The organism is Pinisolibacter sp. DMC19 (genome assembly GCF_056313985.1).
The window spans coordinates 557,586-781,045 of the sequence record NZ_JBQUZF010000002.1 but is presented as its reverse complement, the minus strand read 5'-3'; the positions used below and the strand labels follow the sequence as shown (position 1 = coordinate 781,045).

Here is a 223,460-nt window from a genome sequence, read left to right as displayed (position 1 = left end):
GCGACCTTGTCGCCGAGATCGGCGGCGACGTCGGCGGCGCTGGTCGGGCTGATCCGGCCGGAGCGATTGGCGCTGGGGGCGGCCACCGGCCGGCCGAGCCGGGCGAGAATGGCGCGGGTCGTCGCCGGCGCCGGCACGCGCAGGCCGACGCTGTCGAGACCGGCGGTGACGAGATCGGCGATCGGGCTCTCCGCCCGTTTCGGCACGACCAGCGTCAGCGGTCCCGGCCAGAAGGCCTCGGCCAGCCGCCGCGCGTCGGCGTCGAACACCCCGTGCGCCTCGGCGCTGGCGAGGTCGGGCACATGGGCGATCAGCGGGTTGAAGCTCGGTCGCCCCTTGGCGGCATAGATCGCCGCGACGGCGCGTCCGTCGGTCGCGTCCGCCCCGAGGCCGTAGACCGTCTCGGTCGGCAGCGCCACCAGCCGGCCGGCCGCCAATGCCGCGACCGCGCCCGCGATCGCGGCTTCCCGTTCCTCGTCCGTCGTCGTCGCCAGGATCTCCATGGCGCCTTCTCTAGCCGAGAAGCGGCCGCGATGGCACCCCTTCCCGTGCGGATCGGGCGTGCCGACGCGACGGGGTTGCCGTTGGGTGCCGAGATCTGCACAATGCGGCCGAAACATCACGATACCGTCGAAACGACGAGGGGAGAGACGACCATGGCCGACGAGACCGAGATCGCCGCGGCGCCGGTGACGAGCGAGCGCGACGGCGCCGTCGCCGTCATGCGCATGACGCGTGCCGACAAGAAGAACGCCCTGACCGGCGCCATGTACGCCGCCATGACCGCGGCGTGGCAGGCGGCGGAGGCCGACGATTCGGTCGCCGTCCACCTCTGGCTCGGCGTGCCCGGCGCCTTCTCGGCCGGCAACGACATCGAGGACTTCGTCGCCGCGGCGCGCTCCGGCACGCTCGGTGGCGCGATCCTCACCTTCCTCCACACGCTGGCGAGCCTCGACAAGCCGCTGGTGATCGGCGTCGACGGTCTGGCGATCGGCGTCGGCACCACGGCGCTGCTCCATGCCGACTATGTCGTCGCCTCGCAGACCTCGCTCTTCCGCACCCCCTTCACCGACCTCGGTCTGGTACCGGAGGCGGCGTCGAGCCTGCTCGGCCCCCGCCGCCTCGGCGATGCGGTCGCCTTCGAACTGCTGGCGATGGGCCGTCCCTTCGACGCCGCCCGCGCCCTGAAGGTCGGCCTCGTCAACGACACGGTGCCGACCGACGAGCTCGAGGCGGCGGCGCTGGCGGTGGCGAAGGATCTGGCGAAGAAGCCGCGTGCCGCGCTCGCCGCCTCGCGTCGCCTGCTGCGCGACGTCCCCGGCTTCGGCCGCGCCGAGATCATCGCCCGGATCGAGGCGGAAGCGGCGGAGTTCGCCCGTCGCCTGAAGTCGGCCGAGGCGCAGGCGGCCTTCGCCGCCTTCGTGTCGAAGAAGAAGTGAAGGGGGCGCGGCGCATGTGGCGCCCTCGTCATCCGACGAAGCGGAAATAGAGCTCTTCGAGATCCCGCCCGTAGCCGCGGTCGCCGTCGATCTCGCGGCGATGCTGGACCCAGGGGCGGAAGGTGCGCCAGATCCGTTTGACGTCGATCGAGATCGATCGTTCGACGATGTCGCCGTCGCACACCGAGGCCGCGAGGCAGCGGGTGAACGTGTCGAACGAGCCGATCAGCAGGTCGACCTTCGCAGCGATCTTCCTGTCCTGGATGAAGGTGACCAGCGAGGCGTCGCGTTCGGCGATCAACCGGTCGCGGTCCTCGTCGCCGGTCGCGGCCTGAAGGCGCTGCTGCAGACCGTCGATGGCGCTCCACCACGGCTTCATGTCGGCGGCGAGCTCGACATAGGCCTTGTGGGCGGGGGTGTCGTCGAAGCGGTCGACGAGATCGAGCGCGAAGGCGACGCGGGCGGTGTTCGCCGCCGCCGGTACCGCGACGAAATGCTCCCAGGCCGCGAGACCCCAGCCGACCGCGCCGATCAGTGCGACCGCGGCCACCGCGAGGGGACCCGCGGGCGCACGGAAGGTCGGTCGGATGGACGGAGCATCGTCGTCGCTGGCTCTCTCCACGTGTCGCCTCTCACCGGCCGGGGCGCGGCTTGCAGCACGGCCCGCCGCAGCACACGTCCTGCCACGGCGGACGGCTGGGCTGGGGTGGCCGCGTCTGCGCCTCCGCCTGGATCGTCCAGAGGAGGGCTGCGACCGAAACGGCATGGACGATGGTGCGTATCATGGCCTCGTTCCCGAAGTCGCGTCTTTCCCGACGCGCCATGAGAGTATCGCTGAAACCACATGAACGGCGGCAGAACGGATCCGCCGCCCTCCCTCATCGCGCCCGACGGGCCTTCAGGAAGGCCTCGAGCTCGGCATCGCCGCCCTCCGGCAGGACGATGCGCGGCTTGACGTAGAGATTGCCGTGGCCGCCCGCCTTGGTCGGCAGGCCCTTGCCCTTGAGGCGCAGCTCCTTGCCCCCGGTGGTACCGGCGGGAAGATTGAGCTCGACCGCACCCGACAGCGTCGGCACGCGGATGCGGCCGCCGAGCACGGCGTCTTCGAGGCTGATCTGCGCATCGGTCTCGAGATCGTGGCCGACGCAGCGGAACTGCGGATGGCGCTCGAACACCACGGTGACGATCGCATCGCCCGCCGGCGCGCCGGGATGGCCCTGGCCCTCGAGCCGGATCTTCTGGCGGTCGGAGACGCCCTCCGGCAACGCCACGTCGAGCGTCTTGCCGGTCGGCAGGTCCACCCGGATCTTGGCGCGCTCGGCGACCTGTTCGAGGCTGATGCGGACGTCGATCTCGACGTCGTCGCCGCGGGCGCGTGCGCCGGCACCCGGACCGGCTCCGCGCGGGCCACCGCCCATGCCGCCGCCCATACCGCCCATGCCGCCGCCGAAGGGCCCGCCGCCGGCACCGGCGCTACGAGCGCGGCCGCCGAAGGCCTGGCCGAGGATGTCGGTGAGGAAGTCGTCGAACTCCGGCCCGCCGCCGTGCGCCGTCCGCCCGCCGCCGCCGCGACCGCCGAAGGGGCCGCCGCCGGCACCGAAGGGATTGCCGGTGAAGCGCGGCTTGCCCTCGGCGTCGATCTCGCCCCGGTCGAACTGGCCGCGCTTCGCCGCGTCGCCGAGGATCTCGTAGGCGGCGTTGACCTCGGCGAAGGCTTCCTTCGCCTTGGGGTCGTCGCGGTTCTGGTCGGGATGGTGCTTCTTCGCCAGCCGCCGGAATGCCTTCTTGATCTCGTCGGCATTGGCCGTCTTGCCGACGCCGAGAACGTCGTAGGGGTTGCGCATCGTCGTCTCCCGCTCTCCGGTTCCCGCATCCGCGTCTCGCGCGGTCGGCCCGTCGGAGATTGTCTTCGTCTCGTCGCATGATTTGGGGTGCGACGCGATGGATTTGAAGAGGGAATGACGGCTCGATGTGCCGCCGTCAACCGCCGACGCGTTCGAACCGCAGCACTTCCCAGCCGCCGGTGAAGCCCTGGCAGATCCGACCGGAATGCAGATCGACGCCGGAGACGGTGGTCAGCGTCGTCTCGAAGTCGCGGCAGGGGGCGCCGTTGGGCGCGCGGGCGGCATGCGAGGCGGTGACGGTGCCGGTGTGGCCGTTCGTCTCGTTCTTCCAGGCGATCGGCGCCTCGACGCCGCGTGCCACCGAAATCTCGATCGCCCGACGCACCGAATCGGCGTCGCCGTCGGGGAGGGCGGGTGCGGACGCGGCGGTCGCGGGGATCGAGCCTGTGACCTCGGCCGACGACGGCGGCGGCTCGCTCGACGACGACATCAGCGACGACAGCGGCACGACGATACCGCAGCCGCCGAGCGCGACGAGCCCTGAGACGACGACCGATGCCGTGATCGCACGGCCGATCCGCGCCGAAGCGCGTTGGCCATGACGACGAAGCTCGGTTAGGGTTGGGGACCGAAGACCGGCCAAGGGTTCCTCCGAAAGCGATGACCGACCAATTTCAGAACGATCTCCCATCGGAGTTAACGACGGGTGACTTTTCCGGCGCCGAAGAGCCGTTTCGTCTTTTCGCGCAATGGCTGAAGGACGCCGAGGCGAAGGAGCCGAACGACCCGAACGCCATGGCGCTCGCCTCGGTCGACGACACCGGCCTGCCCGACGTCCGCATGGTCCTGCTCAAGGGATTCGACGAGAAGGGCTTCGTCTTCTACACGAATTTCGAATCCAAGAAGGGCGTCGAGCTGCTCGCCTCGCGCAAGGCGGCGCTGCTCTTCCACTGGAAGACGCTGCGCCGGCAGATCCGCATCCGCGGCGCCGTCGAGATCGTCACCGACGCCGAGGCCGACGCCTATTTCGCCTCGCGCGCCCGCGCCAGCCGCATCGGCGCCTGGGCGTCGAAGCAGTCGCGTCCGCTCGAGAGCCGCTTCGCGCTGGAGAAGGCGGTGGCCGAATACGGTCTGCGCCACGCCGTCGGCGAGGTGCCGCGCCCGCCCCACTGGTCGGGCTTCCGCGTGGTGCCGCAGACGATCGAGTTCTGGCACGACCGTCCCTTCCGTCTCCACGACCGTATCGAGTTCACCCGCCCCGCGCCCGCCGCGCCCTGGGACAAGGTGCGGCTCTATCCCTGAGCCGCACGCCGATCGAACGGCCATGGGTCGCATGAGGAACGGTGGTCACAGCCACCGCTTCCACTTGAAGACGGCGAAGGTCGTGCCGACGGACGCCAGCATCAGCCCGAGCGCCATGGGATAGCCCCAGGGCAGCTCGAGTTCGGGCATGGCGTGGAAGTTCATGCCGTAGATCGAGGCGATCAGCGTCGGCGGCATGAAGACGACGGCGAGAATCGAGAAGATCTTGACGATCGTGTTCTGCTCGACGCCGACGAGGCCGAGCGTCGCCGACAACAGGAAGTTCACTCGCGCGTCGATCGACTTGACGTGTTCGGCGAGTGAGCGGGCGTCGAGCTCGAGCGTCGCCAGCCGCGCGCGGCCGTCGCGGTCGAGCCGGTCGTGGCCGTTCTCCTCGCCGAGATAGTGGAAGAGCCGCGACAGCGAGACGATGCTCGCGTCGACCCGCGCCAGCGTGGCGCCGCTGCGGCCGATCGCGGTGATCGCGTCCTCGAGCCCCTTCTCGCGTTCGAGGCGAGGGCGGAAGACGTCGTTCGACAGCCGCTCGATGTCGCCGCCGATCCGCTCCAGCGCGTCGGCGAGCCGGTCGATCACGGTCTCGAGCAGGCCGATCAGCACCGAACGGCCGTCGGCGAGCACGACCGCGCCGCGTTCGGCACGCTGGCGGAAGATCTCGAAGGAACGGGGCTTCTCGTAGCGGACGGTGACCAGCCGGTCGGCCGTCAGCACGAAGGTCACCGGCGTGACGCGCGGCGTGTCCGTGTCGGACATCAGCGGCACCAACGCCGTCATGTAGAGCACGCCGCTCTCTTCGTAGAGGCGGCTCGATTCCTCGATCTCGACCATCTCGTCGCGCGTCGGCACGGCGATGCCGAGTTCGTCCTCGACCTGCCGGTCCTCCTCTTCGGAGGGCTCGATCAGATCGTACCAGACGACACGGCCCTCCGGCGGCGGCGCGGAAGAAATCGCGGCCGTCACGAGGCGGGATTCGACGAGACCGTGGATCGTCAGCATGGCGGGACCGTGGGATGAGGAGACGAAGGCATGTCCGGATGGACGGTTGCCTTCGATATCCGTTTCCCTGCGTCGCGTCGACGTGCTTCGACGATGACCCCCGAAGGAACGATCAGCCCATCTGGCCGTCGTCGATCTTCCGGTGAGACGGCTGCAGCGCGGCCGTCACGGCGGAGATGCCGATCGGCTTGTACTGAGCGTCGAGGCTGTCGGCCTGGGGACGGACCGGAGCCTGTTGAGTGTATTGCTGGGTCTGCGGCTTCTCGTTGGACATCGTGGGACCTCGATTGCATTTCTCCCGCGTCGACACGTTCGGCTCTTCGGCCGTCGCCGCGGGTGCGGGGCGTCTTTGGTTGCGCCCTCGCTTCCTCCCGGTTGCTACCGGATTGCGGCACTTCGGTGTCTGTCGCAAGCCGGAAAATACATACTCGAATGAATTCGTCGGACCGCCCAGCGAAATCTTGCGCGATATTTGTCACGCACAACAGATTTCCCCGGAGAGACGCAAGCATGCCACACCGACATGCGTGCATGATGGTTGGGACGGGCTTGCATTTGTTGCATGACTCTACGTGAAATGCCGGTCGCGGGGTGTCGCCGGCGACGACTGCTTCGTCCTGCCGGCTCGATCCTGCCCACGGCGGCGCGTTGCCGGCCGCGGCGTGGCGTGGCACGCTGGCCCTTCCGGACGGCGCCGGTCGCGGCGCTTCCTCCGGGATCGGACCGCCTCGGGAGTGGATCCATGCGTCGTCTGGCGATCGTCGCGCTCGTACCCTGCCTCGCGGGCTTCGGCCTGACCGTGCCGGTCGAGGGCGCGTCGGAGGCCGGCGACGAGACCTTCGTCGGCACTGCCACCGGTCATTGGGACGGCGAGGGCACGGTCGCGGTCGTCACCGATCGCGGCACCCGCTGCTCGGGCAGCTTTTCTTTCGTCCTCGAAGGACCGGGCCACGGCACGGTCGACTGCTCGAACGGTCAGAGCGGCACCTTCGCCTTCCGCCTGCACGGCTTCTCCGGCCACGGCGAAGGCATACTCGGGCGCAGGCGCTTCCGCCTCCGCTTCGGCTGAGGCACGGCGAGGGTGGATCGACGAATCGAGGGAACTGGATGGGGCGACAGGATTCGAACCTGTGAATGGCGGAATCAAAATCCGCTGCCTTACCACTTGGCGACGCCCCAGGACGGCTGCCGGCCGGGCCGGCGCGTCGGGCTCCCTATAGCGATTCCCGCAACGCCCGGCAACCGACGCGGTGTGCGGCGGTCGAAATCGTCGGATCGACATTTCTGTCCACAGGGGTGCGATTGGCCCCTTGCGGCGACCGGCCGAGGTCTATATACAGCGCCTCGCGGTCACGGAGTGTAGCGCAGTCTGGTAGCGCACCTCGTTCGGGACGAGGGGGTCGCAGGTTCAAATCCTGCCACTCCGACCACCGCTCAGCCTGTTCCCGGCAGGCTCCTTCATCCGACGGACGAATTGAGAACGTGCTCCTGCGAGCGCGTCGTCGCGCGTCTGCGGCGTCGTGGCGATGCCATGACCGCGTCTCGTCCTTGGAGCCGGGCGGCAAACCGGATAGAATTCCTGCAAGTCGAAGGTGCGCGGGTCGCGCCGCCGTCGGCGAACGAGTCGAAGGCGGGGCAATCGACGGGAAGACCCGCGACCCTCGCGGCGCAGACGGCCGATCAACGGCCGCGTCGGACGGGGCGAGAGAAGCATGTGCACCGATCAACAGGGACCGGGGGTGGCGACCGCGTTCGATCCGACGCGCTGCCCGCTGTTGCAGGGCCTGAGCGTCGAGGAAGCGGACCGGATCATGGCGTCCGACCCGCGGATCAACGCCTGCCGCGCGGCGATCGAGGCGGGGCGTCCCGACACGTTGGAGCCCTGCGTCGCCAAGATGGTGCGCGCCCACGACGCCTCTCCGCGCCGGACCAGCCGCAAGCGGGTCGCCTGAACCTCAGGAAAAACGTGCCAACCGCTCGATCAACGCCTTGCGGTCGGCGCTCGCCTCGGCGTTCCAGCGCGCGACGTTGGCCATGGCATCGGCCGCCGCCTGGACGAAGATGCCCGGCGTCGTCACCATCGCGTCGATGATCGCCGCGGCGTGGCGCGGATCGGCGGTGTCGACCAGCCGTCCCGACGACCCCAGCACCTCGCGGAACACCGCCTTGTCCGGCGCCACCACCGGCAGACCGGCATGCTGTGCCTCGAGCAGCGGCAGGCCGAGGCCCTCGTCGTGCGAGGTCGACAGGAAGACGTGGGCGGAGGCGAGCAGCTCGCGCACCCGCGCCGGCTCGGCATAGCCGTGCATCACCACGCCCTCGCGACCGGCGAGCTTCTCGGCTTCGCCGCCCCAGCCGGCCCGGCCGACCAGATTGAGTCGCGCGTCCCAGCCGTGGATCCGCCTGAGCGCCTCGACGATGTCGGCGGCGGCGGCGAGGTTCTTGCGCGGCTCGATGGTGCCGAGCGCGATCAGGTCGAGCCGGCCGCCCTTCTCCGCCCGCCGCGCGTTGGCGGCCCGCGCCGAGGCCTCGGCGCCGATGGCGAAGATGTCGCGCACGTTGGGACGATAGAGCGTGATCTCGGCGTCGGGGCGGGTGAAGGCCGAAAGCTCGCCCGCCGTCGTCTGCGAGTTCACCAGGAACCACGGCAGCGTCGCCACCGCCCGGCGGAAGGCCGGCGCCATGTAGAGCGCGGCGCGTCGGTTGAGGTCCTGCGGCCGGGTCAGAAGGAAACAGTCGTGGATGTAGGGCACGACGCGGGCGCCGAAGAGGCTCGCCGGGATCGACGGCGGAAAGCCCGGTGCGAGCAGGATCGACCCCGGGTTCAGCGCCAGCCGCGCCGGAATGCCGATCTGCTGGGCGAGGATCAGCCCCAGCGTGCCCCTGGAGCGGATCGGACGGATCGCCAGCGGCGCCAGCGCCTCCGGGCCGAACAGCTCCAGCGTGATCCGCTCGAGGCCGGTGACGTGGCGTCCGAGATGCGTGTGGTCGACGTAGATCATCACGCCTCCGTCGGTACGGCACGGCGGCGTCGCGCGGCCCGCCGCAACACCGCGTCTTCGCTCGTGTCGCGCCCGAGCACCACCATGCCGTCGAAATGTGGCAGCAGCGACTTCGTCACCGCGATCTCGTCGACGGTGCGGCGATCGTCGAGATCGGTGGCGTCGGCGACGAGGAAGACATGGTCGGCGACCTCGGCCGCCTCGAAGAGAAGCGCCGCCGTCGGTTGCCGCCCGAGATGGACGATCGCCCGGTCGCCGTGGCGCCGCAGCGCCGCGAGGAAGGCGCCGAGCCCTTCGGGATGGCTCTCGCCGTCGCCCTCGATCGGCGGATCGAGCGGGCGCAGCAGCGTCGCCGACGTGTCGCCGACGCGCTCCCAGTCGGCTTCGCCGGGCAGCCCGATCGGCGCCACGGCACGTCCGCGCTCGAACAGCGCGTCGAAGGGTGCCGCCTCGAGGGCGAGGTCGACGAGGTGATTGGTCGCCGCCTCCGGCGCGCCAGAACGCGCCAGCCCGAGGCAGAGCGAGGCGGTGATCAACGTCGGTACGGTGTTGGAGAAGACGACGCAGACACCGGCGCGATCGGCCGCTCCGAGCGTGTGGGCGAGCCCGTCGAGACGGTCGAGTGCCGCCTCGTCGGCATGGCCGTCTGTCGCCTCGCAGAGCGCGCCGATGCCCTCGCCGGGGCCGTCGCCGGCACCGAGCCGGGCGATGGCGTCGAGGCCGATGGCGAAGGTCGCCTCACGGAAGCCGCCGCTCACCCGCCGGGCGCGACGTCGGGCGGGGCGGTCGGTCGTGGCGTCGTCGGTCGAGCGGGTGCGGCGGGCGGCCCGGGGGGGCTCCGTCGGTGCGTCCACCACCGGCGGAACTGGGGGGACCGCCGCGACGGCGGCCGATGGGGATGCGGGCGCCACCGGTTCGGGTTCGGCGACCGGGACGTCCTCCGCCTCGTCGGGCGCGACCTCGGCGACGACCGGCGCGATCACGGGCACGGCTTCGATCGTCGGGTTCGGCGTCGCCGATGCCGCGGCGAGCACCGACCGGCCGCGATAGAGGGCCAGCGAGATGCCGAGACCGAGACCGGCGACGCCGGCCAGCGCCAGCGCCAGCGTGGTGCGCGGCGAGAAGGGCTTCAGCGGGATCTGCGCCGGCGAGACGACGCGAGCGTCGGAGACCTGGGTGTTGCGCTGGAGGGTGGTCTCCTCCATCCGCGAGACGAAGTTCTTGTAGAGCTCGCGACGGGCATTGGCCTCGTTCTCGAGTTCCTGCATGCCGACGGTCGCCTGTGAGGCGTCGGCGAGATGGGCCTGCGCCCGTTCCAGCGCCTTGCGGGCATTGTCCTCGTTGGCGCGGGCGACCTGATAGTCGAGCGCCGCGGTGGCGGCGAGCGACTTGACCTCGTCGGCGACCTGCTGGCGGGCGCGATCGACTTCCGCCGTGGCGGCGGCGACGCGCGGGTGACGCGGGCCGAGCGTCTGCTCGAGCTCCGACTTGCGGCGCATGGCGTTGGCCGCCTCGATCTTCAGGCGCGAAATGACCGCCGAGCCGATCGAGTCGGTCTGCGACAGCACGGTCGGATCGCCACTCTTGAGGAGCTGGGCGAGCCGCTCGGAGCGCTCGCGCGCCTCCTGCGTCTTCGTCCGGGCGGCGATCAGCATCTCGTTCGACTGGCGCATCGTCTCTTCTTCGACGAGGTTGCCGCGGGTCATCGCGATGCCGTTGTTGCGCTTGTATTCCTCGACGCGGGCCTCGGCCTCGAGCATCTTGGAGCGCATCTCGTCGATCTGCCGCGACAGGAGGTCGTTGGCATGCTCGACCTGATCGACCTTGGCGCGGGCGAGCCCTTCGACGAAGGCCTGGGCGACGGCATTGGCCAGTCGCGCCGCCTTGTCCGGCGTCTTCGACGACACCGTGACGTCGATCAGATTGTTCTCCTTCGGCCGCTCGACCAGCACCCGCTCGGCGAGATTGCGCACCGCGGCGGCGACCGGATCGGCCGAGGCGCGTTCGCCGGCCGACAGGATCTCGTCGTCGTCGACGAGCTTCTCCTTGGCGACGGCGGCGGCGAGCGTGTCGTAGGACTTCACCAGCTCGAGGCGGGTCTCGACCCAGCCGAGCTCGGTGCCCTGCGTCTGGCGGGAGACGTCGTTGCCGACGATCTGCTTGTCGCGCTGTTCGAGCAGCACGCGGGCCGAGGCGCGCCAGACTTTGGGCGACAACACCGAATAGGCCATGGCCGCGCCGAGGAAGACGGCGAGGCAGAGGGCGACGATCGCCCACTGCGACCTGAGGATGCGCAGCACCATCGCCAGGTCGACCTGATCGGCTCCCTCCGCTCGTGCGGCGACGGTCGTGCCGCCGTCGTTCGTCGTCGTGCTGGTCGTCGTCCTGGACATCGTGCCCCACCCTCGACGGCCCGTTTCGGGCCGATCTCACGGGCTCGCGCGACGCCGTTCGAAACGCCGTCGAGCCCGTCTGTCAGAAGACGTGAAAGCGTTTAACGAACGATAAATCATGTTTCGAAAAGGGCCGCGGCCGGTCGCGCCGTCCCGATCGGCGTCAGAGCGGCGTCAGATCCAGTCGTCGCGACGCTCCGAAGTCTTCCGCACGGGCGAAGACGTCCATCACCTCGAGGAGACCGTTCGCCCCGGCGAGCCGGTTCCAGGTGTGGAGCCCGGAAAGCGGCGCCGGCGTGGCGAAACGGGCGAGCGTCGTCTCGGCGAAGCCTTGGCCGTCGAGCCGGTCGATCCGGGTCAGCGCCAGACCGCAGCCGTAGCCGCGCGTCGAATCCTGCACCGGCCGGAGGAGGCCGTCGGCATGGGCGATCGGCCGCCCCGCCGGCCGTGCCGTCGCCGGATCGACCACCACGGGGCCGTTGCCGACCGGCGTCCACGGTCCCTCGAGCGTCGGCGCATGCCAGATGCAGAGCGCGTCCCAGCTCGAGCACCAGCGCTCGCGCACCGTACCGAACAGGAACCAGCCGTCGACGGTCCGGACCGGCGTCGCGTCGCCGACGTCGATGTCGGCGAGCAGCACCGCTTGTTTCTCGAAACGGTGGGGCAGCTCGACCGCCCGCCACAGCTCGACGGTGCGACGCCCCGAGGTCTCCGGGATCATCCAGACCGTGCCGTCGGCCTCGAAGATCTGCGGCCAGGAGAGGTGGCAATCCTGTTCGAGGAAGGGTCGCGGCGTGCCGATCGGCCCGTCGGCGCCGATCTCGACCGCCGACAGGATGCCTTTGCCCGTCGCGTAGGGAAACTCTTCGAGGAAGAGGACATCGCGCCCGCCGACCGACCACAGGAACGGGTCGGCATAGAAGCGCGCGCCGTCGTCCGCGAGAAGATGGAAGGGCGCGTCGTCCGCCTGCGGCCGGACGGGATCGCTGCCCGGCGTCCGCCGCCGCCAGATCGTGCGCCAGTCGGCGGGCCGGCGCACCAGCCGCTCGAGTTTTCCGGCGATCCGCGCCTCGAGCGAACGCAGGAAGAGCCGCGCCGGGGCGAGCGGGGAGAGCGTCGCGTCTTGCGGATCGGCCGGGGCGATCGCGAGCGTCTCGCCGCGCGCGGCGGCGGTCACCGCCAGCGCCGCCATATGGGCGAGCCGGCCGAGGATCTGCGACACCGCGGCGAGCGTCGAGCGGTCGTCCTCGACCGCGACGCGCCAGCGCCCGACGAGGCGCGGCGCCTCGCCCACGGCGTGGCGGGTGATCTCCAGCACCGGCACGCGCTTCTCCAGTACCGCCGTCACGGCGCCGTCGAGCGGCGGCAGGCCCAGACAGGTTGCGACGAGCACCGGCGTCGTGCCGGCTGCGACGGTGGAGCCGTCGAGATCGAGGATCAGATCGGGGACCGAGCCGGCTTCGGCGAGATCGAGCGCGGCGACCCGATCGGCCGCCGTCTCGCCGAGCGACCGGCCGACGGCGCGGTCGAAGGCGAAGAGCGCCTCGAGCCCGGCCGGCACCGGGGCGGGCGCCCCATCGATGCGGCCGACGACGATGCCGCCGCGCCCCGCGAGCCGGTCCGCCACCACGGCCTGCCAACGACGCGTACCGCCTGCGGCGATGCGTAGACCCAGCCGCAAATTGTCATCGCTCGCCATGGTGGTCTATCCTCGCGCGGCTGCGTCGGGCCTCTCGTCCGGGGCGACGGTCGATCGGCAGTGTTCACGGGCTCATGTCCTATTCGAAAAGTCTCAATCTTCTGCTGACGACGCGTGCGGTCGGCGACGGCGGCGCCGAGAAGGTGTGGGTGTCGATCGCCCGGGGCTTCGCCGCGCGCGGCGACCGCGTCACTCTCGCCGTCGACGAGGCCCCGCCGCCCGGCTTCGACCTCGACGCGACGACCAATCCGCGGCTGGTGGTGCTCGGCTGCGCGCATGCGGTCTCGCTCGTCCGGCTGGTGCGTCTGGTGAGGGCCGATCCGCCCGACGTGGCGCTCGCCGCCGTCTCCGGCTCCTGCGTCAAACTCGCCGCCGCCGTGGCGATGTCGGCGCGCCCGATCCCGACCATCGTCTCCTATCACGGCTTCGAGGAGTGGCGGACCGGCCGTCTCTCGGCCTGCGCCTATTTCGGCATGCCCTTCCTCGACCGCTTCGCCGATCACATCGTCGGCGTCTCCGACGGACTGGTCGAGGATCTGATCGCCCAGTGGGGCGCCGATCCGGCGCGCACGCGGCGGATCTACAACCCCGTCGTCGTCGACTTCGCGGCGGCCCGCGCGCGCGCCGCCGATCTCGCGATGCGCCCGCCGCTGGTGCTCGCGGTCGGTCGCCTCGGCGTCGAGAAGGGGATGATCGACCTCGTCCATGCCTTCGCCCGTGTCACCCGCCCCGATGCCCGGCTGGCGATCGCCGGCGAAGGGCCGGAACGCGGCCGGCTCGAGGCGCGCATCGCCGATCTCGGCCTCTCCGATCGGGTCGAACTGCTCGGCCGGATCGATCCCGAGCCGTGGTACGGCCGCGCCCGCGTCGTCGCGGTGCCCTCGCGCACGGAAGCCTTCGGCCTGGTGCTGGTGGAAGCGCTCGCCCACGGCCTGCCGATCGTCGCCACCGCCTGCCGCGGTCCGCGCGAGATCCTCGACGAGGGGCGCTGGGGTCGGATCGTGCCGATCGGCGATGCCGATGCGATGGCCCGCGGCATCGAGGCGGCGCTCGATCTGCCCGGCGATCCGGTCGAGCGATCGGAACGCGCCGAGGTCTTCGGCTTCGACGTGGGGATGGCGGAATGGGCGCGTCTGGTCGACGCCGCGGCGGCCGGTCGGGCGTGACGCCTCAGCCGCGCGGTGGGCGTCGCGTGCCGAGGAGCAGGGCGGCGAGGTGGCTCGCCAGCCAGCCGGCATTCTCGAGATAGCGCGGCAGCAGCCGGCGCGGCTCCTGGAAGGCGCGCCATGCCCATTCCAGGCCGACGCGCTGGAAGAACTTCGGCGCCCGGGTGCGATGGCCGGCGATGAAGTCGAGCGCCGCACCGACGCCGATCCACGAACCCTTGGCCGTGGTCTCCACCGCGAAGTCGGCGAAGACCTCCTGCTTCGGAGCGCCGAGCGCCAGGAAGCAGATGCCGGCGCCCGACGCGACGATCCGACCGGCCGCCTCGGCGGCGGCGGGGCCGCGCGGGTCGAAGCCCATCGGCGGCGCTTCCGCTCCGGCGACGACGAGACCGGGGGCGAGCGTCTTCAGCCGCTCCACCGCCACCTCGAGCACATCGGGCGACGTGCCGAACAAATAGACCGCGATGCCGGCCGCGGCGGCTGCGCGGGCGAGCGGCACGACCAGATCGGCACCGGTGACGCGGTCGATCTTCACCCCCTCGGCACGCGCCAGCAGCACGACGGGGAAGCCGTCGGCCGAGACGTGGCGCGCCCGGCCGTAGGCGGTGCGGAAGGCCTCGTCGCGCCGCAGCTTGGAGAGATGATCGAGATTGATGGTGAAGACCGTGCCGGCGATGCCGCCGCGGACGTCGGCGACGACGCGCGCGACCAGGTCTTCCTGGGTCGCCACGTTGATCCGCCAGGAATCGATGTCGATCACCGTCGCCGGGCGCTCGGACGTCGATTCATACGCGCTGTGACAGGCGGCCATGATCACGAAAACGACCTCGCGGCGATCGATCGGCGACGGGCGGATCCCGTCTCCCTCGTCGACACCGGTCCCATCCATAGCGCGCCTGTGTTTTCGAAAGGTAAAACACGGATGGACCGGGACGATCCATCCGTGGCCGCCAACCGCGCGTTAACCCTGTTTCGCCACCATGGAGGACCGATCGCGGCCGACCCGGCCGCCGTCGCCGTGGCGGCAAGCCGTCGCGAGAGGGAGTTCGACGCCGTGGCGCATCCGATCGCCGAGACCATCGCAGCGGGCCGCCACGTCGGCACGTCGCGCCGCCGCGTCGCGGTGGCGGCGACCTTCGCGCTGGTGCTCGTCGTGCTGCTCGTCTCGGCCCTGCTTCTGACCGCGGTCGGCATTCCCTATGCCGTCGCCGGTGGTTCGGCGCTCGCCAAGATCCATCCGGCGACCTTCCTGTCGCTGGTCGTGGTGCTGATATGGGGCTGGGCGAACGGCGGCATCGGCCGCCTCTTCGGCCGCGTCGCGACGCGCCGTCCGGGTCTCGTCGCCTTCGGTCTGGGCATCGTGCTGTTGCTGTTCCAGGCGGCGGTGATCGTCAAGCTGCCGCTGGCGGCGACGCTCGACACCTTCCTCCTGCCGCTGATGCTCTTCGTCGCGATCGGCGAACTCGACGCGGCCGAGCGCGCCCGGCTGGAGACGCTGCTGCATCTGATCGTCGCGGCCAACTCGCTGATGGCGCTGTGGGAATATGCCGGCGGCCGGCGGCTGACGCCGATGTACGAGGCCGACGGCACGCTCATCACCTACGAATGGCGCGCCACCGCGCTCTTCGGCCATCCGCTGATCGACGCCTATGTCACCGGCAACTACATCGTAGCGCTCGCCTTCGGTGCCGCGCCGCGCCTGACGCTGCCTTGGCGTTTCGCGGCGATGGGGCTCGCTTCGCTGTCGATGATCGCCTTCGGCGGCCGCGTCGCCATGGTGTTGGCGTTGGTCATGGTCGGGCTCGCCGCGGTGATCGGCGCGGGCCGCCTGCTGATCGGCGGACGCTTCTCGATCGGTCATGCGATCTTCGCGGTCGCGGCCCTGTCGGTGGCGACGATCTTCGTGGTGATCTTCGTCGACGGCGGCGGTGCCGACCGTTTCCTCGAGCGCTTCAGCCAGGATCACGGCTCGGCCCAGACGCGCCTGTCGATGTTCCGCATCTTCGGCGATCTGACCGGCGAGCAGTTCTGGCTCTGGCCCGATCCGGAGATCATCGCCAAGGCGCAGCGCGAATATTCGATCCGCCTCGGCATCGAGAGTTCCGAGGTCGGCTTCGCCGCCGCCTACGGCATCCTCGTCTCGGCCGTCTTCTTCGCCTCGCTCGCCGCCTTCATGCGCGAAGTGGTGCGCGAGACGTCGCTCCAGGCGCTGTGGACGGTCGCCTATTTCGTCGCGGTGATGTCGTCGTCGCTCGGCGTGGCCGCCAAGAGCTCGGTTCTGGCGATGTGGGTGATCTTCACCCTCGTCCTGACACCGCGCCGCGCCGCCGACTGATCAGCGTCGCGCGATCTCGTCGAGGAAGGCGACGAGCCGGGTGTGGAGCTTTCGGCGCGGATCGCGTTGCGAGAAGTTGTGGTCGGCACCCGTGTGGATCTCGAGGCTCGCCGTGGCGGCGATGTCTTCGAGCGCCGCCTCCTTGCCGACATGGGCGGCGAACTCGTCGCGCCCGCCGTCGTCCTCGCCGAAGACGAAGAGCACCCGCGTCCGACGCGCAGCGAGCACCTTCAATTCGCGCACCGCCGGATCGGTGGTGACCAGCCGCCGGATCTTGCCGGCGATCCGCCCGAGGATGCGCCGGCCGAGTTCGCGCGCGATCGCCACGACGTGGATCTGGCCGGAGAACAGCCGCTTCCAGGTGTCGGCCCGCAGCGCCATGGCGCGATAGGCCCCGGTCGAGCGCATCTGGTTGCGCATCGCGATCTCGAGGCTGTCGCCCTCCTTCCAGACGAAGCGCTGTAGGTTGATCATCGCCACGCCGACGACGCGCGGGTCGCGGATTGCCGCGTGCCAGGCGAAATGCGCCCCCGAACAGGTGCCGATCGTCACGAAGCCGACCGGCGCCTCGCTCGCGAGCCGATCGAAGGCGGCGATCACGTCGTCGACGGCCTCCTTCGAATAGAGCACTTCGGCCGGCCCGTCGGGCATGGCGTCGCTGTCGCCGATGCCGGCCGGGTCCATCCGGAGCACGAGATGGCCGGCGGCGGCGAGGCGCCGCGCCAGTTCCACCGCGCCGCGCCCCCAACCGACGTGCGACACCCGCCCGGCGTCGAGTATCACCACCGCCGGCCGTGCGCCCACGTCGCGTTTCGGCCGGGAGAGGATACCGAAGAGCCGGCCGTCGCGGCCGAAGCACAACGGTTCCTCGACCCAGGTCTCGTCTTCGAGTCGCGGCGCCTCGTCGAGCGGCGCGGGCAGGGCGGCGCGCGGTTCCCCGGCGCCGGAAAGGACATGGGCGACGATCGCCTCCCAACGCGCCACGGGAATGCGGCTGCGCGTCGGGTTCTCGATCAGATTGTCGAGTTCGGGGAAGGGGTGTTCCTCGACCGCGGCACCGAGGTCGCGCAGCCGCATGGCGAGCGCGTCGCAGGCGGCGTCGTTCTCGCGGGCGAGAATCATCACGCGCGGGGCCGGCCGTGCCTCCGCCTTGCGCAGGTCGATCGCCCGGATCGTTTCGGCGGTCTCCTCGGACACGAAGAAGCCGTTGAGCGCATGGCCGCCGATCTCGTCGGCATCCGGCGGATCGTCGTCGCCGCGCACCCGCAGCATGCGGGCGAAGCTCTGTTGCTCGCGCATCAGGAGACGGCCGGAGACGACCGGGCCACACGCGACGAGGAGGGCGACGTCGTCGCGCATCGTGGCGACACGGGCGGCGATCGTCGCGCCGAGACGCAGGCCGACGAGGGCGACCTCGTCGACACAGGCCTCCTCCTTCAGCCGTTCGATTGCCGCGACGAGGCTCGCCTCCCAGGCGGCGAGGCGGTCGGGATCGCGGTCGTCGCCGAGCCCGTCGCCGGTGCCGGCCCAGTCGAAACGCAGGGTCGGCAGGCCGGCATCGGCGAGGCGTTCGGCGAGGTCGCGCCAGGCGCGGTGGGCGGCGACACCCTCGAAGCCGAGGGCGGAACACAGCACGACGCCGCGCGGGCGGGTACCCGCATGGATCCAGCCGAAGCAACCGTCGAACACGATCGGACGTCGATCCGCCAAGCCGTTCCCCCTGTTCGCGAACTTTCTCGAGGCGAAAGGCTAGCCGCGATCGGTGAAGGATCCGTTGCCCGCTCTGGACCAAGACGGGCGGAGCCTGCATCATCGCGCGCGAACAGGGGGGCGAGGGCGCCGCATGCCGTTTTCATCGACCCTCGGGCGTCTCGTCCGGGTCTTCGCCGCGAGCGTGCTCGCCGCACTCCTCGCCGCCCCGCTCGCGGCGGCCGAGGCGCCCGCCTTCCGGCGCGGCATCAACTTCGAACTCTGGCAGACCTGGACCGGCCGCGACGCCTTCCTCGCGCCGGGCTACGACCGCGCGAACTTCCCCGACTGGTCGAAGGCGGTCCCCGACGATCGCCTCGTCGCTCTGCGCCGCCAGGGATTCGACTTCGTCCGCCTCAACGTCGATCCCTCGCCCTTCTTCTGGGACGACCTCGAGACCGAACTGCTCCTCGACGGTGTGCTGCGGGCGACGAAGCGGCTGCTGGCCGCCGACTTCCGGGTGATCGTCGATCTCCATCTGGTGCCGGAGACGAACGACAGGCCGCAGGGCCTGCACTGGGTGCTCGGCACCGGCGGCATGCGGGCGGGCGAGGGCTTCTCCCGCCATCTCGGGCTGGTGCGCACCGTCGCCAACCGGCTGAAGACCCTGCCGGGCGACCGTGTCGCCCTCGAACTCCTGAACGAGCCCGATCAGGACTGGAACTCGCACCTCGCCCTGACCGACCGTTGGCCGGGCCAGCTCGTGGCTCTGTACGGTGCCGCCCGCCGCGTCGCCCCCGATCTGGCGCTGGTGCTCTCGGGCGCCCGCGGCGGCGGCGTCGAGGGGCTGCTCAGGCTCGATCCGTCGCGCTTCGCCGGCGACGAGCGGGTGATCTGGAGCGTCCACGCCTACGAGCCGATGGCGCTGACCCATGCCGGTCTGCCGTGGGAGACCGGGCCGGCGCATTTCCTGCCCGGCATGCCCTTCCCGGCGGCCAAGATCGACGCCGCCGCCCGCACGGCGATCCTCACCGACGCGAAGGCGCGCATCGACGCCGAGATCGCCGACCCGCAGGCCCGCGCGGCGATGGAGACCGCGGTCGCCGCCCATCTCGACAAATACGTCGCCTCCGGCGCGAGCGCCGCGACGATCGAGGCGGAGTTCGCCAAGGTCGCGGACTGGGCGAAGGTCCACGGCATCCCGCCGCGCCGCGTGCTGCTCGGCGAATTCGGCGGCTACGGTCCCGGCATGGCGCCGGGCGTGCGCGCCGAAGTCGTCGGCATCGCTCGCCGGGCGGCGGAGAAGGCCGGTTTCGCCTGGGCGATCTACACAGCCGAATTGACCCGAGCGAATCATTCCTTCGGCATCGTCGACGACCCCGCGACGCTGCGCGTCGAAGCCGGCATGGCGCGAGCGTTGGGCTTGAAGTGACGCAACGGAATATTTTTGCGCGAGGGAGTGTGCGACAACCAATTCGCAATACCCTCGGACGATGATCGACCCCGCGTGCGATGCCACACCGGGGGAGGTCTTTCGCGCCGGTCATTGGTTCCGCTGCCGTCGCCGGACGGCCGCTCGGGAGATCGCATTGTCCATCGTTCGCTCGCTCGTCGGCTATGCGCCTGCCGTGGTCCTGCCGCGGATCGTGTCGCTGGTCCTCGTCCTGATCCTGACGCGTCTGATCTCCAAGGAGGAGTACGGCCTCTTCGTCCTGGTGATGACGGTGGCGGAGGCGATCGACGGCACGATCAGCAACTGGGTCCGGCTGGCACTCGCCCGCTTCGCCTCCGGTCGTCCGGAGGCCTTCGGCCACGAGGCCGTCCGCAGCTTCTGGATCTACGTCGCCACGCTGGTTCCCGCCTTCGCCCTCGCCGCGATCACCGGCATCGTCATGCGCGACGACGCCGACGAGGCGATCTTCGTCGTCGCGGTGGTGCTCTATCTGGCGGCGACCGGCGTCATGCGCTTTCCCTCGACGCTGATGTCGGTCCAGAACGATCGCAACGGCATCGTCGCCATGGAGGCGATCCGCGCCCTCGGCCTGCTCGTCGTCGGCATCGCGGCGGCCTGGATCTGGCCGTCCTTCTTCACCCAGACGCTGGTCTACGTGGCGATCACCGCGGTGGTCGGCCTGTGGGGCGCGCGCCGCGCCTTCGCCCGGCTCGACCTCCACGCCGGTGCGCTGGAGCCGCTGAAGTCCTATCTCGCATACGGCCTGCCGATCATCCCGGCGGCGATCGTCGCGGCGGTCGCCAATTCCTCCGACCGGATTTTCCTCGATCAGGCGGTCGGTGCCGAGGCGGTGGCGGTCTATGCTGCCGGCGTGATGCTGGCGCGCCAGCCGCTCGACTTTCTCTTCAGCCTGGTCGGCGTGCGCACCTTCCCGCTGCTGATGGAGGCCTACGAGCGCGACGGCGACGCCGCCGCCCGTGGCCGCATGTCGGAACTGGTCTCCGGCGTCTCCTTCATCGCCCTGCCGGCCGCCGTCGGCATCGTCATGGTGGCCGATCCGATGAGCCGCCTGCTGCTGTCGCCCGACTATGCCGCCGCCGCGGTTCGGGTGCTGCCGCCGGCGGTGCTGGCCGCCGTCTTCATCGGCTACAAGACCTTCGTTCTCGAGCAGGTCTATCACATGAAGAAGCGCACCGGCCTCGGCGGGCTGGTGACGCTGCCGGCCGCCCTCGTCGGCCTCGCCGCCATGGCGGTGCTGGTGCCGACCTGGGGCGTGTGGGGCTGCGCGATCGCCTATCTGATCCAGAACTTCGCGCTCTTCGCGGTGAACTTCGTCGTCGCCCGCCGTCTGATGGCCTTCGCCATCCCGTGGAACGATCTCGCCCGCACCGCCGCCGCGACGCTCGCCATGGCGGCCGTGTTGGCTCTCGCCGCTCGGCCGCTGTCGCTGCTGCCGTTGCCGCTCGAACTGGTCGGCTCGATCGTTCTCGGCGTCGTCGTCTTCGGCTCCGTCGCCTGGGTGGTGCGTCCGGCACCGCTCGACGAGCTCCTGCCGACCCGCTTCCGCCGCCCGCGTTGAGCCGCACCCGCGTCGTTCGCATCGCGCACGAACACCTCGCCGCCCACGGCCGAAGGCGGTCGCGCACGCTCATGTGACGACAGGATTGCGCCTCGCATGTTAGAGGCGAGGTTCGACCGTCGGCGAGGGGCCTGCGGGGACGGAGAGATCCATGGCCGAAGCGGCTTCCGCGCCCGCTCCCCGCCACGGCGGACTGGCCGCGCTCGGCCACCGCGACTTCCGCCTCTTCATGGCGGCCCGTTTCCTCAGCGGGCTGGCGATCCAGGCCTACAACGTCGGTCTCGGCTGGCACGTCTGGGACGTCACCCGCTCGGCGCTGGCGCTCGGTCTGGTCGGGCTCGCGGTCTTCGTGCCCAATCTCGTCTTCGCGCTGGCGAGCGGCGAGGTCGCCGATCGCTTCGACCGCCGCCTCGTCTCTTCGATCGCCTTCGCCACGATGGGAACGGCGGCGCTCGGCGTGCTCGTCTGCGTCGTCCTCGACGTCCGCTCGGCGACGCCGATCTATGCCTTCGCCGCCCTGCTCGGCACCGCGCGCGCCTTCGGCAATCCCTCGACGCAGGCGCTCCTGCCGACGCTGGTGCCGCGCGAGCTCTTCGCCAATGCGGTGGCGCTCGGGTCGTCGGCCTGGCAGGTCTCCACCATCGCGGGCCCGGCGCTCGGCGGCATCCTCTATGCGATCGGCCCGGAGGCCGCCTTCGGCTCGGCGGTCGCCGCCTTCGCCGTCGCCTCCGCCTCGATCTTCCGCGTGACGCCGCGCCCGCGGGCCGTGCCGCCGGAGAAACCGTCGCTCGACCGGCTGTTCGCCGGCATCCGCTTCATCCGCTCGCGCCCGGCGATCTTCGGGGCGATCTCGCTCGATCTCTTCGCCGTGCTGCTCGGCGGGGCGACGGCGCTCCTGCCGATCTATGCCCGCGAGATCCTGGCGACCGGCCCCTGGGGCCTCGGCCTCTTGCGCTCCGCGCCGGCGCTGGGGGCGGCGGCGACCGCGATCTTCCTCGCCCACCGGCCACTGCGTCGGCGCTCCGGCATCACCATGTTCACCGCCATCGCGGTCTTCGGGCTGGCCACCATCGGCTTCGGCCTGTCGACCGCGCTGGCGCCGGCGGTCGGCTTCCTGACGGTGCTCGGCGCCTCCGACATGGTGTCGGTCTTCGTGCGCCAGACCCTGGTACAACACGACACGCCCGACGAAATGCGTGGTCGCGTTTCGGCGGTGAATTCGGTCTTCATCGGGGCCTCCAACGAACTCGGCGAGTTCGAGTCGGGGTTGCTCGCCGCGTTTCTCGGGCCGGTCGGCGCGGTGGTGGTCGGCGGCGTCGGCACGCTTCTCGTCGCCGGTCTCTGGGCCGGGCTCTTCCCCGAGCTGCGCCGGCGCGACAAACTCGCCGAATGAACGACGAAACCGAGGGCACGTGATGGGTGGAATCGGCATGATGGAATGGGCGGAATTGGCGGGCGTGCTGCTCGGCGCCGGTGCCCTCTCCGGCCTGCTCGCCGGCCTCTTCGGGGTCGGCGGCGGCGCCGTCATGGTGCCGGTGCTCTATCAGCTCTTCGGCGTCGTCGGCGTGCCCGAGGAGCTGAAGATGCAGCTGGCGGTCGGCACCTCGCTCGCCGTCATCGTGCCGACCTCGATCCGCTCCTTCCTCGCCCACCGCGCCCGCGGTGCCGTCGACGAGGCGCTGCTGCGCGCCTGGGTGCTGCCGATCGTCGGCGGCGTGGTGATCGGCTCGTGGCTCGCCTCCTTCGCCCCGCCGGCGGTCTTCAAGCTGGTCTTCGTCCTCGTCGCCTGGGTGACGGCGGCGAAGCTCGGCTTCGGCAAGGCCTCGTGGAAGCTCGCCGACGACGTGCCCGGGGAGCCGTGGCGTGCCGTGATCGGCGTCGTCACCGGCGTGCTCTCGGCGCTGATGGGCATCGGCGGCGGTTCGATCGTCAATCTGGTGATGAGCTTCTGCAACCGGCCGATCCTCCAGTCGGTCGCCACCGCCTCGGGCGTCGGCGTGCTGATCTCGATCCCCGGCGCGATCGGCTTCATGGCGGCGGGCTGGTCGCGCGCCGCCCTGCTGCCGCCGCTGTCGATCGGCTTCGTCAGCCTGATCGGCGCGGCGCTGATCATGCCGACCAGCATCTTCGTCGCACCCGTCGGCGCGCGTCTCGCCCACCGGCTCGACAAGCGCACGCTCGAGATCGCCTTCGCGCTGTTCCTGGGCGTGATGGGGCTGCGCTTCGTCGTCTCGCTCGTCTGAGAGGTCCCGCATGGCCGACACGCCGCTCGTCTTCGACCGCAGCTTCGATCCGCGTCACGGCGAGGCGGTGCGCCTGTCGCCGCTCGTCCGCCGCGTGGTGGCGAAGAACCCGGGTCCCTTCACCTTCCACGGCACCAACACCTTCCTCGTCGGCGAGGACGAGGTGGCGGTGATCGATCCCGGTCCCGACGATCCGGCCCATGTCGCGGCGATCCTGGCGGCTGTCGGCAAGGCCCGCATCGGGGCGGTCTTCGTCACCCACACCCATCGCGACCATTCCCCGGCCGCCGCCGCGCTGAAGGCGGCGACCGGCGCGACGGTCTTCGGCGAAGGCCCGCATCGCCCGGCCCGTCCGCTCGACATCGGCGAGATCAACCCGCTCGATGCCTCCTCGCAGACCGATTTCATGCCCGACGTGACGCTTACCGACGGCGCCGTCGTCACGGGCGCCGGCTGGACGCTCGAGGCGGTGGCGACGCCCGGCCACACGGCGAACCATCTTTGCTTCGCGCTCGTCGAGGAGGCGGCGCTCTTCACCGGCGATCACGTCATGGCGTGGTCGACCACCATCGTCGCTCCGCCCGACGGCGCCATGGCCGACTTCATGGCCTCGCTGCGCCGGCTGATGGCGCGCGACGACCGCGTGCTCCATCCCGGCCACGGGGCCTCGATCGAGGATCCGCTGCCGTTCCTGCGCGGGCTCGAGGCGCATCGGCTCGGGCGCGAGGCGTCGCTTCTCGCCGAACTCGGCGACGGCGAGAAGACGATTCCGGAAATGGTCGCGACGATCTATGCCGCGGTCGATCGCAGCCTGCACGGCGCGGCGGCGCTGTCGCTGCTCGCCCATGCCGAGGATCTGGCGGCGCGCGGCGTCATCGCCGCGGTCGACGGACCGGTGCGGCTCGCCGCGCGGCTGAAGCGGATCTGACGGCTCAGCGGCCGTAGGTGTCGATCACCGCCTGATCGAGATCGTCGAGGAAGGCGCGGATACGCGCCGCGCCGCGGCCGAAGTCGAGCCCGCCCCAGCGCGGCGAGGTCCGCATGTCGATGCGCGCGCCCGAGGGTTCCGGCAGGACGCGGATCACCACGTCGTCGGGCAGGCCGAGGACGAGCGAACGCGCGACCGCCTCGATGCGGCCGCGGTCGCCGTCGCCGGCGGGGGCCGACTGATCGAGGATGGTCCAGCCCGCCGCCTCGACGCGCTTGCGCGCCACGCTCCACAGGAGGTCCGAGCCGATCGAATAGCGCCGCGGCCCGATCTCCGGCGTCAGCGCGCGGATGCGGGTGCGTTCTTCGAGCGACGGCGGGGTCGGCGTGTTCCAGCGGCCGACGCGGGCGAAGGCGGCGGCGCGGAACATCGGCGGATCGGTCGCGTCGGTCGAGACGTCGAGCACCACCGGATGGGCGAAGGCCTCGAAGGCGAGCCAGCCGGCGGGGGCCAGCGTGACGCAGGCCCAGATCATGCCGCCGACCGCCTGGCGCGCACCGAGTCGCCCGTCGTGCCAGATGACCGCGGCAGCGGCCGCACCGCCGACGAGCGCCAGCGCGGCGAAGCCGAAGGCGGCGAGCATGATCGCCACCGCGTGCTCCGTCTCCATCCAGCCGAGCCGGTGGCCGGCGACGGCGATGATCAGCAACGGCAGCGCGAAGCCGCCCAGGATCCGGCTCCATCCGGCGAGGCGGGATCGGCGCAGGGGCGGGCGGTGGAGCATGGTCGGGATCGGGTCCGTCGGATCGGCGGTTCGCGGGAAACGCCCACCTCTAGCACGCCCGGTCCCGGTCGGGGAGGGGCGACGGGTTTGACCCGTCGCGCGAAACGGTGCATGTCGTGGCGACCGTTTCGGCGCGGCCCTCGCGGACGCGCCCATCATCCGCCGAGGACGACCATGACCGAAGAGACCACGCCCGCCGCCGCCCCCGCGCTCCCCGATCGCCTGTCGATCGATCCGTCGAGCCCCTATTTCGACGGCGACATCCTGCAGCGCGGCATCGGCGTGCGCTTCAAGGGCGTCGAGAAGTTCAACGTCGAGGAATACTGCATCTCCGAGAGCTGGATCCGCGTGCCGGCCGGCCGTTCGCTCGACCGTCACGGCCGTCCGCTGACGATCAAGCTGACCGGCGAGGTCGAGGTCTGGATCAAGGACTGAGGTCCGGCTCCGCGGTTCGGCCCCGTCACGACGGGGCCGACTGCACCGCCGTGATGGCGATGGCGGCGACGATGTCGTCGACCGAGCAGCCGCGCGACAGATCGTTCGCCGGTCGGGCCAGCCCCTGCAGCAACGGGCCGATCGCCGCGAGACCGCCGATCCGCTCGGCGATCTTGTAGCCGATGTTGCCGGCGGCGAGGTCGGGGAAGACCAGCACGTTGGCGGGCCCCGTCAGACGGCTCAGCGGCATCTTGCGGGCGCGGATCGCCCCGTCGAGGGCGGCGTCGATCTGGATCTCACCGTCGATCTCGAGGTCCGGCGCCTTCTCGCGCACGAGTCTCAGCGCCGTGCGGACGCGGTCGAGGCTCGGGTGTTCCGCCGATCCCGCCGTCGAGAACGACAGCAGCGCGACGCGCGGCGTCTCGCGGAGCAGCGTGCGGCAGGAGCCCGCCGCCGCGATGGCGATGCCGGCGAGTTCCTCCGCATTCGGCGCGATCACCAGTCCGCAGTCGGCGAAGATCATGCCGTGGGCGATCGGCGCGTCCGCCGACTTCGGCTGCATCAGGAAGAAGCTCGAGACCAGATCGGCATCCGCCGCCCGGCCGATGATCCGCAGTGCCGCGCGCACCGTGTCGGCCGTCGTCGCCACCGCGCCGCCGACCGTGCCGTCGGCGCGGCCGAGCCGCACCCGCATGGCGGCCTGACCGATCGGATCGCGCATCGTGTCGCGTGCCGCCTCGGCCGTCACGCCGCGATGGCCGCGCAAGGAATGATAGGCGGCGGCGAGATCGTCGAGGTCCGGCGCCGTCGCGGTTGCGAGCGTCGTCGCACCGGCGGCCTCGCCGTCCATCAGCGTGATCCGGGCGAAGCCTTCGCGGACGGCGATCTCGGCCGCCGCCGCGACGCGCGGATCGCCGCCTTCCGGCAGGACGATGTGGCGGCGGAGGTCGCGCGCCCGGTCGAAGAGATGGTCGAGCGCCCGCATCACCGCACCACGACGGGAGGGCAGGGGGAGAGGCTCGGGTCTGCGATGCCGGATGGAAGCGTCACGGGGAGGCCCTCGTCTGTCTTCGTTGGACGCGTTCGCCCGCCCGGCGCCCGCGAGGGCGCCGGGGGACTTCGTCACTTGTGGGAAGCGCCGCTTCCGTCTCAGACGGCGCCCTGCTGCGGGCGCATGTCGGCGGGGTCGATGCCGGCGACCACGACGGGCTTCTTCATCGCGTCGCGACGGAAGGGCTCGCCGAGTTCCTGGTTGAGCAGGACCTCGATGAAGGTGGTCTTCTTCTCCTTCATCTGCCGCTCGACCGCCTTCTCCAGCGCGTCGGAGAGTTCCTCCATCGACTTGACCACCACGCCCTCGGCGCCGCAGGCCCGGGCGATGCCGGCATAGGTCGTCTCGCGGTCGAGCTCGGTGCCGACGAAGTTGTTGTCGTACCAGAGCGTCGTGTTCCGCTTCTCCGCGCCCCACTGATAGTTGCGGAAGATCACCATGGTGATCGCCGGCCACCAGTCACGGCCGCAGGCCGTCATCTCGTTCATCGAGATGCCGAAGGCGCCGTCGCCCGAAAAGCCGATCACCGGCGTCGTGGGATTGCCGATCTTCGCCCCGAGGATCGAGGGGAAGCCGTAGCCGCAGGGACCGAAGAGGCCCGGCGCCAGGTACTTCCGCCCCGTCTCGAAGCTCGGATAGGCATTGCCGATGGCGCAGTTGTTGCCGATGTCGGAGGAGACGATCGCGTCCTTCGGCACCGAGCGCATGATGGCGCGCCAGGCCTGACGCGGGCTCATGAGATCGGCATCGCGGCTGCGCGCATCGGCGTTCCAGACGGTGCCCGGATCGTCGTCCTCGTGGTCGAGGCTGGAGAGCTCCTGCGCCCAGCGCGACTTGGTCAGCGAGACGAGTGCCTTGCGGTCGTCACGGCCGACGTTGCCGGCCGCCGGCGAGAGCCGGGCGAGGATGCCGCGCGCCACCTTGCCGGCGTCGCCCTCGATGCCGACGTCGACCTTCTTGGTGAGGCCGATGCGGTCGGGGTTGATGTCGACCTGGATGATCCGGGCGTTCTTCGGCCAATAGTCGATGCCGTAGCCCGGCAGGGTCGAGAACGGGTTCAGCCGGGTGCCGAGCGCCAGTACGACGTCGGCCTTGGCGATGATCTCCATGCCGGCCTTCGAGCCGTTGTAGCCGAGCGGGCCCATGGCGAGACGATGCGAGCCGGGGAAACTGTCGTTGTGCTGGTAGTTGGAGCAGACCGGGGCGTCGAGCCGTTCGGCGAGCGCCACCACGTCGGCGATGGCCCCCGAGAGCACGACGCCGGCGCCCGACAGGATGACCGGGAAGGCGGCACCGCTGAGGAGCTTGGCGGCTTCCGCCAGCGCCTCTTCGCCGCCGCCGGGACGCTCGAACCGGACGATCTGCGGCAGCTCGATGTCGATCACCTGGGTCCAGAAGTCGCGCGGCACGTTGATCTGGGCGGGCGCGCTGGCGCGGCGGGCCTTCAGGATGACGCGGTTCAGCACCTCGGCGACGCGAGAGGGGTCGCGGACCTCTTCCTGATAGCAGACGCAGTCGGCGAAGAGCCGCATCTGCTCCATCTCCTGGAAGCCGCCCTGACCGATGGTGCGGTTGGCGGCCTGCGGCGTGACCAGCAGCAGCGGCGTGTGGTTCCAGTAGGCGGTCTTGATCGGCGTGACGAAGCCGGTGACGCCCGGTCCGTTCTGGGCGATCGCCATCGACATCTTGCCGGTGGAACGGGTGAAGCCGTCGGCCATCAGACCGGCATTGGTCTCGTGTGCGCAGTCCCAGAAGGTGATACCCGCCTTCGGAAAGAGATCGGAGACGGGCATCATGGCCGAACCGATGATGCCGAAGGCGTGTTCGATACCGTGCATCTGAAGAACCTTCACGAAGGCTTCTTCGGTCGTCATCTTCATCGTCGTGTTCTCCTGGCAGCGGGGACGCCGCGCCTTCGCGCGACGCCGATCCCGGCGCGGCCTTCCGTGGGCGGCCGCTCGTGGTCTGGTCGGGACGAGCCCGAAATCGAGGGGTGGACGTGGGGCCGGCCATGGCCTGCGCCCCACGTCCCGGGGGGCTCAGGTCGCCCGTTGCAGCTGGCCGTAGCCGACCGTCTGCCGCTTGAGGATCGCCAGCGCCGAGAGCATCGAGACGATGGCGGCGAAGACCACGTAGCCGATCAGGTACCAGGGCTGCTTGCCGTTGGCCTCGATCAGATAGGTGGCGATGATCGGCGTCAGTCCCGAGGCGAAGATGCCGGAGAACTGATAGACGAAGGAGATGCCGCTGTAGCGCACGCGCGGATCGAAGAGATCGGCGAAGAGCGCGGCTTCCGGGCCGTAGCACATCGCGTAGATCACGCCGAAGGGGATGATCAGGGCGGCGAAGATCGTCACCGGATCGCCCGAGCCGAGCAGCACGAAGGCGGGATAGGCCGAGAGGGCCAGCAGTGCCGAACCGATCGCGTAGGTCTTCGGGCGCCCGAGCTTGTCGGAGACCCAGCCGAAGAACGGGATCGTCGCGATCATCACCAACGCCGAGGCCGAAACGCCCCACAGTGCCACCTCGCGCGACACCTTCACCGGCGCGAGCTGGGTCAGGTAGGCGATCGAGAAGACGGCGAAGGCGTTGAAGAACACGCCGTCGATGTAGCGCGCGCCCATGCCCAGCATGATGTTGCCGGGATAGAGCCGCATCATCTCGGCGGCAGGGACCTTCACCTCGGCGTTCTGCTCCTTGACCTTCCGGAACTCCGGGGTCTCGACGATCTTCATGCGGATGTAGAGACCGACCAGCACCAGCAGGAACGACGCGATGAAGGCGACGCGCCAGCCCCAGGCGAGGAAGTCCTTGTCGGGCAGACGCGACAGCAGCGCCACCACGCCGGACGACAGGCACAGGCCGATCGCCAGGCCGATCTGCGGGATCGAGGCATAGAAGCCGCGCTTGCCCGGTTCGGCGTATTCGTAGGTCATCAGCACCGCGCCGCCCCACTCGCCGCCCAGCCCGATGCCCTGCGCCAGACGCAGGACGACCAGCAGGGTCGGCGCGAGGATGCCGATCTGTTCGTAGGTCGGCAGGAAGCCGACGAGCATGGTGGCGATGCCCATGATCATCAGCGTCGCCACGAGGACGCTCTTGCGCCCCGTCTTGTCGCCGAGATGGCCGAAGACGAGACCGCCGAGCGGTCGCGCCACGAAGCCGATGGCGAAGGTCGTGTAGGCCAGCAGAATCGACACCACCGGGTCGCTCGTCGGGAAGAAGAGTTTGTTGAAGACGATGCCTGCGACCGCCCCGTAGAGGAAGAAGTCGTACCACTCGATCGTCGCACCGATCAGACTGGCAAAGACTACCTTCCTCATTTCCCCCTTGTCTGGTTTCGTCGACATGTTTCCTCCCTCCGTGTTTTTATGAGTTCAGGTCTTCCAGGATCATGTCGGATGCCTTTTCCGCGATCATCACCGCGGGAAGGTTGGTGTTGCCCGAGACGAGTTCGGGCATGATCGAACAATCGACGACGCGCAGCCCGGCGACGCCGCGCACCCTGAGGCGCGGGTCGACGACGGCGTCGGCATCGACGCCCATCCGGCAGGTGCCGCTCGGGTGGAAGATCGTCGCGCCGTATTCGCGGGCGAATTCGAGCAGATCGTCGTCGGTGACCGCGGTGGGACCGGGCAGATGCTCGCGCACCAGCTCGCCGGCGAGCGGCTCGGTCGACGCGAGTTTGCGGGCGAAGGCGAGGGCCGCCTTGGCGCAGCGCCGATCGGTCTCGGTCGAGAGATAGTTGGCATACATCAGCGGCGCCGCGAGCGGATCGGCCGACGCCAGCTTCACCTCGCCGCGGCTCTCCGGCCGCAACTGGCAGACCGACAGCGTGCAGCCCGAGAACGGGTGCGGCGTGCCGCCCGCCATGTCGGCGGAAAGCGTGGCGACGTGGAACTGCACGTCCGGCCGCGTCGATTCCGGCAGCACTCTCGTGAAGATGCCGCCCTGGTTGATGCCGACCGCGAGCGGCCCGGTGCGGGTGAGCAGCCATTGCAGGCCGATCGACACCCGCCCGACGAGGCTGCGGAGCTGGTCGTTGGTGGTGATCGGCCGTTTCACCTCGTAGATCAGCCGGAGCTGGAGGTGGTCCTGTAGGTTCTTGCCGACCGCCGGGCGGTCGACGCGGACCGGAATGCCGTGGCGGGCGAGTTCGGCGCCGTCGCCGATGCCGGAGAGCATCAGCAACTGCGGCGACAGCAGCGCGCCGGCCGACAGGATCACCTCGCGCCGCGCGCCGATCTCGAAGCGTCGGCCGCCCGAGGAACAGACGACGCCGACGGCGCGGCCGTCTTCGATCAGCACCCGTTCGGCCCGCGTCTCGGTGACGACACGCAGGTTGGCGCGGCGGCGGGCGGGCTTGAGATAGGCCTGCGCGGTGGAACAGCGCCGGCCGTTGCGGGTGGTCAGCTGATAGTAGCCGACGCCCTCCTGCTTCACGCCGTTGAAGTCGCGGGTCCGCGGGATGCCGAGCTTCTCACCGGCGCCGATGACGGCCTCGATCAGCTCGTGGCGGGCGCCGATGCTCGACACGCTGAGCGGACCGTCGGGGCCGTGGCCGGGCTCGCTGGCGGCGAGGTCGTTGCTCTCGAGGCGGATGAAATGGCGCTCGACGTCGGCGAAGGACCAGCCCTCGTTGCCGAGTTCGGCCCAGCGGTCGTAGTCCTCGCGCTGGCCGCGGATGGCGATCAGGCCGTTGATCGACGACGAGCCGCCGAGGACCTTGCCGCGCGGCCAGTAGATGCGGCGATCGTGCATGCCCGGATCGGGTTCGGTGCGGAAGCACCAGTTCACCCGCTCGTTCCACATCGTCTTGGCGTAGCCGATCGGAACGTGGATCCACGGATTGGTGTCGCGCGGCCCGGCCTCGAGCAGGGCGACGGTGTGGCGTCCGTTCTCGCTCAGGCGCGCGGCGAGCGCACAGCCGGACGATCCGGCGCCGACGACGACGAAATCGTAAACCTCTCGATCCACGAGGACCTCCCCAGCGGGGTCGCTTCGATCGGCGACCTCTCGATGCGTAGAATTACGATCAACCATCTACGAGTCAATCGATTAAACGCAATTATCTGTTCCGTTCAACGGAAAAACATGCAATTATGACGACGAATCTCGATCCGAGATCGAAAATTCGAGGCGCGCAGTGGAGGGTGGCGAGGTGGATGATCTCGACGTGGTTGCAGGCACCGATGATCAGCGCGAGCAGGCGGGGCGGGCGAAGCGACCGGCGGTTGCTCGTGCCCTCGAAGTGCTCGAGTTCCTGGTGGAGAACGGCGGTTCGGCGACGGTGACGGACGTCGCGCTGGAGATCGGCCTGCCCAAGGCGACGGCGCATCGCCTCTGCCACCGGCTGGAGGAGGAGGGCTTCGTCCAACGCGAGGGCGGTTCGAAGAAATTCACCCTCTCCCCCCGCATGCAGCGCCTCGGTCTCGGCATCGTGCGTCAGTCCGGCGCCTCGGCGGCGCGTCACCGCATCCTAGCCGATCTGGTCGAGCGGGTCGGCGAGACCTGCAATCTGACCGTCCTGTCGGGGCAGGGCGTGGTCTATCTCGACCGCGTCGAGACCCATTGGCCGCTGCGTCTGTCGCTGGAGCCGGGTTCGCGCGTGCCGCTCCATTGTACCGCCAGCGGCAAGCTGCTGCTCGCCACCCAGCCCAAGGCCAAACGCGACCGCATCCTCGACGCTCTGTCGCTGACGCGGGAGACGCCGAAGTCGATCGTCGACCGCGCGGTGCTCGAACGCGAGCTGCAGACGATCGCCCGCCAGGGCTACGCCGTCGACGACGAGGAGTTCCTGAGCGGCCTGGTGGCGGTCGCTGTGCCGGTGCGCGATCCGCGTGGACGGGTCTTCGCCGCCATCGCCTGCCACGCGCTGACGGCGCGGATGAGCCTCGACAAGGCGGTGTCGCTGGTGCCGGTCTTCGTCGCCGCCGCGGCCGAGATGGCGGCGACCTTCGGGGAGTGACGGCGGTCGGTCAGTTGCCCGACTGCAGCATCGGCGCCGCCGTGTCCCAGGCGTGCTGCCACAGGGCGGCCGCCTCGGGGGTGATGCGCGGGGCGGGCGGTGCCGTTCGTCCGGGGTGGCTCATCAGCACGACGGCGATCGTCACCGCCATCAGCGGGCCGATCATCATGCGGAGCGTGTCGTCGAAGTCCATGGTCTTCACTCGGGGGGCTGTTCCAAGACGGCACACTCTTACCGGTATCGCGCAGCCGAGGCCATGTCGTCGGACTCCTTACGTATCGTGCCGTGCCGCCGCGGCCCGCGCCGGACGCGATCACGGGCCCCTTCGCTGCCGAAGGGACCCGTGACGTCTCATCGTTGGCGATCGATGCATCGCCGTTTCGGTCGCGTCACTCCCAGGTGTCGGAGCCGACCGGCACGGTCGAGTGATGCACCGCGGGCTGGGCCTCGATCTGGCGCAGCTCGGTCTCGCTCTCCCGGATCGCGGCTTCTTCCGTCGTCCGGTCGATGCCGCGGGTCAGCAGCCAGTAGACGCCGCCGGCGACGACCAGACCGACCAGCCAGCCGATGTCGACGCCGCCCAACGCCTCCGCCGCCGGGCCGGTGAAGAAGCCGGCGAGGACGAAGAACGGGATGGTCGAGGCGAAGCCGACCGCATAGGCGACGAGCCCGTGCCATTCCCAGCTGCCGTAGACGCCGCCGGGGGTGAACATGTGGGTGATGGCATAGCGACCGCGCCGGACGACGAAATAGTCGACGAGGTTGATCGCCGTCCACGGCACCAGCAGGTAGAGCATCACCGTCAGCATGGCGAAGAGCAGCGCGATGGCGTCGGAGCTGACGGCCAGCGACAGCGCGGTCCACAGCACCGCCGCCGCGACGATGGTGACGATGCGCGAGGAGCGGGTCGGATGGACCTTCCGCAGCGCGTCGACGCCGGTCAGGATGGTGAGCATGGCGCTGTAGGCGTTGAGCCCCATGGTGGCGACCAGCGCGGCGATCGAAGCGAGTGCGATCACCGAGCCGAAGCCGGGAAGGACCGCGCCGCCGGCCTGATGCAGCGCGACGAGCCCGTCGGAGGCGCCGAGACGGGTGGCGAGCCAGGCGCCGAGCGCGATCAGCCAGATCGCCGAGGACGACGCCCCGACCATCACCGCGGCGATGATCGACGACGGCTTGGTGTCGCGCGGCAGATAGCGCGAATAGTCCGAGACGTAGGGTGCGTAGGTGATGTTGTAGCTGGCGCCGGCTGCGATCTGGGCGACGAAGGCGACCCAGGTGAAGCTCGATTCGGCCGGGGCCTGCCCGCCGGCATGGCCCGTCAGGATCGCTCCGGTCAGCACCAGATAGAGCGGCAGCGACACCACGAAGCAGATCTTGAAGATCAGATGCAGCCAGTCGTGGCCGTAGATCGCCAGCAGCGTCGCGATCACCGTGATCGCCAGCATCACCGTCGTGGCGTTCCAGCCGAAGATGCCGTTGAGGCCGGTCGAGATCAGCACGGAATCGACGACGTTGAAGCCGACGAAGGTGACGAGCGTGCCGATCAGCACCACGACGACGCCGCGGTAACCGAACTGCGCCCGCGACTGGATCATCTGCGGCAGGCCGAGCTCGGCGCCCTGCGAGGCGTGGAACGCCATGAACAGCGTGCCGAACAGGATGCCGATCGCCCCGGCGAGCGCGGTGTGGGCGAGCGACAGACCCATCGACGGGCCGACGAAGCCGATGGCGATGGTGAAGAACTGGAAGTTGCCGAGGAACCAGAACGGTCCCTGGTCGGCCACCTTGCCGTGCCGTTCGCTCGCCGGAACGTAGTCGATCGAACGTCGCTCGATCCCCGTCGCTCGGGTCTCCCGACCCGCCTCGATCATTGCCTCGCCAACCGCCATGATGCCCTCCGTCGATGTCCCGTGATGATGCGTTCAGCGTGTCGGCACGGCCGATACGACATGTTTGACTTCCTGGAAGGCGTAAAGCCCCCAGGGTCCGAGTTCGCGGCCGATGCCGCTCTGCCGGAACCCGCCCCAGGCGGTGGCGGGGAAGATCACCTGCGGGGCGTTGACCCAGACCATGCCGACGCCGAGCGTCTCGGCGATCCGGTCGGCGCGTGCCGCGTCGCTGGTCACGACGCTCGCGACCAGCCCGTAGATCGTGTCCTCGGCGAGCACCGTCGCCTCCGCCTCGTCGTCGAAGACACGGACGCAGGCGACCGGTCCGAAGATCTCGTCGCGCCACGGCGCGCTCGTCTCGGCGACGTCGGTCAGGATCGTCGGCTGCCAGAACCAGCCCGGCCCCGGCCGACGGCGACCGCCGGTGAGAAGGCGTGCGCCCTCGGCGATCCCGCGTTCGACCATCGCCTCGACCCGGTCGCGCTGCGCCCGGCCGATCAGCGGGCCGACGTCGGCGCCCTCCGACGGTCCGCCGACGACGAGCGCCTCGGTCGCGGCGACGAAGCGCGCGGCGAAGCGATCGGCGAGACCACGCTGGACGAGGACGCGCGAGGTCGCCGAGCACATCTGTCCGGCGTTGAAGAAGGCGCCCTTGACCGCCAGATCGACGGCGAGATCGAGGTCGGCGTCGTCGAAGACGATCAGCGACGACTTGCCGCCGAGTTCGAGGCCGACGCGGCGGATGTCGGCCGCGGCCGTCGCCATGATCGAGCGCCCGACCGCCGTCGAGCCGGTGAAGGAGACCTTGTCGACCAGCGGATGGGCCGCCAGCGCCGCCCCGACCTCCGCGCCGGTGCCGATCACCATCTGCACCACGCCGGTGGGGACGCCGGCGGCGTGGAGGATGCGCAGGAGTTCGCTCTCCGCCAGCGGCGTCAGTTCCGACGGCTTCAGCACCACGGTGCAGCCTGCGGCCAGGGCCGGGGCGAGCTTCCAGGCGGTCGTGACCAGCGGGAAGTTCCACGGCACGATCAGGCCGACGACGCCGACCGGTTCCATCACCACGCGGGCGGTGAAGGCCGGGTCGGGCAGGGCGACCGGTGCCCCGGCGAGGCCGGGCTCGGCGGCGCAGAGATCGGCGTAGTAGTCCCAGGTGGCGACGGCGTCGGCGATGTCGAACTCGACCTCGCCGCGCGGCTTGCCGTTGTTGGCGCACTGGATGGCAGCGAGCGTCTCGGCCGAGGCCTCGATCGCCCGAGCGACCGACCGCAGGACCGCCGCGCGATCGCCGGGGGCGGTCCGCCGCCAGGCCGGCGCCGCCCGCTTCGCCGCCCGCACGGCGCGATCGACCGCTGCCGCGTCGGCGGCGGCGACCCGCGCCAGCAGCGCCTCGGTCGACGGATCGACGATGTCGATGACCGGGCCTTCGCCCGGCTCCCAGACCCCGTCGATGCAGAGACCGGGCAGCAGCCGGGCGGCGGGTTGCGACGTCATGGGCAGGTCCTCGTTCGTGGTCGATGCGATCCTCGGGCGAGGATCAGGCGGCGGTGACGGTCGAGAGATGTTCGTGCACGGCGAGCCAGCGGCCGTCGACGCAACGATGGAAGACGATGGTCTCGCGCTCGCTCGCCGTCTGTTCGTCGGCGCCGAAGGCGAGGCGGGTCTCGACCCGGTGGACGAAGATCGCCGTATCGCCGAGGAGCCGGACGCTCGGATCGATCGACCGGCAGGCGAGAACGCGCAGGCCCTCGGCCTCCCAACGCGACCACAGGGCGTGATAGGCGGCCCGGTTCGGCAGCATCTCCGGCGTCGTGTGGAAGACGAAGTCGGCGTCGTCGGCGAAGGCGGCGAAATAGCCCTCGGTGTCGTGCGAGCCGAAGTGGGCGACGAGTTCGGCCGCGGCTTCGAGCACCGCCCGCCGGTCGGCCTCGAGGGCCGCAACCGGATCCGGTCCGAGGCTCGCGTCGAAACCGGTAGATGCGGATCGCGTCGTTTTCATCAATCTCCCCCGAGATGGCGTTCGGCCCCGATATCGAGACGATCGCGCATCTCGTTGACATCGCAAATTTCCAAAATAAAACATTCACATCGATTTCCGTCGATATGAGGGGCCTCCGCATGCTGGGCAATCTGAGCGACCTCGATCTGCGTCTGGTGCGCGTCTTCCTGGCGGTGGTCGAGGCCGGCGGCGTGTCGCTCGCCCAGACCACGCTCAACGTCGGCCAGTCGACGATCAGCACCCAACTCGCGACGCTGGAGACGCGGCTGGGGTTCCGCCTGTGCGAACGCGGCCGCGGCGGTTTCCGCCTGACCCCCAAGGGCGAGGCCTTCACCGACCTCGCCCGGGCGCTGATGAGTTCGGTCGCCGACTTCGGCATGGCGGCGCGCAACCTCGACCGCAAGCTGGTCGGCAATCTGCGCATCGGCATGATCGGCCAGACACCCTTCGATCAGATCAATCGGGTGAGCGAGGCGATCGCCCTCTTCCGTGGTCGTGACGAGGCGGTGAAGATCTCGATCATCGTCCGCTCGCCGCAGGAGCTCGAGGAACGCCTGCTCGCCGGCCAGATCGACGTGGCGATCGGTTATTTCTGGCATCGCGCCCCGACGCTGCAGTTCACGCCGCTGCTGATCGAACGGCAGGTGGCCTATTGCGGCAGCGCCCATCCGCTGTTCGGGCGGGCCGGCAACCTGACGCCGGCCGAGGTGCACGACCACGACTGGGCCTGGCGCAGCTATCCGTTGCCGGAGACCGGGCTCACCGAGATCCCGCGCCACATCGGTGCCGTCGCCGACAACATGGAGGCGATGGCGATGCTCGTGCTCTCCGGCCACCACCTCGGTTACCTGCCGCAGCACTTCGCCGCGCCGCTGGTCGAGAAGGGACTGCTCGCCGCGCTCAACCCCGCGATGCTGCGCTACGAGGTGACGTTCCACCTCGTCACCCGCCAGCGCCGCCATCTGACCGAGATCGCCCGCGCCTTCGTCGACGATCTGCGCACGGTGCATCTCTCGGGCGAGATGCATCGCTGAACATCGATGTTCGCATCTCCTCTCGCGGCTTGTTCGTCGATGGGAACGACGGTCATCTCGACCGATGTCTCGCGAACGGGTCGAGGGAGAGCGATGTCGACGGCGGCCTATTGGAACTATCCGACCGAGATCGTCTGCGGCGCGGGTGTGGCCGCCGATCTCGCCGCCCTCGGTCTCGACGAGACGGAAGCTGCCCGGGTCGGCGAGACGGCGGTCGAGGACATCTCCTCGTCGGAGACCACGCCCGGCCGCTGACGGTCGACGAGGGCCGCGCTGCGGCCGCGACGCCCCCCCATGGCATTCGGAGACTGCGACGATGTTCACTCCCGACGATCTCGAACGGCTGCGCGCGAAATACGGCGATGCCGCCGGCGGCGCGATCCACGACCCGGCCTTCGCCCGCGTCGCCGCCATGGTGTTCGATGCCGCCGGTACCCGCTCGGCGCCCTATGCCGGTCTCTCGACCCTGTGCGCAGCGCCGTACCGTGCCGTCGATCCCGGGACGCCCGACCTCGCCGGCCTGCAGGTGGCGCTCTACGGCATCCCGATGGATCTCGGCGTCTCCAACCGCTCCGGTGCCCGGTTCGGACCGCGCGCCATGCGCACGATCGAGCGGATCGGACCCTACGAGCACGTGCTGAAATGCGTCCCGACCCGCGACCTGAAGGTCGCCGACATCGGCGACGTGCCCTTCCGCTCGCGTTTCGATCTCGCCATGGCGCACGAGGACATCGAGACCCATGTGGCCAAGATCGTCGCCGCCGGCGTCGCGCCGTTGGGGGCGGGCGGCGATCATTCGGTGACCCTGCCGATCCTGCGGGCGCTCGGGCGGGAACGCCCGGTCGGGCTGATCCATTTCGATGCCCATTGCGACACCGGCGGGCCCTTCGACTGCACCAAGTTCCACCACGGCGGCCCGTTCCGTCAGGCGGTGCTCGACGGCGTGCTCGACCCGACGCGGACGATCCAGATCGGCATCCGCGGCGCGTCGGAATATCTCTGGGAATTCTCCCGCGACAGCGGCATGACGGTGATCCATGCCGAGGAGATCTCGACCCTCGGCCTCGAGGCGATCGTCGCCCGGGCGCGCGCCGTGGTCGGCGACGGCCCGACCTATCTCTCCTTCGACGTCGACTGCCTCGACCCCGCCTTCGCGCCCGGCACCGGCACGCCGGAGATCGGCGGCATGACCACCCGCGAGGCGCTCGACCTGCTGCGTGGGCTTGCCGGGGTGAACCTGATCGGCGGCGACGTCGTCGAAGTGGCGCCGCAATACGACGGCACCACCAACACCGCCCAGGTCGCCGCCCAGATCATGCTGGAAATCCTCGCCCTGATGACCTTCTCGCCTTCGATCGTCGGTCGTTGACGGCCGTCGCGACGGCGGCGCTCACCGCGCTGGGCGGTCGCAGTCGATCGCCCAGAGATAGACGACGGGGTCACCGTCGCGGGTCGCCGAATTGTCGAAGAGGTCGGGTCGCTTCAGGACGAAGACCTCGTTCGCCTTCCGTGCGCGGTAGGTCGACGAGCGATAGCCGGAGAGCTCCGGCCGGATCGCCGGGATGTCGCGCTCGCGATAGTCGCCGAGGTCGCGCTGGTACGAGATCACGTGGTGGACGCCGAGGCCGCACAGCCGGGCCTCGAGGTCGGCGCCCGGCCGCAGCGCGGCGAGATGGGCCTTGTCGGAGACGAGGCCCTCGAGCTGGACCACCGGCCCGCGATGGATCGCCGCGAAGGAGCCGGCACGGTCGCCCATGGCGATCGGCACCGGGCCGAGCCGCCGCATCACCTCCTCCGCTGCGAATGCGTTCATCCGTTGGAAGTCGGTGTCGAGGCCCGGACCGGTCCGCCAGGCACCGCGATGGGCGGTCGCTCCGACGAAGCCGGCGAGCCCGACGGCGAGGACGATCTCGCCGAGGCGTGCGAAACGAGCGATGGGACCCGGCAGCGCCTGGAGACGGGACGCGATCCTGTCGACCGTCACCACCAGCAGGAGGAGGACGATGATCGTCGGGAACTCGTACCAGGGCCAGACCTGCCACGACGAGAAGAAGAAGAGTTTGCTCCAGTAGACGACGAGGCCGAGGCCGACCGACGCGACCATCGCCCCGAGCAGCCGATCGCGACGGGCGAAGACGAAGAGCGCGGCGGCGACGACGTAGGGTGGCAGTTGTCGTCCGACATGTTGCGCCTGGATGATCTTCTTCGGGCTGACACCGAAGGGGAAGAGCTGCTCGGCGAGCGCCGCGTTCCACTGCAGTCCGCCGAGCGACTTCACCGCGCCCGAGATCGGCATCGGCAGGCCGAAGAGCGCCATGTTGATCGCGCCGTAGAGGCCGACGACCGCGACGATCTCGGCGAGGAGCACAGCGCGCGCCCGGTTCGACCGCACCAGGAGCAGTGCCCCCGGTGCGACGAAGACGATCGCCTCGATCCGCGCCAGGAAGCAGAACGCGACCGTCGCCCCGAGCCAATGGACGGAGCCGCCGTCGCGCCCCTCGGCATGGCGCGCCATCGCCACGAACCACGTCGCGGCGGCGAGGAAGACGAGATCGACTTCCATGCCGTGGGCGAGAATGCCCTGGATCTGCCGCGGCATGTAGAGCGCGACGAGGGCGAGGTGCAGCGGGCCGATCCGGCGTAGCGCGCCGAGGAAGATCCAGACCGCCGCGGCGAGCAGAACGAGCTGCAACAGGATCACGCCGCGGGCGCCGACGTCGAAGAGGAGGACCGCGCCGGCCATCACCATCTGCCAGAGCGGATGATAGCCGTTGGTGGCGACCAGCCCGTCGAACGAGCTGTAGCCGTGGCGGGCGATGTTGAGCGCGATCCGGTGGTAGTACCAGGCGTCGTCTTCCAGGAAGGAGAACCCGCGCGGATCGACCAGCCGGCGGACCACCATCACCATGACGAGGAAGACGACGACCGCGCCCACCCGGACGAGCGGACGGGCGGCGAGCTCAGTCCATCGCCCCCGTGGGCCGTCGGCGTCGGTGGTCCTGCCCGGCGCGGCGAACGTCATGAAGGCAACTCCGCGCGCCGCCGGCGACCGGCGGCGCCTGCGATTTTCGATCCACCGGAGCCTGCACCGGTCGCTCGCGGCTGTCGACGACTATCTCGGAGCGTTCCCTGCGCGCCTACGATCGGCGGGTAGGCGCCCGATCACGCGCTCGGCAGCCTGTAATCCCGGAAGCGTTCACGCAGTGTCATCTTCTGGATCTTGCCGGTGGCGGTATGCGGGATCTCGTCGACGAAGACGACGTCGTCGGGCATCCACCACTTGGCGATCCGGCCCTCGTAATGGGCGAGCAATCCCTCCCGCGTCGGCGAGGTGCCGGGTTTCGGCACCACCACCAGCAGCGGCCGCTCGTCCCACTTCGGGTGGGCGACGCCGATCACGGCCGCCTCCAGCACGTCGGGGTGCGAGATGGCGAGGTTCTCGAGATCGATCGTCGAGATCCACTCGCCGCCAGACTTGATGACGTCCTTGGAGCGGTCGGTGATCTGCATGTAGCCGTTCGGGTCGATCGTCGCGACGTCGCCGGTGTCGAAGAAACCGTCGGCGTCGAAGGCCTCCTTGCCCGCGCCCTTGAAGTAGCCACCGGCGATCGCCGGGCCGCGCACCTTGAGGCGACCGAAGGAACGGCTGTCGCGCGGGCGTTCGTTGTTCGCGTCGTCGGTGATCTTCATCTCGACGCCGAAGGGCGGAATGCCCTGCTTGACCTGGAGATCGAGCCGCGCCTCGACGTCGAGATCGGCGGTCTCGGGCTTCAGCGAGCAGATCGTGCCGAGCGGGCTGGTCTCGGTCATGCCCCAGGCATGGGCGACGCGGACGTCGTAGACCTTCTCGAACTTCTCGGTCATGGCGCGCGGACAGGCGGCGCCGCCGATGATCACCCGCTTCAGGGTGGAGAGGCGGACCTGCTTCGCCTCCATGTGCTGCAACAGCATCTGCCAGACGGTCGGCACGGCGGCGGTCAGCGTCACCTTGCCGACCTCCAGCATCTCGTGGATCGAGGCGCCGTCGAGCTTCGGCCCCGGCATGACGAGGCTCGCACCGACCATCGGCGCGGTGAAGGCGAGCGACCAGCAATTGGCGTGGAACATCGGCACGACCGGCATGATCGTGTCGTGCGAGCCGCAGCCGAACATGTCGACCTGCGCCGCCTGGAAGGCGTGGATCACGTTGGAACGGTGCGAATAGACGACGCCCTTCGGGTTGCCGGTGGTGCCCGAGGTGTAGCAGAGGCCGGCGGCGGTGTTCTCGTCGAAGGCCTTCCAGGCGAAGTCCTCGTCGACCTCGGCGATCCAGTCCTCGTAAGGAACCGCGTTGGGGATCGTCGTCGCCGGCATGTGCGCGGCGTCGGTCAGCACGATCACCCGCTCGAGCGTCGGCATCTGGCCGATGTATTTCTCGATGATCGGCAGGAAGGTCAGGTCGACGAACAGCAGCCGGTCGGCGGCGTCGTTGACGATCCAGACGATCTGGTCGTGGAAGAGCCGCGGATTGACCGTGTGGTAGATCGCGCCGATGCCGAGCAGGCCGTACCACACCTCGAGATGGCGCCAGGTGTTCCAGGCGAGCGTCGCGACCCGGTCACCCAGACGAATGCCGTGCTTCTCAAGCCGCTTGGCGACCTTGAGCGAGCGCCGGCGGATCTCGGCATAGGTCGTCTCGTGCATCGGCCCCTCGACCGAGCGCGACAGCACCGTCCGACCCGGGTGCAGCAGCGCCGCGTGGTCGATGATCTTGGTGCACAGCAGCGGCCAATCCTGCATCGATCCGAGCATCGTGTCCTCCCACGGCCCTCTGAGATTGACCTCGAGGGCTCCTTCTTGACGTATTGGTTCGGATGTTGAGCCGAAGGGAAGGGGGATGTCCAGTCGATCCTTCGACGGTGCGACGTCGGTCGATCGCGGCAGCCGCGGGCCGTCGCGTCAAGCCGCGGACGGCACGGCCGAACCGTGCGGCACACGTCGGCAGAGGATGTCAGTACGCGTCGCCCGGCCGGTCTCAGTGCCGCCGGCCGCCGTGGATCGCGGCGATGCCGAAGGAGAGATCCTGCCACTGCACGTCGGCGAAGCCGGCGGCCTCGATCGCGCCGGCGAAGGTCGGCTGGTCGGGGAAGCGGCCGATCGATTCGACGAGGTAGCGATAGGCCTCGACCCGGCCGGAGACGGCGGCGCCGAGCGCCGGGATCGCGGTGCGCGACCACAGGCCGTAGAAGGGGGCGAGCCAACGGCGCGGCGTCGAGAACTCGAGACAGAGGAAACGCCCCTCGGGGCGCAGCACGCGGTGGATCTCGGCGAGTGTCGCGTCCATCCGCGTCGCGTTGCGGATGCCGAAGGCGATGGTGACGAGATCGAACGAGGCGTCGGCGAAGGGCAGGGCCTCGGCCTCCGCCTCGACCCAGGCGATCGCCTCGCCGCCGGGCCGCTGCATGCCCACCGTCATCATCGCGATCGAGGGATCGGCCACCGTCACGATCGCGCCGGCCCGCGCCAGCGCGAAGGCGACGTCGCCGGTTCCGCCGGCGAGGTCGAGTGCCCGCTCGCCCGGCCGTGGTGTCGCGAGCGAGACGAAGCGCCGCTTCCACAGGCGGTGGATGCCGAGGCTCATCAGGTCGTTCATCAGGTCGTAGCGCGGCGCCACGGCCTCGAAGGTCGAGCGGACCAGCTGCCGTCGTTCGTCCTCGGAGACGACACGGCGGCCGAAATGTGTGGCGAGCGGATCGCCCTGACCGGTCTCGCCCGTCAACTGCGTGCCTCCATCGCGGTGCGGATCCGTTCGGCGGAACGCGCGCCGCCGAGATCGTGGGAGAGCCGCCCGGCCGCTTCGCCCGCCGGATCGGCGAGGAGCAGGCTGGCGGTGTGGTCCATCAGATAGGGGCGGCCCTCGCCGACCTCCACCTTGGCATATTTCACCCGCCACGCCTTGCCCATCACCCGGAGTTCCTCCTCGCTCGGCGTGATGCCGACGAGGCGGGGATGGAAGAAGCCGACGTAGTCGGCCATCACCGCCGGCGTGTCGCGGGCGGGATCGACGGTGACGAAGACCGGCGAGACGTGGGCGCCGAGCGGCCCCAGCGCCTCGATCGCGTCGGCCATGGTCTGGAGGCCGAGCGGACAGACGTCGGGGCAGTGGGTGTAGCCGAAATAGACCAGCCGCCATTCGGGGAAGTCTTCCGGCCGAGCGTCGCGCCCGTCGTGACGGCGTCCGAGGATCGGCAGGCCCGCGGCCCGCGCCGGCAGCGTCGCGGAAACGAACGCGAGGCCGGCGAGGAGCGAGAGGGCGGTACGGCGGGTGATCATCGCGAGGCTCCGGCGGATCGGGAGCCGGCATTCTCGCGCCGAACCGGGCCAATGTCCTTGACCGATTACGCCTGCGCGTCCGTGGGCTCGATCGAAATGCGACGCAGAGGCATGGAACGCGGCGCATCCTCCGCTATAACGAACGCGGTCTTCGGTCCGCGAGGGGCTCCACCCGCGGACGAGGCGACGATGGAGACACCGTTTGACCGGCCACCCCCGTCCCCCGTTTCAGATCGACGCGGCCGACCTCGCGCGCATTCGCGAGGTGCCGATGTTCCGCCACATGGACCCGGAGGTCGCCGCCGCGGTCCTCGCCGGTGCCGTGCCGCGGCGCTGGGATCGCGGCGCGAGCGTCGTGCGCCAGGGCGATCCGGCCGATGCCTTCTGGGTCATCCTCGACGGCTGGGTGAAGCTCTGTCGCCTGCTGCCCGACGGGTCGGAGGCGGTGGTCTCGGTGATGACCGCCGGCGAGAGCTTCGCCGAGGCGGTGATGTTCATGGGCGGCCGCTTCCCCGTCGCCGCCGACACGGTGACCGAGGCGCGGCTCCTGCGCATCGAGGCGGCGACGCTGCGGGCCGCCATGCGCGCCGACGGCCGCGTCGCCACCGCGCTCCTCGCCTCGATCGCCCACCACACCACGACGCTGTCGGAACAGGTGAGGGTGATGAAGGCGCATGCCGCACCCCAGCGCGTCGCCGACTTCCTCGTCACCTGCGCCCGGCGCGTCCAAGGCGACGGCGCGTCCGGTCGCCTGCGGATGCGGCTGCCATACGACAAGGCTCTGATCGCCCGCCGCCTCGGCATGACGCCCGAGAGCTTCTCGCGTGCGCTCGCCACGTTGCGTGCCGAGGGCGTCGCCGTCGAACGCGACAGCGTCGAGATCGCCTCGCTCTCCCGCCTCGCCCAGTTCGCCCGCGAGGCGAGCGACCGCCTCTGAGGATGCCGCCATGGATGCCGCCGATTTCGCCGTCGTTCGCCGCAACATGCTGTTCCGCGCCATCGACGAGGCGCTCGCCCGCGACATCGTCGGCGACCGCACGCCGCGTGCCTTCGCCAAGGGCCAGGTACTGTTCCTCGAGGGCGACCGGATCGACACGCTGTTCCTCGTCGTCTCCGGCTGGGTGAAGCTGATGCGCACCTCCGAGGACGGCGTCGACACCGTCGTCGCCATCAACGGCGCCGGCGACAGCTTCGGCGAGGCCGCCGCCCTCCTCGGCATCCCGACCCACGCCGGCGCCGAGGCCGCCGGGCCCTGCCGCGTGCTGGTGCTCGATGCCGATCGTCTGCGCTCGCGCCTCACCGCCGATCCCGACCTGGCCTTCCCGATGCTCGCTTCCGCCTCCGCCCACCTGCGCGTCATGGTGGAGGAACTGGAGCGGCTGAAGAGCCTGCCGGCCACCCGCCGCATCGCCGGCTTCCTCGCCGATCTCGCCGGCGGCGCCCGTGGTGGTGCGACGCTCGAATTTCCCTACGAGAAGACGCTGATCGCCGGCCGCCTCGGCATGACGCCGGAGAGCTTCTCGCGCGGTCTCGCCAAGCTGCGCGGGCACGGCGTCAGGGTCGATCGCGAAAAGGTCGAGATCACCCGTGTCGAAGCGCTGCGTGCCTTGGCGCGCGGCGACGTCTGACGGCGATGCGCGACGATGCCGCAACGTCATCGGCCGCGCGGCTCGGAACAATTTGAAACGATGGACGTTTCGATCGCATCCTGTTGTTCGTGACATCGACCGGAAACAAAAATTCCGAACGCGAATCGTCCCTTCCGTGGCAAGAGGGGGTCATGTATCCGACGCCTCACATTCTGGTCGTCGAGGACGACCGCGAAATCAGCACGTTGGTCGCGCGCTACCTGCGCGCCAACGACTGTCGGGTGACGGTCGTGGCCGACGGCGGCGAGATGGATCGCTGCCTCGCCGACGAGACCGTCGACCTGATCGTCCTCGACCTGATGCTGCCGGGGGAGGACGGTCTGTCGATCTGCCGCCGCCTCCGGCGCAGTAGTCGCATCCCGATCGTCATCCTGACGGCCCGCTCCGACGAGGGCGATCGGATCGCCGGGCTGGAGCTCGGCGCCGACGACTATCTCGGCAAGCCCTTCTCCCCGCGCGAACTGCTCGCCCGCATCCGAGCCGTGCTGCGGCGGACCGCGGGCGAAGGTCCGAGCGAGACCGCCCGTTTCGCCGTCCACGTCTTCGAAGGTCACCGCCTCGAGGTCGCGGCGCGCCGGCTGGTCAATGCCGACGGTGCCGAGGTCGCCCTGACCGGGGCCGAGTTCGACCTCCTGCGCGTGCTGGTCGAGCGCCCCGGCCGCGTGCTGTCGCGCGACCGCCTGCTCGAACTGACGCAAGGCCGCGTCGCCGGTCCCTTCGAACGTTCGGTCGACATCCTGATCAGCCGCATTCGCCGCAAGATCGAGACGAGCCCGCACCATCCCGAGATCATCCGCACGGTCCGCGCCGGCGGCTATCTCTTCGCCGCGGAGGTCGAGAGTTCCTGATGCGGGGTTCCTGGCACTTCTGGCCCCGACGGCTCGCCGGGCAGTTGGTGCTGGTGGCGATCGCCTCGGCGATCCTGGTGCAGATCATCGTCGTGGCCGGCTCGCTGATCTTTCAGCCGCCGCCGCGCATCGTCCGCGTCCATATCGATGCCATCGTCCGCTACATCGCCGGCCTGCCGCCGGGTGAGACGCGCGAGGCCCGCATCGACGAGATGGCGGCGATCTTTCCCGAGCTGGGGCTCGATCTCGATCGCAATCCGCCGCCCGACGCCGAGCCGGCGGGCACCAACACGCTCGCGGGCCGTTACCTCGGTCCCTTGATCGACGACATCAGCCCCTGGGTCCAGGCGATCCGGATCGTGCCGGCGGCGCCCTCGGGCGAGGGCATGCGCCTCGCCGTCGGTCTGACCGGCGACGAGTGGCTGATCATGACGCCGCGCCTGCCGCCGCCGATGCCGCCCAAGATCGCGGTTCCGGCCGTGGTGGTCGGCTTCGCGCTGGTGACGTCGCTCCTGCTGGCGCTGTGGGCCGCGGTCGCGCTGGTCCGGCCTCTGCGCGATCTCGCCGCCGCCGCGCGTGCCTTCGACGTCGAGAAGGAGGGATCGCCCCTGACGCTCGAGGGGCCGGAGGAGGTGCGTGTCGCCGCCCGCTCCTTCGACGCCATGCGCCGCCGCATCCGCGACCTCGTTGCCGACCGCACCGGCATGCTCGCCGCCATGGGCCACGACCTGCGCACGCCGATCACCCGCATGCGCCTGCGCACCGAGTTCGTCGAGGACGAGGCGCTGCAGACGGAGTTCCGCCGCGATCTCGACCTGATGGGCGAGATGATCGAGGGGGCGCTGACCTATCTGCGCGAGGGGCGCCATGCCGAGGAGCCGACGCTGGTCGACCTCGCGGCGCTGATCGAGACGATCTGCGACAATGCCGTCGATCTCGGCGGTGACGTCGCCTACGAAGGCCCGAACCATCTGTCGCGCCGCCTGCGCTCCCAGTCGACCACCCGCGCGCTGACCAATCTCGTCGAGAACGCCGTGAAATACGGCCAGCGCGCCCGCGTGCGCCTCTCGTTGCGCGAGGAGACCGCGGTGATCGAGATCGAGGACGACGGCCCGGGCATTCCCGAAGCCGAGCGCGAGGTGATGACCCGCCCCTTCGTACGCGGCGACGTGTCGCGCAATCTCAATGCCGGATCGGGCTTCGGCCTCGGTCTGGCGATCGCGCGGGCGGTGGTGGAGGGGCAGGGTGGGCGCCTGGTCCTCGGCGATGCACCGTCGGGCGGCCTCGCCGTGACGATCGAACTGCCGCCGTTGCAGGCGTGACGGGAGCGCGTCAGGCGCCGGTCGGACGCGAGGCTTCGCCGCGCCGATCGTGCGCGCCGGCGTGCTCGCCGGCCGGAGCCGGGGTCTCCGCGAGCCGCATGGCGCCGATCACCAGGGCGACGAAATAGCCGACCTGCAGGGCGACCAGCGAGACCAGGGTCGTCAGCACCGTGCGTCCGGGCGCGGCGTAGCCGGACATGCCTGCGGCGAGACCACAGATCATCATCGCCAGGCAGAGCCAGACCAGCATTCGGACGTTGAAGCGCAGCCCGGTCACCAGACCGACGAGGACCGCGAGGCAGACCAGCAGCGACACGAATCCATCTCCCTGCATCATTCCCGTGATCCTCGCGCCGTGATCGTTACCGAAAGGTTGACGCGTACTTCGCATCGGCCTCGTCGACCGGCCGCGTCCGCTGCGCGATCTACCGGTTCGGCTCACGAGAATCGACCCCGTCTCCTAAGGAAGTCTCGAGATCATCTTACGTTCCACGGGCTTCGAGGAGAAGCGTGAACGATTGTCGCGAGCGAATCGGGAGATTTGTCTCGAATACGAAAAAGGAGGCCGAGCGGCCTCCTTTCGTCGCGGGGGTCGCCGATCGGCTTCAGCCGTAGACCACCAGCAGGTCCTTGGCGTCGATCGGCGAGCCGGCATGGACCAGCACTTCGGCGATCTTGCCGTCGCGCTCGGCGTGCAGCGCCGTCTCCATCTTCATCGCCTCGATCGAGAGGAGCACGTCGCCGGCCTTGACCTCCTGACCGGCCTTGACCGCCACGGTCGAGACCACGCCCGGCATCGGCGCGCCGACATGGGCGTCGTTGCCGTCCTCCGCCTTGCGGCGGGCGACGATCTTGGCGGAGGCGGCGCGGTTCGGCACCTTGACGATGCGCGGCTGGCCGTTGAGCTCGAAGAAGACCTTGACCTGACCGGTCTCGTCGGTCTCGCCGATCGCCTGCGCCAGAATGACCAGCGTCTTGCCCTTCTCGATGTCGACGGCGACCTCCTCGCCCGGCTGCATGCCGTAGAAGTAGGTCGGCGTCGGCAGCGCCGAGGTGGGCCCATAGAGGTCCTGCATGCGGAAGAAGTCGGTGGTGACCTTGGGGTACATCAGGTAGCTGGCGAGATCGGTGTCGGAGATCGCCGAAGCTTCCCGGCCGGTCTTCTTCGCCGCATCGGCGCGGACGGCCTCGAGGTCGGCCGCCGCCATCTTGGAGCCGGGACGGTCGGTGTAGGCGGGCGCCCCCTTGAGGATCTTCGCCTGCAGCGCCTTCGGCCAGCCGCCCGGCGGCTGACCGAGGTCGCCGCGGAAGAGCTGGACGACCGAGTCGGGGAAGGCGACGTCCTTCGCCGGATCGGCGACCTCTTCCGCCGTGATCCCGGCCGCGACCATGGCCAGCGCCATGTCGCCGACCACCTTGGAGGTCGGCGTCACCTTGACGATGTCGCCGAAGAGGCGGTTGACGTCGGCATAGGCCTGGGCGACGTCGTGCCACTTGGCCTCGAGCCCCAGCCCGCGCGCCTGTTCCTTGAGGTTGGTGAACTGGCCGCCCGGCATCTCGTGGAGATAGACCTCCGACGCCCCCGAGCGCAGATCGCTCTCGAAGGCGCGATACTGGGCGCGCACCGCCTCCCAATAGAACGACAGCTTGCGGATGGTCGCCGCGTCGAGGCCCGGGTCGCGCTCGCTGCCCTTCAACGCCGCGACGATCGAGCCGAGGCAGGGCTGCGAGGTGAGGCCGGAGAAGGCGTCCATCGCCGCGTCGACCGCATCGACGCCCGCGTCCACCGCCGCCAGCACGGAAGCCGCCGCGATGCCCGAGGTGTCGTGGGTGTGGAAATGGATCGGGATCTGGATCTCCTCGCGCAGCGCCTTGAAGAGGACGCGCGCGGCGGCGGGCTTGAGGAGGCCGGCCATGTCCTTGACGCCGAGGACGTGGGCGCCCGCCTTCTCCATCTCCTTGGCCAGTTCGACGTAGTACTTCAGCGAGTACTTCGCCCGATCCGGATCGAGGATGTCGCCGGTGTAGCAGACGGCGGCCTCGGCCACCTTGTTCTCGGACGCGACGGCGTCGATCGCCGGGCGGATGTTCTCCATCCAGTTGAGCGCGTCGAAGATGCGGAAGACGTCGACGCCGCCCTTCGCCGCCTCGCGGATGAAGAACTTCACGACGTTGTCGGGATAGTTGGCGTAGCCGACGCCGTTCGCCCCGCGCAGCAGCATCTGGAGGAGGATGTTCGGCGCCTTCTCGCGCACCTGGGCGAGACGCTCCCACGGGTCTTCGGTCAGGAAGCGCATGGCGACGTCGAAGGTCGCGCCGCCCCAGCATTCGAGCGAGAACAGCTGCGGCAGGCCGGTGGCATAGGCCTCGGCGATGCGGACGATGTCGTGGCTGCGCATGCGGGTGGCGAGCAGCGACTGGTGGCCGTCGCGCATGGTCGTGTCGGTGACGAGCACGCGCTTTTCGCCGAGCATCCAGTTCGCCAGCCCCTTCGGGCCGCGTTCGTCGAGGATCTGCTTGGTGCCCGGTACGATCGCGCGATCGAACACCGGCACGATCGGCTTGGCGGCGTCGGTCGGCGGCGTGGCGCGGCCGCGCACCTCGGGGTGACCGTTGACGGTGACGTCGGCGATGAAGGTCAGGAGCTTGGTCGCCCGGTCCTTGCGACGGGCGCCGCGGAAGAGCTCCGGCGTCTCGTCGATGAAGCGGGTGGTGTAGCTGCAGTCGCGGAACTTCGGATGGGAGACGACGTTCTCCACGAAGGTCAGGTTGGTGGCGACGCCGCGGATGCGGAATTCGCGCAGCGCGCGGTCCATGCGGGCGATCGCCTCGCCCGGCGTCGGTGCCCAGGCGGTGATCTTCTCCAGCATCGGGTCGTAGAAGCGGGTGATGACCGCACCCGAATAGGCCGTGCCGCCGTCGAGACGGATGCCGAAGCCCATGGCGCCGCGATAGGCGGTGATGCGACCGTAGTCGGGAACGAAGTTGTTCTCCGGGTCCTCGGTGGTGATGCGGCACTGCAGCGCGTGGCCGTTCAGCCGGATCGCCCCCTGCGGCGGCACGCCCGAACCGGGGACGCCGATCTTCTCGCCTTCGATCAGATGGATCTGCGCCTTGACGATGTCGATGCCGGTCACCTGCTCGGTGACGGTGTGCTCGACCTGGATGCGCGGGTTCACCTCGATGAAGTAGAACTTGCCGGTGTCGGCATCCATCAGGAACTCGACGGTGCCGGCGGCGACGTAGTTCGTCGCTTGGGCGATCTTCACCGCATGGCCGCAGAGCTCGGCGCGTTCGGCGTCGGAGAGATAGGGCGCCGGCGCCCGTTCCACGACCTTCTGGTGGCGGCGCTGGACGGTGCAGTCGCGCTCGAAGAGATGGACGACGTTGCCGTGGGTGTCGCCGAGGATCTGCACCTCGACGTGACGGGCGCGCTCGACGAGCTTCTCGAGATAGACCTCGTCCTTGCCGAAGGCGGCCTTGGCCTCACGCTTGGCGGCGACGACGTCGCGCATCAGCTGGGCCTCGTCGCGGATGACGCGCATGCCGCGTCCGCCGCCGCCCCACGACGCCTTGAGCATCACCGGGTAGCCGATCGCGAGCGCGGCCTTCTTCACCAGATCCATGTCGTCCGGCAGCGGCTCGGTCGCCGGCATGACCGGTACACCGACCGAGATGGCGAGATTGCGCGCCGCCACCTTGTTGCCGAGCCGGCGCATCGTGTCCGACGACGGGCCGACGAAGGTGATGCCGGCCTCGCGACAAGCGTCTGCGAATTCCGGGCTCTCCGACAGGAAGCCGTAGCCGGGATGGATCGCGTCGGCGCCCGAGAGCTTCGCCACGCGGATGATCTCGGGAATCGAAAGGTAAGCCTCGATCGGCCCCAGCCCCTTGCCCACCTGATAGGCTTCGTCGGCCTTGAAGCGATGGAGCGCCAGCTTGTCTTCTTCGGCGAAGACGGCGACGGTGGCGAGCCCCAGTTCATTGGCCGCCCGGAAGACGCGAATGGCGATTTCCGAACGGTTGGCGACGAGCAACTTCTTGATCTTCGGCACGGACGAGGGCCCCCTACAGGCAATCGAAACGATTAGAATTCGTCGCAAACCCACTCCGGAGGGCGTTGCGGCGGACGCCCGTTCCGTGATGTCACGGTGAATTAGACGAACGTCGTCAGCACAATGACCGAGATGGTGGCGCCGGAAAAGCACTTTCGCTGCACTGCGACAGAAAACTGCACGCAATGCGAAAGGACGGGCGACGGCGAAAGGTCTTGCGCTTCGCCCGCCGTTTTCCGCCGTCGCGCGGGTTGATCGGACCGGACGAATGGGGGAAGGATCGCGCTCCGGCCGCCGAGGGGGCGTGCTGCGAAGACATCGCGAGGATGGACGCGTGACGGCAACGATCGAAGTGGTGCGGGGCGGTTTCGTCGAGAGCCGGCATCCGGTCGACTGGGTGGTGGCGGATGCCGCGGGGGCGATCGTCGCCCATGCCGGCGATCCGACCCGTGTGATCTATCCGCGGTCGTCGATCAAGGTGATCCAGGCGCTGCCGCTGGTCGAGAGCGGCGCGGCCGACGCCCTCGGCTTCGGCGTCCGCGAACTGGCGCTCGCCACCGCGTCGCATTCCGGCGAGACGGTCCATGTCGAAACCGCCCGCGCCATGCTCGCCGCCGCCGGCCGCGACGAGACCTGCCTCGCCTGCGGCCCGCAGTGGCCCGGCCGCGAGACCGACCGCGGCGCGCTCCATCGTGCCGGCCTCGGCCCGACGCGGCTCCACAACAACTGCTCTGGCAAGCACGCCGGCTTCGTCTGCGCCGCCTGCCATCAGGGCATGGACCCCGCCGGCTACGAACAGATCGACCACCCGCTCCACCGCCAGATCGCCGCCGCGCTCGAGGACGTCACCGGCACCGACCTCGCCGTCATGCCGCGCGGCATCGACGGCTGTTCGATCCCGGTCTGGGGCATTCCGCTGGCGGCGATCGCCCACGGCTTCGCCCGGCTCGAGACCGGCGTCGGCCTCGCGCCCGAACGGGCCAAGGCGGCGCGTCGGCTGCTCGAGGCCGCCCGCGCCGAGCCCTTCATGATCGCCGGCACCGGCCGGCTCTGCACCGACCTGTCGCGGGCGCTCGACGGCGCGGCCTACGTCAAGATCGGCGCCGAGGGCGTCTATGTCGCGACCCTGCCGACGCTCGGTCTGGCGCTCGCGCTGAAGTGCCTCGACGGCACCGCCCGCGCCGCGGAAGTGGCGGTCGCGACCCTGGTCGCCGAGCTCCTCGGCCGCACGGAAGACCCGGCGCTCGCGGGGTTCCTGCATCAGGAGATCAAGGACTGGAACGGGCAGGTGGTCGGCGAGGTCAGGGCCGGGGAGGGGTTCCGCCCCCTCACGCCCTGACTCGTATCGTCGCCCAGACGCTGCCGAGCACCAGGACCATGCCGACGGCCTGGATCGCCGTCGGGATCTGGCCGAGCACGAGGCTGCCGAGCAGCACCGCGGTCAGCGGGCTGAGGAAGCCGAGCGGCGCCACCGCCGCCGGCTCCAGCCGGGCGAGGCCGCGGAACCACAGCCAATAGGTGAAGGCCCCGCCGATCAGGCCGAGGTGGACGAAGCCGAGGAGGTTCCACGCCGTCGGCATCGGCAGCGTCGGCTCTAGGAGAAGCGCCGGCACCGCCAGCGTCAGGCCGCCGGCGAGCAACTGCCAGCCGGTGAAGGCGAGCGCCGAGACCGGCGGCTGCCAGCGCTTGGTCAGCACCGTGCCGAGCGCCATCGACAGCGCGCCGCCGAGCGTCGCGACGATGCCGACCCCGTCGAGCGCCGCCTTCGGCCCGAGCACCAGCAGGCCGACGCCGAGAATGCCGACGACGCCGATCGCCACCCGCGCCGGACTGATCGCCGTGCCCGCGATCACGCGTCGCAACACGATCACCACGAGCGGCTGCACCGCTCCGAGCGTCGCGGCGACGCCGCCGGGCAGGCGATAGGCGCCGACGAAGAGGCAGGCCCAGAAGATCGTGAAGTTCAGCGCGCCGAGCACGAAGACGCGCCCCCACCAGACGCCGAACGGCAGTCGCCGCGTCAGCGCCAGCACCATCAGCCCGGCGGGAAGCGCGCGGAGAAAGGCAAGCGTCAGCGGCCGATCCGGCGGCAGCCATTCGGTGGTGACGAGATAGGTGCTGCCCCAGATCGCGGGGGCAAGGGCCGTCGTCGCGAGGTCGCCGAGTTTCATGGTCGCTCCATTTATCTTGACGTCAAGATAGATGAAAATATCTCGATGTCGAGACATCTCGACGCTTGACCCGACCGGGGCTTCGTTGTCACGTCGCGCCATGGACCATGTCGACGCGATCCTCGCCCAATGGCGGCGCGAAAGGCCCGACCTCGACGTCGAGCCGATGGGGCTGCTCGGACGCATGACGCGTCTGACCACCCATCTGCGCCACGCCATCGAGAGCACGCTCGCCCGTCACGACCTGTCGCCGTCGAGTTTCGACATCCTGGCGACGCTGCGCCGCGCCGGTGCGCCCCATCGCCTGTCGCCCGGCGATCTCCTCGCCACGACCATGGTCACGTCGGGAACGATGACCAACCGCATCGATCAGCTCGAGCGTGCCGGTCTGGTCGAGCGTCTGGCCAATCCGCAGGACGGTCGCGGCGTGCTGGTGGCGCTGACGCCGGCCGGGCTCGAGCGGGTCGAGGCGGCGGTGACCGATCACGTGGCGACGCAGGTCGCGCTCGTCGGCGCGCTCTCCGGCGACGAACGTCGCGCCCTCGACGCGCTGCTCGCCCGCTTCCTCGCCGCCTTCGAGTGATCTGGCGTGCCGGGGAATCAGATCCCCAGCGCCCCAGCGATCTCGTCGACCGCCAATGAGGCGGAGACCGTGCCGTCGCGCACGCCGGCCTCGAGCGTCGTCAGGCGGCCGGCGACGCGGGTGTCGTGACGCAGTGCCTGCATCACCCGCTCTTCCAGCATCGACCACATCCAGGCGACCTGCTGGACGCAGCGGCGTTCGGCGTGTTCGCCGGTCGCCTCGAGCTTGGTGCGATGCGTCTCGACCTGCTCCCACATGGCGTCGAGGCCCTGGTTGGCGAGGCCTGAGATCAGCACCACCGGCGGCGTCCAGGCGGCCGACTTGGCGGCCATGATGTTGAGCGCGGCGCGGTACTCCGACGCCGCCTGACGGGCGCGCACCGCATTGTCGCCGTCCGACTTGTTGACGGCGATCATGTCGGCGATCTCGAGCACGCCCTTCTTGATGCCCTGCAACTCGTCGCCGGCACCCGGCAGCATCAGCACGAGGAAGAAGTCGACCATGCCGGCGACCGTCGTCTCCGACTGGCCGACGCCGACGGTCTCGACCAGGATGACGTCGAAGCCCGCCGCCTCGCAGAGCAGCATCGTCTCGCGCGTCTTGGCGGCGACGCCGCCGAGCGTGCCGGAGGAGGGCGAGGGGCGGATGAAGGCGTTGCGATCGACCGCCAGCCGCGCCATCCGCGTCTTGTCGCCGAGGATCGAGCCGCCGGTCCGCGTCGACGACGGGTCGACCGCCAGCACCGCCACCTTGTGGCCGCTCGCGGTCAGATTGGCGCCGAGCTGATCGATGGTGGTCGACTTGCCGACGCCGGGCACGCCGGTGATGCCGACGCGATGCGCCTTGCCGGTATGCGGCAGCAGTGCCTGGACGAGCAGACGCGCCTTCGCCTGATGCTCGGGCTTGCGGCTCTCCACCAGCGTGATGGCACGGGCGAGCGTCGAGCGGTCGCCGGCGACGATTCGGGCGGCGAGTTCCTCGACCGGCACGTCGCGCGCGGCATGGACCGGAGCCGGCTTCGCTTCGGGCGGCGTCATCGAGACGTCACCGGCGGCATCGACCGAGACATGGGCGAGGCCCGCCGTCGGCGGGGCGAAGGAAGAGGTGGACATCGGCGACACTCGTCTGGGCGCTCGCGCGCGTCCGGCAAGGTCTGCCCCGTCGCGACGCGAGAGTCCAGACGTCGCGACCAATTGCCGAGTGCCGCCGCCGGAGCGGTGTGCCAGAGCGTTCACATGTGCTTGCGGTCGCCTGCAGGAAGAGGCGCGGCATCGTCGTTCCGATCGAGACCACGGGGCACTCGCTCGCAGGCGGGTCACTCCGCACCACGAGGTGCGACGCAGCGGAATTATCCGCCGCTCCGCATGTCTCCGCTCCGCCGTCGCGAGCCTCGTCCCGGGCGCGATCGAAGAGGACAGACAGTAAATTGTTAACAGGAATTTGGCATAATCTCGGAAAGATGCCGTCGACTACACGGGGGCAGGGCGTCGGGAAGCAGCTTCCTCGGACGAGGCAATCGTAGTCTTGTTTCTCGTTTAATCTCTCATTGGTTGTGGTGGCGACGATGGCCGCCAGGGCCGACGAGCCGGTGTTTGATTGCACTCACGGTAGGGGGTGAGAGCTGATCGGGTTCGGGTTGCAGGCTCTCGCTCGGCGAGGGTCCCTGTAGCGGGTGTCTGCACGATGGGCCACGGCGATCTCCGTCCTGCGGAGCGAGCGGGCATTCGGGCGAGCCGAACGACGAGGATGCCTCGATCTCTTCGGGACAACGGGCTGTGAGGACGAGAGTTCATGCAAGCGCCACTCCCCCATTCCTCCGCCCTGGAGGCTTGCGGAGCGCGTCTCGTCGAACTGGCGCGAGGCCTGGCGCGTAACGCCGACGGTGGGGTCGCGATCATGGCGGCGGCCTTCATCGCCGCGATGCTGCTGGTCGCCTCGTTCACGATCGACCTTTCCCTCGTCTATGTGGCGAAGCAGCGCTCCCAGATGGTCGCCGACGTGGCCAATCTGGCGGCGTCGAACACCACGTCCGCCATTTCCAACGGTGCCGCCACCGCAACGGCCGTGGCGACGGCGAAGAACGTCGCCGAGATCAACGGTTTCGGCTCGGCGACGATCACCGTCACGGCCGGCAACTCCCCGCGCGGCGACGGCAGCACGGCCCTGCAGACCGTCATCGACAAGGACGTCCCGTTCGGCTTGGGCCTGCTCTCGACCGACACGTCGATCGGGACCGAGACGACGTCCTGGACATCGGTCGCCGGCGGCGGCGACTGCGTCACGTCGCTGGTCGGCCCCGTCAACATCTACAACTATGCGGTCGTGAAGGGCTCGACCTGTACGGTCAAGGCGAAGACCTATCTCTATGGCTGCGGTACTGCGAAGATAGACGTCTCCGCGGTGAAGGTCGGCTACATCCAGCTCTTCGAGGCGCTCTACATCTGTTCGACCGCAGCGGTGACGCCCTCGCTCGGCTCGTTCACCTTCGGCGCGTCGATCTCCGACATCTATGCCAGCGACACGCGCCTCTCCACCCTCAAGAGCAAGCTGCTCGGCATGATGCTCGGCTGGGACTACGGGCTGCTGCCGCCGGTGAACCCCACCGTCTGGTGGGGCGGCGACAAGACCTACACCAACACCTCGGCCACCCTGCCACAGTCGACGCTCTACGGAACGATCCAGTCGACCGGGTCGACCCTGACCTTCCCCGGTACCGGCAGCGCCGATCCGAACTGCACCTCGCCCACGACGATCTCGGGCAGCTTCATCTTCAACGGCGCCAACACCCTGACCTTCGGTTCGGGGTGCTACGTCGTCGGCGGGTCGATCACCGTCAACTCCGGCGGCAGCGCCGCGTTCAACGTCGCCGCCGGCGCCAAGGTCACCTTCGTCTTCAAGGGCAGCCTGTTCAACAACGGCAACGCGTCGGTCTCCTTCGGTAACGCCACCTACTATTTCAACTATGGGTCGATCTACAACAATGCCGGATCGACCATGACCTTCGGCAACGGCTCGTTCTATCTCTGGGGTGGCAGCATCTACAACAATTCGTCGACGGCGAATTTGATCTTCGGAACCGGACCGTTCTATTTCTACGGCGGAACCATCTACAACAACGGAGCGATGGCATTCGGTGACGGCCCCTACTATTTCCAGGGCGGTTCCCTCATCCTGAACTCCGGTTCGAGCACGACCTTCGGCGTCGGCGACGTCTATTTCTACGGCGGCTCGATCACCGCCAACGGCAATGCGCTGACCTTCGGCAACGGCGGCTCGGCCTCGACCGGCAGCGGCACGGTCTACATGTACGGCGGGTCGTTCTGGCTCACGTCGAAGGCCTTCACCGCGACCGGGACGACCTTCGCGCTCTACGGCGGAACCGTCAGTCTCCTGGGGAGCGGCACGTTCAGCGCGATCGCACCGACCGCGTCCTCGCCCACGCGCGGCTACCGCGACGTGCTCTTCGCCATCTGGGGTGGGACGTTCAATCTCTACCAGTCGGGATCGGTGTCCGACACGCTGTCGGGGATGATCTACGTGCCGATCTCCAACGTGTCGATCTACAACAGCCAGACGGTCACGGTGCCGTCGAACGGCTGTTTCCAGATCGTCGGCGGCGTCGTCGACATCTATCAGAGCACCAACCTCTCCGTCGCGCCGTGCCGCGGCTTCGCGGGGTCGACGGCGACATCGTCCTCGTCGGGGGTGCTCATCCAATGAGATCCGCACCGCGCCGGGCAGCGCGTTCCGATCTGTGGCGTTCGGAACGGGGGATCGCCGCCGTCGAGTTCGCGCTGCTCGCGCCCGTCGTGTCTCTGATCCTGATGCTGGTCGTCGATTTCGGCTTCGCCTTCAACACCCAGCTCCGCCTGATCTCGGCCGCCGCAGCCGGCGCGCAATACATCCAGAAGAACGGAGCGTCCCTGACGTCGTCCAACTTCTCCGCTTTCGCGACCTCGGTCACCTCGGTGGTGACGACGGTCTCCGGCTTGAGCCCGGCGCCGACCGTGACCGTCAAGATCAACAACACCACCGACGGCTCGGGAGCGGGGAAGTACTACTGCGTCTCGGGATCGCCGCCGAGCTGGACGCAGGTGTCGTCGTCGTCGTCGTCCTGCGCGTCGAACCTCTACGGCGGTCAGTACGTGACGTTGACCGTCTCGACGACTCTGACGAACATATTTCCGACGGATCCCATCGTCAGTTCGGTGTTTCCGCTCCAGGAGACGATCATCGTGCGGGTGCAATGAAGAAGTTGTTTCGACGCGACGACGGGGCTGCGGCGGTCGAGTTTTCTCTGATCGCGCCGGTCCTCCTCGTTCTGGCCATCGGTTCGCTCGACGCCGGTATCGTCTTCTGGAAGTGGAACGTGATCCAGGGGGTCGCCAGGACGACGGCGCGCTGCGTGGCGATCGGCTCGAATTCCTGCAGCACGATCACCTCGGGCTGCGGGTCGTCGGATGCCGGCGTGTGTTTCGCCCTCGCCCAAGCGAGCGCGTCCGGCGTGTCGGAACTCGCCGCCTCGAACATCACCGTCCAGCGTTCGGTCAGCGTCGCCGGCGGCCTCTTCACCAAGGTCGCCATCGCCTTGGACACGACGATCCTCGCCGTGCCGATCACGCTCTCGATCGAGGCGTCCTACCCGAACAACTGATACCACCCGCCGCCGCGCCGCTCTCGCGTCAGCTCGGCGGCGTCCAGATGATCCGCTGGAGCATGCCGGTGTCGAGCACCTGACGGGAGGGGAGTTGCGAACTCATCGCCGCCTCGCCCTGGAACGAGAAGGTCAGCGTCACGTTCGGCGCCCCGCGCGACTTGCAGATCGCCATGCCGAGCCACAGGTCGGTGCCGATGCGGCAGGTCGAGGGATCGGTGCCGGTCTCGCGGAAGGTCATGCCGGCACGCTCGCCGGCCGGGCCGACGACGTGATGGGTGACGCCGTGGATCTGGGCGATCCGGCCGCCCTGGCCGAGGATGTGCAGCACCTGGATGCGGCCGCCGTAGGCGTCCTTGAACAGCACCATGGCTTCCGGCGTCGAGGTCTCGAGACCGATGGTGACGGTGCCGGTCGAATAGCCCGGAAGCTGCGCGGTGATCGCCTTGGAGGAGAAGGGCGTCGCCGCGCCGATCGGTCCGGCGCCCTGCGCCGTGATCTGCATGAACGTGTCGCCGGTCGCCTGGAAGGCGGGGCGGGAGGGGCCGGTGCCGAAGCTGTCGCCGGTCGGGGCACAGGCGGCGAGGGACGCCATGGTCGCGGTGAGAACCAAGGCTGCGCCGAGGCGCGCGCCGCTCCGATCGACAGGCTGGGTCGCCATTCGATACCCTTTCGAATCAACGTTCGTTCTGCTCTGCATGTCGAATAAGGCGACGCGGCGGCGCTGTCACGCCCGCGCCTTCGGACACGCCCGCGAGATCCGCGCCGCGGTCCGTCTCGTTCGAGAGGACGTCCCATGGCCGCCTACCTGATCGCCGACACCGCCCTGACCGACCCGGAAGCCTACGAGGACTACAAGCGCCTCGCCCGCCCGCTCGCCGAGAAATGGGGCGGCGAATACCTCGCCCGCGGCGGCGCTCTCTTCGTCAAGGAGAACGATCTGTGGGACCCGTCGCGGCTGGTCATCATCCGCTTCCCCTCGGCGGAGGCGGCGAACGGCTTCTACGATTCGGCCGAATATGCCGAAGTCTTGAAGATCGGCCGCGCATCGGCGAAGCGGACCATCGTCATCGTCGACGGGATGTGATCGCCCCGAAGACGACGAAGGCCCGCCGGGCGCACCCGACGGGCCTGATGTCTCGTCCGCGAGGCCGATGCCTCGATCACTCCGCCGCGGCGGCCGGGCCGTAGCCGAGCTTGGCGTTGAGGTCGGCGATCAGCTTCACCGCGGCGTCGGCGATGACCGTGCCGGGCGGGAAGATCGCCGCGGCGCCGAAGTCGATCAGCGCCTGGAAGTCCTGCGGCGGTATCACGCCGCCGACGACGATCATGATGTCGCCGCGGCCTTCCGCCTCCAGCGCCGCCTTGAGCGCAGGAACCAGCGTCAGATGGCCGGCGGCGAGCGACGAAACGCCGACGATGTGGACGTCGTTCTCCACCGCCTGACGGGCGGCCTCTTCCGGCGTCGCGAACAGCGGTCCGATGTCGACGTCGAAGCCGAGGTCGGCGAAGGCGGACGCGATCACCTTCTGGCCGCGGTCGTGGCCGTCCTGGCCCATCTTGGCGACCAGGATGCGCGGACGACGACCGTCGTTCGTCTCGAACTCGGCGACGAGCTGCTGCACCTTCTCGACGGCATCGCTCATGCGGGAGACCTCGCGCTTGTAGACGCCCTGGATCGACTTGATCTCGGCCTTGTGCCGGCCGAACACCTGCTCGAGCGCCATCGAGATCTCGCCGACGGTCGCCTTGGCGCGTGCCGCCTTGATCGCGAGGTCGAGCAGGTTGCCCTCACCCGACGCCGCCGAGGCGGTCAGCGCCGCCAGCGCCGCCTGGGTGTCGGCCTCGACGCGCTCGGCCTTGAGGCGCTTCAGCTTCTCGATCTGCGCCGCGCGGACGGCCGAGTTGTCGACCTTGAGCACGTCGATCGCGGCTTCGCTCTCGGGCTTGTACTTGTTGACGCCGACGACGGTCTGCGAGCCGCTGTCGATGCGCGCCTGGGTCTTGGCGGCGGCTTCCTCGATGCGCAGCTTCGGGATGCCGGCCTCGATCGCCTTGGCCATGCCGCCGAGTTCCTCGACCTCGGCGATGTGGGCCATCGCCTTTTCGGCGAGCTCGGCCGTCAGCCGTTCGACATAGGCCGAGCCGCCCCACGGGTCGATCGTCTTGCAGGTGCCGCTCTCCTGCTGCAGCAGGATCTGGGTGTTGCGGGCGATGCGGGCCGAGAAGTCGGTCGGCAGCGCCAGCGCTTCGTCGAGCGCATTGGTGTGGAGCGACTGGGTGTGACCCTGCGTCGCCGCCATCGCCTCGATCGCGGTGCGCACCACGTTGTTGAAGACGTCCTGCGCCGTCAGCGACCAGCCCGAGGTCTGGGAGTGCGTCCGCAGCGACAGCGACTTGTCCGACTTCGGCTGGAAGTTCTGCTGCACGAGCTTCGCCCAGATCAGGCGGGCGGCGCGCAGCTTCGCCACTTCCATGAAGAAGTTCATGCCGATCGCCCAGAAGAACGACAGGCGGGGGGCGAAGGCGTCGACATCGAGACCCGCGGCGCGGCCGGCGCGGATGTATTCGATGCCGTCGGCGATCGTGTAGGCCAGCTCGAGGTCCGCCGTCGCGCCCGCTTCCTGCATGTGATAGCCGGAAATCGAGATCGAGTTGAACTTCGGCATGTTCTGTGAAGTGTAGGCGAAGATGTCCGCGATGATCCGCATCGAGGGAATAGGCGGATAGATGTAGGTGTTGCGGACCATGAACTCCTTCAGAATGTCGTTCTGAATGGTGCCCGAGAGCTTCGACTGGTCGACGCCCTGTTCCTCGGCCGCCACCACGAAGAGCGCCAGGATCGGCAGCACCGCGCCGTTCATCGTCATCGACACGCTCATCTGGTCGAGCGGGATGCCCGAGAAGAGGGTGCGCATGTCGTAGATCGAATCGATCGCCACGCCCGCCATACCGACGTCGCCGGTGACGCGCGGATGGTCGCTGTCGTAGCCGCGGTGGGTCGCGAGGTCGAAGGCGACCGACAGGCCCTTCTGACCGGCCGCGAGGTTGCGGCGATAGAAGGCGTTGGAATCCTCGGCTGTGGAGAAGCCGGCGTACTGACGGATCGTCCAGGGCTGATTGACGTACATGGTCGGGTAGGGGCCACGCAGGAACGGCGGCAGACCCGGCCAGGTCTTGAGAAAATCGAGGCCCTCGAGGTCGCTCGCGCCGTAGACCGGCTTGACGTCGATGCCTTCCGGCGTCGTCCACACCTCGGCGCCTTCGGCGGAGGCCGGCACGGCGACGGTGGAGAAGGGAACGCTGCTGAAGTCAGGGATGCGGCTCATCGGCCTCTCCTCGGTCTCCGGTGCCGGGTCGCGCTGCGCGCCCTCGGCCCCGCGGGGAAGAATTCCCGTCGATCACGCTTCGCGCAAGATCGACGATCGGAAGACGAGGGGCGTCGTCCGCCCCTCGGGGTCGATCAGGCGCCGAGCTTGTCGAGCGCGTCGGAGAGCGTCGCCACCACGTCGATGCCGACATGGACGAAGCCGGTGACACCGGCCTTGGCGTAGGCCGCCTTCTTCTCCGCGTCGACGGGCTTGCCGGCGAGATAGAGGATCTCGCAGCCGGCATCCGCCAGTGCGGTCGCCGCCTTCACCGCCTGCTCGTCGTAGACGGCATCGGAGGAGGCGATCACCGCGACCTGGGCGCCGGACGCCTTGTAGGCCGCCGACAGCGCCTCGATCGAGGCGAAGCCGTCGTTGGTCAGCGCCTGGATGCCGCCCGCCTCGAAGACGTTCTTGGCCCAGGTCGACCGCGCCGTGAAGTCGGCGATGCGGCCGAGATTGGCGAGGAAGACCGTCGGGCGGATGCCGGCGGCGTCGGCGCGGTCACGAAGCGCCTCGAAGGCCTCGCCCAGCGCATGGGGCACGAAGGCGGTGACGTGTTCGACCGGCGGCACGGTACGGGGCGTCGGCGCGGGCGTCTCCATCACGGCGACGGCGCCCTCGGCGATGTTGGGGAACTCGGAGACGCCGGTCACCGGCTCACGGCGCTTGGCGATGGCATCGATACGGGTCTTGGCGACGCCGGCGACCTTGGCATGGAGCGAGCCGGAGCGCAGCGCCGCGACGATGCCGCCTTCCGCCTCGATCACCTGGAACAGCGCCCAGGCGCGCTCGGCCATCTCGGCCGTCTCGGTGTCGACGAGGCCCGAGCCCGCCGCCGGGTCGGCGACGCGGTGGAGGTTCGATTCCTCGATCAGTACCGACTGGGTGTTGCGGGCGACGCGCCGGGCGAAGGCGTCCGGCAGGCCGATCGCCTGGGTGAAGGGCAGCACCGTCACCGAGGTCGCCCCGGCGACGCCGGCGGCGAAGGTGGCGATGGTGGTGCGCAGCATGTTGGTGAAGGAGTCGCGCCGCGCCATCATCCGGCGGGCCGTCTCGACATGGATGCGCGGCGCCCTGGTGGCGACGCCGCAGGCCTCGAGCACGCGCGCCCACAGGAGCGTCAGCGCCCGGAGCTTGGCGATCGAGCGGAACTGGTTCTGGTCGGCGACCGCGGTGAAGCCGATCTTCGACGCGGCATCCGCGAGGTCGAAGCCGGCCGCCTCGAGCGCGCGCAGATAGGTCACGGCCGTGGCGATCAGCGCGGCGAGCTCCTGCACCTCGGAGGCGCCGGCGCCGTGCCAGACGCGGCCGTCGGCCTCGAGCGCGGTGCCGGGGAAACGCTTGGCGGCCTCCGCGGCGGCGGCGATGGCGTCTTCCGCCTTGGCGCCGAGCCTGCCGGTGGCGGCGAGGAGGCCGATGGGATCGTTGATGACGGAGAGATCGACCGTCTTACCCTGCTCGCGCGCCACGCCGAGGAGGATGTCGGCGACGTCGGCGCTGCGATGGCCGGCGTCGAGCCGGATCGGGATCAGGTCGAGATGCACCCCGCCGAGCAGCGTCTTGACGCAGCCGTCGCAGGAGATCGTCAGGCCGTGGCCGTAGGCGTTCGGGCTCTCGGCGCAGACGAGGTCGAGGCCGGAGGCGCCGCCGACGAGATCGTCGAGCACCTGGGCGTTGGCGGTCTTGTTGCCGGGGATGTCGATGCGGGCCATGACGGTCCAGGGCTTGCCCGCCGTGCGCGCGCCGAGCGGCGCCGGGGTCGGGTTGCCCTCGTAGATCGGCTCGATCGTGATGCCGTCGGCGGTCGAGGACTTCAGCCGATCGAACGGCACCGTCTTCAAGGCCTTGGTCGCCACGCCGACCCAGTCGTCCCAGCCGCGCGGGTCGAAAGACCCCATCAGTCCCGTAGCCTTCGCGCTCACCGTCGTCTCCCACGTCTGACGCGGCCCCTCGAGAGGGACGCGGCGTCTTCCTCGGAACTCTCGTCCGTCGACGACGAACGATGGTTCCCCGGCGCGATCGTCGGTATCCGTAGCGTCACGGAAGGACGAAGGTCGCCCCCTGCGAGCGCTTCCGCCCGCGCGACAGTGTCGCGCCTCGATCGCCGCCCCGATAGGGGGGATTTCCGCGGAATCTGGAATTAGACGATGGTAGGGAGGCGCGAAAACGGCCCTTTCCGGCCTGAAACCTTCGTAGGGTGACGCTTACGTCATCCCTCGTAAAACCGACAATTGAACGATTTGGGGAACGGTCTCAGTGTCCCTTGAAGGGGGAGACCAGAGGAATGGGCAGGGGAGAGTGTGGAGGGCTCTACGGAGAGGCGGCGCGCTTCTCCGTGGAATGCGACGGCGGTCGGGTGTTGGAGGCGCTCGAGAGCCGTCTGCGACGACTGGGCGCCACCCACGTGCTGATCACCGGACTGCCCCTGCCGCGGCGGGGCATGGCGAAGCTCGTCGTCCGCGTGAACTGGCCGGATCTGCGCTCCGGCGGCCATCTTCTCGACGTCTCGTCCGGCGACCCGTTGCTGTCGTGCTGTCTGACGCGCGACCGTCCCTTCGCCGTCCGTGACGGGGGGCTCTACCCGCTCAGCCCCGATGACGCCGCGGTCCCTCCGCCGGCCCTCGCGGGGTCGGACCTGCTCGCCGCGGCGGGCGGTGCCGACGCCTCGGTGGTGGTGCTGCCGATGCGCGAGCCGCGTCCCTGGCAGGGCTGCGTGATACTGGCCGGAGGCGCTCTCGCCACAACGCCCGACGCCCTCGACGAGCTCTCCTATTTCTGCAGGGCGGCCCTGCGGGGGCTTGCACGCGTCGGTTGGCTGGAGCGTGCCCGCCCCGGCGACCTCTCCGATCGCGAACGTCATGTCCTGTCGCTGACGGCGATCGGCAAGACCGCCGGCGAGATCGCCGAACTTCTGGCGATCTCCCAGCGCACCGTCCACGCCCATCTCCAGAACGCCGCCGACAAGATGAACGCCTCGAACAAGACCCACACGGTCATCGAGGCATTGCGCCACGGCCAGATCACCCTTTGAACGCCCGCGGGCGGATCCATGAGGCGAGAACCGGGAAACGCGAACGGGCCGAATCGGTCGCCCGATCCGGCCCGTATGTCGCGCGCGTCGGCGGCCCGAGGGCCGCGCCCGCGTCGAACCTCAGTAGGTGAGCATCGGCGGAAGCGTCTTGGCCTCCTCGATCCAGGCCGCGACCTGGTTCTCGCCGGGGATGTGGTTCACGAGGTTCTTGGCCGCGTTCACTTCCACCATCTTGGCATGGAGGTTGGCGGCGTTGCGGTGCTTGAGCTCCTTGACGGTGTCGACGCCGGCGGCCTCGAGCAGGTCGGAGAGCTGGGAGGCGACGCCCTTGATGCGGAAGAGGTCGGCCTTGTTGGCCCAGGCCAGCACCAGCTTGTCGGAGATGCCGGTCTTCTCGGCGATGTCCTTGCGGCCCTTCGGGTCCTTGGCGGCCTCGAGATAGGCCTCCACGGTCTTCAGGCCGATCGCCGTCAGCTTGGCGGCGTAGGCCGGGCCGATGCCTTCGATGTCCACGATGTTGGTCATTGCGCGGTTCCTCGCTGGATCGCCGCGCCGGACTGAAACCGGCGTCGGCTCGAGAGATTATGGTCGGGGATTTGATCCCGAAAACCGTGATTCCACAATCCCCCCGAGCGGAAGTCCGGGAGATCGGGCGCGATATTGTCCGGACGGACGCCGTCAGCCGATCAGATGCGACGCGCCGGGAATGTTGGCGAGCAGTTTGTCGACGTTCTCGTCGCCGGCGACCTGCTTCAGCTGGCCGACGAGACTGCCGCCGATCTCCTTGATCTGGCCGATGTCGAGCCCCTCCTTCTGGAGGTTGCCGAGCAGCGCCAGGCCCGCGCCCATGCCGCCGCCTTCCGAGCCGCCCATCAGGCTGCCGAGCGCACCGGCGATGCCGCCGCCGCCCATCAGACCGCCGAGCGCGCCCATCAGGCCGCCGCCGGCGGCACCCGTCTCGGTCGCCGCGGCTTCCGCGTGGGCCGCACCCGCGGCCGCCATCTGGTCGAAGCCGGGAACGTACTGCTTGACCATGTCGACATATTGGGTCGGGGCATGGGCCGAGATGAAGTCGATGATCATCGCCACGGCCTTTTCGGCGGTGGCGGGGTCGATGCCGACCTGGGCGGCGATCTTGTCGATGATTTCCTGCATGGGACCTGTCCTCGAAGGCCGCGGCGTCGGATGACGCCGGTCGAATGTCGTTCGGAGGGGTGCCTCGTGGTCTCCTCCCCCCTTCCGCGACCGGGCGGTCGCGGCGTGGCTGCCGGAGGTTCCATTCCCGCCCCGCACGATCCCGATCGCGCGCCTTGCGGGAACCACCCGGAAATCCGTCGGCGGCCGAACCTGCCACAAGGTAAGGTGGTCGAACAAGGGCCTCGGCGCGCCGACGACGAGGACCCCGCCGACGGGTGTGACGGGGCCCGCCCGTGTTCCCAAGCGGACGCGCGCGAGCTATGGAAGGGCATACTGATTTCCGGGGAGAATCCGATGCACATCGAGGGCGGCGTCTATCTGGGCAAGAGCGTCGAGGACGAATGGCTGGAGCTGAAGCTCGCCAATCGCCACGGCCTCGTCACCGGCGCCACCGGCACCGGCAAGACCGTCTCGCTGCAGGTGCTCGCCGAAGGCTTGGCCGAGGCCGGCGTCTCGGTCTTCGCCGCCGACATCAAGGGCGATCTCTCCGGCATCGGCGCCAAGGGCGAGGAGAAGGACTGGATCGCCAAGCGCTGCGCCGACATCGGCTTCACCGAGTGGGAACCGAAGAAGTTCACCACCGTCTACTGGGACGTCTTCGGCGTCCAGGGCCACCCGGTCCGCGCCACCATCACCGAGATGGGGCCACTGCTGCTCTCGCGCCTGATGGGCCTCAACGACGTGCAGGAAGGCGTGCTCAACATCGTCTTCAAGCTCGCCGACGAGGAGGGGTTGCTGCTCCTCGACCTCAAGGACCTGCGCGCCGTCCTCGCCCATGTCGCCGAGCGCGCCGACGAGCTGACGGTCGACTACGGCAACGTCTCCAAGGCCTCGGTCGGCGCCATCCAGCGCCAACTGCTGGTGCTGGAACAGCAGGGCGGCGACGCCTTCTTCGGCGAACCGGCTCTGGCGATCGCCGACCTGATGGCGACCGATGCGCAGGGTCGTGGCCGCATCAACGTGCTGGCCGCCGACGACCTGATGTCGAACCCGCGGCTCTACGCGACCTTCCTGCTGTGGCTGCTCTCCGAACTGTTCGAGAAGCTGCCCGAGGTCGGCGACCTCGATCGACCCAAGCTCGTCTTCTTCTTCGACGAGGCGCATCTCCTCTTCGACGAGGCGCCGCCGGCGCTGATCCAGAAGGTCGAGCAGGTCGTCCGCCTGATCCGTTCCAAGGGCGTCGGCGTCTATTTCGTCACGCAGAACCCGCTCGACGTGCCGGACAGCGTCTCCGCCCAGCTCGGCAACCGCGTCCAGCACGCGCTGCGCGCCTTCACGCCGCGCGAGCAGAAGGCGGTGCGTGCCGCCGCCGAGACCTTCCGCCAGAACCCGGCCTTCAAGACCGAGACCGCGATCACCGAGCTGGCGGTCGGCGAGGCGCTGGTCTCGATGCTGCACGGCAAGGGCGTGCCCTCGATCGTCCAGCGCACCTTCGTCCGCCCGCCCGAGGCCCGCGTCGGCCCGCTGAAGCCGGAGGAACGCGCCACCCTCGTCAACACCTCGCCGCTCGCCGGCAAGTACGAGGAGGCGGTCGACCGCCCCTCGGCCTACGAGAAGCTGCGCGGCAAGATCGAGGCGAGCCCGTCGCAACCCGGTGGCGACAACCCTGCTCCCTCCGGCGGGGGCTTCTTCGACGGCGTCCTCGGGGGCATCCTGTCGACCGTCGGCGGCGTCGCCTCCATGAAGACCGGCGGTCCGCGCTCGCAGACGCTGGGCGAGGCGATCGTCAAGTCGGCCGCCCGTTCCGCCGCCTCGACCGCCGGCCGCCAGATCACCAACGCCATCGTGCGCGGTGTGCTCGGTTCGCTCCTCAAGTGAGATTGGAAGCCATGTCCATCGATCCCGTTCTCGCCCGCGTCGACGCCGATCTCGACGCGAGCCTCGCTCGTCTGTTCGATCTCGTCCGGCTGAAGTCGATCTCCGCCGATCCGGCCTTCGCGGCCGACGTGCGCGCGACCGGCGAGCACTGCGTGAAGCTCCTCGCCGATCTCGGCTTCGAGGCTTCTCTGCGCGAGACGCCGTTCCACCCGATCGTCGTCGCCCACTGGAAGGGCGCGGTCGAGAACGACGCCCGCCACGTCCTCTTCTACGGCCACTACGACGTCCAGCCGGTCGATCCGCTGGAGCTGTGGCACGCCGATCCCTTCGACCCGAAGGTCGAGGAGCGCGACGGGGTGAAGGTCATCACCGGCCGCGGCTCGGCCGACGACAAGGGCCAGTTGCTGATCTTCATCGAGGCAATGCGGGCGCTGTTGGCCGAGGAGGGCCGCCTGCCGGTCCGCGTCACGGTGCTGCTCGAAGGTGAAGAGGAGAGCGGTTCGCCCTCGCTCGAGCCCTTCCTCGAGGCCCATGCCGCCGAGCTCTCGCATGATCTCGCGCTGGTCTGCGACACCAACATGTGGGCGCGCGGCCGCCCGGCGATCACGACGAGCCTGCGCGGTCTCGTCGGCGAGGAGGCGAAGATCGCCTGCGCCGATCGCGACCTCCATTCCGGCCTCTTCGGCGGCCCGGCCTGGAACCCGATCCGCGTCCTGACCAGGATCCTCGCCAGCCTCCACGACGACACCGGCCGCGTCACGCTGCCCGGCTTCTACGACGGGGTCGACGATCTGCCGGCCGAGGTCGACGCCTCCTGGCGGGCGCTCGGGGCGACCGAGGAGAGCTTCCTCGGCCCGGTCGGGCTGAAGACGGCGGCCGGCGAAGAGGGTCGTTCGGTGCTGGAGCAGATCTGGGCGCGGCCGACCTGCGAGTTCAACGGCGTCACCGGCGGCTACACCGGCGACGGCTTCAAGACCGTGCTGCCGGCAAAGGCCTCGGCCAAGGTCTCCTTCCGCCTCGTCGGCGGTCAGGACCCCGAGAAGATCCGCGCCGCCTTCCGCGCCCGCGTCACCGAGATGCTGCCGCCCGACGCGACCGTGACCTTCCACGCTCACGGCGGCTCGGCCGGCTTCACCATGCCCTTCGACAGCCCGGTCCTCGACGCCGCCCGTCGCGCGCTCGGCGACGAATGGAACGTCCCGGCGCTGATGACCGGCATGGGCGGCACGATCCCGGTCGGCAACGCCTTCGCCAAGTATCTCGGCATGCCGACGCTCTTCGTCGGCTTCGGCCTCGACGACGACCGTATCCACTCGCCCAACGAGAAATACGACCTCGAGAGCTTCCACAAGGGCATCCGCTCCTGGGCGCGGATCCTGAAGAACCTGGCGTGAGGGGAGGGGGAGATGTATAGTTATCCTGTTACAAAAGTTATCGAGTGTATTTCGGACGAGCCCTTTTTATCAAAAAATCAGAACGATGTTATTGTCCACGTCGGAAAGGTTAATGCATTTTTCGATGCATTTTCAAGAAGAATATTCCAAGAGAGTGCGGAATTACAAAGAAGACTCATGAATTTTTTGAGGAGCCAAGTTGAATTTAACGGCAACTCTCATCGAGAGATGGCTAAAATATTCATAAGATACACAGATCCCCTTGGTGGGATATTTACATCGAATAAGAGTATCGAACGAGCATTTTTTATGTATTATATTTTTTTGGAATTCAGTGATTCAATTTCGATTGACGAAAGCTTAGTTGCGACAATGCGAGGCATTATTTCGAATTGGCCAGATAGGGATGCTATTCATCTATATGAGATATTCTTTGCGCTCTATGGCGGCGGTGCGCTTGGAAAGAAAGCTGCTATTATTGATCAAAAGATAATTGATGTATCGAACTCGATCAAATCAATTGATGAATATCGCGATGAAATAAAAAATAACTTGAATTTGGAGGTAATAAATGGACGTCGCCTTCTGGACGAGTTGAAGGAGTCGACGGTCGTTGATATTCAGCATATAAAAGAGGCGGCGATTGAGGTTGCCAATTTGACCTCAGCAGAGGGGATTTGGCGTAAAAAATCATTTTCCCATAAAATTTTCGGCTATGCATATCTATGTATAGCAGTATTTACATTATTGGCGGTGGTATCTCTATTCTTCTTCGAGTGGTCTTTGCTCAAAGTTGAATTACTTGAAATGTTTAAGGCTTCCGGCGGCTACCCTTTCATTCCAGTTGTTATTGTGCCGATTGTAGCTGTTCTTTGGATTGTTCGGATTTTTTCGAGGCTATCAGCAGCTGAATTTGTATTGCGTGACGATGCTGAACAGAGAAGGGCGCTTGTTTTAACTTATTATATTATGGTTTCCGATGAAAAAGCAAAAATGCAACCAAATGATCGTATTTTAATTCTGAATTCTTTGTTCCGCGCACTTCCCGGCCACCAAAATGAAGAGATCACGCCTCCGAGCTTTGCCGATATCGTCAAAGAAATGATGGGCTCAAAACCATCATGACGGATCGATCCGGATGACGCTTTCCCGCCCGATCGCGCCCTGCGCCGCCGTGCTCGACGCCTCCGACGAGGCGGGGGCGCGGGCGGTGCTCGACGCGATCCTCGCCCCTCGGGGCGTCGAGATCGTCCGCTCCGGCGCCGCGCCCTATCGCAAGCTCGGCGATCACACCCGCATCTGGTTCTGGTGGCGTCTGCCGGAGGGCGCGCCGGCGGACCATCGCGCCCGGCTCGAGGCGCTCGCCGCGGCGCTGGTCGCGCCCGCCGATCGCGAGCGGCTCTTCACCCGCTTCGAAGAGACCGAGGGCGAGGGGATGGAGTTCGAGATCGTCGTCGCCGCCAACGTCGTGCCCGTCACGGCCGTGGGGCTCCTCTGGCTCGATCTCGAGTTCGACCTCGAGCCGGCCGTGCAGGCCGATCTCGAGGCGGCGCTCACTTCATGATGCCGAGCCGGCGCAGGATCAGATAGACCGCGCCCGAGCCCATCAGCGCCACGAGACAGGCGAGGAAGAAGCCGGTCTCGTCGTCGCCGAAGGGGAGCCCCTTGGTGTTCATGCCGAAGGCGCCGGTCACCAGCGTCGCCGGCAGGAACAGGGCGGTCAGCGCGGAGAGGGTCGACAGCTGCCGGTTCATGTGGTCGGCCGCCTTGGCGGAGGCTTCTTCCTGGATGATCCGCGCCCGTTCCTGAATCGCCTCGACATCGCGCGCCACCGAGGCGAGGCGCAGCGCCACCCGTTCGGCCATGGCGAAGACGTCCTCGGGCAGATCGCGTTCGCGGTCGTCGACGAGGGCGGCGAAGTGGATGCGCAGCGCGCCGACCTGACGCGACAGCCTGAGCGCCATGCGCCGGATCGGTCCGACGCGGAGATCCTCCGGATCGACCCGGTCCTCGACCACGCGCTCCTCGATCACCTCGAGCTTCTCGGCCTGTTCGCGCGCGGTGGCGGTCACTTCGTCGGCGAAGGTATCGAATACCCACTCGAGCAGCGCTTCGCCGCTCTCGAAGGCCTCGCCGCGAACGATCGCCCGCCGCACGCCTTCGATCGAGCGCAGCGACTGGCGCCGGCCGGTGACGAGCAGCCGGCCGTGCAGGGCGAACTTCAGATGGGCGATGTCGCCGCGGGTGTCGCGGGCGAACTCGCGGCGGAAGTCGGCAAAGACACCGAAGAGGGCCGAGTCCTCGGCGGCGAGCCGGAGGTGGTCGTCGGGATCGAGCAGCAGATCGCGCGCCGTCTCCGGCAGGCTCGAATGGCCGATCCATTCGCCGGCCCGGACGTCGACGAGATTGAAGTGGAGCCACACCCAGCCGTCGCGGGCGGCGAGCGCCGCGCCGATCGCCTCGGCGTCGGCGAGGACATGCGCATGGCCGGCCTCGTCGAAGGCGTGAGCGAAGACCAGCCCCGGCATCGGCTCGGCGAGCCCTTCGAGGGCGGAGTGGGCGCGGGTCCGGTCGGCGACGGTCATGGTTCCCTCGGGCAGAGAGGCGCGGGCGGGGCGGCCGGCCCCGTTTCGCTCCACCCTTGGGGGTTCCGTGCGACGGTTCGATGACAGGGTGTCGTATCAGCCCAGCGTCAGCAGTCCCGTGAGGCTCGGCAGCACGGCGGCCGGGCGGAACTCGTTGTATTCCTCCGGCAGGTCGTTGCGGTTGACCCAGACCGAGCGGAAGCCGAAGGCAGTGGCGCCGGCCGCGTCCCAGCGGTTCGACGACTGGAACGACACGGCCTCGGGGAAGCAGCGGTAACGCGTGGTGACGAGGTCGTAGACGCGCGGGTCGGGCTTGTAGATCTTGATCTCGTCGACCGAGACGATGTCGTCGACCACCTCGTCGATGCCGCCGGAGCGGCAGGCCGCCGCGAGCATCTTCGGCGTGCCGTTCGACAGGATGACGATCTTGGCGCCGCGCATCTTCAACTGCTTCAGCACTTCCGGCACGTCCGGGTGGACGTCGCAGGTGAGATAGCTGTCGAGCAGCGCCGCCCGCGAGGCGCGATTGGCCTGCGGCACCCGGGCGAAGGCATAGTCGAGCGCCTCCTCGGTCAGCGTCCAGAAGTCCTTGTAGCGGCCCATCATGGTCAGCATCCACGAATATTCGAGCTGCTTGGCGCGCCACAGGGCCGACAGGAGCTGTCCTTCGGGTCCCACCTCGTCGGCATGACGGCGCACCGCCGCGTGGACGTCGAACAGGGTTCCATAGGCATCGAAGACGTAGATCGCGTGGGACATGCGTCGCTCCGTGGATCGGGAGAGGCGACAATGGACCGAACCGACCGCCGAGGAAAAGGGGCAATCGCCGTGCCCCTCCGCCGTTCGCCCGACGCACCGCGTCACACGCGGATCGGCCGTCGCCGCCGCCGATCCTTGCATTGCTTGCTGTACGGTCGTATCGGTGGGGTTCCCACTCATCACCCGAAAGGCGGCATCATGGCGCACGGCATCGAGAACCCGAAGACCTGGACGTGGTTCGACGGCGAATGGCTGGAGGGCAATCCGCCCCTGATCGGGCCGCGCAGCCATGCCTTCTGGCTCGGCACCTCGGTGTTCGACGGCGCCCGCGCCTTCGAGGGCGTGACGCCCGACCTCGATCGCCATTGCGCCCGCACCAACCGTTCGGCCCGCGCCGTCGGCCTCGAGCCGACGATGCGCGACGAGGAGATCCTCGAACTCGCCAAGGACGGCCTCACGCGCTTTTCCCGCGACGCCGAGCTCTACATCCGCCCGAGCTACTGGGGCGAGCACGATCATCCCAATCTCGTGATCGGCGCCGATCCGGCCTCCACCCGCTTCGCACTGACGCTGTGGGAGGCGCCGATGCTGCCGCCGACCGGCATCACCGTGACGCTGTCTCGCTTCCGCCGGCCGACGCTCGAATGCATGCCGACCGATGCCAAGGCGAGCTGCCTCTATCCCAACAACGCGCGCGCCGCCCGCGAGGCACGCGAAAAGGGCTTCGACAACGCCCTCGTCCTCGACATGCTCGGAAACGTCGCGGAACTGGCCTCCGCCAACGTCTTCATGGTCAAGGATGGCGTCGCCATGACGCCGATCGCCAACGGCACCTTCCTCGCCGGCATCACGCGCGCCCGCACCATCGACCTCCTGCGCAAGGCGGGCACGCCGGTCGTCGAGAAGACGCTGCGCTACGAGGATTTCCTCGGCGCCGACGAGATGTTCTCGACCGGCAACTACACCAAGGTGATGCCGATCGTCCGCTTCGAGAATCGCGAACTGGAGCCCGGCCCGGTCTATCGTCTGGCCCGCCGACTCTATTGGGATTTCGCCCACGCATAATGGGGCGTAGGGTGCTTCGAACTGGAAGAATTCGGGCGCGGCGGTTGCCGAGGTCCGTAGTCCTCCCTATGTTGCACGTGGCCCTTCCCGGTCGCCGCTCACCCGAGACGCCGGCGACCGCCATTCCGCAGGAGTCCTTCCGATGGCTTTCGAACTCGCCCCGCTGCCCTATGCCTACGACGCGCTCGCCCCGTATTTCTCGGTCGAGCAGCTCGAGTTCCACCACGACAAGCATCACGCGACCTACGTCACCAACCTGAACAATCTGGTGAAGGGGACGGAGTTCGAGGGCAAGTCGCTCGAGGAGATCATCGTCGCTTCGGCCGGCAAGAACGTCGCGGTGTTCAACAACTCCGCCCAGCACTTCAACCACGCCGAATTCTGGAAGTTCATGAAGAAGGACGGCGGCGGCAAGAAGATCCCGGCCAAGCTCCAGGCCGCGATCGACTCCGACCTCGGCGGCTACGACAAGTTCCGCGCCGACTTCGTGCAGGCCGGCGTCACCCAGTTCGGCTCCGGCTGGGCCTGGCTTTCGGTCAAGGACGGCAAGCTCGTCATCTCCAAGACCGGCAATGCCGACAATCCGCTGACCGTCGGCGCCAAGCCGATCCTGACCGCGGACGTGTGGGAGCACTGCTACTACATCGACTACCGCAACCTGCGCCTGAAGTTCCTGGAGACCTTCGTCGACAGCCTGATCAACTGGGACTACGTCCTGGAGTGCTACGAGAAGGCCGTCTGATCGGCGCTCGCGATCGACGACACATCGAACGGCCGGACCTCGTGTCCGGCCGTTTTGCGTTTCCGCGTGAACGCTTTCTCAACCGGCCGGGGTGGACAGTCGGCCCGACGAGATTGACGCAAGGGAAAGGAGGCGTCCGATGTTCGCCGCCGATTCCTTTGCCGAGGCCCGTGTCGTCGTCCTCGACCCCAACCGCACCTTCCAGTCGATGATGCGCGCCATGCTGCGCCATCTCGGCTTCCGTCGCGTCGAGGTCTTCGGCGATGCCGACGAGGCGCTGGCGCGGGTCATGGACACGCCGATCGACCTCGTCTTCGTCGAACAGACCCTGACCGGCATTTCCGGCATCGACTGGGTCAAGTCGGTTCGCCGTGGCATCCGCATCGCCAATCCCGACATGGCGGTGGTGATGATGTCGTCCTGCGTCGTCCGCTCGACGTTGGAGCCGGCGGTCGGCGCCGGCATCGACAGTCTGCTGGTGCGCCCCTTCGCGCCCGAGACGGTCGCCCGTCACGCCCGCCGCGCGCTCGGCGCCCGCCATACCTATGTCTCCGGCCCCGGCGGCTACTGGGGGCCCGACCAGTTGCGCACCCGCCTGCGCATGAACTTCGCCAAGGGCGCCGCCGCGCGCCGTCTGGCAGCCGTCGCGCCGGCCTCCGAACGCCCGCGTCTGCCGCGTGGCCTTCCCGGTTTCGACGTCGGCATCACGCTCCGAAAGACACCGAAGGACGGCGACGACACCGCCTTCGTCGATTGATCCCGGCCACCGGCGGGGAGTAGCCTGTCGCCGTCCGCCCGCCCGGGCGGTTTGCGACGATCGGGGGCATGACGTGGCTGCGAGCGACTGGACCGCACGGTTTCCCGGCCTCGGTGACCTCGGCTCCGAGGATCGCGCGGCGCTCGTCGCCGGCGCCCGCGCGGTCGACCTCCCGACCGGCACCGTGGTCTTCTCGCCCGGCCGGGTCTGTACCGCCTATCTGCTGGTGCTCGACGGCTCGGTCCGCGTCCAGATGATCGCCGATACCGGCCGCGAGATCGTGCTCTACCGCGTCCGCCGCGGCGAGACCTGCGTGCTGACGACCGCCTGCCTGCTCGCCGGCGACGCCTATGCTGCCGACGGCATCGTCGAGGAACCGACCGCCGGCGTCGCCGTGCCGACGGCGCTCTTCGATGCGCTGATGGCGCGCTCCGATGCCTTCCGTCGCTTCGTCTTCACCGGCTACGGTCGTCGCGTCGCCGATCTCCTGGCGACGCTCCAGTCGGCGGTCTTCCACCGGGTCGACGCGCGCCTCGCCCGCCATCTCGTCGGCCGCGGCGGCGACGTCCTCGCCGTCACCCATCGCGATCTCGCCGCCGAACTCGGCACCGCCCGCGAGGTGGTGAGCCGCCATCTCTCCGCCTTCGAGAAGCGCGGCCTCGTCCGCCTCGGCCGCGGAACCGTCGAGGTCGTCGATCGGCTCGGGCTCGACCGGCTCGCCGAGGCGGTCGAGGGCGCGTCTTTAGGATGAGCCCCGCGTGTGACTAGGTCACCGACGCCGCCCTACCGTTGCGTTATGGTGACTGCGATCGGAGACGGGGCGTGCCCCCCCGCGTCCCCTCCGCCCGCGACACACACGAGGAGAATTCCCATGAACGCCAACGTCGGTGGCATCGACAAGATCCTGCGCATCGTGGTCGGTCTGGCCCTGATCGCCTTCGCCCTGCTCGGCCCGGCGACGATCTCCTGGAAGTGGATCGGCTGGATCGGCGTCGTGCCGCTCGCCACCGCGCTTCTCGGCTTCTGCCCGGCCTACACCCTTCTCGGCATCAACACCTGCCCGATGAAGAAGTGATCGCCGCGCCCGGCACGATCGTCGGAGCATGAATAGAGAAGGCCGGAGGCGGTGACGCCTCCGGCCTTCGGTTTATTGGGCCTGCGCAATGCTCCGCCTCACGGCAGGTCGGGCGTCCCCGTGACGGCGATGGCGAAGGCCTGGACCTTGGCGACTTCCTTCAGCCGGTCGAAGCGACCGGAGGCACCGCCGTGGCCGGCGTCCATGTTGGTCTCGACGAGGAACGGCCCGCCGCTCGCCTTCGCCCGGAGCCGGGCGATCCACTTCGCCGGCTCCCAATAGGTCACCCGCGGATCGGTGAGCCCCGCCAAGGCGAGGATCGGCGGATAGGCCTTGGCCTCGACGTTGTCGTAAGGCGAGTAGGAGAGGATGGTGCGGAACGCCGCCTCGTCCTCGATCGGGTTACCCCATTCCGGCCATTCCGGCGGGGTCAGCGGCAGGTCGGGGTCGCACATCGTGGCGAGCACGTCGACGAAGGGCACCTCGGCGACGATGCCGGCGAAGAGCTCGCCCGCCCGATTGGCGACCGCCCCCATCAGCATGCCGCCGGCCGATCCACCCTGCGCGACCAGCCGATCCGGTGCCGAGAAGCCTTCCGCCACCAGATGGCGGGCGGCGGCGACGAAGTCGTCGAACGTGTTGGTCTTGAACTCGCGCCGGCCTCGAGCATACCAGCGGAAGCCTTTGTCCTTGCCGCCGCGGATATGGGCGATGGCATAGACGAAGCCGCGATCGACCAGCGACAGGATCGAGGTCGAGAAGGCCGCCGGAATGGTGATGCCGTAGGCGCCGTAGCCGTAGAGCAGGCAGGGCGCGCTGCCGTCGATGGGTGTCGCACGGGCGTGGATCAGCGTCACCGGCACCGTCTCGCCGTCGGCCGCCGGGGCGAAGATCCGCCGCGCCACGTAGGCCGCCGGATCGTGGCCGCTGGGCACTTCCTGTTCCTTGCGCAAGGTCCGCGAGCGGCTCTCCATGTCGTAGTCGAAGACCCGCGCCGGCGTCGTCGGCGACGAATAGGAGAAGCGCAGGCTCGTCGTGTCGTGCTCGTAGCCGCCGAGGAGACCGAGCGAATAGGCCTCTTCGTCGAAGGCGACGTCGTGCTCGGCACCGTCGGCGAGGCGTCGCACGACGATGCGCGGCAGACCCTCGACCCGTTCGAGCCGGACGAGGTGATGCTTCGTCGCCGTCTGCGACAGGATCAGCCGGCCGGCGACATGGGGGACGAGCGTCGTCCAGTTCTCCCGCCCCGGCGCTTCGATCGGCGCCGTGACGATGCGGAAGTCCTCCGCCCCGCCGTTGTTGGTCAGGATGGTGAAGCGGTCGCCGGCATCCTCGACGTCGTATTCCTCGCCGGTGACACGGGGCGCGACGAGCCGCGGCGGGGTGGTCGGGCGGCCCGCGTCGATCAGACGCACCTCGGAGGTTTCGTGGTCGTGGATGGCGATCACCACGAAGCGGCCGGACTGCGTCTTGCCGAGCCCGACGAAGAATCCGGCGTCGGCCTCCTCGTAGACCAGCACGTCTTCGAGCGCCGGCGAGCCGATGCGGTGCAGGAAGACCTTCGATGGGCGATGGTTGTCGTCGAGCCGGACGTAGAAGAAGCTCTCGCCGTCGGCGGAAAAGACAGCCTCGCCGCCGGTCGCCTCGACCCTGTCCTCGAGATCGATGCCGCGGGTCAGGTCGCGGACACGCAGCGTGAAATATTCCGAGCCGTTCTCGTCGGCGCCCCAGACGATCCGTCGGTGGTCGGGCGAATGGACGACGCCGGAGAGGCGGAAGTAGGAGAGCCCCGCCGCCCGTTCGTCGCCGTCGAGCAGCACCTCCTCGTCGCCGCCGTCGCGCGGCGTCCGCACGTGGATCGGGTGCTGGCCGCCGGGGCGGTGGCGCGCGGCGTAGGCGTAGGGACCGTCCTTGGCGGGAACGGACGAATCGTCCTGCTTGATCCGCGCCTTCATCTCCTCGAAGAGGCGGGCCTGCAGCGCCGTCGTCGGCGCCATCACGGCGCGGGCATGGGCGTTGTCGGCCTCGAGCACGGCACGGATGGCGGGATCGAGCACGCCCGGATCGCGCATCACCGCCTGCCAGTTCTCGGCACGCAGCCAGCCGAAGTCGTCGACGATCTCGACGCCGTGGAGGGTTCGGGAAACCGGTCGGGCCTCGATGGTCGGGGCGGGATGGGCGGCGAGAAGCGACTTGCGGGAAACTGTCATGCTTTCGGTTCTTCGTCCGGTTGGAAGTCGAGGGCGTTGCCGTTGAGGCAGTAGCGCAGGCCGGTCGGCTGCGGTCCGTCGTCGAAGACGTGGCCGAGATGGGCCTCGCATTCGGCACAACGGATTTCGGTGCGGACCATGCCGTGGGTGACGTCTCGGTGCTCGGCGATGCCGGCCTCGGCGATCGGCGCCCAGAAGCTCGGCCAGCCACTGCCGGAATCGTATTTCGTCGCCGCGTCGAACAGCGGTCGGCCACAGCAGACGCAGGCGTAGGTGCCGGGGCGCTTCTCGTTCCAATACGGACCGGAGAAGGCGCGTTCGGTGCCGGCGCAGCGGGTGATGCGGTACTGTTCCGGGGTCAGGCGCCGCTTCAGGGTGTCGTCGTCCATCGTCTCGTCCTCCTCGCGTCGCCGCGCCGATCATGGGCGGCGGCGAGGAGGAAAGCTAGTGCGGCCTCGATCGCCGACAATCGGGGTCTCCGCCGTGGTCGCGCACCCCGTCGCCGCCGGATGCTCGAGAACTCGCGCGATCTCGGAACTCTTCCAGAAGGCGTTCGAACTGCCATGATGCCGCAGCATGTTCACCACGTCGTCACGGTTGCTCGCGAGAGGCCCTTCTCCGCGACGTTTCTGCGAACGTGACGAAGTTTGCAACTCGCGTCGACTGCCTGACGAAGATGAAAGTTGCAGACGAGATCTTGTGCATCTCGCAAACTCTGCCTATAGGAAGATGTCGATTGGGGGTCGAAGTGATTCAAGCGACATTTGTCAGAGATGAATCCGTCGCGATTCGAATCTCGGCAATGACTCGATCGTTCCTCGAGTGACCGAAATCCGAGGGGTTCCCCTCCGGCAAGACAGGTGAAAAATGACCGATTCCAGCACCAACCTCATCGAACTGGCCACCGAGATCGTCTCGGCCTACGTGAGCAACAACACCGTGCCCGCGGCCGAGCTCTCCGGCCTGATCGCCGAGGTCTACGCCGCCCTGCAGCGCACCTCCGCCGGTGTCGCGCCGGAGCCGGCGCCCGAGCCGCTGAAGCCGGCGGTTCCGGTGAAGAAGTCGGTCAACCCGGACTTCATCGTCTGCCTCGAGGACGGCAAGAAGTTCAAGTCGCTGAAGCGCCACCTGCGCACCCAGTACAACATGACCCCGGAAGAGTACCGCGAGAAGTGGGGCCTGCCGGCCGACTACCCGATGGTCGCCCCGAACTACGCGCAGGCTCGCTCCGACCTCGCCAAGAAGATGGGCCTCGGCCAGCAGCGTCGCCGCGGCGCCCGCTGATCCCGTCCCGACCGCATTCGACGCCGCCGCGAACTCAGCGTTCGCGGCGGCGTTCGCTTTTCTTGCTCTCGGCGCCGAGCCGATCTTCGGCCGCCAGCGCCTCGATCAGGCCGACGTGGCGGGCGAGGCTGTAGCTCCAGTGTCGCGCCCGCGCCCGCCGCCGTTCGCCGGCCAGCGCCCGTTCCAGGACGGCGCGCATGCGTACGAGGCCGGCGGGCGAGTGGTCCGCCAGATCGGCCGGCGTCACCGGCACCAGCCGCGGCAGGATTCGATCGCGCTCCCCCGGTCTCCAGGGTTCGGCGGTAGGCGGCGGGGCGTGGTGGCGTCGGTCGTCGGGCATGTCTGGGGTCCTTCGTCGAGACCCCCCATCGTCGCCCGGGCCCAGCGGTCCGGGGACAACTCGCGACATTTCAGACGCAACGAAAAATTGGTCAAGTTCACCATATATATCACAAGTTATCCCCACTCCCTCACTCGCCCCCATAATCGAGAGGTATTTATTCCTATCGACGGGTCGGGATCGCGGGGGATCGAAGGATGCTCGAGCATGTCACACACAACGGGATCGTGAAGGGGTACGCCGGCGTGGCGACCGGCAGAACGGGCGCGATCGAGCGACGGCGAACGGTGTTGTTGCATCGCCGCCGTCGCGGTGACCGCGACCACGTCACCGCGGATTGCCGTTGCCTCGAGACGGTGGTCGCCCGCGCCTTCGGTGCCGATCTGACGGAACTCCGCGGCGCCTCGCGCGGCCATGCGCCGATCGCCTTCGCCCGGCAGGTGGCGATGTATGTCGCCCACGTCTGGCTCGGCCTGTCGCTGAGCGAGGTCGGCCGCCGCTTCGGCCGCGACCGCACCACCGTCTCCCACGCCTGCCGCGTCGTCGAGGAACGCCGCGACGATCCCTCCGTCGACCGTGTCGTTGCCGCCGTCGAGGCCGCCGCCGATCTGTGGATCGACTTCGCCTGCGATCTGGAGGTGGGGCGATGAGCGAGGCCGCCGAACTGCGCCTCCTGCGCCTTCTCGCCGTTGCCGAGGGGGCCCTCGACGACCGCGGCGTCCTGCGCGTCGTCGGCCCCGACGGCCTGCGCCGGCTGAAGCCCGACGGCGACACCCTGCGCGCGCTCGCCGAACGCGGCGAGATCGAAGCACGCGGCGACGCCCGCGATCGTCTCGCCGTCACTGCCGCCGGCCGCGCCCGCCTCGCCCGGCGGGAACGTCTCGGCGATCTCGACGGCTTCCGCCTGCAGCACGGTGAAGTCGCGCACATGCGCGTCGGCGAGGGCGAGACGGCGATCGTCGACGGTGCCGAGAGCCCGCTCGCCTGGCTCGCCCGCCGCCGCGACCGCGACGGCAGGGCCTATCTCTCGCCCGCCCGCGTCGCCGCCGGCGAACGGCTGCGCGGCGACTTCACCCTCGCCCGGATGATGCCGACGGTGACCTCCAACTGGTCGACCGGCCGGATCGGCGGTGGCTCCGGCACGGGCGGCCTCGCCGACCTGACCGACCGGTCGATCGCCGCGCGCGACCGTGTCCAGGCGGCACTCGCCGCGACCGGATCGGACCTCGGCGGCCTGCTGGTCGACGTCTGTTGCTTTCTGAAGGGGCTCGAGCAGGTGGAGAGCGAACGCCGCTGGCCGGCGCGCTCCGCCAAGGTGGTGCTCGACATCGCGCTCGGCCGGCTCGCCGATCACTACGGCCTCGCCGACGAGGCGCGCGGGCGGGAGACGCCCGGCCGGCTGCGTCACTGGGGCACGCCCGATCATCGCCCGGACGAGCGCCGCTCACCGCCGTGAGCGCTGGTGGTGATCAGCCTTCGAGCGCCTTGCGGGCCTCGGCACGGATGCGCTCGATCATCGAGTTGACGCCGTTGGCGCGCTGCGGGGTGATGTGGTCGCGCAACGAGATGGCGGAGAAGATCGGCTCGGGATCGAGCGTCAGGATCTCCTTCGCCGTGCGGCCGGAGAAGATCGCCAGCATCACTGCGACCAGGCCCTTGACGATATGGGCGTCCGAATCGCCGGTGAAGAACAGCCGGGGCCCGTCGGGGCCGGGTTCGACGCGGGTGACGAGCCAGACCTGCGAGGCGCAGCCGCGGACCTTGTTGGCTTCGGTGCGATCGGCCTCGTCGATCGGCGCCAGCGCCTTGCCGAGTTCGATCACGTAGCGATAGCGCTCTTCCCAGTCGTCGATGACGTCGAAGTCCGCGATGATGTCGTCGATGGTCGCCAAGGGTTCGGCCTCCTGCTCGCGACCGTTCTAGCGCGTGCGTCGCGGCATCGCAAAACCCAACCGACGGCGTCTTGTCGCGTGCGGCTGTCAGGAGACGGGGCGGGCGTGCGGCAGGGGGACGATCTGGGCGCGACGGCGCTCGGGATCGGCGACACGCGGCGCGGTCGCAGCCGGGGCGACGGTCGAGGCAGTGGTGGCGGGCGCCTCGAACTTCTCCTGCACCCAGCGACCGGCCTGCGCCGTGGCGCCGTCGACGGCAACGCGCCCGGCGGCACAGGCGATCGCATTGTCGGCGCACCAGGCATCGGCCTCACGGATGGTCGCTCGCGCCGTGCCGACGGCGGTCTCGACGATGCGATCGCCGTGGTCGGCGACGGACCGCGACGCGAGGGTCGGCGTCCCGAGCGAATCGACCGCCTTGCGCCAGTCGGCCGGCACCAGCAGCAGCGCCAGCGAGATCCAGAACACGGCACGGAAAATGAAGAACATCGAAGCCTCCCCGAGAGCTTCGTCCGACGAACGTCCCACTGTCGTCGGATCTGTCGAGGATCATGGCATGCCCGGTTGAAGGTCGGGTTCAGTGGGGCGTTCGAATTGCGCGATTTCCGTTAGCCCTCCGTTCACCATGAAAGCGATTGGCCGGGCACGATCGCACGAAATCCGAGGAAACCCGCATTTCGCGCGCGTTTTCAGAGGCTTCCGCGCTGCGTGCATCGCCCGCTCTTCAACAGCCTGTTAAGTCGCCGCTGCCATCATGTCCCCGTCGCCGAGCGTTCGTGGCGGCCCACATCGGTGGTGAGTTGATCGAGTGTCCGAGTTTCGTCATCAAGGCCCGCTAGCGCCGATCGGTCGGTTCGTCGACGGTCTCGTCCCGGAAGGGATGGCCGGCGATCGGCTCGAATGGAGCCGCCACCGGACCTTCATCGCCGCCAATCTCGCCGCCGGCCTCGCCGTGCTCGGTCTGGTGCCGCCGTGGTGGGTGCTGGTCGGTCCGACCGGCCTCGTCGAGACGGTCGCCCTGATCGGTCTCGTCGCCCCCGCGCCGATCGCGCTGTGGGTCTCCCACGGCGGCGACATCGGCCGTGCTCAGATCGCGGCTTCGGCGATCGCCGCCTTCGTCATCGGCTGGATCGCCCTCTTCACCGGCGGCGTCGCCTCGCCGGCGCTGCTCGCCCTCGGCATCGTGCCGATGGAGGCTGCGCTGATCGGCCGTCGCCTGGTCACCCGCATCGCCCTCGGCCTCGCCGCGTTCGCCTTCGTCGCGGTGGTTGCGACCGGATTGGCCGGTCGCCTGCCGGTGGTCGATGCCGCCCGCCTCGGTCCGGCACTCGCCTTCGCCGTGCCGGCGCTCGCCATTCTCTATGCCGGCGGTCTCGCCATGCGGATGGAACTGGTCACCCGCGCCGGCGACGCCATCGCCCGGCGCCGCGGCGATCACTTCCGGCTGGTGGCCGAGAACATCACCGACATCGTCACCGGCCACGGCGCCGACGGCGACATCGTCTTCGTCACCCCGGCGGTCGAGCGCGTGCTCGGCATCTCGGCCGAGGCGGCGAGCGGCGACGGTCTCTTCCGCATGATCCACGTCGGCGATCGCCCGGCCTACCTGACCGCCCTGTCGGACGCCGCCGCCTTCGGCCGCTCGGCGTCGGTCGAGTTCCGCGTCCGTGTCGACGAGGCCGACGGCCGTCATCGCTGGCTGTGGCTCGAGCTGCGCTGCCGTCCGCTCGACGACGGCGATCCGATGATCCGGTCCGCCAAGGTCGTCGCCGTCACCCGCGACATCACCCTGCGCAAGGCGCAGGAGGACGAGCTGATGCGCGCCCGTGAGATCGCCGAGGAGGCGAGCCTCGCCAAGACCCGCTTCCTCGCCAACGTCAGCCACGAGCTGCGCACGCCGCTGAACGCCATCATCGGCTTCTCCGACATGCTCGGCGCCGAGATCTTCGGACCGCTCGGCGATCCGCGTCAGCGCGAATACGTCGAGCTGATCAACGAATCGGGCAAGCACCTGCTGCAGGTGGTCAACGACATCCTCGACATGTCGAAGATCGAGGCCGGCTCCTTCGACGTCGTCGCCGAGCCCTTCGACCCGGCGGCGCTGATCGAGAGCATCCGTAGCCTGATGGCGCTGCAGGCCGAGGAGCGCGGGCTCGCGTTCCGCCTGGATCTGCCGCCGCGCCTGCCCGAGCTCGTCGCCGATCGCCGCGCCTGCAAGCAGATCCTGATCAATCTCGTCTCCAACGCCGTGAAGTTCACCGACCGCTTCGGCACGGTGACGCTGGGCGCCCGCGTCGAGGGTGGCGACATCGCCATCTTCGTTCGCGACACCGGCATCGGCATCGCCGAGAAGGACATCGAGCGCCTCGGCACGCCCTTCGTCCAGGCCGACTGCGGTTACGACCGCCGCCACGAGGGCACCGGTCTCGGCCTGTCGGTGGTCAAGGGCTTGACGCGCCTGCACGGTGGCACGATGAAGATCGAGAGTCGGCTGGGCGAGGGGACCTGCGTCACCGTCCGTCTGCCGCTCGATCCCGAGGCGCCGCGCGCCGCCCGTCCCGAAACCCGTGCCGACACTCGCGTCGTCGAACTCGCCGCCGCCGAACCGCGGCTCCGGCTCGAGCAGAAGCGTGCCTGACATGACCCGATCCGACCGCTCCACCGCTCGCAATCGTCCAGAGGAGGTCCGGGACCGCCCGGCCCCGCCCGGCAGCCTGCCGATTCGCCTCGCCGAGACGGCCCTGCGCCATCCGGTGACCTCGGCCGGTGCCTTCCTGTCGCTGGCGATGATCGGCGTGATCTTCGGCAACGCGCTGGGCAATCAGCCGGCGCGCCATCCGCACCCGTTCTTCCAGACCCGTTCGACGGCCGAGGCCGCGCGCCCCGCCGCCGTGCCGCTGCCGCAGCCGGCGCCGCAGAATCCGGCAGCCGCCGCCGCGCCGCAGGCCGTCCCCGCCGCCGCTCCCACGGCGACGCCCGTGCCGCGTCCGCGCCCGATCGGCGCGCTCGAGCAACCCACCGGCCTCGCCGAGCTGCAGGTGGCGCTGCGCGACCACGGTCTCTATTCCGGCCCGCTCGACGGCATCCTCGGACCGGCGACGGTCGAGGCGATCCGCGCCTTCGAACGCCGCATCGGCGCGCCGCAGACCGGCGAGCCGAGCGAGCTGCTGCTCGCCTCCGCCCGCGCGCTGCGCACCCCCGACACCACGGCGACCGGTTCGCTCAAGGCCCAGGCCGCCGCCCGTCGTGCCGACCCCGCGTCCGCCGCCCAAGTGGCTCCGGCCCCGGCTCCGGTCGCGGCCGCGCCGGCCAACACGCCGGTCGCCGCTTCGCCCGCCCGCATGGCCGCGGTCGAGACCGTCGCCGCCCCGGTCGGCGCCGACGAGGCCGCCAACGTGCCGATGGTCGAGGAGGTGAGCGCCGTCGTTCCGACCGGTGCGATCCGGCGCGCCCTGCGCGAACCGCTCGCCCAGGGCGGCGATCTCCGCATCCAGCGCGCCCAGCGCGGCCTCGTCGCCGCCGGCTACGGCCCGCTCAAGGCCGACGGCCGCTTCGACGACAAGACCGGCACGGCGATCCGCCGCTTCGAGATCGATCACGGCTGGATCGCCAGCGGTCGTGTCTCCGAGCGCCTGCTCGCCAATCTCGGCGATCCCGGCGCCACGCGACAGTGATCGCCGAAAGGGCCTGCCCATGAGCGCGGCGGGACGTCCGACCTCGGAATTCTGGGTCTCGGCGCTGCTGCGTCGCGCGCGAGCCGAAGGCGCGATGGCTGTCCTGCGTCGCCGCGGCGACGACATGGCGGGTGCGATCTTCGTCGTCGTCGACCGGCTCGACGGCACCGCCGATCTCCACGCCCCCCTGCCGCAGAGCGACGTCGCCGAAGGCGAGGCGGGAACACGCCGCTTCGAGACCGTGCTCGCCGGCGTCGCGCCCGCGGCGATCGACGCGCGCATCGCCTCCGAGAGCCGGTTCGATCCGGACGTCTGGGTGATCGAGATCGAGGACCGCGCCGGCCGCTCCTTCATCGAGCCGCCGCCGCGCGATCCGAACGCGCCGGAAAAGATCCAGCCGGTCTGGCCGCCGAAGTTCTGAGCGCGTCTCTCCGAGACCTCAGGCGCGCCGCGTCGTCGTGGTCGCGGGGCGCCGTGCCTCGCCGGTGCCCATGTCGCGCGCCCGACCCGCCGCCTCGCGCCGCTCGGCCGCATCGGTCTGACGCAGCACGGTCTTCGTCCGCGAACGCGCCTCGTCGTCGCGCCAGGCGGTGACCAGCCGTTCGGCGGTCCGCCGCGGCGTCCGTTCGAGCAGGGCGACGAGGTCCTGCAACTGGCCGACGTCGGCCTGGATACCGAGATGGTGGAGCAGGATCGACGTGGCGCGGATCTCGCCGACACCACCGGCGAGCAGCAGGATCGCCAGAGTCTCGCAGGTCGGATCGTCGAGGGCGGCCGCGACCACGTCGGGCGCCAGCGCGAGATGCTCGGCGAAGGCTGCCGCCAGGAAGGTCCGATCGCCCGCCACTGCACCCGACAACAGCCGATCGGCGAGCATCGCCGGATCGTGGCTGCTCGAACGCGCCGGTGCCGGTCTCAGTGCCGCCTCGATCGTCGCCGCCTGGAGCGCCCGCCAGCGTGCGGCCGCGTCGAGGCGAAGCCAGATCGAGAGCTCGGGAAGCCCTTCGTCGCGGCGGGCCGGTGCGTCGAGGGAGGCCACGGCGGGCATGACCGGCCCCGTCGGCGCCATGGGGAATGTCGGCATCTTCGGCACCGTAGGCGTCGCGGGCTGTGGTGCGGCCGGGCGGGGCGCGGCGGGCCGGGGGGCGACGTCGAACAGCGGCGGCGGTAGGTGGCGAGGCGTGAGCACCGGCGGCGCGATCCGCGGCGCCGTTTCCGTCGCCGGCTCGGCCGGACGCGGTGGCAGTATCGGTCGAGCGGCTTCGGTCCGCGTCGCGGCGACCGGCATCGTCGCCTCGGGATCGGTCCGACGGCGCCGCGCCTCGACGTGGGGCGCCGCCGAGGGCGGCACGACGGCGGCGTCGATCAGCACGGCGGCGACGTCCGGGGCGAGGTCGAGACGACGCCCGACACACCGCACGTGATCGGGGCCGCGGCGCATGATGACGATGAGATCGCTCGAGGTCAGCACCGGCGAATGCAGGATCATCGGCCCGGCGATCTCGATGTCGTCGAGCGCCAGCCGCCGTGCGATCTCCGGCGGCGTGTCCGGACGGCGGGCGAGGAGCCCGGCGACCTGACGACGGCGTTCGGCGTCGGCGACGTCGAGCAGGCCGCCGACCAGCGCCGCGAAGGCGGCGATCTCGCCGCGGTCGTGGGAGGGTGCGACGAGATAGAGATCGACGGCGTCGTTCAGGACGTCGCGGGCGGAACGGGGTTGCAGCACGATCGGGTCCTTCGTGGAGGCATTCGGCTCGGGTCGTTCCATCGTCGTCTCTTCGCAACCGCCGGCACTGCGTTTCGTTCAGTATCGACCCGACCGGTTAAGGCTCCGTTAACCATGTTGGCGCAAGGCTCGGTCGCGAGCGGTCTGTCGGAGCCGCTCGAGTCATCGTTTCGGATCGCATGCCGCGATCCCCGCGTTCCGCTCTCGGCCCGGAGGCACGAGGAGAGATCGATGGGTGACGTCGTGTTCCTGACGACCGTCCGCCGCCGGGCACCGAAACGGCCCGCGGAGGACGGTGAGCGGCGCGGAGAGATCGCGCTCTTCACCGGCGTTCGGGTCGAACGCTGGAACGAGCCGTCGCCGACCGAACACGACGCTCCGCGGCCCTCCCGTCCCGGGCGTCCGCGTCGACGCGGCAAGTGAAGACACCTCGGTCGCGGAAGGAAACGCGCACCCATGATTTCGAACCGGGTTCGCGCCGTCGCCACGCTCCTCGTCCTCGCGACGGCTCTGACCGGCTGCGGCCGCGAGACCGGCGACTTCGGCCGTGCCAAGCCGAATGCCTGGAACGACGGTGTCCTACCCTTCGTCGGCGACAAGATCGCCGCCCACGGCCGCGACGAACTCGTCTCCGACTTCAATCGCACCGACAGCGAGGGCACCCTGCGCGACCGCGCCTGGGGCATCGTCCGGGCGCCGCACGCCGACGACTGGTTCGGCAACATGCTGATCGAGGGCCAGCGCACCCGGATCCTGCCGGAGATCGATTCGCGCTTCGATCCCGCCGGCTACTACGCCCGGCTGCGCCGCGATCCCTATCGCTCCAGCGAGACCCGTTGGGCCCGCCTGATCCTCGACATGCACACCGACGCCGAACTGGTCGGCCCCTTCTGGCGCGAGGCCCGCAAGGTGCGCGACGACGACGCGCTGCGCCTGCGCGCCGCCGACGGCCGCGCCGATCTCGCCGCACACGAGTTGAAGGACGCCTACGCCCGCATCGACGAGAACGCCCGCGTCGTCGACTGGGCGTGGCGGATGATGCGCTTCCGCCTCTCCGCCTATCGCATGGCGATCGACCGGATGCAGGTCGAGACGCCGTCGGAGCGGATCTGGGAGGCCAATCAGGCCTGGAGCGCGCTGAAGTCGGCGATCGACATCGCCGAGGCCGACTTCCCGGCCGGCACGCGCCGCGGCACGCCGTCGAACGGCCGCCGCTCGCGTTACGGCGAGGCCGGCTCGATCAACATCCCGGTTCCACAGAAGTGACGCGCCTCACTGCAGCGGCGTCGCCTTGCACTCGGCCGCCTCGAGCGCAGCCTTGATCTCTCCGTCGAGCGAGGGCTGCTGGCGGAAGATCTGGAACAGCGCGATACCCTGGCGGCCCTTCCAGTCGACGATCACCACGTCTTCGAGCTGTTCGGGCGGGTTCTCGCGCAGCTGCGCCACGTGGACGTCGCCGGCCACCAGCACGTCCGCCGCCTTCTGGCCCGAGCCGCGGTTGTCGAGCCCCCAGACGTGGAGCCCCTGGCGGTCGTAGAGCGACAGCGACCAGTAGACGTCGGGGGCGGCGACGCGGATGCGTACCGGCGCGGCGTCGAGCTCGAAGCGGCAGGTCGCCTGCGCCATCGCCGGGTCGAGACCGGGCAGCGACGGCGTGCCGGCCGTCGGGCGCGGCAGGACGACGAAGGTGCCGGTCGGCCCGAGCCGTGCGATCGCGTTCCACGAATCGTTGACGGAGTGGCCGGGCACACCGAGCACGACGACGATGTGGACGATGCCGGCGAGCATGGCGACGCCGAGCGCCCAGACGGCGAGACGCGCGATCATCGGCAGGCCCCCCGCGTGATGGTCGGAAGCTCCGGCTGCATGCCCGTGCCGAGGGCGAGCGGCGTGTCGTAGAGGCGGAGCGTCAGGGTGAAGTCCTCGCCGGCGGGAAGCGGCAACCAGTTGCCGGCCCGCGCCCGCGTCGCCGCGACGATCTCGAACCGCCCGGAGGCCTCGCGCACCAGATTGTGGCTGTCGACGTCGGCGCGGCCTTCGGGCGTCACGCCGGAACGGCCGTCGCGGGTGGCGGCGGTCAGCGTCCACAGCCGTGCCTGAAGTCCCTTGCCGGCGATCACGTAGTCGCAGGTCGCCGAAAGGCCGCGACCGTTCGAATCGTTCGCCGCGACGAAGGTCAGGCCGGTGCCGGTGCCCATGCCGAACTCGCCGCTGCGGGCGACACGGGCGCGCAGATAGGGATCCGCGGTGGCCGCGTCGCTCGGCGGGAAGGCGCGCCAGGTGCCGACCTCGACCGTGTTGGTCCGTGGCGCCGTCACCATGTACCACGCCGAGCCGAGCCCCAACGCGAGGCTCGCGACCATGGCGGCGAGGAGGGCAAGCAGGAAGCGCAATTCACACCTACGAAAGACGGTACCGCCCGGGCATCGGAGCGGCCGGAGCGACCGCCGGACGCGGACGGACACTTCGGATTCGCCCCGTCCGATCGAGGCGGATCCTGTTCGTGCGAGGCCCCCGCGTCAATGCCGCCGGCGGGCCGAACGGAGTTTCGGACGCGTCAGCGTCCGATCGGCAGGAGCCCGCCCGCGGCGAGCCCGGTCGCCGGCGCGGCGAGGCGGATACGGCCCCCGCCGGAGAGCGGCAGGAGCGCGCCCGAACGAGCCGGGGGCTTGGTCATCGCGTCGACGGGGGCGGCGTTGCGCAGTCGGTCGGCGAGACCGCCGATGGTGTTGGTGGCCTTGGCGGAGAGCACCTTCTGGCGCGCCGCCTCCTGCGACACCGGCACCGGCTGGAGCCCCTTGGCCGGATCGGTCGCCGCGACCTTGGCAGCGGAACCGACGCCGCGCGGCGGCGGGAAGCCCGGCGCCTGCTTCAGCTCGATGCCCTTGTGGGCGAATTCCATGACGTCGTGCCAGATGGGCGCCGGCACCATGCCGCCGGTGACCCGCTCCATCGGCCGATAGTCGTCGTTGCCGACCCAGACGACGCCGACGAGATTGCCGGTAAAGCCGCAGAACCAGGCGTCACGCGACGACTGGGTGGTTCCGGTCTTGCCGCCGGCGGGGATGCCGTCGAGCTTGGCGCGGGCGCCGGTGCCGGTCTCCACCGCGTTGTTCAGCATCGAATTCAGTTCGGCGACCTTGTCGGGCGGGAAGATGCGCTGCGGCGGCGGGGCGTCGCGCGACCGGTCGTAGAGCACCCGTCCGTCGCTCGAGGCGATGACCTGATCGATCGGTGTCGGATGCACCCTGTAACCGCCGTTGGCGAAGGCGGCATAGCCGGCGGCATGGTCGATCATGTGGACTTCGGACGAGCCGATGACGAAGGGCCAGTCGGGTTTGACCGGCAGGTCGATGCCGACGGCACGGGCGACCGCGGCGACCTTCTCGCGGCCGAGCTGTTCGGTGAGCTGCACGGGGATCGAGTTCAGCGACCGGGCGATCGCCTCCAGCAGCGTGACGCGGCCGTAGTAGCTGCCGCCGTAGTTCTTCGGGCACCAGTTGCCGATGCAGACCGGCTGGTCGGTGACGAACGAGGTCGGTTTCTTGCCGCCGATCAGCGCCGCCAGATAGACGTAGGGCTTGAACGACGAGCCCGGTTGGCGCGCCGCGTCGGTCGCCCGGTTGAACTGGCTGGCGCCGTACTCGCGGCCGCCGACCATGGCACGCACCGCGCCGTCCGGCGTCATGAAGACGGCGGCGGCCTGCGAGATGTCGAGCTCCTCGCCGTTCTGGCGCAGCGCGTTCTCGACGACCTCTTCCGCCTTCTTCTGGACCTCCGGATCGATGGTGGTGCGGACGATCAGCGTGTGTTCGGCCGGCGCCATGTCGCGGATGGCGTTGAAGGCGTAGTCGAGGAAGTAGTCGGCCTGCTCGTTGGTGCGGGCGCGATCGACCGGGGTGGCGGGGTGGCGCCGGGCGCCCAGTACCTGGCCCTCGGTCATGAAGCCGGCCGCCACCATGTTGGAGAGCACGTCGTTGGCCCGCGCGCGCGCCGCCGGCAGGTTGACGTGGGGCGCGTAGCTCGTCGGCGCCTTGAACAGGCCGGCGAGCATCGCCGCCTCGGCGAGATCGATGTCGCGCACCGACTTGCCGAAATAGAACTGGCTCGCCGCGGCCACGCCGTGGGTGCCGCCGCCCATGTAGGCGCGGTCGAGATAGAGCTTGAGGATCTCCTGCTTGGTCATGTGCGTCTCGAGCCAGACCGCCAGGAAGGCCTCCTTGATCTTGCGCTCGAGCGTGCGTTCGTTGGTCAGGAAGAGGTTCTTGGCGAGCTGTTGCGACAGCGACGAGCCGCCCTGGCGCACCTTCTGCTGTCGCATGTTGGCGACGATGGCGCGCACCGTACCCAGCACGTCGATGCCGAAATGTTCGAAGAAGCGCCGGTCCTCGGTGGCGATCAGTGCCTTGATCAGGTGATCGGGGAACTCGGTCAGCGGCACCGAATCGTTGAGCATCAGGCCGCGCCGTCCGACCTCGTTGCCCCAGCGGTCGAGGAAGGTGACGGAATAGTCCGCCTTCGCCCGCCAGTCGGTCTTGGTCGCCTCCAGCGCCGGAATGGCGAGCGCCAGCAACAGCACGACGCCGCCCGCACCGAGATTGACGGCATCGCCGACGAGTTCGAAGAAGCCGCGCGCCGGCCCGCGCACCCGGAACACCCGGAGAGCGGTCGCGTAGCGGCGCCAGGATTCGATTGCCCAGTTGAAGCTCTTCCACAGGGTCGTGTCGAGCCAGGCGTCGACCGCCATGGCGCGATCGGCGAAGCGACGGCGCCGTCCGCCGGTCGATTCGGGGGCGGGCGGTGGAGACGCGGGAGCGTCCTGTCCGTCCGGAGTGGGCGTTTCGTCGGTGGCCAAGGCTCGGTCCGTCTCGTTCGGTCCCGCGTCGATCGCGTCGCCGCGTCCCGGCTCGGGACGTGCGAAAGGGTTGACGAGACATTAAGCAATCGCCATGCCTCGGTCGAGGGGCGATCGACGCTCCTCCCGCGTCGGCGTCGACGCCGGCACGGAGAGAGACGGTCGTGAGCGAGCCCTTCTGGAAGACCAAACGCCTCGAGGAGATGAGCCGCGAGGAGTGGGAGAGCCTCTGCGACTGCTGCGGCCGCTGCTGCCTCAACAAGCTCGAGGACGAGGAGACCGGCGAGATCTACTGGACCAACGTCTCCTGTCGCCTGCTCGATCCCGAGAGCTGCCGCTGCTCGTCCTATCCGAACCGTCACGATTTCGTGCCCGACTGCGTCGAACTCGACCTCGACGAGGTGGTGTCGCAGACCTACACGTGGCTGCCGCCGACCTGCGCCTATCGGCTGCTGGCCAAGGGCGAAGAGCTGCGCTGGTGGCACCCGCTGGTCTCCGGCGATCCCGACACGGTGCACGCCGCCGGCATCTCCGTCCGCCGCCGTGTGATATCCGACGAGGATATCCCCCCCGACAGCTACGAGGACCACCTCTGCGACTGGCCGGGCGAGGATCCGCGGCCGCGTCCGCCCCGCCAACCGCGGGCGAAGGTCTAATCCGATCAGCGACTTGGCCTGTCTTTCGGGTCGTGGATAGGAAAATTTTCACAAAATCGTCGATTGCATGCTTGACGGCGTCACGCTCGGCGGGCAGTCTTTTCCCATGATCGAACACGTGTCGATGGCGCCACCGCGCCGGACACGGCAGGGGCTTCGGCCCCGCGATCACCTGACATCGTTTTCGCAACATCGCCCCGGATCGGACCGCCTCGCCGCGGTGTCGCCGCGCGCCCTCCGCCGCGGGACACCGACGCGGGCGTTCGGCCGTGGCCGACCGATGGAGCGCGCGTGCCCCTCTCGCCGAGCGACGAACCCCTGCCGCCGACCGCCGATCGCGCGGCCGGCGATCCGCCCTGGACCGAGATCCGCGCCGCCTACGAAGGCTCCGACCTCGCGGTCGCCGCCATCGCCCGGGCCTACGGCATCGCCACCGACCGGATCTGGCGCCGCGCCCGCCGTGACGGTTGGCTGAAGCGCCGCGACACGACCGGCACCCGCGCCGAGGCGCCGCTCGATCGCTCGACCCTGGTCGCCCGCCTCTTCCGGGCGGTCGAACGCCAGATCGCCGAGGTCGAGCGCCGCTTCGAGGGTTCGGCGCCGCCGAGCCTCGAGGAGAAGGACGCCCGCACGCTGGGCGCGCTCGCCCGTACACTCGAACTGCTCATCGGCCTCGAGAAACAGGCCGGCCGCGAGACCGCCGAACCGGAGGGCGACATCGATGAGTTCCGCCTCGATCTCGCCCGCCGCCTCGAAAGCCTGCGCCGTGCCGACGGCGGCGCCGACCTCGGCTAGGGCAGGGGAGGCGGCCTCCACCGCCGCCTCCCTGCGCGCCGCGCTCCGGGCGGCCGATGAAGCCGGAACGCTCGATCGCCTCGCCCTTGCGTTGACCGCGGAGGAGCGGGAACGTCTTCGGGACGACTGGTCGCTCTGGGCGCGGGCCGATCAGATGCCGCCCGCCGGCGACTGGACGACCTGGCTGTTGATGGGCGGCCGCGGCGCCGGCAAGACCCGCGCCGGGGCGGAATGGGTGAAGGCGACGGCGCTCGGCCGTCCGCCTTTCGCCGATGCCCCCGCCGGGCGGATCGCGCTGGTCGGCGAGACCTTCGCCGACGTCCGCGACGTGATGATCGAGGGCGTCTCCGGCCTGCTGCGCATTCACCGCAGGTCGGAACGCCCGACCTGGAAACCCTCGCTGCGCCGGCTCGAATGGCCGAACGGCGCGGTGGCGCAGGCCTTCTCGTCGGAAGATCCGGAGGCGCTGCGCGGGCCGCAGTTCGAGATCGCCTGGGCCGACGAGATCGCCAAGTGGCGCCATGCCGAGGAGGTCTGGGACATGCTGCAGTTCGGCCTGCGCCTCGGCGACCGGCCGCGTCAGGTGGCGACGACGACGCCGCGCCCGGTGCCGCTGGTCAAGCGCCTCGTCGCCGATCCGGCCTGCCGGGTGGCGCGGGCCTCGACGCGGGCCAACGCCTTCAATCTGGCGCCGCGCTTCCTCGACGCCGTGGTCGGCCGTTATGCCGGCACCCGGCTCGGCCGGCAGGAACTCGAGGGCGAGCTGATCGAGGATCGCGACGACGCGCTGTGGCGGCGCGAAGAGATCGACCGATCGCGGATCGACGTCGCTCCGGACCTCGTCCGCATCGTCGTCGCGGTCGATCCGCCGGCGACCTCGGGCGCCACCGCGGATGCCTGCGGTATCGTCGCGGCGGGGATCTCTGAGACCGGCATCGGCCACGTGTTGGCGGATGCCTCGTGCCGCGGCCTGCGCCCCAACGAATGGGCGGCGCGCGCCGTCGCCCTCTTCGAGGGGCTCGAGGCCGACGCGCTGGTGGTCGAGGTCAACCAGGGCGGCGAGATGGTCGAGACCGTGCTCAGGCAGGTCGCGCCCGATCTGCCGGTGAAGCCCGTGCGGGCGAGCCGGGGCAAGTGGACCCGCGCCGAGCCCGTCGCAGCGCTCTATGCGCAGGGGCGGGTGCGCCACGTCGGTTCGTTTCCCGAGCTCGAGGACGAGCTCTGCGACTTCGGCCCGGAAGGGCTGTCGTCGGGCCGTTCGCCCGACCGCATGGACGCGCTCGTCTGGGCGCTCGCCGCGCTGATGCTCGAGGGTCGCGGGCGGCCCAAAGTGCGTAATTTCTGAGGGGCGGACGCCCCGATCGCGAGGATCCCATGTCTCTCTTCGATCGTCTCCGGCGACGGGCCACCCCCGTCGGCGGCCCCGTTCGGCCGACCGCCGCGCCCGAGACGCGCGCCTCGGCGACCGGCGCCTTCGTCGCCTGGCAGAGCTTCGGCCGGCCGGTGTGGACGGCGCGCGACTATGCGACGCTCGCCCGCGCCGGCTATCTGCGCAACCCGATCGTCCACCGCGCCGTGCGTCTGGTCGGCGAGGCGGCCGCCTCGGTGCCGTGGCTGCTGTGGGATCACGACCGCGATCTCGCCACCCATCCGCTGCTCGATCTCCTCGGCCGCCCCAACCCGCGACAGGCCGGCCGCGCCTTCATGGAGGAGGTCTATGGCCACCTCTCGGTGTCGGGCAACGCATATGTCGAACTGGTCGCCGTCGACGGGACCCCACGCGAGCTCCATGCGCTCAGACCCGACCGCATGCGCATCCGCGTCGGCGTCGACGGCTGGCCGGAGGGCTGGGACTACGGCACCGGCGTGGGCGCGGTGCGCTTCCGCGTCGACCCCGACCGGCCGAGCCCGATCCTGCATCTGAAGACCTTCCACCCGCTCGACGACCACTACGGTCTCGCCCCCCTCGAGGCAGCGCAGACCGCGCTCGACGTCCACAATCAGGCCTCGGCCTGGACCAAGGCGCTGCTCGACAATTCGGCGCGGCCCTCCGGTGCGCTGGTCTATCGCGCCGACACCGGTGGCAACCTGTCGGACGAACAGTTCGACCGGCTGAAGAAGGAACTGGAGGAGGGCTTCCAGGGCGCCGCCAACGCCGGCCGGCCGCTGCTGCTCGAGGGCGGGCTCGACTGGAAGGCGATGGGCTACAGCCCCAAGGACATGGATTTCGTCGAGGCGAAACGCGAGGCGGCGCGCGAGATCGCGCTCGCCTTCGGCGTGCCGCCGATGTTGCTCGGCATCCCCGGCGACAACACCTATTCCAACTATGCCGAGGCCAACCGCGCCTTCTGGCGGCTGACGGTGATGCCGCTGGTCGCCCGCACCGCGGCGGCGCTCGAGGCCTGGCTCGCGCCGCTCTTCGGCGACGGGCTGCGCCTCGACGTCGATACCGACCGGGTCGACGCCCTGGCGCTCGAACGCGAGGCGCTGTGGAACCGCATCGGCACCGCCTCCTTCCTCACCGAGGACGAGAAGCGCGCCGCCGCCGGCTACGGCCCGCGCGCTTCGGCCGATCCGGGCCTGCCGGCATGACCGACCTCGCCACCACCTTCGCCGAACGCGGCGACCTCGGCCATCTCGCGCTCTTCCTCTGGGCGAGCGGCGCCTCGGCGCTGCTGGTCTGGGCGCTGAAGGAGATCGCCGCCTCCAACCGCCGCTTCGAGGACTTCGTCACCGAGATCGCCCGGCTGGAACGGCTCTTCGCCGACCCGGACTGAGGCGCCGGCGCCTCGCCCGTCCCCTCCACGACAGGACCACACCCCATGCCCCGTTGGATCGCTCGCCTCGCCGCGGGCCGCCCGTCCGCGCGCCCCGATCATCGTGCCGTCTTCGCCCGCTTCGTCGAGGCGCTCGCCGCGCGCTCGGCCCGGGCGGGCCTCCCGCGCATTCGGGAGGTGTGACCATGACGACCGCTCTCGCCGCGCCGGAGGTGAAACGCCTCGTCGCCGAACTCGACCGCGTCGAGGCCGACGGCACCTTCACCGGCCACGCCTGCCTCTTCGGCGTCGAGGACCTCGCCCGCGACGTGGTCGAGCCCGGCGCCTTCCGCGCCACGCTCGCCCGCCGCGGTGCGGCCGGGGTCAAGATGCTGTGGCATCACGACCCGGCCGAACCGATCGGCCGCTGGCTGGAGATCCGCGAGGACGATCGCGGCCTCTTCGTCCGCGGCCGCATCCTGACCGACGTCGCCCGCGGTCGCGAGGCGCTGGCGCTGATGCGCGGCGGCGTCCTCGACGGCCTGTCGATCGGCTTTCGCGCCGTCAAGGGTCGCCGCGACGCCCGTTCCGGCATCCGCCGCCTCGCCGAGATCGACCTGTGGGAGATCTCGCTCGTCACCTTCCCGATGCAGCCCGCCGCTCGCGTCGCCTCGGTCGAGGCGGCACGGGGGCTCGGCCGCGACATCTCCGCCGCCGACCTGACGGCGATCATCCGGCGCGCCGCCGCGCTCTTCCACCCCGAGAGGTGAATCATGACCGAAGTCCACATGCCCATCGAGACCGGCCCGGCGCCGGAGATCAAGGCCGCGACCCCGAGCGGCGCCCCGAACGCCGACGTCGGCGGCGCCTTCGAAGGCTTCATGCGCGACTACGCCGGCTGGCGCGAGGAGAACGACCGCCGTCTCGCCGAGATCGAGCGCCGCGGCCACGTCGATCCGCTGATCGAGGAGAAGCTCGCCCGCCTCGATGCCGCCGTCGACGAGGGCCGCCGCCGCGCCGACACGCTGGCGCTGAAGGCGGCGCGTCCGCGTCTCGGCCTCGAGGGGGCCGGGACCTCGGTCGTCGATCTCGACCGCAAGGCCGCCTTCGAGGCCTATGTCCGCACCGGCGATGCCGGCCGCCTCGCCCGGCTGGAGGAGAAGGCGCTGTCGGCCGGCTCCTCGGCGGACGGCGGCTACGTCGCCCCGCCCGAGCTCGAGCGTCAGGTGATGATGCGCCTGTCGCAGGCCTCGCCGATCCGCGCCATCGCCGGCAACCGGCAGGTCTCCGGCAACGTCTTCAACAAGCCCTATTCGCCGGTCGGCGCGACCGTCGGCTGGGTGGCGGAGACCGGCGCCCGCGCCCAGACCACCACCCAGACGCTGCAGCAGCTCGCCTTCCCGACGATGGAGCTCTACGCCATGCCGGCGGCGACCGGCGCGCTGCTCGACGATGCCGCCATCGACGTCGAGGCGTGGATCGCCGACGAGGTCGAACAGGCCTTCGCCGAGCAGGAGGGCGCCGCCTTCGTCAACGGCGACGGCGTGTCGAAGCCGAAGGGCTTCATGGCCTACGGCCGCGTCGACAACGCCTCCTGGGCCTGGGGCAGCCTCGGCTACGTCGCGACCGGCGTCGCCGGCGGCCTGCCGTCGTCGAACCCGTCCGACAAGCTGGTCGATCTCGTCTACGCCCTGCGCGCCGGCTATCGCCAGAACGCGAGCTGGGTGATGAATCGCCGGACGCAAGCGGAGATCCGTAAGCTCAAGGACGGTCAGGGCCACTATCTGTGGCAGCCGCCGGCGACCGCGGGCCAGCCGGCGACGCTGATGAACTTCCCCGTCGTCGAGGCCGAGGACATGCCGACGATCGCGACCGACGCCTGCCCGATCGCCTTCGGCGACTTCCGCCGCGGCTATCTGGTGGTCGACCGGGTGGGCGTCCGTGTCCTGCGCGATCCCTATTCCGCCAAGCCCTACGTGCTCTTCTACACGACCAAGCGCGTCGGCGGCGGCGTCCAGGACTTCGACGCCATCAAGTTCCTGAAGTTCGGCACGGCCTGACGGCCCGCGGCGGGTCTCCCCGCCGTCGCCGGCCGGACGCTCCTCCCCGTCCGCCCGTCCGGTCCGGTCTGCCGAAGAGACCCGGCGGCGCTCTCGCCCCGCCGCCGGGTCTCGCCTCTCCTTCCCCCCGATCGAGGTCGACGATGACCGTTCTCCTGATCACGCCCCCGGCGGTCGAGCCCGTCTCGCTCGCCGACGCCAAGGCCCATCTGCGCCTCGAGACGACGGCCGAGGACGACTACGTCTCGGCGCTGATCGTCGCCGCCCGCCTCCATGTCGAGACCGCCATCCGCCGCGTCCTGGTCGACCAGACCTGGCGGGTCTATCTCGACGCCTGGCCGCGCGACGGCGTGGTCGATCTGCCCGTCGGCCCGGTGCGCTCGATCGCGTCGATCACCGTCTACGACGCCGACGGCCATCCGAACCTTCTCTCCTCCGTCGCCTGGCGGCTCGATGCCGCCTCGCAGCCCGCTCGTCTCGCCCTGCTCGGCACCGGCCCGACGCCCGGGCGGGTGCTGAACGGCATCGAGATCGACCTCGTCGCCGGCTTCGGTCCCTCGGGCATCTCGGTGCCGCAGCCGCTGAAACTGGCGATCATGACGCTGGTCGCCCGCTGGTACGAGAACCGCGAAGGCGCGCGCTACGGCGTCGTGCCGGCCTCCGTTTCCGATCAGGTCGAGGCCCTCGTCGCTCCCTATCGCGCGCTGAGGCTCGCATGACGACGCCCGCCCCCCTCGGCGCCCTGCGCCATCGCCTGACCATCGAACGCGCCACGACCGCCGCCGACGGTTCGACCACGTGGGCCGCGAGCGGCACCGTGCTCGCCGCGATCGACCCGCGTGGCGGCACCTCGGCCGAGGCCGGCGGCGGCGAGACCGGTCGCGTCACCCATCGCATCGAGATGCGGTGGCGGACCGATCTCTCCAGCCGCGACCGTCTGCGTCTCGGTGACCGGATCTTCCGCATCCACGCCACCCGCGATCTCGACGAACGCCGTGCCCGGCTGATCGTCGATGCCGAGGAGGAGAACCGATGAGCGCCGCCCAGAGCCTCGTGGCGGCGATGCTCGCCGCACTGCGTGCCGACGCGACGCTCGCCGCCGATCTCGGCAGCCGCATCCACGACGCCGCCCCGCGCGACCCGGTCTTCCCCCACCTCGTCGTCGCCGACGTGACGGTGCGGGATCGATCGGGCGTCGACGCGACGCTCGAGGAGGCGCGGGCGACGCTCGAGATCTTCTCCCGCGCCGGTGGTCGGGCGGAAGCCGCCCGCATCGCCGAGCGGGTCGAGACAGTGCTCCTCGCGGCCAATCTCTCGCCCGCCGGCCGTCGCGTCGCGCTGCTGCGCCGTGATGCGACCGAGACCACCATCCTGCGCGACCGCGTCACCGCCCGGGCGGTGGTGCGTTTCGTCGCGCTCCTCGAACCCGTCTGATTGGGAAGATCGCCATGGCCGTTCAGAGAGGCAAGGACCTCCTCCTCAAGCTCGACGATGCCGGCAACGGCACCTTCGTCACCGTCGCCGGCCTGCGTTCGCGCCGCCTCGCCTTTGCCGAGGAGACGGTCGACGTTACCTCCGCCGACAGCGTCGATCGCTGGCGCGAACTGCTCTCGGGCGCCGGTGTCCGCCGCGCCCATGTCTCGGGCTCCGGCGTCTTCCGCGACGCAGCCTCCGACGCCGCGGTGCGTTCGACCTTCTTTTCCGGCGCGCTGAAGACCTGGCAGGTGGTGATCCCCGACTTCGGCGTGATCGCCGGCGCCTTCCAGATCGCCGCGCTGGAGTTCTCCGGCGCCCACGACGGCGAACTGACCTTCGAGCTGACGCTCGAATCGGCCGGCGCCCTGACCTTCACCGCGATCTGAGGGCGACCGACATGGCCAACCGCCGTCGCGGCGAGGTGGCGGCGATCGTCGACGGTCGCCCGGTCACGCTCTGCCTGACCCTCGGCGCGCTCTGCGAACTCGAGGCGGCCTTCGCCGTCGACGATCTCGCCCGCCTCGCCGACCGCTTCGCGGCAGGTCGCCTCTCGGCCCGCGACGTTGCCCGGATTTTCGCCGCCGGCCTGACCGGAGGTGGCTCCCCGACGACGCCTGAAGATGTATTTGCGATGCATGTCGAAGGCGGATTGCTCGGCGCCGTCGCCGTCGTCTCCGACCTTCTCGCGCTGACCTTCGGCGGCGAGACGGGGGAGGGGGCGCAAGCCCCCCGACCGCCCGACGGAGACGCCGCGGCGTCCCCTCCGCCGGTCCCGGGGGCGGACGAGCCGCCTTCCCCTGGGACGAGATGATGCGTCTCGCCTTCACCCGCTGGGGGCTGTCGCCGACGGCCTTCTGGTCGATGACACCGCGCGAACTCGCCGCCGCCCTCGGTACGGGAGCCGCGGCCGACGTGCCCGATCGTTCCGTCCTCGATCGCCTGATGCGCCTTCACCCCGACATTTCGCCGGAGACGACCCATGGCCAGCAATGACGCCGCCGACACCCTCGCCGGGCTCGACGAGACCACCAAGACGCTGTCCGAAAGGCTCTCCGAGATGGACGGCCTGTCGAAATCGGTCGGTTCGTCGCTCAACACCGCCTTCAAGGGCGCGGTGGTCCAGGGCAAGGCACTCGACGTCGTGCTGCGCTCGGTCGCCGAGCGCATGTCGAGCAAGGCGCTCGACGCGGCGCTGTCGCCGCTGACCGACGGAATCGGTTCGGGCCTGACGAAACTCGCCGGCTCACTGGTCGGTGCGCTCGGCTTTTCGCACGGTGGCGTCTTCTCGGCCGGGCGGGTGACGCCCTTCGCGAGCGGCGGCGTCGTCTCGACGCCGACCTATTTCCCGATGCGCGGTGGTACGGGACTGATGGGGGAAGCCGGGGCGGAGGCCATCATGCCTCTCGCCCGCGGCCCCGACGGTCGCCTCGGCATCGCCGCGCAGAACACGGCGGGGACAACCCATGTCACCTTCAACGTCACCACCCCGGACGCGGCGTCGTTCCGCCGGTCGGAGGCCCAGATGACGAGTATGTTGGCCCGCGCCGTCGGACGGGGACGGCGCGGGCTCTGACACCGGACCCAACGAGGAGGGGCTCAGGTTCCGGTGCGTTCCGTGTGCAGGAGTGCCTGCTGAATTTCGTCGAGTTGATGCAGTCGTTTCTTCTTCAACGTCTCGAGATAGTCGTCCGCGGCAGGCTCCAACTCGTTCTCGATCCGCAAGATCTCGAGATTGATGTCGCCGTACGCCTGGACAGCTTTGGAGAACTTTCCGTCGGTCAGGACGAGCGAACGGATTCGCTCGGCATGTTCGGGGAATTCCTCCGTGAGGTCGTGGGTAGAATGAACGCTCATCTCGCTCTCGTCCTCCTCATCGCGATGGTTATCCATCCGGCGCGAGACCGTCGTTGAGGAAAATCAAATGTTCCGAGGGACACGTTCATGACCGACACCGTCACGGTGGATGCGGTGGAATTCCCGCTCGCCGTCGCCCTTCGCGCGACCGGCGGACCGGAACGCCGCACCGAGATCGTCGCGCTCGGATCGGGCCGCGAAGTGCGCAACGCCCGCTGGGCGGGAAGCCGTCGGCGGTGGGATGCCGGCTCCGGCGTCCGCTCGCTCGACGACCTCGCCGAGGTCATCGCCTTCTTCGAGGCGCGCCGCGGTCGGTTGCACGGTTTTCTCTTCCGCGACCCGCTCGACGACCGCTCCTCGCTCCCCTCGCGTGCCCCCGGCCCGCTCGATCAGCCGATCGGCACCGGCGACGGGGCGACCGCGCGTTTCCAGCTCGCCAAGACCTATGGCGCGCCGCTGCGCCCCTGGACCCGGCCGATCACCCGGCCGGTCGCGACGACCGTGCGCGTCGCGGTGGCCGGGGTGGAGAAGACCCGCGGCACCGACTTCTCGGTTTCCGAGACCGACGGCGGCGTGACCTTCCTCGCCGGTCGGATCCCGCCCGCCGGGGCCGCCGTCACCGCCGGGTTCCGGTTCCTGGTGCCGGCCCGATTCGATGCCGACGAGATCCGGGTCGACCTGACCGCCTTCCTCGCCGGCGAGATCCCGACCATTCCGATCGTGGAGATCGTGTCGTGAAGACGCTCTCGCCCGACTTCGCCGCGGCCCTCGCCGGCGGCGTGACGACGCTCGCCACCTGTTGGCGGCTGACGCGCGCCGATGGCGCCGTCTTCGGCTTCACCGACCACGACCGCGACATCGTCCTCGACGGCGTGATCCACGCCGCCGCGACCGGCCTCTCGGCCTCCGAGGCGACGGCGCGGGCCGATCTCTCGGTCGGTGGGCTCGAGGTGGAGGGCGCGCTGGTCTCCGCCGCCATCGACGTCGCCGACGTCGAGGCGGGGCTGTGGGACGGCGCCCGCGTCGCGATCGACGTCGTCGACTGGACCGACACCACCCGCCGCGTCGCCATGCGCAAGGGCGTGCTCGGAGAGATCGCCCGGCTCGACGGCGCCTTCACCGCCGAGATCCGTTCGCTCGCCCATGTCCTCGACGAGACCCGCGGCCGCCTCTTCCAGCATCGCTGCAACGCCGAACTCGGCGATGCGCGCTGCGGCCTTTCGATCGTCGCGACGGCCGTCACCGTCGCCGCCGTGCTCGACGCCCATCGCGTCCGCGTCACCGGGCTCGATGCGGCGACCGCCGGCGACTACGACCGCGGCCTCGTGACCGTTTCGAGCGGCCCGGCCGCGGGTCGCGCCTCGGAGATCCGTTTCCACGGGGTCGATGCCCGCGGCGTCGTCCTCGATCTGTGGCAGCCGATCGCCGGAGACCTCGCCGTCGGCGACGCGCTCGCCGTCCGCCCCGGCTGCGACCGTCGCTTCGAGACCTGCCGCGACCGCTTCGCCAACTGGCGGTCCTTCCGCGGCTTCCCCCACATCCCCGGCAACGACTTCCTGGTCGCTTCGCCGGCCGCGAGCGCCGTCGTCAACGACGGCGGCGCCTGGGTGTCGTGACGATGGCGACCGAACCCGTCACCCGTGCCGCGATCGTCGCGGCGGCACGCCGTTGGATCGGCACGCCCTATCGCCATCGCGCCAGCCTCGAGGGCGTCGGCTGCGACTGTCTCGGTCTGGTGCGCGGCCTGTGGCGCGAGTTCTACGGCGACGAGCCCGAAGCGCTGCCGCCCTACGCGCCCGAATGGGCCGAGGCCGGCGGCGTCGAGGCACTCGCCGCGGTCGGCGAACGCCATTTCGTCCCCGTCCTGCTCACCGACGCCCGCCCCGGCGACGTCGTGCTCTTCCGTTGGCGGCCCGATCTGCCGGCGAAACACGTCGGCGTCCTCGTCGAGCCCGCCCGCTTCGTTCACGCCTACGACGGCGCCGCGGTGGTCGAGAGCCCGCTCGGTCCCTGGTGGCGCCGCCGGCTCGCCCGCACCTTCGCCTTCCCCGGCCTCGACCGGCCGGACGCCGCGTCCCTCACGGAGTGATCCCATGGCCACGCTTCTCCTCGCCGCCGCCGGCTCCGCGCTCGGCGGCGCGATCGGCATCGGCGCGACCATCGGTCAGGCGGTCGGCGCCGTCGCCGGCGCGGTGATCGACCGCACGCTGCTCCGCACGTCGCGCGACGTCGAGGGCCCGCGCCTCGCCGATCTCGACGTCCAGGCCTCGACCGAGGGCGAACCGATCCCGCGCGTCTTCGGCCGCGTCCGCATCGCCGGTCAGGTGATCTGGGCGACCCGCCACGAGGAACAGGCGGTGGTGCAGGAGACCGGTGGCGGCAAGGGCGGCTCGTCGACCTCGACCAGCTGGAAATACTTCGCCAATTTCGCCGTCGGCCTCTGCGAGGGACCGATCGACCGCGTCGCCCGCGTCTGGGCCGACGGCGTGCTGCTCGATCTCGACGCCGTCACCATGCGCATCCATCTGGGTCACGAGGATCAGGAGCCCGACGCCCTGATCCTCGCCCGCCAGGGCGGCATCGCGCCGGCCTATCGCGGCCTCGCCCATGTCGTCTTCGAGCGCCTGCCGCTCGATGAATGGGGTAACCGCATCCCGCAGCTGACCTTCGAGGTGATCCGCGTCGTCGACACGCTGGAGGCCAAGGTCCGCGCGCTGACCTTCATCCCCGGCGCCACCGAACACGGCTACGGCACGACACCCGTCACCGCGGTCGCCGACGGCGTCTCGGCGGCCGAGAACCGCCACGTCACGACCGCCCGCACCGACTTCCTCGCCGCCCTCGACGAGGCGATCGAACTCTGCCCCAACCTCGAACGCATCGCCCTGGTGGTGGCGTGGTTCGGCGACGATCTCAGGGCCGGCGAATGCCGCCTGCGCCCCGGCGTCGAGGTGGCGGCGAAGAACGTCACCGGTGGTCCGGCCTGGTCGGTCGCCGGCCTCTCGCGAGCCGAGGCCCGCATCGTGTCGTACGTCGACGGTCGCCCCGCCTGGGGCGGCACGCCGTCCGACGCGACCATCGTCGAGGCGATCCGCGAGATCCGGGCGCGCGGGCTGAAGGTGACGCTCTATCCCTTCCTCGCCATGGACATTCCCCCCGGCAACGGCCGGCCCGATCCCTGGGGCGGGGCGGAACAGGCGGCCTTCCCCTGGCGCGGCCGCATCACCGCCCATCCCGCCCCCGGCCGCCCGTCGAGCGCCGACCGAACCGCGGCCGCCCGCACGCAGATCGCCGCCTTCGTCGGTTCGGTCGCGGTCTCCGCCTTCTCGATCACGGGCGACGCCGTCGTCTGCAGCGCGGGCTCGGAATGGTCGTTCCGCCGGATGATCCTGCACATGGCGCATCTGGCGAAGGCGGCGGGCGGCGTAGACGCCTTCCTGATCGGTTCCGAACTGATCGGCCTCACCCGCCTGCGCGACGCGACGGGCGCCCACCCCTTCGTCGAAGCCCTCGTCACGCTCGCCGCCGACGTGCGCACGGTCCTGGGAGCGTCGACGATCCTGACCTACGGCGCCGACTGGAGCGAGTGGTTCGGCCATCACCCCGACGACGGTTCGGGCGACGTGATCTTCCACCTCGATCCCTTGTGGGCGAGCCCGGCGATCGACGTCGTCGGCATCGACGCGTGGTTCCCGCTGACCGACTGGCGCGACGGCGATCATCTCGATGCCGCGATCGCCGATCGGCCGACCGATCGCGCCCATCTCGACGCCCGCGTCGAGGGCGGCGAGAACTACGACTGGTACTACGCCTCCGACGCCGCGCGGCTGGCGCAGGCGCGCACGCCGATCGTCGATACAGGCTATGGCGAGCACTGGGTCTTCCGCCCCAAGGACCTCGTCGGCTGGTGGTCGAACGCCCATCACGACCGCCCCGGCGGTGTGCGTTCGGCGACACCGACCGCCTGGGTGGCGAAGTCGAAGCCGATCTGGCTGACCGAACTCGGCTGTCCCGCCGTCGATCTCGGCGCCAACGAGCCCGCCGCCTTCCCCGACCCCAAGTCGGCGGAGGCGCGGTTGCCCGTCTTCTCCTCCGGCGTGCGCGACGACTTCGTCCAGCGCCGCACCCTCGAGGCGGTGCTCGATCACTGGGACCCGGCGGCGAACCCCGGCCACAACCCGTTGTCGCCTTCGGGAAAACGCATGGTTGCCCTCGACGGCATCCATTTATGGGCCTGGGACGCGCGACCCTATCCGGCCTTTCCGAGTGCGGCGTCGGTCTGGGCCGACGGCTCGGCCTGGGTCACCGGCCATTGGCTGACCGGACGGCTCGGCGGCACGTCGGTCGAGGGGCTGATCGCCGCGGTTCTGGCGGAGGCCGGCTTCGACGACGTCGCCTTCCGCGCCGTGACCGGCCATGTCGACGGCTTCGTCATCGATCGCCGCATGTCGCCGCGCGACGCGCTCGAGCCTCTGCTCGCCGCCTTCGGCATCGACGCACTCGACGTCGGCACGGCGATCCGCTTCGCCGGCCGCGACCGCCGGATCGACGCCGCGATCGTACTCGACGACCTCGTCGAGCCGGAGCGCGGCGCGGTGGTCGAGGTCCGGCGCACGCAGGAGACGGAACTGCCGGCCGAGATCTCCGTCACCTTCACCGACGCGCTGCTCGACCATCGCCGTACCACGGTGACGGCCGGCCGCCGCATCGGCGCAACGCGGCGCTCGACCTCGGCCGATCTCGCCGTCGTCGCACCGGTGGAGGCGATGTGCTCGCTCGCGGAAGGCTGGCTCGCCGACCTCTGGGCCGGCCGCACCACGGCGAAGATCCGGCTCCCTCCGACCCGGCTCGACATCGAGCCCGGCGACGTCCTCTCCCTCGCCATCGAGGGGCGGACGACGCGGGTGATGGTCGAAGCGGCGACCGACGGTGCCGATCGGCTGATCGAGGTCCGCACCATCGATCCCGCCGCCCGTCGGCCGATCCGCGGTGGCAGGCGCGACCGCGGCGGCCTCCTCGCCACGGTGCGCGGCCGGCCGATCGTCCATGTCGTCGACGTCGCCCATCCGAGCGAGGACGGCGACATCCATCGCCCCTATCTCGCCGCCTGGGCCTCGCCCTGGTCGGGGCCGCTCGCCGTCGCCCGCGTCCGAGACGTCGCGACGATCGCGACCATCGCCACGGTAGACCGCCCGGCGATCCTCGGCGAGACGCTGACCGATCTCGCCCCCGGCCCCTCGGCGGTCTTCGACCTCGCCGCCCGGCTCGACGTGCGGCTCGCGGGTGGCACGCTCTCTGCTGCCTCCGAGGCCCTGGTTCTCGACGGCGCCAACCGCGCCGCGGTCCGTGCGCCTTCGGGTGACTGGGAGGTGGTGCAGTTCCGCGAGGCGGAGCTGGTGGCGCCGTCGACCTGGCGGCTCTCCGGCTTCCTGCGTCGGCAGGGTGGCTCCGACGATGCCGGTGCCGCGATCATCCCCGCCGGCAGCGCCTTCGTGCTGCTCGACGACCGGCTGATCACGCTGCCGATCGGCCGCGAGGACATCGGCCGCGCCGTGACGCTGAAGGTCGGCCCCGCCGCCGATCCGCCGACCGCCGCGACCTGGGTCGACGTCGTCGCCACGCCTTCGGCGCGCGGCCTGAAGCCGTGGTGCCCGGCGCATCTCGAGGTGGACGTCGATGCCGTGAGCGGCGACGTCGCCTTCGGCTGGGTCCGTCGCTCGCGCGTCGCCGGCGCCGATTCCTGGGCGCTGCTCGAGGTGCCGCTCGGGGCTTCTGCCGAGCGCTGGTCGATCGTGGTCGCGCTCGGTTCGACGGTCGTCGCCTCGGCCGAGACGACGACGCCCGGCTGGCTCTGGCCCAAGGCGGCGCGCGACGCCGCCCTCGGATCGGCGCCCGCCGCCGTCACAGTGACGGTCGCGCAGATCGACCCGGAGTTCGGCCCCGGCACCGCGCGCCGCGCCACGCTGACCGTCTGACGCCGCGCCGCCGGCCACGTTCACCCACGACTGGGCGGGATGCCGCCTTCCGGAGACCTCCATGACCACCACCCGGCTCGACCTGCCGCTGATCGAGGCGTCGCAGGCGCAGAAACACGTCACCCACAACGAGGCGCTGATGCGGCTCGACGGCGCCGTCCAGCTCTCGGTCGCCGATCGCGATCTGGCCGCCCCGCCGACGAGCCCCGTGACCGGCGGCCGGTGGCTCGTCGCCGCCGGGGCTTCCGGCGCCTGGACCGGAGCGGCGGGGAAGATCGCCGTCGAGCGCGACGGCGGCTGGATGTTCCTCGCCCCGCGTGCCGGCTGGCGCTGCTGGGTCGAGGACGAGGCGCGCCTGCTGATTCACGACGGCAGCGGCTGGGTCGACTTCGCCGGCAAGGCGGGGCTGCTGAAGGCCGCCGCGCTCGCCGACGGGTCGGTGCCCCGCGTCGGCGTCTCGACGACGCCCGACGCCGCCAACCGCTTCGCCGTCAAGTCCGACGCCGCGCTCTTCGCCTGCGACGATGCCGCGGGCTCCGGTCACATGCGGATCGCGGTGGAGAAGGCGCTGCCCGCCCGCGACGCCGCGCTGCTGTTCGAGACCGGCTGGAGCGGCCGCGCGTTGATGGGTCTCCTCGGCGACGACGATTTCTCGATCAAGGTCTCGTCGAACGGTTCGAGCTGGACCGAGGCGCTGCGGGTCGCCGCCGCCACCGGCCGCGTCACCGTGCCGACCGGTGCGCTCGCCGGGGGAGGGCGCCTGCTCTCCACCCGCAGCTTCACCGCCTCGGGCACCTGGACGCGGCCGAGCGGCGTCCGCTTCGTCCTCGTCTTCGCGCTCGGCGCGGGCGGCGGCGGCGGCGGAGCCGGTGGCGCGGCCTCGTCGGGCGCGGCCGGCGGCGGCGGTGGGGCGGGTGGCCTCGCCCTGCGCTTCCTCGACGTCTCGGCCGTCGCCTCGCGCGCCGTGACGATCGGTGCGGGCGGCACCGCGGGTGCGGCGACCGGCGGCAACGGCGGGACGGGCGGCGCCACCTCCTTCGGCTCCGATGCCGTGGCTCAGGGCGGCGGCGGCGGCACCGGAATGGCGGCCGGCACCTGGGGCACGGCGGTCGCCGGCGGCCTCGGCGGCACGACCTCGGCGGGCGATCCCGCCTTCGCCGGCGAGCCCGGCGCGCCCGGTCTGCGCTTCGATGCCGGCAACGTCCTCTCCGGCTCCGGCGGTGCCTCGTTCTTCGGCGGCGGCGCCCGCGGCAACGTCGGCAACGTCGCCGGCTCGGTCGCCTCGTCGGTCGGGGCCGGCGGGTCGGGCGGCGTGGTCGCCTCCTCCGCGACCGGCCAGGCCGGCGGGGCGGGCGGTGCCGGCTTCCTGTGGATCTGGGAATTCGAATGAGCCGCCGCGCGCGCCTCGCCACACCATCGAAAGGGACCATCCCATGACCTACGACAAGGCCTCCGACCGCTTCGGCGCCGCCGCCTCCACCCGCCAGTCGCCGGCGGTCGAGGCGGTGAAACTGACCGCCGCCATGGTCTCCGACACCGCGGACCTCGCGACCTACGCCAAGGCCCTGCGCATCTGGAACGGCTCGGCGACGGCGCTGACCGTCATGGCGACGCCGCTCGCGGCCGCGTCCGACCTCGCTGCCGCGGCCGTGCCGATCACCATCCCGGCCGGCTCCGTCGGCTACGAGCCGATCTCGGTGCGCCGCATCTGGGCGACCGGATCGACCGGCCTTGCCGCAGCGCTCTCCGCCGGCACCGCCGAAGTCCTCCTCCTGATCGCCTGAGGTCCGCCATGTTCGCCTTCGCTCTCGCCGTCGGCGTGTCGCAGCGGCGCACGGCCGGCATCGACTGGTGGCGCAGCCCCGATCGTCGCCTCGACGGTGTCGACCCCGGCGCCGCCGTCTCCATGCCGATCGGCGGCGTGATGCTCGCCGGCGCCCCGGCGACGCTCGCCGACCTCTTCGCCGTCTCCTCCGCCTCCAAGCGCGTCGTCGGTCCGACCGGCACACTCGACACGATCGCCGCCAACACGCCCGCCGTCGACGGCTCGACCGGCCGATCGCGCCTGCTCGTCGAGGCCAAGGCGGCGACCAAGTACGGACCCTGTTCCGAGGCGATCGGCGGCACCGGCTACGGTCTCGGCAACGTGACGCTGGGTGCGGCCTCGCTCGGCCCCGACGGCACGACCGGCATGCGCGAGATCGTCGAGACCACGGCCTCCGGCACGGCCCACAACTGGTGGTCCTGGACCGTCGCCAACGCCAATGCCGTCGGCGAACATTGGGCGCACCAGTTCGTCGTGCGGCGCGGCGTCGGCGTCCGAAACGTCAAGATTCGCAACATCGGCAGCGCCTACGTCGGCGCCTACCCGGAGGTCTGCGTCAACCTCGCGACCGGTGCGATCGTCTCCTTCGCCAATGCCGGTCGCGTCGTCGTCGTGGCGATGGCCGTCCCGGGCGTCGGCCCGTGCTGGCGGATCGAAATGACGGCGACGACGACCCAGGCCGGAACGATCGTCCATTCCGCCTATTTCCTCGCGGGGACAGCGTCGAACACCGACTACTACACCGGCGACGGCATCTCCTCGATCCACTTCGGCTACGCCAATGTCGAGAAGGTCGCCGCGGCGACCGAGCCGCCCTCGTCCTACGTGACGATCCCGTCGACCGCCGCCGTCACCCGCATCGCCGACGACGTGCGCCCCTCGACGGCGGTGCTGGCGCAGATCGCCGACGCCGACGGAGCGACGATCGTCGTCCGCGGCTCGACGACCTACGCAAGCAACGGGCGCATCGTCGGGTATCAGGGCGGCGCGCTGTCGCCCCTCATCATGTCCAACGCCAACGCGAATTCCGTCGTCGCCTACGACGGCGCGACGGCGATTTCGGCCACGGCCGGGTCCGGCGGATGGGGCGCCTTCGGCGCGGCCGAGGCGCACGGCGCCGGCACCGTCCGGCTGGCGCTCGGCGGCGGCACCGTGGTGACGACCTCGGCCTTCGTCACCGCCTATTTCACCCCGACCACGGCGCGCTTCTTCGCCTGCGGCGACGGCACCAACGCGGTCGACGGCTTCATCGACGAAGTCCTGGTCTGGCCGCTCGCCGGATCGGATGCCGCGCTGCGATCGCAAGCGAGGGCCTGGGCATGATCACCGTCTTCCTGCGCTTCACGAACGCCGACGAGGCCGCCGCCGCCGTTCGCTCCCTGCTGCTCGAACCGAGCTTCGCCGAGGGGCTCGCGCCCGGCGCGATCGCCTCGATGGGCTACACCGCCGCCGGCATCCGCTTCGACCTCGCCCCCGTCGGTGGCGACGGCGTCCTGCGCGTCGCCGCCGGCACCGAGACGGTCGAGATCGACGGCATCGGCCCCGTCGAGACGCCGCGGTTCGAACCGCGTCCGGGCTTCCACCTCAACCTGCTCTGGCACGGCGACGAAGGCGATCTCCCGGACTTCGGTGCTGCCCGCATCCACCCCGAGACGCCGGGCCAGATCTTCGCCGCCTGACGGCATCCACGGAAAGGAACATCCCCATGAAAGGCTATCGCACCATCGGTCTCAACGTTGCCGCCGCCGTCGTCGGCGCGCTGATGACTACCGACTGGCTCTCCGTCGCCGACCCGAAGACCGCTGGTCTGGTGGTCGGTGGGCTCGGCGTCGCCAACACCGTGCTGCGCTTCCTCACCGACGGTCCGGTCGGCGGTGGTGAACGCGGCTGATCGGGGCCGTTCAGCCCCGGTTCAGGGCGAGGGGTGCAAGGTCGCGCCATGGACCGCAAACCCCTCGCTCTCGCCCTTCTCGTGGCGCTCCTCGCCGCCGGCTCCCCCCCGGCCGCGGCCGAGGACGTGCCGCGGGACGTCGAGTGCCTCACCCCCGCCCAGGCCGATCTCGCGGTGCGCGAGCAGCGCATTCGCCCCCTGGCGACGATCGCCGGTCCGCTCGGCCGCGAGATCCTGCGCGCCCGTCTCTGCCGGGTCGACGACGGGCTGGTCTATCGCCTGATCCTGTTCGATGCCTCCGGCGGCGTGCGTCGCGCGGGGCTCGATGCGCGCTCGGGTCGTCTGCTATACGATGGCCGCAAATGACGCCGGCCGCGCGCCGGACGAGGACAGAGGGGAGCGCGGAACCGTGCGCGTGCTGATCGTCGAGGACGACCGCAATCTCAATCGCCAGATCGCCGAGGCCTTCCGCGAAGCCGAATACGCGGTGGACACCGCCTTCGACGGCGAGGAGGGCCATCACCTCGGCGACACCGAACCCTACGACGCGGTGATCCTCGACATCGGCCTGCCGATGATGGACGGCATCTCCGTACTGGAGAAATGGCGCCGCGCCGGCCGTTCCATGCCGGTGCTGCTGCTCACCGCCCGCGATCGTTGGTCCGACAAGGTCGCCGGCATAGACGCCGGGGCCGACGACTACGTCGCCAAGCCCTTCCACATGGAAGAGGTCCTCGCCCGGGTCCGCGCGCTGGTTCGCCGCGCCGCCGGTCGCGCCTCCAACGAGATGGTCCTCGGCGAATTGATCGTCGATGCCCGCGCCGGCCGCGTCACGCTCGCCGGCTCGCCGGTCAAGCTCACCTCCCACGAATATCGCCTGCTCGCCTATCTGATGCTGCATCAGGGCCGGGTGGTCTCCCGCACCGAGCTGGTCGAACACCTCTACGATCAGGACTTCGATCGCGATTCCAATACGATCGAGGTCTTCGTCGGGCGCCTGCGCAAGAAGCTCGGCGACGGCGTGATCGAGACGGTGCGTGGCCTCGGCTATTCGGTCGGCCCCGAACGACCCGCAGGCCGCTCATGATCGGCGGATCGCTCGCCCGCCGCTTCTTCGTGCTCGCCGCGTTGTGGAGCACGGTGGCGCTGGCGGTCGCGGGCTTCGTCCTGATCGCGGTCTATCGCGGCCATGTCGAACGCGCCTTCGACGACCGCATCGCCATCCACATGAAGACCCTGGTCGCAGCGCTGGCCGATCAGGCCGATGCCGGCGGCAATTTCCGCATGCCCGGCGACCTCGGCGAACCGCGATTCGAGCTGCCGCTGTCCGGGTGGTACTGGGTGGTGCGTCGCGGCGACGGCGGCGGTGTCGTCCTCGCCTCGCCGTCGCTGACCGGCGAAATCCTGCCGTTGCCGAGCGAGGCCGGCGAGACCGTCACCCGCCGCATGCCCGCCACCGCCTATGTCGAGGGTCCCGATCGCCAGCGCCTGCGCGTGCTCGAACGGATCGTCGACTTCGACGGCCTGCGCGAGTTTCGCCTCGCCGTCGCGGCGGATGCCGGCGCACTCGACCGCGACGTCGCCGGCTTTCGCTGGCGCGCGGTGACGGTGCTGGCACTGGTCGGCCTCGGCTCCGTCGCTTCCGCGCTCTTCCAGGTTCGCCTCGCCCTCGCGCCGCTCGAACGCATGCGCGCCTCGCTCGCCCGCATCCGCTCCGGCGAGGCCGCCCGTTTCGACGAGGACCTTCCTTCCGAGATCGCCCCGCTCGCCCACGAACTCGACGCCCTCGTCGAGGCCAATCGCGAGGCGATGGAACGCTCCCGCACCCATGTCGGCAATCTCGCCCACGCGCTGAAGACGCCGCTCGCCGTGCTCGTCAACGAGGCCCGCGGCTCCGACGAACCGCTCGCCCGCCACGTCGTCGAGCAGGCGGAGCTGATGCGCGAGCACGTCCAGCACCACCTCGACCGCGCCCGCATCGCCGCCCAACGGCGCGTCATCGGCGTCGTCACCGACGTCGAGCCGGTGATCGAACGCCTCGCCCGCGCCATGCGTCGCATCCATGCCGACAAGGGCGTGGCGATCGACGTCGCGATCGAGCCGGGCCTGAAGTTCCGCGGCGAACGCGAAGACCTCGAGGAGGCGCTCGGCAACCTCGTCGACAACGCCTGCAAGTGGTGCGACGGCCGCGTCCTCCTCACCGCCGCGCACGATCCCGCCGTCGCCCGCGACGCCCCCGCCCGCCTGCTGCTCGTCGTCGAGGACGACGGCCCCGGCCTTCCCCCCGAACAACGTGCCGTCGCGGTCGAACGCGGCCGCCGGCTCGACGAGACCGTACCGGGCTCCGGCCTCGGCCTGTCGATCGTCGAGGAGACGGCGCGGCTCTACGGTGGCAGCTTCGCCCTCGAGGCCTCCGAGATGGGCGGGCTCGCCTGTCGGCTGGTGCTTCCGGCGCTGTGACCGGGGCTGACCTTTCGACCCATTTCGGCCATGATGCCGCACCATAGGGAGCGCGGGCGATCGACGGCGACGCCCCTCGACGATGACGGTTGCGAGCGGAAGGCGGCAATGAAACTCGGGACGTTCGGTGCGATCGGAATCCTCTGCGCCCTCCTCGGCGGCTGCATCGAGACCTCGTCGCAATCCGAATCGGGCGGCGTGGCCGCGAAGCTGACGGGCGGCCTGATCGGCGGCAAGTCGAAGGCGCAGGCGGCCTCCGCCGAAGCCATCTCGGCCGGCGCCGGTGCGCTCTACACGGCGTGGTCGGTCGACGACCTCGGCCGCCAGCTCGACGACGGCGACCGCCGCGTCGCCGCCGAGGCCGACTTCGTGGCGCTCGAACAGGGTGCCGCCGGCGTCGTGCGCGACTGGCAAAACCCCGCCACCGGCCGACGCGGTCAGGTGACCCCCGGTGCCGCCTATGCGGTCAACCAGTACACCTGCCGCGACTACGTCGACGTGGTGGCGATCGACGGCCGCAAGGAGACGCGGCGCTCCACCGCCTGCCGTCAGCCCGACGGCAGCTGGCGCCCGATCTCGTGAGCGTCGACGCTTCGTCAACCTCAATCAAATCTTAAGCGCTTCGGCCGATCTTCGGTCCGACCGGATCTCGTGCGTGCGTCCCGATCCTCGCCTTGCCGCGAGCATCGCCCGTTGATGCGCGGTCTCCGGTGGCTGGCCGCCTGCCCGGCGGTTCCGACGATCGACGGAGAGCGCGATGCCCGATCCGGGGCTCCTCACTGCCAAGGTTCGCTCCTACATGGACGCGCTGTCGCCGCAGGCCCGCGCCATGCTGGGCCGTTCGCTGCGCGCCGCCGACCGGCTGGAGGGTGCCGCCGAGATCGTGCTGAAGGCGATCGACGGTTTCGAGGCGGTGGGCGAACCGCAGGTCTCCGTCACGACCGGCGGCGAGCCCTGGGCGGTGCGCCTGGAACGCGCCTTCTTCGCCCCCGTCGCCCCCTTCGTCGAGGACGAGGACATCGTCGCCCTGCCGGTCTGCCGCATCCCGCGCCGTGCCGTCGTCCGCATCTGGGCCTGGATCCGCCGCGATCTCGCGCCCGCCGCCTGGGAACGTGCGCTCGCCGCCGACCCGCTCGACGCCGGCGCCGACGCCGCCCCCATCGCCCGCAAGCTGCGCCGCGAGGTCGCGACCGCGCTCGCCGAGACGCTGCGCCGGATCGCCGCCGACGCCAAGGCGCGCCAGAAGTTCGCCGGCCAGTTCGGTGGTGAGGCCGGCTTCCGCGCCGTGATCGACGTCGCCCACGTGCTCCAGCACGAGGCCGCCTTCGCCAATCTCTTCGGCCAGATCCCCGGCAATCTCACCGTCCACGATGCGACCGAATCCTCGCGTCTGTTCGACGCCGTGCGCATCTCGCTCGAGCAGGGCCTGCTCGGCGGCGACTGGATCGCCGCCGCGGTCCTGACGCGCGCCACCAATCCGGCCGTGCTCGCCCATCTCGCCTGCCGGCTCGCCGGTTCCAACGATCCGCGCCTCGTCTCCGGCAGCCGCTGGGCGCCGCTGGTCGAGGCGGTGGTCGGCCGCATCGATCGCCACGCCGCCCGTGCGGCCGCCCGCGGCAACGACGAGGCCTCCCGAGAGGCCTTCGTCGCCGACCTGCGCGCCTACCACGACCTCACCCGCATGCTCGAACTGGCGATGCCGGTCGACAACGTCGCCGCCTGGTTCCGCCGTCTCGCCGCCGCTCGCACGGTGATGTCGCAGACCGTCGCGGGCCGGCTCGAGACCGCGCCCGGCCTCGTCCGTCGCGCCCTGATGCTCGACGATCGCGGTGGCTGGGGCGGTCGTTTCGACGCCGCCGACGTCGCCGAGGCCGAATTCGCCGTCCGCGTCGCCCTCGAGGCCAAGGCCGCCAGCGACAGCCTCGCCCTGCACGAACTGGTCGGCCGCTGCCGCAAGCAGATCGAGGCGACGCTGGAACTCGTCTCGTCACGTCTCCTCGAAGAGATGCGCTCGCCCGTCCTTCGCGGCCGGGCCGATCTCGATCGGGCGGTCGATGCCGCGATCCGCCTCTGCGCCCTGGTCTTCGGCGAGGATCACGCCGCCATCCTGCGTCGCAGCCGCGATCTGGCGGCGGAAAAGACGCTGCGCGCCGCCGGTTGAGATTCGTTCCACCGTTTGACCACGGTCAACATCTCGTGCGCGACGATGGGTTACGCACTCGGACCATTGCCGTCTCCGGTCGCCGCAGGTATCTCCCTTCGACCGACCGGACGAGAGCGCCTGACGAACTCTCGCGCGGCCGGTGGAACGAGGAGCGGTTGTCGGCCCGATGTTGATCTGGATTCTGTTCGCCGGCCTGACCGCCGTCGCCGTGCTTCTCCTGCTCGCTCCGCTGGCGCGCGGTCGCGTCGCCGTGACCGATACCGGTGACGTCGCGGTCTATCGCGACCAGCTCGCCGAGGTCGATCGCGACCGCGAGGCCGGGCTCGTCGGCGAGGCCGAGGCCGAAGCCGCCCGCGCCGAGATCGCCCGCCGCCTGCTGCGCGCCGCCGCCCGCACCGATGCCGCCGACGACGGAGTGCCGAGCCGGCGCTCGCGCATCGTCGCGGCCCTCGCGGTGGTGCTGGTGCCGGCGATCGCGGTCGGCGGCTATCTCCTCGTCGGCCGCCCCGACATGCCCGACGCGCCGCTCGCCGCCCGGATCGCCGCCGGCACCGGCGACCAGTCGATCGAGGCGCTGATCGCCCGCGTCGAGGCCCATCTCGCCGCCAACCCGAACGACGTCCGCGGCTTCGAGGTGGTGGCGCCGGTCTACATGCGGGTCGGCCGTTTCGACGACGCCGTCCGGGCCTGGCGCACCGCCATCCGCATCGGTGGTCCGAGCGAGCGTCGCCTCGTCGGCCTCGCCGAAGCCCAGGTCGGTGCCGCCGACGGTACCATCGGCGCCGACGCGCAGGAGAGCTTCCGCGCCGCGCTGGCGATCGAGCCGAAGTCGGTTCTCGCGCGCATGTATCTCGCGGCGGCGCTCGCCCAGGAAGGCAAGCTCGCCGAGGCCGCCGCCGCCTGGAAGGCGCTGGTCGCTTCCGGCACCGACGCCGATCCGTGGATGGAGACGGCGCGGGAGGAACTCGCCAAGGCCGAGGCCGCCGCCTCCGGCAAGCCCATGCCCGCCGCACCCGGCCCGTCGGCCGCCGACGTCGAGGCGGCGCAGGGCATGACGGCCGGCGATCGCGAGAAGATGGTCGCCACCATGGTCGGTCGCCTCGACGAGCGCCTGAAGACCGCGGGCGGCTCGATCGACGAATGGGAACGCCTGGTGCGCGCCTATCGCGTGATGGGCCGGACGGCCGATGCCGACGCGGCGCTCGCCCGCGCCCGCGCGGCCCTCGCCGCCGACCCGGCCGCCGCCGCGCGTCTCGACGCGCTCGGCGCGGCCAAGTGAACGACAGGGAAACGGGGAAGGACGGCCCGACATGACCCGCAAACAGAAGCGACTGAGCCTGATCGGTTTCGCCGGCGCCGTGCTGGTGGCCGCCGTCGGCCTCGTGCTCTTCGCGCTCGACGACAAGATCACCTTCTTCACCTCGCCCTCCGACGTGGCATCGGGCATGGTGAAGCCCGGTCAGCGCCTGCGTCTCGGCGGTCTCGTCGAGGAAGGCTCGGTCGAGCGGACGGGCTCGACGGTGCGCTTCCGCGTCACCGACGGGGCGAAGTCGATCCCGGTCAGCTACACCGGCATCCTCCCCGACCTCTTCCGCGAGGGTCAGGGTACGGTGGCGGAAGGCAAGGTCGGCTCCGACGGGCTCTTCGTCGCCGACAGCGTGCTCGCCAAGCACGACGAGAAATACATGCCGAAGGAAGTGGCCGACGCGCTCAAGAAGTCGGGCCATTGGCAGGAAGAAGCCGGAAAGGGCACGCCGAAGACCAACTGAGGTCGAGGGCGCGAGGAGGAAACGGCATGATCGTCGAAGTCGGACACTACGCGCTGGTCCTGGCGCTGGCACTGGCCATCGTCCAGTCGATCGTCCCGATCTGGGGCGTGAAGAGCGGCGACGAGCGGCTCGCCGCGGTGGCGGGCCCCGCCGCCTGGGGCCAGTTCCTCTTCGTCTCGATCGCCTTCGCGGCGCTCACCTGGGCGCATGTCACGTCCGACTTCTCGGTCGCCAACGTCTTCGAGAACTCCCATTCGCAGAAGCCGATGATCTACAAGATCTCCGGCGTCTGGGGGAACCACGAGGGCTCGATGCTGCTGTGGGTGGCGATCCTCGCCTTCTTCGGCGCCATGGTGGCGTGGTTCGGCCGCAATCTGCCGCGCAGCCTCTATGCGACGGTGCTCGGCGTCCAGGCCTGGGTGGCGCTCGCCTTCTACCTCTTCGTGCTGCTGACCTCGAACCCCTTCGCCCGCATCCTGCGCGCGCCGATGGAGGGTCGCGATCTCAACCCGATCCTGCAGGACCCCGGTCTCGCCATCCATCCGCCGCTGCTCTACCTCGGCTACGTCGGTTTCTCGATCGCCTTCTCCTTTGCCGTCGCGGCGCTGATCGAAGGCCGCATCGACGCCGCCTGGGCGCGCTGGGTGCGGCCCTGGACGCTCGCCGCCTGGGTGTTCCTGACGCTCGGCATCGCCATGGGCTCCTACTGGGCCTATTACGAGCTCGGCTGGGGCGGCTGGTGGTTCTGGGACCCGGTCGAGAACGCCTCGCTGATGCCCTGGCTCGCCGGCACGGCGCTGCTGCATTCGGCGATCGTCATGGAGAAGCGCGACGCGCTGAAGGTCTGGACCATCCTCCTGGCCATCCTGACCTTCTCGCTGTCGCTGCTCGGCACCTTCCTGGTGCGCTCGGGCGTGCTGACGTCCGTCCACGCCTTCGCCACCGACCCGGCGCGCGGCGTCTTCATCCTCGGCATCCTGGTGCTCTTCGTCGGCGGTTCGCTGACGATCTTTGCCGCCCGTGCCGGCACGCTGACCAAGGGCGGCCTCTTCGCCCCGATCAGCCGCGAGGGTGCGCTCGTCTTCAACAACCTGTTCCTGACGGCGGCCACCGCCGCTGTCTTCGTCGGCACGCTGTGGCCGCTGCTGCTCGAGGCGACGACGGGGGCGAAGATCTCGGTCGGCGCGCCCTTCTTCGAGATGACCTTCGGTCCCCTCATGGTGCCGCTGCTGCTCGCCGTGCCGCTCGGCCCCTTCCTCGCCTGGAAGCGCGGCGATCTCGCCGCCGTCGCCCAGCGTCTGGCGGTCGTCTTCGCCATCGCCATCGTCGGTATTCTCGTCACCTGGTGGGCGACCCGCGGCGGCCCGGTTCTGGCACCGCTCGGCATCGGCCTCGGGCTCTGGCTGTCGCTCGGCGCGCTCGCCGAACTCGCCTTCCGCGTCAAGCTCTTCGCCGAACCGACCGGTGCCTTCCGCCGCGCGAGCGGCCTGCCGCGTTCGGCCTGGGGCACGACGCTCGGCCATCTCGGCCTCGGGCTGATGATCTTCGGCATCGTCGCCGAGAGCGCCTGGAAGATCGAGCACGTGCTCGTCATGAAGCCCGGCGACACCGTCCACGTCGCCCGCTTCGACGTGACCTTCGCCGAGCAGAAGGACTTCACCGGGCCGAACTTCGACGCGGTCGTCGGTCGCTTCGTGGTCAAGGATGGCGGCCGCGAAGTCGCGGTCCTCGAGCCGGCCAAGCGCACCTATCGCACCCGCAAGATGCCCACCACCGAGACCGCCATCGCCACCTTCGACGGCTTCTCCCAGCTCTACCTCGCCATGGGCGAGCCGCAGGGCGGCGGCATGGCGATGCGCATCTACTGGAAGCCGCTGGTGCTGCTGATCTGGATCGGCTGCCTCGTCATGTCGATCGGCGGCACCATCTCGCTGACCGACCGGCGCCTGAGGATCGGCGCACCGACGCCGACCCGGCGTGCGAGCGGCGCCATGCCCGCCGCGGCCGAGTGAGGGAGATGTCCACGATGCTCGCGAACGTGCTCCGCCGTCCGCTTCTCGCCCTGTCGCTCGCCCTGCCGGTGATCGTCGGCGGCGCGGCGCTCGCCGTCCAGCCCGACGAGATGCTCGCCGACCCGGCGCTCGAGGCGCGCGCCCGTGCCGTCTCGGCCGAGCTGCGCTGCCTCGTCTGCCAGAACCAGTCGATCGATGATTCCGACGCGCCGCTCGCCAAGGATCTGCGCATCCTGGTGCGCGAGCGGATCATGGCCGGCGACGACGATCGCGCGGTGAAGAACTGGCTGGTCTCCCGCTACGGCGAGTTCGTGCTGCTGAAGCCGACCTTCTCGGCGCACAACCTGATCCTCTGGCTGTCGCCCTTCGCCATCCTGGCGATCGGCGGCGTCGTCGCGATGCGGACGATCCGCCGCCGCGGTACCCGCGGGGCCACCGCCGAGGCGCCGCTCAGCGCCGAGGAGAACGAGCGTCTCGCCCGCATCCTCGCCGAGGAGCCGAAGGATCGTTCCTGAGACGGCGAAACGCAGCGACGGGTTCATTACCGAGATTTAATCCCGGCGCCATGGCGTCGTAAGGCGACGGCATCCATCTTTCGGAGCACGGAAGGCTTCCCCCCCGGCCTTCCGACGAGACTTCGAAATCTGCGAGTGCCCCCCGATGACCCACTTCGACCCCAAGACCTCTCCGATCCTCGATCGTACCGCACGTCGCAAGACCATCGCCGCCGGCGCCGCGTCGCTGGCGGTGGTCGGTCTGCTCGCCTCGGTCCCGTTGTTCGGCCGCACGCCGGTCGCTCATGCCGAGACGCCGATCGTCGCCCCCAATCTCCTCAACTTCTCCTTCGCGCCGGTGGTCGACAAGGTTCGTCCCGCCGTCGTCTCGATCCGCGTCAAGGCCGAGGCGACCCCGCGCGAGAGCCTCGCCGAAACCTTCCCCGACCTGCCCGAGGGCGGCCCGCTCGATCGCTTCTTCCGCGAGTTCGGCGGCCCGCGCGAATACGGCCCGGGCCCCGGCCCCGGCGGTCGCAACTGGGGTCACGGCCCCGGCAAGGGCTGGCGTCACGGCGGCGAACGCGTCGTCGCCCAGGGCTCCGGCTTCATCATCGCCCCCGACGGCAAGGTCGTGACCAACTTCCACGTCGTGAAGGGCGCCACCTCCGTCACCGTCGTGACCGAGGACGGTGCCGAATACGACGCCAAGGTGGTCGGCTCCGACGAGAAGACCGACGTCGCGCTGCTCAAGATCCAGGGCGACAAGAAGGACTTCCCGACCGTACCCTTCGCCACCGGCGACGTTCGTCCCGGCGACTGGGTGCTGGCGGTCGGCAATCCCTTCGGCCTCGGCGGCTCGGTCACCGCCGGCATCGTCTCGGCCCGCGGCCGTGAGATCGGCGCCGGCCCCTACGACGACTTCCTGCAGATCGACGCGCCGATCAACCGCGGCAACTCCGGCGGCCCGACCTTCGACCTCCAGGGCAACGTCGTCGGCATGAACACCGCGATCTTCTCGCCCTCCGGCGGCTCGGTCGGCATCGGCTTCGCCATTCCCTCCGCGACCGTGCAGAAGGTCATCGCCCAGCTCGAGAAGGGCGGCGAGGTGGTGCGCGGCTGGCTCGGCGTCGCCATCCAGCCGATCAATCGCGACGTCGCCGACAGCCTCGGCCTCAAGGAGGCCCGCGGCGCGCTGGTCGCCCAGATCCAGCCCGGGACCCCGGCCGCCAAGGCCGGTCTCGAGGCCGGCGACGCCATCCTGACGCTCGACGGCCGGCCGCTGAAGAACTCCCGCGACCTCGCCCGCATCGTCGCCGGCTACGAGCCCGGCGCCAAGGTCAAGCTCGGCATCGTCCGCAAGGGCAAGGACCAGACCGTCGAGGTCGAACTCGGCCGCATGCCCAAGGACCTCGGCGCCAAGATCGGCCAGTCGACGCCCGACGACGGCGCCGCCGCGACCTCGCTCACCGCCCTCGGTCTGGCGCTCGCGCCGGCCTCCGAGGTCGGCGTCTCCGGCGGCGGTGTCGCCGTGGTCGACGTCGACCCCGACGGTCCGGCCGCCCAACGCGGCATCAAGCCGGGCGACGTGGTGCTCGACGTCCAGGGCCACACCGTCTCGACGGTCGCCGACGTCAACGACGCGATCCGCACCGCCCGCGGCGAGGGTCGCAAGGCCGTCCTGCTGCGCATCAAGACGCAGGACGGTGTCCGCTTCGTGCCGCTGCCGCTCGCGGCGCGCTGACGCCATCCTCCGCCCCGGGGAAACTCTTCCCCCCGTGTACCCCGTTTCCTCGGGTCGGAGGTCCGGTCGGCGGTGGAGCGAAGGCTCCGCCGCCGACCTCATTTTTTCGCTAGAGTATGCGCCATGCGAATCCTCATCGTCGAAGACGACCGCGAAGCGGCCACCTACCTCGTCAAGGCCCTCAGGGAGGCCGGTCACGTCGTCGAGCACGCCGGCGACGGCGACGACGGCGCTCATGCGGTGGAGACCGGCGAATGGGACGTCGTGGTGATGGACCGCATGCTGCCCAAGCGCGACGGCCTGTCGATCATCCAGGACATGCGCGGTCGTGGCGACGACACGCCGGTGCTGGTGCTCTCCGCGCTGGGTCAGGTCGACGATCGCGTCGACGGGCTCAAGGCCGGCGGCGACGACTATCTCGCCAAGCCCTATGCCGTCACCGAGCTTCTCGCCCGCGTCGAGGCGCTCGCCCGCCGCCGTCGTCCCGGCGACGTCGAGACGAGCTATCGCGTCGGCGACCTGGTGCTCGACCGGCTCTCCCACACGGTGACCCGCGGCGGCGAGGAAGTCGTGCTGCAGCCGCGCGAATATCGTCTGCTCGAATATCTGATGAAGAACGCCGGGCAGGTGGTCACCCGCACCATGCTGCTGGAGAACGTCTGGGACTATCACTTCGATCCCCAGACCAACGTCATCGACGTCCACATGTCGCGCCTGCGCGCCAAGATCGACAAGGACCGCGACCGGCCGCTGCTGCACACCGTGCGCGGCGCCGGCTACATGGTCCGCGAGGCGGCGAAGTGAGCGCCGCGGCCGTGACTGCGACCCCGACCCCGACCCCGGCCGAGGCCCCCGGGCGCTGGGCGGCGTTGAGGCGGCTGTTCCGCACCACGGCGGTGCGCCTGTCGCTGCTCTATCTGGTGGTCTTCACCGCCTTCTCGCTGTTCCTGGTGGTCGCCGTCACCCACGACGCGACGCGCGTGCTGACAAGGCAGATCCACGATGCCATCGACGCCGACGTCGAGGCGTTGCAGGACCAGTACCGCGAAGGCGGCATCCTGCGCCTGATCGACGCCCTCGACGTCCGCACCCGTCGCCCCGACGCCGGCCTCTTCTACGTCGTCGACCCGTCCGGCAATCCGATCGCCGGCAACGTCGCCGAGCTGCCGCCCTCGGCGTTGGCCGACCTCACCGACGATCCCCATGCGATCGACTACGTCCGTATCGAGGACGGCCGCGACATCCGCCACGTCGCACTGGTCAGGGCCTTCGCCCTCGACAACGGCTTCCGCGTGCTGGTCGGCCGCGACATCGGCGAGCGCGAGCGCCTGCGTGGCGTCTTCCGCAAGGCCTTCCGCTATGTCGCGGGCCTGATGGTGGTGATCGCCGGCCTGACCTGGTGGTTCCTGTCGCGCCGGGTGTTGAAGCGCATCGATCAGGTCTCCGCCGCCTCGCGCCGCATCGTCGAGGGCGACCTCTCCGGCCGTCTCGCCGTCACCGGCTCGGGCGACGAGTTCGACCGCCTCGCCGTCGGCCTCAACGAGATGTTGGAGCGCATCGGCGAACTGATGGGCGGGGTGAAGGGTGTCTCCGACGCCATCGCCCACGATCTCAAGACGCCGCTGACCCGACTGCGCAATCGCGCCGAACAGGCGCTTCTGGCCTCCGACGCGACCGGGCCCCACCGCGAGGCGCTGGAGGCGACGCTCGAGGAATCCGACGCCCTCATCCGCACCTTCGACGCGCTGCTGATGATCTCCCGCGTCGAGGCCGGCCGCGCCTTCACCGCCGCCGACCCGGTCGACGTGGCGCAGGTCGCATCCGAGGTCGCCGAGCTCTACGAGCCGGTCGCCGAGGACGAGGGCGGCAGCCTGACCGTCACCGCGTCCGGACCGCTCGCGGTCAGCGGCAATCGCGAACTGATCGCCCAGGCGCTGACCAATCTCGTCGACAACGCCCTGAAGCACGGCCGCCGCGACGACCGCGCCCCCGCCGTGACGATCTCGGTCGGTGCGGTCGCAGGGAGGGCGGTGATCCGCGTCGCCGACGACGGCCCCGGCGTGCCGGAGGCCGATCGCGCCCGCATCTTCGAGCGCTTCACCCGGCTCGAGGCCTCCCGCACCACGCCGGGATCGGGCCTCGGTCTCGCCCTCGTCGCCGCCGTCGTCCGCCTCCACAAGGGCACGATCGCGGTCGAGGACGCCCGCCCGGGTCTCGCCATCGTCGTTTCGCTGCCGATTTCCGCCTGACCGGTGACGCACCGTTAGTAGAAATACCATGGAAATGCTTGCACCGTCCTTCCGCTACGCTAGGCTCGGCGAGCGGGGTGCGTCGGGGCGTGCCGCCGCGCCGGGAGGATGGTCATGTGTGAACGTTGCGCGGGAATGGGTCGAAGGGCGTTTCTGGGTCTGGCGGGTGCCGCCGTGGCCGGTCTGGCGGGGGGCTTCGTGGCGAGCCCGGCCCATGCCGCCGGCGGTCCCAAGACGGACCTCACCGCCGATCAGGCGCTCGAGAAGCTGAAGGCCGGCAATGTCCGCTACGTCACCGACGCGCAGGTCTGCGCCGCCGACCTGTCGGGTCAGCGCCACCACGTCACCGCCGGTCAGGCACCCTGGGCGACCGTGATCGCCTGTGCCGACAGCCGCGTGCCGCCGGAACTGCTGTTCGGTGGTCTCGGCCTCGGTGAGATCTTCGTCATCCGCAACGCCGGCAACGTGATCGATCTCGACGTCGTCGGCACGGTCGAATACGGCGCCGCCGTGCTCGGTTCGCCGCTGGTCGTGGTGATGGGCCATCAGCGCTGCGGCGCGGTCGCCGCCGCCTGCGACACGGCGATCAAGAACGCCACCTTCCCCGGATCGATCGGGCAGATGATCGAGCCGATCGTCCCCTCCGCGCTGGCGGTCAAGGACGTCCCCGGCGACATCGTGACCAATGCGGTCAAGGAGAACGCCCGGCGTCAGGCCGCCCGCCTCGTCGAGCGCTCGCCGATCGTCTCGGGCCTCGTCCAGTCGAGCAAGGTCAAGGTGGTCTCCGCCTTCTACGACCTCGATTCGGGCGCGGTCGACTTCGCCGTCTGAGGCGACGCGCGATCCGATCTCCCGGTTCCTCGCGATGAACGCGCGCCCGTCGCGGCGCGCGCTTCCGCGCGTCTCGACGACGTCGCCCGTCGACGCGGGTCTTACGACTTTCCCCGCGCTTGACCCTCCCGCCCGACTGCCTATCCATTGGGCACCCGGCGGCGCACGCCTCGTCGCGCCGGGCGACCCGGCCTCCGAGGCGAGACAGAAGAAGAATGAGCGCAGGAAACGCCGAGAAGACCGCCGCCGGACCGCTCCATTCCCGTATTCGCGTCGAGATCCGCCCGCCGAACCGCAAGGCGGGGACCCAGGCCTTCGCTCGCGTCGTCGACCAGTCGCGCTTCGCCAGCGACGACGGCGCCCTGACCGAGCTGCTGCGCGAGAGCCCGGCGACGAAGACCTTCCTCGAAGGCGTCTTCGCCAACTCGAGCCATCTCGCCGATCTCGCCACCCGCGATCTCGCCCGTCTCGCCCGCGTGCTCGTCTCCGACCCAGCCGAACGCATCGACGCCCTCGTCGCCGAGGTGCGGTCGCTCGACACCGCCGACGAGGCGGAGCTGATGATGCGCCTGCGGAAAGCGAAGCAGGAGGCGGCGCTGGCGATCGGCCTCGCCGATCTCGGCGGCGTCTGGGGCACGATGGAGGTGACCGGTGCGCTGACCCGCCTCGGCGACGCGACACTGTCGGCAGCCTGCCGCTTCTGCCTGCGCGACGCCGCCGAGCGCGGCAAGATCGAGCTTCCCGACCCCGCCGACCCCGAGAAGGGCTCCGGCTGGATCCTGCTCGCCATGGGCAAATACGGCGCCTTCGAGCTGAACTATTCCTCCGACATCGACCTCATCGTCTTCTTCGATCGGTCGACCGCCCGGCTCGCGGAACCCGACGAAGCGGTCGATCTCTTCGTCAAGCTGACGCGGCGCATGTCGAAGATCATGCAGGAGCGCACCGCCGACGGTTACGTCTTCCGCGTCGACCTGCGCCTGCGTCCCGACCCCGGCGCGACGCCGATCGCCATGAACCTCGACGCCGCCTTCCAGTACTACGAGTCGATGGGCCAGAACTGGGAGCGCGCCGCCCTCATCAAGGCGCGCGCCTGCGCCGGCGACATCGCCGCCGGCGACTATTTCGTCAAGGAGATCCGCCCCTTCGTCTGGCGGAAGTATTTCGACTACGCCGCGATCGCCGACGTCCATTCGATCAAGCGCCAGATCCACGCCCACAAGGGCCACGGCGAGATCGCCATCGCCGGCCACAACGTCAAGCTCGGTCGCGGCGGCATCCGCGAGATCGAGTTCTTCGTTCAGACCCAGCAGCTGATCGCCGGCGGCCGCGATCCGTCGCTGCGCGGCCGCGGCACGCTCGCCATGCTCGAACGGCTGGTCGAGACCGGCTGGATCGAGGCCCGCGTCCGCGATGAGCTGACCGAGGCCTATCTCTTCCTCAGGAACGTCGAGCACCGCATCCAGATGGTCGCCGACGAACAGACCCATTCGCTGCCCGAGGACGACGAGGGCGTCGACCGCATCGCCCGGATGATGGGCTTCAAGGGGCTGAAGGACTTCGCCCCCGCGCTCCGCCTGCGTTTCGAGACGGTGCAGCGGCACTATGCCCGCCTGTTCGAGAACGCGCCCGAGCTCTCCGCCAACATGGGCAATCTCGTCTTCACCGGCGACCAGGACGATCCCGGCACGCTGGAGACGCTCTCCGGCCTCGGCTATCGCCGCGCCCCCGACGTCACCGCCGCGATCCGCGCCTGGCACTTCGGCCGCTATGCCGCGACTCGCTCGACGGTGGCGCGCGAACGCCTGACCGAGCTGACGCCGGTGCTGCTGGCGACGCTGGCCGGCACCGACAACGCGGATGCCGCCTTCTTCGCCTTCGACCGGCTGGTGGCGAAGCTGCCGGCGGGCGTGCAGATCTTCTCGCTGCTGGTCTCCCACCCCTCGCTGCTCGACCTGATCGCCGCGATCATGGGTGCCGCGCCGAAGCTCGCCGAGACCATCGGCCGCCGTCCGCGCGTGCTCGACGCGCTGATGGAGCCCGCCTTCTACGACGGCGTGCCCGAGGAGGCCGATCTCGAACGTCGCCTCGCCACCTCCTTCGAGGAGGCGCGCGACTACGAGGACCTGCTCGATCGCGCCCGCATCTTCGGCCAGGAACAGATCTTCCTGATCGGCGTGCGCGTCCTGACCGGCACGCTCTCGGCAATCCAGGCGGGTGCGGCCTATGCGACGCTCGCCGGCGTGCTGGTGCGCGGGCTGCTCGCCGCCGTCGAGGTGGAATTCGCCAAGGCGCACGGCCGGGTCGCCGGCGGTGCGGCGGTGGTCGTCGCCATGGGCAAGCTCGGCGGGCGCGAGATGACGGCGTCGTCCGATCTCGACCTGATGCTGCTCTACGACTTCGACGAGGCCTGCGACATGTCCGACGGCGAGCGCCCGCTCGCCCCGTCGCAATACTACATCCGCCTGACCCAGCGCCTCGTCGCCGCGCTCTCCGCCCCGACGGCGCAGGGGCTCCTCTACGAGGTCGACTTCCGCCTCCGTCCCTCCGGCAACAAGGGGCCGATGGCGACGCGCCTGTCGAGCTTCGAGCAGTATCACGCCGAGGAGGCCTGGACCTGGGAGGCGATGGCGCTGACCCGCGCCCGCGTCGTCGCCGGCGACACCGCCTTCGCCACCCGCGTCGAAGCGGCGATCCGCACCGCTCTCGTCCGCCGCCGCGATCCGGAGAAACTTCGTGCCGACGTCGTCGAGATGCGCGGCCTGATCGCCGAGGAGAAGGGCACGACCGACCCCTGGGACATCAAGCAGATCCCCGGCGGTCTGGTCGACGTCGAGTTCCTCGCCCAGTTCCTGATGCTGCTGCACGGCCCCGACGACCCGGCGCTGTTTGCGACCAACACCGGCGTCGCCCTCGACCGGCTGGCGGCGGCGGGCCATCTCTCGGCGACCGACCACGACCTCGTCGGCCCGGCGTTGCGGCTCTATCAGGGCCTGACCCAGACGCTGCGCCTCGCCTCCGACGGTGCCTTCGTGCCGAAGGAGGCGCCGCGTGGCCTGATCGACTTGCTGACGCGGGTCGGCGAGCTGCCCGACTTCGGCACGCTCGCGGCCCATCTGGCCGAGACCGAGAAGGCCGTCCACGAGGTCCACGAACGCATCGTCGGCAAGGCGAAGAAGCGCGGGCGGAAGTGACACCCGCGCGGGAGCCTTCCCGCATGAACGAAGTTTAATCCGGCCGCAAAGTGCCCGAAAGGTTGCGACCGCTAGTGTGATCTTCGAAGCGAGGGCGCCCTCTCCCCCCGGGGCGGAACGTTCCCCCTCCCTCGCCACGGAGACGACCATGAAGACCCTGACCAAGATCCTCCTCGGCGCCGGCCTCCTCGCCACCGCGGCCGGCGGCGCGGCCTATGCCCGCGGGCCGATGGGCTGCGGACCGGACGGCCCCATGGCCGGCCCGATGGGTGGCCCGATGGGCGGACCCGGCGCGGGGCCGATGCGCGGCGCCTTCCTCGACAAGCTGTTCGACCGCCTCGATGCCAACAAGGACGGCGTCGTCACCCTCGACGAGGCGATGAAGCTGGTCGACGAGCGCTTCGACAAGATCGACGCCAACCACGACGGCACCCTCGACAAGGCCGAGATCGAGAGCTGGATCGGCCGCCGCGGCGGTGAGAAGGCGGTCACCCGCTTCCTCGAGATCCACGACCTCGACGGCGACGGCAAGGTCACCAAGGCCGAGTTCGAGAAGCCCTTCAAGAAGCGCTTCGCCCTGTTCGACCGCAACGACGACGGCAAGATCACCAAGGACGAGGCCAAGCTCGCCATGGCCGCCATGCACGGCGACTTCGGCATGGGTGGTCCCGGTCGCCATCACGGCTGGGGCATGCAGGGCCCCGGCATGCGCTGGAACCAGGACGGCCAGCCGCCGATGCCCGGCGTCGGCCCCGGCCCGGGCCCCGGCGCTCCGGTGCCGCCCGCCCCGGCCAAGTGAACGATCACGTCTGCACGCGAGAAAACGGCGCCGGGGGCAACTCCGGCGCCGTTTTCGCATGTCGAACGAGACGTGGTCAGGCGGCGCGGGGGGCGTCCTCGCCTCCGGCGGAGGTCTTCGCCGCCGTCCTGTCACGGACCGGGAAGCTCAGTTCGACCGTCGTGCCGACGTTCGGCGTCGAGGCGATGGTCATGGTGCCGCCCTGCAGATCGACCAGGCTGCGCGCGATGGCGAGGCCGAGGCCGGAGCCCTTGTGCGTCTTGGTGAACTGGTTCTCGACCTGGACGAAGGGCTGGCCGAGCCGGGCGATGTGTTCGGCCGAGATGCCGATGCCGGTGTCGACGATGGCGATGTGGATCGCCGTGCCGTCGGTGCGCGCGGTGAGCGACACCCGGCCGCCCTCCGGCGTGAACTTGACCGCGTTGGAGAGCAGGTTGAGCACCACCTGCTTGACCGCGCGGCGATCGCCGTCGAGCGCGAGACCCGGTTGGACGTCGTTGGCGACCTCGATCTTCTTGTCGTCGGCGGCATGGGCGATGATGCGGCCGGCCTCCGCCAGGATCTCGTCGAGCGGCACCACTTCGTGCGCCAGTTCCATGCGGCCTGCCTCGATCTTCGACATGTCGAGGATGTCGTTGATGACGTTGAGCAGGAACATCCCCGAATGGTGGATGTCGCGGCTGTATTCGGCGTACTTGTCGGGCCCGAAGGCGCCCATCATGCCGCCCTGGCTCATGATCTCGGAGAAGCCGATGATCGCGTTGAGCGGCGTCCGCAGCTCGTGCGAGATGTTGGCGAGGAAGTCGGACTTGATCCGGTTGGCCTCCTCGGCGCGCACCTTCTCCTCGGAATATTTCTCGGCGAGTTCGACCAGCTGCTGCGCCTGGATCTCGAGCTTGCGGCGCGACGAGCGCAGGTCGAGGACGGTGCCCATCAGCCGCTTCTCGCTCTCCACGAGCTTCTCCTCGTGGCGCTTCAAGGGCGTGATGTCGGTGCCGACCGAGACGAAGCCGCCGTCCTTGGTCCGCCGCTCGGAGATCTGCAGCCAGCGGCCGTCTTCCAGCTCGGCCTCGAAGGACGACGAGCCGTCCTCCGTCGCCTCCTCCGCCGGCGGGTGACGCACCAGCGGCTGGCGGGCGATCTCCATCACCTGCGAATAGGGCGCGCCGGGGCGGATGTCGCGGTCGTGCAGTCCGTGCAGTTGCTGGTACTTCGAATTGCACATCACGAGGCGGTTGTCGGCGTCCCACAGCACGAAGGCTTCCGAGATCGTCTCGATGGCGTCGCGCAGGCGCAGGTCGGCGGCGACGGTGGTCTCGACCAGCCGGCGGTGCTCGGTGATGTCGGCGGCGATGCCGACGAGATGGCGCGAACCGGTCTCGGTGCGGTCGACCACCTCGGCGCGGACGCGGAACCACAGCCAGCTGCCGTCGGCCTTCTTCATGCGGAAGGCGCGGTCGAGCGTGTGGATCTCGCCGGTCAGGAGGCCGCCGGCGAAGCGGGTGAAGTCGACGTCTTCCGGGTGGACGAGCTTGGCGACGTCGCCGAAGCCGACGAGGCCGGAGCCGTCGGCATTGTCGAGGCCGAGCATCTCGAACATCGAGGCCGACCAGTAGAAGCGGCCGCGCGCCAGATCCCAGTCCCAGAAGCCGCAGCGGCCGCGCTTGAAGGCGGTCTCGGTGCGGGCGGTGGCGAGCGCATGCAGCGCGTCGGCAGAATTGGCGCGGATCACCTGGGCGAAATAGGCGTAGGTGAGCACGAGCAGGATGACGGCGGTGAAGGCGAAGAGCGTCAGCGTCGAGCGCAGATTGCGCCGCCAGTCCTCGTAGATGCCTTCCTCCGGCTGATGCACGGCGACACTCGCGGAAGCGCCCTCGGCGTGCGCGAGCGCGGCGATGGCGCGGCTGCCGTCGGCGAGCGTCAGACCGATCGCCCCGGCGCGGGCACCGAGCGTCGTCAACGGCTGCGCCGTGCCGAGCACGTCGTCGAGCCGCTTGCCTTCGAGCCGCTTGTCGGCGGGATGGACGACGCGGATGAGGCCCTCGGCGTCGGCGATCAGGATGCGGCGGCCATCCGTGGTGGCATGGACCGGAAGTTCGGCGACGAGCGGACGGACGACCGCGTCCCAACCGGCGTCGGCGATCCGGTCCTTGGCCTGATCGATGCCGCGGGCCAGCGTCGAGGCGACGAGGGCGGTCTGGTCGCGGGCGGCGTCTTCCAGCGCCTGCCGTGTCTCCATCATGCCGACGAGACGCGTCAGCGTCATCATCGCGACGAAGGTGACGATCAGGACCGGGATCGAGCGTCGGAGCCAGGACTCGGCTCCGAGCACCTGCCGATAGGCCGGGCTGGCGAGATGATGGGCATGTCCTTCGAGCCGCGGGGTGCGCGCGAGCGAACCCCAGGCAAACGGAATCCATGCGGATGCACGGGCAGAACCGGCCTGCGCCATGGTGGGAACCCCCCGGTCGATCTGGATGAAATCGAGCGGCGGATACCCCCACGCGTCGCCCGAATCACCCTCATTTGAATCGAGGGGGTCGGGGTTGTCCAGTGCTTCCACGCGGGATGGGGAGTTTCACGAATCCCGTGAAAAACGGCGGTTTTTTCACGACGTAGAGTCAACCGAGCGAGCGCTCGGCGATGTCGGCGACGTCGCGCGACAGACCGGCCGTCGCCGCCACTCGCTTCAGCTCCGCCTCCGCCCAGGCACGCCGCCGCGGCTCCAGCGCGCGCCACGACCGGAAGGTCGAGAGAAGCCGCGAGGCGAGGTGCGGATTGAGGCGGTCGAGCTCCAGAACCCGGTCGGCGACGAAGACGTAGCCGGCGCCGTCGGGACGGTTGAACTGGGTCTGGTTGCCCGAGGCGAAGGTGGTGATCAGCGCCGTCACCCGGTTCGGATTGCCGATCGCGAAGGAGGGATGGCCGGTCAGCGCCTTCACCCGGTCGAGCGTCTGGGCGAGCGGCGCCGTCGCCTGGACCATCAGCCACTTGTCGATCACCAGCGGGTCGTCGACGAAGCGGGCGTGGAAGTCGGCGAGGAGCTCGTCGGCGCGGGGCTGGCCGCGACCGACGGCGATGGCGAGCGCCGCCAGTCGGTCGGTCATGTTGTCGGCCGCGTCGTAGGCCTCGGCGACGAGGGTGCCCTCGTCCTCGATCGCCAGATAGTCGAGCGCGGCGTTGCGCAGCGCGCGGCGGCCGGCCGCCACCGCATCGGGCGAGAACGGACCGGTGGCGGCGGTCTTCGCCCAGATGTCGGCGAAGACGGTGCGGCCTTCGCGGGCGATCAGCCCACGCAGGCTCCGCCGTGCCGCGAAGATCGCGTCCGGATCGACGTCGACGGCGATCTCGCGGGCGACGTCGGCCTCGGTCGGCAGCGCCACGGCCAGAGCCCGGAAGCTCGGCTCGAGCGACGGCTCGCCGGCGGTCCGCACGATCGCCTCGACGATGCGCGGGTCGAAGGCGGGTTCACGCCCGGCGCGGATCGCGGCGGTCGCCTCCATCAGACCGGCGAGCGCCAGCCCCTGGATCGCCTGCCAGCGATTGAAGGGATCGACGTCGGTCGCCGCCAGATGCGCCTGATCGGCGACGTCGAGATTGGTCGAGAGCCTGACCGGCGCCGAGAAGCCGCGCAGCAGCGACGGCGCCGGACGGGCGGCGAGCCCCTCGAAGACGACGTCGTGATGCGGCTTGTCGAGGACGACGACGTCGCCCCGGACCGTCGCCCCGGAAATGCGCGCCGCATGCATGTCGGCGCCGTCGGGACCGACCAATCCGAAGCGCACCGGGATCGGGATCGCCGACTTCACCGGCTGTCCCGGCGTCGGCGGCACGGTCTGGTCGAAGGCGATCGAAAGACGGCCGTTCGCGGCATCCCATTGGATCTGGGCGATCACTTCCGGCGTGCCCGACTGGGTGTACCAGAGCATGAAGCGCGAGAGGTCGACCGTCGTCCGCTCGGCGAAACAGGCGACGAACTGCTCGACCGTCGCCGCTTCGCCGTCGTGGCGCTCGAAATAGAGGTCCATGCCGGCGCGGAAATCGTCGGCACCGACGAGCGTCTTCAGCATGCGGACCACCTCGGCGCCCTTCTCGTAGACGGTCGCCGTGTAGAAGTTGTTGATTTCCTTGTAGACGTTCGGTCGGCACGGGTGGGCGAGGGGGCCTGCGTCCTCGGGGAACTGGTGGCTCTTCAGGAGCCGCACGTCGGCGATGCGCTTGACCGCGCGCGAGCGCTGGTCGGCCGAGAACTCCTGATCGCGGAAGACCGTCAGGCCCTCCTTGAGGCAGAGCTGGAACCAGTCGCGGCAGGTGATGCGGTTGCCGGTCCAGTTGTGGAAGTATTCGTGCGCGATCACGCCCTCGATGTTGGCGTAGTCGGTGTCGGTCGCCGTCCTGGGGCTCGCCAGCACATATTTGTCGTTGAAGATGTTGAGACCCTTGTTCTCCATCGCGCCCATGTTGAAGTCGGACACGGCGACGATGTTGAAGACGTCGAGGTCGTACTCGCGCCCGAAGGCCTCCTCGTCCCAGCGCATGGAGCGCTTCAGCGCGTCCATCGCCCAGCCGGCCTTCTCGCCGCGGCCGTGCTCGACATAGATGCCGAGCGCCACCGTCCGCCCCGAGGCGGTGACGAACGTGTCTTCCGCGACGTCGAAGGTGCCGGCCACCATGGCGAAGAGATAGGCGGGCTTGGGGAAGGGATCGTCCCAGATCGCATAGTGGCGATCGGCGCCGACGTCGCCCGCCTCGGTCGGATTGCCGTTGCCGAGCAGATGACGGGCCGAGGCCTTCGGCGCCTCGATCCGGGTGCGATAGACCGCCAGCACGTCGGGGCGGTCGTGGAAATAGGTGATGCGGCGGAAGCCCTCGGCCTCGCACTGGGTGCACCAGTTGCCCGACGAGCGATAGAGGCCCATCAGCTTGGTGTTCTCGGCCGGCCTCACGCGGGTGACGAAGGTCAGGCGGAAGGGTGCGGCCGGCGGCGCCTTCAGCGTGAAGCCGGCGGGGCTCGCCTCATAGGCCTCGGGGGCGAGCGCCGCGCCGTCGAGGGCGACCGAGACGAGGTCGATCTCGTCGCCGTCGAGCACCAGGGCGGTGCCGGGCGCGGTTTCGGGACGGGCCGAGAAGCCGATCTCGGCGGTGACGATCGTCTCCGCCTCGTCGAGGCGGAAGTCGAGGAAGACGCCGTCGATGCGATGGGGCGTCGGCCGATAGTCGGCGAGCCTGACCATTCCGTCCGCCCGCTGTTCGCTCGCGCCGCTCATGTCGTCTTCTCCGTCGTCGTTCCGAATGCTTCGCTCATGCGAAGGGTCTCGATACCCGATCTCGTCCTGCGGCGCACCATGGATCCGCCGGTCGCCCCCCGTCGTTGACGTCGATCATCGCTCGGATCGGTTTCGCTCACACCCGATCGGGCGCGACGTTCATGCGATAGCCGACGCCCGGTTCGGTGACGATCGCCGCGGGGGCGGCCGGATCGTCCTCGAGCTTCTGGCGCAGTTGGCCGATGAAGACGCGCAGATACTGCGTGTCCTCGACATGGCCGGCGCCCCACACCCGGGCGAGCAGCGCCCGGTGCGTCAGCACGCGCCCGCCCGCCCGCATCAGGGCGACGAGCAGGTCGAATTCCTTCGGCGTCAGCTTCACCGCCTCGCCGCCGCGGGTTACGCGATGGGCGTCGACGTCGACCTCGAGATCGCCGCAGCGAAGCACGTTCGCCGCCGTCTCGCTGCGCCCGCCGGCGCCGGCCCTGAGCGCGACGCGGATGCGGGCGAGCAGCTCTCCGATGCCGAAGGGCTTGGCGACATAGTCGTCGGCGCCGAGGTCGAGGGCTGCGATCTTCTCGATCTCCTCGCCGCGCGCCGAAAGCACGATGATCGGCGTCTCGGAATGGCGACGCATGAGGGTGATGACCTCCTTGCCGTCCATGTCGGGCAGGCCGAGATCGAGCACGATCACGTCGGGGGCGTGGGCGCGCGCCGCCGCCAGCCCCTCCGCGCCGTCGATGGCGCGGATGACGTCGTAGCCCGCCGCCGCCAGCGCGGGTTTCAGGAAGCGCTGGATCTGGGGTTCGTCGTCGACGACGAGGATCTGCGGTCGGCGCGTCACGGTTCGGTTCCTCCCGTCTCGGCGGATGCCACGGCCGGTTCGGCGGCGAGGCGTATGGTGACGCGGGTGCCCGGGACGGCCTGCGTGCGGCTCTCCACCGTGATCGTGCCGCCCATCGCCGCGACCACCCGCGTCGCGATCTCCAGCCCGAGCCCGCCGAGGCGCTTGCCGCCCCCGCCGCTCGTCTCCGGCAGGCGCTTCTCGAACAGCCGAGTGATCTCGTCGGCCGACATGCCCCGCCCGGCGTCGACCACGTCGATGGTGACCGCGTCGCCGTCGCGCCGGACGGCGATGTCGATCGGCGTGTCGGGCGGAGAGGCTTCGCAGGCGTTGGCGCCGAGGTTGAAGATCACCTGTTCGAGCAGGATGGCGTCGCCGCGGACCGTCACCCCGCCGGCCGTTCGCGCCGCGCGGACGGTCCGGCCGGAGTGGACCCGGCGCAGGTGGTCGGCGGCGGCGGCAGCGGCGTCGCCGGGATCGATCCAGTCGCGACGCACGTCGAGCCCCGCCTCGAGCCGCGTCAGCACCAGGAGGTCGCCGACGAAGCGCGACAGCCGGTCGGTCTCTTCTTCGATGGCCTCGAGCAGATCGGCGCGGTCCTCCGGTTCCATCCGGTCGCCGAGCTGGCGCAGGCTGGTGACGGACCCGAGGATGGTGGCGAGCGGCGTGCGCAGATCGTGCGAGATCGAGGAGAGCAGCGCCGAGCGCAGCCGCTCCTGCTCCGCCGCCGCCGTCGCCGCGGCGCGCTCTTCGGCGAGACGCACCCGTTCGAGCGCGATCGCCGCCTGCTCCAGGAGTGCGGTGAGGCCGGGATCCGCCTCTTCGTCGGTCGCCGCGTCGAGCCCGATCACCGCCACCACCCCGTCGGCGGCGACGAGCGGCCTGAGGCGGCGATCGCCGACCCGGCGCGCCACCGGCCGCGCCTCGGCGAAGATCGCGGCGACGGCGCGCGTCTCCTCCGCGTCGGGGGCGATCGCCTCCGGCCAGCCGTCGTTGCGGAGCGCGCCGGTCTCGTCGCGGTCGAGCAGGACGACGGCGCCGTCGACGCGGGCGGCGACGTGGCGGACGACGAGGCTGCGGACCGCCGCGCCGTCGCCGGTGGCGCCGACCCGTTCGGCGAAGTCCTTGAGCATGGCCAGCGTGTCGGCCCGTTGCCGTGCCTCGTCGGCGGCCTCGCGCAGCCGGCCGGCGAGACTGCCGGTGACGATCGCCGCGACGAGGAAGACGCCGAGGGCGAAGACCTCGCGCGGGTCGTCGACCGCGAAGGTGCCTCTGGGTTCGACGAAGCCGAAGTCGAAGGCGAAGAAGGCGGCAAAGGCCGCGAGCATGCCGGCGAGCGGACCGAAGAAGGCGGCCGCCGCCAGCACCGCGACGAGGAAGACCGAGATCACGTAGGCCGGCGGCAGCACCGTGCCGAGATGTAGGCCGATCCAGGTCGCCGCACCGACGATCGCCAGCGTACCGGCGAGCGCCAGGACCGGTCCGGCGCCCGGCGTGCGGGCGCGGTCGGCGGGCGAACGCGGAAAGTCGGGCGGCGGCAAGGGCATCTCCTCGGCGAGTCGCCCCTATCTTGATCGCGACGGCGGCGAAGGGAAACCGGGGAGGCCGTCGAACTCGCCGTCCTTATGATTTCCTTATGGTGACGCCCCCGCTTCGCCATCGCATCCTTACGCCCGACGGCGCATCTCGACGGCAGGAACCTTCCCTCCGCACGAGACCCCGACCATGACGTCGATTCCCTCCGACGAAATCCTCGAACCCGTCGATGCCGCTCCGGCCGCTCCAGCCGCTCCGGCGCCGGTCCCCGGCCATGCGCTCGGCCACGCCGGCATGCTCGCTGCCCTCGGCGTCGTCTTCGGCGACATCGGCACCTCGCCGATCTACACCCTCGACACCGCCTTCAAGTCCGGCGTCATCGCCCCCGAACCGACCCAGGTCGTCGGCTTCCTGTCGCTGCTCGTCTGGTCGCTGATCGTCGTGGTCGGCATCTGGTACGCGACGCTGGTGATGCGCGCCGACAACCATGGCGAAGGCGGCATCTTCGCGCTGATGGCGCTGGCCGTCCGTTCCGCCCCCGCCAAGGCCGGGCTGATCGCCATGGCCGGCGTGATCGGCGCCTCGCTCTTCTACGGCGACGCGGTGATCACGCCCGCCATCTCGGTCCTCTCGGCGGTCGAGGGTCTCGAGGTGCTGGCCCCCTCGCTCGAGAGCTTCGTCCTGCCGCTCGCCATCGTCATCCTGACGGCGCTCTTCGCCGTGCAGAAGGGCGGCGCCTCCAAGGTCGGCGGCTGGTTCGGCCCGATCATCCTCGTGTGGTTCGCCGTCCTCGCGGTGACCGGCGCGATCCAGATCGCCGCCCGTCCCGAGGTCCTCGCCGCGCTCGATCCGCGCGCCGGTCTCGCCTTCCTGGTGGAGGCCGGGCCGCTGGCCCTCGGTATCCTCGCGGTGGTCGTTCTCGCCGTCACCGGCGGCGAGGCGCTCTATGCCGACATGGGCCATGTCGGCCGCACCGCGACGCGCAAGGCCTTCGCCTTCGTCGTCGCCCCGGCCCTGATCGTCAACTACCTCGGCCAGGGCGCGTGGGCGCTGAACGAGGCCGCCGCCGGCCGTTCGGTCGACGGGCCGTTCTTCCATCTGGTGCCCGATACGCTGGTGATGCCGCTGATCCTGATCGCCACCGTGGCGACGGTCATCGCCTCGCAGGCCGTCATCTCCGGCGCCTTCACCCTGACCCATCAGGCCGCCCATCTCGGCTTCTGGCCGCGCATCCGGGCGCATCACACCTCGGCCGCCGAACGCGGACAGGTCTATGTCGCCTCGGTCAACGCGCTGCTCTTCGTCGGCGTCATCGCCATCGTCGTGCTGTTCCAGAAGTCCGAGCGCCTCGCCGAGGCCTATGGCTTCGCCGTGACCGGCACCATGGTGGTGACGACGCTGCTCGCCTACATCGTCGCCCGCGGCGTCTGGGGCTGGGGCCGGCTGCACGCCCTCGCCGTCGTCTCGGTCTTCACCGCCGTCGTCTCGGCCTTCTTCGTCGCCTGCGCCACCAAGATCCTGCACGGCGCCTGGCTGCCGCTGGTGATCGGCGCCGGTCTGGTGTTGATCATGGCGACCTGGCGCGCCGGCCGTCTGCGGCTCGCCGCCCGCCGTCGCCACGAGGGCGTCGCCGTCGCCGTGGCGCTCGGCGCCCTGCGCAGCCCGCGGGTCGAGGCGGTGCGCGGCACCGCGGTCTATCTGATGGAAGACCCGCTGCTCGCCCCGCGCGCCTTCCTCCACAACCTGAAGCACAACAAGTGCGCCCATCGGCAGATCGTCTTCCTGTCGGTGCGCACGGTCGGCGAAGCCTGGCTCGCCGAAGCGGACCGCATCACCGTCCACGAGCTCGCCGACGGGGTTGCTCGCCTCGACGTCGCCTTCGGCTTCATGGAGACGCCGGACATTCCCGAGGCGCTGGCCGGCGCGCAGGCCCTCGGCGTCCACGTCGACCGCAAGGACCTGTCCTTCTTCGTCTCCCGCGCCCATCTCGTCGAGGGCGAGACGACCGGCCCGTGGTCGATGGTGCGCAGCCTCTTCGTCTTCCTCTATCGCAACCAGGCCGACCCGGCGGAGTACTACCGCATCCCGCCCGGCCGCATCGTCGACCTCGGCGCCCAGATCACGGTGTGATCGCGGGCGGCCGACGGACGACCCCGAAACGACGAACGGAGCGGCCCATCTGCGCCGCTCCGTTCGTTTCTTCGTCTCGGTCGATGGACCTCAGAACACCTTCAGGCCGTTCAGCAGGATGATCGCGATCGCCACCGGGGCGACCCAGCGTACCAGGAAGAAGGCGGCGCGGATCGACGCCCGGGCGAGGGGAGCCCCCTCCGCCGCCATGCGCTTCTCCGGTTCGGCGAGACCGTGGACCCAGCCGACGAAGATGGCGATCAGGATGCCGCCGGCCGGCAGCAGCACGTTCGACGACAGGAAGTCGAAGAGATCGAACGGGTTCATGCCGAAGATCTTGGTCTCCGCCGTCAGGCTCTGCGACAGCGCCGCCGGCACGCCGAGGAGGCCGATCATGACGATCGTGGTCGCCGCCGCCGTCTTGCGACGCATGCCGAAGCGCTCGATCAGCACGGCGACCGGCACCTCGAGCAGCGACAGGATGGCGCCGACGCTGGCGATCGCCGTCAGCACGAAGAACACCGTCATGAAGATCGTGCCGCCCGGCATCGAGGTGAAGACCGCCGGGATCGTCATGAAGACCAGCGACGGTCCCGCCGCCGGCTCGAAGCCGAAGGCGAAGACGGCCGGGAAGATGGCGATGCCGGCGAGCAGCGACACCGAGAGATCGGCGAACATGACGCGCGCGGCGGTCGCCGGGATGTTCTGCTCGGGACGGAAGTAGCTGCCGTAGGTCAGCATCGTGCCCATGCCCAGCGACAGCTTGAAGAAGGCGAGGCCGAGCGCGGTCAGCACCACGGCCGGCGTGATCTTCGTGAAGTCCGGATCGAACAGGAAGGCGAGGCCCTGACCGGCGCCGTTCAGCGTCAGCGACCGCACGCAGAGCACGATCAGCAGCACGAAGAGCAGCGGCATCAGCCGCCGCGCCACCGCCTCGATGCCCTTGGAGACGCCGAAGGCGATGATCGTGCCGGTGATCGCCAGCACCACCCACTGCCAGGCCAGCGAGGCGACCGGGTCGGAGACCAGCTTGCCGAAGGAGACGGCCGCGACCTTGGGGTCGACGGTGGCGATCTCGCCGGTCATCGCCTTGAAGACATAGGCATAGACCCAGCCGGCGACCTCCGAATAGAAGGCCATGATCAAGAGCGCCGCGGCGAAGCCCATCCAGCCGATGATCTTCCACCAGCCCTGACCCTTCGGCGCCAGCCGGTCGAAGCTCGTCACCGCGTCGGCCCGCGCCGTGCGCCCGAGCATCGTCTCGGCGATCATCACCGGCAGGCCGACCAGCAGCGTCGCGCCGAGATAGACGACGAGGAAGCCCGCACCACCGTTCGAGCCGGTGAGCGAGGGGAACTTCCAGATGTTGCCGAGGCCGACCGCCGAACCGAGCGTCGCGAGCAACGCGCCGAAGGTGGTGGTGAATGCGTCGCGATTGTTCCCGGACATGCCGTCGCCCCGCTGTCGCGGCGGCTGCCCGAGCGTGGCTCCGCCGGTGGTTTCGTTCGAGGATGGGCTGATATCAGCAATCACCTTTCGCGCCAATCGGTGAATACCGCAAACGCCTTCCGGTTCATCGCGTATGCCGCGACGATTTCGTCGCAGGGGTCGGATTTCGTCTTTGCTGCGGGGCGAAACTGTCGGCCAGCCGACAGCACGGGTGTCGCGCCGACACTAGAGTGCGACCATCGCGCGCCTCGCGTCACGGGCGCAGGGCGCGACGATCGAACGGAGGAACGAGATGAAAGCGCGCGCCAACAAGACGGATCGCCCGATGGTCGTCGTCGGAGCGGGGCAGGGGGGCATCCAGGCTGCGGAATCGCTGCGTGAGGAAGGCTGGGAAGGCGAGATCGTCCTCGTCGGCGACGAGCCGCATCCGCCCTATCACCGCCCGCCGCTCTCCAAGGAAGCGCTGCTCGACACGCTCGACTTCGCCGACATCCAGCTGCGCGGCCCCGAGGCGATCGCCGCCAAGGGCATCGACTTCCGCCCCGGCATCCATGCCCTCTCGATCGACCGCGCCGCCCGCACCGTGGCGCTCGACGACGGCAGCACGATTCCCTACGAGGGCCTCGTCATCGCCACCGGCGGCCACAACCGCCGCCTGCCGGTTCCCGGCGGCGATCTGCCCGACATCTCCTCGCTGCGCTCCATCGACGACGCGCACAAGTTCGCCGCCGCCCTCGCCCGCGCCGAGACCGTGCTGGTGGTCGGCGCCGGCTTCGTCGGCCTCGAGATCGCCGCCTGTTGCCGGCTGTGCGACAAGGAGGTCACGGTGGTCGAACGCGAATCTCGCGTGCTCGCCCGCGCCGTCGCGCCGGTGATCTCCGAGATCTACGCCCGTCTCCACCGCGAACGCGGCGTCACGCTCGAAATGGAGGCCTCGGTGGTCGAGGTCCTGTCCAAGGACGGTCGCGCCACCGGCGTGCGCCTCGCCGACGGGCGGATCCTCCTGGCCGACCTGATCGTCGCCGGCATCGGTCTGGTGCCCAACGACCGCCTCGCCAAGGAGGCCGGTCTCGCCTGCGAGATGGGCGTCATCGTCGACACCTGTGCCCGCACCGCCGATCCCGACATCGTCGCCGTCGGCGACTGCACCGCGGTGGCGCACGCCCCCGGCCAGCCGCTCCACCGGCTGGAATCGGTGCAGAACGCCGTCGAACAGGCCAAGGCCGGCGCCGCCGCGCTGATGGGCCGCGAGAAGCCCTTCGTCGCCCCGCCGTGGTTCTGGTCCGACCAGTACGACATCAAGATGCGCTCGGTCGGCCGCTCCGCCGATCACGACCGCCACGTGCTGCGCGGCGACGTCGCCAACTATCGCTTCTCGGCGTTCTACTTCCGCGGCGACACCTTCCTCGGGGCCGACAGCCTCAACGCCGTGCAGGACCACAACGCCGCCCGCCGCATCCTCGATCGCGGCCTGCCTCTGTCGCCGGAACAGCTCGCCGACCCGACCTTCGACATCGGCAAATGGGCGCGCGCCGCCGCGCCCGTCGCCTGAGACCATCGCATGACACCGGCATCGGGGGCGGTCGTCGCGGCCGGTCCCCGAGCCTACCCCAGGAGGCCGAGGCCATGGCCGAGAACAGCGCGCATGCCGATCTGGTCAAGGGCTATTACGGGTCGGTCCTGTCGGGGGCCGCGGATCTGAAGACCGGCGCCTGCTGCTGCAACGAGATGATCCCGCCGGCCCATCGCGCCGTTCTCGCGACGCTCGACGAGGAGGTGCTCGACCGCTTCTACGGTTGCGGTTCGCCGATCCCGCCCCTGATCGAGGGCCGGCGCGTCCTCGACCTCGGCTGCGGCGCCGGTCGCGACGCCTTCCTCCTGTCGGCGCTGGTCGGGCCGAACGGCTCGGTGGTCGGCGTCGACTTCACGGTCGCCCAGCTCGACGTCGCCCGCCGCCACCGCGACGTCCAGGCCGAACGGATCGGCCTTTCCAATTCCAACGTCGACTTCCGCCTCGGCGCGATCGAGGATCTCGCCGCCGCCGGCATCGCCGACGCCTCGATCGACGTCGTCGTGTCGAACTGCGTGATCAATCTCTCCGACGACAAGGAGCGGGTCTTCGCTGAGATCCGCCGTGTCCTGAAGCCCGGCGGCGAACTCCTCTTCTCCGACGTCTTCGCCGACCGCCGCATGCCCGCAGCCCTCGCCCGCGATCCCGTTCTGCTCGGCGAATGCATGGGCGGCGCGCTCTATGTCGAGGACTTCCGCCGCCTGATGGCCCGCGTCGGCTTCGCCGATCATCGCGTCGTCACGAGTCGGCCGATCTCGATCGACAATGCCGAGATCGAGGCCCGCGTCGGCAACGTCGGCTTCTCGGCGACGACGGTGCGCGCCTTCGCGCTCCCGACCCTCGAGGACGCCTGCGAGGACTACGGTCAGGTGGCGATCTATCTCGGCACCATCCCCGACCACCCCCATCGCTTCGATCTCGACGACCACCACATCTTCTTCACCGGCAAGCCGATGCTGGTCTGCGGCAACACTGCCGCCATGGTGGGCGAGACGCGCTTCGCCCCGCACTTCAGGGTGATCGGCGACCGCTCGACGCATTTCGGCGCCTTCGCCTGTGCCGGCCCGGCGCCGGTGCCGGCGGCCGAGACCGAAGGCGACGGCTGCACGTGCTGCTGACGAACACTTCGCCGCCGCCTTCGGCATTTTTTCACCGTCACACCGTTCCCGTGACGAAAATGGTCGAAAGTACCCCGATCGCGCACTGTGGTTTTCGCCGCGGTCGAGGTACCATCGGCGGAGCTACCGAATGGTGCGAGGCAGTCTGATGAATTCCTCTTCTGGACGGGGACGAGGAGACCAGGGCAAGTCACGCTCCGATCGGCGCAAGGCGTTGATCGAGCTGCGACGCGGCTATCTGAACGAGGGCGCGGAGACGGGACGCACCGTCTCCGACACGATTCTGCGTTCCTGGCGGCGCTCGCAGCAGCACGGGCTCGACCTCGACCAGCGCCCGGCGCTGGAGGTCCTCTCCCACGCCCAGCTGCGCGACCTGCGCGAACGCAACGAGATGCTGCTGCGCGCCGCGCGCGGCGAGCTCGAGGCGCTGCACGCCGACGCGCGCTCGACCGGTTCGATCGTCATCCTCACCGATCCGGCCGGCGTCATCCTCGCCACCGTCGGCTCGATCGACTTCGCCGAACGCGCCTCGCGCGTGGCGCTGCGCCCCGGTGTCGAATGGAGCGAGGCGGCCATCGGCACCAACGCCATCGGTACGGCGATCGCCGAGATGGGCCCGGTGTCGGTCGACGGCGCCGAGCACTATTTCCCGGTCCACGCCATTCTCGGCTGTTCGGCGGTGCCGATCTTCGATCCCGCCGGTGCGATCATCGGCGTGCTCGACCTGTCGAGCAACGTCGGCGAGGCCGGTTCGCATGCGCTCGCCCTGGTGCGCCGCGCGGTGGAGCAGATCGAACGGCGGCTGTTCGAGCAGCGCTTCGGCCGCCACGAGCGTATCCATTTCCACTCGGACCCCGATCTGGTGATGAGCCCGCTCGAGGGCCTCCTCGCCTTCGAGGGCTCGCGTCTGGTCGGCGCCAACCGCCAGGCGCTCGACTTGCTCGGCATCGACTGGGCGGCGCTCGGCGCCATCGGCTACGAGCAGATCTTCGAGACGCGGCACGACCAGATCGCCGTCGACGCGCCGATCGAGCGCAGCCGGATCCGCACGCTGCGCGGTTCGATTCTCTACGGCCGCCGTCAGGTCGCCGCCGAGGCGCCCGCCCGCATGCCGCCGCCGCCGCGTGCCACCGGGCCGATCGAGGTCGGCCGATCGCATTTCGACGTCCGTACGCGGACGCTGCTGGAACGGTCCGTCCGGCTGGTCGATGCCGGCATCTCGATCCTGCTGGTCGGCGAGATCGGCTGCGGCAAGGCCGCCCTGGCGCGTGAGATCCACGACCGCAGCCGCTTCGCGGGCGGTCCCTATGTCGTCGTCGACTGTTCCGCCGAGGACATCGCCGACGTCGAGCGCGAGCTCTTCGGCGACGGCGACACGCCCGGTGCCACGGCGGGCGCCGTGGGCGGTACACTCTATCTGCATCTGGTCGAAACCCTGCCGCTCCGCCTGCAGGCGCGTCTCGCGGACGCGCTGCGCCACGACGCTCCGGGCGGGCGTGGCTTCAACCTCGTCTCCTCCAGCCATTTCGGTCTCGCCGACCGTGTCGCCGCCGGCGGCTTCTCGCCCGATCTGATGGTGCGCGTCGCCGCCCATGCCGTCGATCTGCTGCCGATCCGCCGCCATCCCGATCGCCGTGCCCTGATCCTCGAGACCTGGGACGCGGTCGCGCGCGGCCGCCCGCCGGGCGACCTGCCCGAGGAGACGCTGGCGGTGCTGACCGCCTATGCCTGGCCCGGCAATCGACGTCAGCTGATCTCGACCCTGCGGGCGCTGGCGGTGCTGGCGGAGGCCGGCGAGACGCTGTCGCCCGGCGTCCTGCCGCGCGAGATCGCCGACGTCGGTGCGGTCGACGCCGAGCCGGTCCTCGCGGTGGACGTCGAGGAAGGGCTCGACTCGATCATGCTGACGGCGATGCGCGCCGCGCTCGAGGCCGAGGGCGGCAATGTCGCTCGCGCCGCGCGTCGGCTCGGCATTCATCGTTCGACACTCTATCGCCATCTCAACGGTTCCTCGAGCAAGGATTGAGAACGTCGTCGGCGGCGCGCCGCGCGTCGGCGAACGAGGTGTCCGAGACTAGCCTCGGAAATCGGCTCGAAATGTAATTCGTTTACATAGCGTATGCATCGAATGTCTTTCGATATGGCACATCGAACACAACGAAGACATGTGTCGCATGTTGCGACACGCCCGAAGTGGATGCGACATCAGGTCTGATACGTTGAAATCGCGCGGTTTTCCGGATGTGGCGGGCCGGAAAGCTTCTAAAATGACCTCATCGAACAACGGCCGGCCGGCCTTCCGAATCGCAGGGCGATCGGCAATCCGGCCCCAGGACATGCGATCGAGAGCGTTGCGATGCACCACGACGACCCGAACCATCTCCTCCAGCGGCGCCTCTCGGAAGGGGCCTTCGCCGGGCTCGCCTCCCGCCGGAAGATCCCGGCCGGCGAACTCTGGCTCGGCTCCGACGACGAGGACGAGGCCGACGGCCTGCTCGTCGTCCGCTCGGGCTGCCTCCGGGCCTTCGTCTCGCGCGACGGTCGCGAGCTGACCCTCTTCGTGCTCGGCGCCGGCGACACCGTCCGCGTCCGCGCCGGCTCCACCCTCGAGGCGCGGCGCGACAGCGAGATCGTCTTCGTTCCGATGAAGGCGATCCGTGATCTGGCCCGCACCGACCCCGAACTGCTGCTGTGGGCGATGCCGGTGCTCGACAAGCTGCTCGAGCGCTCGCTTCGTCTGGTCGAGGACATGGTCTTCGCCGACGTCAAGCATCGCCTGATCCGCGTCCTGTGCGACACCGCCGACCGTGAGGGTCGTCGCGGTGACGACGGCATCGTCCTGACGTCGCCGCCCAATGCCGAGGATCTCGCCACCGAGATCGGTGCGACGCGCCAGTCGGTCTCCACCGTCATGGCGGATCTCGCCCGCAGTGGTATCCTGCGGCGGTTCGGCCAGCGCTCCATGGTCATTGCCGACATCGGCCGCCTCCGTCGCGAACTGCGCGCCGGCGAGGCCTGCTGAGCCGGTCGCCCCATCAACGAGGAAATTCCCATGTGCCAGGAATGCGGTTGCGGCGGCCCGACCGCCGACCCTGCGACGGTCGCCGTCTTCGAGAACATCTTGGCGGACAACGACCGCACCGCGGCGCGCCTGCGCGAGCGGCTCGACCATCATCGCGTCTTCGTCGTCAACCTGATGTCGTCGCCCGGTTCGGGCAAGACGCGCCTGCTCGAGGCGACTTTCGCCGCGCTGCCGCCCAATCTCCGGGTGGCGGTGATCGAGGGTGACCTCGAGACCGAGAACGACGCCGCCCGCATCCGTCGGCACGGCATCACCGCCATCCAGATCACCACCGGCGTCGCCTGTCATCTCGACGCGGCGATGACCGAGACCGCCTTCGATCGTCTGGCGCTCGACGACCTCGATCTGGTCTTCGTCGAGAACGTCGGCAACCTCGTCTGCCCGGCCGACTTCGACATTGGCCAGCATCGCGACGTCGTCCTGCTCTCGGTCACCGAGGGCGACGACAAGCCGTCGAAATATCCGGTGATCTTCCGCAACGCCGATCTGGTGGCCATCACCAAGACCGACCTCCTGGCGCATTTCGACGACTTCGACGTGGCCCGTGCCCGTCGCGCCATCGAAGGCGTCCGTGGTCGCGGCGCCATCCTGGAGGTTTCCGCCAAGAACGAGTCCGGGCTCGACCGCTGGGTCGACTGGCTCATGAGCGAGATGCGCGGCCACTTCGCTCAGCGCGACCGCGTTGCCTGACCGAGATCGCCTCGGGTCGGCCCTGCCCCTGTCCCTCTCCCCGACGAGGGGCCGTCCCGTGTGCAGCGGGCCGGACGCTGCCTCCGTGCCGCGTCCGGCCCGTAGTCGTCTGCGAGCCCCGATCGTCGCGCGATCGGGCGGCACCGCCTCGGTACCGCCACGATGCGTGGCCTCACGCACTTGCGCCGGTCTCGCGGGTGCCCTGAAAGTCCTCCACGTGCAGCTCGCGGCCGGCGACGATCTCCGTCTCGGTCGATCCGCAACTCGGACAGGCGAGGTTCCAGCCCTTGGTCTCGAATGTCACCTCGCAGGCCGGGCACCGCGCCGAGACCGGGACTTCGTCGATCTCGAGGCGCGCTCCTTCCGCCCGCGTGCCCTCCGCCATGATCTCGAAGGCGCCGACCAATTGTCGCGCGTCGAGGCCGCGCAGGCGGCCGACCTTGATGCGAACCGAGGTGATTCGTGCGATGCTCTCGGCTGTCGCCGAGCGTTCGAGAATGCCGAGAATTCCGGCGACGACGGCTGTTTCGTGCATGACGAATGATCCTGGTCGAGTGGGCTCGCGCGATGGTGGGCCGCGTCGTGACGAATTCCGACCCGCACAAATGCGTATTTGTCGGCTCCCCGACAGCCCCGGTCGACCGGTGGCCCTAGGGTACGATCAACGTAATTCCGGACGTCGGTCACGGGAAGGCCTGTCGCCATGTCACTGATAGCATCGATGGATCCCGCCGTTCTCGCCTCCATGGGGGCGATCTTCCTCTTCTTCGGAGAGGTCGCGGCACTGCTCGCTCTGCCCAACCTGATGCGGGTGGTCGTCTTCTCGACGATCGCCGAAATCGGTTGGCTCCTCGTCGGCCTCGGCCTCGGCGGTGACGCCGGGACGACCGGCGCCTTCATGCATCTGGGCTACCAGCTCGTGATGCGTGGCCTCGTCCTGGTGGTCGGCTGGTACATCGTCCGCCGCGCCCGCACCTCGAGGCTCGACGACCTCTCCGGCATCGTCTCGGTGATGCCGGTGGCGGCGACGCTCTTCGCCTTCGGCCTCTTCGCCACGATGGGCCTGTCGCCGTTCAAGGGCTCGTTCTCGCGCTTCCTGATCCTCTACGCCGCGATCGAACAGGGCCGCATCGTCATCGCCCTGGTCGGCACGGCTGCGGCGATCGTCGCCTCGGTCTACTACGTCCGGGTCGTCCAGCGCCTGTGCTTCGAGACGCCGACCCGCGCCTTCGACCTGGTGCCCGGCCCCGCCGCCGCCATGCCGATCGCCTGGGTGCTCGCGGCGGTCACCGCCGTCCTCGGCGTCTGGCCGGAACCGCTGGTCGATCTCTCCGCCCATGCCGCCGGCGTCGCCGTCGGCCACATTCCGCATTTCGAGGCGCCGTGGTCGCCGATCGTCCTGGTGCCCTGGGTCGGTGCCTTCGCGATCTTCGCCCTCGGCCGCGTCAACGCCCGGCTGCGCGACGTCGCCGCCGTGGTGTTGGCGATCGCGACGCTGGTTCTGGTCGTCCTCGATCCGACCCTCGACGCCGCCTCGCGCCTCTTCGGCGTGATCTTCGCCGGCATCGGCGCGGTGATGGCGATCTATTCGGTCGACTACATCGCCGCCAGCCATGCGCGCGACCGCTACTGGTTCTTCGCCTTCCTGATGATCGGCTCTCTGGTCGGTCTGTCGACGGCGCACGAACTCGGCAACTTCTATCTGTTCTGGGAGCTGATGACCTGGTCGTCCTGGGCGCTGGTCGTCCATGAGCAGACCCCGAAGGCGCTTCGCGCCGGTCTCGTCTACTTCGTGATGTGCGCCGGTGGTGCCTACGTCATGCATCTCGGCATCCTGCTCACCCACGCTCAGGTCGGCTCCTTCGAGTTCGCCGCCATGACCGCCGGGCTGCCGCAGGCCGCCCCGATGGTCGGCGCCGCGATCGTCGCCTGCTTCCTCGTCGGCTTCGCCGTCAAGGCCGGCCTCGTGCCGTTGCAGGCCTGGTTGCCGCTCGCCCATCCGGTCGCTCCCGCCTCGGTCTCCGGTCCGCTGTCGGGCATCCTCACCAAGGCCGGCGTCTTCGGTCTGGTGAAGATCCTGATGATCGTGGTCGGTGCCGCGACGCTGAAGCGCTTCGCCTTCCACGGCGTCGACCTCTCGACCGTGCTCGTCGTCCTCGGCGCGATCACGCTGATCTACGGCGAGGTCAAGGCGCTGTTCGAGAAGGAGCTGAAGCGGATGCTCGCCTTCTCGACGCTGGCTCAGGTCGGCGAGATCGTCGCCATCCTCGGCCTCGGCACCGCGCTGGCCGTCGACGCCTCGCTGCTGCACGTGCTGAACCACGCCGCGATGAAGACCCTTCTCTTCTTCGCCGCCGGCGCCTTCATCCTGCGCACCGGCCATCACATGATCGCCGACTTCGCCGGCCTCGGCCGCAAGATGCCGGTGACCGCGGGTGCCTATGCGCTCGCCTCCATCGCCGTCATGGGCCTGCCGCCCTTCAACGGCTTCGTCTCGAAGTTCCTGATGGTGTGGGCGGCGGTCGACGCCGGTCACTGGGAGATCGCGACGCTGCTGCTGCTCGGTGGTCTCGCCGGTGCCGTCTACTACCTGCGTGTCGTCGCCAAGCTGTTCTTCGAGCCGTGGACCGGTTCGGACGACGTCCGCGAGGCGCCGCTCTCCATGCTGATCGCCGTCTCGGTGCTCGCGGTGGTGATCGTCGCCGGCGGTATCGTTCCCGCCTGGCCGCTCGCCCTCGTCCTGCCGGTCGGCGCCGCCTACGCCGCTCAGGCCGGCATCGCCGACGCGGTCCTGCCGAACCTCGCCATGATGTGGCCCGCCGCCGCGATCGTCGCCTTCGTCGGCGCCGGCGTGGTCTGGCTGGTCGGCCGTCGCTCGGTCACCTGGGCCGGCCGTCTGGCGGTCCTGGTGCTCGTCGCCGCCTTCGCCGCGATCCTGATGGAACGCGGTCGGTGGGACGCCCTGTCGCTCGCCTTCGCGCTGCTCATCACCGGCGTCGGCGTGCTCAACATGCTGCATGCCACCGCCTATCTCGCGCACAACCATGCCCAGGGCCGCTTCTTCGCCGCCTTCGGCCTGATGATCGCGGGTCTGGTCGGCCTCACCGCGGCGCGCGACGTCTTCTCCTTCTTCGGCTTCTGGGAGGTCATGTCCTCCTGGGCGCTGTGGGCGGCGATCGTCCACGAGGAGACCCCGGTCGCTCGTCGCGAAGGCTTCAAGTACTTCTTCTTCAACACCGTCGGCGCCAGCTTCATGTTCCTCGGCCTGTGCGTGCTCGCCACGACGGCCGGGACCACGGATCTCGCCGGTATCGGTCGGGCCGCGGCCGCCATGCCGCTGCCGGCTCTGGCCACCGGTCTCGTCACCGTCTTCCTCGGACTGGTGATGAAGGCCGCCCAGCTGCCCGTCCGCATCGACGTCCAGATGCACCCCGCCGCGGCGCCGACCCCGGTGTCCGGCTACATCTCGGCCGTCCTGCTAAAGTCCGGCCCCTGGGGCGTGCTGAAGCTCTTCACCCTGTTCGGCGGCGCCGCGGTCTTCGCGCGCGTCGGCGGCACCCTGGTCGGTCTGCCGACCATGCTGGAAGTCATCGCCACCATCGGCGCGATCACCATCCTGGTCGCCGGCGCCCAGGCCTTCATCCAGAACGGCATCAAGCTGGTGCTGATCTGGTCGACGGTCTGCCAGCTCGGCTACGTCGTCATGGCGGTCTCGCTCGGCACCTCGGACGGCGTCGCCGCCGGTCTCGCCCACTTCGTCAACCACATGCTGCTCAAGGACACGCTGTTCCTGGTGGCCGGTGCGATCATGGTCGCCAACCATGCGACGATGCTCGACGAACTCGGTGGTCTCGGCCGCAAGATGCCCTTCACCTTCGGCGTCTTCCTCTTCGCGGGTCTGTCGCTCGCCGGCATCCCGCCGCTGAACGGCTTCGCCTCGAAGTGGATGATCTTCCAGGCGTGCTTCGCCTCCGGCCATTGGGCGCTCGGCATCTCGGCGATGATCGGTTCGCTGTTCACCCTCGCCGCTGTGCTCAAGTTCGCCCACGCCGCCTTCATGGGTGCGCCGACCGCCAAGGCGCTCGCCGCCGAAGAGGCCCCGCTCGCCATGCGGATCCCGATGGGTATCCTCGCGGCCGCCAGCCTCGTCGTCGGCATGATGCCTGGCCTCATCCTGGTTCCGATCGCCGCGATCCAGGCCGACCTCGGCATGACTCCGATCGTCGCCACGCTCACCGGCGGCCTGCCGGGCCCCGACGGATGGCATCCGGGCCTCGTGTCCGTGCTGCTCCTGATCGTGGCACTCCCGCTCGTTCCGTACCTCCGTCTCGCCTATCGTGGTTCCGGTATCCAGAGGATCCGGGTCCACCAGGCCGGTGCCGACCACCTCGTCGCCGAAGAAATCCGGATGCGCGCCTCGAGCTTGTTCGAAACCCCCGATGCCATCGTCCGCGGCCTTCTCCCTCGGGAGAGCGCGAAGGACGGCTCGACTGAAAAGCACGCCTGAGGAGAGTGGAAATCATGTCCTCCCAAGCAGCTCTCCTGACCTCGGTCCTTCTCTTCCCCGGCGGTCTCTTCGCTCTCGCTCTCGGCCTCGGCCTCAAGGGTGCCGATCGTCGCTTCGCCGCGCGCCTCCAGGCCCGCGTCGGACCGCCGCTCCTGCAGCCGCTCTACGACCTGGTCAAGCTCGGCTTCAAGCGCACCATGGTGCCGCTCACCGCCACCTCGCAGCTGGTCTTCCTGGCCACGCCGCTGGTCGCGCTGGTCGCCATGCTCTATGCGGCGGCCCTGATCCCGGTGCCGTGGATGCCGGCGCCCTCGCCGCAGCTCGGCAACGTGCTGGTGCTGGTCTACCTGCTCGCCATCCCGGGCGTCGCCCTGATGATCGCGGGTTCGGTCTCCGGCTCCACCTACGGCGCCATCGGCTTCTCCCGTGAGATGGCCCTGATGCTCGCCTACGAGGGACCGATCGTCCTGGTCGTCGCCGCCGTCGCGCTCCGCACCGGCGCCACCGAAGGTCAGTTCGCGGTCCTGTCGCTGACCGAGATCGTCCGCCACCAGCAGATCCACGGGGCGAACCTGTTCGACCCGATGCTGTGGCCGGCCCTGATCGCCTTCCTGTTCTTCTATCCGGCCAACCTCGGGATCATCCCCTTCGACATCCCGGAAGCCGAGACGGAAGTGCTGGAAGGACCGCTGGTCGAGTATTCCGGCCCGGCGCTCGGCCTCTTCAAGCTGATGTCGGCGGTCAAGTCGGTGGTCGTGCTGGGACTGGGTCTCACCCTGTTCTTCCCGATCGTCCCCGAAGGCCCGCTCGGCCTGGTCGTCTGGCTGCTCGAGGACTTCGTCCTGATGCTCCTCGGCGTCACCGCCCTGCGTGTCGGCATCGGCCGCATGCGCATCGACCAGGCGGTCTCCTTCTTCCTGAAGTGGCCGCTGGTCGCCGCCCTCGCCAGCCTTGCCGTCGTGGTCGCGGCGTGAGGAGTGTGACATGAACATCCTGAGCAAATTCAAGGACGTCGCCTCGCGCTCGCCGTGGCTCTACCGGATCAACGCCGGCTCCTGCAACGGCTGCGACGTCGAACTCGCCACCACCGCCCTGATCCCGCGCTGGGACGTGGAACGGCTCGGCTGCCAGTACTGCGGCAGCCCCCGCCACGCCGACATCGTGCTGATCACCGGTCCGCTGACCCGTCACGTGCGTGACGCGGCGCTCCGCCTCTTCGAGGAAATCCCGGACCCCAAGGTCACGGTCGCGGTCGGCGTCTGCCCGATTTCGGGCGGCATCTTCCGTGAGAGCTACGCCACCTGCGCGCCGATCGATCAGTACCTGCCGGTCGACGTCAACATCCCCGGATGCCCGCCGCGTCCTCAGGCCATCCTCGACGGTGTCGCCAAGGCGATCGCCGTCTGGCGCCAGCGGCTGTGAGGAGAAAGCCATGAACGTTCTCGGCCTCTTCTGGCGCAACCTCGTCAACGGCCCGGCCACGGATCCCTATCCGTTCGGCCCGACCGTGACGCAGAAGCGCTTCCGCGGTCGCATCGAGTTCGACGCGCCGTCCTGCGAGGGCTGCAAGCTGTGCGAACGCGTCTGCCCGTCGGGCGCGATCAAGTTCTCGAAGGATCCGGGCGGTCTCGCCTTCGACTGCTGGCACGCCACCTGCGTGTTCTGCGGCACCTGCGAGTTCTACTGCCCGACCGGCTCGATCCATCAGACCGACGACTGGTCGCTCGCCCACCTGCAGGAAGACAAGTATCGGATGGTCGAACACGGCCTGATCCCGAACATGACCTGCTCCGAATGCGGCGCCACGGCGCTCGACACCGCGCCGATGCGCAACACGCGCCCGCCGCTCACCGACGAGGAAGTCGCGACGCTCCGGCCGATGTGCCCGAAGTGCCGCGCCAAGTTCATGAAGAATCGGAAAAAGCCATGACCCGCCTGCCGCAAGATCTCGAGGCCCGTCTGGCCGCGGTCGCGCCCGCCGGCATCGCCTACGAGGCGAAGACCGACGACTACGGCGTGACGACCGCCTGGGCCCAACTCGCCGATCGCGACGAACTCTTCGCCGTCGGTCGCCTGATGCTCGAACTGGGTGCGCGTCTCTCGATGACCACCGCCTCGCAGCCGCCGGCTCCCGAGGAGGAGGAAGAAGAAGAAGAAGAAGAGGAAGAGGTCGCCGAGGGCGAGGAAGCCGCGGAGAAGCCCGAGAAGCCGGTTCCCACCAGCTTCGGCGGAACGGCGCTCGACGGCACCTCCTACGAGCTCGCCTATCACTTCGACCTCGAGGGCGACACGCTGACGGTGATCGTCCACGTGCCGCACGGCGGCGAGGTGGTCAGCCTGACGCCGCTCTATCGCACCGCCGACTGGGGCGAACGCGAGATGATGGAACTCTACGCCATCGTCATCCGCGATCATCCCGATCCGCGTCGCCTGTTCATCGATCCGGCGATCGAACCCGCCGTCTTCGAGCGCCTGATCCCCTATTCGACGCTGGTCAACGCCGCGTCGACCAAGGGGCTCTGGGACAAGATCGCCGCTGCACGCAAGGAGGACGCGGCATGACCACGCCTCATGAGACCCAGGTCCCCGAGACCTACACGATCCCGGTCGGACCCCTGCACGTCGCGCTCGAAGAGCCGATGTACTTCAAGATCGACGTCCGCGGCGAGACCGTCGGCGCGGTCGACATCAACGCCGGCCACGTCCATCGCGGCATCGAGTATCTCGCGACCCATCGCACCATCACCCAGACGGTGGTGCTGACGGAACGCATCTGCTCGCTGTGCTCCGCGAGCCATCCCGAGAGCTTCGCGATGGCCGCCGAAACCATCGCCGGGCTCGAGATCCCGCCGCGGGCCAAGTACCTGCGCGTGATCGCCGGCGAGGTGAAGCGCATCGCGTCGAACCTCTTCAACGTCGCCATCCTGGCCCATCTGGTCGGCTTCGAGACCCTGTTCATGCACGTCATGCAGGTCCGCGAGATCGCCCAGGACATCAAGGAAGGCGTCTTCGGCAACCGCATGGACCTCGGTGCCATCTGCATCGGCGGCGTGCGCTACGATCTCGACGACGAGGTCACCGCCGATCTCAAGGCGCGGCTGAAGCGCATCTCGCCGCTGGTCGACGAGCTGATCGACACCTATCGCACCAACGGTTCGATCCTGCGCCGAACCCGCGGCGTCGGCGTGCTGACCCGCGAGCAGGCGCTCTCGACCGGCGTCGTCGGTCCCGTGGCGCGCGGCGCCGGCATCGCCTACGACGTCCGTCTGGCGGCGCCCTATGCGGCCTATCCGGACCTCGACGTCCAGATCCGCACGCAGGAGGACGGCGACGTGTGGTCGCGCGCCATGGTCCGCCTCTACGAGGCCCGTGACGCGATCGACATCGTGCTGCGCGCGCTCGACCGTCTGCCCGACGGCGAGATCCACCTCGAGGATCGCCCCGACATCCCGCCCGGCCAGGCAATGGCCAAGGTCGAGGCCCCCCGCGGCGAGTTGGTCTATTATCTGAAGACCAACGAGACCGCGAATCCGGAGCGCGTGAAGTGGCGCGTGCCGACGTTCATGAACTGGGATGCCCTGCGCTTCATGCTCGCCGATGCCAAGGTCGCGGACATCGCGATCATCGTGAACTCCATCGATCCGTGCATCTCCTGCACGGAACGTTGAGCCCGCCGACGGCGCCGGGGGAGGCCCGGCGTCGCGAACTGAAGGAAGGAAGAAGAACCATGCCCCATATGATCGACACCGAGACCTGCACCGCCTGCGGCTCCTGCGAAGACGTCTGCCCGAACAAGGCGATCAGCCACAAGGGCAAGATCTTCAAGATCGATCCCAAGAAGTGCAAGGACTGCGAAGGCGACTTCGACGAGCCGCAGTGCGTCGACGTCTGCCAGTCGGGTTCCTGCATCAAGATCGCGGCCTGACGCCTCGCACGCCGTTCGACGCCGGCCGGGAAAACCGGCCGGCCGTCGCCTCGCCACGGGAGACATCCCATGGACGTCTTCGAAGATCTCATCCACGAGAGACGTGAAGGCAGGGCCTGTGCCCTGGCGACGATCGTGACGGCGAAGAGGGGCGGGTCCGCCGACGGCGGCGCCCGCATGGTCGTCCACGAGGACGGATCGGTCGTCGGCAGCGTCGGCGGCGGGCCGGCCGAGGACGAGGTCGTCCTCGTCGCCCGCGAAGCCGTCGCCACCGGACGTCCGCGCACCGTGTCCTTCTCGTTGCGCGATCCGGCGCTCGATGCGGGTCTGGTCCGAGGCGGAAGGCTCGACGTGCATGTCGAACCGATCCTGCCGACGCCGGTCCTGCATCTCTTCGGTGCCGGCGAGATCGGTCTCGTCACCGCCCGGATGGCGCGTGCCGCCGGATGGAAGACGGTGATCGTCGATCACCGTGCCCGCTTCGCCAATGCCGAACGCTTCCCCGATGCGCTCGACATCCGGGTCGAACAGCTCGAGACGGCGATGACCACCGTGAAGCCGGATCGGCGCTCGGCCGTCTTCATCGACACCCGTTGCCACGAACGCGACGCGTCCGTGCTGAAATGGGCGCTCGGGACCGAGGCCGGCTACATCGGCATGGTCGGCTCGCAGCGCAAGACGACCAAGATCTTCGCCCGGCTACAGGGCGAAGGTGTCTCCCTCGATACGCTCGACCGGGTCCACGCCCCGATCGGTCTCGACATCGGGGCGGAGACGCCGGAGGAGATCGCGATCTCCATCCTCGCCGAGTTGATCGCCTGGCGCCGTGGCGCCGAGGCGGCCCGCTCGATCATGCGCGTCGCCGACGCCGCCACCCTCGGTGCGGCGAGAAAGGAGGCCAGTTGAAACGACGCTTCGACCACGCCTTCGGCCGTCCGCGCCGAATTCACGTCTGAACGCCTCGACCTCTCGCGTCCCGAAGACGACGGCGGCTTCGTCCGCACGGCGAACGGACGACGACGAGCGCGAACCGAACCGAGCGAACGGCTCCGCCGGAGATCGCGCGCCTCGTCGTGGCCCGCGGTCGTGAGGCGAACGCACGAGCTGCCCCGCGCCGCCTCTCCCCGGGGCGGCGCGTTCCCCCGGCCCCCGGCGGTCTTCCGCCGGGGGCTACCCCCTTGGGACCTCTCCGGCGGTCTTCCGCCGGGGGCTACCCCCTTGGGACCTCTCCGGCGGTCTTCCGCCGGGGGCCACCCCACGAACTCCCCCGGCGGTCCCCGCCGAGGGTCACCCCGAGAGCTCGTCCCGCCCGGTCGGTCGCGGTCGAACAGGTCATGGAGGATGATCGATGTCCACGCATGTCACCGCCGGTGATGCCGGCGGTCTCCGTGGCGACTGCCTCCTCCGCGACGCAGCGGGCGGGCCGTTGCGTCCCGGCGGCCTGGAGTTGACCGAAGCTCTGCTCGATCGGGCGGCCTTCCCGCCCGGTTCGCTGGTGGTCGACGTCGGCTGCGGCCAGGGGGCCGGGGTCGTCGCCATGGCGCGCCGCGGGCTCTGCGCCGTCGGCGTCGATCGGGCCGAAGACGTGGTCGCCCGTGCCCGCGCCGCCCACCGCGACACCGTCTTCGTGCTCGGCGAGGCGGGACGACTGCCCTTCGCCTCGCGCAGCGTCGACGGACTGCTCGCCGAATGCTCGCTCTCTTCGATCGCGGATCGCCGCCGTGCCCTGGTGGAATGGTATCGGGTGCTTCGGCCCGGCGGGCGCCTGGCGATCTCCGACATCTATCGCCGCGCCGGCGTTTCCGACGAACCCGATGCCTTCGACCGGTCGCCCTTCGCTGGTTGGCGGAGCGTCGCCGACGATCTCGCCGCGGTTGGGTTCCGGGTCGAATGGTTCGAGGATCGCTCGGACGTCCTGCACGACCTCGACGGCGATCTCGCCGCTCTGGTCGAGGCCGGCACCCGGTCGCACGGCGGCCTCTGCGGTCTCGCCGCGTGCGGCGATGCCGTCGCCCGACCGGGGTTCTTCCTCGCGCTCGCCGATCGCCCGGACGGCCCGTCGCACGCACCTTGACCCTGCGGCAGCGTCGCGCGCGACCCGCCCGAGCCGAGCGCGAGGTGCAAGATCGCAACCGATTTGCAACTGCTTTCGATCTGACGCGAAACCTGCGGCGAAATTGCCGGAAAGTCGAGTAATCGGGCCGGCTTAATCCGGTGTTAAGTCTCCTGGTCGACGGTGTCGACTTGGAGCGGGCAGGAAAATTCACGGCATTTTGTACAAACGGACGACAAAAATGTTCTCTCGCAAGCGCAAAGACGACGTGGTGATGCAGGTGGCCCCGACGGTGATCGACGCCGTGCGAGACGTGCCTCCCGCGGTGGCCACGGTCGGCGAGATCCGTGTGTTCGAGTGCGATGCCCGCTTCACCGGCGTCGACGCCTCGGCCTTCGCCTTCGACGGCCGCCCGGCCGCGCTGGCACTCGCCTTCGTCTCGCCCCACGTCGACTTCGACGCGGCGACGCGCGCCCTCAAGCAGGTCGCCGGCTCCGTGCCCGTCGTCGCCGTGACGACCGCCGGCGAGCTCTGCAACATCGGCGGCGGCGGCCTCTACCGTTCGACCGGGCAGGCGTGGTCGACGGTCACCGTCCAGGTGTTCCCGCCCGATCTCTTCGCCGCCGTGTCGATCCACGCCGTGCCGCTCCATTGTGAGGACATCCGTGCCGGCCGGCCGCAGAAGGATCGCGAGAGCCGCATCAGTGCCATCGCCCGCTCGCTGGAATCGGTGCGTCCGCCCTTCCCGATCGACGCGCGCGAGACCTTCGCGCTGACCTTCGTCGACGGCCTGTCGGCGAGCGAGAACTACCTGATGGAGGCGGTCTATCGCGCCGGCCGCTATCCCTGCCTCTTCGTCGGCGGCTCGGCCGGCGGCAAGTTCGACTTCGCCACGACCAGGATCTTCGACGGCACGCGCGTCCACGAGAACCATGCGCTGATCGCCTTCGCCCGCATGGCGCCGGGCCGTGCCTTCGGCGTCTTCAAGAGCCAGAACTTCAAGGCCTCCGGCAAGAGCTTCCGCGTCGCCGAGGCCGATCCCGACCGTCGCTTCGTCGCCGGCGTGATCGATCCCGCCTCCGGCGACGTCGTCCCCTTCATGGAGGCGATCGGTCGCACCTTCGGCACCGATGCGCGCGGTGCCGCCGCCAAGCTCGCCGGCCGCACCTTCGGCATCGAGATCGACGGCGAACTCTTCGTCCGTTCGGTCGCCGGCACCGACGCCGACAAGGGCACCGTCGCCTTCTTCTGCGACGTCAATCCGGGCGACGAGCTGCTGCTGCTCGAGGCGACCGACTTCGCCGAACAGACGAACCGCGACGTCGCCGCCTTCCTCCAGGCCAAGCCGGCGCCGATCGGCGCCATCCTCAACGACTGCATCCTGCGTCGCCTCAACAACGACAAGACGCTCGCCCGCCTCGACGGTCTGTGGAAGGCGCCGGCCGCCGGCTTCTCCACCTTCGGCGAGCTCTTCGGCATCAACGTCAACGAGACGCTGTCGGCGATCGTCTTCTTCGCCGTCGACGCCAAGGATCTGCGCGATCCCTTCCTCGACAACTTCCCCGTCCACTACGCGCGCTTCCAGAACTACTTCACCCGTTGCGCCCTGAAGCGCGCCGAGATGATGAACGGCTTCCGCTCGTCGATCATCACCCGGCTGGTCGATCAGCTCGGCTTCATCCATCAGGTGGAATCGACGCTGGCCGAGACCCGCGACATGGGCGAGGCGATGGACCGGGTGCGCGGTTCGCTCGACCGCGGCGGCAGCGTCGACGGCGGCGGTGCCCAGCAGAACGCCGTGCAGCTCGCCGAGGAGTTCCAGAGCCTGTCGAAGTCGATGTCGGGCCTGCGCGAGATCCTGTCGATCATCGACAACATCACCAGCCAGACCAACCTCCTCGCCCTCAACGCCACCATCGAGGCGGCGCGCGCCGGCGAGGCGGGCCGCGGCTTCGCCGTCGTCGCCCAGGAGGTGAAGAAGCTCGCCAACGACACCAAATCGACGCTGTCGCGCACCCAGGACGCGATCGGCGGCATGGAATCCTCGCTCGGCGTGCTCGGCGGCATCATCGAATCGACCCGCCGTCGCTTCGAGGACGAAGAGGCGCGCTACAAGCAGACGATCGACACCGTCGAGACGATGTTCGACCATTCCGGCGTGATCGAGAAGACGCTCTCCGGTCTCGCCCACCTCGTCGCCACCCAGACGACGGTCTCCGCCGAAATCGACCGCTCGATCGAGCGACTGAAGCGCCTCGGCTGATCGTCTCGCCGAGCGATCCCAAACCACGCGGGCGCCTTCGGGCGCCCGTCGTCGTTTCGCGCGGGCTCGTCCTCCCGCCCGGTCGGCTTTCCGGCCCAAAGTACGATTGCCGTCTCGCCTCCCGGGAATTTCAATCGATTGACAAGCGCAAGAGCAAATCGGGACGGAACATGCCTTCGGAAGGAGACGGGCGATGCGGCTCACGCCGCATCTCGCTCGGTCGCATCTCGCACGCCGTGATCGCGGCGGTGGCTCTGTTGGCCGCCGCCTTCGTCGCGCCGTCGGCGCGGGCCGGCGAACTCGGCCGCGACGAACTAGCGGGTCGCCTGTCGCCGCCCTTCGTACTCGGCGAACGTGAGCCCGATCTGCCGGTCTGGCCGGTCTTCCGCGCCGAGGGCGGCCGCGACAGGCTCGCCGGCTATCTCTTCGAGAGCGCCGATCTCGCGCCCATGCCGGGCTTTTCCGGCACGCCGCCGAACCTCCTCGTCCAGCTCGACGCCGACGGCCGCTTCCGCCGCGTCTCGGTCGTGTCGCAGCACGAGCCGGTCTTCGTCGACGGCCTCGGTCCGGAGCCGCTCGACCGCTTCGTCGAGCAATATGCCGGCAAATCGCTCGCCCAGAACGTCAAGGTCGGTCCGCCGCGTGGCGGCGGACCCCGGGCGGGCGGCACGAATGCCCGAATCGACGGCATCGCCAAGGCGACGGCGTCGGTCCGCATCGTCAACGAGAGCGTGCTCGCCGCCGCCCTGATCGTCGCCCGCGCCCGCCTCGGCATGGCCGGCGGCGCCCGCGGCCCCGCCGCCCGGCCGCGCGACCTGTTCGAGGCGAAGACCTTCGCCGAGCTCGAGCGCGACGGCCTCGTCGCCCGCGGCGTCTTCCGTGAAAGGGACGTCGAGGCCGCCTTCGCCGGCACCTCGGGCGCCGGCCTCGACCCGGTCGCGCGCGCCACGCCCGACGCCGTCCACGCCGACCTGCGCGTCGCGCTGCTCAACGTCCCGACGGTGGGCGTCAATCTCCTCGGCCGGGCACGCTGGCAACACCTGCTCGAACGCCGCCCCGGCTCGCATCTCCTCTTCGTCTCGATGGGCGGCCGCGCCCGGCCCTTCGACGACGGCTGGGTCCACGGCGCGACGCCCGACGTCTTCCGCCTGTCGCAGGACGGGCTCGCGCTCGACCTGAAGGACGTCGTCTACGAACACGACCTCGCCGCCCCCGATGCGCCGAGCGATCCCTTCGTGGTGCTCGAGGTCTTCGAGGGCGCCGGCTTCGACCCCGGTCGACCCTTCGAGTTCGCCCACCGCATCGTCCGCGAGAAGGGGCAGGTCTATCCCGAGCGCATCCCCGCCGACGTCGTGCTGGCGGTGAAGTGGCCGGAGAAATGGTTCGAGGCCGGCGTCGAGACGACGGAAGCCACCGGCTGGCGCTCGATCTGGGTCGATCGCCGCGCCGATCTGGCGGTGCTCGGTGCGGCGCTGGCGCTGCTCTTCGTCGTGCTGGCGATGCAGCCGAAGAGCATGCGCCGCCCGCGCCTCGTCGCCGCCTTCCGCTGGGCCTACCTCGCCTTCGCCCTGGTGGTGATCGGCTGGATCTTCCAGGCCCAGCTGTCGATCGTCACGCTCGGCGGCTTCGTCAAGGCGACGCTCGTCACCCACGACTTCGTCTTCCTGCTGTGGGACCCGCCGAGCCTCGTGCTCTGGGCCGCAGTGATCGTCACGGCGATCGTCTGGGGCCGCGGCACCTTCTGCGGCTGGCTCTGCCCCTTCGGCGCGCTGCAGGAATTCGTCGCGGCGATCGGCACCCGGCTGCACCTTCCGCGCCTGCGCGTCCCCGATCGGTTGGACACGGAGCTGCGGCGGCTCAAGTATCTCGTACTCCTCGGCTTCGTCGCGGTCGCGGCCTTCGCGCCGGGCAAGGTCGAGGTCGCCGCCGAGGTCGAGCCCTTCAAGACGGCGATCACGCTGATCTTCCAGCGCGCCTGGCCGGCGGTCCTCTGGGTGGTCGTGCTGCTCGCCGCCAACCTCTTCGTCTACAAGGCCTTCTGCCGCTGGCTCTGCCCGCTCGGCGCCTTCGTCGCCATCCTCGGCCGGCTGCGCCGTTTCGATTGGATCGCCCGGCGGGTCGAATGCGGGTCGCCCTGCCGGCTGTGCGAACGCACCTGCCGCTACGGCGCCATCGCCCGCGACGGTGCGATCGACTACGCCGAGTGTTTCCAATGCATGGACTGTGTCGTCGTCCACGAGGACGCGAAGACCTGCGTGCCGCTGGTCCTGGCGACGCGTCGGGCGACGCGCGAGGAGAAGGCCGCATGAGATCCGATCGATCGACGAAGCCGACACGACGCGACGCCCTCGCGCTCCTCGCCCTCGGCGCGACCGGCGCCGGCGCGTTCGGCATCGCCATGGCCGGGGAGGGGCGGGAGGCGCCGGTCGTCCGCCGTTCCGGCCTCGCCTTCGGCACCACCGTCACCGTCGCCGCGGTCGACGACGGTCGCGGCGCGGCCGGGTGGGCCCGCGTCTTCGACGATGCCTTCGCCGCGATCCGCGCGGTGCAGAAGGCCGCCGATCTCTTCGACCCGAAGTCCGAGCTCTCGCGTCTGAATCGCGACGACCGGATCCAAGCCCCCTCCGCCGACCTCGTCGCCCTGGTCGATCATGCCCTCGCTCTGGCGCAGGCGAGCAACGGTGCCTTCGATCCGACGGTGCAGCCGATCTGGAGGGTGTGGAGTAACGCCGACGGCCGGCCCGACGAGATCGATCTCGCCCGTGCCCGCGCGCTCGTCGACTTCCGCGCGGTGCATCTCTCCGAAAGCGGGGTCCGCTTCGAACGCCCCGGCATGGCGATGACCCTCAACGCCCTGGCCCAGGGCCACGCCGCCGACCGCGTCGCCGCGGTGATGCGCGATCACGGCGTCGCCGATGCCTTCCTCGACACCGGCGAGATCGGCGCCCGCGGCCGCCGCGCCGCCGGTCGGCCGTGGCGGGTCGGGGTCGAGAAGGCCCATGCCCGCGACGTCCTGATCGGGCGGATCGCCGTCACGGACGCCCGTTTCGTCGCGACCTCGGCCGACGACCGGACGTTCTGGCGGCCGGATTTCTCCGAGCACCACATCGTCGAGCCGTGGTCGGGTCATTCGCCGCGGCGCGTGGCGGAAGTGGTGGTGACGGCGGCCTCCGGCCTCGTCGCCGACGGTCTGTCGACCGCGCTGATGGTCACGGGGGCAGGTGAGGCGGGACGTCGCCTCCTCGCCGCGGCGGGCGACGCCGGCGCGCTGGTGATCGCGAAGTCGGGCGAGACGACGGTGCTCGGCGCCTTCCCGACGCTCGAGAGCTGAGCGGGAAGGGAGCCCTCAGCGCCGCGCGAAGGCGGTCGCCGGGTCGGGCATGAACTTGTCGAAGTCGATGCGCGAGGCCTCGATCACGGCCTGGGTGCGCGACAGAACGCCGAGCTTCCGCAGCACTTCCGAGACATGCGCCTTGACCGTGGTCTCGCCGACCTCGAGTTCGTGGGCGATCTGCTTGTTGAGCTTGCCCTGACGCAGCATCTGCAGGACGCGCATCTGCTGCGGCGTCAGCGTCGACAGGCGTTCCATGAAGTCGGCGGTGTCGCGATCGAGCACCCGCGGCGCCTCCCGCTCGAACCAGTCCGGCAGATAGACCGAGCCCGACAGGGCGGTGGCGATGGCGGAAGCGAACTCCGCCTTGCGCGCCGCCTTGGAGACGAAGCCCGAGACGCCGTAGGACAGGACCTCGCGCACGATGCGCGGATCGTCGAGGCCGGAGACGACCAGCACCGGCAGGCGCGAGAACTGGGTGCGCAGCAGCAAGAGCCCGTCGAACCCGGTGGTTCCCGGCATCGACAGATCCACCAGCGCCAGATCGTAGCCGCGTCGCAGCCCGGTCAGCATGTTCACCGCCGCGTCGATCCCGGTCGCCTCGTGGATCTCCACCTTGTGGTAGATCGAGCGGATGGTGACCTGCATCGCCTCGCGGAAGAGCGGATGGTCGTCGATGATCAGGAACTTCAACATGGCTCTCTTCCGAATGGCGAGGGCGCCGGATCGATCCGGCGCCGCCCGCGGTTTGCGCGATCGGTCGCGGCGCTGACCCCGCCGCGACCGATCGACCGGGTCACTTCGCGGCGAGCTGCTTGGGCAGCCGGAAGGCCCAGAGCGAACCGCCCTGGGAGATGTGCTTGACGGTCTTGGCGACCTCGCCACCCCAGAGCGGAACCGCGCCGCCCCAACCGGAGACGATGCCGACCCACTGCTCGCCGTCCTGTTCCCAGGTGACGGGCGATCCGACGATGCCGGATCCGGTGTTGAACTTCCAGAGTTCTTCGCCGGTTTCCGCATCGAAGGCCTTGAGATAGCCCTCGGGCGTGCCGGCGAAGACGAGGCCGCCGGCGGTGGTCAGGATGCCGCCCCACAGCGGCGCCTTGTTCTTGTATTCCCACTTGATCGCACCGGTCGCCGGATCGATCGCCTTGAGCGAACCGATGTGGTCCTCGAAGATCGGCTTGATGGTGAAGCCGGCGCCGAGATAGGCCGCGCCCTTCTTGTAGGCGATGCCCTCGTTCCAGATGTCCATGCCCCACTCGTTCGAGGGCACGTAGAACAGGCCCGTCTGCTTCGAATAGGCCATCGGCATCCAGTTCTTGCCGCCGAGGAACGACGGCACCGAGAACACCGACTTGCCCTGCTTCTCGCCCGACGCCGCCTTGGAGGGATCGCCCGGACGGTTCTCCTCGGCGTAGATCGGCCGGCCGTTCGGATCGATGCCCTTGGCCCAGGTGATGTTCTTCACGAAGGGGTAGGCGTTGAGGAACTTACCGTTGGTGCGGTCGAGGACGTAGAAGAAGCCGTTGCGGTCGGCGGTGGCGGCCGCCTTGGTGACCTTGCCGTCCTTCTTCAGGTCGAAGGACACGACCTCGTTGACGCCGTCGAAGTCCCAGCCGTCGTGCGGCGTGGTCTGGAAGCCCCACTTGATCTCGCCGGTGTCGGGATCGAGCGCCAGGCGCGACGACGACCACTTGTTGTCGCCGGGGCGGGTGTAGGAGTTCCACGGCGCCGGGTTGCCGGTGCCGAAGAAGATCGAGTTGGTCTCCGGATCGTAGGTACCGCCGAGCCAGGTGGCGCCGCCACCGGTCTTCCACATGTCGCCCGGCCAGGTCTCGTTCTGCTTGCCGGTCATGGTCGAGGGCTTGCCGTCGAGCATGCCCATGTGACCTTCGATCACCGGACGCGACCAGACGAGCTCGCCGGTGTCGGGGTTGCGCGCCTCGACGCGGCCGACCACGCCGAATTCACCGCCCGACAGGCCGGTGACCAGCAGCGGACCGCGCTTGGAGGGCACGATCAGCGGTGCGGCGGAATAGGAATAGCCGGCGTCGTATTCGTCGATCGTCTTGCGCCACAGAACCTTGCCGGTCATGCGGTCGAGCGCGACGAGCTTGGCGTCGAGCGTGCCGAAATAGATCTTGTCGCCGAGGATGGCGGCGCCCCGGTTGATCACGTCGCAGCACGGCAGGATGCCTTCCGGCAGCCGCGCCTCGTGCTCCCACACCTTCTCGCCGGTCTTGGCGTTGACCGCCCAGATGCGGCTGTAGGAACCGGTGACGTAGATCATGCCGTCGTAGACGATCGGCTGGGCTTCCTGGCCGCGCTGCTTCTCGCCGCCGAAGGAGAACGCCCAGGCCGGTGTCAGATTCTTGATGTTGGCCTTGTTGAGGGTCGCCAGCGGCGAGAAGCGCTGGCCCTGCGTGCCGATGCCGTAGGTCAGGACGCTCTTGGTCTGATCCTGATCCTTCATCAGGTCGTCGATCGTCGGGCCACCGGCATGGCCCGGAACGGTCGCCGCCAGCAGCGCGACGCCGCTGACCGTCGCGAAACACAATGCGCGCAGATCCATCTGATTTTTCCTCCCGTGCCTCCGGCCGCTCCGCGAGGGTCGGCCGGATGAATTCTTCTGATTGGATTATGCGACTGCGATCCTAATCGGGGGTACTGCGTATTCTTATTGCCAATAGGTACAAACTCGCCGCATTCCGTCTGTTGCGCTGCAGTATTCGCGCGCATTGCGGTATCCGTTCATTGTGATTTTCGGGCCATGACGACGTCGCAGCCGCGCGAATGCGTCGCACGACCGAGTGCTCGGCCAGTTCGGGTCAAGGCCTGTGCTTGGCGGTCACTCGGTCGGCTCGAGCCGGGTGGTGCCCCATTTCGCATGGATCGCGGCGAGCCGTCCGTCGGCCGCCGCCTTCTCGATCACCGCCTCGAGCGCGTAACCGAGGTCGTTGGAGCCGACCTTGACGGCGAGCCCGATCGGCCAGGACGTACGCACGATGCCCGGCATCGGCCATTCCTCGACGGCGACCGGGCGATCGAGCCCGTGCGACGCCCATTCGACCTGGGCCCGCGTCGCCACCAGCGCCGGCACCGCGCCGGCGCGGAACCGTTCTGCCGCCGCCCCGAAGGTCCGGCCGCGTTCGATGTTGGCGCCGAGGATGCCGTTGAAGGCCGCCGACAGCCAGATGTCGGCGGTCGAATCGAGTTCCACCGCGACTTTGCGCGAGCGGAAGATCGCGAAGCTGCGGGTGGTGATCGTCGCCGGATCGAAGGCGATCGCCATCCGCTCCTGGGCGTAGCGGCAGCAGAAGGCGACGTTGTCGTTGCGCCGCGTCAGTTCCGGGTCGAGCGGCACGTGCATCATCACGTCGGCGACCTTGCGCTCGACGATGTCGCCGCGCCAGACGTTGGCGCGCAGGTCGCCGTCGACGTCTTCGCCGGCCATGCGCACCATGAATTCCGCCCTCACCCCGAGTTCGGCGGCGAGCAGCTCGCCGATCTCGACGTCGATGCCCTTCGCCTTCCCGTCCTCTTCGACGGCCCAGGGGGCGAAGTCGCGGTAGACCGAGACGACCAGCACGCCGCTTTCGCGGACCTTGTCGAGCGGCCGCGCCGCCGCCGGCACGACGGCGCCGGCCACGACGAGCGCCACCGCCGCCGCCATCCATCTCCGACCGACGAGGGGGCGAGCGCGTCTCATGTCACTTCTCGCGGGTTTCGATGTAGGAGCGGATCGCCCACATCGCCTCCTGGCTGAGGATACCCTCGAAGGGCGGCATCTTGTAGGCCCCGTTCTGCGAGAAGCCCCTGCGGATGCGGCCGAGGAACCAGACGTCGCCCTCCTTGCCGTCCTCGAGATAGCGGATGTCGGGGGCGATGCCGCCCGACACCACCTGCAGGCCGTGGCAACGGGCGCAGTTGGCGGCGAAGCCGTGGCTGCCGACCTCGATCGCCTTCTGATACTGCTCGCCGCCCTTGAGGCGATAGGGGTTCTCGCTCAGCCAGTCGGTGCCGACGGGGTCGAGACCGGTGGTGTCGACCGCCTGGGGCGTGACGTCGCCGTGCGCTCCGGCAGGGCGCGGTGCGAGGGTCGTGACGGCGAGCGCGGCGACGGCCGCGAAGGCGATCGGCGCGAGAGCGAAGACATGACGATGCGTTCGATGGGACACGTTGCGTGTCATCGGCGAATTCCTCCCGATTACGTCGTTTTCGGCCGTCTTCCGCGACCTCTTTGATTGCCTGTGATGGTAGTTTCACGGACCGGAGGACTGAATTGTCCTTTGGTGCAAATTCGATCCGAGCGACTGTCGCGAAGTCGTACCTTCGTACCAAACTGGACTGAACTCTACGGTCTGATCATGGTGCTAGACTTGTGATCACCAAAACAAAACGGGAGGACGACCGGATGGCACGCACCATCGCCACTTCGATGCTTCTCGCCGCGACGGCCCTCGTCGGCGCGGGTCCGCCCGCGCCCGCCGCCGCACTCGAGACGGCGCTCGCCCATGTCGAACGCCGCGTCGATGCACCCGGCTTCGAGGCCGAGACGCCGCCCCTGGCAGCACCCGGCGGTCTCGCCGGATCGCGTCTGGCGGTCTCCGAGATCAACGCCGCCGGCCGCTTCCGCGACCAGAGCTTTCGTCTGGACGAGGTCGTGGTCGAACCCGACGGCGACTTCGCCGCCGCCGTCCGCGCCGAGCTCGATCGCGGCATCCGCTTCCTGGTGGTGCGAGCGGGCGCGGAGGACACGTTGCTCGCCGCCGATCTCGCCGCCGCGCAAGGCGCGATCGTCTTCGATGCCGGCAGCCCCGACGACCGGCTGCGCCGCGCCGACTGTCGTGCGTCGCTCTTCCACACGCTCCCCTCGCGCGACATGCTCGCCGATGCGCTGATGCAGTATCTCGGCAAGCGCCGTTGGTCGAAGCTGATGCTGGTCGTCGGCCCGCTTCCCGAGGATCGCCTCGCCGCCGAGGCGTATCGTGCCTCGGCCGCCAAGTTCGGTCTGCGCATCGTCGCCGACAAGACCTGGGCCGACCCGACCGACGGGCGGACGATCGCCCAGGAGGTGCCGGTCTTCACCCAAGGCGCCGACTACGACGCCGTGGTGGTCGCCGACGAGGGTGGCGACTTCGGCCGCGCCTTTCCCTATGCCACCTGGTTGCCGCGCCCCGTGGTCGGCAGTCACGGGCTGATCCCGACCGGCTGGAACGACCGCCTGCGCGGCTGGGGCGCGGCGCAGCTGCAGGACCGGTTCGTGAAGGTCGAGCATCGCCCCATGGATGCCTACGACTATGCGTCGTGGATCGCCGTGCGGGCGCTCGCCGAAGGGGTGACGCGGGCGAAGTCGAGCGACCCGGCCAAGGTGGCGGCGGCACTGGTCGCGCCCGACTACGGGCTCGGCGGCTTCAAGGGCGCCAAGGCGACCTTCCGCCCGTGGAACCGCCAGATGCGTCAGCCGATCGCCTTGGCGCACGGGGAGGGCGTCGCCGCCTTCGCACCGATCGAGGGCTATGCCCACCGCGTCACCGAACTCGACACGCTCGGCATCGACGAGCCCGAGAACCTCTGCCCGCATCCTTCGTCCCGCCCTTGAGGGGCCGGTCACGGCAGAGAAGGGAAGTCCCTGAGGGGCGGGCGCGAAAGAAAGACGGCCGACCCCCTGGGGAGGGTCGGCCGAGGCGGCGCGGTCTCGCGCGGGTGAGACGACTACTTCGAGATCGAGCGCAGATAGCCGACGATCAGCTCCTGCTCGCCCGCATCGGTGACGCCGACGTGGCGCATCTTGGTGCCCGGCAGCATGTGGGTGTTGTCGGCCATCCAGGCCTTGACCGCCGTGTCGGTCCAGGTGAAGCCGGCGCCCTTCATCGCGTCGGAATAGGTGAAGCCCGGATAGCTGCCGGCCTTGCGGCCGATCACGCCGACCAGCGGCGGGCCGTAGGACTTCTTGGCGAGATCGTCGGCGTGGCAGATCCGGCAATGGGTCTCGAAGAGATGCTTGCCGGCGCCCGGCAGGCCGTCTTCGGCACGCGCGGCGCCCTGCGGAATGGCGAGAAGACCGAGCGCGATCGTCGCCGCTGCGGCCGAATGACGGAAATCCATGTGCTTCCTCCCGTTTTCGTCGACTCGTCGTTTCCTCGACGATGTCTGGTCGTTGAGATCGAGCATACGCGCGGCCTCGGCCCTGCGCTTTCGACCTAGGTCGGAAGCCGCGATCCCGGCGGCTTCTGCTTTGGTGCAAGATAAACCGAAATTCGGTTCATCAAGCCTTCCGCCGCATCGGATCGTAGGCGGCGACGGCGATGGCAGAGGCGACGATCGTCACGCCGGCCACGACTGCGAAGGCCACCGGCTCGAAACGGCCGTGGAGGGCGAAGCGGATCAGCTCCACCGCATGGGTGAAGGGATTGGCGAGGCAGATCGCATGGAGGAGGGGGCTCGATTCCTCGACCTTCCACAGCGGGTAGAGCGCGGACGAGGTGAAGAACATCGGAAAGATCACGAAGTTCATCACGCTGGCGAAGTTCTCGAGTTGGCGGATGACGGAAGAGAGCACCAGCCCGATCGCCCCCAACATCGCCCCGCCGAGCACCAGTGCCGGGAAGACCGTGACATAGCCCGAGAGCGGCGCCCGGACCTCCCAAACCCAGGCGACCGCGAGGAAGACGTAGACCTGCACGACGCAGACGACGACGCCTCCGACGAGTTTCGAAAAGAGCAGGAACCAGCGCGGGAAGGGGCTGACGAGCAGCGCCCGCATCGAGCCCATCTCGCGGTCGTAGACCATCGACAGCGACGCCTGCATGCCCCCGAACAAGAGGATCATCGCGCAGAGCCCCGGCGTCACATAGACCTCGTAGGGCACGTAGGTCTTGTAGGGCGGGATGATCGACACGCCGAGCACCGAGCGGAAGCCGGCGGCGAAGACGAAGAGCCAGACGAGCGGACGGACGAGCGCCGAGAAGAAGCGCCCCCGTTGCAGCACGAAACGGGCGAGATCGCGTCGCACGATGCCGAGGAAACAGCGTATCCAGGCGATCGGGCGGTGGGCCGGGTCTCTCTCGCGGAGGGGGCGCCCGTTCATGCCGCCGTCTCCCGCGTCGCTTCCGTCAGCCGGGCGAAGCCGGCGGCGAGCGATCCGTCGCTCGCCTCGAGCGCCGCGGCCTGCCCGGAGAAGCGGACGATACCGCGATGGAGCACGACGACCTCATCCTCCGCCCGCACCTCGTCGAAGAGATGGGTCGCCCAGAGGACGCCGATCCCGTCTTCGGCGACGAGACGGCGGACGAGTGCGATCAGATCGGCGCGCGAGGTCGGGTCGAGCCCGACGGTCGGCTCGTCGAGCACCAGAAGGTCGGGCGCATGGAGGAGCGCGCGGGCGATCTCGACCCGCCGCTGCTGGCCGCCCGACAGCGCCCGGACCGGTTCGCGGGCACGGTCGGCGAGACCGAAACGGGAAAGCAGCGCCTCGGCCCGCGCACGGCCTTCGCCCCGCGCCATGCCGTGCAGCGCAGCGTGGTGGGCGAGATTGCCGGCGACCGAGAGATCGAGATCGAGCGTGCGGCTCTGGAAGACGATGCCGAGGCGGGCCAGCGCCGACGTCGAGCGGCGGCGGATGTCGTGGCCGGCGATCGTCACCGACCCGACGCGGGCGTGGAAGAGGCCGGAGATCAGCGAGACGAGCGTCGACTTGCCGGCGCCGTTCGGCCCGAGCAGCGCGACGAAACGGCCGCGGGCGACGGTGAGCGACACGTCGTCGAGCGCCTTGCGTGCGCCATAGGCATGCGCGACATGGGCAACCACCAGCGCGTCGTCGGCGCGGACGTCGCCCGTCTCCTCCCTGGTCATCGGCCCCTCCCGGCTCGTTGTTTTTTCGAAGGCTGCACGCATCGCCGCCGACCGGTCAACGCCGCCGTCGTGGCCTGCGCCGGCACCGGAACGCGCATTCGCGTCGAAGTCCTTGGCAAAGATCGTGAAATGGGCTGCGCCTCCTCCTTTCGGTCGGAACGCCACGGGAAGCGTTGACGTCGAGACGGCGCGAAGTCACCCTTTCTCTCATGCTCGCCGACCGGTCACCCTCGATGTGATCGGCAAAACAATACCGTGGCGAGCGACACAAACGGGAGGATACTCACATGCGTTGGACCAAGCCCCGCGTCGAAGAAATCTGCGTCGGCCTCGAGATCAACGGCTATTTCCCGCCGGAATACTGATCGACCACAGACCATTGCGCGAGGCGCCCATGACCGGGCCTGCTCTTCGCGCGATCGTGTTGGGATCGGGCGCCGGCGGCGGCGTGCCGCAATGGAACTGCCGCTGCCGCGTCTGTCGCCTGGCCTGGGCCGGCGACCCGCGGGTTCGCCATCGCACGCAGTCCTCTCTCGCCGTCTCCGTCGACGGCGAGCGCTGGCTGTTGCTCAACGCCTCGCCCGATCTGCGCCGGCAGATCACCGACACGCCCGCGCTTCGTCCCCGCGGTGACGACCGGCATTCGCCGATCGCCGCCGTCCTGCCGACCAACACCGACGTCGACCACGTCACCGGCCTGCTCACCTTACGTGAGCGGCAACCCTTGACGCTGTTCGGCACGAAGGCGACGCTCGACACGCTCGCCGCCAACCGGATCTTCGATGTCGTCGCCCATGACGTCGTCGAACGCCGCGTCGTGCCGCTCGGCGAGGCCTTCGAGCCGCTCGAGGGGCTGTCGGTCGAACTCTTCATGGTCCCCGGCAAGGTGCCGCTCTGGCTCGAGGAGGCAGAGGTCGTCACCGACGCGGAGACGGAAGGGACGGTCGGCGTGGCGATCGAGGGCGGCGGTCGACGCCTGCTCTACGTGCCCGGCTGCGCCCGCATGACGCCGGCGCTCGAGGCGCGGATCGCCCGCGCCCATGCCGTGCTCTTCGACGGGACGCTCTTCGACGACGAGGAGATGATCCGCGAGGGGCTCGGCGACAAGACCGGCCGTCGCATGGGCCACATGCCGATGACCGGAGAAGGCTCGACGACGGAGGCCTTCGCGCACCATGTCGGCGTGCGCAAGATCTTCGTCCACATCAACAATTCCAACCCCGCGCTGATCGAGGGATCGCCCGAGGCGGCACGCGTCGAGGCCGCGGGTTGGGAGATCGGACACGACGGCATGGAGGTCGTCCCATGAACGCCATGATCACCCCGCAGCCGCCGCTCGCCGCCCCCCTGGCCGAGCCGCTGAGCCCCGAGGGCCTCGAAGCCGCGCTGCGCGCCATCGGCGCCGCCCGCTATCACGATCTCCACCCGTTCCACGACCTGCTGCACGGCGGGCATCTCACGAAGGGTCAGGTCCAGGCCTGGGCGCTCAACCGCTACTGCTATCAGGCGGCGATCCCGCGCAAGGACGCGGCGCTGATGGGCCGCTGCACCGATCGCGAACTGCGCCGCGAATGGCTGCACCGTATCACCGATCACGACGGTTTCGGCGAGGATGCCGGCGGCATCGAGCGCTGGCTGGTGCTGACCGACGGTCTCGGTCTGCCGCGCGACTACGTGATCTCGACCAAGGGTGCGCTGCCGGCGACCCGTTTCGCGGTCGAGGCCTACGTCCGCTTCGTCCAGGACAACACCCTGCTCGAGGCGGTCGCCTCCAGCCTGACCGAACTCTTCGCCCCGTCGATCCATCGCCGCCGCATCGACGGCATGCTGGCGAACTACGACTTCATCGACGAGAAGGTCGTCGCCTATTTCCGCCGCCGCCTCGATCAGGCGCCGCGCGATGCCGACTTCGCCCTCGACTGGGTGAAGCGCCATGCCCTGACGGCCGCCGAGCAACAGGCGGCGCTCGACGCGCTGACCTTCAAGACCGAGGTCCTGTGGGCCCAACTCGATGCGCTGCATCACGCCTATGTCACGCCCGGCCTGATCCCGCCCGGCGCCTTCCGCCCGACGATCTCGGGGGCGTGACATGAGCAACCCGCTCGCCCTCGTCGCCCGTCCCCGCCTGCCGCGCGGCGTCAAGCTGCGCCGCGACGACGTGCGCGGCGGCTGGATGCTGCTCGCCCCGGAGCGCGCCTTCCGCGTCGACGAGATCGCCGCCGCGGTGGTCGAACTCTGCGACGGCGAGCGCGACGTCCGGGCGATCGCCGCGACGCTCGCCGAGCGCTACGGCGCGCCGGCGCCGGAAGTCGAGGCCGACGTCGCCGCCATGCTCGGCGATCTCGCCGCCAAGAGAGTGCTCGAGACATGACCGCCGCGGCCCAGCCCTTCCGCCCCACCGCCGCGATCCCGGCGCCGATGGGCATCCTCGCCGAGCTGACTCATCGCTGCCCGCTCGCCTGCCCGCACTGTTCCAATCCGCTGACGCTCGAGCAGCGCGGCGCCGAACTCGACACCGAGACCTGGAAACGCGTGCTCTCCGAGGCGACGGCGATGGGGGCGCTGCACGTCCACCTCTCCGGCGGCGAACCGACGGCGCGACGCGACATCGTCGAGCTGACGCGCCACTGCGCCGAGATCGGCCTCTATTCCAACCTCATCACCTCCGGCATCGGCGTCTCCGAGACCCTGTTCGCGTCGCTGGTCGCGGCCGGGCTCGATCACGTCCAGCTGTCGTTCCAAGGCGCGACTGCCGAGACCAACGACCGGCTCGGCGGCTACGACGGCGGCTATCTCAAGAAGCGCGTGGTGGCGGCGATGGTGACCGAGGCCGGTCTGCCGCTCACCGTGAATGCCGTGATCCATCGCGGCAACATCGCCGAGGTCGGCGCGATGATCGACCTCGCCCTCGATCTCGGTGCCAAGCGTCTGGAGGTCGCCCACACCCAGTATTACGGCTGGGCGCTCGCCAATCGAGCGGCGCTGATGCCGTCGCGCGCCGCCGTCGACGAGGCGATCGCCGTGGTCGAGGCCGCCCGTCCCCGGCTCGAGGGGCGGATGGTCGTCGACATGGTGATCCCCGACTACTACGCCCGTCACCCCAAGCCCTGCTCGGGCGGCTGGGGCCGGCGTTCGCTCAACGTCACCCCGTCGGGCAAGGTCCTGCCCTGCCACGCCGCCGAGACGATCCGCCATCTCGAGTTCTGGAACGTCAAGGACCGCCCGCTCGCCGAGATCTGGAGCGAGAGCCCGGCCTTTGTCGCCTATCGCGGCACCGACTGGATGCCCGAGCCCTGCTCGTCCTGCGATCGCAAGGAGATCGACTGGGGCGGCTGCCGCTGTCAGGCGCTGGCCCTGGTCGGTGATGCCGCCGCCGCCGATCCCGCCTGCCACAAGTCGCCCGCCCACGCCCGCGTCGCCGCCCTCGCCGCGGCCGAAGCCGCCGCCGAGGGGCGCGACGTCGAGATCCTCTGGCGCGGACGCTGAGCCGGGTCGTGCCGGTCCGATGCTCTGCCTATCGTTCGGCTTCACCCTGAGGTGCCCGGCCATCGGCCGGGCCTCGAAGGGCGAAGCCATGACGGGCCGTGCCACCCGGCCCTTCGCGCTTCGAGGCCCGGCTGCGCCGGGCACCTCAGCATGAAGGGCCTCTGCAACAGGCCGATCGGTGGAGATTCGCTCGTCGGTCTCAGAACCCGAGCCCGCGCAGCCGGTCGGCCTCGGCCGCGAGCCAGGCGGCGTCGCGGTCCCCGCGCGGGCGCTCGATCGAGGCCGCCCGCGCGATCCGTCCCGGCGTGCCCTCCAGCCGGACGATGCGGTCGGCGACCGCCAGCGCGCTCTCGAGATCGTGCTCCACCATCACCACGGCGGTGGTCTCGTCGGTCGGGATCGCCGCGATCACCGCGCGGAGATCGCGCGTCGTCGCCTCGTCGAGCGAGGCGAGCGGCTCGTCGAGGACGAGCAGGGCGGGCTCGACGGCCAGCGCCCGGGCGAGCGCGACGCGGCGCTGTTCGCCGAGCGACAGCGTCTCGGGCATACGGTCGAAGAGCGCCTCGTCGACCCGGCAGCGCCGCAGCGCCGCCTCGATCCGCTCCGGTCCGGCGTCGGGCGCGGCGAGTGCCAGATTGCGGCGGACGCTGCGCCAGGGGATGAGCCGCGGCTCCTGGAACACCATGCCGAGGCGGCCGTCGATCGGCGCCCGGGCGCCGTCGAAGTCGTCGTCGAGCCCGGCGAGGATGGCGAGCAGCGTCGTCTTGCCGACCCCCGACGGCCCCATGATGCAGACGCACTGCCCCGGCTTCACCGCCAGCGGCACGTCGGCGAGCACGGTCCGGCGGGCCGCGCCGCGGCCGTGCCGCTTCTCGCGGATGTCGAGTTCAACGACGGCGCCAGAGGGAGACATGACGTTCGAGCGGCTCCATGACCAGTTGTTCGACGACGAGGACGACGGCGACGAAGGCGAGCGACCAGCCCATCACCGCGCGCAGGTCGAAGAGTTGGAAGGCGGTGTGGATCGCCGCGCCGACGCCGGTCGACCGGCCGAGCAACTCGACGAAGAGGACGATCTTGAACACTTGCGCCAGGGCATTCCGCGCCGCCGCCGCCGCGAAGGGCGCGAGCGCCGGCAGGATCACGTGGCGCAGACGGGTGATGCGGCCGAAGGCGAAGACGCGCGCCATCTGGTCGAGCTTGGGATCGAAGCTGCGGGCGCCCTCGCGCATCGTCACCGCGACCGACGGGATCTTGTTGAGTGCCACCGCGACGATCGCCGCCGTGTCGGTCAGCCCGAGCCAGACATAGGCGAGCACCGCGACGAGCAGCGCCGGCAGGTTCAGCCCGGCGATCAGCCAGCCGCCGAAGAAGAGATCGACCCGCGGCGACCGCCCCAGCGCCACGCCGATCGCCGTGCCGAAGACCATCGTCGCGGAGAAGGCGAGGGCGACACGGCCGAGCGTCGCGCCGAGGTGGCGGACGAGTCCGCCGCTCGCCGCGATCTCGCCGACGAAACGCGCGACCGCGGCGGGCGAAGGGAGATCGGGCGATGCGGCGATCACGGCCGCTACCTGCCAGAGCGCGACCAGCGCCGCCAGAGAGGCGAACCGGGCGAGGACCCGCGTCGCCGCACCCGGTTCGTCGGCGACCTCGCGCGATCGAGTGGGCGACGCGTCAGGGACGGCCATCGCCGCGCGTCCGATAGAGCCCGGCGGGCAATTCCGTGGCCTTGCCGACCAGTTCCGGCCCGCCGGCCGCCGCCAGCGCCGTCCAGAGGATGCGCGCGTCCGCTTCTTCGTCCGCGATCGGCCGTTTCGGCCGGCCGGCGAGGAAGGTCCGACGCAGCGCCTCGTAGGTCGCGTCGTCCTCGGCCCGCATCAGGGGGCGGATGCGCGGCCACACGGCGGGGTCCTCCATCCGCGTCGCCGTCGCCTCGACCGCGTCGACGAAACGGTCGTAGACGGCGGGTCGCGCCGCGACGTCCTCGCCGTGGAAGAGCCAGCCGACCAGCGCCACGTCGCCCCGGGTGCCGAAGCCGCGCGCCAGTTCGCCGACACCCGCGAGCCGCCGGAAGCCCTTGGCCTCGAGCCGGGTCGACTGGGTCCAGTAGAGGAGGGCGGCGTCGAGTTCGCCGGTCTCGAGCTTGCGCGCCAGCATCGGCGGCGCGCCGAAGACCGGCTCGGCGGCGCGGGAGAGGTCGATGCCGTGGCGGCGCTTGGCTTCCGCCTGGAGGAGGAGCCAGCTCTTGTCGAGCGCGCCGCCGGCGACGCCGATCTTGCGGCCGGCGAGATCGGCGAGCGTGCGGATCGGCGAGGCGGCGGCGACGACGATCGCGCCCTCCGAGGCCGACTGCGGTTGGAACACCGTCGGTCGTCCCTCGGCGCGTCGCCGTCCGGCGAAGACGAGGTCGGAGACGACGACGTCGACCGCGCCGGTCTGGAAGGCGATCCGCGCCGCGTCGTTGGAGGCGAAGGACGTCGTCTCGACCGCGACGTCGTGCGCGGTGTCCAGCCCTTCGGCGCGCATGGTCTCGACCAGCCACGACACCGTGCCGAATTCGAGCAGGCCGACGCGCAGCCGGTCGGCGGCGGCCGCCGGCAGTGCGGCGAAGACCAGCATGGCGAGGCCGAACACGAAGGCACGCGCGGCGGCCGATTGCCGCGGCGAGATGGGTGACATCGAGACTTCCTCCCCTCCGTCGGGCCGCTCGGGCGGCTCTCTTCCTGGACGGATGTCGGTCGAGCCTAGACGCGTCGCCGGCTTCGTGACATTGCCAACAGGGAGAAGATCGCGACGTCGCGGGCACCCCTCGTCGAAGCGCCGCCCCGACGAAGGGCGATTGGACGAGGGTCGGCGTTGCCGCGGACGGCGAAGCGGTTCAGGATCGCGTGAACGAGCACCGACAGAGTGCCGGCGCGGGGAGAGACGAAATCCATGACGACCTTTCTGATCGTCGACGATCATCCATTGTTTCGCGAGGCGATCCAGATCGCCGTGCGCGCCGTCGCGCCGAACGCCGACATCCACGAAGCGACCGAACTCGCCGCGGCGATCGACATGATCGCCGAGCGCCGGCTCGGCTACGACCTCGCGCTGGTCGACCTGACGCTGCCCGACACCACCGGCTTCGACGGCATCGCGCTGCTGCGCCGAAAGTTTCCTTCACTGCCGGTGCTGGTGGTCTCCGCCCACGACGACGCCGCCATCGTGCGCGACGCCCTCGCCCTCGGGGCGGCCGGTTTCGTCTCCAAGTCGGCGCCGAAGAACGAGATCGCCAAGGCGATCTCGACCGTGCTCTCCGGCGGCACCTGGCCGGTGGCCCCGTCGCGCGCCGCGCCCGCCCGGGCATCCGGCGGCGACGACGTCGCCAGCCGCCTGTCGAGCCTGACGCCGCAACAGCTGCGCGTGCTGCAGATGCTGCGCCAGGGCAAGCTCAACAAGCAGATCGCCCACGAGCTCGACGTCGGCGAAACGACGGTCAAGGCGCATGTCTCGGAGATCCTGCGCAAGCTCGGCGTCTTCTCGCGCACGCAGGCCGTGATCGAGGCAGCGCGCATCGATCCGGCTCAGCTCAGCGAACCGACGAGCGTTCCGACGCTGCGCCGTTGATGCCGCGCGCCAGCATGTGGGCGACGAGGGCGCGCAGCTCCGCCGGCCGCACCGGCTTGCGCATCAGCTCGAGCCCGTTCGCCGCCAGCCGTTCCTCGATCTCGCGTCCGTGGTCGGCGGTCACGACGATCGCCGGAATGCCGGGACCCCAGACGGCGGTCATCGCCTCCAGCGCGTCGAGGCCGGTGCCCTCGTCGAGGTGATAGTCGACCAGCAGCAGATCGGGCCGGCGCCCGAGGGCCGCGACCTGCTCGATCGCCTCTTCCGCCGCCCCCGCCGCGATCGTCGCGCAGCCCCAGCGTCCGACCAGTTCGACGGTCGCCTCGCGCACCGCCGGGTCGTTGTCGACGACGGCGATCAGCGTGCCCGCGAGATCGCCGGTCGGCCGCGCGCCGACGGCGATCTGTGCCGCGGCCGCGACGTCGACCTCCACCATCGCCAGTTCGACCGAGAAGCGGCTGCCGCGCCCCGGCTCGGACTCCACCGTGATGCGGTGGCCGAGCACCTCGGCGAGGCGCCGGACGATCGACAGGCCCAGCCCGAGGGCGACCTCGCCGTCCGGCACCCGGCGCTGTTCGCGGTGGAACTCCTCGAAGATCGCCTCGTGGCGATCGTCGGGAATGCCCGGACCGGTGTCGATCACGTCGATCCGCAGCATCGCCTCGCGCCGCCGGACACCGACGAGGACGCGGCCGCTCTCGGTGTAGCGCAGCGCGTTGCCGACGAGGTTGCGCAGGATGCGCTCGAGCATCAAGGGATCGGTCGCGACATGGGCGCTCGACGGCACCACGTCGAAGCGCAGGCCGCGGCGCTCGGCGGTCGGGGCGAACTCCGTCGCCAGATCCTCCATCAGCGGCGCCAGTGCCACCGCGCCGATCCGCGGCACCATCACGCCGGCATCGAGCCGCGAGATGTCGAGGATGGTCTTGAGCAGCCCCTCGATCGAGGCGAGCGCGCGCTCGACCTGTGCCGACAGGCGTCGCCCGTCGCTCTCGGTCTGCATTTCCGCGAGCGCCGCCGAGGCGAGGCGGGCGGCGGCCAGCGGCTGCAGCAGGTCGTGGCCGGCCTGGGCGAGGAAGCGCGTCTTGGAGAGATCGGCCCGCTCGGCGCGGTCGCGCGCCTCCACCAGTTCCTCGTTCAGCTGTTCGAGCCGGCGCAGCGCATGGGTCAGCTCGTCGGTGCGCCGCCGGACGCGCCGTTCGAGGCCGATGGTGGTCTGGAACAGCGAGAAGGCGTCGGCCCGCCCGTCGAGACTGGTCTCGGCGCGCTCGATCAGCACCGCGTTGATCTTCTCGAGCTTGGCGATCCGGTCGCGCAGACGTGCGGTCTCGGCGTCGCGAAGGTCGTCCCGCAGCGTCATGGTGTCTCCTGCCGGCGGCCGAAGGCGACGCCGGTGAAGGTGTGGTTGAGGTGGATGGCGTCGAACTGTTCGCCGTAGGTGTTGAAGCCGACGACGCGGAAACGGCGGAAGACGTCGGAGATGCGATCGGCGACCTGCCGCCCCGCCGCCTCGATGCGGCGATGGACGCAGTCGAAGCCGAGCACGAAGTCGATGCCGCCGAGGTCGCGATCGATCTCGTCGAGCGCGTGTTCGAGCGCCCCGACCATCTCGCGCGTCTCGGCGACGGTCAGCACGACACCGGTGCCGATGGCGCAATAGAACGACAGACTGCGGTCGTCGTTGCGACGCTGGATCGAGCGGCAATAGTACTCGCCGCCGATCCGGACGAGCAGGGGATGGGCGGCGAAGACATCGGCGTCGTCACCGCTCGCATCGACCAGCGTCGCCGCCGCGAAGGCGTCCCAGGCGGGTTCGGCGTCGATCTCGGTGACCCGCCGCTGGTCGGCGTCGCAGCCGGTCACGACCAGCTTGCGCGCCGTCGGGGCGAAGTGGTCGTGGGCGAAGGGGCGGAACGGCAGGGGCGTCCGCACCAGCAGTAGGAGGCCGCCGTCGCGCACCACCTCGCCGTCGGCGATGACGAAGGTCGAGCGGAACGACAGGTCGTCGCCGTTCGAACCGCCGACCATCGGCATGCCGGGCATCGCCTGTTGCAGGGCGGCGAGGATCACCTCCTCGCGGCGGCACAGGCCATCGAGCAGGGTCAGGGCGAAGGTGTCGCCCTCGCCGCGACCGAGATCGGCCTCGAGCGTGCGACAGAGGTCGGCGAGCCGTCCGCCGCCGTCCTCGAGCCCGAAGGTCGAGAGCCCCCGCAGCGGTGCGCAGGCGATGGCGAAGTCGGCCTTCGGGAAGGCGACCGCGACGAGGCCCGCATCGACCGGTCCGACCGGCGCGAATTCGCCGGCCGTCGAGCAGCCGGCATGGGGGACGTCGGGAAACGCGGCGGCGAGCGCCTCGGCGACCGCCTCGGCGGAATGGCGGGCGCAGACGAAGACGAGGACGAAGGCGATGGCCGCGCGATCGCCGAGCGTCGCCGCGATCTCCGCGACGGCGTCGGCCGCGTTCGAGGCTTCGGACACGGCGACGCGTACGCTCTCGGAGCCGGCCGACCTCTTCGGCTCGCGCCCGCGCGCGTCCGGTTGTTCGATCGCCAAGGCTTCCCCTCCGCTGTCCGGTTCGTTCGTTCTTCGGTCTTTGCCGGATGCCGCATTATCCCGGCCACGGATCGCTTCGGCAAGCGCGACCGACTCGCGACTGGCGCGCCGCCGGTCCGATTCTGCACCTAGGAACAATGGACGCCGCCGCGCGTCGCCTGCTTCACTCGCCTCGGGAACAGCCGAAAAGGCAGGGTGACGTCGATCGCCGATCCCGGGGAGGAAGCACATGCCCGCATCGAGGCCGGCGCGCGCCCGCGTGCCACGGATCTCCTGCGTCCCGAACGGAACACGCGGCCCCGCATCCGAGGCCGCGCGAAGGCACGTCGCCGCCGACGCCCCCGTCCGCATCATCAGGGAGGGAAGACCCATGTATCGCACCGTCGCCGCGACCGTCCTCGCGGTCCTCGCCGCCGTCGCCACCGCCGACGCCGCCGCCCGCACCCGCTTCTGGAACCTCACCGAAAACACCGTCAACGGTCTCTGGTTGGCGCCGGCCGGCACCACCGAATGGGGCGCCAACCAGGCGCTCAACGACAACGACAAGACCGTCGATCACGACGAGCGGCTGAAGATCGTCGGCGTCAAGTCGGGCACCTACGACGCCAAGCTGACCGACGTGAAGGGCCGCTCCTGCATGGTCAAGGGCGTCAAGGTCACCGAAGGCGAGGTCTTCTCGATCGAGGAGAAGGAGCTGAAGGGCTGCCGCAAGTGATGTCGCGGGCGAGCCACGCCGAGGCTGCGGCTCGCTCTCCGTCTCGACCCTCGATCGCGGGAAGAACCATGTCGCACCGTCTGACGCCGCTCCTCGCCGCCGCCCTCGCCCTGTCGTTCTCCGCGAGCGCGGCCGAGGCCCACCTTCTCTACGTCTCCAACGAGAAGGACAACACGATTTCGATCGTCGACACGGTCAAGGGCGAGGTGGTCGACACGCTGAAGGTCGGCAAGCGGCCGCGCGGCATCGTCTTCTCGACCGACCACACGAAGCTCTACGTCTGCGCTTCCGACAGCGACACGGTGCAGGTCTTCGACGTGGCGAGCGGCAAGCTGCTGCACGATCTGCCTTCCGGCGCCGATCCCGAGCTCTTCGCCCTGTCGCCGGACGGGCGGACGCTGGTGATCTCCAACGAAAACGACGCCATCGCCACCTTCGTCGACGTCGAGACCCGCGCCGTGGTCGGTCAGGTCCCGGTCGGCGAGGAGCCCGAGGGCGTCGGTTTCTCGCACGACGGCAAGTCGGTGGTCGTCACCGCCGAGACCACCAACATGGCCCATTGGATCGACGTCGCGTCCAAGACCGGCGTCGCCGACATCCCCGTCGACCCGCGCCCGCGCTTCGCGGTCTTCACCAAGGACGACAGCCGGCTCTGGGTCTCCTCCGAGATCGGCGGCACCGTCACCGTGATCGACAGCGCGACCAAGGCCCCCGTCGGCAAGGTCGAGTTCGCCATCCCCGGCGTGCCGCGCGACAAGATCCAGCCGGTCGGCATGCGCCTGACCTCCGACGGCCGCTGGGGCTTCGTCGCCCTGGGGCCGGCCAACCACGTTGCGGTGGTCGATCAGAAGACGCTGAAGGTGAAGAAATACATCCTCGTCGGCAAACGCGTCTGGCAGCTCGACCTGACGCCGGAAGAAGACCGCCTGTGGGTGACCAACGGCGTCTCCGGCGACGTCACCGAGATCGACGTCGCCTCGCTGACGGCACTGCGCACGGTGCGCGTCGGCCGCTACCCCTGGGGCGCGGCGATCCGACCGACGAAGTGAGGGGAGCTCATTCTCGCTCTGACGGACTCCAGCGGAGGCCCTTCATGCTGAGGTGCCCGGCATAGCCGGGCTTCGAAGCGCGAAGGGCCGAGAGGCACGGCCCGTCGTGGCTTCGCCCTTCGAGGCCCGGCCGATGGCCGGGCACCTCAGGGTGAAGCCGAACAGAGGCGCGTCAGGATGAAGCCGAACAGTGGAGCGTTCGGATCTTCGCCCGTCTTGCGGGACGCCTCACCGCTTCCGGAACCGTCCCTTGCCCTTCGACCCCGCCGTGCCGGCGGCGGTCGAGGGTGGCGGGCGCTTCGGCGCCGGGCCGCCCATCGGAACCTCGGTGCGTCCGACCGTCATCTCGTCGAGCGAATTCTTGCGGACTTTCGTCGGCGGCAGATTGGCGGCGCGGCCGTATTTCTTCTCGCCGGCATAGCCGCCGGTGGCGTCGTCGACGGCGGCCTGGCGCGCCAGCGGGTCGTCGGCCAGCACCAGTTCGGTCGCCTCCAGCCGCTTGATCTCGTCGCGCAGGCGCGCCGCCTCCTCGAACTCGAGGTTGGTCGCCGCCGCCTTCATGCGGCCGCGCAGGTCGTCGAGATGGGCGGCGAGGTTGTTGCCGACGAGGTGGCCCGCCTCGGCGAAGCCCGCCTCCACCGTGACGTGGTCCTGCTCGTAGACCGAGGAGAGCACGTCGGAGATGTTGCGCTTGATCGATTCCGGCGTGATGCCGTTGGCGAGGTTGTAGGCGACCTGCTTCTCGCGGCGGCGATCCGTCTCGGCGATGGCGCGTTCCATCGAGCCGGTCATGTGATCGGCATAGAGGATCACCCGCCCGTCGACGTTGCGCGCGGCGCGGCCGATGGTCTGGATCAGCGAGGTCTCCGAGCGCAGGAAGCCCTCCTTGTCGGCATCGAGAATGGCGACCAGCGAGCATTCCGGGATGTCGAGACCCTCGCGCAGCAGGTTGATGCCGACGAGGACGTCGAAGGCCCCGAGCCTGAGGTCGCGGATGATCTCGATGCGCTCGAGCGTCTCGACGTCGGAATGCATGTAGCGCACGCGCACGCCGTTCTCGTGGAAGTATTCCGTGAGATCTTCCGCCATGCGCTTGGTCAGCGTCGTCACCAGCACGCGATTGCCGCGGGCGGCGACCTCGCGCACCTCGCCGAGCAGGTCCTCGACCTGTTTGGTGGCGGGACGGATGTCGATCTGCGGATCGATCAGGCCGGTCGGGCGGATGACCTGTTCGACGAAGACGCCGCCGGCCTCCTCCATCTCCCACGCCGACGGCGTTGCCGAGACGGCGACGGTCTGCGGCCGCATGGCGTTCCATTCCTCGAAGCGCAGCGGCCGGTTGTCCATGCAGGAGGGCAGACGGAAGCCGTATTCGGCCAGCGTCGCCTTGCGCCGGAAGTCGCCGCGATACATGCCGCCGATCTGCGGAATGGTGACGTGGCTCTCGTCGGCGAAGACCAGCGCCTCGTCGGGCAGATATTCGAACAGCGTCGGCGGCGGCTCGCCCGGCCGGCGGCCGGTGAGATAGCGGGAGTAGTTCTCGATGCCGGCGCAGGAACCGGTCGCCTCCAGCATCTCGAGGTCGAAGGTGCAGCGCTGTTCCAGCCGCTGCATCTCGAGCAGCCGGCCGGCATTCTCCAGCTCGACGAGGCGATGCTTCAGCTCCGCCTTGATCGACTGGATCGCCTGCTGGAGGGTGGGTTTCGGCGTGACGTAGTGCGAGTTCGCGTAGACCTTCACGAACTTGAGGCTCTGTGACTTCTGCCCCGTCAGCGGGTCGAACTCGTCGATCGCCTCGATCTCGTCGCCGAAGAAGGTGATCCGCCACGCCCGGTCTTCCAAGTGGGCGGGGAAGACCTCGACCGTGTCGCCGCGCACCCGGAAGGCGCCGCGCTGGAAGGACGCGTCGTTGCGGCGATAGTGCAGCGCCACGAGGTCCGCCAGCAGCTGGCGCTGGTCCATGCGCTCGCCGACCTCGATCGAGAAGGTCATGGCGGTATAGGTCTCGACCGAGCCGATACCGTAGATGCAGGAGACCGAGGCGACGATGATGACGTCGTCGCGCTCGAGCAGCGAGCGGGTGGCGGCGTGGCGCATCCGGTCGATCTGCTCGTTGATCGACGATTCCTTCTCGATGTAGGTGTCCGTCCGCGGCACGTAGGCCTCGGGCTGGTAGTAGTCGTAGTAGGAGACGAAATACTCCACCGCGTTGTTCGGGAAGAACGACTTGAACTCGCCGTAGAGCTGCGCCGCCAGCGTCTTGTTCGGCGCCAGGATCAGCGCCGGGCGCTGGGTGCGGGCGATGACCTGCGCCATGGTGAAGGTCTTGCCCGAACCGGTGACGCCAAGCAGCACCTGACAGCGGTCGCCACGCTCGACGCCCTCGACGAGGTCGGCGATCGCCTGCGGCTGGTCGCCCTTGGGCTCGTAAGGCGAGACCAGTTCGAAGCGGATGCCGCCCTCGGACTTGGGCGGCCGCTCCGGCCGGTGCGGCGTCCAGAGTTTGCCGTCCTTGAACAGCGGATTGCCCGAGGCGATCAGCGCCGACAGCGCCTCGACCGTGGCGGTCGCCCCGCCCTTCGGCGCGCTGGCGGCCTCCTCGAGGCCGATCTCGAGGCCGGAGACCGCATTGAGCCCGCTCGCCACGCGCTCCGTGGCGGTGGCGGTGCCGTCGTCCTTCTTCGGCCGGCCGCGCGGCTTGGGCTGGGCCGGCGAGGGCGCCGTGGCGGCCCGCGCGATCTCCTCCGCCCAGTCGCCGATCGAGCCGGAGAGCGGCGTCGCGCCGACGTCGTAGCCCGCTTGCGGCGCTTCGGCGAAACCGGTCGGCGCCGTGTCTTCGCCGCCCGCCCAGGGCGGATCGAGCGGCGCCGAGGCGTCGAGCCCTTCGGTCAGCGGACCGCGACGGCGCTTCGCCGGGGAGGAGGAACCGGAATCGGGGGAGCGGGGAGAGCGAGCCATGCCCCGAATATGGCGCGGGATGCTGCGCGGGGAAAGGGCGATGTTCGCCTTTCGTGCACATTCTCGTCGCGTCGGGCCGACGCTGCGACGTCGTGCGCGCGTCGTCGCCGCGACCCGTCGTCGTCTCGTCGAATTTTCGATTTCTTGGTGTTTGTCGGCTAGTTTGTCGCGAACCCGAGGGACCCCGTCCCGCCGATCCCGTCTTCTGGAGTGGAGCCTCATGGCGCTCATCGTTCCCGTCGTTCTGTGTGGTGGCTCCGGCTCGCGCCTCTGGCCGGCCTCGCGCGACAGTTACCCCAAGCAGTTCCTCGCCTTCACCGGAGACGACTCGCTGTTCCAGACGACGCTGAAGCGTGTCGCCGGCGCCGAATTCGATGCGCCCGTCGTGGTCACCGGCCAGGACTACCGCTTCCTCGTCGCCGAACAGATGCGGGCGGCGGGCGTGACCGGCGACATCGTGCTCGAGCCCTTCCGCCGCGACAGCTGCGCCGCCATCGCCGCCGCCGCGCGTCTCGCGCTGGCGCGCGATCCGGCCGCCCTCGTCCTGGTTCTCGCCGCCGACCATGCGATGCCCGACGTCGCCGGCTTTCTCGCCCATGTCGCGACCGGCCGCGCCGCGGCGGAAGCGGGCCGCATCGTCACCTTCGGCATCCATCCGACCCGCCCGGCGACCGGCTACGGCTACATTCGTCCGGGTGAAGCGCTGGCGCAGCCCGGCGTCAACGCCATCGCCGCCTTCGTCGAGAAGCCCGACGAGGCGACCGCCGAGCGTTACGTCGCCGAAGGGTGTCTGTGGAACTCCGGCAACTTCCTCTTCCGCGCGTCGGTCTTCCTCGACGAACTCGACGCGCTCGCGCCCGAAATCGGCCGCCCGGTCGCCGAGGCCGTCGAGAAGGCGACCAAGGACCTCGACTTCCTCCGCCTCGAGCCCGAGGCCTTCGGCCGTGCGGTGGCGAAGTCGGTCGACTACGCGGTGATGGAGAAGACGGCGCATGCCGCCGTGGTTCCCTCCGACTTCGCCTGGTCCGACGTCGGCGCCTGGGACGCGATCTGGGATCTCGCCGAAAAGGACGCCAACGGCAACGGCTCCCGCGGGGAGGCGGCCTTCCTCGACGCCAAGAACTGCTACGTCCATTCGCCGGGACGGCTGACGACCGTGGTCGGCCTCGACGACATCGTCGTGGTGACGACCCGCGATGCGGTGCTGGTGGTCGATCGGGCGCAGGCCGAGAAGGTCAAGGGCCTCGTCGCCCGCCTGACCGCCTCGGGCCGCAAGGAGGCGCGCGAGCACGTCAAGATGTGGCGGCCCTGGGGCTCCTACGAGTCGATCGACGTCGGCGGTCGCCATCAGGTCAAGCGCATCACCGTCAATCCGGGGTCGAAACTGTCGCTGCAGAGCCACTTCCACCGCGCCGAGCACTGGGTGGTGGTGTCGGGTACGGCACGGATCACGGTCGACAACACGGTGACGGTCGCGGCCGAGAACGAGAGCGTCTACATCCCGCTCGGCGCGACGCATCGGCTGGAGAACCCCGGCCGCATCCCGCTCGATCTGATCGAGGTGCAGGTCGGCAGCTATCTCGGCGAGGACGACATCGTCCGCTACGAGGACGTCTACAACCGCGGCTGAGCCGGCGGACGAGCATGCGGCCCGCGGGCTTCGCCCGCAGGCCGACCGTGTCGGCGAGGGGGCGCGGCGGGCGATGGAAGTCCTGATCGAGATCCTGTTCGAAATCCTCGGCGGCCTGCTCTGGGCCTTGCTCGAAGGCGTCTTCGTCACCGTCCTCGAACTGGCCGTCGACACCGTCCAATGGCTCTGGCGCACGCTGCGCGGCAACCGCGCCGCCGCCGAACCCGCGCCGGTCGAGGCAAAGCCCGAACTCGTCCCCACGGCGATCCCGTCCGCCGAGAGGGCGGTGGTGCGGCGCGGCGACGGCGACGACCGGGTCGTGCTCGGCCTCGCCTTCAACGTCGCCCTCGGCGTCGCCGCCGGCTGGCTGTCGCTGTGGCTGATGCCCGAACACGTTCTCGCCTCGCCGGTGATCCGGGTGGCGATGGTGCCGGTCTCGGCGATCTTCTGTGCGCTGGCGGTGCCGGAAGTCTCGGCCCTGCTCGGCCGCACGGCGAGCGCGTCGGCCTTCGCCGTCGCCCGCCCGCGCAACGCCTTTGCGCTGGCCTTCGCCTTCGCCCTGACGCGCCTCCTCGGCGGTCGGTGAGGCGGCTCAGTCCTTGAACACCACCGTGCGGTGACCGTTCAGGATCACCCGGTCCTCGAGCAGATGCGACAGCGCCCGGCCGAGCACGCGGCGTTCGATGTCGCGACCCTTGGTCACCAGCATGTCCGGCGTGTCGCGGTGGCTGATGTGCTCGACGTCCTGCTCGATGATCGGACCCTCGTCGAGGTCCGGCGTCACGAAGTGAGCGGTGGCGCCGATGATCTTCACGCCGCGCTCGTGGGCCTGATGATAGGGCTTGGCGCCCTTGAAGCCCGGCAGGAACGAGTGGTGGATGTTGATGCAGCGGCCCTGCAGCGCCGCGGCGAAGTCGTGGCTGAGGATCTGCATGTAGCGCGCGAGCACGACGATCTCGGTGCCGGTCTGCTCGATCAGCCGCAGGATCTTGCCCTCCTGCTCGGCCTTGTTGGCCTTGTCGGCCGGCATGTAGTGGAACGTCGTGTCGGTGAACTCGACGTGGGCATAGGTCTCGCGCGGATGGTTGGCGACGACGGCCGTCACCTCCATCGGCAGCTCGCCGATGCGCTTGCGATAGAGCAGGTCGACCAGACAGTGGTCGAACTTGGAGACGAGGATCATCACCTTGCGCGGGATGGTCCGGTCGCGGATGCGCAGGTCCATCTCGAAGCGCGCGACGATCTCGGCGAAGCTCTCGACCAGCTTTTCGACCGACAGGCCGCCGACCTCGAACATCACCCGCATGAAGAAGCGATCCGACAGGTGATCGTCGAACTGCTGCGCCTCGGTGATGTTGGCGCCCATCTCGAAGAGGTGCATCGACACCGCGGCGACGATGCCGGAGCGGTCGCGGCAGGAGAGGGCGAGAACGTAGGAACGGACGGACATGGGAGGAGAGGTCTCGACGGAAGGATCGGCAGGGCCGAGGAGCGAGGCCTTTCGGTTCGCTCTCGTCGCCACCGCGGGGGTCCTTCTAATGGACCAATCCGCCGTCGAGGTCCAGTGCGCCTGCCCCCCGGGCCTCGCGCGAGGGGCCGGACCGCACCGGGTCAGGTGCGGTCGACCTGCCCCGCCCAACAGCCGTATTTCGCATAGTGGACGTGGAGATAGTCGACCTTCGGATCGGCGAAGAACCGCGCGATCACCGCCTCGAGATCGCTGCCCTCGGTCACGTCGGCGACGACGATCATGTGATCGCGATCGAAGCCGCGAACCGAGAGCAGGCGGCGGCGCATGACGTCGGGCACTTCGTCGAACCGGTCCCAGGTCTCGCGTGCGGCCTCGCGCACGAAGATCGCATGGCAAGACCGATAGGGCGTCGCCGCCGGCTGATGGAAATGATTGAGGAGCAGCACGGTCTCGCCGATGTCGGCGTCGCGCAACTCGATCCGGTCGGGAAAGCCGGGTGAGGCGTCGACGACGATGCGCCGGACGCCGCGGGCGGCGAGATCTTCGTCGGGAAGCCCGAACAAGGGGCGGACGGCGTCGATGTCGAGGCCGCGGATGCGGAAACGGGTGGGTGCGTTCATGGGGTCGGCTCCGGTCGTCGGGAACGATGTCCGCGACGATCGGCCGTCCCGGGGCGCCGAGCCACCCGATTTTCGACGGTCGGGTCGATATGAAAAGGGCGCCGGCCTGACGCCGACGCCCCTATCCTTCCGTCCGTGATCACCTCAGCGGAACAGCACCAGTGTCTTGGTCAGCGTGATCCAGATGCCCCAACCGAGCGGGATCCACACGATCGCCCAGGCGAGCGTCACCTTCCACGAGTGGACGACCTCCTCGCCCAGCGCCGCGACGTCGGAGACGAAGTGCTGGTGGGTGTCGTCGGCCGCACGCTTCTCGGCCGCCGCCTCATCGTCCGGCATGTGATGCTTCTCGGCCACCGGCGTCACCAGCCAGTTGGCGAGCGCGCCCAGCGCCAGCAGGCCGGCGAGGATGTACATGGTGATCGAGTAGACGTCGGCCCGCGCCACGCCGTGGGCGAGCTGATATTCGCGGATGTAGTTGACGATGCCGGGGCCGAAGATGCCCGCCGCCGACCAGGCGGTGAGCAGGCGGCCGTGGATGGCACCGACCATCTTGGTGCCGAACATGTCGGCGAGATAGGCGGGGACGGTGGCGAAGCCGCCGCCGTACATCGACAGGATCACGCAGAAGGCCAGCACGAACAGCGCCAGCGACCCGGCGCTCGCCAGCGTCGGGATCGACGCATAGAGCGCGAGGCCGAGCAGGAAGAAGATCGTGTAGGTCAGCTTGCGCCCGAGCTTGTCGGAGAGCGAGGCCCAGAAGAACCGCCCGCCGATGTTGAACAGCGACAGGAGGCCGGTGAAGCCGGCCGCCACGGCGGCGATCTGCCCCTTCTGCGCCGCGGTCAGCTGCGAGAAGGTCGCGTCGATGCCGATCAGCTTGCCGGCGAAGACTTCCTGCAGGAGCGGCGAGGCCATGCCGAGAATGCCGATGCCGGCGGTCACGTTGAGGCAGAGCACGCCCCAGACGAGCCAGAACTGCCTGGTCCTCCAGGCGACGTCGAGATGGACGTTCTTGGAGGTGATCAGCGAGTTCTGCGCCGCCGGCGGCGGGGTCCAGCCGGCCGGCTTCCAGTCGTCGCGCGGCACCCGGTAACCGAGCGCGCCGCTCATCATGAAGAGGAAATAGATCACGCCGAGAACGATGAAGGTCTCCCAGACGCCGACCGAGGTGGGCGTCGCGAACTTCCTCATCAGCATGTCGGCGAGCGGAGCGCCGATCATCGCGCCGCCGCCGAAGCCCATGATCGCCATGCCGGTCGCCATGCCGCGGCGGTCGGGGAACCACTTGATCAGCGTCGACACCGGCGAGATGTAACCGAGACCGAGGCCGATGCCGCCGATGACGCCGGAACCGAGCCACATCAGCCACAGCTGATGCGTCTTGACGCCGATCGCCGAGAGGAAGAAGCCGCCGCCCCAGCACAGCGCCGCCACGACGCCGGCCTTGCGCGGACCGGCCTTCTCGAGCCAGCCGCCCCAGATCGCCGCCGACGAGCCGAGGAAGACGAAGAACAGCGTGTACATCCAGCCGAGGCTGGAGATCTTCCAGTCGCAGGTGGTGGTGAAAAGCTCACCGACGAGGCTCATGTCGGCCGGGCAGGCGACCGGCGCCGTGATGCCGATGGCGCGGCTGAGCGGCAGCCAGAACACCGAGAAGCCGTAGGCCATGCCGATGCACAGATGGATGGCCAGTGCCGCCGGGGGCACCAGCCAGCGATTGAAGCCGGGCTTGGCGATCGTGTGGGAGCGGTCGAGGAAGCCGAGCGCGCCCGAGGAGCCCGTTCCGGACCCCGCAGTCTCCATGGTCGTCATGTCATTCCCCCCTGGCCGTTTCGTCGGCTCTGGTTGGCGACGGGTGAGACCCGCCGTTTCGTTCCCGGGACCTCCCGGTCTTCCCGCGGCCCGCGAGATCCCCCCGCCGACCGAATTCATGCGCCGCCTGATCTTCTCCCTCCCCCCTCGAGGGGGAGGGCCGGGGAGGGGGGCGTTATCCCGGGGCGCTGCCCGCGATCCCCCCCTCTCTGTCTCTCCCCCTCGAGGGGGGAGAGGACCGGATGCGACGGTCTTCATCTCTCGACCGTTCCGCCGAGCGGGCGGGCTTTATTCGTCCCTCACCCCGCCTTGCGGGCGCGATCCGCCGCGGCGATCGTCTCGGCGGCGGCACGCGCCACCTCCGAGAGACCGTCGCCGCCGGCCGCGAGATGCGCCGTGAGACCCGCCCGCATGCGCGGATCCCAGTTCTTGACGATGTGATCGGCCGTCGCCGCGACCGCGCCGGCGCCCTGCACGGCGAAGAAGCCGGCGATCTGGTTGGCCATGGTCACGAGCCTGTTGTCGTCGCTCATCGTCTCACTCCGCCGCCCGGATGCGACGCGATTCCGTCGCCTGTCGCTCGTAGTCGACCTGCCATTCGCTCGGCCCGTTGGAGGGCGAGACCTGCACGGCGGTGACCTTGTATTCCGGGCAGTTGGTGGCCCAGTCCGAGTTCTCGGTGGTGACCACGTTGGCCTGGGTCGCCGGGTGGTGGAACGTCGTGTAGACGACGCCCGGCGCCACCCGGTCGGTGATGACGGCGCGCAGCGAGATCTCGCCCGCCCGGCTCTTCACCCGGACGAAGTCGCCGTCGCGCACGCCGCGATCCTCGGCGTCCTGCGGATGGATCTCGAGCACGTCCTCGGAATGGAAGACGACGTTCTCGGTCCGCCGCGTCTGGGCGCCGACGTTGTACTGCGAGAGGATGCGGCCGGTGGTGAGCAGCAGCGGATAGCGCGGGCCGACCTTCTCGGTGGTCGCGACATATTCCGTCAGCATGAACTTGCCCTTGCCGCGGACGAAGCCGTCGACGTGCATGATCGGCGAGCCGTCCGGATGGGCGGCGTTGACCGGCCACTGCAGGCTCTCGCGATCGAGCCGCTCGTAGTTGACGCCGGCGAAGGTCGGCGTCGACCGGGCGATCTCGTCCATGATCTCGCTCGGATGGGCGTAGTGCCAATCGAGGCCGAGGGCGCGGGCGAGGGCTTGCGTGATCTGCCAGTCGGCCATGTTGCCGTTCTTCGGCGTCATCACCTTGCGCACCCGCTGGATGCGGCGCTCGGCATTGGTGAAGGTGCCGTCCTTCTCGAGGAAGGTCGAACCGGGCAGGAAGATGTGGGCGTAGTTGGCGGTCTCGTTGAGGAAGAGATCCTGCACCACGACGCATTCCATCGCCGACAGCGCCGCCGCCACATGGGTGGTGTTCGGGTCGGATTGGAGGATGTCCTCTCCTTGAATGTACATGCCGAGGAACGAGCCCTCGAGCGCGGCGTCGAACATGTTGGGAATGCGCAGGCCCGGCTCGTCGTCGAGCGGCACGCCCCACAATTCCTCGAAGAGCGAGCGCACGGCGGGGTCGGAGACGTGGCGATAGCCCGAGAATTCGTGCGGGAACGAGCCCATGTCGCAGGAGCCCTGGACGTTGTTCTGTCCGCGAAGCGGGTTCACGCCGACGCCCTCGCGGCCGATGTTGCCGGTCGCCATGGCGAGATTGGCGATCGCCATCACCGAGGTCGAGCCCTGCGAATGTTCGGTGACGCCGAGACCGTAGTAGATCGCCCCGTTGCCGCCGGTGGCATAGAGCCGCGCCGCGCCGCGGATCTCGTCGGCCGGAACGCCCGAGATCTTCTCGACCTCTTCCGGCGCATGGCGCGGATCGGCGACGAACTCGGCCCAGGCCGAGAAGTCGTCCCAGTCGCAGCGTTCCTTGACGAAGGCCTCGTCGACGAGACCCTCGGTGACGATGACGTGGGCGAGCGACGTCAGGATCGCGACGTTGGTGCCCGGCTTCAGCGCCAGATGGTGCGCGGCCTTGATGCGCGGGCTCTTCACCAGATCGATGCGGCGCGGATCGATGACGATCAGCTTGGCGCCCTGCCGCAGCCGCTTCTTCAGCCGCGAGCCGAAGACCGGATGACCGTCGGTCGGGTTGGCGCCGATGACGATGACGACGTCGGTCTTTTCCACCGAGTCGAAGTTCTGCGTGCCGGCCGAGGTGCCGAACGCCACCTTCAGGCCGTAGCCGGTCGGCGAGTGGCAGACGCGGGCGCAGGTGTCGACGTTGTTGTTGCCGAAGCCGGCACGGATCAGCTTCTGGACGAGGAAGGTCTCCTCGTTGGTGCAGCGCGACGAGGTGATGCCGCCGATGGCGCGCTTGCCGGCCTTGGCCTGGATGCGACGGAACTCCGATGCCGCCCGGCCGATCGCCTCGTCCCAGGTCACTTCGCGCCACGGGTCGGTGATCTTCTCGCGGATCATCGGCTTCAGGATGCGCTCGCGATGGGTGGCATAGCCCCAGGCGAAGCGGCCCTTGACGCAGGAATGGCCGCGATTGGCCTCGCCGTCCTTCCACGGCACCATGCGCACGACTTCCTCGCCGCGCATCTCCGCCTTGAAGGTGCACCCCACCCCGCAATAGGCGCAGGTGGTGACGACCGAATGTTCCGGCTGGCCGATCGCGATCAGGCTCTTCTCCGACAGCGTCGCCGTCGGGCAGGCCTGGACGCAGGCGCCGCAGGAGACGCACTCGCTGTCGAGGAAGGCCTCGCCCATGCCCGGCGACACCCGGCTGTCGAAGCCGCGGCCGGCGATGGTCAGCGCGAAGGTGCCCTGAACCTCGGCACAGGCCCTGACACAGCGCGAGCAGACGATGCACTTCGAGCTGTCGAAGGTGAAATAGGGGTTCGACGCGTCCTTCTCGAGGTCGAGGTGGGTCTCGATCTCCGGGATCTTGGCATAGCGCACGTCGCGCAGGCCGACCTTGCCGGCCTGGGTCTGCAGCTCGCAGTCGCCGTTCGCCGCACAGGTCAGGCAGTCGAGCGGGTGATCGGAGATGTAGAGTTCCATCACGCCGCGGCGCAGCTTCTTCAGCCGCTCCGTCTGGGTGTGGACGACGAGACCGTCCGCGACCGGCGTCGTGCAGGACGACGGCGTGCCGTTGCGGCCGTCGATCTCGACGATGCACAGACGGCAGGAGCCGTAGGCATCGACCATGTCGGTGGCGCAGAGCTTGGGGATCTCGGTACCGATCTCCATCGCCGCGCGCATGATCGAGGTGCCTTCGGGCACCGTGACGGCGCGGCCGTCGATGGTGAGGGTGACGGTCTTGGAGGCCTTGGAGGCCGGGGTGCCGTAGTCGATCTCGTGGACGAGCGTCATGGGATCCTCACTCGGCAGCGGCGCGGAGACCCGCGCGACGGAAGTCTTCCGGGAAATGGGTCAGGCTCGACGTCACCGGATAGGGGATGAAGCCGCCGAGCGCGCAGAGCGAGCCGAACTTCATCGTCTCGCAGAGGTCTTCGACCAGTTCGAAGTCGCCCGGCGTGCCGCCCTTCGCGATGATCTTCTCGATCACCTCGCGACCGCGCACCGCGCCGATGCGGCAGGGCGTGCACTTGCCGCAGCTCTCGATCGCGCCGAATTCGAAGGCGAAACGCGCCTGTTCCGCCATGTCGACGGTGTCGTCGAAGACGACGATGCCGCCGTGGCCGACGATCGCGCCTACGCCCGAGAAGGCCTCGTAGTCGTAGATCGTCTCGAACAGCGAGACCGGCAGATAGGCGCCGAGCGGCCCGCCGCACTGGACGGCACGGACGGGACGACCGGTCGCCGTGCCGCCGCCGATCTCCTCGACGATCGCACCGAGCGTCAGACCGAAGGCGGTCTCGTAGAGGCCGCCGTTCTTCACGTTGCCGGCGATCTGGATCGGCATGGTGCCGCGCGAGCGGCCGACGCCGTAGTCGGCATAGGCCTGCGCCCCGTCGGCGAGGATGGTCGGGATGGTGGCGAGCGACAGGAGATTGTTGATCACCGTCGGCTTGCCGAAGAGACCGGCGATCGCCGGCAGCGGCGGCTTGGCCCGCACGATGCCGCGCTTGCCCTCGATGCTCTCCATCAGCGCCGTCTCTTCGCCGCAGACATAGGCGCCGGCGCCGACGCGCAGCTCCAGCTCGAAGGTCTGGCCCGAGCCGAGCACGTTCTCGCCGAGGTAGCCGGCTTCGCGCGCAACCTCGATGGCGGCCGCGAAGGTCGCGTTGGCGTGGGGGTATTCGGAGCGCGAATAGACGAAGCCCTTGGTGGCGCCGACCGCGAGGCCGGCGATCGCCATGCCCTCGACCAGGCTGAAGGGGTCGCCTTCCATGATCATGCGGTCGGCGAAGGTGCCGCTGTCGCCCTCGTCGGCGTTGCAGATCACATACTTGCGGTCCGCCTTCGCCATGGCGACGGTCTTCCACTTGACGCCGGTCGGGAAGCCGGCGCCGCCGCGGCCGCGCAGGCCCGACATCGAGACTTCTTCGAGCGTTCCGATCGAGCCGAGCTTGACGGCGCGCTCCAGCCCCTTCCAGCCGCCGTGGACGGCATAGTCTTCGAGGCTCAGCGGATCGACGATGCCGCAGCGGGCGAAGGTCAGCCGCGTCTGGCCGGCGAACCAGGGGTGATCCTCGGTCTTGCCGATGCAGGTCGGATGTTCGGCTCCGTGGATGAAGCCGGCGTCGAACAGCGATGCGACGTCGTCGGGGGTGATCTCGCGATAGCCGACCCGGCCGAAGGGCGTCTCGACCTCGACCAGCGGCTCCATGAAGAAGGCGCCGCGCGAGCCGTTGCGCACGATCTCGACCTCGAGACCGCGGGCGGCGGCTTCCGTCAGGATCGCCTCGGCGACGGCATCGGCGCCCAGCGCCAGCGCGGTCACGTCGCGGGGAACGAAGATCCGGCTCATCGGGCGACCTCCTCGACCAGACGCTCGGCGCCGACCTTGTCGAGCCGGGCGAAGGGCTTGCCGTCGACCATCGCCGACGGACCGTGGGTGCAGAGCCCCAGGCAGTAGACCGGCTCGAGCGTCACCCGCCCGTCGGCGGTGGTCTCGTACCAGTCGATGCCGAGGAGCTTGGCGATGCGGTCGCCGATCTCGCGGCCGCCGCGCGACTGGCAGGCCTCGGCGCGGCAGACCTTGATCACGTGGCGCCCGGTCGGCTCCTCGCGGAAGTCGTGGTAGAATGTGACGATGCCGTGCATCTCGGCGCGCGACACGTTGAGCGCCTCGGCGATCAGCGGCACCGCCTGCTTCGGCACGCAGCCGAAGACGTCCTGCATGGCGTGCAGGATCGGCAGCGCCGGCCCCTCGAGATGGAGATGGGCCGCGATGATCTCGCTCGCGCGGGTGGCCTCGAAGGGTTGGGGCGCCGTCATGGGTCTCCGTTCCGGATGCCTGTCGCGGGAAATTCAAATCGGTTCGATGGTGCGGCATTCCGCCTCGGTGACGATCTGGATTCAATATCGCTTTTCCGTGGAACGATTGGAAAACCAAATCGATGACGCGCGTTCGGTCGTCGAGACCCGATCGAGCATAACGAGAAGTGCCGGAATTTCAGGATTTTCTCAGCCGGCGTCGCCGAGCAGCGGGGCGAGACGCCGCGCTTCCACTGCAAACGCCTCGACCAATGGCGGACGCAACTCGCGTGCCGTGGTGACGAGACCGATGGTGTGGTCGGCCTCCGGCTCGACGATCGGCAGGATGGCGATCGACGGATCCGAGAGCCCCAGCGCCTCGGCGAGGATTCGCGGCATCACCGAAGACCAGCGGCCGGTGCGCACATGGGCGGCGAGCACCATGATCGAGTTGGACTCGAGCTTGGCCTGCGCCGTCTGCCCGACCTCGGCCAAGAGATGGTCGATGATGCGGCGGTTCTGCATGTCGGGGGTCAGCAGGCACAGCGGAATGCGCCCGACCTCGCGCCAGGTGATGGTGTCGCGGCCCTTCAGCGCGCTCCTGAGCGGCCCGTCGGCGCCGGTGACGAGGTGATAGCGCTCGCGGTAGAGCGGCACGGTGGTGACGCGGCCGAGCGGCTCGTTGTCGAGATAGGTGAGGCAGGCATCGATCTCGAGATTTTCGAGCAGCCGCAGCGCTTCGGACGAGTTGCGCGAGAAGATCGACATCTTCACGTCCGGCCAGCGCTCGGTGAAGGCGGTGGTCAGCCGCGACACCATCGGCAGCGCCGTCGGGATGACCGCGAGCCGGAGGTGACCGGTGAGGCCGCGCCGCATCGAGACGAGGTCCTCCTTCAGCGAGCGCGTGTCGCCGACGATGCGCCGCGCCCATTCCAGCGCCCGTTCGCCCTCGGCGGTGAAGCCCTTGAAGCGCGAGCCGCGTTCGACCAGCGGCGCGCCGAGAATGTCCTCGAGCTGGCGGATGGCGGAGGAAAGGGTCGGCTGCGACACGCCGCAGGCCTCCGCCGCCCGGCCGAAGTGCCGTTCGCGGGCGAGCGCGATCAGAAACTCGAGCTTGTCGATCATCGCCGCCGCCCGAAGATCTCGTCGATCGCACCGGGGACTTCCGCGATCGTCTCCAGCCTTCGATGGCGCGGTGCGTCGGCGGGCACCTCGGCGACCTCGTGGCTCCAGGTGACGTGATAGGGGATGTGCAGGCCCCAGTAGCCCGCCGTCAGCGCCGGCAGGATGTCGGAGACGGCGGAATTGCCGATCATCACCGCCTCGCCTTCGCCGGCGCCTGCCCGCGAGAAGATGCGTTGATAGGTGGCGGCGGTCTTCTCCGAGACGATCTCGATCGACGAGAAACGCTCGGCGAGACCGGAACGGGCGATCTTCTGCTCCTGGTCGAGCAGGTCGCCCTTGGTGATCAGCACCAGCCGATGGCCGGCTTCGACGAGCATGTCGAGCACCTCGACCACGCCCGGCAGCGGCTCGACCGGGTGCTCCAGCATGTCGCGGCCGATCGCCAGCAACTCGGCGATCACCGTCGGCGGCAGCCCCTCGTCGGAGACGGCGAGCGCGGTCTCGATCATCGACAGGGTGAAGCCCTTGATGCCGTAGCCGTAGAGCCTGAGGTTGCGCCGCTCCGTCGCCTCGAGCCGTTCAGTCAGCCCGTCGGAATCGGCGTGATTGCCGAGGAGCTCGACGAAGCGATCGTGGCTGAGGCGGAAGATCGTCTCGTTGTGCCAGAGCGTGTCGTCGGCGTCGAAGCCGATGATGCCGATCGTCATGTGTCCCGTCCCGTCTCGAGACGAACAGCCTAGGGGCGAGGGCAGGGGAAACGCAAGGCGGGTCGCGTCGGTCGACGAGAGGCCGCAAAACGCGAAACGGGTGAACGCGAGGAGGCGTTCACCCGTCGACCGGCGTGCTCGGTTGTTCTTTTCTTTTGGCCGCGGCCCGTATTCCGTGTGCGAATACTGGTCTACACTTGCGACCCTTCGTATGCAATTGCCGAGACGCTCGGTCGCACCCGTCATTGCAGACGCGGTGAAGGTCGAGCTACGCCGCTTCCGAGAAAACGTCGAAAATCGTCACGATTTCTTCTCGAGCCGGGCGATCAGCGAAGACGTGTCCCATCGGCCGCCACCCATGTCCTGCACCTCGCCGTAGAACTGGTCGACCAGCGCCGAGACCGGCAGGCGGGCGCCGTTGCGCCGCGCCTCGTCGAGGACGATGCCGAGGTCCTTGCGCATCCAGTCGACCGCGAAGCCGAAGGCGAACTGGCCCTGATCCATCGTCTTCCAGCGGTTCTCCATCTGCCAGGACTGCGCCGCGCCCTTGGAGATGGTGGCGATCAGCTTCTCGACGTCGAGCCCCGCCTTGTGGGCGAAGTGGATCGCCTCGGCGAGACCCTGGACGAGGCCGGCGATGCAGATCTGGTTGCACATCTTGGCGAGCTGGCCGGCGCCCGCCGGACCCATGAGGGTGCAGGCCTTCGCGAAGGCTGCGATCACCGGCTCGGCCTTGGCGAAAGCCGCCGCATCGCCGCCGACCATCACCGTCAGCGCGCCGTTCTCGGCACCCGCCTGACCACCGGAGACCGGCGCGTCGAGGAAGACGAGGCCGCGCGCCTCGGCCTCGGCAGCCAGTTCACGCGCCACGTCGGCCGAGGCGGTGGTGTGGTCGACGAAGATCGCGCCCTTGCTCATGGTCGCGAAGGCGCCGTCGGGGCCGATCGTCACCTGACGCAGGTCGTCGTCGTTGCCGACGCAGGCGAAGACGATCTCGGCGCCCTTCGCCGCTTCCGCCGGGGTGGCGGCGAAGGCGCCGCCGTTGGCCGCCGCCCAGGCCTCGGCCTTGGCGGTGGTACGGTTGTAGACGGTCACGTCGTGCCCGCCCTTGACCTTCAGATGGCGCGCCATCGGCCCGCCCATCACGCCCAGACCCAGAAATGCGACCTTGGCCATCGTCTTCTCCGTCGATTTGGAAGAACGCGATCCGTTCATTGGATCGCGAAGGGGAACCAGCGACCGGCGATGCGGTCGAGCGTGCCGTCGCGCGTCAGATCGCCGAGCGCCCGGTCGATGAGCTGGCCGAGGTCGCGGTCGGTCTTGCGATAGGCGATGCCGGCACCGTCGCCGAAGCGGTCGGCATCGAGCACCTCGTCGCCGACGAACTGCACCTTGCCGCGCGGCGCCGGGCCGTCGAGCCAACGATAGAGGGCGAGCGTGTCGCCGAAGGCGAGGTCGACCGAGCGATCGGCGACCGCGGCGCCGGCCGCCGCCTCGTTGGGGAAGGGCACGACGATCGCCTTGGGATGAGCCGCGGCGAGCTGGGCGGCATGGGCGGTGCCGGCGCGCACGCCGACCCGCACCCCCGCGAGCGTCGCGTTGACCGGGTTCGTGCGCATCTCGCCGACGCGGGCGACGAAGCGCGGGCCGATGCGGTGATAGCGGCGGGTGAAGTCGTAGCTGCGGCGCGAGGTGTCGACGACCGGCATCGAGGCGACGAGCGCGTCGACGCGCTTGCCGTCGAGGGCCGGCACCAGCCCGTCCCAGCCGACCGCCACGATCTCGCAATCCGCCGCGAGCTTCTGGCAGAGGGCGCGGGCGACGTCGACGTCGTAGCCGGCGGGCTTGCCGTCCGCCTCGGTGCGGCTGAAGGGCGGATAGGCGCCGTCGACGCCGATCCGGATGCGCGGCCAGTCGCGCGCGGCGGCCGGTCCGGCGATCACGAGCGCGGCGAGGAGGGCGGCGAGGAACGGCGGGCGAAGGGCCATGTCGCGATCTCTGGTCCTGCGGGCGGTCGGGGGTGTCTCCCCGTCGCCGGACCGGTCCTATATCATGGGTCGGCCCGCGCGTCCTCCTCTCGAAGGAACTCCTCCATGTCGGAACGCATCTCGGTCGATCGTCTGCGCCCGACCCAACTGACCCTCGGCTACGACGACGTCGCCCGCCGCCGCGCCAAGATCGCGCGGATGGAGGCCGGCGACTTCGCCGACTATCTCGAGCGCAAGGCGGTGCCCCACGTCATCGGCCCCGGCGGCGCGGTCTTCATGACCGACCACCATCATCTGGTGCGAGCGCTGTGGGAGGAGGGCCGCCCGGAGGCGAAACTCGGCCTCTGCGTCGCCGACTGGTCGCATCTCGACGAGAAGCGATTCTGGGGGCGGATGGACGACGAGGCGCTGTGCTGGCCGATCGACGCCGACGGCAACCGCCGTCCCTTCGCCGCCATCCCCGACCACGTGTCGAAACTCACCGACAACCCGTGGCGCACGCTGGCGCGTCGCGTCCGCGGCAAGGCCTTCGCCGACGACGACACGCCGTTCCAGGAATTCATGTGGGGCGACTATTTCCGCTCCTTCATGAGCCGTCGCCTGATCGACACCGACGTCGAGATCGCCGCCGATCTCGCCAAGCGTCTCGCCCGCCTCGACGAGGCCCGCGACCTGCCGGGCTGGAAGGGCGGCGACGACGAAGATCGACCCAACGGCAAGAAGCCGAAGGAAGACGACTCGAGCGGCGCGCCTGCGGCGCGGGGTTGAGCCGGCGCGCCTACGGCGCTTTCAGTGAGTGAGCGGGCGCGCCTGCGACGCTTTCGGGGATCGAGCCGGCGCCCCGTGTTCCGGCCGATCCGCTGGACCGAGCGTCGGTCGACCTGGGAGGCGGCGCCGCGTCTTCACCCTCCCATCAGGGGAGGGTGCCGAGCTTCGCGAGGCGGGTGGGGTTCGGCGGTTCGGCATTCGAGGGACGGGCGTTCGTGCCCTGGCAAGGCCCATTCACTCCACCCCCAACCCCTTCCCCTGATGGGAGGGGGGATTCGGGCCGAGGCGTCGGGCGCAATCGGAAAGCCGGAACGCGAGGGACCGCGGCGCCTCCTCCCCTCACTGCCCGATGACGGAGAACGGCGCGCCGACCACCGATCCGGCGACGCCGCCGACCGCGCCGAAGGTTCCCGAGACCACGCCGCCGACCCGGTCACCGAGGCCGACGCGGGCATCCGACACCGGTTGGCCCGCCACCAGCCGTCCGCCGATCAGGCGGACCACGTCGCCGTCGTCGGCGAACTTGCCGTGGGCGAGGCGGTCGGCGGTCTTCACGTCGGTCAGGTCGAAGACGTGGATGTTCTCCTTCTCCAGCATCGACTTCCACTGATCCGACTTGGGATCGATCGCGCCGACCCGTTCGACGTCGCCGGCGATCACCTTGGAGAAGTCGAGCGCCTTGTCGTCGCGCGACACGAACAGCGACAGCCGCGGCCGCGGCTGGCCGAGACGGGCGACCTGACGGCGGAAGACGTCGCCGTCGATGTCGGGCGAGGCGAGGATCACGTCGTGGATCTTGGCCGGCACGCGGCCGTCCTTGATGGCGATCTGGCGCAGCGTCTCCATCGTCAGCCAGGTGCCCATCGAATGGGCGAGGATCGAGATCTCCTTGACGTCCGGCGCCGCGGCGGCGGCGCGCAGCAGCGCCTCGAAGGCGTCGCGCGAATAGTTGGTGCTCTCGCGGTCGTAGACGTATTGCGTCACCTCGCCGCGCGACGGCCAGGTGAAGAGGATCGGCGTGAAGTCGGTGCCGGAATCGTGGACGAACTGGGCGAAGCGGAAGACCGCGTCGTCGTAGCGCGTGTTGTAGCCGTGGACGAAGATCAGCGCCCGGCCGTTGCCGACCCGGTGGAACCACGCCTTGGCCTCCCCGACGTCGACGTTGCGATCGCCGCCGACCACGGCGAACTCGCGCGTCGGATCGGGCGGCGACGACGACGGCCAGATCACCTCGCCGACCTTGCGGGTCGCAACCGGCGGGATCGAGACGACGAGCTCGGCCTGATGCATCACCGTGTCGCGTTCGCCGGTATAGAGCTTGGTCGGATCGGGGTCGCTCGCCCGCGTCGTCACCACCAGCATGTCGACGGTCGCGGCCCCTTCGGGCACCGGCCCGACGAAGCCGAGGACGCCTTCGCTGCGGCCGCTGCAGCCCGCGAGCACGGCGAGAAGCGTCAGCGCCGCCGCACTGCGACGTAGGGTGGGAAGGGTTCGGGTCACGTCGCTCGCCATGGCTCTGCCGGCGCCTCGTCCGGCCGCCGGCATTCTGGTCGAGACCGCCCACGCGGGCAAGGTGTCCCGCGCTCAGCCCTGCGACTTCTCCGAGGTCTTTTCGGTCTGGACGTACTGGAGCGGCAGCGCCGTCGTGTACTTGATCTGCTCCATCGCGAAGGTCGTCGAGACGTCGGCGATGTCGATCTTGGCGATCAGCCGCTTGTAGAAGGCGTCGTAGGCCTCGATGTCGGGCACCACGACGCGCAGCAGATAGTCGACCTGACCGGCCATGCGGTAGAACTCGACCACCTCCGGCATCTGCGCCACGATCTCGGCGAAGCGCTTCAGCCAGTCCTCGGAATGGGTCGAGGTGGTGATCGAGACGAAGGCTGTGACCTTGGTGTTGACCTGGCGCGGATCGAGCACGGCGACCCGGCGCTGGATGACGCCGTCCTCCTCGAGCTTCTGGATGCGGCGCCAGCACGGCGTCGTCGAGAGCCCCACCCGGCGGCCGATCTCGGCGACGGGAACGGTGCAGTCCTCCTGCAGGACCTGGAGGATCTTACGGTCGATGCGGTCGATCACGGCGTGTCTCCGTATGGAGCATGATTTTCCAATTTCACTGCCATGAGACGTGATCTTTTTTGCGTCACCGGTCAATTGTCCCGAGAAAATAAAAATCGGTTCCCAATCGCCGGCGTTTCCGGAGCATGGGCGAGGGCCCGCGCGACCGCCTCGCGCAGTCGCGGTATCGCCTCGGCCTCGAACCAGGAATGACGTTTCAACCAGGCTGAGTTTCGCCACGACGGATGGGGCAGGGGGAAGACCATCGGCGTCCCCGGTCGCTCGGTGATCTCGCGCCAGCGGGCGACGGTTTCGGTGAGGCTCGCCCCGGCGTCCGGCCCCAGATGCCAGAGCTGCGCCGGTCGACCGACCGCCAGGACGAGCCGGAGCTGCGGCATCGCCGCCATCACACGGCTGCGCCAGGCGGGGGCGCATTCCCGCCGCGCCGGCAGGTCGCCACCCTCGGCGTCGTGGCCGGGGAAGCAGAAGCCCATGGCGGCGACCGCCACCTTCGAGCGGTCGTAGAAGGTCTCGGCGTCCACCCCCATCCAGGCGCGCAGCCGGTCTCCCGACGGGTCGGTGAAGGGCAGGCCCGAGGCATGGACCCGGACGCCCGGCGCCTGCCCCGCGACGAGGATCGGCGCCGTCGCCGAAAGCCGCGTCACCGGCCGCGGCTCGTGGGGGAGGACCCTCCCGCGCGGCGCATCGCGGCAGATCCGGCAGAGCGCGATCTCGGCCTCGAGCGCGGCGACGGCGTCGTGGTCGGGGGCGTGCGTCATCGTTCCTCCGCCCCGATGAAATGGTGGCCACGCGACTGGCGGCGGAAATCTTCCGGCCATTCGAAGCGCATCGCCCACAGGCCGCGGCGGTTGCGTCGGGCCTCCGCCTCTTCGGCCTCGTGGCCGCCGTAGGCGACGGCCCAACCCTCGCGCACCATCGTCGCCCCGAGATCGACCGGGCCGACCCGGCAGGTCGCGAGCCCACGGCCGTACTTGTCGAGCCGGCTCCAAGAGCACTCGACCGGCCGCCCGTCGATCAGCGCCACGAGGTGCGTTCGCGCCGCCTCGCCGCAGGCGAAGGGGCGATCGTCGGCGAGGCAGGTCTGGGCGAGTTCCGGAGCATCGATGCCGACGAGGCGGAGCCGCGTCTCGCCGATCGCCACGCTGTCGCCGTCGGCGACGTGGACGCGCCCGCGCCGCTCGCCATGGGCCTCGACCGGGTGCTCGGAGCGCCACGCCCCCTTCGTCCAGTCGCGCCACGCGCGATCGGCGAGGCTCGCCGCGCCGATCGCCGCGGCGAAGCCGAGAACGTAGCCGATGCGTCGCGTCGGAACGGGGGAAAACCTCGGAATCGGCGTCGTCCTCACGTAGCGTTAACCAAAGCCGTGAAGGCTTTGTTGAGCATTCCTCCGTAGCGTCCGTCGAGGGGGAATTGCAATCTTACCTTAGGGAAGAGGACGGCGTGGTGGAGGCGGAAACGCCCATCCCCAGGAGCGACGGCAAGACGGCCGTCAATGCCGCGCGCTCGGCGCGCCGGCATACGCTCGTGCGCACCGTCAAGGACGTCCGCGAACAGCTCGAATCGGGCTCTGTCATCAAGCCGGCCTTCGACTGGGAACTGATGGTCGAACACGCCCGCTTGAGGCGTTCGGCCTCGCCCTGGCTCGGCCTCCTCGTCGGCGTGCTGGCGGTGATCGGCGTCCTGTGGACCGACCGCATCCTCATCGCCGCCTGGGTCGTCTGCATCCTGGTGACCCACACCACGGCGCTGTTCTTCGCCGGCCGGTTCCTGGCGCTCGACCGGCAGGAGGTGAACCTGATGGCCTGGCGTCGGCGTTTCGCCGCGCTCGACGCCGCCTTCGGCCTGATGCTCGGCTCGCTCTTCATCCTGCCCGGCTACGGCGGTCTGGTCACCGACGTCTTCCAGTTCTCCTCGATGATGATCCTGGTGGCGGTCTGTTCGGTGCTCGCCGCCAACCTGCCGGCGGCGATGTTCGCCTCGACCCTGCCGATCACGGTGATGACCGTCGCCGGTTACATCCAACGCCCCGAGGCGAGTTTCGCGCCGTCGCCGTCGCCGGCGGTGATCTTCGCATTGATGGCGATGGTGACGCAGGTCTTCTTCATCGTGCTCGGCCATCGGCTCTACCGCTCTTCGCTCGCCGAGATCGAGGCGCGCGCCGAGAAGGACGGGCTGATCGTCGAGCTGGAACACGCCAACGCGCTCTCCGACGAGAGCCGGCGCAAGGCGGAGGAGGCGAATTTCGCCAAGTCGCGCTTCCTCGCCACCATGAGCCACGAGCTGCGCACGCCGCTCAACGCCATCCTCGGCTTTTCGGAGGTGATCCGCGACGAGATCATGGGTCCGCTCGAGAACGAGACCTACAGGGGTTACATCTCCGACATCCACGACAGCGGCCGGCATCTGCTCGAGCTGATCAACGAGATCCTCGACATCTCCCGCATCGAGGCGGGTCGCTACACGCTCAACGAAGAATCGGTGACGCTGCCCTACATCGTCGAGGACTGCACCCACATGATCGGCCTGCGCGCCCGGTCGAAGGGCCTGACCATCGTCGAGCAGTACGAGGCCGCCCTGCCGAAGATCTGGGCCGACGAGCGCGCGCTGCGCCAGATCGTGCTCAATCTCCTGTCCAACGCCGTCAAGTTCACGCCGACCGGCGGCACCGTCACCGTCAAGGTCGGCTGGACCGCCGGCGGCGGTCAGTACGTCGCCGTCAAGGACACCGGCCCGGGCATTCCGGAAGACGAGATCCCGATCGTCCTCTCGCGCTTCGGCCAGGGCTCGATCGCCATCAAGTCGGCCGAGCAGGGCACCGGCCTCGGCCTCTCGATCGTCCAGGCGTTGATCGGCATGCACGGCGGCACCTTCGACCTGCGCTCGAAACTGCGCGAAGGGACGGAAGTGACCGTCACCATTCCGCATTCCCGCGTGCTCGAGGTCATGCCGCGCCTCGGCGAACGCCCCAACGGCAAGGCCGCGGCGCGTCGCTGATCCTTCGAAGCGTCAGATCGCCGTCCGCGGCTCGCTGGCGAAGAGGTCGGCGAGCACCCCGAGCGCCCGTTGCAGCGTGGCGATCGGCGGTGCGCCGAGGCAGACGCGGACGCCGCCCATGCGTGCCCGCGGATCGGCGAGCGGCGCCGCAGCGGGCATCAGCACCACGCCGCCCGCCGCCGCCCGCACCACGAAACGCTCCGCCGCCTCCACCGTCATCGGCAGCCAGACGTGCAGCCCGGCGGGGCTCGGCGCCACCGCGTCCCCCGGCAGGATCGTCTCGACCAGTGCGCGCCGCTTCTCGGCGTCCGCCCGGATCGCCGCGCCGACCGCCCGCGCCGTGCCGTCGGCGAGCCAGCGTTCCATGATCCGGCAGGCGAGCATCGAGGCGGTGGTCGAGGTCGCCTGCAGCCCGAGCAGCGCCGGTTCGACGAAGGCCTCGGGCACCGCCAGCGCGCCGATGCGCACACCCGGGCTCAGCGCCTTGGAGAGGCCGGAGACGTGCAGCGTCCGATCCGGCGCCAGCGCGGCGATCGGTGAAAGCCCCTCGGGGGCGAAGATCGCGTGGACGTCGTCCTCGATCAGGATGGCGTCGTGGACTTCGGCGAGGCGTGCGATCGCCCGTCGCCGCGCCGCGCCCATGGTCGCGCCGGTCGGGTTGTGCAGCGTCGGCGTCAGGTAGACGACCGGCCGCCCCCGCCGGACGCGACGCGCCAGCGCCGCCTCGAGCGCGGCGGGGACGAGGCCCTCGGCGTCGGTCGGAAGGCCGGCGACCTCGACGCCCGCCCGCCGCGCCCAGACGAGCGCGCCGGGATAGGTGGCGGCCTCGGTGATCAGCGTCGAGCCGGGCGGACAGGTGGCCGAAAGGGCGATCGCCAGCGCGTGCTGCGCCCCGTTGGTCAGGATCACCCGCCGCCCCGGTACGTCGAGCCCGAACTCGCCGAGCCGCCGCGCCATCAGCGCGCGATGCTCGGGAAGGCCGGCCGCCGGGGCATAGGCGCCGAACGTGTCGGCATCGAGCGTGCGGGCGAGGTCGGCGAGCGTCGCGGCGAGCACCCGGTCGGCGAGGAGCCGCGGCGGCACGTTGACCGAGAGGTCGATCGTCTCGATCGGCCGCGGCGCGATGCCGGCGACGAACATGCCGCGCCCGCGCGCGCTCGCCACCAGCCCCAGCCGCTCTAGGGCGGCATAGGCCTTGGTGACGGTGCCGAGCCCGACCGACAGGCGCCAGGCGAGGTCGCGATGCGCCGGCAGCCGCGCCCCTGGCGCGACGTGCCCACTGCCGATGTCCTCGGTGAGCGCCGCCACCAGCCGGTCGACCGGCGAGCCGTCACCGTCGACGAGACGCGGCGTCCAGGGGCTGTCGAGTTTCATACGCGATCCCGAAAAGTGTCACGTGACGCTATTTGACTTTCCTTCAAAGTGTCACGTTTCTAGGCTGCGGTCCATCGCAATCCGCCGAGAAAGACCGCCGCCCATGCCGATCGACATGCTCTTCGCGCTCGCCACCTACGCCTTCGTCACGACGATCACGCCGGGGCCGAACAACACGATGCTGCTCGCCTCGGGCGCCAATTTCGGCTTCGTGCGGACGCTGCCGCATCTCGCCGGCGTCAGCCTCGGCTTCGCGCTGATGGTGCTGGTGATGGGCCTCGGCCTCGCCGCCGCCTTCCTCGCCTGGCCGGCGCTGCACGAGGTGCTGCGCTGGGTCGGCGTCGTCTGGATGCTGCGGCTCGCCTGGCTCCTCGCCCGCGCCGGACCGATCGGCGAGGCGGACCGCGCCGGCGCCCGGCCGATGCGCTTCCACGAGGCGGTCGCCTTCCAGTGGGTCAATCCCAAGGCCTGGATCATGGCGATCGGTGCGGTCGCGGCCTATGGCGGCGGCGACGGCCGGCTCGCCGCGACGATGGTGATCCCGCTCGTCTTCATTCTGGTCGGTGCGCCCTGCATCGCCACCTGGGCGGCGCTCGGCGCCGGCCTGCGCCGGGTGCTCGCCGACCCGCGGCGGCTGGCGATCTTCAACCTCGCCATGGCGCTGGCGCTGGTCGCCTCGCTCGTTCCGATCGTCTTCGACGGACGGTGAGGCGCGGGGAGGGGGCGTGGTGCCGGTTTGTCGTCGAGCCGGCAACGCTTCGACCATTCGGGCTTGTCGCAGAAGTCCTTCATGCTGAGGTGCCCGACGAAGTCGGGCCTCGAAGCGCGAAGGGCCGAGAGGCAAGGCCCGTCGTGGCTTCGCCCTTCGAGGCCCGGCTTTCAGCCGGGCACCTCAGGGTGAAGCCGAACAGAGGGAGGAGGGCCGGAAAGCCCCTCAGTCCTTGTTGGAGACGCCCGCTTCCGCAAACGTCGCCATGCCGGCGTGGCAGGCCGCGGCCGCGCGCACGATCGAGGCGGCGACCGCCGCACCCGTGCCCTCGCCCAGCCGCATGCCGAGATCGAGCAGCGGCACCTTGCCCATGGCGGCGAGCGCGCGCTTGTGTGCCGGCTCGGCGGAGACATGGGCGAAGATGCAGTGATCGATCGCGTGCGGGTTCATCGCATGGACGATCGCCGCCGCGGCGGAGGTGACGAAGCCGTCGACCACCACCGGCACCTTCTGATGCCGCGCGGCGATGATCGCGCCGACCATCGCCGCGATCTCGCGGCCGCCGAGGCGACGCAGGATCTCGAACGGGTCCATCTCACCGCCGATGCGCAGCACGGCCTGTTCGACCACGGCCGCCTTGTTGGCGAGCGCCGCGCCGACGACGCCGGTGCCGGGGCCGACCCATTCGGCCGCGGTGCCGCCGAAGAGGGCGAGGTAGATCGCCGAGGCGACGGCGGTGTTGCCGATGCCCATCTCACCGAGGCACAGCAGGTCGACGCCGCCCGCCAGCGCTTCCATGCCGAAGGCCATGGTGGCGGCGCAGCCGGCCGCGTCGAAGGCGTCCTCTTCGGAAATGTCCGGCGTCGGCATGTCGAGCGCCAACTCGAACACCTTGAGGCCGATGTCGGAGACCATGCAGATCTGGTTGATCGCTGCGCCGCCGGCGGCGTAGTTGGCGACCATCTGCTTGGTCACTTCCGCCGGGAAGGCCGAGACTCCCTTGGCGGTGATGCCGTGATTGGCGGCGAAGACCGCGACCAGCGGCTTTTCCACCTTCGGCGGGATCTTGCCGGTCGAGGCGGCCAGCCATTCGGCGATCTCTTCGAGCCGGCCGAGCGAGCCGGGGATCTTGGTCAGCTGAGCGTCGCGGGCGCGATAGGCCTCGACCGCGGCGGTCTCCGGCTCCGGCAGGAGATTGACGAGATCGCGGAAGTCGTCGAAGGGAGAAGCGGCCATGGGAATCCTCTCGCAGGCGATGCTGGGCTCTCGTGCGGCCGTCTATACCTCGCGCATCGGCGCGGCAAGGGGGCCTTCGGCCCGCGCGCCCGTCGCCCTGCCGATCACCTCGCGTCGGAGCCTCCGATGAACGTCCCCGCGCCGCTCGCCCGTCTCGTCGCCCTCGTCGGCGAAAACGCGCCGCTCCTCCTTGCCGAGGCGGCGGCGATGACGCGCTTCTTCTCGCGCCTGCCGCTGCCGCGCCTCGGCCGCGCCGACGATCCGACGAGCCCGCCGCCCTTCGCCCGTGCCCTGCGCATGCTGCCGCTCGCGAGCCTCGTGATCGCCGCACCCGCGGCACTGGTCGCGGCGCTTCTCGCGCTGAGCCCGCTCTCCTCGCTCGCCGCGGCGGCGGTGACCGTGACGGCGATGACGCTCGCGACCGGCGCCTTCCACGAGGACGGCCTCGCCGACGTCGCCGACGCCTTCGCCGGCGGTCGCGACGCCGCACGGCGCCTCGAGATCATGAAGGACAGCCGCATCGGCGCCTATGGCGGCACCGCGCTCGCCGCCCAGTTCGTGCTGCGCACGGCGCTGCTCGCCGATCTGATCGAGGTCGTCGGCCCGCGTGCCGGGTTCCTCGTGCTGGCGATCGCCGCACTCGCCCGCACAGCCGCGCTCGGCCTCGCCTGGCTGCTGCCCAATGCGCGGGCCGACGGGCTCGCCCATTCCGTCGGCCGGCCCGAGACGGTGCCGCTGGCGATCGGCCTCGGCACGGCGCTGGCGTTCTTCCTCGTGGTCGCGCCGACGGTCGCCGGCCCCGCCGAGGCGCTGATGGCGCTGGGCCTCGCGCTCGCCGCGCTCGCCGGTCTCGCGGCGCTGGCCCGGGCGAAGATCGGCGGCGTCACCGGCGACGTCATCGGCGCCGGGGTGCTGGTCGCCGAGATCGCGCTTCTGCTCGGGCTGGCGCTGTGAGGGGAGGGGCGTGAGGCTTTCGCATCTTGCCGAGACGCCCGCGCCGCGCCATCTGTCGGGCGACATCCTTCCGCCGGAACCGCCGATGCCCCTGCCGCCGCCCGTCGCCTCGCCCTGCCGCAAACAGTGCCAGCTCCATCCGATCGAGAAACTCTGCCTCGGCTGCTTCCGCACGATCGACGAGATCGGCCGCTGGACGCGGTATTCCGACGCCCGGCGGCAGGCGATCATGGCGGAGCTTCCCGCCCGTCGGCAGGCGCGCGAGGACCGTGAGGCGGCGCTCGTCGCGCGGCGCGAGGCTGCCGCCTCAGGCGGAGGCGCGGTCGGCTGAGGTACGATCGGCCGAAGCCGGGCGGCGCACCGCGTCGAGCGCCTCGCGCAGCACCTCGAGCCCGGCATCGGGCGAAATCGACTTCACCGTCAGGATCCGCCGCCAGCCGCGCGCGCCCGGCCGGCCGGCGAAGAGGCCGAGCATGTGGCGCACCACCTGATTGAGCTTGGCGCCCGGCTCCTCGAGATGGCGGGCGATGTAGGGTTCCATCGCCTCGACCACGGCGAAGGGATCGACGTCCTCGACCGCCTCGCCGAAGATCCGGCGATCGACCTCTGCCAGGATCGCCGGCGTCTCGTAGGCGGCGCGCCCGAGCATCACGCCATCCAGCGCCACCCCGTCGCGCGGCTCGAGCAACGCCACGGCCTGATCGATGTCGGCGATGCCGCCGTTGATGGCGATCGGCATCGTCGGCCAGCGCCGTTTCATGTCGAAGACGATGTCGTAGTCGAGCGGCGGCACGGTGCGGTTCTCGCGCGGGCTGAGGCCCTGGAGCCAGGCCTTGCGGGCATGGATCGTCAGCGAGGCGACGCCGGCGGCGACGACCTTTTCGAGGAAGACCGGCAGCATCTCGCGGGGCTCGGCGTCGTCGATGCCGATGCGGCACTTGACCGAGATCGGCAACGACACCGCCCCGCGCATCGCCGCGACGCATTCGGCGACGAGATCCGGCTCTTCCATCAGCGAGGCACCGAAACGCCCCGAGCGGACGCGGTCGGACGGGCAGCCGCAATTGAGGTCGATGCGGTCGTAGCCGAAGTCCGCGACGATTCCAGCCGCCTCGGCGAGCTGGGCCGGGTCCGACCCGCCGAGCTGGCAGACGACCGGGTGCTCGGCCGCATCGAAGCCGAGAAGCCGCGCGCGATCGCCGTGGATGATCGCCGGTGCCGTCACCATCTCGGTGAACAGCGCCGCCCGCCTCGTCATCAGCCGGTGGAAATACCGGCAGTGACGATCGGTCCATTCCATCATCGGGGCGACGGAAAAACGCAGGGCGGCTTCGGACGTGGACATCGGGGCTCCAGGGATCGCGAGACGGCCCTTCTAGCGCTTTCGGGCGCGGCGCGCGACCCATGACGCGCGCGAGCGGGGGACGACCCGCCGGGCGCCCTTGCCTCGATCGCCGTCACCGACGCATCATCGCCGCCCGACCGGAGAGCCCACGATGATCGACGCCACACGCCCCCTCGAACCGATCGCCGGCGTGATCCTCGCCGGCGGGCAGGGGCGACGCATGGGGGGCGTCGACAAGGCGCTGGTCGACTTCGAGGGCCGGCCGCTCCTCGCCCATGTGGTCGAGCGCTTCGCGCCGCAGGTCGATCGGCTGATGCTCTCGGCCAACGGCGACCCCGCCCGCTTCGCCGCCTTCGGCCTCGACGTCGTTCCCGATCTCTTCGCCGAGCCGATGGGGCCGCTCGCCGGCCTCGCCGCCGCCCATCGCCGGCTGGAGACCCTTCGCTCCGACGCGCGCTTCATCGCCACCGTCGCCGTCGACGGCCCTTGCCTGCCGCGCGATCTCGTCGCCCGCCTCGCTGCGGCGCTCGCCGCCCTGCCCGACGCGCGCGTCGCGGTCTCGCGCTCGCGCGGTCGCGTCCACCCGGTCGCGGCGCTGCATCGACGCGACGATCTCGAGGATTTGATCGCCGGTCTCGCCGACGGATCGGTCCGCCGCGTCATGAACTGGATCGAGCGACGCGGCGTCGTCTTCGTCGATTTCGACGACATCGAGGGGGTCGATCCCTTCCTCAACCTCAATCGCCCGGAAGATCTCGCCGTCATGCATCCCGATGGCGGTTTCGCGCCTCCGCAGGCTCGTTAGACATTCGTTCGACGAGGCCTTTCGGCCCCCTCGGGCCTCTTGCCAGAGGCCCGGCGATCTTGTCTAACCGAGTCATGCTTCGCGGCAAGGGAGCTGCGCGTCAGACGCATGGGCCGCGAGGACGTCTGGTACGAGGAGAGCCATACATGAAGCGCCGTCAGTTTCTCGAGGCCGCGAGCGTCGGCACCGCCGCCGCTGCCGCCACCACGCTCGCCGCTCCGGCGATCGCGCAGACCCAGCCCAAGATCAACTGGCGTCTGACGTCGAGCTTCCCGAAGTCGCTGGACACCATCTACGGCGGCGCCGAAGTGCTCGCCAAGGCGGTTTCCGACGCGACCGACGGCAACTTCCAGATCCAGGTCTTCGCTGCCGGCGAACTGGTCCCGGGCCTGCAGGCCGCCGATGCGGTGACCAACGGCACGCTCGAGATGTGCCACACCTGTTCCTACTACTACGTCGGCAAGGACCCGACCTTCTGCTGGGGCACCGCGGCGCCCTTCGGCCTCAACGCCCGCCAGCTGAACGCCTGGTTCTACCATGCCGGCGGCAACGAGCTGCTGAACTCGTTCTACGACAAGTACAACTTCATCGGCATGCCCGGCGGCAACACCGGCACCCAGATGGGCGGTTGGTTCCGCAAGGAGATCAAGACCGTCGCCGACATCAACGGCCTCAAGATGCGCATGGGCGGCATCGCCGGCCGCGTGCTGGCCAAGCTCGGTGCGGTGCCGCAGATGATCGCCGGCGGCGACATCTATCCGGCGCTGGAAAAGGGCACCATCGACGGCGCCGAGTGGGTCGGTCCCTACGACGACGAGAAGCTCGGCTTCTACAAGGTCGCGCCGCACTACTACTATCCGGGCTGGTGGGAAGGCGGCGCCGCGCTGCACTTCTTCATCAACAAGGCCAAGTGGGCCGAGCTGCCGAAGAACTACCAGGCGATTCTGACCTCGGCCGCCGGCTACGTGAACGTCGACATGCAGGCCAAGTACGACGCCAAGAACCCGGCGGCGCTGAAGCGCCTCGTCCAGGCCGGCGCCCAGCTCCATCCCTTCCCGGCGGAAGTCATGGACGCCTGCTACAAGGCCACCCTCGAGCTCTATGCCGAGATCGGCAAGGAGAACGAGTGGTTCAAGAAGATCCACGACGCCGTCATCGCCTTCCGCAACGACGAGTATCTGTGGTGGCAGGTGGCCGAGTTCGGCTACGACGCCTTCATGATCCGCGCCCGCCGCGGTTGATCGACTGCGATCGAACGACGAAAGGGTCCGGCGGGTTCCGCCGGGCCCTTTTTCATTGTCCGGCGGTGCCGCGTCCGATCGACCGTGGACGGTGTGCGAAAATGGCTGGCGTTTTTCACATGGCAGAGTAGCCTTTCGCGCATATCTTGCCGTGTCGCGGTCCGGACGGCCGGTCCGACGCGGCGGGGTACCGTTCGCGCGCGCGGGCGGAGGCGTCGACCGGTCGAAGATACCGGCGGCGCGTGATCTCTGGGAGGAGATGCGACATGGAACGCCGGAAATTCCTGAAATCCGCTTCGATCGGCACGGCCGCAGCCGCGGCGACCACCTTGGCTGCCCCGGCCATCGCCCAGACCCAGCCCAAGGTGAGCTGGCGTCTGACCTCGAGCTTCCCCAAGTCGCTCGACACCATCTACGGCGCCGCCGAGGTGCTGGCCAAGGCCGTCTCGGAGGCGACCGACGGCAACTTCCAGATCCAGGTCTTCGCCGCCGGTGAGCTGGTGCCCGGCCTTCAGGCCGCCGACGCGGTGACGGCCGGCACCGTCGAGATGGCCCACACCGCGCCCTACTACTACGTCGGCAAGGACCCGACCTTCGCCTTCGGCACGGCGGTTCCCTTCGGCCTCAACGCCCGCCAGCTGAACGCCTGGTTCTACCACGGCGGCGGTATGGACCTGCTCAACGAGTTCTACGGCCGCTACCAGATCCACGGCCTGCCCGGCGGCAACACCGGCACCCAAATGGGCGGCTGGTTCCGCAAGGAGATCAAGACCGTCGCCGACATCAGCGGCCTCAAGATGCGCATCGGTGGTCTCGCCGGCCGCGTCCTCTCCAAGCTCGGCGCCGTGCCGCAGCAGATCGCCGGCGGCGACATCTATCCGAGCCTGGAGAAGGGCACGATCGACGCCGCCGAATGGGTCGGCCCCTACGACGACGAGAAGCTCGGCTTCTACAAGGTGGCGCCGCACTACTACTATCCCGGCTGGTGGGAGGGCGGCGCGGCGCTGCAGTTCTTCATCAACAAGGCCAAGTGGGCCGAACTGCCGAAGAACTATCAGGCGATCGTCACGGCGGCTGCCGGTTACGCCAACGTCGACATGCAGGCCAAGTACGACGCTCGCAACCCGGCGGCGCTGAAGCGTCTCGCCCAGGCCGGCGCCCAGCTCCATCCCTTCCCCAACGACGTGATGGAAGCCTCGCTCAAGGCCTCGCAGGAGCTCTATGCCGAGATCTCGAAGGACAACGAGGCCTTCCGCAAGATGCACGACGCCGTCATGGCCTTCCGCAACGACGAGTATCTGTGGTGGCAGATCGCCGAGTTCGGCTACGACGCCTTCATGATCCGCGCCCGTCGCGGCTGACGGCAGAGGCGGCGAAACGAGAAAGGCCCCGGCGAGCGATCGCCGGGGCCTTTCGATTTCGGGCGTAGCCGCCGGATCAGAACTTCGGCGGCCCGCCGAGGTCGAGGCCCGGGATGTCGATCGAGGGGATGTTGTCGAGCTGTTGCAGGGCCTTCGCCTGATCGGCGGCGTTCACCTGCGGCTTGGTCGAGACCACCAGACCGGGCGTCGTCATGACCAACGCCACCATGATCAGCTGGATGATCACGAAGGGCACTGCGCCCCAGTAGATCTGGCTGGTCTTGACCGGGTCCATCGTCTTGCCCGTCACCTTGTCCTTGTAGGCGTTGCGCGGGGCGACCGAGCGCAGGAAGAACAGGGCGAAGCCGAAGGGCGGATGCATGAACGACGTCTGCATGTTGACGCCGAGCATGACACCGAACCAGACGATCAGCGTCTTGGCGATGTCCTCCGGCGTGGTCAGCCCGTATTGAGCAGCGATCATCAGCGCGGTCGGATCCGTGGTGAAGATCTTCTCCGCCGCCGGCTTCAGCAGCGGAATGATGATGAAGGCCAGCTCGAAGAAGTCGAGGAAGAAGGCCAGGAAGAACACCGCCAGATTGACGACGATCAGGAAGCCGTAGAGGCCGCCCGGCAGCGACGACAGCATCTCCTCGACCCAGACATGGCCGTTGACGCCGTAGAAGGTCAGCGAGAAGACGCGGGCGCCGACGAGGATGAAGACGACGAAGGCGGAGAGCTTGGCGGTCGACTCGGTCGCCTGCTTGACGATCTGGAAGTTGAAGCGGGACGCATCCTTGTCGATGAAGCGCTTGACGGCGGCCAGAGCCATCGCGCCCGAGGCGCCCATGGCGCCGCCTTCGGTCGGCGTGGCGACGCCGATGAAGATCGTGCCGAGGACGAGGAAGATCAGCGCCAGCGGCGGAACCATCACGAAGGTGGTCTGCTGTGCGATCTTCGACAGGAAGCGGAAACCGAGGAAACGGTCGCAGATCCAGTTGACCACGGCGACCACGAAGGAGAAGGCGACCGCCACCGACATCGACAGGATGACGAAGTCGGCACCGCCCTTGGTCTCGGTGCGCGAGATCGCCCAGACGCCGACGACGCCGGAGACGATCACCAGGAAGGCGAGCGAGAGAATGCCGCGGCTCTCGTCACCGCCGGCCAGGACGCGGACCAGTTTGATCGCGAAGAGCAGCAGCACGGCCACGATCACCACAAGTACGATCGCGCCGAGCGTGTCGCCGACGTTGCCCGACGCGAAGCCGGCCACCACGGTGGTCTTCAGACCCGAGCCGAAGCCGACGGCGGCCGCGGCGAGACCGGCCAGGATCAGGGCGGCGTTGGTGCGCGCCAGGATGCGAGCGGACCTGGGGTCGGTCTCGCGGAATGCGATCGCTTCGGCGGGCAGACCCGGTACCGCCTTCGGGTAGACGATCGTCACCAGGAAGATGTACAGGGCATAGAGACCCGACAGCACGAGGCCGGGGACGAAGGCGCCCTCGTACATCGAGCCGACGTCGGCGCCGAGCTGGTCGGCCATGACGATCAGCACCAGCGACGGCGGGATGATCTGGGCGAGCGTACCGGAGGCCGCGATCACGCCGGTCGCCACCCGCCGGTCGTAGCCGTAGCGCAGCATGATCGGCAGCGAGATCAGGCCCATCGAGATGACCGAGGCGGCGACGACACCGGTGGTGGCGGCGAGCAGCGCACCGACGAAGATCACGGCATAGGCGAGACCGCCGCGGATCGTGCCGAACAGCTGGCCGATGGTGTCGAGCAGGTCTTCGGCCATGCCGGAACGCTCGAGCACCAGGCCCATGAAGGTGAAGAATGGAATCGCCAGCAGGACGTCGTTGTTCATGACGCCGTAGATGCGTTCCGGCAGCGTCTGCAACAGCACCCAGTCGAGGTGGATGGTGCCGTGCGACACCGGCGCCAATTCGACGCCGACGATGAAGTAGAACAGTCCGCAGCCCGCCAGTGCGAAGGCTACCGGGTAGCCGAGCAGGAGAAAGACCACCAGCGATGCGAACATGATCGGGGCGATGTTGTGGGCGATGAACTCGGCCATGTGTCTCGTCCAATCGAAAAAGGTCGGAAGAACCGCGTCGATCCCGTCGGGTCGGCGGCAATGGGATCAGCGGGTTCCGGCGGCCTTGTCGGCGGCGAGCTTCTCGGCTTCCGCGAGCAGACGCGCGGCTTCGGCTTCCGCCGCCGCGTGGTGGCCGCCGGCCGCATGGGCGTCCTCGATGAGGCCGCGCATGATCGCGATCCGCTTGATCAGCTCGGAGATCGCCTGGACGAGAAGGACCGCGAAACCGAGAACGATCAGGAACTTGGCGGGCCATTGCGGCAGTCCGCCGGCATTCGAGGACTGTTCGCCGAGGGCGAAGATCTGCCCGATCGTGGCGAAGGGCGACTGGCTGAAGGCCCGCTGCAGCACCTCGGCCAGATCGGCCCGCGCCGGCAGCGAGCGCATCAGGAAGGGCAGGCCGGTGTAGAGGAACACCGCGACCATCGGCAGCAGGAACAGGCCGTGACCGATCAGCTCGATGACGTTGCGGGTGGTCTTCGAGAGGGTCGAGTTCACGATGTCGATGCGGATGTGCTCGTTGGCCTGCAGCGTCCAGGAGGCGCACAGCAGGAAGACCGCACCGAACAGAACCCATTGCAGCTCGAGCCAGGTGTTGGACGAGGCATCGAAGATCTTGCGGATGACGGCGTTGACCGTCGAAATCAGGACGGCGGCGACGATGAGCCAGGCGGCCAAGCGTCCGAGCGCGGCGGTCGCGTGGTCGACCTTGCGCGAAAAGGCAATGAGCGCGTTCAAAGAGACGTCCTCCCTCGTCCTTCGAGCCTTGCTCCGACGCTCGCGCGTTCTCCCCGGTGACAGGCCCGTTTTCGGATCTCCGCCACCTATAGCAAGGCGTCGGACGGAGTCCTAGCCTTTGGACAAGGTCTCGAAAAAAGAACGATCGTTCGTGACGCGGGAGGGCCGCGAAAAACGGCCGGGTTCTCAACCGTCGGCGGGAATCTGCCCTGCATCGACCTTTCGGTTGTGGCGGATCGAGGAGATCAGCGACAGACCGATGAGCGCCGCGCCACCGAGCCCGGTGACCACCTCGGGGATGTGGATCAGCACCTGCGCGAACATCACCACGGCCAGCACGAAGACCGAGTAGAAGGCGCCGTGCTCGAGGTAGCGATAGGCGGTCAGCGTGCCGCGATCGACCAGCATGATGGTGAGCGAGCGCACGTACATGGCGCCGATGCCGAGGCCGATGGCGATGACGAACAGGTTCTGGCTGAGCGCGAAGGCGCCGATGACGCCGTCGAAGGAGAACGAGGCGTCGAGCACTTCGAGATAGAGGAAGGCACCGAGCCCGCCCTTCGCCGCCTCGCCGAGCGTGCGCTGGGTCGCGTCGATCAGGCCGCCGAGCACCTCGACCGCGAGGAAGGTGAGAAGCCCGTAGAGCCCGGCGCGCAGGAACACCGGCTGGGCGGCCGGGTCGAGCAGTTCGCAGAAGCCGAGCAGGAAGGCGAGCACGACCGCGATCTCGATACCCTCGACGGTGGCGAAGCGCGCCATGTTCCGCTCGAGGCCGACGATCCAGTGGACGTCCTTCTCCTGGTCGAAGAAGTAGGTGAGCCCGACCATCATCAGGAACGTGCCGCCGAAGGCCGCGATCGGCAGATGGGCGTCGGTCATGATGCGGGCGTATTCCTCCGGCCGCGCGGCGGCCAGCCGCAGGGCCTCGAGCGGCCCGATGTGGGCGGCGGCGGCCACGATGGCGAGTGGGAAGACGATCCGCATGCCGAAGACGGCGATGACGATGCCCCAGGTGAGGAAGCGTCGGCGCCAGACCGGCGTCATGGACTTCAGCTTGTTGGCGTTGACGATGGCGTTGTCGAAGGAGAGCGAGATCTCGAGGACCGCCAGCACCGCGCAGATGAAGAACAGCGTCGCCGCACCCGAGAGCGTGCCGGTGGTGCGCCACCCGAGCCACGCGCCCAACGCCAGACCGAAGGCGGTGACGGCGAAGGCCCAGAGAAAGTAGCTCACGGTCGAGCGGGCGACGGTCGTCTCGGGCATTTCGGTCTCCGGCGGGATCGCTCTCATGTCGGGTGCCGGTGCGCCTTCGTCAAGGCGGCGCGGCTCCGCTTTTTGCCGCAATGCGGCATCGACCGGCGGAGACCGTCACGCCGTTCCGCGCGCACGCCTCTCCTGGGCGAAGGAGTAGAGCCCCGTCCCCACCACGATCGCGCCGCCCACCAGCGTCGCCGGGTCGGGGAAGTCGCCGAAGAGCAGCAGGCCCCAGATCATCGCCCAGACCAGAAGCGTGTAGCGATAGGGCGCGATCGCCGAGGTCTCGGAGAGCTGGGTCGCCCGAATCAGCATGGAATAGCCGGTGATCAGCGCCCCCGCGGTGACGGCGAGCAGCAGCAGCTGTCCCGGCGTCGGCCAGGACCAGACGGTGACGGTGGAGACGGCGCTCTCGAACGGCATCAGCGTCAGGCCGAGCAGCGACACCGCGACCGCCGTCGTCAGTGTCACCAGCGAGGTCGGCAGGCTGGTGCCGAGCCGCGCGGTGGAGATGTCGCGCACCACCACGAAGGCGACCGAGACGAGGACCCAGATCGAGTTCGGCTCGAAGCCGGCGAGGCCGGGGCGCACGATGATCGTCACGCCGAGGAAGCCGATGGCGATGGCGATCCAGCGCCGCGGCCCGACCGTCTCGCCGAGGAACACCGCCGCGCCGATCGTCATGGCGAGCGGCGTCGCCTGGAACACCGCAGAGACGTTGGGCAGAGCCACGTGGACCAGCGCCATCAGATAGAACAGCGTCGCCCCGAGCTCGCCGACGAGACGCAGCGCCATCCGCGCGTCGAGGAGGTCCCGCACCCGCCGCCAAGATCCGTCGCGCAGCACGAAGAGCGCCACCGCCACGGTGGCGAAGAGCCCGCGCACGAAGATCGTCTCGCCGAGCGGCAGCATCTGCGTCGCGATCTTGGTCAGCGCGTCGGACAGGTTGAAGGCCGACATGGCGATCGCCATGGAAACGATGCCGCGACGATTGTCGCGCGGATGGGGCATGGGGCCTCGGCGGGGGGCTCGCGGGCTGCGGAAGACTGCTGATAGCCTTTCGCACGGTGGCCTGCCACACCGCACGAGGGAATCCGCCCTGCATGCCGCGCGGCGTGATGTGCGCCAGGCGAACCCGAGGGTTCGTTCACGAACGAAGGTGGTCCTCGGGGCCCGTGCCGCGGCCCGGCGCCTCAGCCGCCGGTCGTGTTCATGTGCCGGCGCAGCACGGAATCGCCGATCGCCCGGTCGATGACGAAGTCGTGGCCCTTCGGCTTGCGGGCGACCGCGCCGCGCACCGCCTCGATCAGCGGCGCGTCGTCGTCCGGCGAGGCGCGCAGCACCGAGCGCAGGTCGACGCTGTCGTCCTGGCCGAGGCACATGTAGAGCGTGCCGGTGCAGGTCAGACGGACGCGGTTGCAGCTCTCACAGAAATTGTGCGTCATCGGCGTGATGAAGCCGACGAGGCCGCCGGTCTCCTCGACCCGCACGTAACGCGCCGGTCCGCCGGTCGTCCGGTCGACGTCGGTCAGCGTCCAGCGCCGCTCGAGCCGCTCGCGCACCGCCGACAGCGGCAGATACTGATCGGCCCGCTCGCCGCCGATCTCGCCGAGCGGCATGGTCTCGATCAGCGTCATCTCCATGCCTCGCTCGTGGGCGAAGGCGACGAGGCGTTCGTATTCGTCCTCGTTGAAGTCCTTCACCGCGACGGTGTTGATCTTGATCTTCAGCCCCGCCTCGAGCGCCGCGTCGATGCCGGCGAGCACCGGCCCGATCTCGCCCCAGCGGGTGATGGCGCGGAACTTGTCCGGGTCGAGCGTGTCGAGCGAGACGTTGATGCGGCGGATGCCGTGGTCGACCAGTTCGCGCGCCTTGGCGGCGAGCTGCGAGCCGTTGGTGGTCAGCGTCAGCTCGTCGAGTTCGCCGGTCGAGAGGTGCCGGCCGACGTCGGCGATCAGGTTGACGATGCCCTTGCGCACCAGCGGTTCGCCGCCGGTCAGGCGGATCTTGCGGGTGCCGAGGCCGATGAAGATCCGGCACAGCCGCGACAGTTCCTCGAGACTGAGGACGTCGCGCTTGGGCAGGAAGGTCATGTCTTCCGACATGCAATAGTGGCAGCGGAAGTCGCAGCGGTCGGTGACGGAAACGCGCAGATAGCGGATCGTCCTCCCGAACGGGTCCACCAGCGTCTCGCGCCCGGTTGCCGTCTGATCGATCACGTTCATGCGTTTTCCTCGAATGTCTCCCCGCAGACGGACCATATGGCGCGCGGCGCCGTCGTCAACCCGCGGCTTGCCGCAGACCGGTGGACGTTCTATTGGGCAAGGGACATCGAATGGGAGAAACCGAGCGATGAGCGAAGCCGACTGGCCGACCGAACTGCGCCTCACCAAGGATCGCCGCACCCTGATCGTCGCCTTCGAGGACGGCCGCCGCCACGAACTCTCCGCCGAGATGCTCCGCGTCATGAGCCCTTCGGCCGAGGTCCAGGGCCATTCCCCGGCCGAGCGCAAGCTCGTCACCGGCAAGCGCAAGGTCGAGATCATCGGCATCGAGGAGGTCGGCAACTATGCCGTCCGCCTGGCCTTCGACGACCTTCACTCCTCCGGCATCTACACCTGGGCCCATCTCGCCGAGTTCGGCCGCGACGGCGAGGCATTGTGGGCGAACTATCTCGCCGAGATCGAGGAAGCCGGTCTCTCGCGCGACCGCTGAGGCCGGCGCGACCGCCGAGGTTGCGTCGAAACGGGTCCCCGAAACGAAAGAAGCCGGCGATCGCTCGCCGGCTTCTCGAATGTCGCGACGGGTCGCTCGATCAGTTGATCACGACCACGCGGGCGCCGACCTTGACGCGCTCGTAGAGGTCGGTGACGTCGTCGTTGGTCATGCGGAAGCAGCCCGAGGACACGGCCTGACCGATGGTCCACGGCTCGTTCGAGCCATGGATGCGGTAGTAGGTCGAGCCGATGTACATGGCGCGGGCGCCGAGCGGGTTCTCCGGGCCACCGGCCATGTAGGCGGGCAGGTGCGGCTGGCGGCGACGCATTTCCGGAGGCGGGGTCCAACCCGGCCACTCGGCCTTGCGGGTGACGGAGTGCTCGCCGCCCCAGGCGAAGCCCGGACGGCCGACGCCGATGCCGTACTTCAGCGCCTTGCCGTCGCCGAGGACGAGGTAGAGACGACGCTCGGCCGTCTTCACCACGATGGTGCCGGCCGAGTAGCGGCCGTCGAACGAGACGACCTCGCGCGGAATGGGCGTGAAGTTGGGAGCGGCGGAGGAATAGTTCGTCGCACCCGGACCTTCGACGATGTTGCCGAGCGCGTCGTAACGCGTCTGGACCGCCGGATTGAATTCAGCGCCGGCCGGGATGGACAGGGACAGGGTCCCGATCGCAACAGCCGCCGCCACAAGCATAGACCTGCTCATGCCGCCCTCGTGTATGCCGAATGAAAAACAATCGGGGAGGCTGCCCGCCCCGTTCGATTTCATATTGGCCGAACCGGACGGTACGGGGCAAGCCGCAGACTGGTCTGGGGATGCGTGTTCCGACGGAGGCGGGCGAGTTTAGGGGCGTCTGTGTCGCCCCTGCAACGGCGCGGTGCCGACGACGGTGACGAAACCGTCCAGATTCGATATCTTTCTGGCCGATCCGGCGGATCGTTCCGATTTCACGAACGGTCTCTTAAGGCTCCGCGCCGACTATGACGCGACGACAGAGTTTGAACGCGGCGCCACCGCGTCGGGGGCGGACGACGACATGGACATCGAAGCCGACCGGCTCTTCGACATCGCGCGTGATCGCAGTTCGGCCGCGCGGGGGCGTCTGTTGACGCTCCTGACCGGTCTGGTGCTGGGCGACGTCGGACATGCCACGCGCGAACGCGACATCTTCTTCGACATCGTGCGTGACCTGATCGAACACGTGCCGCAGGCCGATCGCGAGCGCCTGTCGCAGATCGCCGCCGATCTCGAACACTTCCCCCACGACCTTCTGATGCGGCTCGCCGTCGACGACATCGCGGTGGCCGAGCCGGTGCTGGTGCGCGCCGTCGGCTTCTTCGACGACGATCTGATCGACCTCGCCACCCGCTGCGGCAACGACCATCGTGCCGCCATCGCGGTGCGCCGGGTGGTGTCGCGAC

The 223,460-nt window shown here is 69.6% G+C and carries 209 protein-coding genes, 2 tRNA genes and 1 pseudogene (2 of these 212 cut by a window edge); 122 read left to right on the top strand and 90 right to left on the bottom strand.

Going from position 1 to position 223,460, the window contains the following annotated elements; all coding sequences use genetic code 11:
• Positions 1-503: the 5' portion of an L-threonylcarbamoyladenylate synthase gene (locus tag ACT53U_RS08085; protein ID WP_476153947.1), read on the bottom strand. Its footprint begins 526 nt before the window's first position; the window shows 503 of its 1,029 coding nt (coding positions 1-503); it begins with the start codon at positions 501-503; its stop codon lies beyond the left edge, outside the window.
• A gap of 153 nt (positions 504-656) precedes the next feature.
• Here ACT53U_RS08085 and ACT53U_RS08080 point away from each other — a divergent pair, with 153 nt between their 5' ends.
• Positions 657-1,439: a crotonase/enoyl-CoA hydratase family protein gene (locus tag ACT53U_RS08080; protein WP_476153945.1), complete on the top strand. Its 783-nt coding sequence runs from the start codon at positions 657-659 to the stop codon at positions 1,437-1,439.
• Between the two features lie 28 nt (positions 1,440-1,467).
• Here the strand turns inward: ACT53U_RS08080 and ACT53U_RS08075 are convergent, their stop codons facing one another.
• The 4 genes from ACT53U_RS08075 to ACT53U_RS08060 all read right to left on the bottom strand — a co-directional run bounded on the left by ACT53U_RS08075 (position 1,468) and on the right by ACT53U_RS08060 (position 3,773).
• The gene (locus ACT53U_RS08075) at positions 1,468-1,989 is read right to left on the bottom strand and encodes a hypothetical protein (protein WP_476153944.1); all 522 of its coding nucleotides are present in this window, start codon (positions 1,987-1,989) and stop codon (positions 1,468-1,470) included.
• A gap of 82 nt (positions 1,990-2,071) precedes the next feature.
• Positions 2,072-2,224 (bottom strand): hypothetical protein, encoded by a 153-nt coding sequence (locus tag ACT53U_RS08070; RefSeq protein WP_476153942.1) that lies wholly within the window; start codon positions 2,222-2,224, stop codon positions 2,072-2,074.
• 93 nt (positions 2,225-2,317) lie between these two features.
• Positions 2,318-3,283, bottom strand: coding sequence for a DnaJ C-terminal domain-containing protein (locus ACT53U_RS08065; RefSeq protein WP_476153940.1), 966 nt, complete (start codon positions 3,281-3,283; stop codon positions 2,318-2,320).
• 136 nt (positions 3,284-3,419) lie between these two features.
• Entirely contained in the window at positions 3,420-3,773 is a 354-nt protein-coding gene (locus ACT53U_RS08060; RefSeq protein ID WP_476154017.1) for an RT0821/Lpp0805 family surface protein, read from the bottom strand.
• Between ACT53U_RS08060 and ACT53U_RS08055 the strand changes: the two genes are divergently transcribed.
• The gene (locus ACT53U_RS08055; RefSeq protein WP_476154021.1) at positions 3,730-3,885 is read left to right on the top strand and encodes a hypothetical protein; all 156 of its coding nucleotides are present in this window, start codon (positions 3,730-3,732) and stop codon (positions 3,883-3,885) included. The genes ACT53U_RS08060 and ACT53U_RS08055 overlap by 44 nt on opposite strands.
• Before the next feature lie 58 nt (positions 3,886-3,943).
• Complete coding sequence (gene pdxH, locus ACT53U_RS08050) at positions 3,944-4,585, top strand: pyridoxamine 5'-phosphate oxidase (protein ID WP_476153938.1); 642 nt, start codon at positions 3,944-3,946, stop codon at positions 4,583-4,585.
• A gap of 45 nt (positions 4,586-4,630) precedes the next feature.
• On the opposite strand, the gene ACT53U_RS08045 is transcribed toward pdxH, so the two are convergent.
• Complete coding sequence (locus ACT53U_RS08045) at positions 4,631-5,599, bottom strand: magnesium transporter CorA family protein (protein WP_476153936.1); 969 nt, start codon at positions 5,597-5,599, stop codon at positions 4,631-4,633.
• A gap of 112 nt (positions 5,600-5,711) precedes the next feature.
• Positions 5,712-5,873, bottom strand: a complete 162-nt coding sequence (locus ACT53U_RS08040) for a hypothetical protein (RefSeq protein ID WP_476153934.1) — start codon at positions 5,871-5,873, stop codon at positions 5,712-5,714.
• Positions 5,874-6,341: 468 nt separating this feature from the next.
• On the opposite strand from ACT53U_RS08040, the gene ACT53U_RS08035 reads away from it, so the two are divergent.
• Positions 6,342-6,668 (top strand): hypothetical protein, encoded by a 327-nt coding sequence (locus tag ACT53U_RS08035; protein ID WP_476153932.1) that lies wholly within the window; start codon positions 6,342-6,344, stop codon positions 6,666-6,668.
• Positions 6,669-6,703: 35 nt separating this feature from the next.
• Here ACT53U_RS08035 and ACT53U_RS08030 read toward each other — a convergent pair.
• Positions 6,704-6,778: transfer RNA gene (locus ACT53U_RS08030), tRNA-Gln, on the bottom strand.
• A 174-nt stretch (positions 6,779-6,952) separates the two neighbouring features.
• Here ACT53U_RS08030 and ACT53U_RS08025 point away from each other — a divergent pair.
• Together ACT53U_RS08025 and ACT53U_RS08020 are read left to right on the top strand one after the other, a co-directional pair.
• Positions 6,953-7,029: transfer RNA gene (locus ACT53U_RS08025), tRNA-Pro, on the top strand.
• 282 nt (positions 7,030-7,311) lie between these two features.
• Positions 7,312-7,551, top strand: a complete 240-nt coding sequence (locus ACT53U_RS08020; protein WP_476153930.1) for a hypothetical protein — start codon at positions 7,312-7,314, stop codon at positions 7,549-7,551.
• A gap of 3 nt (positions 7,552-7,554) precedes the next feature.
• Here ACT53U_RS08020 and ACT53U_RS08015 read toward each other — a convergent pair whose 3' ends face one another.
• From ACT53U_RS08015 to ACT53U_RS08005, 3 genes are all read right to left on the bottom strand, one after another.
• Entirely contained in the window at positions 7,555-8,601 is a 1,047-nt protein-coding gene (locus ACT53U_RS08015; RefSeq protein WP_476153928.1) for a glycosyltransferase, read from the bottom strand.
• On the bottom strand, positions 8,601-10,994 hold the full coding sequence (locus tag ACT53U_RS08010; RefSeq protein ID WP_476153927.1) for a GumC family protein: 2,394 nt from the start codon (positions 10,992-10,994) through the stop codon (positions 8,601-8,603). The genes ACT53U_RS08015 and ACT53U_RS08010 overlap by 1 nt, the downstream gene beginning before the upstream one ends.
• Positions 10,995-11,157: 163 nt before the next feature.
• Positions 11,158-12,693, bottom strand: a complete 1,536-nt coding sequence (locus ACT53U_RS08005) for a glucosamine inositolphosphorylceramide transferase family protein (protein WP_476153925.1) — start codon at positions 12,691-12,693, stop codon at positions 11,158-11,160.
• Positions 12,694-12,767: 74 nt separating this feature from the next.
• On the opposite strand from ACT53U_RS08005, the gene ACT53U_RS08000 reads away from it, so the two are divergent.
• Positions 12,768-13,859: a glycosyltransferase gene (locus ACT53U_RS08000; RefSeq protein ID WP_476153923.1), complete on the top strand. Its 1,092-nt coding sequence runs from the start codon at positions 12,768-12,770 to the stop codon at positions 13,857-13,859.
• Between the two features lie 4 nt (positions 13,860-13,863).
• Here the strand turns inward: ACT53U_RS08000 and ACT53U_RS07995 are convergent, their stop codons facing one another.
• Positions 13,864-14,619: a WecB/TagA/CpsF family glycosyltransferase gene (locus ACT53U_RS07995; RefSeq protein ID WP_476153921.1), complete on the bottom strand. Its 756-nt coding sequence runs from the start codon at positions 14,617-14,619 to the stop codon at positions 13,864-13,866.
• 294 nt (positions 14,620-14,913) lie between these two features.
• Between ACT53U_RS07995 and ACT53U_RS07990 the strand changes: the two genes are divergently transcribed.
• Positions 14,914-16,194 (top strand): VpsF family polysaccharide biosynthesis protein, encoded by a 1,281-nt coding sequence (locus tag ACT53U_RS07990; protein ID WP_476153919.1) that lies wholly within the window; start codon positions 14,914-14,916, stop codon positions 16,192-16,194.
• Here the strand turns inward: ACT53U_RS07990 and ACT53U_RS07985 are convergent, their stop codons facing one another.
• Positions 16,195-17,883 (bottom strand): serine aminopeptidase domain-containing protein, encoded by a 1,689-nt coding sequence (locus tag ACT53U_RS07985; RefSeq protein ID WP_476153918.1) that lies wholly within the window; start codon positions 17,881-17,883, stop codon positions 16,195-16,197.
• A gap of 154 nt (positions 17,884-18,037) precedes the next feature.
• Here ACT53U_RS07985 and ACT53U_RS07980 point away from each other — a divergent pair, with 154 nt between their 5' ends.
• The 5 genes from ACT53U_RS07980 (at position 18,038) to ACT53U_RS07960 (ending at position 24,086) form a co-directional block, all read left to right on the top strand.
• Entirely contained in the window at positions 18,038-19,315 is a 1,278-nt protein-coding gene (locus ACT53U_RS07980; RefSeq protein ID WP_476153916.1) for a glycoside hydrolase family 5 protein, read from the top strand.
• 157 nt (positions 19,316-19,472) lie between these two features.
• Positions 19,473-20,915 (top strand): lipopolysaccharide biosynthesis protein, encoded by a 1,443-nt coding sequence (locus ACT53U_RS07975; protein ID WP_476153914.1) that lies wholly within the window; start codon positions 19,473-19,475, stop codon positions 20,913-20,915.
• A 151-nt stretch (positions 20,916-21,066) separates the two neighbouring features.
• On the top strand, positions 21,067-22,308 hold the full coding sequence (locus ACT53U_RS07970) for an MFS transporter (protein ID WP_476153912.1): 1,242 nt from the start codon (positions 21,067-21,069) through the stop codon (positions 22,306-22,308).
• A 19-nt stretch (positions 22,309-22,327) separates the two neighbouring features.
• The gene (locus tag ACT53U_RS07965) at positions 22,328-23,158 is read left to right on the top strand and encodes a sulfite exporter TauE/SafE family protein (RefSeq protein ID WP_476153910.1); all 831 of its coding nucleotides are present in this window, start codon (positions 22,328-22,330) and stop codon (positions 23,156-23,158) included.
• A gap of 10 nt (positions 23,159-23,168) precedes the next feature.
• Positions 23,169-24,086, top strand: a complete 918-nt coding sequence (locus tag ACT53U_RS07960) for an MBL fold metallo-hydrolase (RefSeq protein ID WP_476153908.1) — start codon at positions 23,169-23,171, stop codon at positions 24,084-24,086.
• A 4-nt stretch (positions 24,087-24,090) separates the two neighbouring features.
• On the opposite strand, the gene ACT53U_RS07955 is transcribed toward ACT53U_RS07960, so the two are convergent.
• Positions 24,091-24,870, bottom strand: a complete 780-nt coding sequence (locus ACT53U_RS07955) for a DUF1499 domain-containing protein (protein ID WP_476153906.1) — start codon at positions 24,868-24,870, stop codon at positions 24,091-24,093.
• A gap of 174 nt (positions 24,871-25,044) precedes the next feature.
• On the opposite strand from ACT53U_RS07955, the gene ACT53U_RS07950 reads away from it, so the two are divergent.
• Positions 25,045-25,305, top strand: a complete 261-nt coding sequence (locus ACT53U_RS07950) for a DUF3297 family protein (RefSeq protein WP_476153904.1) — start codon at positions 25,045-25,047, stop codon at positions 25,303-25,305.
• Positions 25,306-25,330: 25 nt separating this feature from the next.
• On the opposite strand, the gene pta is transcribed toward ACT53U_RS07950, so the two are convergent.
• The 4 genes from pta to ACT53U_RS07930 all read right to left on the bottom strand — a co-directional run bounded on the left by pta (position 25,331) and on the right by ACT53U_RS07930 (position 31,333).
• Positions 25,331-26,290, bottom strand: a complete 960-nt coding sequence (gene pta / locus ACT53U_RS07945; protein WP_476153903.1) for a phosphate acetyltransferase — start codon at positions 26,288-26,290, stop codon at positions 25,331-25,333.
• Between the two features lie 164 nt (positions 26,291-26,454).
• Positions 26,455-28,236 carry a sulfoacetaldehyde acetyltransferase gene (gene xsc, locus ACT53U_RS07940; protein WP_476153901.1) on the bottom strand — a complete coding sequence of 594 codons (1,782 nt, stop codon included), beginning with the start codon at positions 28,234-28,236 and terminating at the stop codon, positions 26,455-26,457.
• A 159-nt stretch (positions 28,237-28,395) separates the two neighbouring features.
• Positions 28,396-29,679 (bottom strand): MFS transporter, encoded by a 1,284-nt coding sequence (locus ACT53U_RS07935; protein ID WP_476153899.1) that lies wholly within the window; start codon positions 29,677-29,679, stop codon positions 28,396-28,398.
• 46 nt (positions 29,680-29,725) lie between these two features.
• Positions 29,726-31,333, bottom strand: a complete 1,608-nt coding sequence (locus ACT53U_RS07930) for a GMC family oxidoreductase (RefSeq protein WP_476153897.1) — start codon at positions 31,331-31,333, stop codon at positions 29,726-29,728.
• Between the two features lie 184 nt (positions 31,334-31,517).
• Between ACT53U_RS07930 and ACT53U_RS07925 the strand changes: the two genes are divergently transcribed.
• Positions 31,518-32,324 (top strand): IclR family transcriptional regulator, encoded by an 807-nt coding sequence (locus tag ACT53U_RS07925; protein ID WP_476153896.1) that lies wholly within the window; start codon positions 31,518-31,520, stop codon positions 32,322-32,324.
• Between the two features lie 10 nt (positions 32,325-32,334).
• Here the strand turns inward: ACT53U_RS07925 and ACT53U_RS07920 are convergent, their stop codons facing one another.
• From ACT53U_RS07920 to ACT53U_RS07905, 4 genes are all read right to left on the bottom strand, one after another.
• The gene (locus tag ACT53U_RS07920) at positions 32,335-32,517 is read right to left on the bottom strand and encodes a hypothetical protein (protein WP_476153894.1); all 183 of its coding nucleotides are present in this window, start codon (positions 32,515-32,517) and stop codon (positions 32,335-32,337) included.
• Between the two features lie 196 nt (positions 32,518-32,713).
• Positions 32,714-34,216: a purine-cytosine permease family protein gene (locus ACT53U_RS07915; protein WP_476153892.1), complete on the bottom strand. Its 1,503-nt coding sequence runs from the start codon at positions 34,214-34,216 to the stop codon at positions 32,714-32,716.
• A gap of 33 nt (positions 34,217-34,249) precedes the next feature.
• A complete protein-coding gene (locus tag ACT53U_RS07910; RefSeq protein ID WP_476153890.1) occupies positions 34,250-35,710 on the bottom strand; it encodes an aldehyde dehydrogenase family protein in 1,461 nt (486 codons plus the stop codon).
• Between the two features lie 43 nt (positions 35,711-35,753).
• Positions 35,754-36,215 (bottom strand): YybH family protein, encoded by a 462-nt coding sequence (locus tag ACT53U_RS07905; RefSeq protein ID WP_476153888.1) that lies wholly within the window; start codon positions 36,213-36,215, stop codon positions 35,754-35,756.
• A 119-nt stretch (positions 36,216-36,334) separates the two neighbouring features.
• On the opposite strand from ACT53U_RS07905, the gene ACT53U_RS07900 reads away from it, so the two are divergent.
• The 3 genes from ACT53U_RS07900 to speB all read left to right on the top strand — a co-directional run bounded on the left by ACT53U_RS07900 (position 36,335) and on the right by speB (position 38,618).
• Positions 36,335-37,249, top strand: coding sequence for a LysR family transcriptional regulator (locus ACT53U_RS07900; protein WP_476153887.1), 915 nt, complete (start codon positions 36,335-36,337; stop codon positions 37,247-37,249).
• A 93-nt stretch (positions 37,250-37,342) separates the two neighbouring features.
• Entirely contained in the window at positions 37,343-37,504 is a 162-nt protein-coding gene (locus ACT53U_RS07895) for a hypothetical protein (RefSeq protein ID WP_476153885.1), read from the top strand.
• A gap of 61 nt (positions 37,505-37,565) precedes the next feature.
• On the top strand, positions 37,566-38,618 hold the full coding sequence (speB, locus tag ACT53U_RS07890) for an agmatinase (protein WP_476153884.1): 1,053 nt from the start codon (positions 37,566-37,568) through the stop codon (positions 38,616-38,618).
• A gap of 21 nt (positions 38,619-38,639) precedes the next feature.
• On the opposite strand, the gene ACT53U_RS07885 is transcribed toward speB, so the two are convergent.
• From ACT53U_RS07885 to ACT53U_RS07870, 4 genes are all read right to left on the bottom strand, one after another.
• Entirely contained in the window at positions 38,640-40,271 is a 1,632-nt protein-coding gene (locus tag ACT53U_RS07885) for a hypothetical protein (RefSeq protein ID WP_476153882.1), read from the bottom strand.
• Between the two features lie 140 nt (positions 40,272-40,411).
• The gene (locus tag ACT53U_RS07880; RefSeq protein ID WP_476153880.1) at positions 40,412-42,040 is read right to left on the bottom strand and encodes a long-chain-fatty-acid--CoA ligase; all 1,629 of its coding nucleotides are present in this window, start codon (positions 42,038-42,040) and stop codon (positions 40,412-40,414) included.
• Between the two features lie 223 nt (positions 42,041-42,263).
• On the bottom strand, positions 42,264-43,007 hold the full coding sequence (locus ACT53U_RS07875; RefSeq protein WP_476153878.1) for a class I SAM-dependent methyltransferase: 744 nt from the start codon (positions 43,005-43,007) through the stop codon (positions 42,264-42,266).
• Complete coding sequence (locus tag ACT53U_RS07870; RefSeq protein ID WP_476153876.1) at positions 43,004-43,561, bottom strand: SCO family protein; 558 nt, start codon at positions 43,559-43,561, stop codon at positions 43,004-43,006. Before ACT53U_RS07870 ends, ACT53U_RS07875 begins: the two co-directional genes overlap by 4 nt.
• Positions 43,562-43,832: 271 nt before the next feature.
• Here ACT53U_RS07870 and ACT53U_RS07865 point away from each other — a divergent pair, with 271 nt between their 5' ends.
• The 4 genes from ACT53U_RS07865 (at position 43,833) to ACT53U_RS07850 (ending at position 47,380) form a co-directional block, all read left to right on the top strand.
• A complete protein-coding gene (locus tag ACT53U_RS07865) occupies positions 43,833-44,498 on the top strand; it encodes a Crp/Fnr family transcriptional regulator (RefSeq protein ID WP_476153874.1) in 666 nt (221 codons plus the stop codon).
• Positions 44,499-44,508: 10 nt separating this feature from the next.
• Entirely contained in the window at positions 44,509-45,189 is a 681-nt protein-coding gene (locus tag ACT53U_RS07860) for a Crp/Fnr family transcriptional regulator (protein ID WP_476153872.1), read from the top strand.
• 152 nt (positions 45,190-45,341) lie between these two features.
• Complete coding sequence (locus ACT53U_RS07855) at positions 45,342-46,058, top strand: response regulator (protein WP_476153869.1); 717 nt, start codon at positions 45,342-45,344, stop codon at positions 46,056-46,058.
• On the top strand, positions 46,058-47,380 hold the full coding sequence (locus ACT53U_RS07850) for an ATP-binding protein (protein WP_476153867.1): 1,323 nt from the start codon (positions 46,058-46,060) through the stop codon (positions 47,378-47,380). Before ACT53U_RS07855 ends, ACT53U_RS07850 begins: the two co-directional genes overlap by 1 nt.
• 10 nt (positions 47,381-47,390) lie before the next feature.
• Here ACT53U_RS07850 and ACT53U_RS07845 read toward each other — a convergent pair whose 3' ends face one another.
• Together ACT53U_RS07845 and pyc are read right to left on the bottom strand one after the other, a co-directional pair.
• On the bottom strand, positions 47,391-47,717 hold the full coding sequence (locus tag ACT53U_RS07845; protein ID WP_476153865.1) for a hypothetical protein: 327 nt from the start codon (positions 47,715-47,717) through the stop codon (positions 47,391-47,393).
• Positions 47,718-47,985: 268 nt separating this feature from the next.
• Positions 47,986-51,435: a pyruvate carboxylase gene (gene pyc, locus ACT53U_RS07840; RefSeq protein ID WP_476153863.1), complete on the bottom strand. Its 3,450-nt coding sequence runs from the start codon at positions 51,433-51,435 to the stop codon at positions 47,986-47,988.
• 334 nt (positions 51,436-51,769) lie between these two features.
• Here pyc and ACT53U_RS07835 point away from each other — a divergent pair, with 334 nt between their 5' ends.
• Positions 51,770-52,774, top strand: coding sequence for an asparaginase (locus tag ACT53U_RS07835; protein ID WP_476153862.1), 1,005 nt, complete (start codon positions 51,770-51,772; stop codon positions 52,772-52,774).
• On the opposite strand, the gene ACT53U_RS07830 is transcribed toward ACT53U_RS07835, so the two are convergent.
• Positions 52,764-53,606, bottom strand: coding sequence for an EamA family transporter (locus ACT53U_RS07830; protein WP_476153860.1), 843 nt, complete (start codon positions 53,604-53,606; stop codon positions 52,764-52,766). The genes ACT53U_RS07835 and ACT53U_RS07830 overlap by 11 nt on opposite strands.
• A gap of 100 nt (positions 53,607-53,706) precedes the next feature.
• Between ACT53U_RS07830 and ACT53U_RS07825 the strand changes: the two genes are divergently transcribed.
• Positions 53,707-54,189 (top strand): MarR family winged helix-turn-helix transcriptional regulator, encoded by a 483-nt coding sequence (locus tag ACT53U_RS07825; RefSeq protein ID WP_476154015.1) that lies wholly within the window; start codon positions 53,707-53,709, stop codon positions 54,187-54,189.
• Between the two features lie 17 nt (positions 54,190-54,206).
• Here the strand turns inward: ACT53U_RS07825 and meaB are convergent, their stop codons facing one another.
• Positions 54,207-55,226, bottom strand: a complete 1,020-nt coding sequence (meaB, locus tag ACT53U_RS07820) for a methylmalonyl Co-A mutase-associated GTPase MeaB (RefSeq protein ID WP_476154013.1) — start codon at positions 55,224-55,226, stop codon at positions 54,207-54,209.
• A 754-nt stretch (positions 55,227-55,980) separates the two neighbouring features.
• Between meaB and ACT53U_RS07815 the strand changes: the two genes are divergently transcribed.
• From ACT53U_RS07815 to ACT53U_RS07805, 3 genes are read left to right on the top strand one after another with little or no spacing between them, the layout of a single operon-like run.
• The gene (locus ACT53U_RS07815; RefSeq protein ID WP_476153859.1) at positions 55,981-57,909 is read left to right on the top strand and encodes a hypothetical protein; all 1,929 of its coding nucleotides are present in this window, start codon (positions 55,981-55,983) and stop codon (positions 57,907-57,909) included.
• On the top strand, positions 57,906-58,439 hold the full coding sequence (locus ACT53U_RS07810; RefSeq protein WP_476153858.1) for a TadE/TadG family type IV pilus assembly protein: 534 nt from the start codon (positions 57,906-57,908) through the stop codon (positions 58,437-58,439). Before ACT53U_RS07815 ends, ACT53U_RS07810 begins: the two co-directional genes overlap by 4 nt.
• Positions 58,436-58,843, top strand: coding sequence for a TadE/TadG family type IV pilus assembly protein (locus ACT53U_RS07805; protein WP_476153857.1), 408 nt, complete (start codon positions 58,436-58,438; stop codon positions 58,841-58,843). The genes ACT53U_RS07810 and ACT53U_RS07805 overlap by 4 nt, the downstream gene beginning before the upstream one ends.
• Before the next feature lie 28 nt (positions 58,844-58,871).
• Here ACT53U_RS07805 and ACT53U_RS07800 read toward each other — a convergent pair whose 3' ends face one another.
• Positions 58,872-59,504 (bottom strand): DUF1131 family protein, encoded by a 633-nt coding sequence (locus tag ACT53U_RS07800; RefSeq protein WP_476153856.1) that lies wholly within the window; start codon positions 59,502-59,504, stop codon positions 58,872-58,874.
• A 135-nt stretch (positions 59,505-59,639) separates the two neighbouring features.
• Between ACT53U_RS07800 and ACT53U_RS07795 the strand changes: the two genes are divergently transcribed.
• Positions 59,640-59,930: a DUF1330 domain-containing protein gene (locus ACT53U_RS07795; RefSeq protein ID WP_476153855.1), complete on the top strand. Its 291-nt coding sequence runs from the start codon at positions 59,640-59,642 to the stop codon at positions 59,928-59,930.
• Between the two features lie 76 nt (positions 59,931-60,006).
• Here ACT53U_RS07795 and scpA read toward each other — a convergent pair whose 3' ends face one another.
• Positions 60,007-62,172: a methylmalonyl-CoA mutase gene (scpA, locus tag ACT53U_RS07790; RefSeq protein ID WP_476135441.1), complete on the bottom strand. Its 2,166-nt coding sequence runs from the start codon at positions 62,170-62,172 to the stop codon at positions 60,007-60,009.
• 134 nt (positions 62,173-62,306) lie between these two features.
• The gene (locus tag ACT53U_RS07785) at positions 62,307-64,136 is read right to left on the bottom strand and encodes a methylmalonyl-CoA mutase family protein (protein ID WP_476153854.1); all 1,830 of its coding nucleotides are present in this window, start codon (positions 64,134-64,136) and stop codon (positions 62,307-62,309) included.
• A 362-nt stretch (positions 64,137-64,498) separates the two neighbouring features.
• On the opposite strand from ACT53U_RS07785, the gene ACT53U_RS07780 reads away from it, so the two are divergent.
• The gene (locus tag ACT53U_RS07780) at positions 64,499-65,245 is read left to right on the top strand and encodes a helix-turn-helix transcriptional regulator (RefSeq protein WP_476153853.1); all 747 of its coding nucleotides are present in this window, start codon (positions 64,499-64,501) and stop codon (positions 65,243-65,245) included.
• Between the two features lie 120 nt (positions 65,246-65,365).
• Here ACT53U_RS07780 and ACT53U_RS07775 read toward each other — a convergent pair whose 3' ends face one another.
• Together ACT53U_RS07775 and ACT53U_RS07770 are read right to left on the bottom strand one after the other, a co-directional pair.
• On the bottom strand, positions 65,366-65,770 hold the full coding sequence (locus ACT53U_RS07775; protein ID WP_476153852.1) for a DUF4332 domain-containing protein: 405 nt from the start codon (positions 65,768-65,770) through the stop codon (positions 65,366-65,368).
• 153 nt (positions 65,771-65,923) lie between these two features.
• Positions 65,924-66,400, bottom strand: coding sequence for a hypothetical protein (locus ACT53U_RS07770; RefSeq protein WP_476153851.1), 477 nt, complete (start codon positions 66,398-66,400; stop codon positions 65,924-65,926).
• Positions 66,401-66,736: 336 nt separating this feature from the next.
• Here ACT53U_RS07770 and ACT53U_RS07765 point away from each other — a divergent pair, with 336 nt between their 5' ends.
• Genes ACT53U_RS07765 through ACT53U_RS07750 form a run of 4 tightly spaced genes read left to right on the top strand, consistent with a single transcriptional unit; the run spans position 66,737 to position 71,218 of the window.
• The gene (locus ACT53U_RS07765; protein ID WP_476153850.1) at positions 66,737-68,260 is read left to right on the top strand and encodes a helicase HerA-like domain-containing protein; all 1,524 of its coding nucleotides are present in this window, start codon (positions 66,737-66,739) and stop codon (positions 68,258-68,260) included.
• Between the two features lie 11 nt (positions 68,261-68,271).
• Positions 68,272-69,654 carry a M20/M25/M40 family metallo-hydrolase gene (locus ACT53U_RS07760; RefSeq protein ID WP_476153849.1) on the top strand — a complete coding sequence of 461 codons (1,383 nt, stop codon included), beginning with the start codon at positions 68,272-68,274 and terminating at the stop codon, positions 69,652-69,654.
• Between the two features lie 12 nt (positions 69,655-69,666).
• Positions 69,667-70,779 (top strand): DUF6161 domain-containing protein, encoded by a 1,113-nt coding sequence (locus ACT53U_RS07755; RefSeq protein WP_476153848.1) that lies wholly within the window; start codon positions 69,667-69,669, stop codon positions 70,777-70,779.
• 13 nt (positions 70,780-70,792) lie between these two features.
• Positions 70,793-71,218, top strand: coding sequence for a hypothetical protein (locus ACT53U_RS07750; protein WP_476153847.1), 426 nt, complete (start codon positions 70,793-70,795; stop codon positions 71,216-71,218).
• On the opposite strand, the gene ACT53U_RS07745 is transcribed toward ACT53U_RS07750, so the two are convergent.
• Together ACT53U_RS07745 and ACT53U_RS07740 are read right to left on the bottom strand one after the other, a co-directional pair.
• Entirely contained in the window at positions 71,208-72,239 is a 1,032-nt protein-coding gene (locus ACT53U_RS07745; RefSeq protein ID WP_476153846.1) for a CorA family divalent cation transporter, read from the bottom strand. The genes ACT53U_RS07750 and ACT53U_RS07745 overlap by 11 nt on opposite strands.
• A gap of 96 nt (positions 72,240-72,335) precedes the next feature.
• The gene (locus tag ACT53U_RS07740; RefSeq protein WP_476135456.1) at positions 72,336-72,998 is read right to left on the bottom strand and encodes a haloacid dehalogenase type II; all 663 of its coding nucleotides are present in this window, start codon (positions 72,996-72,998) and stop codon (positions 72,336-72,338) included.
• A 198-nt stretch (positions 72,999-73,196) separates the two neighbouring features.
• Here ACT53U_RS07740 and ACT53U_RS07735 point away from each other — a divergent pair, with 198 nt between their 5' ends.
• From ACT53U_RS07735 to ACT53U_RS07715, 5 genes are all read left to right on the top strand, one after another.
• On the top strand, positions 73,197-74,063 hold the full coding sequence (locus tag ACT53U_RS07735; protein ID WP_476153845.1) for a branched-chain amino acid aminotransferase: 867 nt from the start codon (positions 73,197-73,199) through the stop codon (positions 74,061-74,063).
• 142 nt (positions 74,064-74,205) lie between these two features.
• Entirely contained in the window at positions 74,206-74,805 is a 600-nt protein-coding gene (locus ACT53U_RS07730; RefSeq protein ID WP_476153844.1) for a superoxide dismutase, read from the top strand.
• Between the two features lie 139 nt (positions 74,806-74,944).
• Positions 74,945-75,562: a response regulator gene (locus ACT53U_RS07725; protein WP_476153843.1), complete on the top strand. Its 618-nt coding sequence runs from the start codon at positions 74,945-74,947 to the stop codon at positions 75,560-75,562.
• A gap of 73 nt (positions 75,563-75,635) precedes the next feature.
• Positions 75,636-76,313 carry a Crp/Fnr family transcriptional regulator gene (locus ACT53U_RS07720; RefSeq protein ID WP_476153842.1) on the top strand — a complete coding sequence of 226 codons (678 nt, stop codon included), beginning with the start codon at positions 75,636-75,638 and terminating at the stop codon, positions 76,311-76,313.
• 120 nt (positions 76,314-76,433) lie between these two features.
• Positions 76,434-76,637: a YgaP family membrane protein gene (locus ACT53U_RS07715; RefSeq protein WP_476153841.1), complete on the top strand. Its 204-nt coding sequence runs from the start codon at positions 76,434-76,436 to the stop codon at positions 76,635-76,637.
• Between the two features lie 98 nt (positions 76,638-76,735).
• Here ACT53U_RS07715 and ACT53U_RS07710 read toward each other — a convergent pair whose 3' ends face one another.
• Positions 76,736-78,847, bottom strand: a complete 2,112-nt coding sequence (locus ACT53U_RS07710) for a S9 family peptidase (protein ID WP_476153840.1) — start codon at positions 78,845-78,847, stop codon at positions 76,736-76,738.
• Positions 78,844-79,236, bottom strand: coding sequence for a peptide-methionine (R)-S-oxide reductase MsrB (gene msrB, locus ACT53U_RS07705; protein ID WP_476153839.1), 393 nt, complete (start codon positions 79,234-79,236; stop codon positions 78,844-78,846). The genes ACT53U_RS07710 and msrB overlap by 4 nt, the downstream gene beginning before the upstream one ends.
• A gap of 478 nt (positions 79,237-79,714) precedes the next feature.
• Here msrB and ACT53U_RS07700 point away from each other — a divergent pair, with 478 nt between their 5' ends.
• Entirely contained in the window at positions 79,715-80,131 is a 417-nt protein-coding gene (locus tag ACT53U_RS07700) for a Ros/MucR family transcriptional regulator (protein ID WP_476135470.1), read from the top strand.
• Between the two features lie 34 nt (positions 80,132-80,165).
• On the opposite strand, the gene ACT53U_RS07695 is transcribed toward ACT53U_RS07700, so the two are convergent.
• Positions 80,166-80,471: a DUF6477 family protein gene (locus tag ACT53U_RS07695; RefSeq protein ID WP_476153838.1), complete on the bottom strand. Its 306-nt coding sequence runs from the start codon at positions 80,469-80,471 to the stop codon at positions 80,166-80,168.
• 290 nt (positions 80,472-80,761) lie between these two features.
• Between ACT53U_RS07695 and ACT53U_RS07690 the strand changes: the two genes are divergently transcribed.
• Positions 80,762-81,121, top strand: coding sequence for a helix-turn-helix domain-containing protein (locus ACT53U_RS07690; protein ID WP_476153837.1), 360 nt, complete (start codon positions 80,762-80,764; stop codon positions 81,119-81,121).
• Positions 81,118-81,927 (top strand): DUF6456 domain-containing protein, encoded by an 810-nt coding sequence (locus ACT53U_RS07685; RefSeq protein WP_476153836.1) that lies wholly within the window; start codon positions 81,118-81,120, stop codon positions 81,925-81,927. The genes ACT53U_RS07690 and ACT53U_RS07685 overlap by 4 nt, the downstream gene beginning before the upstream one ends.
• Before the next feature lie 13 nt (positions 81,928-81,940).
• Here ACT53U_RS07685 and ACT53U_RS07680 read toward each other — a convergent pair whose 3' ends face one another.
• Positions 81,941-82,363, bottom strand: a complete 423-nt coding sequence (locus ACT53U_RS07680; protein WP_476153835.1) for a SufE family protein — start codon at positions 82,361-82,363, stop codon at positions 81,941-81,943.
• An 87-nt stretch (positions 82,364-82,450) separates the two neighbouring features.
• The gene (locus ACT53U_RS07675; protein ID WP_476153834.1) at positions 82,451-82,852 is read right to left on the bottom strand and encodes a hypothetical protein; all 402 of its coding nucleotides are present in this window, start codon (positions 82,850-82,852) and stop codon (positions 82,451-82,453) included.
• Between the two features lie 391 nt (positions 82,853-83,243).
• On the opposite strand from ACT53U_RS07675, the gene ACT53U_RS07670 reads away from it, so the two are divergent.
• The 3 genes from ACT53U_RS07670 to ACT53U_RS07660 are packed head-to-tail and all read left to right on the top strand — an operon-like array spanning position 83,244 to position 86,458.
• The gene (locus ACT53U_RS07670; RefSeq protein WP_476153833.1) at positions 83,244-85,001 is read left to right on the top strand and encodes a sensor histidine kinase; all 1,758 of its coding nucleotides are present in this window, start codon (positions 83,244-83,246) and stop codon (positions 84,999-85,001) included.
• A gap of 1 nt (position 85,002) precedes the next feature.
• Entirely contained in the window at positions 85,003-86,037 is a 1,035-nt protein-coding gene (locus ACT53U_RS07665) for a peptidoglycan-binding domain-containing protein (protein WP_476153832.1), read from the top strand.
• Between the two features lie 19 nt (positions 86,038-86,056).
• Positions 86,057-86,458, top strand: a complete 402-nt coding sequence (locus tag ACT53U_RS07660) for a DUF1491 family protein (protein ID WP_476153831.1) — start codon at positions 86,057-86,059, stop codon at positions 86,456-86,458.
• Positions 86,459-86,476: 18 nt separating this feature from the next.
• Here ACT53U_RS07660 and ACT53U_RS07655 read toward each other — a convergent pair whose 3' ends face one another.
• Positions 86,477-87,763, bottom strand: coding sequence for a hypothetical protein (locus ACT53U_RS07655; protein ID WP_476153830.1), 1,287 nt, complete (start codon positions 87,761-87,763; stop codon positions 86,477-86,479).
• Between the two features lie 456 nt (positions 87,764-88,219).
• Between ACT53U_RS07655 and ACT53U_RS07650 the strand changes: the two genes are divergently transcribed.
• The gene (locus tag ACT53U_RS07650; protein ID WP_476153829.1) at positions 88,220-89,029 is read left to right on the top strand and encodes a hypothetical protein; all 810 of its coding nucleotides are present in this window, start codon (positions 88,220-88,222) and stop codon (positions 89,027-89,029) included.
• Positions 89,030-89,035: 6 nt separating this feature from the next.
• Here the strand turns inward: ACT53U_RS07650 and ACT53U_RS07645 are convergent, their stop codons facing one another.
• The 3 genes from ACT53U_RS07645 to ACT53U_RS07635 all read right to left on the bottom strand — a co-directional run bounded on the left by ACT53U_RS07645 (position 89,036) and on the right by ACT53U_RS07635 (position 92,510).
• Positions 89,036-89,590, bottom strand: a complete 555-nt coding sequence (locus ACT53U_RS07645; protein ID WP_476153828.1) for a DUF1254 domain-containing protein — start codon at positions 89,588-89,590, stop codon at positions 89,036-89,038.
• Entirely contained in the window at positions 89,587-90,156 is a 570-nt protein-coding gene (locus ACT53U_RS07640; RefSeq protein WP_476153827.1) for a DUF1214 domain-containing protein, read from the bottom strand. The genes ACT53U_RS07645 and ACT53U_RS07640 overlap by 4 nt, the downstream gene beginning before the upstream one ends.
• Before the next feature lie 164 nt (positions 90,157-90,320).
• Entirely contained in the window at positions 90,321-92,510 is a 2,190-nt protein-coding gene (locus tag ACT53U_RS07635; RefSeq protein ID WP_476153826.1) for a transglycosylase domain-containing protein, read from the bottom strand.
• Positions 92,511-92,821: 311 nt separating this feature from the next.
• Here ACT53U_RS07635 and ACT53U_RS07630 point away from each other — a divergent pair, with 311 nt between their 5' ends.
• The 14 genes and pseudogenes from ACT53U_RS07630 (at position 92,822) to ACT53U_RS07565 (ending at position 101,934) form a co-directional block, all read left to right on the top strand.
• Positions 92,822-93,274 (top strand): YcgN family cysteine cluster protein, encoded by a 453-nt coding sequence (locus tag ACT53U_RS07630; protein ID WP_476154011.1) that lies wholly within the window; start codon positions 92,822-92,824, stop codon positions 93,272-93,274.
• Positions 93,275-93,565: 291 nt separating this feature from the next.
• A complete protein-coding gene (locus ACT53U_RS07625) occupies positions 93,566-94,069 on the top strand; it encodes a hypothetical protein (protein ID WP_476153825.1) in 504 nt (167 codons plus the stop codon).
• Positions 93,996-95,414 (top strand): DNA-packaging protein, encoded by a 1,419-nt coding sequence (locus ACT53U_RS07620; RefSeq protein ID WP_476153824.1) that lies wholly within the window; start codon positions 93,996-93,998, stop codon positions 95,412-95,414. The genes ACT53U_RS07625 and ACT53U_RS07620 overlap by 74 nt, the downstream gene beginning before the upstream one ends.
• A gap of 29 nt (positions 95,415-95,443) precedes the next feature.
• Positions 95,444-96,661 (top strand): phage portal protein, encoded by a 1,218-nt coding sequence (locus ACT53U_RS07615; protein WP_476153823.1) that lies wholly within the window; start codon positions 95,444-95,446, stop codon positions 96,659-96,661.
• Entirely contained in the window at positions 96,658-96,846 is a 189-nt protein-coding gene (locus ACT53U_RS07610) for a hypothetical protein (protein WP_476135498.1), read from the top strand. Before ACT53U_RS07615 ends, ACT53U_RS07610 begins: the two co-directional genes overlap by 4 nt.
• Positions 96,847-97,031: 185 nt before the next feature.
• Positions 97,032-97,595 carry an HK97 family phage prohead protease gene (locus ACT53U_RS07605; RefSeq protein WP_476153822.1) on the top strand — a complete coding sequence of 188 codons (564 nt, stop codon included), beginning with the start codon at positions 97,032-97,034 and terminating at the stop codon, positions 97,593-97,595.
• A gap of 3 nt (positions 97,596-97,598) precedes the next feature.
• Entirely contained in the window at positions 97,599-98,885 is a 1,287-nt protein-coding gene (locus ACT53U_RS07600; protein WP_476153821.1) for a phage major capsid protein, read from the top strand.
• A 143-nt stretch (positions 98,886-99,028) separates the two neighbouring features.
• Positions 99,029-99,604, top strand: coding sequence for a head-tail connector protein (locus tag ACT53U_RS07595; RefSeq protein WP_476153820.1), 576 nt, complete (start codon positions 99,029-99,031; stop codon positions 99,602-99,604).
• Positions 99,601-99,921: a phage head closure protein gene (locus tag ACT53U_RS07590; RefSeq protein ID WP_476153819.1), complete on the top strand. Its 321-nt coding sequence runs from the start codon at positions 99,601-99,603 to the stop codon at positions 99,919-99,921. The genes ACT53U_RS07595 and ACT53U_RS07590 overlap by 4 nt, the downstream gene beginning before the upstream one ends.
• Entirely contained in the window at positions 99,918-100,319 is a 402-nt protein-coding gene (locus ACT53U_RS07585; RefSeq protein ID WP_476153818.1) for a DUF3168 domain-containing protein, read from the top strand. Before ACT53U_RS07590 ends, ACT53U_RS07585 begins: the two co-directional genes overlap by 4 nt.
• 14 nt (positions 100,320-100,333) lie before the next feature.
• Positions 100,334-100,747 carry a phage major tail protein, TP901-1 family gene (locus ACT53U_RS07580; RefSeq protein WP_476153817.1) on the top strand — a complete coding sequence of 138 codons (414 nt, stop codon included), beginning with the start codon at positions 100,334-100,336 and terminating at the stop codon, positions 100,745-100,747.
• Positions 100,748-100,758: 11 nt separating this feature from the next.
• Positions 100,759-101,097: pseudogene (locus ACT53U_RS07575) on the top strand (gene transfer agent family protein); the annotation flags it as partial.
• Positions 101,098-101,171: 74 nt separating this feature from the next.
• Positions 101,172-101,354, top strand: coding sequence for a phage tail assembly chaperone (locus tag ACT53U_RS07570; RefSeq protein ID WP_476153816.1), 183 nt, complete (start codon positions 101,172-101,174; stop codon positions 101,352-101,354).
• The gene (locus tag ACT53U_RS07565; protein ID WP_476153815.1) at positions 101,341-101,934 is read left to right on the top strand and encodes a phage tail tape measure protein; all 594 of its coding nucleotides are present in this window, start codon (positions 101,341-101,343) and stop codon (positions 101,932-101,934) included. Before ACT53U_RS07570 ends, ACT53U_RS07565 begins: the two co-directional genes overlap by 14 nt.
• A gap of 23 nt (positions 101,935-101,957) precedes the next feature.
• Here ACT53U_RS07565 and ACT53U_RS07560 read toward each other — a convergent pair whose 3' ends face one another.
• Positions 101,958-102,215 carry an HP1242/YdcH family protein gene (locus ACT53U_RS07560; protein ID WP_476153814.1) on the bottom strand — a complete coding sequence of 86 codons (258 nt, stop codon included), beginning with the start codon at positions 102,213-102,215 and terminating at the stop codon, positions 101,958-101,960.
• Between the two features lie 87 nt (positions 102,216-102,302).
• Between ACT53U_RS07560 and ACT53U_RS07555 the strand changes: the two genes are divergently transcribed.
• The 24 genes from ACT53U_RS07555 (at position 102,303) to ACT53U_RS07440 (ending at position 129,619) form a co-directional block, all read left to right on the top strand.
• Complete coding sequence (locus ACT53U_RS07555) at positions 102,303-102,953, top strand: phage distal tail protein, Rcc01695 family (protein ID WP_476153813.1); 651 nt, start codon at positions 102,303-102,305, stop codon at positions 102,951-102,953.
• The gene (locus tag ACT53U_RS07550; protein WP_476153812.1) at positions 102,950-103,831 is read left to right on the top strand and encodes a DUF2163 domain-containing protein; all 882 of its coding nucleotides are present in this window, start codon (positions 102,950-102,952) and stop codon (positions 103,829-103,831) included. The genes ACT53U_RS07555 and ACT53U_RS07550 overlap by 4 nt, the downstream gene beginning before the upstream one ends.
• Before the next feature lie 2 nt (positions 103,832-103,833).
• On the top strand, positions 103,834-104,304 hold the full coding sequence (locus ACT53U_RS07545) for an NlpC/P60 family protein (RefSeq protein ID WP_476153811.1): 471 nt from the start codon (positions 103,834-103,836) through the stop codon (positions 104,302-104,304).
• A 4-nt stretch (positions 104,305-104,308) separates the two neighbouring features.
• Positions 104,309-108,190, top strand: coding sequence for a baseplate multidomain protein megatron (locus ACT53U_RS07540; RefSeq protein ID WP_476153810.1), 3,882 nt, complete (start codon positions 104,309-104,311; stop codon positions 108,188-108,190).
• 61 nt (positions 108,191-108,251) lie between these two features.
• Entirely contained in the window at positions 108,252-109,580 is a 1,329-nt protein-coding gene (locus tag ACT53U_RS07535) for a DUF2793 domain-containing protein (protein ID WP_476153809.1), read from the top strand.
• A 43-nt stretch (positions 109,581-109,623) separates the two neighbouring features.
• The gene (locus tag ACT53U_RS07530; RefSeq protein ID WP_476153808.1) at positions 109,624-109,974 is read left to right on the top strand and encodes a spike base protein, RCAP_Rcc01079 family; all 351 of its coding nucleotides are present in this window, start codon (positions 109,624-109,626) and stop codon (positions 109,972-109,974) included.
• Between the two features lie 8 nt (positions 109,975-109,982).
• Positions 109,983-111,338 (top strand): phage head spike fiber domain-containing protein, encoded by a 1,356-nt coding sequence (locus ACT53U_RS07525; RefSeq protein WP_476153807.1) that lies wholly within the window; start codon positions 109,983-109,985, stop codon positions 111,336-111,338.
• Positions 111,335-111,694 (top strand): hypothetical protein, encoded by a 360-nt coding sequence (locus tag ACT53U_RS07520; RefSeq protein WP_476153806.1) that lies wholly within the window; start codon positions 111,335-111,337, stop codon positions 111,692-111,694. Before ACT53U_RS07525 ends, ACT53U_RS07520 begins: the two co-directional genes overlap by 4 nt.
• 26 nt (positions 111,695-111,720) lie before the next feature.
• Positions 111,721-111,906 carry a hypothetical protein gene (locus tag ACT53U_RS07515; protein ID WP_476135533.1) on the top strand — a complete coding sequence of 62 codons (186 nt, stop codon included), beginning with the start codon at positions 111,721-111,723 and terminating at the stop codon, positions 111,904-111,906.
• Between the two features lie 48 nt (positions 111,907-111,954).
• Complete coding sequence (locus tag ACT53U_RS07510) at positions 111,955-112,272, top strand: PepSY domain-containing protein (protein ID WP_476153805.1); 318 nt, start codon at positions 111,955-111,957, stop codon at positions 112,270-112,272.
• Positions 112,273-112,315: 43 nt separating this feature from the next.
• Positions 112,316-112,993 carry a response regulator transcription factor gene (locus ACT53U_RS07505; RefSeq protein WP_476153804.1) on the top strand — a complete coding sequence of 226 codons (678 nt, stop codon included), beginning with the start codon at positions 112,316-112,318 and terminating at the stop codon, positions 112,991-112,993.
• Complete coding sequence (locus ACT53U_RS07500; protein WP_476153803.1) at positions 112,990-114,366, top strand: sensor histidine kinase; 1,377 nt, start codon at positions 112,990-112,992, stop codon at positions 114,364-114,366. Before ACT53U_RS07505 ends, ACT53U_RS07500 begins: the two co-directional genes overlap by 4 nt.
• A 108-nt stretch (positions 114,367-114,474) precedes the next feature.
• A complete protein-coding gene (locus ACT53U_RS07495) occupies positions 114,475-114,948 on the top strand; it encodes an RT0821/Lpp0805 family surface protein (RefSeq protein WP_476153802.1) in 474 nt (157 codons plus the stop codon).
• 175 nt (positions 114,949-115,123) lie between these two features.
• Positions 115,124-116,527: a hypothetical protein gene (locus ACT53U_RS07490; protein ID WP_476153801.1), complete on the top strand. Its 1,404-nt coding sequence runs from the start codon at positions 115,124-115,126 to the stop codon at positions 116,525-116,527.
• Positions 116,528-116,696: 169 nt separating this feature from the next.
• Positions 116,697-117,809: a c-type cytochrome biogenesis protein CcmI gene (gene ccmI / locus ACT53U_RS07485; RefSeq protein ID WP_476153800.1), complete on the top strand. Its 1,113-nt coding sequence runs from the start codon at positions 116,697-116,699 to the stop codon at positions 117,807-117,809.
• 31 nt (positions 117,810-117,840) lie between these two features.
• Positions 117,841-118,299, top strand: a complete 459-nt coding sequence (gene ccmE / locus ACT53U_RS07480; protein ID WP_476153799.1) for a cytochrome c maturation protein CcmE — start codon at positions 117,841-117,843, stop codon at positions 118,297-118,299.
• Between the two features lie 26 nt (positions 118,300-118,325).
• A complete protein-coding gene (locus tag ACT53U_RS07475; protein WP_476153798.1) occupies positions 118,326-120,311 on the top strand; it encodes a heme lyase CcmF/NrfE family subunit in 1,986 nt (661 codons plus the stop codon).
• A 5-nt stretch (positions 120,312-120,316) separates the two neighbouring features.
• Complete coding sequence (locus tag ACT53U_RS07470) at positions 120,317-120,826, top strand: cytochrome c-type biogenesis protein (RefSeq protein WP_476153797.1); 510 nt, start codon at positions 120,317-120,319, stop codon at positions 120,824-120,826.
• Between the two features lie 145 nt (positions 120,827-120,971).
• Positions 120,972-122,546: a Do family serine endopeptidase gene (locus ACT53U_RS07465; protein ID WP_476153796.1), complete on the top strand. Its 1,575-nt coding sequence runs from the start codon at positions 120,972-120,974 to the stop codon at positions 122,544-122,546.
• Positions 122,547-122,669: 123 nt separating this feature from the next.
• On the top strand, positions 122,670-123,350 hold the full coding sequence (locus tag ACT53U_RS07460) for a response regulator transcription factor (RefSeq protein WP_476153795.1): 681 nt from the start codon (positions 122,670-122,672) through the stop codon (positions 123,348-123,350).
• Positions 123,347-124,795 (top strand): sensor histidine kinase, encoded by a 1,449-nt coding sequence (locus ACT53U_RS07455; RefSeq protein WP_476153794.1) that lies wholly within the window; start codon positions 123,347-123,349, stop codon positions 124,793-124,795. Before ACT53U_RS07460 ends, ACT53U_RS07455 begins: the two co-directional genes overlap by 4 nt.
• A 114-nt stretch (positions 124,796-124,909) precedes the next feature.
• Positions 124,910-125,626: a carbonic anhydrase gene (locus ACT53U_RS07450; RefSeq protein WP_476153793.1), complete on the top strand. Its 717-nt coding sequence runs from the start codon at positions 124,910-124,912 to the stop codon at positions 125,624-125,626.
• Positions 125,627-125,841: 215 nt separating this feature from the next.
• Positions 125,842-128,820 carry a bifunctional [glutamine synthetase] adenylyltransferase/[glutamine synthetase]-adenylyl-L-tyrosine phosphorylase gene (locus tag ACT53U_RS07445; protein ID WP_476153792.1) on the top strand — a complete coding sequence of 993 codons (2,979 nt, stop codon included), beginning with the start codon at positions 125,842-125,844 and terminating at the stop codon, positions 128,818-128,820.
• Positions 128,821-128,968: 148 nt separating this feature from the next.
• Positions 128,969-129,619: an EF-hand domain-containing protein gene (locus ACT53U_RS07440; protein WP_476153791.1), complete on the top strand. Its 651-nt coding sequence runs from the start codon at positions 128,969-128,971 to the stop codon at positions 129,617-129,619.
• A 76-nt stretch (positions 129,620-129,695) separates the two neighbouring features.
• Here ACT53U_RS07440 and ACT53U_RS07435 read toward each other — a convergent pair whose 3' ends face one another.
• From ACT53U_RS07435 to ACT53U_RS07420, 4 genes are all read right to left on the bottom strand, one after another.
• On the bottom strand, positions 129,696-132,071 hold the full coding sequence (locus ACT53U_RS07435) for a sensor histidine kinase (RefSeq protein WP_476153790.1): 2,376 nt from the start codon (positions 132,069-132,071) through the stop codon (positions 129,696-129,698).
• A 169-nt stretch (positions 132,072-132,240) separates the two neighbouring features.
• Positions 132,241-134,886: an aminopeptidase N gene (gene pepN, locus ACT53U_RS07430; protein WP_476153789.1), complete on the bottom strand. Its 2,646-nt coding sequence runs from the start codon at positions 134,884-134,886 to the stop codon at positions 132,241-132,243.
• A gap of 136 nt (positions 134,887-135,022) precedes the next feature.
• Complete coding sequence (locus ACT53U_RS07425; RefSeq protein WP_476153788.1) at positions 135,023-135,730, bottom strand: response regulator; 708 nt, start codon at positions 135,728-135,730, stop codon at positions 135,023-135,025.
• Entirely contained in the window at positions 135,727-137,271 is a 1,545-nt protein-coding gene (locus tag ACT53U_RS07420; protein WP_476153787.1) for a DUF4118 domain-containing protein, read from the bottom strand. Before ACT53U_RS07420 ends, ACT53U_RS07425 begins: the two co-directional genes overlap by 4 nt.
• A gap of 184 nt (positions 137,272-137,455) precedes the next feature.
• Between ACT53U_RS07420 and ACT53U_RS07415 the strand changes: the two genes are divergently transcribed.
• Positions 137,456-139,396: a potassium transporter Kup gene (locus ACT53U_RS07415; protein WP_476153786.1), complete on the top strand. Its 1,941-nt coding sequence runs from the start codon at positions 137,456-137,458 to the stop codon at positions 139,394-139,396.
• A gap of 90 nt (positions 139,397-139,486) precedes the next feature.
• On the opposite strand, the gene ACT53U_RS07410 is transcribed toward ACT53U_RS07415, so the two are convergent.
• Entirely contained in the window at positions 139,487-140,845 is a 1,359-nt protein-coding gene (locus ACT53U_RS07410; protein WP_476153785.1) for a sodium-dependent transporter, read from the bottom strand.
• 292 nt (positions 140,846-141,137) lie between these two features.
• On the opposite strand from ACT53U_RS07410, the gene ACT53U_RS07405 reads away from it, so the two are divergent.
• From ACT53U_RS07405 to hypB, 5 genes are all read left to right on the top strand, one after another.
• Positions 141,138-142,397 carry an NAD(P)/FAD-dependent oxidoreductase gene (locus ACT53U_RS07405; protein WP_476153784.1) on the top strand — a complete coding sequence of 420 codons (1,260 nt, stop codon included), beginning with the start codon at positions 141,138-141,140 and terminating at the stop codon, positions 142,395-142,397.
• A 74-nt stretch (positions 142,398-142,471) separates the two neighbouring features.
• The gene (locus tag ACT53U_RS07400; protein ID WP_476153783.1) at positions 142,472-143,533 is read left to right on the top strand and encodes a methyltransferase domain-containing protein; all 1,062 of its coding nucleotides are present in this window, start codon (positions 142,472-142,474) and stop codon (positions 143,531-143,533) included.
• 148 nt (positions 143,534-143,681) lie between these two features.
• Positions 143,682-145,559: a sigma-54-dependent Fis family transcriptional regulator gene (locus ACT53U_RS07395; protein ID WP_476153782.1), complete on the top strand. Its 1,878-nt coding sequence runs from the start codon at positions 143,682-143,684 to the stop codon at positions 145,557-145,559.
• Between the two features lie 330 nt (positions 145,560-145,889).
• Positions 145,890-146,555 (top strand): Crp/Fnr family transcriptional regulator, encoded by a 666-nt coding sequence (locus tag ACT53U_RS07390; RefSeq protein ID WP_476153781.1) that lies wholly within the window; start codon positions 145,890-145,892, stop codon positions 146,553-146,555.
• A 30-nt stretch (positions 146,556-146,585) separates the two neighbouring features.
• Positions 146,586-147,305, top strand: a complete 720-nt coding sequence (gene hypB, locus ACT53U_RS07385; protein WP_476153780.1) for a hydrogenase nickel incorporation protein HypB — start codon at positions 146,586-146,588, stop codon at positions 147,303-147,305.
• Between the two features lie 172 nt (positions 147,306-147,477).
• On the opposite strand, the gene hypA is transcribed toward hypB, so the two are convergent.
• Complete coding sequence (gene hypA, locus ACT53U_RS07380; RefSeq protein WP_476153779.1) at positions 147,478-147,840, bottom strand: hydrogenase maturation nickel metallochaperone HypA; 363 nt, start codon at positions 147,838-147,840, stop codon at positions 147,478-147,480.
• A 168-nt stretch (positions 147,841-148,008) separates the two neighbouring features.
• On the opposite strand from hypA, the gene ACT53U_RS07375 reads away from it, so the two are divergent.
• From ACT53U_RS07375 to ACT53U_RS07320, 12 genes are all read left to right on the top strand, one after another.
• Entirely contained in the window at positions 148,009-151,812 is a 3,804-nt protein-coding gene (locus ACT53U_RS07375) for a proton-conducting transporter transmembrane domain-containing protein (RefSeq protein ID WP_476153778.1), read from the top strand.
• 14 nt (positions 151,813-151,826) lie between these two features.
• Positions 151,827-152,786, top strand: a complete 960-nt coding sequence (locus tag ACT53U_RS07370; RefSeq protein ID WP_476153777.1) for a respiratory chain complex I subunit 1 family protein — start codon at positions 151,827-151,829, stop codon at positions 152,784-152,786.
• 10 nt (positions 152,787-152,796) lie between these two features.
• Positions 152,797-153,234 carry an NADH-quinone oxidoreductase subunit B family protein gene (locus ACT53U_RS07365; RefSeq protein WP_476153776.1) on the top strand — a complete coding sequence of 146 codons (438 nt, stop codon included), beginning with the start codon at positions 152,797-152,799 and terminating at the stop codon, positions 153,232-153,234.
• 10 nt (positions 153,235-153,244) lie between these two features.
• Positions 153,245-153,742: a 4Fe-4S binding protein gene (locus ACT53U_RS07360; RefSeq protein WP_476153775.1), complete on the top strand. Its 498-nt coding sequence runs from the start codon at positions 153,245-153,247 to the stop codon at positions 153,740-153,742.
• Positions 153,739-154,374: an NADH-quinone oxidoreductase subunit C gene (locus ACT53U_RS07355; RefSeq protein ID WP_476153774.1), complete on the top strand. Its 636-nt coding sequence runs from the start codon at positions 153,739-153,741 to the stop codon at positions 154,372-154,374. The genes ACT53U_RS07360 and ACT53U_RS07355 overlap by 4 nt, the downstream gene beginning before the upstream one ends.
• Positions 154,371-155,480 carry a hydrogenase large subunit gene (locus ACT53U_RS07350; RefSeq protein WP_476153773.1) on the top strand — a complete coding sequence of 370 codons (1,110 nt, stop codon included), beginning with the start codon at positions 154,371-154,373 and terminating at the stop codon, positions 155,478-155,480. Before ACT53U_RS07355 ends, ACT53U_RS07350 begins: the two co-directional genes overlap by 4 nt.
• A gap of 59 nt (positions 155,481-155,539) precedes the next feature.
• The gene (locus ACT53U_RS07345; protein WP_476153772.1) at positions 155,540-155,737 is read left to right on the top strand and encodes a 4Fe-4S binding protein; all 198 of its coding nucleotides are present in this window, start codon (positions 155,540-155,542) and stop codon (positions 155,735-155,737) included.
• 69 nt (positions 155,738-155,806) lie between these two features.
• The gene (locus ACT53U_RS07340) at positions 155,807-156,643 is read left to right on the top strand and encodes an XdhC family protein (RefSeq protein ID WP_476153771.1); all 837 of its coding nucleotides are present in this window, start codon (positions 155,807-155,809) and stop codon (positions 156,641-156,643) included.
• 442 nt (positions 156,644-157,085) lie between these two features.
• The gene (trsM, locus tag ACT53U_RS07335; RefSeq protein ID WP_476153770.1) at positions 157,086-157,811 is read left to right on the top strand and encodes a DVU_1556 family methyltransferase; all 726 of its coding nucleotides are present in this window, start codon (positions 157,086-157,088) and stop codon (positions 157,809-157,811) included.
• Positions 157,812-158,031: 220 nt separating this feature from the next.
• A complete protein-coding gene (locus ACT53U_RS07330) occupies positions 158,032-160,053 on the top strand; it encodes a methyl-accepting chemotaxis protein (RefSeq protein ID WP_476153769.1) in 2,022 nt (673 codons plus the stop codon).
• Positions 160,054-160,301: 248 nt separating this feature from the next.
• Positions 160,302-162,362: a 4Fe-4S binding protein gene (locus ACT53U_RS07325; RefSeq protein WP_476153768.1), complete on the top strand. Its 2,061-nt coding sequence runs from the start codon at positions 160,302-160,304 to the stop codon at positions 162,360-162,362.
• Entirely contained in the window at positions 162,359-163,384 is a 1,026-nt protein-coding gene (locus ACT53U_RS07320; protein WP_476153767.1) for an FAD:protein FMN transferase, read from the top strand. The genes ACT53U_RS07325 and ACT53U_RS07320 overlap by 4 nt, the downstream gene beginning before the upstream one ends.
• Positions 163,385-163,399: 15 nt before the next feature.
• On the opposite strand, the gene ACT53U_RS07315 is transcribed toward ACT53U_RS07320, so the two are convergent.
• The 4 genes from ACT53U_RS07315 to pedF all read right to left on the bottom strand — a co-directional run bounded on the left by ACT53U_RS07315 (position 163,400) and on the right by pedF (position 167,523).
• Entirely contained in the window at positions 163,400-164,080 is a 681-nt protein-coding gene (locus ACT53U_RS07315) for a response regulator (protein WP_476135603.1), read from the bottom strand.
• 100 nt (positions 164,081-164,180) lie between these two features.
• A complete protein-coding gene (locus tag ACT53U_RS07310) occupies positions 164,181-165,959 on the bottom strand; it encodes a PQQ-dependent methanol/ethanol family dehydrogenase (RefSeq protein WP_476153766.1) in 1,779 nt (592 codons plus the stop codon).
• Between the two features lie 276 nt (positions 165,960-166,235).
• Positions 166,236-167,096, bottom strand: a complete 861-nt coding sequence (locus tag ACT53U_RS07305; RefSeq protein WP_476153765.1) for a substrate-binding periplasmic protein — start codon at positions 167,094-167,096, stop codon at positions 166,236-166,238.
• A gap of 1 nt (position 167,097) precedes the next feature.
• Complete coding sequence (gene pedF, locus ACT53U_RS07300) at positions 167,098-167,523, bottom strand: cytochrome c-550 PedF (RefSeq protein WP_476154009.1); 426 nt, start codon at positions 167,521-167,523, stop codon at positions 167,098-167,100.
• A 278-nt stretch (positions 167,524-167,801) separates the two neighbouring features.
• Between pedF and ACT53U_RS07295 the strand changes: the two genes are divergently transcribed.
• Complete coding sequence (locus ACT53U_RS07295; protein ID WP_476153764.1) at positions 167,802-168,989, top strand: ABC transporter substrate-binding protein; 1,188 nt, start codon at positions 167,802-167,804, stop codon at positions 168,987-168,989.
• A 113-nt stretch (positions 168,990-169,102) separates the two neighbouring features.
• Here the strand turns inward: ACT53U_RS07295 and ACT53U_RS07290 are convergent, their stop codons facing one another.
• The 3 genes from ACT53U_RS07290 to ACT53U_RS07280 all read right to left on the bottom strand — a co-directional run bounded on the left by ACT53U_RS07290 (position 169,103) and on the right by ACT53U_RS07280 (position 171,241).
• Positions 169,103-169,495, bottom strand: a complete 393-nt coding sequence (locus tag ACT53U_RS07290; RefSeq protein WP_476153763.1) for a c-type cytochrome — start codon at positions 169,493-169,495, stop codon at positions 169,103-169,105.
• 160 nt (positions 169,496-169,655) lie between these two features.
• Entirely contained in the window at positions 169,656-170,477 is an 822-nt protein-coding gene (locus ACT53U_RS07285) for an ABC transporter permease (protein ID WP_476153762.1), read from the bottom strand.
• Positions 170,474-171,241 carry an ABC transporter ATP-binding protein gene (locus ACT53U_RS07280; RefSeq protein ID WP_476153761.1) on the bottom strand — a complete coding sequence of 256 codons (768 nt, stop codon included), beginning with the start codon at positions 171,239-171,241 and terminating at the stop codon, positions 170,474-170,476. The genes ACT53U_RS07285 and ACT53U_RS07280 overlap by 4 nt, the downstream gene beginning before the upstream one ends.
• Positions 171,242-171,528: 287 nt before the next feature.
• On the opposite strand from ACT53U_RS07280, the gene pqqA reads away from it, so the two are divergent.
• From pqqA to pqqE, 5 genes are read left to right on the top strand one after another with little or no spacing between them, the layout of a single operon-like run.
• Positions 171,529-171,606 (top strand): pyrroloquinoline quinone precursor peptide PqqA, encoded by a 78-nt coding sequence (gene pqqA, locus ACT53U_RS07275; protein ID WP_476136062.1) that lies wholly within the window; start codon positions 171,529-171,531, stop codon positions 171,604-171,606.
• A 29-nt stretch (positions 171,607-171,635) separates the two neighbouring features.
• Positions 171,636-172,550 (top strand): pyrroloquinoline quinone biosynthesis protein PqqB, encoded by a 915-nt coding sequence (pqqB, locus tag ACT53U_RS07270; RefSeq protein ID WP_476153760.1) that lies wholly within the window; start codon positions 171,636-171,638, stop codon positions 172,548-172,550.
• 5 nt (positions 172,551-172,555) lie between these two features.
• Positions 172,556-173,329 (top strand): pyrroloquinoline-quinone synthase PqqC, encoded by a 774-nt coding sequence (pqqC, locus tag ACT53U_RS07265; protein ID WP_476154007.1) that lies wholly within the window; start codon positions 172,556-172,558, stop codon positions 173,327-173,329.
• Between the two features lies 1 nt (position 173,330).
• Positions 173,331-173,612: a pyrroloquinoline quinone biosynthesis peptide chaperone PqqD gene (gene pqqD, locus ACT53U_RS07260; protein WP_476153759.1), complete on the top strand. Its 282-nt coding sequence runs from the start codon at positions 173,331-173,333 to the stop codon at positions 173,610-173,612.
• A complete protein-coding gene (gene pqqE / locus ACT53U_RS07255; RefSeq protein ID WP_476153758.1) occupies positions 173,609-174,727 on the top strand; it encodes a pyrroloquinoline quinone biosynthesis protein PqqE in 1,119 nt (372 codons plus the stop codon). The genes pqqD and pqqE overlap by 4 nt, the downstream gene beginning before the upstream one ends.
• A gap of 199 nt (positions 174,728-174,926) precedes the next feature.
• On the opposite strand, the gene ACT53U_RS07250 is transcribed toward pqqE, so the two are convergent.
• Genes ACT53U_RS07250 through ACT53U_RS07240 form a run of 3 tightly spaced genes read right to left on the bottom strand, consistent with a single transcriptional unit; the run spans position 174,927 to position 177,409 of the window.
• Positions 174,927-175,640: an ABC transporter ATP-binding protein gene (locus tag ACT53U_RS07250; protein WP_476153757.1), complete on the bottom strand. Its 714-nt coding sequence runs from the start codon at positions 175,638-175,640 to the stop codon at positions 174,927-174,929.
• A complete protein-coding gene (locus ACT53U_RS07245) occupies positions 175,615-176,418 on the bottom strand; it encodes an ABC transporter permease (RefSeq protein ID WP_476153756.1) in 804 nt (267 codons plus the stop codon). The genes ACT53U_RS07250 and ACT53U_RS07245 overlap by 26 nt, the downstream gene beginning before the upstream one ends.
• On the bottom strand, positions 176,405-177,409 hold the full coding sequence (locus ACT53U_RS07240; protein ID WP_476153755.1) for an ABC transporter substrate-binding protein: 1,005 nt from the start codon (positions 177,407-177,409) through the stop codon (positions 176,405-176,407). Before ACT53U_RS07240 ends, ACT53U_RS07245 begins: the two co-directional genes overlap by 14 nt.
• 255 nt (positions 177,410-177,664) lie before the next feature.
• Here ACT53U_RS07240 and ACT53U_RS07235 point away from each other — a divergent pair, with 255 nt between their 5' ends.
• Positions 177,665-178,339, top strand: a complete 675-nt coding sequence (locus tag ACT53U_RS07235) for a response regulator transcription factor (protein WP_476153754.1) — start codon at positions 177,665-177,667, stop codon at positions 178,337-178,339.
• On the opposite strand, the gene ACT53U_RS07230 is transcribed toward ACT53U_RS07235, so the two are convergent.
• Together ACT53U_RS07230 and ACT53U_RS07225 are read right to left on the bottom strand one after the other, a co-directional pair.
• Positions 178,302-179,699, bottom strand: a complete 1,398-nt coding sequence (locus ACT53U_RS07230) for an ATP-binding response regulator (protein ID WP_476153753.1) — start codon at positions 179,697-179,699, stop codon at positions 178,302-178,304. The two genes, ACT53U_RS07235 and ACT53U_RS07230, sit on opposite strands and share 38 nt — an antisense overlap.
• Positions 179,696-180,817 carry an FIST N-terminal domain-containing protein gene (locus tag ACT53U_RS07225; RefSeq protein ID WP_476153752.1) on the bottom strand — a complete coding sequence of 374 codons (1,122 nt, stop codon included), beginning with the start codon at positions 180,815-180,817 and terminating at the stop codon, positions 179,696-179,698. Before ACT53U_RS07225 ends, ACT53U_RS07230 begins: the two co-directional genes overlap by 4 nt.
• A gap of 445 nt (positions 180,818-181,262) precedes the next feature.
• Here ACT53U_RS07225 and ACT53U_RS07220 point away from each other — a divergent pair, with 445 nt between their 5' ends.
• Together ACT53U_RS07220 and ACT53U_RS07215 are read left to right on the top strand one after the other, a co-directional pair.
• Positions 181,263-181,607: a hypothetical protein gene (locus tag ACT53U_RS07220; RefSeq protein WP_476153751.1), complete on the top strand. Its 345-nt coding sequence runs from the start codon at positions 181,263-181,265 to the stop codon at positions 181,605-181,607.
• Between the two features lie 68 nt (positions 181,608-181,675).
• Complete coding sequence (locus ACT53U_RS07215) at positions 181,676-182,656, top strand: PQQ-dependent catabolism-associated beta-propeller protein (protein WP_476153750.1); 981 nt, start codon at positions 181,676-181,678, stop codon at positions 182,654-182,656.
• A gap of 228 nt (positions 182,657-182,884) precedes the next feature.
• Here ACT53U_RS07215 and uvrB read toward each other — a convergent pair whose 3' ends face one another.
• Positions 182,885-185,614 carry an excinuclease ABC subunit UvrB gene (gene uvrB, locus ACT53U_RS07210; protein WP_476153749.1) on the bottom strand — a complete coding sequence of 910 codons (2,730 nt, stop codon included), beginning with the start codon at positions 185,612-185,614 and terminating at the stop codon, positions 182,885-182,887.
• Positions 185,615-185,834: 220 nt separating this feature from the next.
• On the opposite strand from uvrB, the gene ACT53U_RS07205 reads away from it, so the two are divergent.
• Together ACT53U_RS07205 and ACT53U_RS07200 are read left to right on the top strand one after the other, a co-directional pair.
• Complete coding sequence (locus ACT53U_RS07205; RefSeq protein WP_476153748.1) at positions 185,835-187,244, top strand: mannose-1-phosphate guanylyltransferase/mannose-6-phosphate isomerase; 1,410 nt, start codon at positions 185,835-185,837, stop codon at positions 187,242-187,244.
• 73 nt (positions 187,245-187,317) lie between these two features.
• On the top strand, positions 187,318-187,830 hold the full coding sequence (locus ACT53U_RS07200; RefSeq protein ID WP_476153747.1) for a hypothetical protein: 513 nt from the start codon (positions 187,318-187,320) through the stop codon (positions 187,828-187,830).
• A 6-nt stretch (positions 187,831-187,836) separates the two neighbouring features.
• Here ACT53U_RS07200 and purU read toward each other — a convergent pair whose 3' ends face one another.
• From purU to ACT53U_RS07145, 11 genes are all read right to left on the bottom strand, one after another.
• Positions 187,837-188,694, bottom strand: coding sequence for a formyltetrahydrofolate deformylase (gene purU / locus ACT53U_RS07195; RefSeq protein ID WP_476153746.1), 858 nt, complete (start codon positions 188,692-188,694; stop codon positions 187,837-187,839).
• Positions 188,695-188,855: 161 nt separating this feature from the next.
• Positions 188,856-189,335 carry a DUF1203 domain-containing protein gene (locus ACT53U_RS07190; RefSeq protein ID WP_476153745.1) on the bottom strand — a complete coding sequence of 160 codons (480 nt, stop codon included), beginning with the start codon at positions 189,333-189,335 and terminating at the stop codon, positions 188,856-188,858.
• 144 nt (positions 189,336-189,479) lie between these two features.
• Complete coding sequence (locus tag ACT53U_RS07185; protein ID WP_476153744.1) at positions 189,480-191,150, bottom strand: OFA family MFS transporter; 1,671 nt, start codon at positions 191,148-191,150, stop codon at positions 189,480-189,482.
• A 299-nt stretch (positions 191,151-191,449) separates the two neighbouring features.
• Positions 191,450-191,683 (bottom strand): formate dehydrogenase subunit delta, encoded by a 234-nt coding sequence (locus ACT53U_RS07180; protein ID WP_476153743.1) that lies wholly within the window; start codon positions 191,681-191,683, stop codon positions 191,450-191,452.
• 4 nt (positions 191,684-191,687) lie between these two features.
• The gene (gene fdhF / locus ACT53U_RS07175; protein WP_476153742.1) at positions 191,688-194,528 is read right to left on the bottom strand and encodes a formate dehydrogenase subunit alpha; all 2,841 of its coding nucleotides are present in this window, start codon (positions 194,526-194,528) and stop codon (positions 191,688-191,690) included.
• 7 nt (positions 194,529-194,535) lie between these two features.
• A complete protein-coding gene (locus tag ACT53U_RS07170) occupies positions 194,536-196,089 on the bottom strand; it encodes a formate dehydrogenase beta subunit (RefSeq protein WP_476153741.1) in 1,554 nt (517 codons plus the stop codon).
• Positions 196,086-196,559 carry a formate dehydrogenase subunit gamma gene (locus ACT53U_RS07165; RefSeq protein ID WP_476135644.1) on the bottom strand — a complete coding sequence of 158 codons (474 nt, stop codon included), beginning with the start codon at positions 196,557-196,559 and terminating at the stop codon, positions 196,086-196,088. Before ACT53U_RS07165 ends, ACT53U_RS07170 begins: the two co-directional genes overlap by 4 nt.
• Positions 196,560-196,748: 189 nt before the next feature.
• On the bottom strand, positions 196,749-197,663 hold the full coding sequence (locus ACT53U_RS07160) for a LysR family transcriptional regulator (RefSeq protein ID WP_476153740.1): 915 nt from the start codon (positions 197,661-197,663) through the stop codon (positions 196,749-196,751).
• Positions 197,660-198,370, bottom strand: coding sequence for an HAD family hydrolase (locus ACT53U_RS07155; RefSeq protein WP_476153739.1), 711 nt, complete (start codon positions 198,368-198,370; stop codon positions 197,660-197,662). Before ACT53U_RS07155 ends, ACT53U_RS07160 begins: the two co-directional genes overlap by 4 nt.
• A gap of 300 nt (positions 198,371-198,670) precedes the next feature.
• Positions 198,671-199,546, bottom strand: a complete 876-nt coding sequence (locus ACT53U_RS07150; protein ID WP_476153738.1) for an NAD(P)-dependent oxidoreductase — start codon at positions 199,544-199,546, stop codon at positions 198,671-198,673.
• A 35-nt stretch (positions 199,547-199,581) separates the two neighbouring features.
• On the bottom strand, positions 199,582-200,358 hold the full coding sequence (locus tag ACT53U_RS07145; RefSeq protein ID WP_476153737.1) for a transporter substrate-binding domain-containing protein: 777 nt from the start codon (positions 200,356-200,358) through the stop codon (positions 199,582-199,584).
• Positions 200,359-200,463: 105 nt separating this feature from the next.
• On the opposite strand from ACT53U_RS07145, the gene ACT53U_RS07140 reads away from it, so the two are divergent.
• Positions 200,464-201,126 carry a ParB-like protein gene (locus ACT53U_RS07140; RefSeq protein ID WP_476153736.1) on the top strand — a complete coding sequence of 221 codons (663 nt, stop codon included), beginning with the start codon at positions 200,464-200,466 and terminating at the stop codon, positions 201,124-201,126.
• A 339-nt stretch (positions 201,127-201,465) separates the two neighbouring features.
• Here ACT53U_RS07140 and ACT53U_RS07135 read toward each other — a convergent pair whose 3' ends face one another.
• From ACT53U_RS07135 to ACT53U_RS07120, 4 genes are all read right to left on the bottom strand, one after another.
• Positions 201,466-202,626, bottom strand: coding sequence for an alpha/beta hydrolase (locus ACT53U_RS07135; RefSeq protein WP_476153735.1), 1,161 nt, complete (start codon positions 202,624-202,626; stop codon positions 201,466-201,468).
• Between the two features lie 84 nt (positions 202,627-202,710).
• Positions 202,711-203,202, bottom strand: coding sequence for an Lrp/AsnC family transcriptional regulator (locus ACT53U_RS07130; protein WP_476154005.1), 492 nt, complete (start codon positions 203,200-203,202; stop codon positions 202,711-202,713).
• Positions 203,203-203,276: 74 nt separating this feature from the next.
• Positions 203,277-203,963 (bottom strand): uracil-DNA glycosylase family protein, encoded by a 687-nt coding sequence (locus tag ACT53U_RS07125; RefSeq protein ID WP_476153734.1) that lies wholly within the window; start codon positions 203,961-203,963, stop codon positions 203,277-203,279.
• The gene (locus tag ACT53U_RS07120) at positions 203,960-204,550 is read right to left on the bottom strand and encodes a thermonuclease family protein (RefSeq protein WP_476153733.1); all 591 of its coding nucleotides are present in this window, start codon (positions 204,548-204,550) and stop codon (positions 203,960-203,962) included. Before ACT53U_RS07120 ends, ACT53U_RS07125 begins: the two co-directional genes overlap by 4 nt.
• A gap of 65 nt (positions 204,551-204,615) precedes the next feature.
• Here ACT53U_RS07120 and ACT53U_RS07115 point away from each other — a divergent pair, with 65 nt between their 5' ends.
• Positions 204,616-206,199 (top strand): sensor histidine kinase, encoded by a 1,584-nt coding sequence (locus tag ACT53U_RS07115; protein WP_476153732.1) that lies wholly within the window; start codon positions 204,616-204,618, stop codon positions 206,197-206,199.
• Positions 206,200-206,211: 12 nt separating this feature from the next.
• Here ACT53U_RS07115 and ACT53U_RS07110 read toward each other — a convergent pair whose 3' ends face one another.
• Positions 206,212-207,573 carry an aminotransferase-like domain-containing protein gene (locus tag ACT53U_RS07110; protein WP_476153731.1) on the bottom strand — a complete coding sequence of 454 codons (1,362 nt, stop codon included), beginning with the start codon at positions 207,571-207,573 and terminating at the stop codon, positions 206,212-206,214.
• Between the two features lie 103 nt (positions 207,574-207,676).
• Here ACT53U_RS07110 and ACT53U_RS07105 point away from each other — a divergent pair, with 103 nt between their 5' ends.
• On the top strand, positions 207,677-208,282 hold the full coding sequence (locus ACT53U_RS07105) for a LysE family translocator (RefSeq protein ID WP_476153730.1): 606 nt from the start codon (positions 207,677-207,679) through the stop codon (positions 208,280-208,282).
• Positions 208,283-208,507: 225 nt separating this feature from the next.
• Here the strand turns inward: ACT53U_RS07105 and cobT are convergent, their stop codons facing one another.
• On the bottom strand, positions 208,508-209,518 hold the full coding sequence (cobT, locus tag ACT53U_RS07100) for a nicotinate-nucleotide--dimethylbenzimidazole phosphoribosyltransferase (RefSeq protein ID WP_476153729.1): 1,011 nt from the start codon (positions 209,516-209,518) through the stop codon (positions 208,508-208,510).
• A gap of 126 nt (positions 209,519-209,644) precedes the next feature.
• Here cobT and ACT53U_RS07095 point away from each other — a divergent pair, with 126 nt between their 5' ends.
• Complete coding sequence (locus tag ACT53U_RS07095; protein WP_476153728.1) at positions 209,645-210,472, top strand: adenosylcobinamide-GDP ribazoletransferase; 828 nt, start codon at positions 209,645-209,647, stop codon at positions 210,470-210,472.
• A gap of 10 nt (positions 210,473-210,482) precedes the next feature.
• Entirely contained in the window at positions 210,483-210,803 is a 321-nt protein-coding gene (locus tag ACT53U_RS07090) for a DUF1289 domain-containing protein (RefSeq protein WP_476153727.1), read from the top strand.
• On the opposite strand, the gene dusA is transcribed toward ACT53U_RS07090, so the two are convergent.
• Positions 210,780-211,817 carry a tRNA dihydrouridine(20/20a) synthase DusA gene (dusA, locus tag ACT53U_RS07085; RefSeq protein ID WP_476153726.1) on the bottom strand — a complete coding sequence of 346 codons (1,038 nt, stop codon included), beginning with the start codon at positions 211,815-211,817 and terminating at the stop codon, positions 210,780-210,782. The genes ACT53U_RS07090 and dusA overlap by 24 nt on opposite strands.
• Positions 211,818-211,968: 151 nt before the next feature.
• On the opposite strand from dusA, the gene mobA reads away from it, so the two are divergent.
• The 3 genes from mobA to ACT53U_RS07070 all read left to right on the top strand — a co-directional run bounded on the left by mobA (position 211,969) and on the right by ACT53U_RS07070 (position 215,224).
• Positions 211,969-212,622, top strand: coding sequence for a molybdenum cofactor guanylyltransferase MobA (gene mobA / locus ACT53U_RS07080; RefSeq protein WP_476153725.1), 654 nt, complete (start codon positions 211,969-211,971; stop codon positions 212,620-212,622).
• Positions 212,623-212,768: 146 nt separating this feature from the next.
• Positions 212,769-213,863: a TRAP transporter substrate-binding protein gene (locus tag ACT53U_RS07075; protein WP_476153724.1), complete on the top strand. Its 1,095-nt coding sequence runs from the start codon at positions 212,769-212,771 to the stop codon at positions 213,861-213,863.
• A gap of 266 nt (positions 213,864-214,129) precedes the next feature.
• Positions 214,130-215,224 (top strand): TRAP transporter substrate-binding protein, encoded by a 1,095-nt coding sequence (locus ACT53U_RS07070; RefSeq protein WP_476153723.1) that lies wholly within the window; start codon positions 214,130-214,132, stop codon positions 215,222-215,224.
• Between the two features lie 76 nt (positions 215,225-215,300).
• Here ACT53U_RS07070 and ACT53U_RS07065 read toward each other — a convergent pair whose 3' ends face one another.
• From ACT53U_RS07065 to moaA, 5 genes are all read right to left on the bottom strand, one after another.
• Positions 215,301-217,304 carry a TRAP transporter large permease gene (locus tag ACT53U_RS07065; protein ID WP_476153722.1) on the bottom strand — a complete coding sequence of 668 codons (2,004 nt, stop codon included), beginning with the start codon at positions 217,302-217,304 and terminating at the stop codon, positions 215,301-215,303.
• Positions 217,305-217,370: 66 nt separating this feature from the next.
• On the bottom strand, positions 217,371-218,063 hold the full coding sequence (locus ACT53U_RS07060; protein WP_476153721.1) for a TRAP transporter small permease subunit: 693 nt from the start codon (positions 218,061-218,063) through the stop codon (positions 217,371-217,373).
• Positions 218,064-218,249: 186 nt separating this feature from the next.
• A complete protein-coding gene (locus tag ACT53U_RS07055; RefSeq protein ID WP_476153720.1) occupies positions 218,250-219,326 on the bottom strand; it encodes a DUF475 domain-containing protein in 1,077 nt (358 codons plus the stop codon).
• Positions 219,327-219,431: 105 nt separating this feature from the next.
• Complete coding sequence (locus ACT53U_RS07050; protein ID WP_476153719.1) at positions 219,432-220,328, bottom strand: DMT family transporter; 897 nt, start codon at positions 220,326-220,328, stop codon at positions 219,432-219,434.
• 182 nt (positions 220,329-220,510) lie between these two features.
• Positions 220,511-221,542 carry a GTP 3',8-cyclase MoaA gene (gene moaA, locus ACT53U_RS07045; protein ID WP_476153718.1) on the bottom strand — a complete coding sequence of 344 codons (1,032 nt, stop codon included), beginning with the start codon at positions 221,540-221,542 and terminating at the stop codon, positions 220,511-220,513.
• Between the two features lie 127 nt (positions 221,543-221,669).
• On the opposite strand from moaA, the gene ACT53U_RS07040 reads away from it, so the two are divergent.
• Positions 221,670-222,032 carry a gamma-butyrobetaine hydroxylase family protein gene (locus ACT53U_RS07040; protein WP_476153717.1) on the top strand — a complete coding sequence of 121 codons (363 nt, stop codon included), beginning with the start codon at positions 221,670-221,672 and terminating at the stop codon, positions 222,030-222,032.
• Between the two features lie 100 nt (positions 222,033-222,132).
• Here ACT53U_RS07040 and ACT53U_RS07035 read toward each other — a convergent pair whose 3' ends face one another.
• The gene (locus tag ACT53U_RS07035; protein WP_476153716.1) at positions 222,133-222,744 is read right to left on the bottom strand and encodes a L,D-transpeptidase; all 612 of its coding nucleotides are present in this window, start codon (positions 222,742-222,744) and stop codon (positions 222,133-222,135) included.
• 331 nt (positions 222,745-223,075) lie between these two features.
• Between ACT53U_RS07035 and ACT53U_RS07030 the strand changes: the two genes are divergently transcribed.
• Positions 223,076-223,460 carry the 5' portion of a DUF2336 domain-containing protein gene (locus ACT53U_RS07030; protein ID WP_476153715.1) on the top strand. It continues 701 nt past the right edge of the window, so the window shows 385 of its 1,086 coding nt (coding positions 1-385); its start codon is at positions 223,076-223,078; its stop codon lies off the right edge, out of view.

Coding starts and splice junctions, on each gene's coding strand:
- ACT53U_RS07825 (WP_476154015.1), top strand. CDS start 53,707: ATGGACCATGTCGACGCGATCCTCGCCCAATGGCGGCGCGAAAGGCCC.
- ACT53U_RS07050 (WP_476153719.1), bottom strand. CDS start 220,328: ATGCCCCATCCGCGCGACAATCGTCGCGGCATCGTTTCCATGGCGATC.
- ACT53U_RS07515 (WP_476135533.1), top strand. CDS start 111,721: ATGAAAGGCTATCGCACCATCGGTCTCAACGTTGCCGCCGCCGTCGTC.
- xsc (WP_476153901.1), bottom strand. CDS start 28,236: ATGAAGATGACGACCGAAGAAGCCTTCGTGAAGGTTCTTCAGATGCAC.
- mobA (WP_476153725.1), top strand. CDS start 211,969: ATGATCGACGCCACACGCCCCCTCGAACCGATCGCCGGCGTGATCCTC.
- ACT53U_RS07630 (WP_476154011.1), top strand. CDS start 92,822: ATGAGCCGCGAGGAGTGGGAGAGCCTCTGCGACTGCTGCGGCCGCTGC.
- ACT53U_RS07980 (WP_476153916.1), top strand. CDS start 18,038: ATGCCGTTTTCATCGACCCTCGGGCGTCTCGTCCGGGTCTTCGCCGCG.
- ACT53U_RS07405 (WP_476153784.1), top strand. CDS start 141,138: ATGAAAGCGCGCGCCAACAAGACGGATCGCCCGATGGTCGTCGTCGGA.
- cobT (WP_476153729.1), bottom strand. CDS start 209,518: ATGGCCGCTTCTCCCTTCGACGACTTCCGCGATCTCGTCAATCTCCTG.
- ACT53U_RS07895 (WP_476153885.1), top strand. CDS start 37,343: ATGTCGACGGCGGCCTATTGGAACTATCCGACCGAGATCGTCTGCGGC.
- ACT53U_RS07855 (WP_476153869.1), top strand. CDS start 45,342: ATGTATCCGACGCCTCACATTCTGGTCGTCGAGGACGACCGCGAAATC.
- ACT53U_RS07285 (WP_476153762.1), bottom strand. CDS start 170,477: ATGAACGGGCGCCCCCTCCGCGAGAGAGACCCGGCCCACCGCCCGATC.
- ACT53U_RS07310 (WP_476153766.1), bottom strand. CDS start 165,959: ATGGATCTGCGCGCATTGTGTTTCGCGACGGTCAGCGGCGTCGCGCTG.
- ACT53U_RS07215 (WP_476153750.1), top strand. CDS start 181,676: ATGTCGCACCGTCTGACGCCGCTCCTCGCCGCCGCCCTCGCCCTGTCG.
- ACT53U_RS07410 (WP_476153785.1), bottom strand. CDS start 140,845: ATGTCCGGGAACAATCGCGACGCATTCACCACCACCTTCGGCGCGTTG.
- ACT53U_RS07520 (WP_476153806.1), top strand. CDS start 111,335: ATGATCACCGTCTTCCTGCGCTTCACGAACGCCGACGAGGCCGCCGCC.
- ACT53U_RS07610 (WP_476135498.1), top strand. CDS start 96,658: ATGACCGACCTCGCCACCACCTTCGCCGAACGCGGCGACCTCGGCCAT.
- ACT53U_RS08065 (WP_476153940.1), bottom strand. CDS start 3,283: ATGCGCAACCCCTACGACGTTCTCGGCGTCGGCAAGACGGCCAATGCC.
- ACT53U_RS07685 (WP_476153836.1), top strand. CDS start 81,118: ATGAGCGAGGCCGCCGAACTGCGCCTCCTGCGCCTTCTCGCCGTTGCC.
- ACT53U_RS07095 (WP_476153728.1), top strand. CDS start 209,645: ATGAACGTCCCCGCGCCGCTCGCCCGTCTCGTCGCCCTCGTCGGCGAA.
- hypA (WP_476153779.1), bottom strand. CDS start 147,840: ATGCACGAAACAGCCGTCGTCGCCGGAATTCTCGGCATTCTCGAACGC.
- ACT53U_RS07670 (WP_476153833.1), top strand. CDS start 83,244: ATGGCCGGCGATCGGCTCGAATGGAGCCGCCACCGGACCTTCATCGCC.
- ACT53U_RS07400 (WP_476153783.1), top strand. CDS start 142,472: ATGGCCGAGAACAGCGCGCATGCCGATCTGGTCAAGGGCTATTACGGG.
- ACT53U_RS08035 (WP_476153932.1), top strand. CDS start 6,342: ATGCGTCGTCTGGCGATCGTCGCGCTCGTACCCTGCCTCGCGGGCTTC.
- ACT53U_RS07280 (WP_476153761.1), bottom strand. CDS start 171,241: ATGACCAGGGAGGAGACGGGCGACGTCCGCGCCGACGACGCGCTGGTG.
- ACT53U_RS08005 (WP_476153925.1), bottom strand. CDS start 12,693: ATGGCGAGCGATGACAATTTGCGGCTGGGTCTACGCATCGCCGCAGGC.
- ACT53U_RS07715 (WP_476153841.1), top strand. CDS start 76,434: ATGAACGCCAACGTCGGTGGCATCGACAAGATCCTGCGCATCGTGGTC.
- ACT53U_RS08070 (WP_476153942.1), bottom strand. CDS start 2,224: ATGATACGCACCATCGTCCATGCCGTTTCGGTCGCAGCCCTCCTCTGG.
- ACT53U_RS07165 (WP_476135644.1), bottom strand. CDS start 196,559: ATGACGGCGCCCCAACCCTTCGAGGCCACCCGCGCGAGCGAGATCATC.
- ACT53U_RS07935 (WP_476153899.1), bottom strand. CDS start 29,679: ATGAGGAAGGTAGTCTTTGCCAGTCTGATCGGTGCGACGATCGAGTGG.
- ACT53U_RS07600 (WP_476153821.1), top strand. CDS start 97,599: ATGACCGAAGTCCACATGCCCATCGAGACCGGCCCGGCGCCGGAGATC.
- ACT53U_RS07915 (WP_476153892.1), bottom strand. CDS start 34,216: ATGGCGGTTGGCGAGGCAATGATCGAGGCGGGTCGGGAGACCCGAGCG.
- ACT53U_RS07845 (WP_476153865.1), bottom strand. CDS start 47,717: ATGATGCAGGGAGATGGATTCGTGTCGCTGCTGGTCTGCCTCGCGGTC.
- ACT53U_RS08015 (WP_476153928.1), bottom strand. CDS start 8,601: ATGATCTACGTCGACCACACGCATCTCGGACGCCACGTCACCGGCCTC.
- dusA (WP_476153726.1), bottom strand. CDS start 211,817: ATGTCCACGTCCGAAGCCGCCCTGCGTTTTTCCGTCGCCCCGATGATG.
- ACT53U_RS07830 (WP_476153860.1), bottom strand. CDS start 53,606: ATGAAACTCGGCGACCTCGCGACGACGGCCCTTGCCCCCGCGATCTGG.
- ACT53U_RS07540 (WP_476153810.1), top strand. CDS start 104,309: ATGGCCACGCTTCTCCTCGCCGCCGCCGGCTCCGCGCTCGGCGGCGCG.
- ACT53U_RS07145 (WP_476153737.1), bottom strand. CDS start 200,358: ATGGCCCTTCGCCCGCCGTTCCTCGCCGCCCTCCTCGCCGCGCTCGTG.
- ACT53U_RS08000 (WP_476153923.1), top strand. CDS start 12,768: ATGTCCTATTCGAAAAGTCTCAATCTTCTGCTGACGACGCGTGCGGTC.
- ACT53U_RS07305 (WP_476153765.1), bottom strand. CDS start 167,096: ATGAGACGCGCTCGCCCCCTCGTCGGTCGGAGATGGATGGCGGCGGCG.
- pta (WP_476153903.1), bottom strand. CDS start 26,290: ATGCGGGCGCTCGACCATCTCTTCGACCGGGCGCGCGACCTCCGCCGC.
- ACT53U_RS07725 (WP_476153843.1), top strand. CDS start 74,945: ATGTTCGCCGCCGATTCCTTTGCCGAGGCCCGTGTCGTCGTCCTCGAC.
- ACT53U_RS07350 (WP_476153773.1), top strand. CDS start 154,371: ATGACCACGCCTCATGAGACCCAGGTCCCCGAGACCTACACGATCCCG.
- ACT53U_RS07070 (WP_476153723.1), top strand. CDS start 214,130: ATGGAACGCCGGAAATTCCTGAAATCCGCTTCGATCGGCACGGCCGCA.
- ACT53U_RS07110 (WP_476153731.1), bottom strand. CDS start 207,573: ATGAAACTCGACAGCCCCTGGACGCCGCGTCTCGTCGACGGTGACGGC.
- ACT53U_RS07970 (WP_476153912.1), top strand. CDS start 21,067: ATGGCCGAAGCGGCTTCCGCGCCCGCTCCCCGCCACGGCGGACTGGCC.
- ACT53U_RS08080 (WP_476153945.1), top strand. CDS start 657: ATGGCCGACGAGACCGAGATCGCCGCGGCGCCGGTGACGAGCGAGCGC.
- ACT53U_RS07745 (WP_476153846.1), bottom strand. CDS start 72,239: ATGACCGTCGCCGACCGGACCCGCGCCCACTCCGCCCTCGAAGGGCTC.
- ACT53U_RS07760 (WP_476153849.1), top strand. CDS start 68,272: ATGTCCATCGATCCCGTTCTCGCCCGCGTCGACGCCGATCTCGACGCG.
- ACT53U_RS07770 (WP_476153851.1), bottom strand. CDS start 66,400: ATGCAGGAAATCATCGACAAGATCGCCGCCCAGGTCGGCATCGACCCC.
- hypB (WP_476153780.1), top strand. CDS start 146,586: ATGTGCCAGGAATGCGGTTGCGGCGGCCCGACCGCCGACCCTGCGACG.
- ACT53U_RS07755 (WP_476153848.1), top strand. CDS start 69,667: ATGTATAGTTATCCTGTTACAAAAGTTATCGAGTGTATTTCGGACGAG.
- ACT53U_RS07180 (WP_476153743.1), bottom strand. CDS start 191,683: ATGAGCGACGACAACAGGCTCGTGACCATGGCCAACCAGATCGCCGGC.
- ACT53U_RS07345 (WP_476153772.1), top strand. CDS start 155,540: ATGCCCCATATGATCGACACCGAGACCTGCACCGCCTGCGGCTCCTGC.
- pqqB (WP_476153760.1), top strand. CDS start 171,636: ATGACCGGGCCTGCTCTTCGCGCGATCGTGTTGGGATCGGGCGCCGGC.
- ACT53U_RS07290 (WP_476153763.1), bottom strand. CDS start 169,495: ATGGATTTCCGTCATTCGGCCGCAGCGGCGACGATCGCGCTCGGTCTT.
- ACT53U_RS07105 (WP_476153730.1), top strand. CDS start 207,677: ATGCCGATCGACATGCTCTTCGCGCTCGCCACCTACGCCTTCGTCACG.
- ACT53U_RS07065 (WP_476153722.1), bottom strand. CDS start 217,304: ATGGCCGAGTTCATCGCCCACAACATCGCCCCGATCATGTTCGCATCG.
- ACT53U_RS07535 (WP_476153809.1), top strand. CDS start 108,252: ATGACCACCACCCGGCTCGACCTGCCGCTGATCGAGGCGTCGCAGGCG.
- ACT53U_RS07675 (WP_476153834.1), bottom strand. CDS start 82,852: ATGTTCTTCATTTTCCGTGCCGTGTTCTGGATCTCGCTGGCGCTGCTG.
- ACT53U_RS07330 (WP_476153769.1), top strand. CDS start 158,032: ATGTTCTCTCGCAAGCGCAAAGACGACGTGGTGATGCAGGTGGCCCCG.
- moaA (WP_476153718.1), bottom strand. CDS start 221,542: ATGAACGTGATCGATCAGACGGCAACCGGGCGCGAGACGCTGGTGGAC.
- ACT53U_RS07470 (WP_476153797.1), top strand. CDS start 120,317: ATGTCCACGATGCTCGCGAACGTGCTCCGCCGTCCGCTTCTCGCCCTG.
- ACT53U_RS07570 (WP_476153816.1), top strand. CDS start 101,172: ATGCGTCTCGCCTTCACCCGCTGGGGGCTGTCGCCGACGGCCTTCTGG.
- ccmI (WP_476153800.1), top strand. CDS start 116,697: ATGTTGATCTGGATTCTGTTCGCCGGCCTGACCGCCGTCGCCGTGCTT.
- ACT53U_RS07490 (WP_476153801.1), top strand. CDS start 115,124: ATGCCCGATCCGGGGCTCCTCACTGCCAAGGTTCGCTCCTACATGGAC.
- ACT53U_RS07205 (WP_476153748.1), top strand. CDS start 185,835: ATGGCGCTCATCGTTCCCGTCGTTCTGTGTGGTGGCTCCGGCTCGCGC.
- ACT53U_RS07370 (WP_476153777.1), top strand. CDS start 151,827: ATGTCCTCCCAAGCAGCTCTCCTGACCTCGGTCCTTCTCTTCCCCGGC.
- ACT53U_RS07910 (WP_476153890.1), bottom strand. CDS start 35,710: ATGACGTCGCAACCCGCCGCCCGGCTGCTGCCCGGTCTCTGCATCGAC.
- ACT53U_RS07390 (WP_476153781.1), top strand. CDS start 145,890: ATGCACCACGACGACCCGAACCATCTCCTCCAGCGGCGCCTCTCGGAA.
- uvrB (WP_476153749.1), bottom strand. CDS start 185,614: ATGGCTCGCTCTCCCCGCTCCCCCGATTCCGGTTCCTCCTCCCCGGCG.
- ACT53U_RS07495 (WP_476153802.1), top strand. CDS start 114,475: ATGAAACTCGGGACGTTCGGTGCGATCGGAATCCTCTGCGCCCTCCTC.
- trsM (WP_476153770.1), top strand. CDS start 157,086: ATGTCCACGCATGTCACCGCCGGTGATGCCGGCGGTCTCCGTGGCGAC.
- pqqE (WP_476153758.1), top strand. CDS start 173,609: ATGACCGCCGCGGCCCAGCCCTTCCGCCCCACCGCCGCGATCCCGGCG.
- ACT53U_RS07040 (WP_476153717.1), top strand. CDS start 221,670: ATGAGCGAAGCCGACTGGCCGACCGAACTGCGCCTCACCAAGGATCGC.
- ACT53U_RS07580 (WP_476153817.1), top strand. CDS start 100,334: ATGGCCGTTCAGAGAGGCAAGGACCTCCTCCTCAAGCTCGACGATGCC.
- ACT53U_RS07530 (WP_476153808.1), top strand. CDS start 109,624: ATGACCTACGACAAGGCCTCCGACCGCTTCGGCGCCGCCGCCTCCACC.
- ACT53U_RS08020 (WP_476153930.1), top strand. CDS start 7,312: ATGTGCACCGATCAACAGGGACCGGGGGTGGCGACCGCGTTCGATCCG.
- ACT53U_RS07440 (WP_476153791.1), top strand. CDS start 128,969: ATGAAGACCCTGACCAAGATCCTCCTCGGCGCCGGCCTCCTCGCCACC.
- ACT53U_RS07590 (WP_476153819.1), top strand. CDS start 99,601: ATGACGACGCCCGCCCCCCTCGGCGCCCTGCGCCATCGCCTGACCATC.
- ACT53U_RS07320 (WP_476153767.1), top strand. CDS start 162,359: ATGAGATCCGATCGATCGACGAAGCCGACACGACGCGACGCCCTCGCG.
- ACT53U_RS07700 (WP_476135470.1), top strand. CDS start 79,715: ATGACCGATTCCAGCACCAACCTCATCGAACTGGCCACCGAGATCGTC.
- ACT53U_RS08060 (WP_476154017.1), bottom strand. CDS start 3,773: ATGTCGTCGTCGAGCGAGCCGCCGCCGTCGTCGGCCGAGGTCACAGGC.
- ACT53U_RS07665 (WP_476153832.1), top strand. CDS start 85,003: ATGACCCGATCCGACCGCTCCACCGCTCGCAATCGTCCAGAGGAGGTC.
- ACT53U_RS07565 (WP_476153815.1), top strand. CDS start 101,341: ATGGCCAGCAATGACGCCGCCGACACCCTCGCCGGGCTCGACGAGACC.
- ACT53U_RS07055 (WP_476153720.1), bottom strand. CDS start 219,326: ATGCCCGAGACGACCGTCGCCCGCTCGACCGTGAGCTACTTTCTCTGG.
- ACT53U_RS07445 (WP_476153792.1), top strand. CDS start 125,842: ATGAGCGCAGGAAACGCCGAGAAGACCGCCGCCGGACCGCTCCATTCC.
- ACT53U_RS07865 (WP_476153874.1), top strand. CDS start 43,833: ATGTTCCGCCACATGGACCCGGAGGTCGCCGCCGCGGTCCTCGCCGGT.
- ACT53U_RS07695 (WP_476153838.1), bottom strand. CDS start 80,471: ATGCCCGACGACCGACGCCACCACGCCCCGCCGCCTACCGCCGAACCC.
- ACT53U_RS07075 (WP_476153724.1), top strand. CDS start 212,769: ATGAAGCGCCGTCAGTTTCTCGAGGCCGCGAGCGTCGGCACCGCCGCC.
- ACT53U_RS07880 (WP_476153880.1), bottom strand. CDS start 42,040: ATGCTCGGATCGATGCAGGATTGGCCGCTGCTGTGCACCAAGATCATC.
- ACT53U_RS07850 (WP_476153867.1), top strand. CDS start 46,058: ATGCGGGGTTCCTGGCACTTCTGGCCCCGACGGCTCGCCGGGCAGTTG.
- pqqC (WP_476154007.1), top strand. CDS start 172,556: ATGATCACCCCGCAGCCGCCGCTCGCCGCCCCCCTGGCCGAGCCGCTG.
- ACT53U_RS07815 (WP_476153859.1), top strand. CDS start 55,981: ATGCAAGCGCCACTCCCCCATTCCTCCGCCCTGGAGGCTTGCGGAGCG.
- ACT53U_RS07650 (WP_476153829.1), top strand. CDS start 88,220: ATGATTTCGAACCGGGTTCGCGCCGTCGCCACGCTCCTCGTCCTCGCG.
- ACT53U_RS07660 (WP_476153831.1), top strand. CDS start 86,057: ATGAGCGCGGCGGGACGTCCGACCTCGGAATTCTGGGTCTCGGCGCTG.
- ACT53U_RS08040 (WP_476153934.1), bottom strand. CDS start 5,873: ATGTCCAACGAGAAGCCGCAGACCCAGCAATACACTCAACAGGCTCCG.
- ACT53U_RS07235 (WP_476153754.1), top strand. CDS start 177,665: ATGACGACCTTTCTGATCGTCGACGATCATCCATTGTTTCGCGAGGCG.
- ACT53U_RS07415 (WP_476153786.1), top strand. CDS start 137,456: ATGACGTCGATTCCCTCCGACGAAATCCTCGAACCCGTCGATGCCGCT.
- ACT53U_RS07200 (WP_476153747.1), top strand. CDS start 187,318: ATGGAAGTCCTGATCGAGATCCTGTTCGAAATCCTCGGCGGCCTGCTC.
- ACT53U_RS07795 (WP_476153855.1), top strand. CDS start 59,640: ATGGCCGCCTACCTGATCGCCGACACCGCCCTGACCGACCCGGAAGCC.
- ACT53U_RS07585 (WP_476153818.1), top strand. CDS start 99,918: ATGAGCGCCGCCCAGAGCCTCGTGGCGGCGATGCTCGCCGCACTGCGT.
- speB (WP_476153884.1), top strand. CDS start 37,566: ATGTTCACTCCCGACGATCTCGAACGGCTGCGCGCGAAATACGGCGAT.
- ACT53U_RS07360 (WP_476153775.1), top strand. CDS start 153,245: ATGAACGTTCTCGGCCTCTTCTGGCGCAACCTCGTCAACGGCCCGGCC.
- pqqA (WP_476136062.1), top strand. CDS start 171,529: ATGCGTTGGACCAAGCCCCGCGTCGAAGAAATCTGCGTCGGCCTCGAG.
- ACT53U_RS07435 (WP_476153790.1), bottom strand. CDS start 132,071: ATGGCGCAGGCCGGTTCTGCCCGTGCATCCGCATGGATTCCGTTTGCC.
- ACT53U_RS07475 (WP_476153798.1), top strand. CDS start 118,326: ATGATCGTCGAAGTCGGACACTACGCGCTGGTCCTGGCGCTGGCACTG.
- pqqD (WP_476153759.1), top strand. CDS start 173,331: ATGAGCAACCCGCTCGCCCTCGTCGCCCGTCCCCGCCTGCCGCGCGGC.
- ACT53U_RS07460 (WP_476153795.1), top strand. CDS start 122,670: ATGCGAATCCTCATCGTCGAAGACGACCGCGAAGCGGCCACCTACCTC.
- ACT53U_RS07245 (WP_476153756.1), bottom strand. CDS start 176,418: ATGGCCGTCCCTGACGCGTCGCCCACTCGATCGCGCGAGGTCGCCGAC.
- ACT53U_RS08010 (WP_476153927.1), bottom strand. CDS start 10,994: ATGTCCAGGACGACGACCAGCACGACGACGAACGACGGCGGCACGACC.
- ACT53U_RS07185 (WP_476153744.1), bottom strand. CDS start 191,150: ATGACGACCATGGAGACTGCGGGGTCCGGAACGGGCTCCTCGGGCGCG.
- ACT53U_RS07645 (WP_476153828.1), bottom strand. CDS start 89,590: ATGATCGCGCGTCTCGCCGTCTGGGCGCTCGGCGTCGCCATGCTCGCC.
- ACT53U_RS07220 (WP_476153751.1), top strand. CDS start 181,263: ATGTATCGCACCGTCGCCGCGACCGTCCTCGCGGTCCTCGCCGCCGTC.
- ACT53U_RS07295 (WP_476153764.1), top strand. CDS start 167,802: ATGGCACGCACCATCGCCACTTCGATGCTTCTCGCCGCGACGGCCCTC.
- ACT53U_RS07315 (WP_476135603.1), bottom strand. CDS start 164,080: ATGTTGAAGTTCCTGATCATCGACGACCATCCGCTCTTCCGCGAGGCG.
- msrB (WP_476153839.1), bottom strand. CDS start 79,236: ATGGACGACGACACCCTGAAGCGGCGCCTGACCCCGGAACAGTACCGC.
- pepN (WP_476153789.1), bottom strand. CDS start 134,886: ATGAGCGGCGCGAGCGAACAGCGGGCGGACGGAATGGTCAGGCTCGCC.
- ACT53U_RS07140 (WP_476153736.1), top strand. CDS start 200,464: ATGTCGGAACGCATCTCGGTCGATCGTCTGCGCCCGACCCAACTGACC.
- ACT53U_RS07885 (WP_476153882.1), bottom strand. CDS start 40,271: ATGACGTTCGCCGCGCCGGGCAGGACCACCGACGCCGACGGCCCACGG.
- scpA (WP_476135441.1), bottom strand. CDS start 62,172: ATGAGCCGCATCCCTGACTTCAGCAGCGTTCCCTTCTCCACCGTCGCC.
- ACT53U_RS07355 (WP_476153774.1), top strand. CDS start 153,739: ATGACCCGCCTGCCGCAAGATCTCGAGGCCCGTCTGGCCGCGGTCGCG.
- ACT53U_RS07555 (WP_476153813.1), top strand. CDS start 102,303: ATGACCGACACCGTCACGGTGGATGCGGTGGAATTCCCGCTCGCCGTC.
- ACT53U_RS08045 (WP_476153936.1), bottom strand. CDS start 5,599: ATGCTGACGATCCACGGTCTCGTCGAATCCCGCCTCGTGACGGCCGCG.
- ACT53U_RS07545 (WP_476153811.1), top strand. CDS start 103,834: ATGGCGACCGAACCCGTCACCCGTGCCGCGATCGTCGCGGCGGCACGC.
- ACT53U_RS07340 (WP_476153771.1), top strand. CDS start 155,807: ATGGACGTCTTCGAAGATCTCATCCACGAGAGACGTGAAGGCAGGGCC.
- ACT53U_RS07150 (WP_476153738.1), bottom strand. CDS start 199,546: ATGGCCAAGGTCGCATTTCTGGGTCTGGGCGTGATGGGCGGGCCGATG.
- ACT53U_RS07395 (WP_476153782.1), top strand. CDS start 143,682: ATGAATTCCTCTTCTGGACGGGGACGAGGAGACCAGGGCAAGTCACGC.
- ACT53U_RS07365 (WP_476153776.1), top strand. CDS start 152,797: ATGAACATCCTGAGCAAATTCAAGGACGTCGCCTCGCGCTCGCCGTGG.
- ACT53U_RS07905 (WP_476153888.1), bottom strand. CDS start 36,215: ATGAAAACGACGCGATCCGCATCTACCGGTTTCGACGCGAGCCTCGGA.
- ACT53U_RS07525 (WP_476153807.1), top strand. CDS start 109,983: ATGTTCGCCTTCGCTCTCGCCGTCGGCGTGTCGCAGCGGCGCACGGCC.
- purU (WP_476153746.1), bottom strand. CDS start 188,694: ATGTCCGTCCGTTCCTACGTTCTCGCCCTCTCCTGCCGCGACCGCTCC.
- ACT53U_RS07750 (WP_476153847.1), top strand. CDS start 70,793: ATGACGCTTTCCCGCCCGATCGCGCCCTGCGCCGCCGTGCTCGACGCC.
- ACT53U_RS07230 (WP_476153753.1), bottom strand. CDS start 179,699: ATGACGCTGCGGGACGACCTTCGCGACGCCGAGACCGCACGTCTGCGC.
- ACT53U_RS07810 (WP_476153858.1), top strand. CDS start 57,906: ATGAGATCCGCACCGCGCCGGGCAGCGCGTTCCGATCTGTGGCGTTCG.
- ACT53U_RS07730 (WP_476153844.1), top strand. CDS start 74,206: ATGGCTTTCGAACTCGCCCCGCTGCCCTATGCCTACGACGCGCTCGCC.
- ACT53U_RS07605 (WP_476153822.1), top strand. CDS start 97,032: ATGACGACCGCTCTCGCCGCGCCGGAGGTGAAACGCCTCGTCGCCGAA.
- ACT53U_RS07870 (WP_476153876.1), bottom strand. CDS start 43,561: ATGATCACCCGCCGTACCGCCCTCTCGCTCCTCGCCGGCCTCGCGTTC.
- ACT53U_RS07615 (WP_476153823.1), top strand. CDS start 95,444: ATGTCTCTCTTCGATCGTCTCCGGCGACGGGCCACCCCCGTCGGCGGC.
- ACT53U_RS07240 (WP_476153755.1), bottom strand. CDS start 177,409: ATGTCACCCATCTCGCCGCGGCAATCGGCCGCCGCGCGTGCCTTCGTG.
- ACT53U_RS07595 (WP_476153820.1), top strand. CDS start 99,029: ATGACCGTTCTCCTGATCACGCCCCCGGCGGTCGAGCCCGTCTCGCTC.
- ACT53U_RS07170 (WP_476153741.1), bottom strand. CDS start 196,089: ATGAGCCGGATCTTCGTTCCCCGCGACGTGACCGCGCTGGCGCTGGGC.
- ACT53U_RS07710 (WP_476153840.1), bottom strand. CDS start 78,847: ATGACAGTTTCCCGCAAGTCGCTTCTCGCCGCCCATCCCGCCCCGACC.
- ACT53U_RS07250 (WP_476153757.1), bottom strand. CDS start 175,640: ATGTCTCCCTCTGGCGCCGTCGTTGAACTCGACATCCGCGAGAAGCGG.
- ACT53U_RS07375 (WP_476153778.1), top strand. CDS start 148,009: ATGTCACTGATAGCATCGATGGATCCCGCCGTTCTCGCCTCCATGGGG.
- ACT53U_RS07950 (WP_476153904.1), top strand. CDS start 25,045: ATGACCGAAGAGACCACGCCCGCCGCCGCCCCCGCGCTCCCCGATCGC.
- ACT53U_RS07560 (WP_476153814.1), bottom strand. CDS start 102,215: ATGAGCGTTCATTCTACCCACGACCTCACGGAGGAATTCCCCGAACAT.
- ACT53U_RS07775 (WP_476153852.1), bottom strand. CDS start 65,770: ATGACCAACATCGTGGACATCGAAGGCATCGGCCCGGCCTACGCCGCC.
- ACT53U_RS07805 (WP_476153857.1), top strand. CDS start 58,436: ATGAAGAAGTTGTTTCGACGCGACGACGGGGCTGCGGCGGTCGAGTTT.
- ACT53U_RS07635 (WP_476153826.1), bottom strand. CDS start 92,510: ATGGCGGTCGACGCCTGGCTCGACACGACCCTGTGGAAGAGCTTCAAC.
- fdhF (WP_476153742.1), bottom strand. CDS start 194,528: ATGACGCTCGTCCACGAGATCGACTACGGCACCCCGGCCTCCAAGGCC.
- ACT53U_RS07155 (WP_476153739.1), bottom strand. CDS start 198,370: ATGACGATCGGCATCATCGGCTTCGACGCCGACGACACGCTCTGGCAC.
- ACT53U_RS07960 (WP_476153908.1), top strand. CDS start 23,169: ATGGCCGACACGCCGCTCGTCTTCGACCGCAGCTTCGATCCGCGTCAC.
- ACT53U_RS07510 (WP_476153805.1), top strand. CDS start 111,955: ATGGACCGCAAACCCCTCGCTCTCGCCCTTCTCGTGGCGCTCCTCGCC.
- ACT53U_RS07190 (WP_476153745.1), bottom strand. CDS start 189,335: ATGAACGCACCCACCCGTTTCCGCATCCGCGGCCTCGACATCGACGCC.
- ACT53U_RS07035 (WP_476153716.1), bottom strand. CDS start 222,744: ATGAGCAGGTCTATGCTTGTGGCGGCGGCTGTTGCGATCGGGACCCTG.
- ACT53U_RS07740 (WP_476135456.1), bottom strand. CDS start 72,998: ATGTCCCACGCGATCTACGTCTTCGATGCCTATGGAACCCTGTTCGAC.
- ACT53U_RS07465 (WP_476153796.1), top strand. CDS start 120,972: ATGACCCACTTCGACCCCAAGACCTCTCCGATCCTCGATCGTACCGCA.
- ACT53U_RS07450 (WP_476153793.1), top strand. CDS start 124,910: ATGTGTGAACGTTGCGCGGGAATGGGTCGAAGGGCGTTTCTGGGTCTG.
- meaB (WP_476154013.1), bottom strand. CDS start 55,226: ATGACGCCGCCCGAAGCGAAGCCGGCTCCGGTCCATGCCGCGCGCGAC.
- ACT53U_RS07860 (WP_476153872.1), top strand. CDS start 44,509: ATGGATGCCGCCGATTTCGCCGTCGTTCGCCGCAACATGCTGTTCCGC.
- ACT53U_RS07765 (WP_476153850.1), top strand. CDS start 66,737: ATGCACATCGAGGGCGGCGTCTATCTGGGCAAGAGCGTCGAGGACGAA.
- ACT53U_RS07780 (WP_476153853.1), top strand. CDS start 64,499: ATGGGCAGGGGAGAGTGTGGAGGGCTCTACGGAGAGGCGGCGCGCTTC.
- ccmE (WP_476153799.1), top strand. CDS start 117,841: ATGACCCGCAAACAGAAGCGACTGAGCCTGATCGGTTTCGCCGGCGCC.
- ACT53U_RS07920 (WP_476153894.1), bottom strand. CDS start 32,517: ATGGACTTCGACGACACGCTCCGCATGATGATCGGCCCGCTGATGGCG.
- ACT53U_RS07955 (WP_476153906.1), bottom strand. CDS start 24,870: ATGCTCCACCGCCCGCCCCTGCGCCGATCCCGCCTCGCCGGATGGAGC.
- ACT53U_RS07160 (WP_476153740.1), bottom strand. CDS start 197,663: ATGATCGACAAGCTCGAGTTTCTGATCGCGCTCGCCCGCGAACGGCAC.
- ACT53U_RS07735 (WP_476153845.1), top strand. CDS start 73,197: ATGGCGCACGGCATCGAGAACCCGAAGACCTGGACGTGGTTCGACGGC.
- ACT53U_RS07800 (WP_476153856.1), bottom strand. CDS start 59,504: ATGGCGACCCAGCCTGTCGATCGGAGCGGCGCGCGCCTCGGCGCAGCC.
- ACT53U_RS07500 (WP_476153803.1), top strand. CDS start 112,990: ATGATCGGCGGATCGCTCGCCCGCCGCTTCTTCGTGCTCGCCGCGTTG.
- pdxH (WP_476153938.1), top strand. CDS start 3,944: ATGACCGACCAATTTCAGAACGATCTCCCATCGGAGTTAACGACGGGT.
- ACT53U_RS07125 (WP_476153734.1), bottom strand. CDS start 203,963: ATGACGCACGCCCCCGACCACGACGCCGTCGCCGCGCTCGAGGCCGAG.
- ACT53U_RS07620 (WP_476153824.1), top strand. CDS start 93,996: ATGAGTTCCGCCTCGATCTCGCCCGCCGCCTCGAAAGCCTGCGCCGTG.
- ACT53U_RS07900 (WP_476153887.1), top strand. CDS start 36,335: ATGCTGGGCAATCTGAGCGACCTCGATCTGCGTCTGGTGCGCGTCTTC.